Raw genomic sequence first — 226,793 nt, forward strand, 5'->3', positions numbered from 1 at the left:
GGCCGACGACACAATCGCAGATATTCTCATCAACGGCTACAACAGCGTCTATGTCGAGCGGAGTGGCAAGCTCGAGAGCACCGCCGTGCGGTTCAAAGACGAGGACCATCTCCTTCGGGTGATCAACAAGATCGTCTCGGCGGTTGGCCGCCGCGTCGACGAGTCAACCCCGATGGTTGACGCCCGCCTTAAGGATGGCTCGCGTGTCAACGTCGCCATCCGACCGATTTCGGTCGATGGACCGCTCGTTTCCATCCGCAAATTCACGCGTAAGCCGCTGACAATGGAGCGCCTGGTGCAACACGGCGCCATGGCCGATGCGATGCGCATCCTTCTCAGCGCCGCGGTTAAGGGCAAGGTATCGATGGTCATTTCAGGCGGCACCGGTTCTGGCAAGACCACCTTGCTTAACGCCCTCTCGTCGCAGATTTCTCCAAGGGAGCGCCTGATTACGATCGAGGATGCTGCCGAGCTTCAACTGCAACAGCCGCATGTCGGGCGCTTGGAAACCCGACCGCCGACACTCGACGGACGCAACGAGATCCGTCAACGCGAACTTTTGAAAAACGCCCTGCGCATGCGCCCCGACCGCATCATCGTCGGCGAAGTCCGCGGCGACGAGGCGTTCGACATGCTGCAGGCAATGAATACCGGCCACGAGGGGTCGATGACGACCATTCACGCCAACACGCCCCGCGACGCGGTCGGCCGACTTGAGCAGATGGTGGGCATGGCAGGGATGCCGATGTCGCAGTTGAGCATTCGCTCGCAGATCTCCTCCGCCATCACCATGATCGTGCAGGTTCAGCGCCTGAGCGACGGCAGCCGCAAGGTTGTCTCGATCTCCGAGATCACCGGCATGGAGGGCGAAGTCGTGCAGATGCAGGAGATTATGAAATTCAAGAAACTCGGCACCGATGAAGGCGGGCGAATCCATGGAGAATTCCGCGCCACCGGCATTCGGCCGCGGTTCGTCGAGGAATTTGCCGAACTCGGGATCGAGATCCCTGTGACGATTTTTGATCCCGGTAAACCGCTGCAGACGGGACCTGTCCAATGATCCTGCTTCTCCTTTACGCGGCCGTTTTTACCGCCGCCCTTGTTGCTGTCGAAGCGATCATGCGCGGCTATTTCAAGACATCCGAACGCCACCGCGCTGTGAACCATCGGCTGAGCTTGCTCGAGGTCAGCGATGATCATCGCAAGACCTATAGTGATATGCTCAAGGAGCGCGGGGCCGGCGGCAGTTGGCGGCAGACCCCCCTGATGCAGCGGCTGCTGCAGTTCTACGCCCAGTCGGGAATCAAGTTCGATGCCAAGCGATTTGCTCTCTTCGCGATCGCGGGCGCTCTTTTGACGTGGCTGGTTGTTCAGGTCCTCCTGCCGAGCACTCTGTTCAGAGTGCCCGCCTTTCTGCTGATCTGCCTTCTCATCCCCGCACTCGTCGTCTGGCGCGCCCGGGTGCGCCGCATGAGGAAATTCGAACTGAAGCTTCCTGAAGCGCTCGATGTCGCCAATCGCAGCTTGGCCGCCGGCCACCCGCTGCCGGCGGCGATTTCTTTGGTGGCACGCGAGATGCCCGATCCGATCGGCACCGAGTTCGGCCTGCTCTCGGATGAACTCACCTACGGCGTGACGCTGGACGACGCCCTTGTGAACTTGGCCGACCGGGTCGGCGTTGAGGATCTGAACCTGCTTGCAATATCGCTGAGCGTACAGGCGGGAACCGGCGGAAACCTCGTGGAGATCTTGCAGAACCTTTCGAAGACGCTGCGAGACCGGACGCTGCTGAGGGCAAAGGTCAGGGCGATTTCCTCGGAAGGACGCATCACGGCGATCTTCATGTCAATGTATCCGTTTCTGCTCTACGCGATGATCAAGATATTGTCGCCGACCTACTTCGATCCCGTCTGGGAGAGCGGCCACGGAGCCATTGTGGTGAGCGTGCTGCTCGCCGTCATGGCGATCGGGAATGTCATTCTCTACAAGATGGTCAACTTCGAGTACTGAGGCGGTCATGTCGAGTGAGTATGGAATTTACCTCATCGTCTTCTTTGCAGTGCTGATATTTTCTGCAGCAGCGTCGGAATTGTTTTTTCGACAGCGCGAGGTCTCGGTTCGGGTGTCGAAGAGCTCGGCGGCAACAGGCGAGGAGTTCCACCTTGGCGATACGACGATTGCCGATCTCGGCGAGGCGGAAAACCGCCTGATCCGTCGTTATTTCGAGATTACGCGACGTGACACGAATGTGAACTCCACCCAGAACCGGCTGATCAGGGCAGGCTATTTCGCCGCCGGCGCCGTGACCACCTTCCAGGTGGTTCGCGCGGTGGTCTGTATCAGCGTGCTGGTCGCGGCGGTCTGGGCTCTGAACTGGGCCATACCGGACATGTCACGGTTCGCTACGCTGATCGTTGCGATGTTTGCTGCGGGCATGACCTTTATTCTGGTCAACATCTATATCGACCGGCGCGGCGCCGCCAAGGAGAGGGAATACCGCCGCCTCTTTCCCGATTTCATGGATATGCTGATCGTCTGCCTCGACGCGGGCATGAGCATTGAGGCGGCGGCGAACCGTGTTGCCCGGGAATTCGTCGACAAGCGGCAGGACTTCGGCCTGCATCTCTCGATCATGATGCTGGAAGTGCGAGGTGGCCGGCGATTGCGCGAAGCGCTCGCCAACCTTGCCGTCCGCCTGAGGATTGACGAAGCCCGGGCCCTATCCGTTCTGTTCCGCCAATCGGAGGAGCTCGGGACCAGCGTAACGCAGACGTTGCGGGTCTACTGCAAGGAAATGCGCTACCTCCGCATTATTCGCGCGGAGGAAAAGGCAAACGCCCTGCCGGTCAAGATGCTGCTGCCGCTCGGCGCGTTCCTTTTTCCGGTAAGCCTCATCATCGTTCTCGTTCCCGTTGTTATCCGTGTCATCAGTCTTCTTCTCAGCATGAACCCCGGCGGTTGAGCCAAGCGAGGTCGTATGCAGTATTCGCTCGAACAGGATCGTAACGATGCCATCATTTCTCTCGATCCACGCCTGCCAATGGCTCCGGCAAACATAGAACAAGCCGGACTGGATCCGTCGTTCCTCCTTCGGCTGGCGTCAAAATGTGCAGCCGAGCAGGATACAACCACGGCATCTCATCTGGCTGACCGGATGAAATTGCCGAAAGTGATCGTCAATATCCTGATCAAGGAACTCGTGAAACTCGCATACCTCGAGGCGCGCGGCCTGGCTGGCGAGGATGTCAGATCCGATATTCGATATGCGCTTTCAATGAAGGGGTTCGAATATGCCCACGCGGCGTCGCGTCAATGCCAATATGTTGGGCCCGCACCGGTATCGCTGGATGCCTTCTGCCGGCAAGTCGGTTTGCAGTCCATCCACTACGAGCGCGTGACCCCCGAGCGGCTGGCCGACAGCCTTGACGGGCTGGTGCTCTCAGACGCCTTAGTCGAAAAGCTCGGCCCGGCCATCAACTCCGGTCGCTCTATCCTGCTTTACGGACCACCCGGAAACGGAAAGACGAGCATTGCCGAGCGGACATCGCAACTGTTCCGCCAAACAATCTGGGTACCCTATGCCATCGAGGTCGGCGGCCATGTCATCAGTTTCTATGACGAAGCAGTGCATCACCCCGTATCGGAGGCTGACACAGGATCCCATCCGAAAGCGGATCAACGATGGATCGAATGCCGCCGTCCGGTGATCAAGACGGGCGGGGAATTGACCCTCGATCAGCTCGATCTCACCTTCAACGCAGGACCGAATGTCTATGAGGCGCCCATACACTTGAAGGCGTCCGGCGGCGTTTTCATCATCGACGACTTCGGGCGCCAACAAGTGGCGCCGCAGGCACTCATCAATCGCTGGATTGTGCCGCTGGAGCGCGGATATGACTTCCTGACGCTGCACACCGGCAAGAAGTTCAAGGTTCCCTTTGACGAGCTGGTCGTATTTTCGACGAATATCGCACCGAAGGATCTTTCTGATGAGGCGGGCTTGCGGCGCCTCAAATACAAGATCTTTGTGAACACTCCGTCGCGCGACGAATATATCAGAATCTTCAAATCGTATGCCAGCGGCACCGGATTGGTTGTCTGTGATCCAGACCTGAATCTGTTCTACGATCGCAAGTATAACGGTGATGTGCTAGCGTCTTGCTATCATCCCAAATATCTTCTGGATTTCGTCAGTTCTTACTGCGAGTTCAACGGCATAGCCGGAATCGCGTCGCTCGGTATGCTCGAACGGGCGTGGGAAGGTGTATTTACGTCGGAATGATGCGGGCTTGTCACTGACACGGCGTGTTCCTGGACAATGTGTCCAACGCAGATTTGATGACTTACGGGGGAGTAAACGAATGACCAGCATTCCGGGTATTGAGGTCGAAGCAGACCGCGCAAAACCAAGCAATTTGCGAGCGATTGAGCAGAGGGGCTCAAAAAGCCCGCTACTCGTCGGTTTGCTGATGATGCTCTTGCCTGTGAATGCTGGCGTTCTCATCTATACCGCCAAAAACTCAGCGGATGTTCGCGAGAGCCGCGAGACCATCGCCGCGCTTAAGAGGTCCATCGATGGCCTCAGGGGACAAATGGAAAAGCAGTCGCGCAACATCGCGGATAATGCCAAGGCTGACGAAGTCGCCCTTATCCGCCAGGGGATGGATGGGCTGCAAAAGACTATGATGAACGAACGGCGAAACGACACAAGCGGTCTTCGCATGGGTTCAGCTTTGGTCCTTAGCGCACCCGGCAAGGAGCCAGCACAATTTTTCGCACCCCGTGCCGTGCCAGCGGAAGCTCAAGCTTCGGATAGCAGCCTTGCGTCCCTCGAAGCCGGGGGCATTGCAGTCAGTGACCTGCCGCGTTACGAGCGCACACTCTCGCCGGAAGGCCAGCTCATCCTTCGGAAAGCCCGGTAAACACCGCGTTCGCCGAAATCTCCAAAGCAAACGGTGGATGCTGCTAGAGCATGTCGCGCAAAAGTGTGCAGCGGTTTTGCGATAACGACATGCGTAAAAACAAGGACCTAAAGCGCGGAGAGCGACCCTGAAAGATCGCGACGCGCTTTAGGGGCGCCGATGCTCGCAATTCGACAAGGGCGCTCTCATCTCGACCCAGATTGCCGATCGCTGCAGGGCCTATCCCCGCTGAGCGTAATTCACGCTATTCTTCATCAATTCGAGGTTACGGGCAGTGACTTCATTTCCGGGATCAAGCTCATAGGCTTTCAGGAAATACCGTCTGGCAGTGCGCAAGTCACCGCGTAATAAGTGAGAATATCCGATATTGTTGTAGTAGACCGGGGTATTGCCGATCATGCGCGAGAGTTGCTGGTAGGCGCGGTCGGAGGTGTCGAAGCGGGCAACCATGTCGGCGGAGGCTGCCAAGCCTAGCCAAGCGGCCGGATCTTGCGGAAAAACGTCAACCGCTCGCTTGTAAATGGCGTAGGATTTTCCGTAGTTCTTTTCCTGAAACTGCAGTTTGCCGGTGGTTATCAACTCGTCGTTCTTATAGAAGGCGACGGCTGAGTCATCCTCGAGGGTCTTTGCACTATCGCCATAAGCAGCCAGACCATCAACGCTGGATGACTGGCAACCAGCTAAGATCACGCCAGTTGCTATCAAAAACGCAATGCATTTAGTGCCAGCTCTGATTTGCAACATTGACAACTTGATCCCCCATCAGACATTCTTACCCAACATTCGGATGCGTTCACCGGAAATCATCGTAAAAAAAAGCTAACAACTCAAGAATTTGAGCAAATAGTCGCAAAAAAGCGACAGATACCGTCTTCGCACGGAACGCGCCAAGGTGACAAACGCCAACTATTCAGAGTTGGTATCATGTGCCCAGTTATTCTCAGCGTAGAAAATTAATCAACGTCGCCTACCCTGCTCGTCAGGTCAAAAGATGGAACGCTGTATGCGGATCGCTATTTTCACGCTGATGCGACTTGCACCATCAGTGGCTTACGCGATAGCATCGATCTTCGTTCTCAGCATACCACTGTTGGAAAGCCACCCATCAAGTGCGTCCGCCTGGTGGCTGCATATGACGATACTTCCGGTCATGCGCGAGCCCATCTATCTGCTTTTGGCGGTACCCGGCGTTGGAATTTGGAGCGCTACGGTCTTGTTGATGCTTGCATCGATTTTCGGGATTCGAGTGGCTCTGCAGCCGCAAAGACACCACCGGTCTGGATTCATCCATGCGCATATCGCGCTGATTGCGACCGGTCTAACTATGGGGCAGGCAGCAGTTGCGCAAGCCGGCCTTTCCAACTTGGCGATGCCTCAGTCTCAGCAAGGCGACTGGTCGTTCCTGCCGCTATCCCACTCACCGCTTGGGACCTTCCTTTTCATGTCCGTATTTTCGGCCTGCATTTGCTGCCGTTTAACAATCATCAATCGTATAAAATCGGCGTAATAACAAAGAGGGCGAACCGCCCCCGCCTGATCCTGGATGTGACTGGTACTTGCGACGTCATTGAGCGCAATTGGCTGATTTCGACGTGCCCAAGCGGTCCGCGAGGATGAGGTTTGCGGGAACATTGCGGGAATTTCTTGCGGCTAGCCAGCGCTCAGTCGAAAAATACGTCTTGGTCTTCACCTGCGAACTTGAAGTCGCCTTAAGACCAAGAACAAAATTGAAGTTATTGTCGCCCCCGGCTTCGCGCGTGAAGCTGAGATAGGAGCCGAACCGTTCGTATTCGACATTTTGAAGGTTTTGGATCGACGCAAGAGTATCCTCGAAATCATGCCAGCACGCCTGCTTCACAATGATCTCGAAAATGCGCAGGATGGCCGGGGCGAGACGCCCCTGAGCGTCGGTCGACGGCCCAATGATCTTGGCGCGGATCTCTAGAATATCGCCCATTTCATCTCCACGAACCTTAACGAAGGTTGAGCTGAGGGGACGTACCTCGTCCCTTTGGTAGATGCGCTGAAAATAACATTCGTAGCTGCGATTGCGCATCGATGCGGCTTTCCACTCGCTCATCTCGATGCCGGCCTCTCGAAGAGCGCCGCACATATTCCGCCCCGAGACGCGCCACACCCGCATAAACTGACTTGCCAGCTCCAGCTTCGGGACTTCGATCAGCAGCAGCGATATCGACGTCGACGGGAGAGGAGAAGGAACCGCCGGATCCGGGCGGACGGCTATGCGAGATGATTGTGCAGCCTTATCGAGAGCGCGATTTTCAACGCGCCCGAGATCTTCGCGGTCGTGGATTTCATGGTAAAAAAAAACGATGCCTGCAAGAAGCAAAATTGATATCAAAAGCCCTGGCCAAAAGAGGGACCAGCGGTTCCTCGGCATTGCGAAAATCCGCTGCCAACGCGAACTTTCGCGAGGAGGATCGACTGCTGATGGCACTTTATCCACGGCGCGACCTCAAAAGCAAATAGGAGCGGCTGCGAGTTCGAACTCAATCAATCTCGATCCTATGTGCGATCAACCGGTGTCGGTCGGGGCGCGGACCAAGCAACCCTGCTGACGCCTCCCTCTGAGATGAGCAACGGATGCGAAAAACGGTACAGTCTATCCGACTCACCTTCAACGCTGTAACTGTGAAGTAGCGTGTGTGGAGCGTCAAGCAACAACCCCAGTGGACAGCGTTCGCCCCCTACAATTGAGGTGGAAAAGCGGACTGACGGCTCTAAAGACAATCACATCAGCTGCACAAGCGTGCGTGAAGATATTGTCGTTGCACATTCGCGTCCCGTTATACTGTCGCAGGACCTGAATCTACACCTGTCGGGAATGACTATTTTCCGTTCGTGTTTCCTGATTCTTTTGTGGCTGCCTTTAGCACGCCTTCCTGCAAATCCGCCTCGTCGGCAAGAATGGCGACGGTCTCGTCGAGCAAGACGTCTTTTGCATTCTTGCGGGCATTCTCGATGGCAATATCAGCGCTCAGGCTGCGCTCGCCTGCCTCCAGGCCATCATCTCCAAGATCCTCGCCATCCCCTGCTTCCGCTCGATCCTTGAACCGTTTCTCGCGAGCAGCCGCTTCTTTGCGACGTTCGGATTCATTGAGAGAAACAACCCCTTTCTCACGCTGCGCCTTCAGGTCGGCAATGTCTTTTAGCAGGCGTTGGAAGTCCGGATTGCTCTCAACCCGCGCATCATGGCGGCTTTGCAACGTCGGCAGCAACGTCGTGATCGTGTCGGCGGGCGTGTAGTTCGCGGGCTTGATCTGCGCCCACGGCAGGGCATTGTCATAACTGGTCTCGCCGAAGCTTGTCGGATCGGAAAGTCCGGGCAAGCTGATATCAGGCGTCACGCCGTGCAACTGCGTCGTACCACCGTCGACCCGGAAAAACTGGGCAATTGTCACCTTTAGCTCCCCGAACTCCGGTTTGCTGTTGCGAACAATCTGGTCAAGATCGACGACGGTTTGAACGGTGCCTTTCCCGAAACTAGGTTCGCCGACGATCACGCCTCGACCATAGTCCTGGATTGCCGCGGCAAAGATCTCCGAAGCCGAGGCCGAGCCGCGATTAATCAGGACACCCATCGGGCCTGTCCAGACAGGCGCCGCAAGCTCAGCACTTTTGACCTCGATCTTGCCGTCGCTGCCACGTTGCTGAACGACCGGTCCATTGCCGATGAAGAGACCGGTCAAATCAATCGCCTCGTCCAATGAGCCGCCGCCATTGTTGCGCAGATCAATGAGAACGCTGTCGACCTTTTCTTCCTTCAGTTCGTCGAGAAGCTTGGCGACATCGCGGCTTGCGCTTTTGTAATCCTGGTCTCCTTTGCGCTTGGCTTCAAAATCCTCATAGAATACCGGCAGCGTGATGATCCCGATTTTACGCGTGGCGTCGCCCGCCTTCACGGACAGCACAGTCTTCCTGGCAGCCTGCTTGTCGAGACTGATTTTATCGCGCACCAGGCTAATGACGCGATGCGTGCCATCTGCTCCGGCATCTGCCGGCAGGATGTCCAGCCGCACGACGGAGTCTTTTTTTCCGCGTATCATCTGCACGACTTCATCAAGGCGCGTGCCCACCACTTCTTTGATCGCCCCATCCTTGCCTTGACCAACGCCGGTAATGCGGTCTCCGACCGCGAGCTTGCCGGACAGCTGCGCCGGCCCGCCAGGCACGAGCTCACGGATCGTCGTGTAGTCGTCGCGTTCCTGCAGCACAGCACCGATACCAAACAGCGAAAGCTTCATCGAGACATTGAAGTCGGCTGAAGCGGCGGCGCCGAAATAGTCGGTGTGCGGATCGATCGACGTTGAATAGGCGTCCATGAACGACTGGAAAACGTCGTCGCTTTTAAATTTGTAAGCGCGCTCGAGGGTGTTTTCATAACGTTTGTCGAGTGTTTCGCGAATCGCCGCGTCGTTTTTGCCGCCCAGTTTCAACCGCAACCAGTCGCTCTTGACGCGCTTGCGCCAAAGCTCATTGCTCTCGGCTTTCGACTGCGGCCACGGCGCTTTATCGCGCAGCACCGAATAATTTTCCTGCGCACTGAAATCGAAGTCCTGCTTCAGCAGGCTGCGCGCATAGTTCATGCGGTCGACAACGCGCTGTTCATAGGCGTTGAAAATCGCAAACGGGATCTTCAAGTCCTTCCGTTCTATCGCATCGTCGATCTCGCTGCGATCGGACATGAACTTGTCGATATCAGTCTGGAGGAAGAGCATGCGGTCCGGATCAAGCGACTTGATGAACTGATCCATGATCCTGGCCGACAAGGCGTCGTCAAGTGGAACGGGCTTGTAGCTATACCGCGAAAGAAATTGCGCGCTCAACTCAGCGGCTTGCGCTTGTCGCTTTAGCGGCGCCAAAACAGGCGGTGATGCGACTTCAGCATATGCGGACTGTGCAATTGCAAGAAATGCACCAAAGAAAACGTAGGCTATGCGCATTCAGCGTTGATCCAATTCTTAATGCCGAGTGTCGATGTGCGATCTATGTGACGCAATCATGGTTTTTTGGCAACCAAATGGCAAACGACATAGTTTGCAAAGTCGCGAAAACATATCCGGCGCGTGGTCGGCGTCTCCGCAGTCGGCGCTCAATCCGCCTGCACGTCTTGCCAGGAATCGAATGTCGCAGCTTGACCGCGACGGCATCCGCTGCGGTCGACGAGATCCCAGACGATGGCGTTCTCGATATAGAAACGCCGCCCTGACTTGGCAATGCGAAGTCCGCGGTAGTCGGCGATAAAGCCGTTGGCCGCCACGGTATTCAACAGCCTGTCACGTTCCGCGCGATCAGGTGCCCCCGCCGAAAGGCGCGATGGCAAAGTGATGAACTCTTCCCATGAATATTCAAAACAGGCCTGGGCGGCGCGGTTTGCGTAGATAAAGCGCGGATCGGCGGCGGTGTTGTGAGCAAGGACAACGGCCGGCGACTGGTCGTAAAGCCATTCAGCACCCCGGCCTTCCGGCGTCAGGCGGCGTCCCACGCTTCGTTCGAAGCTGTCCTCCATCAATGCGTAAAATTCGAGATCGTAAGACAAGTCGAGTCCGGCGTCGTTGTAGTTGGCAATCATGCTGCGCATCCTGGATTGCGGCGAGATGTTGAAGTGATGTTCTCGCTACAAAATCCTTTTGCGCTACAGAAAGTGCAAGCTCCAAATGCGACGCGGTCAAGCTGGCGACCGGGACTTCAGGCGTCATCCTGGAGGTAGCGTTCCGCGAGCCTTGCCCACATGGCTGCGCCAACCGTCAGGCTGGCATCGGCGAAATCATATTTGGGGCTATGCAGGATGGCGGAATTCATGCCGTTGCCGAGACGCAGGAAGCTGCCCGGCTTGTGCTCGAGAAAGTGCGAGAAATCCTCGCTGCCGGGAATGAGCGGGCAGGTCGCGACCTTGTCTTCGCCGATCAGTTCCGCCGCAACGATCCGGGCAAAATCTGTCTCATCAGGCGAATTGACGACGACAGGATTGCCGCGATCGTAGTCGATCTCGATCGAAGCATTGTGCCCTTCTGCCACCGAGCGGGCGAGCTTGGTGATGCGTTCCTGCAGGAGGTCGCGAATGCCGGGCTCGAAGGAGCGCACGCTCAATGCGAGCTTGGCATACTCAGGAATGACGTTGACTGCATCGCCGGCATGGATCGTGCCGACGGTAATGACCGCGGTCTGGGTCGGGTCGAGGTTGCGCGAGATGATCGTCTGCAGCGAGACGACGAGGTTGCACGCCACGACCACGGGATCGACGGTCAGGTGTGGCCGCGAGGCATGGCCGCCTTTGCCCTTGATGGTAATCTCGACGGTATCCGACGCCGCCATCATCGGACCGGATCGCAGCAGAATGGTGCCTTCCGGAGCACCGGGGTGGTTGTGGAGGCCAAAGATTGCGTCGAACGGAAACCGGTCGAACAGGCCGTCGGCAATCATCGCCTGAGCGCCGCTATTCTTGCCCGCCTCTTCCGCGGGCTGGAAGATCAGCGTCACCGTGCCGTTGAAGCGGCGGGTACGGGCGAGATAGTCGGCCGCGCCGAGCAGCACGGTCGTGTGGCCGTCATGGCCGCAGGCATGCATCTTGCCGGGGGTGCCGCTGGCATAGGCAAGTCCGGTTTCTTCAGCGATCGGCAGCGCATCCATATCGGCGCGGATGGCGATGCCCTTGCTGCCCTTGCCGGCGCTGAGGCGAGCGACAACGCCGTGACCGCCGACATTGCGGGTCACGTCATAACCCCAGCCTTCCAGCTTTTCCGCGACAAAACGCGCCGTTTCCGCTTCTTCGAAGGAAAGTTCCGGATGGGCATGCAGGTGCTGGCGGGTCGCCTTCAGCTCCGCCTCCATGGCTTCGAAATCGGAAAGGCGGGCATAGGCATTGTCGAGCGTGGGCATGAAAACATCCAGTTTTGATCGAAAAGGGCATGGCTCCGGCCCGACGGTCGAAGCAGCGAGCTGACACCGGTCAGAGAAAACGGGCGAGAAAAGCCTGGGTCCGGGGATGTTGCGGATTGCCGATGACATCCTCGGGCTTGCCCATTTCGACGACATTGCCGCCGTCCATGAACACGACCCGATCGGCCGCCTCACGGGCGAAACCGATCTCGTGGGTCACGACGATCATCGTGAGGCCCTGTTTGGCGAGATCGCGCATGGTGGCCAGCACTTCGCCGACGAGTTCTGGGTCGAGCGCAGATGTCGGCTCGTCGAACAGCATCAGCTTCGGTTTGATCGCCAGGGCGCGGGCGATGGCGACGCGCTGCTGCTGACCGCCGGAGAGCTGGCGGGGATAGCTCCCCGCCTTTTCCGACAGGCCCACCCGCTCCAAAAGCCGCATCGCGTTCTCGGTCGCGGCCTTGCGATTTTCTCCGTGCACGCCGATCGGGGCCTCGACGATATTTTGCAGCACCGTCATATGCGGGTAGAGATTGAACTGCTGGAACACCATGCCGATCTTGCGCCGCTGGCTGGCGATCTTGTTGCTGGACAGCTTTTCCAGCCGGTCCTTGCGGAGGCGATAGCCGATCTGCTCGCCATCGACTTCGATGAACCCCTTATTAATCGCTTCGAGATGGTTGATGCAGCGCAGGAAGGTCGACTTTCCCGACCCGGACGGGCCAAGCACCACGACGACTTCACCCGGCATGACGTCGAGGTCGATCCCTTTCAGCACTTCGAGCTGGTCGAAGGACTTGTGGACGTTGCGGGCTCTGACGAGAGGCTTTGCAATTTCGGCACCGGTCAATGGCTTGCCTCCTCGGCAAGGGTCTCGGATTTGGCGGCAGCGGCATTGTTGCGCCGCTCGCTACGGCCGTAATAGGCTTCGATATAGCTCTGGCCGAGATTGAGGATGGAAGTGATGAAGAGGTACCAGAGGACCGCGACCAGTAGCATCGGCACGATCTCGAAGGTGCGATTATAGATCGACTGGACGGAATAGAGCAGATCGGCCATGGCGATGACGCTGACGAGCGAGGTTGCCTTGATCATGCTGATCAACTGGTTGCCCGTTGGCGGCACGATCGAGCGCATCGCCTGCGGAATGATGATCCGCCACAGCGCCCTCGCCTTGGTCATGCCGAACGCTTCCGCCGTCTCGAACTGGCCGCGATCGACCGAGAGCAGGCCGCCGCGAATGATTTCGGCCATGTAGGCCGCTTCGTTCAAGGCCAGGCCGACGATTGCCGCCGTCATCGGCGTGATCACCGAATTGGTCTCCCAGCTGGCGAGCGTCGGGCCGAACGGAATGGTAATCGAAAGTTCGGGAAAGAGGGTCGAGAGATTGTACCAGAAGATCAACTGTACCAGGAGCGGCGTGCCGCGAAAGAACCAGATGAACAGCGATGCTAGCGACCGAGCGAGCCGGTCATTCGACAGCCGGGCGATCGCCAGTCCGAGGCCGAGCACGATGCCGATGGCCATCGCGACCACTGTCAGGCCCAGGCTGACGTAAAGGCCGTTGATAACAGTCGGATCGAAGAAATAAGCCGCGACGACAGGCCAGCCGAAATTCTCGTTATGGGCGACGATCCACAGGAAGTTCGCAGCAATCAGGAGCACGACCACCCACAAGAGGAGCCGACCCGTTTGAAAGGGCTTGTGGGCATGAGCAACATCGCGGAAGTCCGCACCGCCAGACGACGATGCGGCAGTCGTGCGGTCATTGCTCATTTCGGCAGAGCTCCACCAAGATTGAGACCGGGCTGCTTGATCATGTTGTTCTCAAGACCCCACTTCTTCATGATGGCGGCATAGGCGCCGTTATCCATCAACGCCTTGATCGAGTCGAGCAGAACGGGGCCGAGCGGCGAGCCCTTCGGCACGACGGCGCCCTGATAGAGGTCGTCGAAGCCATTCTTTTGGCCGACGCCGCTCAGTTCCAACTGGCCGTTTGCCTGAGACACGAAATAGGTCAGCGGCGCCTGCGAGGAGAAGAAGGCATCGGCGCGTTTGGAGCGGACCGCCAGGATCGAGCTCGGCTGGTCGGTATAGGACTGCACTTCGAGTGCAGGCTTGCCGTCCGTCTTGCACTTTTCGACCTGGGCCTGGATCACCTTTTCGGCGGAGCCGCCGGCCATGACGGCAATGCGATTGCCGCAGGCGCTGTCGAGCGAAGCGATGGCCTTCGGATTGCCCTTCTGAACGGAGAAGACCACGTATTCCTGAACCCAATCGACGAAATCGTTGGCCTCTTCACGGGTTTTGAAGTCACCGATCGGGCCGAAGGCGAACTGGTATCGGCCGGAATTGATGCCGGCGAGCAATGCGGTCAGTCCACTGACGGTTTCGTGCTCGATCTCGACGCCGAGCATCTGGCCGATCGCATCAGTCAGGTCGGCGCTGGCGCCGGTCAGTTTCGTGCCGGTGACGATCTCATAGGGAGGAAAGGAACCGTTGTTGACGGAGACCATCTTGCCGTCCGTGCGGATCTTCTCCGGCAGGCGGGCGCGAAGCGCGTCGTTGACGGTCTGTTTTGGCACGGCCGTTTCCTCAGCGAAGACCGACGTCGTCATCATCAGACCCAGCAGGGCGGCGGAAGCGATCAGTTTCGAATGCATGTCATTCCCCTTTTTTTGGTTTGCAAAAATGGTGATTCAACGATGAGGCCTGCGAAGAGTTTCCCCTGGCCTTGGTCATCGCGCCTCGGCGTGCCACGGAAACAACTCGGCGGGCGTCAGAAGGCGCGGCATGATTTTCTGTTCGTAAAGTTCTTCGGCAAAATCGGCGATCATTGCCTCGTTCTCGGCAAGCCCGCTGATGTTCCAGCTTGGCGGCAGGTCGGCCGCGCAGCGGCGCAGTTCGTCGATCATCCAGGGCGTGGTGTCGGCGTATTTCTCGCGCTTTTCCAGCCACAGGCGCTGAGACTCGTCGATCAGCTCGCTGAGTTCATCCATGATCCAGGGATGCTCCTGGACGATATCAGCCTTGAAGCCGATCAGATGCATGCCCGGGATATAGCCGACGTCGTGGAAATAAGTGACTTCAGCGGCGCGGAAATCATCCAGCACCTGGCGGAGCGGCGATTCCTGATCGAAGAAACCCTTCGGCATGAAAGGCGTGAACACGGCATCGAGCCCGCCATCCAGCAGCAGATCGACCATCGGACGCTCACCGGGAGCGGCCTCGATGCGGCCGGGCCGTCCAAAACCATCGAGCCGGTCGGCGATCGGATGAGCTTCCGTCAGGCGCCCGGCATACCACATGGCATCCTCGACGCCGACACCTTCCCGGCGCAAAGCGGCACGGGTCCAGATATTTCCGGAATCGCGCCAGCCGGTCACGCCGATATTCTTGCCGGCCAGATCAGACAGCGTGCGGATCGGACTGTCCTTGGTGGTGATGATGCAGCGATGGCGGAAGCCGCGCATGATGAAGTTCGGCATGCCGACGATCCGATCATCGCCATCATGACGCATCTGCGAATAGCGGCTGAAGGACAGTTCCGCGGCGTCATGCGCCGCATCATCGGCGAGGCTGGAGACCAGCGTGCTCACGCGATCCACTTTGATATCGAGACGGGTAGAACTGACGTCACCGAGCACAAGCGGTGTCATGTAATCCCAGTCTCGAAGGGCGATGCGAAGCGTCACAGGCATGCAAAAACTCACTGAAATGGCTCGACGAGGGGCAAATTAAATGTTCAAAATAGAGAGCACAAATGTTATTACGTTATTGAACATTTAAAGTGAGAAAAAAATGGGCGACACAGTCGAAGCCTCCTGGTTTGCCGAAAAAATAGCCGACCGCAGCATCCGGGGGATCGCTCTCGAAACGAGCGCGCTGATCCGTGCCGGCGTCCTGCCGATTGGGACGCGCCTGCCGGCGATCCGCGATATCGCTTACGAATTGCATGTCAGTCCGGCGACGATCTCCGAAGCCTGGAGCGATTTGCGGCGGCAGAAGATCATCAGCGGCCGGGGACGCAACGGCACCTGGGTCAGTGGCGACCGCTTTGTCGCCAAGCCGGAACGCCTCGCCAGCTCGGGAAACTATAGGGCAGGTGTGCTCGACCTTACCTTGGCCGGGCCGGATGCAGCACTTCTTCCGCGCCTGGCCGAAGCAATGGCCTATGGTGCGTCCGTCGATGACCTCAACAGCTATGAGCGCAGCCGGATCGTGCCTGAGTTGAAGGACGCCGTTTCAGAGCGATGGCCCTATGAGGCGGAAGCCTTTCTGGCCACCAATGGCGGTTACAACGCCGTCTATACGATATTGCATGCGCTGGTCTCCCCGGGCTCCTCGGTCGCGATCGAACATCCCACAGCCATGCGACTGCTCGATATTCTGGAAGATCTCGGCGTGAAAATCATCCCTGTCGCCTGCGACGACGACGGCCCCCTGCCGGCTTCGCTCAGCGAGGCATTGCGGCAACGTCCGGCGGCTTTCCTGTTCCAGCCGCGGCTGCATTCGGTGACTGGCGTTACGGTCAGTTCATCCCGCCTCGATCAGCTCGGCGATGTGCTGGAAGACAGCGATACGCTTATCATCGAGGACGACGGCGTCGGTGACGTGTCGACGGCGGCTCCGCAGTCGCTCGGCGGCCGATTTGCGGAGCGGACGATCCATATCCTGTCACTCTCGAAAAGCCTCGGCCCGGATCTGCGTCTCGCGGTCCTGTCGAGTTCCGCGCCAATCGTCGACCAGATCCAGTCTTACCGTTCCTTCAGCGCCGGCTGGACCAGCCGTATCCTGCAAGGTGCCGCCGCCTGGCTATTACGCGATCCGGCAACCTGGCAGCTTATCGGCGAGGCGCGCGCGATCTATCAGCAGAGGCGGGACGCTCTTGCCGATGCCCTCAGCGAACGGGGAATACCCATACCGGCTGGCCAGGGCCTGTGCCTCTGGGTGCCCGTCGTCTCCGAACCATTCGCGATGGTGACGCTCGCCGCCCGCAATATCGCCGTCAATCCGGGCAGCAAATTCTCCGTCCTGCCAAGCAGTCATATCCGTGTCGCCACCAGCACGCTCAATGATCGCTGTGAGGAAGCCGCCGACGCGATCGCGCTGGCTCATGCGCCGTGAAAGGCAGGGGCCGCAGGCCATGTCTCCGATCCCCAGCCATTCCGCGCAGGTCCGGGACTACTTTCCATCAAGCCACTCCTGCAGCTCTGCCTCGGCCCGCTCCAGAGCGCTGTAGTTCAGGAGTTTGCGCAGGAAAGCGACCGTGACGGCGCGGGCGCGCAGATTGAAGCGGCCGTCCTCGTGGTCGTCGCCGCCGCTCTGGTAGACGTCGAGCTTGTCGTAGAGCTGCTGCAGGCGGTTCTGCACGCTGCGCAGCGAAAGGCCCCGACGTTTGGCGATGGCCCGGTCGGTAAGGCCGAGGGCGATATCGACGAGGATCTCGTATTCGGAATCGGTAAAGCCGTTCGTCTGGCCGAGGCTCTTCTGCTGCAGGCCCCGCACCTCGCGGTCGATGACGCACTGGCTCTCGATGAAGATCGAACGCAGCGCAAGCTTCAACCGCTCGTCGGAGGCGGATTTCAGCACATAGCCGTAGGCGGCGCCATCCGGCACGATGCGGGAGACCCCGCGCACATAGGCCTCGTCCGAATAATTCGACCAGAACAGGATGCGGGTCTCCGGCCGCTCCTTCCAGATGGTGCGCGCCGCCTCGATGCCGTTGCGGTTCGCCATCTGCAGATCCATGACGATATGCGCCGACTTGTGGTCGCGGGCGAGCTTCTCGCCGACGGTCCCATTCTCCGCCTCGATCACCGTATCGCATTCCGGCAGGGCCGCATTAACAGCCTCGTGCAGGTAGGACCGGTGCAGCGGGTCGTCCTCGACGATCAGAACCTTCATGGTGCCCTTCTCCTCAGTTTGGCCCGCTCGGCGGGTCGTTCGGTACGAGCGGTAGCACGACGCGCACCACAGTCCCGTGATTGTTGTGGCCGGGCCCGGTCGTGAAGCGCGCCGAAATCAGCCGCGCACGGGTCTTCATGTTGTCGATGCCGCCGCCGATCCGTCCCCGCGCCTTGGTGAGCCCGGTCCCGTCGTCGGAGATTTCGATCGACAGCCGCTCCTCGTCGGCCTCGAGCCGCACCGTGACGGCCAGGGGCGCGGCATGACGCACCGCATTGTTGATCGCTTCCTGGGCGATCCGAAACAGCGCGACGCTGACGGTCGGTTCCAGTCGCTCCAGTGCGCCGTGCGTCTCGTCGACAAGGCCCCATTCGATCCCCGATCCGCTGTCGCGGGTCGATCGGTCCAGATGATGTTCGATCGCTTGGGCGAGGCCGAAGAGCTGGAGCACGGAGGGTTTTGCCTGCTCGATGATCTGCCGCAGATCCTGCATGCAATGCTGCAGGGAACGGGAGATCGGCTCCAGCGTCTCGGGCGCCACCTCGCCGTGGCGCGACAGCCGATCGATCCGGCGGGCGAGCCGCGTCAGGTCGGCGAGCGTCTGGTCGTGCAGGTCCATGCCGATGCGCTGGCGTTCCTGCTCCAGGGCTTCGGTAAGCTTCAGTGCACCTTGCCGCAAGCCCTCCTCGCGGGCGCGGGCCTCTGCCTCGACAATGGCCGAGCGTTGCGCCTGCTCGGCCGCCTGCAGCGCAAAGAAATAGGGCGTCAGCAGGTCGGCGATGATGCGGGCGCGTTCGATATCCTCCATCGTATAGACGCCCGCCCGGTGCGACGAGCAGGAAAGCGCCGCGATGATCGTGCCCTGCACCTTCATCGGCACATGCAAGCGGCTCCTCAGCGACTGTTCGACGATCGGCCGCTTGAACGCGCCCTCGAAGTGGAAACGCGGGTCGGTCATGGCGTCGTCCGCCAGCAGAAAGTCCACCTCGCCCCAGAGCAGCGCGCGGATGGGGCTGTTGACAACAGGCGCACCGGCAAGCCCGCCCCAGGCGGTCTCGATGCCCGTCTCGTAGGCCGTGTGATAGTTGCCGCCCTCAAGCAGCACGCAGACATCGAGGTGGTCGTGCGGGATGATATGGGCGACCTCGGCCGCGACGGAACGGATAGCCGAGCGGAAGTCGAGCTGGCCCGCGAGCAGCCGGGAAATGCCGAGATAATGGTCGAACATGGCTGCGGGTACGAGATGCAGCATCGTCAGTTCCTCCCCGAGGCGGCAGCAGGCTCCTCAACCCGCCGCGACCCTTCGCAGTAAGCGCCCGCGGAAGCGCCGCCGTCTTGCGTAAACCCGCAGCTTGTTGCGCAAATCCCGCAAACGGATTGCCGCCTTGCCCCTGTACAGGCCGATCGATCTCCCGCATCCTGCCCTTACTGAGAGGAGGAAGCTCAGTGCAAGAACAATTTTCACTCGGACCCAATTGGGCCGGCAGGAGTGAAGCGATCCGCCGACCAGCGCGATCATCAGGGAGGAAGACATGACAATCCGTAAGATGCTTCTGGCATCGGCCGCTATTGCTTGCGCCGCGATGCCCGTTTCCGCCTTCGCCGAGACATCGGCCAAGAAAATCGCCCTTTCCAACAACTATGCCGGCAACTCATGGCGCCAGGCCATGCTGACGAGTTGGGGCAAGGTGACGGGGGAAGCCGTGAAGGCCGGCACCGTTGCCGCAGCCGACCCTTTCACCACCGCCGAGAACCAGGCGACGGAACAGGCCGCGCAGATCCAGAACATGATCCTGCAGGGTTATGACGCCATTGTGCTGAACGCCGCCTCGCCGACGGCGCTGAACGGTGCGGTCAAGGAAGCCTGCGATGCCGGCATCACCGTCGTGTCCTTCGACGGTATCGTCACCGAACCCTGCGCCTGGCGTATCGCCGTCAACTTCAAGGAAATGGGCCGCAGTGAGGTCGAGTACTTGTCGAAGAAACTTCCGGACGGCGGCAACCTGCTCGAGATCCGCGGCCTTGCCGGTGTCTTCGTCGATGACGAAATCTCGGCCGGCATCCATGAGGGTGTCAAGCAGTTCCCGCAGTTCAAGATTGTCGGCTCCGTTCACGGCGACTGGGCGCAGGACGTGGCGCAGAAGGCTGTTGCCGGTATCCTGCCCAGCCTGCCCGACATCGCCGGCGTGGTAACGCAGGGCGGCGACGGCTATGGCGCCGCACAGGCGATTGCCGCAACCGACCGGAAGATGCCGATCATTATCATGGGCAACCGCGAGGACGAACTGAAGTGGTGGAAGGAGCAGAAGGACGCGAAGAGTTACGAGACCATGTCCGTATCCATCGCGCCAGGCGTCTCCACACTCGCTTTCTGGGTGGCACAGCAGATCCTCGACGGCAAGGAAGTCAAGAAGGACCTCGTCGTGCCCTTCCTGCGCATCGACCAGGACAATCTCGAAACCAACCTCGCCAATACCCAGGCCGGCGGCGTCGCCAACGTGGAATACACGCAGGCAGACGCAATCAAGGTCATCGAGTCGGCAAAGTAATTCTCCCGGCGACTGCCGCGCGGCCGCAGAAGGTCGCGCGGCATTTTTTCAAGCAGGCATGGCGGGCAGCATGGATGACGTTTTGAAGGCGGTGATCGCCGTCGATGGCGCCAAGGTAAGTTTCGGCGCGGTCAGGGCGCTCGATGGCGTGACCCTTCGCGTCATGCCGGGCGAATGCGTCGGGCTTGTCGGGCACAATGGCGCCGGCAAGTCCACCATCGTCAGCGTCATCAACGGCGGTCTCACGCCGCATGAAGGAAGTGTGGCGAGCGACGGCGAGCGGCTGGAGCGTTATGGCATCAACGCGGCGCGTGCCCGCGGCGTGCGCTGCGTCTTCCAGGAGCTTTCGCTCTGCCCCAACCTTTCGATCGTCGAGAACACGCGCATCATGCATCGCCATCTCGGCGGCTTCGGCTGGCGCAGGCGTGCTGCAAACATCATCGAGACGAGCCTCGACGCGGTCTTTCCCGGCCACGGCATCGACAGCAGCCGGGCCGTCGGAGATCTTTCGATCGCCGAGCGGCAGATGGTCGAGATATCAATGGCCTTTTCCGACGCCGGCATTCCCCCGCGGCTGGTGATCCTCGATGAACCAACTTCGTCGCTCGATGCAAGCCTTGCCCGGCAGATGCTCGACCATGTCCGCCGCTTCATTGCCACGGGCGGGTCCGTCATCTTCATCTCGCATATCCTGCATGAGATCCTCGAAACCTCCGATCGCATCGTCGTCATGAAGGACGGCCGCGTCGTCGCCGAACGCCCGGCGCAGGGCTTCGACCATCACGGCCTCGTCGAAACCATGGGCACCGTCGCGAAGGAGGAGACCGGGCAGCGATCAGTGCGCGAACAATCCACCGCTCCGCTCATTCTGTCCCATCAGGCGAAGGGCCTTTCCTTTGCGGCCCGCAAGGGTGAGATCATCGGACTGGCGGGGCTGGCGGGCCATGGGCAGACCGAACTCCTGCTTGCCCTGCATGCCACCCAGTCCGGCAACTGGCTGCCCGAGCGCGATCCGCTCGTCACCTTCGTCGCCGGCGACCGCCGCCTCAACGGCGTCTTCGAACTCTGGAGCATCCTGCGCAACTTCTCCATCGCCTCGCTCGGCGACCTGTCGCGGCGAGGCCTCATCCTCGCGGACGAAGAGGAGACGAAAGGCGCCGACTGGAAGCGCAGGATCGAGATCCGCACCCCCGATATGGACAACCGCATCCTGTCGTTGTCAGGCGGCAACCAGCAGCAGGTCCTCTTTGCCCGCGCGCTTGCGACGCGCGCACCTGTTGTCCTGATGGACGATCCGATGCGCGGCGTCGATGTTGGCACCAAGCAGGAGGTCTATGCGATCATCCGCGAGGAAGCGGCGCGCGGCCGCACCTTTATCTGGTACTCGACCGAAATGGACGAGGTCCGCCTCTGCGACCGCGTCTACGTCTTCCGCGAAGGCCGCATCACCACCGAACTCGCCGGTGATGCCGTCAACGAGACGAGTATCATCGCCGCCTCCTTCGAGGGGGCCGCCGCATGACGTTCCGGCTGTCGTCCGACGCCCTGCGACTTGCCATTCCCGCCCTGTCGCTGACGCTGCTGCTCGCCGCCGTCTTCTGGCTGCAGCCGCGCGCCATGAGCTATGTCGGGCTCAACCTGCTGTTCAACCTGGCTGTGCCGATCGCGCTTGCGACGATCGCCCAGATGATCGTGATGGCGGTGAACGATCTCGATCTCTCGATGGGCGCCTTCGTCAGCTTCATCGCCTGCGTCACCGCGACCTTTCTGCGGGATGCCCCGGTGACCGGCGTGCTGATCCTTGCCGGCGCGATCGCAACCTATGCAGCGCTCGGCATCGTCATCTATCTGCGCGACCTGCCGTCCATCGTCGTGACCCTTGGCATGAGCTTCGTCTGGGGCGGCCTCGCCGTCCTGCTGCTGCCGGCACCGGGCGGGCAGGCGCCGGACTGGGTGCGCTGGCTGATGACCGTGAAGCCGCCGCTGGCGCCGATGGCGATCGTCGCCAGCATCGTCATCGCCGCCGTCGCTCATCTTCTCGTCATGCGGTCGTCGCTCGGCGTGCTGATGCGCGGCATCGGCGGTAACCAGCGTTCGGTCGAGCGCGCCGGCTGGTCGATTGTCGGGGCGCGCGCTGCCGCCTACGGTCTTGCCGGCCTCTTTGCGGTGCTCGCCGGCATCGCCCTCGTCGGCCTGACCACCTCGGCCGATGCCAATATCGCGCTGCGCTACACGCTGCTGTCGATCGCCGGCGTGATTCTCGGCGGCGGCGAGTTCATTGGCGGCCGCGTCTCCCCGATCGGCGCCGTCATCGGCGCGCTGACGCTGACGCTCGCCGGCTCGTTCCTGTCCTTCCTGCGCATCTCGCCAGACTGGCAGATCGGGGCTCAGGGCGCGATCCTGATCATCGTGCTGGCACTCCGCCTGATGCTGAACCGCCTGGAGAAGCGGGAGAAACGCCGATGACCCCGCTCCTTCGCCTATTTCGTAAACCCTGGATCTGGTCGTGGCTTGCCGCCTTTGTCGTCTGGTTCCTGACGATCATGGTGACGCTCGGCGCCAGCACGCTTGGCCTGTCGCAGGCAGCACTCACTTTCGCGGCCTTCTCGGTCATCGTCGGCATTGGCCAGATGTTCGTGATCACACTCGGCCCCGGCAACATCGATCTCTCGGTTCCCGCCACCATGACGCTTGCCGGCACGGTGGCGCTGAAGCTGATGAATGTCGAAAACGGCATGATCCTGCCGGGCCTTCTCGTCGCCATCGTCATCGGTCTTGTCGTTGGTCTCGGCAACTATGCGCTCATCAAGGCGCTGCGCATTCCGCCGATCATCGCCACGCTGTCCATGAGCTTCATCGTGCAGTCCGCCGCGATCTGGACGAACCGGGGCTTGCGCATCAAGCCTCCGAGCGTGCTGGCGGAATTCACCACGTCGAAAACGCTCGGCGTGCCGAATGTGGCAATCGTCGCATTCCTCATCTCGCTGCTTGCCTGGTTCCTGCTCGAGAAGACGATCTACGGACGCTGGATCTCGGCGATCGGCCAGAGCATGCCGGCAGCGCGCATGGCCGGCATACCGGTCGACGGCACGCGTTTCGTCACTTATCTCTTCTGCGCCGTGCTCGCTTCGGTCGCAGGCTATCTGCTCGCCTGCTTCTCCGGCGGCGCAGCGCTCAACATGGGCTCGGAATATCTGCTGATGTCGATCGCTGTCGTCGTGATCGGCGGCACGGCAGTCGCCGGCGGCGATTCCAACGTGCCGGGGATCTGGGGCGCATCGCTCTTCATGTTCCTGGTCGTCTCCATGCTCAATACTTATGGGTTCGGCGCGGGCATTCGCCTGATCATGACCGGCCTCATCATCATCAGCGTCATCATGCTCGCCGGCGGTCGCCGGGCCGGCATGCGATAAACGGGAAGACCGCCATGGCCGAGGCCAGCATTTACGAAATCCACGACCCGCGCTTCCGGCAGATGATCGTGACCAGCGCCGGTCTCGACGAACTCTATTCGGGCTGCCGCTGGGCGGAGGGCCCCGTCTGGTTCAACGACGCCAACCAGCTGCTGTGGAGCGACATACCCAACCAGCGCATGCTGCGATGGACGCCGGAGAACGGCGTCTCCGTCTATCGGCAACCCTCCAACTTCACCAACGGCCATACGCGCGACCGGCAGGGACGGCTGATCTCCTGCGAGCATGGGACGCGCCGCGTCACCCGCACCGAGGTCGACGGCTCGATCACCGTGCTCGCCGATCGTTTCGAGGGCGCCAGGCTCAATTCGCCGAACGACGTGGTGGTGAAGTCAGACGGCTCGATCTGGTTCACCGACCCGACCTACGGCATCATGTCGGACTATGAAGGCTTTCGCGCCGAGCCGGAACAGGCGACGCGCAACGTTTACCGGCTCGATCCGACGACCGGCGCGCTTGCTGCTGTCGTCACGGATTTCACACAGCCGAACGGCCTCGCCTTCTCGCCCGACGAGACCATCCTCTATGTGGCGGATTCGGCAGCCAGCCATGACGAAAGCCTGCCACGTCACATCCGCGCTTTCGACGTGATCGACGGCATCAGGCTGACGAACGGCCGCGTCTTCTGCCTCATCGACAAAGGCATCCCGGACGGCATTCGCACAGACGTGAACGGGAACCTCTGGTCAAGTGCGGCCGATGGCGTGCATTGCTTCGACCCGACCGGCAAACTGATCGGCAAGATCCGCGTACCCCAGACCGTCGCCAACCTCACCTTTGGCGGCCCCCAACGCAACCGGCTGTTCATTGCGGCGACGCGGTCGGTTTATTCGGTCTATGTCGCGGTGAGCGGGGCGCAGGTGCCGTGAGGTGGTGGTGGTTGGGTTGATGAGCAACCAACAGTACTATCTTCAAACTTTGCAGATGCTTGGCAGAGAAAACGCCGGCCGAAACAATCAAGCTCAAATTGCATAATTCAGTAGAATTGAATGCTCGAAATATCGAAATCGTTGGAAGTACTTGCCTGATTTCCGCATCGAACATCTTTAAACCTATAGGCGCAATTCCTACGTGCTTCATCGTCATGTCTATCAAGGCAACTCCGATGTGAGACACTCACGACCACGCCGTTCCTCGGTGGGGACTCGGGACGCGCGGTCATTTTCCCAGACAATGAGCAGCCCAAACGTTCGACACGCGCTTCGTGCGTCGTACGTATAGGCGCGCAATCTCCCCGTCTTAGCAACCAACACCAACCGGGTGGCCGTCGGGTGGACGAACCCGTGCGCCCAGTGGAGAGAGAATATGGATACCGCTCAATATCTTGGTCCGATGGAATGGCTGGCGATCGAAATCGTCGCCCTCATCATCGTGCTTGCAATTCTGTTCTGGTGGAGCGGCGTGATCCGCTATATCCCCAACGACAGGCTTGGCATCCTCGAGAAGCTGTGGAGCTTCCGTGGCTCCGTAAACAATGGCTTCATCGCACTTGGCGGTGAGGCCGGTTTCCAGCCGGACGTCGTGCGCGGCGGCCTGCATTTCTTCATGCCGTTCCAATATTCGATGCATCGCGCCAATCTGGTGACCATTCCGCAGGGCCAGATCGGCTATGTCTTCGCCCGCGATGGCATGTCGCTACCGCCAACCCAGACATTGGCGTCGAATACCGAGGCTGACGACTTCCAGGACGTGCGCGCTTTTCTTGAAAAGGGCGGCCAAAAAGGTCCGCAGCGCAAGATCCTGCGCGAAGGCACCTATGCCATCAACCTCGCACAATTCATCGTGCTCACTGCGCAATCGAACTATGCCGTGAACTTGAACGCCTCCGAACAGAAGCTGTTTTCGGAGATGTCGGAGATGATCGCAGAGCGGGATGGTTTCGAGCCGGTCGTCATTCGTGATGCCGATGACATGATCGGCATCGTCACCATCCATGATGGCCCGGCGCTGCCGGATGGCGAGATCATTGCGCCGACTGTTGCCAATGATCCCAAGGACCCGAACTTTCATAACAATTTCCAGGATCCCGAGAAATTCCTCAACGGCGGCGGTTATCGCGGCCGGCAGTTGCAGGTGCTTGCTGACGGCAGCTACTTCCTCAACCGCATTTTCGCGACTGTCGAACTGGTCGAAAAGACGATCATCGGCGTCGGCACCGTGGGTGTCGTCGTCTCCTATACCGGCCGCCGTAGCGCGGATGTCTCCGGCCAGTCCTACAGGCACGGCGAACTGGTCGAACAGGGTTCGCGCGGTGTCTGGTCGACACCGCTTCTGCCGGGCAAATACGCGTTCAACACCTATGCGGGCAACATCGTCATCGTGCCGACGACCAACTTCGTGCTGAAGTGGACGAAGGAGCAGTTCGGCGAACATCGTCTCGATGAGAACCTTTCGGAAGTGTCGCTGATCACCAGGGACGCATTCGAGCCGGTCCTGCCGCTCTCGGTCGTCGTGCATATCGACTATATGAAGGCGCCGCTGGTGGTGCAGCGCTTCGGCGATATCAAACGGCTGGTCGAGCAGACGCTCGATCCGATGGTCTCGGCCTATTTCAAAAACATCGCCCAGACCAAGACCCTGATTGAACTCCTGCAGGAACGCAGCGAAATCCAGCGCAAGTCCGGCGACGAAATGCGCGCTAAGTTCGCCTCCTACAGTCTCGAATTGCAGGAAGTGCTGATCGGTACGCCGCGCGCCGGCAATGGCCAGAACAGTATCGAGCAGATTTTGATCCAGCTACGCGAACGCCAGATCGCGGTCGAAAAGGTCGAGACCTACAGGCTGCAGGAAGCTGCAGCGATCCAGGAGCGGACGCTGCGCGAGAAGGAGGCGCTGGCCGAGCAGCAGGCCAAGATCACGACGTCGGCGCTCGCCATCGAGATCAGCGAAAACGAGGGTAAGGCGCAGCTCGCCCGCACCCGCCAGCAGGCAGAGACCATTCAGGTCACCGCCAAGGCCGAAGCAGAAAAGGTCCGGCTCGCCGGCCTGGGCGAGGCCGACCGGATCAAGGCGATCGCGCTTGCCGATGCCGAGCGTATCAAGGCGACCGGTTTCGCCGATGCCCAGAAGGTGCGTGCCGTCGGTCTGGCGGAAGCGGAAGCCACGGAGAAGAAGGTCGCGGCCTTCGGTGGCCCGGACTACCAGCTCAACTCGCAGGTGCTGATGCGGTTTGCCGAAGCGATCGAGAATGGCAGGCTGCCGCTCGTGCCGCAGATCCAGGTCGGAGGCGGCGGCGAGAAGGGCGGCGCAAACGGATTGGTGGAAATGATGTTGTCGATGCTGGTAGCCGACCGGCTTGGACGACAGAGCTCGCCGGCTGCGTTACCGGCGCCGGTCGAGCAGCATTGATTGTGGATGGGCCGGCTATGCCGGCCCGTTTTGCATCCTGCCTATAAACTCCGTTTCCGCTTGAGCCTCCTGCGCCGTTCCTTTCTATCGCCCACCCGGCTACTGCGCCGGCTCCAGCATCGCGCAGTCTTCCCCGTCGGTGCACTCTCCCGAAAGTGTACGCTGACCGAGCGCAATGATAAGGACGGTCGCTGCCCCGGCGGCCGCAGACACCCAGAATCCGCTCTGGGGACCGTAGGTGTCGACGACCCAGCCGGAGACAAAGGCGCCAAGCGCCATACCGATGCCGATGCCGGTCATCACCCAGGTGACGCCCTCCGTCAGCACCGATTCCGGCACGCGACGCTCAATCAGTCCGAAGGCAGTTATAAAGGTCGGCGAGATCGCGATGCCGCTGACGAAGACGGCGACAGCAAGCAGGGTTACCGAACTGCCGGCGACGAGCAACGGCAGCGAGGTTACTGCGAGAGTCGCAACAGCGATCAGCAACTGACGGTGCAAGGGGATGCGCAGATTAAGCGCGCCGAGGGTCAAACCCAATAGGAAGGAACCAAGGGCATAGACGCTGATGACCAGGCTGGCCGCATTCGGCTGACCAAGCTCCTTGGTGATGGCGACAACACTCACTTCCGCGGTTGCGAAGATCGCGCCGACGAAGATTAGCGCGAGTGTGATGATCTGCACCGGACGCTGCCGGATCGCGGAGCCGACCGAAGCCGCGCCGGCGACATGACGCACCTTCGGCTCGGTGCCGCGCTGCACGATGAAGGCCGCGGTCCCGAGCGCCAGAAAAGCTGTGCTCACCATCATGCCGGCTTCGGGGAATAGGGCGACGGACAGCCCGACGGACAGCGAGGCGCCGGCGATATAGACCAGTTCGTCCGCGGCACTTTCGAAGGCGAAGGCCGTGTTGAGCTCTGGCTGGTTGCGAAACAGTTCCGTCCAGCGCGCCCGCATCAGCGCCGGGATGCTCGGCATGGCTGCCGCAAGGAAGGCTGAGGCGAAGAGCGTCCACACCGGCCAGTTCTGATTGGCCGCGGAGATCAGCGCGATGAACGCCAGCACTGATACGATGGTTGTCGGAACGACCACTGCCGTCTGGCCCAGCCGGTCGACTGCTCGCGAAATCTGCGGTGAAATCACCGCATTGGTGAGCGCATAGGTCGCCGACACCGCGCCCGCCAGCCAATATTCGCCATGTGCCTGGGAGAGCATGGCGACGATGCCGATCGGCGCCATGGCGATCGGAAGGCGTGCGAAAAAGCCGGCTGCGGAGAAGCCCTTGGCCCCAGGTGCCACGAATATTTGTCTATACGGATTTGACATGGGACGATCCTTCCAGCTATCGGATAGAACACTTATATACGGAGCGTATGTGTTTAGATAATGCATACGCCACGTATGTCAATGAAAAAGATACGCGGCGTATGCCAATGGAGAAGCCATGCGCAAACCGCGCCAGGAGATGATCGCAGAGACCCGCGGCAAACTTATCGCAGCCGGGCGGCGTGCCTTTGGCACGATCGGCTACGCGGAAGCCTCGATGGACGATTTCACCGGCGAGGCGGGACTGACGCGCGGCGCCCTCTATCACCATTTCGGTGACAAGAGGGGTCTGCTCCAGGCCGTGATCATCGAAATCGACGCGGAAATGACTGAACGGCTGAACGAGGTCTCGGCCGCCGCTCCCACGCGCTGGCAGGGCTTTGTCGACGAGTGCTCCGCTTATATCGAAATGGCGCTCGAGCCCGAAATCCAGCGTATCATGTTTCGCGATGGCCCGGCTGTGCTCGGCGACATCTCGCAATGGCAGAACACCCCCGGCTGTATCGCCGCCCTCTCTCGCAGCCTCGACCGTCTCAAGGCCGATGGCGAGATCATCGACATCGACACGGAAACCGCCGCTCGCCTCATCAATGGCGCCAGCAGCCATATGGCGCTGTGGATTGCCAATGCGGAGAATCCGGAGGCGGTTTCGAAGCGGGCGGTCGCGGGATTCAAGGCTATGCTGGGGAGCCTCCGCAGACAGGAATGAGGTATTGATTCCCCCTCAGGCGCCGCGGGCAGTTCATTGCGCACCGGCAGCCAATACCCGCCCGGCGTGTCGACGTCGAGCCGGGCCGCGTCGCCAACATCGACATCGAGCGCGAGCAGGCCTGATGTGGCGACGGCACCGCGTTGCCTATGCTGCACTTACAATCTGCAGCACCGCGGCGTGATCTCCACGCGTGCAGATACGCGCTGCGGCACGGGCGGTTTTGCCTACTGGATTGTGATCCTTCTTCGCTGTAGAGCGAGGAAGGTATTTTGATGCCAAGCCCATCCCTTTTAGGTGCGATTTTATGACAAAAAAAGTTTATCTCGCCGGTCCGGAGGTCTTCCTTCCCAACGCCCGTGAAATGCTCGACCGCAAGGCGGCACTTGCCCGTGAGGCGGGACTTATCCCGCTCTCGCCAGGTGATCTCGAAATCCCGCACACAAACTCGAAGCGCGAGCGGGCGGCAGCGATAAACGCGGTGGACGAGAAGATGATGATTGAGGCTGACGCGATCATCGCCAATCTGACGCCCTTTCGCGGCATTGCCGCCGATACAGGGACAGCCTTCGAACTCGGCTTTATGTGCGCAAGCGGTAAACCTGTATTCGCCTACACGAATGTGGCCCGCGATCACAGCGGACGAGTGAGCGATCTTTATGGCGGGGCCGTCGCCTATGATGGCGAAGGTCGACTGCGGGACCCGAATGGAATTGCGGTCGAGGACTTCGGCCTGGCCGACAATCTGATGCTGCACGCCGGGATTGAGCGGCGCGGTGGCGTCCTGATCATCGGAGACGCGGCGCGGGATGCGCTCTATACGGATCTTGCTGCGTTCAAGGCCTGTCTTGCCGTCGCCGTTGAGAAACTGCGCTAAGGCGCTCAACAATCAGCGGTCCCTCGCGGTCGACGGCTTGCAGCCTCCTTCACGCTGCCCGAGGGGATCGCCGCTCCAGTCGCGCCTTGTGTGAGTGGACGAGTTTGAGGGTTAGCCTGACGGCGACCAATGATCGGTATCATGGTCAGGATGCTGATGGTTGGTGCTGCTGATCCGGTGCAACATCTGGGGATTGTCGGCGTAGGTCGGTCGGTCGCCTGGCACTTGGACCAGGTTCGCGTACCAGGACACCCGGCTCTCGTTGCCGTATTGGTTTTCGGGCGGCGCGCAATCGGGCTGGTCGAGGGTACCGACCAAAACTCCGATGTCGTCGCCATCGGGATAGTCGAAGGTCAGTGGGGTGCCACAGTCACGGCAAAAACCACGGCGGCCGACATCCGAGCTGCTGAAGTAACTGATCGCGCCACGCGTCAGGCGAAATGCGGGCTTCATGACGGGGCAGATGATCGCGAACGGACCGCCTACAGCCTTTTGGCACATCCGGCAGTGGCAGATATGGACGTTTTGCGGGGGCTCCTCCAGCGCGTACCGCACGGCGCCACATTGGCAGCCGCCAGTTAGAACGACTGTCTGCATGCCGACAAACCATGGAAGGATCGCGCTAGAGCATTTCCGTTTTTCTCCGAATCACGGAAATGCTCTATCTCTTTGTTTTCACGCAATTCCGGACGCAAAACCGCTACGCACTTTTGCTGGAAGTGCTCTAGCTCAAAAGCGCGTGAGTCCAAGGCGGAGGCGCCTTGCCGGTACAAAAAAGTAGCGTCTTGGGTGAGCAAAGAGCACGTCCCCACTTCTGCATTCGCGGCACGGTGACGAATGCTCGCCAACTGGCTCTGCGAACTATGCATCTGCGAGGCCCGAGACGTCAATCTCCGGCAGCAGACTGTCATGAGGGGCGACGAACGCCGTCGGAGAGGCTCGGTTCGAAGCGAGCCGTTGATCTGCTTGAAAACGTTTTCTCAGTGATCGGGCATCAACGGTCTCCAAGTGTACCGAACAGGGCTCGGTACACTTGGGAGCAGCCGCCAGCCGTCAGACCAGCCCGGGCACGACGAACACCAGCCAGGCAACGATCGGGCCGATGATAGCGATCAGCGCGCTGTAGATCAGCAGCTGTCGCAGCACCTGCTCTCTGTTGTCATCCGGTGCGTTGGCGACGACAAGCGCGCCATTGGTGGAGAATGGACTGGTGTCGACGATCGTCGTCGAGATGGCGATGGCGGCGACCACGCCGACGGCGCTGATGTGCCCTTGCAGGAGGAACGGAACGGCGAGCGGGATGATCGCGCCGAGCAGCGCGGTCGAGGATGCAAAGGCCGAGACGATGGCACCGGTAAAGCAGAGCAGCAGCGCCACCAGCAGCGGCATGCCGAGACTGGATATGCCGTTCGCCACGTAGTCGACCGTACCGGCCTTTTCCATCACGCCGACATAGGTGATGATCCCAGCAATCAGCAGCACGGTCGACCAGCTAACCTTGTCGATTGCTGCCTTCTGAGCCTTTGGTGACAGCAGCGCCAGGACGACGGCGACGGTCATCGCGACGAGGCCGACGTTAAACTTGAAAACCAGGGCGCCAATGCCGAGCGCCGTCAGGCCGATCAAGGTGGTAATTCTCTCATTGTTCAGGCGCAAGGTCGTCGCGGTATCTGCCGCCGTGCCATAGGCATGCTCCCTGATCGGTTTTGCCGGCGTGCCGCCGTGACCTCTGATCGACGCCGATACGCCCTCGGGATGAAGTTCGGGCAAGGGGCCAAGCGATGCGGGATCTTGCTTCATCACCCTCGCGCCGCCGAAAACGAAGAAGACCAGCACCGCGATTGCCAGGTTGAAGAAGAAGCTGGAGAGAAACAGCGACGTCGGGGCGAAAGGCAGGCCGGCCTTCTCAACGATCTGGTTGGTGATTCCGCCATAAATGCTGATCGGCGAAAAGCCGCCCGCCTGCGCGCCATGGATCACCATCAGGCCCATCATGACCGGGTGAATGCGGTACTGCACGGCAAAACTCAACGCGACGGGCGCGAGAATGGCGACCGCAGCAGGCCCAAGAGCACCGAAACCGGTAATGACAGCAGCGACCAGGAACATCACCCAGGGAATCAAGCCGATCCGCCCGCGAACCAGGCGGACGGCACATTCGACGAGCCAGTCGATCGTGCCGTTGATCTGCGCAATGGCGAAGAGGTAGGTGACGGCGACGAGCGTCAGGAATAGATCGCTCGGAAAGCCGGCAAAAATATCGCTGGTTTTCATCCCGATGATCATCGAGCCGAGAAGAAATGCGCCGGCAAAGGCGAGCGCACCCATGTTGATTGGCTGGATCGTCGCCATGATGAACATGGCGACCAGCAGGCCTATGGCCAGTAATTCAATACCCATGATTCCCCTCCCTCCCGACGCCTCCAGCGTCGTAGTTGTTGTTTCCAAAATTGATGCAAGACGCCGACGCACCCTCCTCCCAGAGGGCGCGGTTGCCTTACGATCTTGCGTACAGATCGGCGTATTGCTGCCGCAGGATGTTTTTCTGAACCTTACCCATCGTGTTGCGCGGCAAGTCCTCGGCAAAGATGATGCGCTTGGGTTGTTTGTAGCGCGCGAGACGGTCCTGGAGCGCGCTGACGATGGCCTTTTCATCGAGGACGGCGCCGGGCTTGCGTACGACGATAGCGGTCACGCCTTCTCCGAAATCGGGATGCGGCACACCGATCACAGCGCTCTCAACCACACCGTCGATCTGGTCGATCTCGCCTTCGACCTCCTTCGGATAGATGTTGTATCCACCCGAAATCACCAGGTCCTTGCCGCGGCCGACGATGTGGACATAGCCGTCCCGGTCGATCTTGCCGAGATCGCCGCTGATGAAGAAACCGTCGGCGGTGAATTCGGCCGCGGTCTTTTCCGGCATGCGCCAATAACCCTTGAAGACGTTCGGCCCCTTGATCTCGATCATGCCGGTTTCTTCAGGCGGCAGCACGAGCCCGGTGGCGGGGTCGGTTACGCGCACCGTCACATCAGGCAGCGGGAAGCCGACCGTTCCCGCAATCCGTTTCCCCTCATAGGGGTTGGACGTGTTCATATTGGTTTCCGTCATGCCGTAGCGCTCGAGAATGGCGTGACCGGTACGGGCCTGGAACTCGGTATGTGTTTCTGCAAGCAGTGGAGCCGAACCAGAGATGAAGAGGCGGATGCTGGCGACCGCTTGCTCGTCGAGGCGCGGGCTTTGCAGGAGGCGCACGTAGAAGGTCGGCACGCCCATCAGCATCGTTGCCTGCGGCATCAGCGACAGGATCTCCTCCGGATCGAACTTCGACAGCAGGAACATCGAGGCGCCGGCGAGCAGCGTGACGTTGGTGGCGACGAACAGCCCATGGGTGTGGAAGATCGGCAAGGCATGGATCAGTCGATCGCCGGCGGTGACGCACCAATAATCTCGCAAGGTCAGGGCGTTCGAGAGCAGGTTCCCATGCGTAAGCATCGCCCCCTTGGAGCGTCCCGTCGTTCCCGACGTGTAGAGGATCGCAGCCAGATCATCCGCGGAGCGCGAGGCATCGACAAAGTCGGCCGGCTCATCGCGTGCGAGATCCAGCAACGAACCGCTGCCATCGGCGTCGAGCGTTTCGATGATCGCGCCGTGGGGTTTGGCGATTGTCTCCACGCCGCCTCGAGCCACCGATGCAACCACCACCAAACGCGGCTCCGCATCGGCGATAAAGTAATCGAGTTCAGCCAGCGTATAGGCGGTGTTGAGCGGCAGGTAGACCGCACCGCTTCGAAGACAGGCGAGATAGAGGATCAATGCCTCGGCACTTTTCTCGACCTGCACCGCCACGCGGTCGCCGGGGCGAATGCCGAGCGTGTCCATCGCGCTGGCAATGCGGCCGGAAAGAGCGAAAGCGTCGTCATAGGTCCATGTGCGCGTGTTATCGATCCGGATGAACGGTGCGTTGCCGGGCGCGGCGGCCCGCATGGCGTCGAAAAGATGGTTGCTCACTTTCGCCCTCCTCCAAGCGTCGAGTTCATTATCTGTGCGAATGGCCGGGAGCCTTGCTGGCCATTGCCGCCGCTGCGGCTTTCGTCGTTCTGGTTGAGCAAGCTTTTGACAGCAGGCGAGGCGATTACTTCGCCGCGCTGCGCTAAGGCCTCGTGGTTGGCCACGATATCGTCGAGCTTGTAGATATAATTGACCATCAGGCCGTGTGCCTGCTGCATCGCCTTGGTCGAGCGGTCGCCAAGAAAATTCAATCTTTCAAGTCGAGCGCCGTTGCCGAGATGGAAACGGGCAACAGGATCGACGGGGCGGCCCTCCGGCGTCCGTTCGACCAGGAAATAGCGCGCTGCAAGCGGCAGCAACACGCGCTCCACTTCGGCCGCCGTCTTCTCGTTGTCAGACCATTTGAGATCGTCCAGCAACATCAGCGTTTCGCGGGCCGCTTCGGATAAGAGCCGGTTGGTGGTTGAGGCGCGTGCCTTGGCAAGCCAACGGGCAAAGCCTGGAACGGGCGACAGCGTGACGAAATTCTTCAGGCCAGGCAGGTCTCTGCGCAGGTCTTCCACGACCTGTTTGATCAGGAAGTTGCCGAACGAGATCCCACGCAAGCCATCCTGGCAGTTGGAGATCGAATAGAAGACAGCCGTCGTCGCCTCGTCGGCGTTGATCTGCTCCCTCCCTTCGTCGAGCACATCTCCGATCGCCCTCGGCACCGATCGTGTCAGTGCCACCTCGACGAACACGAGCGGCTCGTCGGCCAGTCGGGGGTGGAAGAAGGCAAAGCAACGGCGGTCGGCCGGCGCCAAACGACGGCGCAACTCCTCCCAGCCGGCAATCTCGTGCACGGCCTCGTATTTGATGATCTTCTCGAGGATGTAAGCCGGCGTCGACCAGTCGATGGGCCGCAGCGTCAGAAAACCGCGATTGAACCAGGAGCCGAACAGATGCGTGAAGTCGGCGTCAAGCGCGTGATATTCTGCGGATTGATCTTTGGAAGCGAGCAACTGGTGGCGCATCTGGACGAGCTTGGCGGTGCCGTTCGGCGCGTGGTTCAATCGGCGAAGAAGTTCCTGTCGCCGTGGCTCGGCTGCCTGATGAAGGGTAATGATCGCGGCAGAGCTTTTGTCGGCGCGGTAATTTTCAATCGCCTGGTCGAGCTTGGTCGTGTCTGGCCCGAACTTTTCATGCAGCATAAGGAGGAATTTCTGCGCGCCTTCGCTGTCGAGCGCGCCCCAGCGATCGAGTATCTCGGCCGCAAGCGCCATGCCCGAGGCCTCGCCCCGGCTCGACAGCAGCATTTCACAGAGTGTCTGGAGATCGACCTTGGCTGCGACCTGCGTGGCGCGCGCGCCGGAAAACAAAAGCTGGCGTCCGCGATCCGTGATGCTCTGCAGCATGTCGGTGAAGAAGGAAGCCTCAGACATGCCATTTCTCCTCTCTTCTGCCGGCCGGCTGGGTGACCGTTTTTGACGGCTGCTTCCCATCGTCGGGTTTCACCGTTAGTATGTAGAATGCCATTCTTCGTACACGAGGTCAACAATCGTGTATACAAGAATAGCATTTTTGTATGAGGAAAGCGAAACGAAATGTCCGAGAATGTCGGCCGATGGCTTCGGGATGAGATTGAAAATTCAATTCTTTCCAACGAGTTCTCCCCCGGTGAGCGGCTCGACGAAACGGTGCTTGCGACGCGTTTCGGGGTCTCCCGCACGCCGGTGCGTGAGGCGCTGATGCAGCTCGATGCCATCGGCCTCATCGAAATTCGACCGCGCAGAGGCGCAATCGTCATCGATCCGGGGCCGCACCGCGTCTATGAGATGTTCGAGGTTATGGCGGAGCTGGAGGGCTTGGCCGGCTCGCTCGCCGCACGGCGGCTGGACAAGGCGTCCCGAGAAGCAATCAACGCCACCCACGCCCGCTGTGAGCAATCCGCCGCTGCCGGTGACAGCGACGCCTATTATTACGACAATGAGGAGTTCCATAAGGCCATCTACGCAGCCGGCCGAAGCGATTTCCTTGAGGAGCAATGTCTGCAATTGCATCGGCGCCTGCGGCCTTATCGCCGCCTCCAGCTGCGCGTGCGCAACCGCCTGTCGACGTCCTTCTTGGAACATTGCGCCATCGTCGATGCGATCTTTGCCGGAGATGGAGATGAGGCCCGCCGGCTGCTGCGGGGGCATGTCGGCATTCAGGGCGAGAGGTTCAGCGATCTGGTCGCGAGCATGGCGGCCAGATGACGCTTTAGTCGTGATGGTTCCAGATCAAATGCAAAACCATCTCGCTGCCATCCCGCGAGTTAGTTCTTCATTGCGCCGCCGGCGGCCACGATATCGTCCGGCGTATCGACGTCGAGGCAAGCTGCATCGCCGACATCGACATCGAGCACGGGCAGGCCTGACCTCGCAATGATATCGCGCGCGCCGACGTCGCCCTCAAGTCTCAGCACTGCGTGATTGAGAGAACGTGGCAGGATAACGGGATTGCCTGGCTTGCCCTGTGAAACGGCGCGCACGATGGCCTCGCCGCCCGCGTTGCGAAAGGCGAAAATCAAGGCATTGAGGTGTGCGGTGGAAATGCCGGGCATATCGGCCAGCATGACGAGAATGCCGTCGGCGCCGTCAACGCGCTTTGATGAGAACCCTGCCATGAGCGAGCTCGCCATGCCGCTGGCGTAATCGGGATTATCGACGAGAGTCAGAGCGAGCCCATCGAGCGCAGCCTCGATCTCGCTCCTGCGATGGCCGGTGGCGACAATAACGGACGTTGCATCCGCACCGAGCGCCGTCAATGCTGACCGCCGCACGAGCGGCACGCCGTCGAACTCGGCCAGCAGCTTATGTTTCCCGCCTTCACCCATCCGGCTTGCCTTGCCGGCAGCGAGAATGACGATCGCGACCGACGCCTTAAGCATAAGCAGCCAGTCTTGCCGCAGCGATATCAGCCAGAACCGACAGGGCGAGCGACGTTGCATCCCGCGTCGGGCCGAACATCCCGATGGGCGCCTTGATACGAGCGATGTCGTCCCGTCTGAAAGCCATGGCTCTCAGCCGCTCCACCCGTCGACGATGCGTGCGGGTGCTGCCGAGCGCGCCGATGTAGAACCCGGGCGAGGCAAGGGCGATCTCGAGAATGGCAGCTTCGGCGTCAAGCTCATGATGCAGGAGCACGACGGCCGTGAAGGGGTCGATGATGTCGGCTGCGACCCTGCCCCCCTCGCCCTGTCCCCTGACGATCACGTCGTAGCCGGAAGCCTCGGCCAGTCGTGCGACGGCCTGCGCTTCGATCGTCTGCCCGGAAAGGACGACGCGGGTGCGGGGACGGTAGACGGTCACGAAATCTTGCTCGAGCCATTGGGCCCGTGGCAGTGGCTCTACCGGTTCGAGCGCCTGCTGCCCTGGCGAATATGCAAGACCGGCTGCCTGCCGCCGTTCGAGACGATCGAGAACATGCCGCAAAGCTCCGACATCCTTCAGGACATGGATTGCGACGGAGATTCCGCCGCCGCAGGGAAGGACAATGTCAAAGAAGGGCGAGCCGTCGCCGAACTTGACCGTGCGGTCGCACCCTTGCGCCATTGCCAGAAGCGCTTCGGTAGCGACGGCGGCTTCGACGCATCCGCCGGAGACATAGCCGCAGAACTGCCCGTCTGCGGCAACCGCCATATGAGCGCCGAGCGCGCGTGCCGCCCCGCCCCGGATGTCGACGAGGGTGGCCAGTGCCGCCGCGCCAACACTATGGGCGTCGATCGCGAAGCGAAGCAGTTCCACAGGATCGTCGGTGGACGACGCCCTGACGGGAATTGGCGCCGTGATGGGCGCAAGTGTGTGATGCATGGGAAATCCTACAGGAATTAACGGCGGTCCGGCTTTCGGACCGCCGTCGACATCATCAGGCCACGTCCGGCAAGCCGCCGATCAGCTTGTCAAGCGTCAGCGGATAGTGACGAACCCTGACGCCGGTCGCGTTGTATACGGCGTTGGCGATTGCTGCCGCGACGCCGCAAAGGCCAAGCTCGCCGACGCCCTTGGCTTTCATCGGCGAGGACATCGGATCGGTCTCGTCCATGAAGATTACCTCTTGGTGTGGAATGTCGGCATGCACCGCCACTTCGTAGCTGGCGAGATCGTGGTTGGCGAAGAAGCCGCGGCGGGTGTCAACCGCCAATTCCTCAGACAGTGCGCCGCCCGCCCCCATCGTCATTGCGCCGATGACCTGGCTGCGGGCGGTGATCGGGTTGAGGATCCGACCTGCCGCGCAGACTGCGAGCATCCTGCGAATGCGGCTTTCTCCCGTGGCAATGTCGACGCCAACCTCCACGAAGTGCGCGCCGAATGTCGATTGCTGATGCGTCTCGGTGAGCTCGCCCCACTTGATGGTGTCCTCGCCGACAAGACCATCCGGACCGGCGGCTTCGGCAAGAGGCACCGAACGATTGCCCGAGCTGACCTCGCCATTCTCGAAGACGATGTCTTCGGAGTTGAAGCCGAGCTTCTTGGCAATGGCCTCACGCAGCTTGACACAGGCTGCGTAGACGCCAGACGTGGAAGAGTTCGCACCGAACTGTCCGCCGGAACCCGCAGAAACCGGAAAACGCGAGTCGCCGAGTTGGACGGCGACCTTGTCGATCGCGACCCCCATCATCTCGGCGGCGGTCTGGGCGATGATCGTGTAGCTGCCCGTCCCGATGTCGGTCATGTCGGTTTCGACCGTCACGACGCCTTCCCGGTCGAGTTTTACCCGGGCTCCGGAGGGAAGCACGAGGTTGTTGCGGAAGGCAACGGCAACGCCCATGCCGACCAACCAGTTGCCGTCCCGCATGGAACCGGGCTTCCCCCGTTCACGCCAGCCAAACCGTTCTGCACCGAGCTTGAGGCAGCCGATGAGATTGCGCTGGGAAAAACGCCGCTCCGGCTTCTCCGGATCGACCTGCGTGTCGTTGATGATGCGAAACTGCACGGGATCGATACCAACTTTTTCGGCAATCTCGTCGATGGCAATTTCGAGCGCCATCAGTCCGGGGGCTTCGCCCGGAGCGCGCATGGCATTGCCCTCCGGGAGGTTGAGTGTCGCCAGCCGCATCGCGGTCATCCGGTTCGCACCGGCATAGAGAAGACGCGTCTGGTTGACGGCGGTCTCCAGTCCGCCGCCCGGAAGATCCCCGGACCAGCTTTCGTGGGCAATGGCGGTTATCTTGCCGTCACGCTCGGTTCCAATGCGGATCCGCTGGATCGTCGCCGGCCGGTGGGTCGTGTTGTTTATCAGGAGGGGTCGCGGCAAGGCGACCTTGACGGGCCGCTTTACCGCTTGTGCGCCGACAACGGCCAGCACGGCGTCGGCCCGCAGGAACAGCTTGCCACCGAAGCCGCCGCCGATGAAGGGCGACATGAGGTGGATCTTCTCCTTGTCGATATCGAGCGTCGTCGCAAGGTCGGAACGCCACCAGTCGATCATCTGGCTGGAGGTCCAGACGGTCACCTCGTCGCCGTTCCAGGCTGCGATCGATGCGTGCGGCTCCATCATCGCATGCGACTGGTCGGGCGTCGTGTAAGTCGCGTCTAGAGTAACGGGAGCCGACGTGAAGGCAGCCTCGAAATTGCCGGTCGCAGTATCGGGCTGCTGCGATTCATCCGGCTTGACGGCCGAATCTTTCGCCTGGCCGAGGTCGAACGCACCTTTTTCTTCGGTATAGTCGACCTTGACCAGAGCGGCTGCAGCGCGCGCCTGCTCGAAGGTCTCGGCGACGACGACCGCGATTGCCTGGTGATAGTGCTGAATCTCGTCGCCACCGAAAAGCTTGGCGGTGTTGAACTTGCCCTTTTTCCGCTCGCCGACGTCGAGCGTCGTCACGACGGCGAGGACACCGGGAGCCCTCTTGGCGGCGGAAACGTCCATGGATTTGATGCGGCCCTTGGCGATGGCCGCGCCGACGGGATAACCATAGGCGTAGCGCATGTTCGGATCGTGCCACTCATAGGCGTACATCGCCCGGCCGGTCGTCTTGAGCTGGCCGTCGATGCGGTGGATCGGTTGACCGACGACCTTCAGATTGTCGATCGGGTTGGTTGTCGCTGGCGTATCGAACTGCATGGCTCAACCCCTTGCTTCGGCAATGACCGCGCCGAGCGTGCGCTCGACCAGATCGACCTTGAAACGGTTCTGTTCGGTCGGATGGGCGTCGGCAAGAAGGACGCCCGCCGCCGCCCGCGCGCCCTTCGGCAGCTCGGCTTCGGCTGCCTCGATGCGCCACGGCTTATGGGCGATGCCGCCAACGGCGACACGTCCTGTACCGTCCGGCTGGATCACGGCTCCGACCGAGACGAGTGCGAAGGCATAGGAGGCGCGGTCCCGGACTTTACGATAGATGTGCTTGCCGCCGATCGGGGGCGGCAGCAGGACCGCCGTGATGAACTCACCGCGCTCGAGAACGGTCTCCAAATGGGGCGTGCCGCCGGGCAATCGGTGAAGGTCGGCAATCGCAATCGAGCGACGACTGCCGTCGGCCTTGACCGTCTCTACGGCGGCATCGAGTGCCCGCATCGCGATGGCCATGTCACTCGGATGAGTGGCGATGCAGCTGTCGCTTACCCCGACCACTGCATGCTGGCGACTGAAGCCGCCGATGGCGGAACAGCCGCTGCCCGGCTGCCGCTTGTTGCACGGCTGGTTCGGGTCATAGAAATAAGGACAGCGCGTGCGCTGAAGAAGGTTGCCGGCCGTCGTCGCTTTGTTGCGCAGTTGCCCGGAGGCGCCCGCGACAAGCGCCCTGGAAAGCAGGCCGTAGTCGCGGCGAACAGTTTCGTGAGCTGCAAGATCGGTGTTGCGAACCAACGCGCCGATGCGCAACCCACCCTCCGGCGTGGAATCGATCTTGTCGAGGCCGAGACCGTTGACGTCGATCAGATGCGCCGGTGTCTCGATCTCGAGCTTCATCAGGTCGAGGAGATTGGTGCCGCCGGCGATGAACTTGGTTTCAGGATTGGAGGCTGCCGCCTTGGCCGCGGCCTCGACGGACGAGGCACGTTCATAGGTGAAGGCTCTCATGCTTTAATCCCCGCGACTTCCGAAATGGCATCGATAATGTTGGAATAGGCGCCGCATCGACAGATATTGCCGCTCATGCGTTCGCGGATCTCGGCCGGAGTGACAGCCGCCTCAGCCGTAAGGTCGCCGGTGACGTGGCTCGGTATATTCGCCCTGATCTCCTCAAGCACCGCCACGGAGGAACAGATCTGTCCCGGCGTGCAGTAGCCGCACTGGAAGCCGTCATGCTTGACGAAGGCCGTCTGCATCGGATGAAGGTTTCCAGGCTGGCCGAGGCCTTCGATCGTGGTGATTTGATCGCCTTCGTGCATGACCGCCAGCGTCAGGCAGGAGTTGATGCGGTGGCCGTCGACCATCACGGTGCATGCGCCGCATTGGCCGTGGTCGCATCCCTTCTTCGTGCCTGTGAGATGAAGGTGCTCGCGCAGCGCGTCGAGCAGCGACGTTCTGTTGTCGACCTCGAGATCGCGGTTCTCGCCGTTAACCGCGAAAGAAACTTTCGATGTATAGGCCATTTCATTTCCTGGGGACTGTGCCGCCGCGGGAGCGACGGCTCCGGTTACCGCAATCGTTGCGGCCGACGAGATAAGTAGATCTCGACGGGAAAGTTCCAGTTGTGTCTGGCTTGGCATGAACTGTTCCACCTTGCTCGTTGGACATGGGCGCGCGTCAACGCCGTCTGCTGAGGTAGTGCAATTCCGCCCTCCGATTAGGCCCTTTCCGTTGCATACCGTTATCGATCTGGCTCATGAATTCCCCGAGCCGCGGTCGTATGAGGCTGCGAGCCACATATTCAGTAAAATTGGCTTGGATGCTCAAGCGCCAGCGGAGTAACGCCCGCCGATGCGCGCGAAAAAAAGCAGCGCCATGCGCAAAAAATGATGCTTTTCCGGCTTATCTTTATTCCTTACTCCCTATCGAAGCAGGTGACGAAAAGGGATGACCGCATGCCCACGCCGTTTTACTGGAACGAGCTCAACACATATGATTTTGCCGGCCTCTCCCCCGAGACCACGATTGCCGTTCTGCCCATCGCCTCGACGGAACAGCACGGCCCGCATCTGCCGATCGCAACGGATGTCGCGATCGCGACCGGCATGCTGGCGGAGCTGAAGCGGCAGCGGCCGGAGGATCTTGACATCCTGGTCCTTCCGACACAGGAGATCGGCAAGGCCAACGAACACATCTACGGCCCCGGCACGCTGTCGCTCAGTGCCGAGCTGCTCATCCCCGTCTGGACGGCGATTGGTGCAAAGGTTGCCGAAGCCGGGCTGCGGAAGATGGTGATCGTCAATTCCCACGGCGGCAATGTCGACATCATGAGCATCGTCGCGCGCGAACTGCGCGTGCGCCATCAAATGGCGGTGGTCTCCACGCAATGGGGCCGTTTTGGCCACCCGGAAGGTATGGTCAGCGACCACGAGAGCAAATACGGCATCCACGGCGGCGATGTCGAGACGTCGTTGATGCTGCACTTCCGCCCCGAACTGGTGCGCATGGACAAGGCCCAAAACTTTGCCTCGAAGGCCGAAGGGATGCGGGAGCAATCCAAATTTCTTCAGCCTCTGCCGCCGCATTCGCTGGCCTGGATCGCGCATGACCTCAATCCCTTCGGCGTGGTCGGCAATGCCTCGATTGCCACAGCCGAAAAGGGCGAGGCGATCTGCCGCCATCAGGTCAAGGGATTTGTCGAACTGCTCCAGGATCTCAAGGCCTATCCGCTTTCGAATCTCTATGTGAAATAGGCTCAGCCGCGGGTTTCACATCCGGTGGGATATGACCCTTGGCCTGTAACTCCTGCACCAAGCCGAGCAGTTCGGCGAGCAGATATTCGACGAAAAGGCTGGTGGCCGCGTCGAGGGGCGCGCGGGCGCGGGCAAACAGCTTCATCTGCTGGTAACGCGCGTGCGGCTCAGCGATCGGCCGGAAGACGAGTTCACCGCGCCGGCATTCGGTGATGACGTCGAGCGGATTGAGCAGCGTCAGCCCCGTGCCGCATTTGACGAGCTGTTTCAGCATCTCCGATGCATTGGTTTCCAGCACCGGCTCGACCGAGATGGGCAGGCGCGCAAAAGCAAGGTTGATCACCTCGCGCAGGCTGGTGCCCGGCTGCGCCAGAACCAGTTTTTCCTGGGTGACATCCGCAAGGTTGATCGGCCCAGGGCCGATCAACTGATGCCCTGGCGGCAGCACGACACCGATCGGGATATCGAAATTTCCGAGCGTGCGGATGCCGGGCATGGCGGGGATGTTGAAGCCCAGACCGATATCCACCTCGCCGGATACAACAGGGCTGGCCGTCGTGCCGCCGGTATCGTTGCGCAGCTGGACGAAGACGCGCGGATGCTCTGAAAGAAAGCGCGCGATGATTTCGGGCAGCGGCCCGGCGGCAAGCCCAACGGTCGTCACCATGCGCACCTTGCCTGCCTGCTGCATCTTGAGGCTGCGGATGCGCCCCTCCAGGCGCTCGTAATTCTTCAGCACGTCCCGAATATGCTCGATGCAGAGTTCGCCGGCAGCCGTCAACCGCAGGCCACGCGGCAGCCGCTCGAAAAGCGGCGCCCCGATCTCCTCCTCCAGCGCCAAAATCTGCCTGTTGACCGCCGACGACGCCACGTTGAGGCGCGCGGCCGCCTTGCGGATCGAACCGCAACGGGCGATCTCGTTGATGTAAAGAAGGCGTCTGGAGTGCAACATGATCTCTCCAATGCATAAATTTTGCGCAGGACGCACAAATTATCTTCAGCTTTCCCAGAGATGCCGAAAAGGCATCAATGCGCACGAATTTTGATGCTTTTCAAAGCGCATGGCAATGGCTCAAATTCCCTCAAAAGGGGGCCGAGCAAGGCTTCCCTCGGCTCAGAAGGGGAACTGCCAACCATGTTGAAAGCACAGACGAAGATGCAATTCCTGGCCTGCCTCGGCCTCGCCTCGATGCTTGCCGCCGCCTCGCCGGCGCTTGCCCTCGACAAGGTGAGCTACGGGACGAACTGGCTTGCCCAGGCGGAACATGGCGGCTTCTACCAAGCCGTCGCCGACGGCACCTATGCAAAATATGGCCTCGACGTCACCATCGTCCAGGGCGGCCCGAATGCTGCAAACAGCGCGCTGCTGATCTCCGGCAAGCTCGATTTCTACATGGGCGGCCCGCAGGGCGAGATATCGGCCGTCGAGCAAGGCATTCCGCTGGTCGATGTCGCCGCGATCTTCCAAAAGGATCCGCAGGTGCTGATCGCCCATCCGGATAACGGCGTCGACAAATTCGAGGATCTCGCCAAGCTGAAAACGTTGTTCCTCAGCAAGGACGGCTACCTCACCTATTTCGAATGGATGAAGGCCAACTTCAAAGGCTTCAAGGACGAGCAGTACAAGCCCTATAACTTCAGTCCCGCCCCCTTCCTTGCAGACAAGGACTCTGCTCAGCAGGGGTACCTGACCTCCGAACCCTACGAGATCCAGAAGCAGGCAGGCTTCGAGCCGAAGGTCTTCCTGCTCGCCGACAACGGCTATTCGCCCTACTCGACGATGATCACGACGACGCAGACAATGATCGACGGCAAACCCGACGTCGTGCAGCGCTTCGTCGATGCCTCGATCGAAGGCTGGTACAACTACCTCTACGGCGACAACGCAAAGGCGAACGAACTGATCAAGAAGGATAATCCTGAAATGACGGATGGCCAGCTCGCCTACTCCATCGCCAAGATGAAGGAATATGGCATCATCGAATCCGGCGACAGCCTCGACAAGGGCATCGGCTGCATCACTGATGCGCACTACAAGACGTTCTTCAACGAGATGGTGGCGATCAAGGTCTTCAAGCCGGAGACGGATTACACCAAAGCGTTTACGACGAAGTTCGTCTGCAAGAGCACCGGCGTGGCACTGAAGAAGTAGTCCGACCGACGGCTTTCCTGGTCCGCCATTAAGGACGTGGCGGGCCGTATCCTCCCGCATGAACGAGACAGCAATGCTCCCAGCAGACGCCCAGGCGGTATCCCCGAAAGAGACGCGCAAGCGGCCGCTTGTTGTCATGCAGTCGGTCTCGAAGGTCTTTTCCAGCGGCACTGCCGCCCTTTCGAACATGTCGCTGACAGTCGAAAGCGGCGAGTTCGTCAGCCTGCTCGGCCCTTCCGGCTGCGGCAAGTCGACGGCGCTGCGCATCATAGCCGGTCTTGGCGATGTCACCTCGGGAACGATCGACTGGCCGAGTTCGCGCATCAACTCCAGGGGTCTGCCGGAGGGCGATATCGGCTTTGTCTTCCAGGAGCCGACGTTGATGCCCTGGAAGAACGTGTTCGACAATGTCCATCTGCCGCTGAGGTTGAGGCGCGTTTCGAAGGCAGCCGCGCATGATCAGATCATGGAAGTGCTGACCACCGTCGGCCTTCAGGATTTTGCCAAGGCCTATCCGCGCGAGCTTTCCGGCGGCATGAAGATGCGCGTCTCGATCGCCCGTGCGCTGGTGACGAAGCCGAAGCTGCTGCTGATGGACGAGCCTTTCGCCGCGCTCGATGAGATCACCCGCCAGAAGCTCAACGACGACGTGCTGCGGCTGTGGAAGGCGACCGGCATTACGGTGATTTTCGTGACGCATTCGGTCTTCGAGTCCGCCTATCTCTCGAACCGCATCGTCGTGATGAAGGCAAGGCCCGGGCGCGTGCATGCCGATGTCCCGCTGATCACCAGCCTCGAACGCGACGCGCACTACCGCACCTCGGAAGAATACCGCAAGGCCTGCGAAACGGTATCGCATTCGCTGATCGGGGCGATCAATTCGGCAGGGGATCATTGATGAGTGACGAAACAGACACATCGCCGCTGCTCGTTAAGGGTACCGCAAGCGCAAGGCGCCGCGATCTTGCGCTGCGTATCGCCATCCCCTTCCTCGTCATCGCCCTGATGATCCTCGTCTGGTACGCCTATGTGAAACTGTCCGGCGTGCCGCCCTATATCCTGCCAGGACCGGCCGCTGTGGCAAACGCCTTCGTGACGGATTGGGGTACGCTTGCCCCTGCCCTCTGGGTCACCACCAAGATCACCTTCATCTCATTGATGCTGGCGCTTGTCGGCGGCGTCGGTTTTGCGATCTTTCTCGTGCAGTCGCGCTGGGTCGAGCTTGCCTTCTATCCCCTTGCCGTCATCCTGCAGGTAACGCCGATCGTCGCCATCTCGCCGCTGATCCTGATCTACGCTCCCTCCACGCAGGTAGCGCTGCTGATCTGCGCCTTCCTCGTCGCCTTTTTCCCGATCCTTTCGAATATGGTCCAGGGCCTGAAGAGCGTCGACCACAATCTGATCAACCTCTTTGAGCTCTACGGCGCCTCGCGCTGGCAGACGCTGCTCTTTCTCAAACTGCCTGCCGCCCAACCCTATTTCATGACCGGTCTTCGCATCGGCGGCGGCCTCGCGCTGATCGCCGCCGTCGTCGCCGAATTTGCCGCGGGCTCTGCCGGTGCCGGCTCCGGTCTTGCCTTCCGCCTGCTGGAAGCGCAGTACCGGATGAACATACCGCGGCTCTTTGCGGCGCTCTTGATGCTCTCCATGCTTGGGGTGGCGATCTTCGGCCTCACCACCTTCATCGCCTGGCTGAGCCTTCATCGCTGGCATGAAAGCAGCATCAAACGGGAAAACTGATGACCTATTCCTTCATATCCCCGCCGAATGCGGCCCGCTTCGTGCTGAGCAATGCGACAGTGCCCGCCGTCACCGTCGAGCAAGTCGACGTGCCGGTCACGGAAGGGCTGGCCACGGTCGATATCGTCATCAGCGACGGCATGATTGCCGCCATCCGGCCGGCCGGCACCGCACCCACCGATTATGCCAGGACCGATCTTAAGGACGGCATGGTCTGGCCGTGCTTTGCCGATATCCATACCCATCTCGACAAAGGCCATATCTGGCCGCGCCAGGCCAATCCCGACGGCAGCTTCATGGGCGCGCTCGATGCCGTCAGGGCCGACCGGGAAGCCAACTGGTCAGCCGCAGACGTCAAACGGCGCATGGAATTCTCGCTCCGCTCCGCCTATGCCCATGGCACCAGCCTGATCCGCACGCACCTGGATTCGCTTGCGCCCCAGCATCGCATCTCCTTCGGGGTTTTTGCCGAAATCCGGGATGCCTGGAAGGACAGGATTGCGCTGCAGGCGGTCGCCCTCTTCCCGCTGGATGCCATGGCAGACAGCGCCTTCTTTACCGATCTCGTCACAACAATCCGACAGAACGGCGGCCTGCTTGGCGGTGTCACCCGGATGGGGCCGGAGCTTGTCTGGCAGCTCGACACACTCTTCGGGACGGCCGCAGAGCAGGGCCTGGATGTCGATCTGCATGTCGACGAGACGGATGATCGCGGCGCGGAAACACTGAAGGCAATCGCCGAGGCCGTGCTGCGCAACGGGTTCGAGGGCAAGGTGACCGCCGGCCATTGCTGCTCGCTCGCCCGCCAGGACGAAGACACCGCCGCGCGGACCGTCGAGTTGGTCGCCAAGGCGGGTATCGCGGTCATTTCACTGCCGATGTGCAACATGTATCTGCAGGATCGCTACCCCGGCCGCACCCCGCGCTGGCGCGGCGTCACCCTGTTCAAGGAACTGGCCGCCGCCGGTGTCGCGACCGCGGTCGCATCCGACAATACCCGCGACCCCTTCTATGCCTATGGCGATCTCGATCCGGTGGAAGTCTTCCGCGAGGCCGTACGGATACTGCATCTCGACCATCCGCTCGATACCGCCGCCCGTGTCGTCACCACCTCGGCCGCCGCCATCGTCGGACGGCCGGACAAGGGCCGCATCGCCGCCGGCGATCCTGCCGATCTCGTGCTCTTCAGCGCGCGGCGCTGGAGTGAATTCCTGTCCCGTCCGCAGTCTGACCGCGTCGTGCTTCGCCGCGGCAAGGTGATCGACCGCAGCCTGCCGGATTACCGTGAACTCGATAACGTCGTTGGAGCCTGACATGGCCGATTATCAGAAGATCAAAAAGGAACTCGAAGGCATCGCCGTTGAGGATAATCCGGCGTTGGTTCGCCAGAAGAGCCGGGATTTCTACTGGTATTCGCCTGTACTCAAAGCTCAGCTCGACAATGTGACGGCCGATCTCGTCGTCACACCAAAGACCGAGGAAGAGGTCATCCGGACGCTGAAGGTCGCCTATGCCCATGGCGTACCGGTCACGCCGCGCGGCGCCGGCACTGGCAATTACGGCCAGGCCATGCCGCTTTCCGGCGGCATCGTTCTCAATCTTGCCGCCATGGACAAGATCAAGGAGATCCATCCTGGCCGCGTCATCTGCGAACCGGGCATCGTGCTTGCCCAGCTCGACAAGCAGACCAAGGCCCATTCCGGCCAGGAGCTGCGTTTCCACCCCTCCACCGCCCAGACGGCGACGGTCGGCGGCTTCGTCGCCGGCGGTTCCGGCGGCGTCGGCTCGATCACCTGGGGCGGCTTGCGCGACCTCGGCAACATCCTGCGCCTGCGCGTCGTCACCATGGAGGCCGAGCCGCGCGTCCTCGATCTCACCGGCTGGGATCTCCAGAAGGTGAGCCACGCCTATGGCACCAACGGCATCATCACCGAGATCGAGATGCCGCTTGCACCTGCCTATGACTGGGTCGATGTGCTCGTCGGCTATGACGACTTCATGGAAGCGGTGCGCTTCTCCGACGCACTGGCGAAATGCAATGGCATCCTCGTCAAGGAGATCGCGCCGATCGCCGCTCCCATTCCTTACGACTATTTCACCCGCCACAAGCCCTATATCCGTCAGGGCCAGTCGATCGTCGTGCTGATGATCGCGCCGCACTCCATGGATGCTTTTCTTGCCTTCACGGCGGCGCAGAAGGGCGAGATCATGTTCCGCTCCGACAAGGTGGAAAGCATGCGCGGCATCCCGCATGCCTATGAGCTTGCCTGGAACCACACGACATTGCGTGCGCTGAAGGTCGACCCGAGCTTCACCTATCTGCAGGTGCAATATCCGGGACCGGATCATGTCGCCAAGGTTCGGAAGATGGTGGAGATCTTCGGTGACGAAGTGCCGGGTCATCTCGAATTCATCAAATTCGACGGCCAGATCCAGTGCTCCGGCCTGCCGTTGGTGCGCTACACCACCGAGGAGCGGCTGGAGGAGATCATCAAGATCCATCAGGACAATGGATGCCCGATCTTCAACCCGCACCGCTATACGCTGGAAGAAGGCGGCATGAAGCGCACCGACGCGGTGCAGCTCGCCTTCAAGCAGGAAACCGATCCGAAGGGCTTGCTCAATCCCGGCAAGATGATCGCGTGGGACAATCCCGATTTCGATTTCAACGCCGGCAAGAACTATCTCTTCCCTGGCCTGGCGGCCCTGATGGAGGCCTCATGAGGGTTCTCGTCCTCCACTCTCACCCGGTCGAGGAAAGTTACGGCAAGGCGCTTTACCGGCAAACCGTCGAGAGCCTGCAGAAGGCCGGGCATACAGTGGATGGCTGCGACCTCTATGAAGAGCAGTTCGATCCGGTGCTCTCGCGCCGCGACCGGCTCGTCTATCACGACTATCCGGAAAATCTGAAGCTGGTGGAATCGCATGTCGAAAGGTTGAAGGCGGCCGAGGGGCTGGTGATCTGCACCCCGATCTGGAACTTCGGCTTTCCGGCGATCCTGAAGGGATATTTCGACCGAGTCTGGCTGCCGGGCGTTTCCTTCGATCTGGTCAACGGCAAGGTGGAATCGCGGCTGCGCCACATCCGCAAGCTCGCAGCCGTCCTGACTTATGGCGCAACGCCCTTCCGGGCCTTCGCCGCCGGCAACCCGCCGAAGAAAATCGTAAAGCGCGTGCTGAGGGCGCAGATCAATCCGGTGAGGCCGGTGACGTTCCTCGCCCATTACGACATGAACAATTGCACGCCGGAGACGCGGGCAAAATTCCTCGCCCGCGTCGGAGGGGCAATGGAGCGATTCTAGAGCAGTTCCAGCAAAACTGTGCTGCGCCTTTGCCAGGCAAAGCGCGAAGCGCTTTTGCCGGGAATTGCGTGAAAACAAAGAGGTAGAGCATCTCCGTGCTTCGAAGAAAAAAGGAAATGCTCTACAAGATTTTCGCGGCCGTCACCTCGACCTCGACGAGGAACTCGGGGCGCGTAAAACCGCCGATGACGAGCAAGGTGGAAACCGGCTTCGGATCGAGCGTATAGCGATCCCGTACAGCCATATAGGCCGGGAAGTCCTCGCGGCGGGTGACGAAGCCCGAAATGCGGATCACATCGGCAAAACTCATCTCCGCCTCTTCGAGGATCGCCTTGATCGCCTCGAAGCAGAGTTCCGCCTGAGCAGTGACATCGCTCGGAACGGCATCGTCGAGACCGATACCAAGCTGGCCCGACGTGACGAGCAGCGCTGCGCCAGGCGGCACCAGCAGGCCGTGATTGTAATTTCCAAAAGGCCGGCGCACCGAGGCCGGATTGAAGATCTTCTTCATCGATCGCTCTGAAATTTTCCCATAGGTCGGCAGATACCGCGACCCTACAGGATGCGGCAGGATATGAGAATATCGCTGCCGCTCATGATGCCTTGCGAGGAGTGATGCGGGACAACCGCCTTGGAGGGATCGAGCCGATGATCGTCCAGGCGCCAGGTCACTATCTTTCGGTATTTGATCTGACGTTAGCCGCGCGTCATCTTTGCGTCACGCGCCGCGAAGCGACCAAGTGGATTGGCCGGTTGCCTTCGAAGGCCCGTCCGCTGCGCTGCCCGTCCGCCGCGCTTTTGTCGCCGTCCAATTGAAACTGGTTGACCAGATCCCGTAGGCGGCCTGCCTCGGAGGACAATGAGGCAACGGCAGCCGTCGACTGCTCGACCATCGCCGCATTTTGCTGGGTCGCCTGGTCCATCTGATTGACCGCCGTGTTGATCTCAGCAAGTCCCGTCGACTGCTCGCGCGCCGATGTGGCAATCGCATCCATGAGTTGGTTGATCTGTACGACGTACTCACCGATCGACTTCAGCGACGTTCCGGTTTCGAGAACCAGTTTCACGCCATTTTGCACGTCAGTTGACGACTTTTGAATAAAGCCCTTGATCTCCTTGGCCGCTTGAGCGGCGCGCTGGGCAAGCTCGCGGACTTCCTGGGCGACAACGGCAAAACCCTTGCCCGCCTCACCCGCACGGGCAGCCTCAACGCCGGCGTTCAACGCCAAGAGGTTCGTCTGAAAGGCGATTTCATCAATTGCACCAATGATATTTGAAATCTGCTGTGAACTGTCCTCGATGCGTCGCATCGCCCCTTCGGCCTCCGAGACGACAGTTGCCGACCGCTGAGCGCTGATATCGGCTTCTTTGGCGACATTGCGCGCTTCGTCGGTGCGTTTGGTCGCCATCGTTACATTGGACGTGATCTCGTCCAGGGCTGCTGCCGTCTCCTCGAGAGAAGCTGCTTGTTGTTCGGTACGCTTGGAAAGATCCTGCGCGGCAGATGCAATCTCACCGGTACCATTATCGATGCTATGCACCGTCTCGAGCACTGCGCCGATCGTAGCGCCCAATTGCCGGAGCGAGGCGTTGAAGTCTTCGCGCAAGGCTTCATATTCAGCCGCAAATTGTTCTGAAAGCTGGAAGGATATGTCGCCTGCTGCAAGCCGCCGGAGACCTTCGCCCAATGTCGTGGTCGCGAAGCGCAATTGTTCCGCCTCGCGTTCGGTGCGCTGCTGGGCTGCGGCGCGCGCTGCCTCGCTCTCGCTGCGGGATTCAGCCGCTTCCTTCTCGAGCCTGACGACGTTGAGGGCATTCTGACGAAAGATTTCAACCGCACCGGCCATTTCGCCGACTTCATCGGCGCGACCGGCATAGGGAATATCACTGTCAAGATCGCCATCCGACAGGCGCCTCATGGCGGAAGCGATGCTTCGGATTGGGTTGGCGATGCCCGATATCGCAAAGAAGATGCCGGCTATGGCAAGAAGCACGGCCAGCGCTGCGATCGCGGCCGTCAGCAGGAAAGCGGATTGTGCGGTATCACCGCTCGCGGTCACAAAGCCTTCGGCCTGGTTGAGAATGAAAGCGACCAGATCCGCCACCGCCTTGTTCACCAGCTCGGCTTGCGGCTCCATATTTTCCTTGAAGAGGCGGATTGCTTCAGGCGTCTTCCCGTCATTTTCAAACGCGGTCATTTGCTCTGCCAGCGCGCGATATTTGGCGAGTTCCGGCTTGATCTGGTTGATCAGTTCGCGCCCCCGCTCCGTGCGGACGCCTTTTTCGTATTCGCCGACAACCGTGTCCAGCGCAACGCCAGCAGCGTCGATCTCTTGCTGTCCGGCCTTCTTTTGCTCCGCTGTGTCCACGAGAAGGTATTGCCCATAGACGAGTTTCAGACCGAGGAAGTCGTCCTTGATCTCGCGAGCCGTCACAAGCCGCTGCATCCAGAAGGTCCCGATCTGCTCGGTATTGGCACGAAGTGTCGAAATCGTGCTCAGCGAAACATAGGACAGGCCAACCATGAACAGACTGATGATCGACAGCTTTAAGATCAGGGCTTGCTTGATACTCGGGCGTTTCATGCGGGTCTCCTCGAAGCTACTGGGACGACCGGTGTGCCGGCTGATGCAAGATCTCGCACCAGATTCAATAATTTAGTATTAACTAAACAATGGTCCCGCTCTATTTTCCGAGATCTTCTGAGTGGGTCCATACTTCCGCGATCAATTAAACGCCATGCGACTTAGAGTTCCTGGAAATCAAAGGAAATAGCATCCATGGCGAGCGCAAATATCAGCGCCATCGGGTCTCGATAACAAGAAATGGATCGGTCGACATTGACCCGGCTTTGGACATTGAGATCGGCACGATCTGGTCATCTTCGCCATGGAGAACCAGTCCTGCCGTCTGCGAGATCGGCAAGCATCTGCAGGCTTGCCAATCGGTCCACGGAACACATACTGGGTCCATGCAGCAATCTGAAAACCAACCTGCCGGCATTGAAATCGCGCTCTGGCAGTATTCCAAGGACGAAGGCGACGGGAACCGCTGGATGCAGTCGCTTTCACCGGATGAACGGGGGCGCGCCGCGACCTATCGGTTTGAACGAGACCGGGCCTCTTTCATTGCCGGCCGGTATATCGGCAACTGTTGAGCGTGCAAACCGGGATATCGCCGAGCAAGCTCCCATTGTCTCCAGACAAGCACGGCAAGCTAAGACTTGAGGGAGATGACAGGCTGCAGTTCAGCCTCGCCAATGCCGACGGGCTTGTGGCGGTCGCTGTCGCTTCAGCATGTGATCACCTGGGAATAGACTGCGAACGCGCCGACGTCGAGATCGAGGAGGCGGCGTTGGATAACTATTGCAGTGCAGACGAACGGCGCTGGCTGATGGAATTGCCTGCGCGCGAACGCGCGCGTGCGGCTAAGGCACTCGGCGTCGGGCTGCGCGAGGATCCCCCGCAACGTCACCTTTTCCTGGAAGGATGGCATCCCTGTCATGGTCGGCGGCGACCGCGATCGGCGATGGCATCACCATCTGGTCGAAAGCGGCAGCCAGCACGTCGTCGCGCTGGCTGCTTGCTCTCAATCCGAGTTTCCCGGCATTTCTATCAGCCTATTTCAGGACGACAGCAGGCCGTCCGATACCGCGCACCCGCCACCGCTAGGGATGGCAGGTTGTCTTGCTCGACTACGACTGGTCTCGACAGAGTGTTTCATGACAGGGGCGACCGTCTCGGCAAGCAGCAGCCGGTATCTGATTTAATGGCGCCCGTCCGGTAGCGGACAGGCTTCGCCGCAGCCGCCCACGCCCGGCAGATTGTAGCGCAGGCAGCAAACCTTCCGACGGGCGAACTCAAGGCCGCACTGCTGGCGCGCAATGCGGATCATGCCGAACATCGGATTGCGCCGGCCGCACGGCCATGCGGGCTCTTCAAGCAGCGCCAGGCCGCCTTCGACGAGGCTGGGCTCGTGACGATGGGCGACTTCCTTGAGGATCCAGGAGAGATATGCCGCAACATTGTTCCAGAGAAGCTTCGGAGCAACCCCTGCATTGGCGGCGATCGCCGCGATGATAGGCTCGGCGTGGCCGCGCATCAGCCGATGAAGCTTAGCAGTTGGATCGGTGGCAACGTCGGGCCTTCCGGACATCACGAATGCTTCCGGCTCACCCGTATGCTCGTTGCAGACGAGCGAAAGCCCGTCGATCTCCAGCGGCAGCCCGATGCGGTGCACGAACATGTGGACGCTGGGCGCGATCGTCAGCATGCTGAAATAATAGAGCGTCCACATGGAGACGATCGCGCGGCGGTCGCTGCCCTTAAATTTTTGCGCATATCGGCCAGTGATCTCGTCGAAGATCGCCCGGTCGCAAAGATGCCTGCAGGGAATGACAATGCCAGTCTGCGGCGGGGAACTGAGCAGCTTGCCGCGGCAATAGGAGAATGGGCCGTCGCCCACCAGGCCGTCGAGGTCGACGGCCTGGTGGGCGACGGGATGATCAGCGATCAACGTCGCGGGCTGGAGCGCTCCGCTCGTCTCCGCCGCCATGCCTTACCACCGATACTTCAGGGTCGCCGTCATGTTGCGGCCCTTCGTTAAAAATAGGCTATCTCTATAAATTCGCGATACATTATTAGAAACATTCAAAAAAACGCGTGCCATTGCTTGGTCCCTACGCCACGGGCGCGGGCGGAACCTATGCAGCGAAATTAGCCTTGTCAACTTAAAATGACTATTTTAGTCATCTTTTAATCGACAAAAATCCACGCCTTCGACACTCCCGAACAGGTTGCACGTAGATTGGGGCGTAACGTCCCGTGCGGTTAAATTGCCAACGGAGGCGTTCTGTCGTGCGAGCGCCCAACTGCGGACCGCGACGACTGTCAACCTGCCGGTCTTGATGGGGATCGGGCTGACGATCCCGCGTTGTTGCAGATGCAGTCTGTAGTTGATTTACGGGATCGCTCGGCAATCATCTGACGCTTTGGCGCTGCTACGTTGGTGCGTACCAAGGGTTGATAACCTTAAGCCCTGCGGCTTCGAAGGGACTAGAGTCGCGGGTAGCGACAATAAATCCGTTCGCCGCGGCAGTTGCGGCAATATAGGCATCTGCTTTACCGATTGCCCGACCTGCTGCGCGTGCTCGCGCCATTAATTCCGAATAGCTCTGTGATGCAGCCATGTCGAAGGATAGAACGCGTCCTGAAAATAGAGGCAGAACTTCCTGTTCTAGTCGATCGTCGAGGACGGTCTTTCGCCTTCCGCTAGGCATCGCGGCAATGCCGAACCGTAACTCAGCCACTGTAATCGCTGAAACGAACAGCGTTTCCACTGCTTGGGCATCGATCCACGCCAGCACCTGATTATCGGGTGTGGGTTTCCATGGCTCCGAGATGACGTTGGTATCGATCAGGATCATTCGAAACTCATAGGTTCCGCAGGCGTTTTGTCTCGGACGAGCTGCAGATTATCCACGTCGTCGTTCGAAAGCCCTGCCTCGCGTCCGATTGATGCTAGCAACGAGCCCAACATCACGCGTTCAGCTGGCCGTACCGCTGTTTCTAGGATGTCACGGATTTCTGCTTCGGTACTGCGGCCGTGATGAGCTGCCCTCACTCTCAAAGCACGATGTGTCTCGTCAGACAAATTGCGTATTGTAACTGCTGCCATTGATTGCACTCCCTTAACGCTGATGGTCATGCTATCAATATATGGAAATTGATATCACCTAGCAACTCTTCGAATTGGTTTGGAATGACGCTTTTTGAACTGCAACAAATTGCAACCGTCTTCCAACTGCCACTCCCATTAGAGCCGCCGGCCAATTACGGGATCAGACCCGTGGTCCGATATGCCCGGATCGTCCGGTCGTAGATGCCGATATCCTGGCAGCCGCGCGCGACCAATTGCCCCCCCTCGATGGCTGCGAAGATCGCCATGGCGTGCTCCCGCAGATCTTGCTCGCTTGCCGAAGGCTTTGCCCTTGAGAGCACCTTAGTCAGCCAGCCGACATTCATCGCGGCGAATTTGTCCACCTCGGTTCTGACCTCGGCAGGAAGGTCGTCGAGTTCCGCGCTCATAATGCCGCACAGGCACATGCGATTATCGCTGGCCAGGGCAGCGCGAAAGATCGCCGCGTATCTGTCCATACACCAACTCGCATCGTTGGAAGTGGCCAGCAGCTCCGCCAGGTAGGCTGCGCCCTCCTCCGTATAGCGACGCGCCAGCGCGGCGCCGAGATCGCCCTTGGTCGGAAAATGATAGTGCACGCTGGCGCTTTTGATCCCGACCTCTTTCGCGAGTTCACGAAAGCTCAGCGCATTGTAGCCATGCGACTGCACCGTCGCTTTTGCGGCGGTCATGACCGCCTCGCGCATATCCGTTTTGGTTTTTGCCATCATCGGTCCACACCTATCACTCGATAGATAGTTGTTGACGACCGAAAAGGGAAGAGATATCTGTGGATCGTAATCTATCTATCGATAGACAGACAAAGGAGTCTCTCATGAAAATCTTCGATCGCCCTGGCTTTCCAAATCCGGCCCGTATCCGCATCGTGCTCGCCGAGAAGGGGTTCGAACCGCAGGTCGAGTTCGTCTCCGTCGACCTCATCGGCGCCGAACATAAGCAGCCGGCCTTCCTCGAAAAGAACCCGTCTGGCGTCCTGCCGGTTCTCCAGCTCGACGATGGCACCTACATCAGTGAGTCCACCGCCATCACCGAATATCTCGACAATCTCAACGGCGATCCACGGCTCACCGGCAAGACGCCGAAGGAAAAGGCCGTCATCCACATGATGCAGAAGCGGGCCGAGACCGAGCTACTCGATGCGGTCGGCAACTACTTCCATCATGCGACGCCCGGCCTCGGCGCCGAGCTGCAAGTATTCAAGAGCCCGGAATGGGCCGGCCGTCAGGACTGGGGCAACCGCCAGCGCGATAAGGCGCTAGCCGGAATGAGGTATTTCGACACGGTGCTGCAGGACCGTTCGTTCGTCGCCGGCGATACATTCTCGATGGCCGACATCACGGTGTTTGCCGGGCTGATGTTCGCGGACGCCGCCGGCATTGCCATCCCTGAAGATCATTCCGCGCTGAAGTCCTGGCGCGCAAAAGTCTCCGAACTGCCGAGCGTCAAGAATCGCAGCGGCCAGATGTTCGTCGCGGAGGATCTGCGGAGGCTCGGCTTCTAATCCCCCGCACGAAAAGCGATGCGAACACCGCACCGACGCCCAACCACAGTCGCCAATCGCGCCGCCCATGCGGCATAATTCTCACGGAGTTTCCTCATGTCTACGGTTTCAACACCCGACAGCGCTTCCCGGCGCAACCTGCTGAAAGGGGTCGCCGTCGCCGGCGTCGGACTGGCGGCGGCCGGTGCCAGCGCGAACTCGGCGGCAGCAAAAACGCCCGCGTCAATCCATACCGGGAAGCCCACAGGCGACCGCCTGGTCACGAAAGACGGCACCAGCCTCTACTTCAAGGACTGGGGCACCGGTCCGGTCGTGGTGTTCAGCCATGGCTATCCACTCTCGTCCGACGCCTGGGAAGACCAGATGTTCTTCCTGTTGCAGAACGGCTATCGCGTCATCGCCCATGACCGTCGGGGCTTTGGCCGGTCGAGCCAGCCGTCCGGCGGTTACGACTACGACACCTTCGCCGACGATCTGGCGCAACTGGTCGAGGCGCTCGATCTGCGCGAGGCAACCTTCGTCGGCCATTCGATGGGCGGTGGCGAGGTCGCACGCTATGTCGCGCGTCACGGCCAAAGCCGGGTCGCCAAGGTCGCCTTCGTCTCCTCGGTGACACCCTTCCTGCTGAAGACTGCGACCAATCCGAACGGTGCTCCCAAAGAGCTGTTCGATACGTTCCGCGCCGCCGTGCAGGCAAACCGGTCACAGTGGAATCTCGACGTCACCATGCCGTACTACAGCTTCAATCGTCCGGGGGCGCATGTCTCGGAAGGCCTACGGGAGAGCTACTGGCGGCAGGGACAGGTAACCGGCTTGCTAGCCGCCTACCATGCGCTCGGGGCGTTTTCGGAAACCGATTTCCGCGATGACCTCAGGAAGATCACCGTTCCCGCGCTGGTGGTCCACGGCAGCGACGACCAGATCGTGCCGCTGGAAATCTCCGCGAAGTTGACCGCGGGGCTCGTTCCACATGCCAAGTTCATTGTCTACGAAGGCGGCTCGCATGGTCTGCTGCACGTCGACAAGGACCGCTTGAACGCCGACCTGCTGGCGTTCCTTCGCGGCTGATGGCGTGCAAAGGCCGGGGGCCGGCCGTAGCCCGGCCGCCGGCCTTTGCGTACGATCGAATGCGGGTCTGGCGATCAGGACGCCGCGATCTCGTTCATCGACGCGTCGTAAAAGAGATCGTCACCAAACTCCTCCCCGACGATGCCGCCCAGTTCTGCCGACAGTGACACCGCGGCGTCCAAAGGCGAAAATGTCATCGTCACCCGCTGCACGAGCCCGGTCTCGTCGCGCTCGATGACCCCCACCGCTTCCAGATCGAGGCCGGTGCGAGACTTGACACTGTGCAATTGCACATTTAGATGTACCCCATGCCGACACCCACTGGTCCCCATCTCTGTTACGCCCTCGCCGCCCGCCAGAACGCGCGGCATCTGAGCCGTCTTTACGACAATCATCTGGCGCCTGCCGGACTGTCGGTCTCGCAGTTCTCGATTCTGTCACTGCTGGAAGCCTACCAGAGCCTCAAGATCACCAGTCTGGCCGAAATGCTGAGCATGGAGCGCACGACTCTGGTCCGCGCGCTGAAGCCGCTGCAGGCAGCCGGATGGGTTGTCGCCGGCAGAACCAGCGGCCGCGCCTTCGATGTCACCCTCTCCCCTTCCGGCGTCGCGAAGGTATCGGAGGCAGTCCCCCTTTGGGAAAACGCCCAGGCCGCGTTTGAGCGGGAGGTTGGACAGGACCGCGCCGTGCGCATGCGCGATGAAATTCTGGAGCTGAACCTCGGCGGGTAGCTCCCCTTTTTTTACCGAAAAGTGTGTAATTACACATTTTATGATGCAGCCAAACACAAGGAGATGAAAATGACCGACACGTTCCTCGTTACCGGCGCCACCGGTGAGACCGGCCGCTACACCGTCCAGCGCCTGCTCGAGAAGGGCCACGCCGTCCGCGCGATGGTCCACAGGCAAGACGAGCGCGCCGACGCGCTTCGCAGCGAAGGCGCGGAGGTCGTGGTCGGCGATCTCTTCGAACATGACGACGTGATCCGCGCCGCCGCAGGCGCCACCTCCGCGTATTTCTGCTATCCCGTCCGTCCGGGCATCATCCAGACGACCGCATACTTCGCCGATGCAGCCAAACGCGCCGGGCTTAAAGCCGTGATCAACATGTCGCAGATCTCGGCGCGCGAGGACTCCAAGAGCCATGCGGCGCGCGATCACTGGATCGCCGAGCGGATCTTCGACTGGTCGGGCGTCCCCACCATCCACCTGCGACCGACCTTCTTCTCGCAATGGCTGCTTTACCCGTTTGCGCGCAAGACGATCGTCGAGCAGAGAATCATCGATCTGCCATACGGCGCTGGCCGTCATGCGCCGATCGCCGCCGAGGATCAAGCCCGCCTGATCGCCACGCTTCTGGCGGAACCGGCCGCCCATATCGGCAAGACCTACAGGCTTCATGGGCCGACCGAGCTTGACCAGCCGGGCATCGCCGCAGCCATCAGCGAGGTGCTCGGCCGCAAGATCAGCTACCAGCCGCTGACCATCCCCGCCTATCGCGATCGGCTGGAAAAGTTCGGCCTGCCGGAATTTTTGATCCAGCATTTCTGCGCGATCGCCCTCGACTATCAGAACGGCATCTTCTCGGGCGCAGACAAGATCATCGCCGAAGTGACGGGCGTGCCACCGATGACCGTTCAGGACTTCGTCACGTCGCACCGGGCCGCCTTCAATACGCTGAACGCGGCGGCGTAAGCCGCTCCGGCATCGAGGACAGGACATTGGCTTCACCGGGTCCGAAGCGCCGGCTCCGTCCAACCCGCTGGTGGCGGCGCGATGCACGCGCCGCCCGGCCAACCTTCCAGGAGAAGCAAGTTGAACATCGACCTTTCAGGTAAAGTCGCGCTGGTTACAGGATCCACCGAAGGCATCGGATTTGCCATTGCCCGCGGCCTCCATGAGGCGGGCGCAGCGGTAATTATCAACGGCCGCAGCCAGCAAAAGGTCGATGCGGCGGTGGCGCGCCTCGGCGGCCCTGCGCGCGGTCATGCGCTCGACCTCGCCGGCGCCGAGGGGTGCGACGCGATGATCCGGGCCGAACCCGAGCCGGACATCGTCGTCAGCAACCTCGGCATTTTTCTGCCCCTGGACTTCTTCGAGACCGACGATGCGATCTGGGACCGCCATTGGCAGGTCAACGTCATGGCAGGCGTGCGCCTGGCGCGCGCCTACCTTCCGAAAATGGCTGCCAAATCGTGGGGGCGCTTCATCTTCCTCGGTTCGGAATCCGCCTTCAATATCCCTGTCGAGATGATCCACTACGGCGTCAGCAAGACCGCCGACGTTGCAGTTGCACGCGGTCTCGCCAAGCGCATGGCTGGCACGGGAGTGACGGTGAACTCGGTGCTACCGGGCCCGACCATGTCCGAAGGCGCCGCCGAGATGCTCAAGGGGCATGTCACCGCCGAGCGGTCCTTCGAGCAAGCCGGCATCGACTTCGTCAAGACGCATCGTCCGACCTCCATCATCGAGCGGCCGGCAACCGTCGAGGAGGTTGCGAACATGGTGGTCTACGTCGCGTCCCTCCAGGCGTCCGCGACGACCGGCGCGGCACTGAGAGTCGATGGCGGCGTCGTAGACTCGCTCGTCTAGCGCCCGATCGAAACGCGCGCCCCGCCGGTTCTCCGGCCTCCAGATCGCAGGAGAACCGTTAGGCTACGGAGTCCCCGGACCTTCCCCCTCGGCTCCTCGACCAGCTCGGTCGGCAGAGATCAAGGTGGCCGTAAAACGTCCAGATTCCAAACTATTTTCTACGAAAGCAGGAGAGAAAGAGAACGACCTGTCTTTCTTCGGTCCATTTACATGCCTATGTTTCAAACGTGGGCTTGTCGACCTCCTGGCTGACGCCACACGCTAGTCCGCATTGGTCATAAATCAGATTTGGGAAGAGAGATGACACGATACGTTATCGTGGGGGCAGGCGCGGTTGGTGCGAGCCTCGCTGCGCAGTTCGAACTTTCCGGCATCACATATGCGCTCGTCGGACGCGGCGCACAGATCGGTCATATAAAGAAGTATGGTCTGAGCTACCAACGTCCCTCTGGCAAGCGACAGATCGGGCTTAACGCTTTCGACCTCAGCGACCCGCCCAAATTGGCCCTCGATGATATCCTGTTGTTAACGGTCAAAACTCAGGACGCGGCAAGCTCCCTGGCCTCCTGGTCATGGCGTCAAGTGTCGGATTCAGCGGGGGCAACGGCTGCCAGTCTCGCCATCGTCACCTTTCAAAATGGCTTGGCGACAGAAGCGATGGCGCTCAGAACTTTCGCCAGGGTTTACGGAGCCAGTATTCTGACGCCTGCACGGTTTACCGAGACCGGCTCCGTTGCGGTGGCGGGTGATCCGCAGGTCGGCGTGGTCACCATAGGGCGTTTCCCGTCGGGTTTTGATGAAACAGCCGAGCAGATTGCGGCGGACCTCACCCGCGCAAATTATCTGGCGGAAACCAGCAATGATATCCGCCGTTGGAAATCAGCCAAACTTCTTCACAACGTCAGAAACGTCTTGGAATTGTTCGTTGGGGCCGAGGATCTCCGCGTCTCAATCGCCGATGCGCTGGTCAATGAAGCTCGTCAAGCTCTTGAGGCTGCCGGTTATAACCTCGCCTCACCCTCGGAGCGGACCACAGATCTTTCAGGGTGGCGCATAGCTCAGGACAGTGGCATCCATCCCGGTCAACAATCGACTTGGCAGAGTTTTACCAGAGGCGCTTCGAGTGAAGTCGATTTTCTCAACGGCGAAATCGTCTTGCTGGGTCGTTTGCACAATATTCCGACACCCTACAATGAGGTTGTCCAGAATCTTGCTGGCAGATTGGAGCATCAGGGCGGCTTCACGAAAGCACTGGCGCTTGACGCGATTCAATCACTTGTCGACAGACCCGATCAGGGCAGCAACACCGGTCTCGCCGCAGCGACCTGATGTGTCGCCTTCCAATTGTTCAACGATGCAACCACCAACCTGAAGCGATCCAATGAGAGAACCAATATCAGAACAGATCCTCGCCGCAGCCGGCGGGCTATTTTACAGCGAAGGTATTCGGGCTGTTGGGATAGATCGCATTATCGAAGAAGCGAAAGTTGCAAAGGCAACGCTCTATCGACACTTCCCGTCCAAAGATCATCTTGTTGCAGCCTATCTCCAGGATCGCCACGAACGTGTTATTCGCTCCTTGCGGGAGGCCTTGGACGCGACGGGTGCTCCGAGAGACCAGGTCAGAGTTATTTTCGAGCGCCTGTATGAAAAGGCCGACAGCCCGGAGTTCCGGGGCTGCGCATTTGCTCTTGCGGTAGCCGAGCATGGCGATTCCGAACGCGTCGTGACGGTCGCTCGCACACATAAGAAAGCCGTAGGCGACATCTTCCGCGCCGTCATATCCAAGGCCGGGCTCGGCCTTGACCAGACGGCCGCGCATCTATCGCTTCTTTATGAAGGCGCGCTTGCGACGGTGGCAGTGGGACGTGACCCGACAGCGGTTCTCGTCGCCCGAGACTGCGCACTTTCCGTCTTCGACGCCGCGATCCCACACGACCGGACATCTTGAGAGCACCAGAATAATGACAAAGATCATTGACTATTTCTTCGGCATCGGCTCGCCATGGGCTTTCATCGGTTTGGACCCATTCGCGGCACTGGCGTCCGAACAGAACGCAACGATCCGCCCGTATGTCATCCCCCTGATCGAGGATAACGGCGCGATCTATTCTCGCAACCGGCCGGAGGCCCGTCGCGCTTATTGGACGAAGGATCTCAAGCGTTGGGCGGCCATCCGGGGCAAAACGTTGAACTTCGAAAACCGTGCAGCCTTGTCGGATCCAACGCCCGCCGGCTTCCTTGTCCTTGCCGCCATCGATGCGGGCGAAGACTGGCTCAGGCTGACGAAAGCGCTGCAGGAGGCCTTCTGGTTGCGCGGAGAAAATATCGGTGACGCAGAGGTCCGTCGTGCGATCGCCGATGCCGCGGGTTTCGATGGCGCGGCTTTGGAAATACGTGCCCAGGGCGAAACTGTGCAATCCGCCTGGAAAGCAAATTATGAGACGGCCAGGGGCGCCGGCGTCTTCGGGCTTCCGACCTTCCGCTATGACGGCGAACTTTACTGGGGGCAGGACAGCCTGCCCTTCCTCGAGCGTCACATGAAGGGCGAAAAACTCATCGCCTGATCCATCGCAAAAACATGGCTGACCGCTCCGAGACGGCGGCCCTGTTTTGCGTCCTCATGGCCGTCATCAAGAATGCCATCGATCCGAAAGGCATCATGAATCCGGGAAAAATCCTTCCGGAACAGGTTTTACTGGCCAGTCTGAAAAGGGCCTGATCGCCGAGGATACTGTCAAATGAACAGGTTCAAGACCCACAGCTCCCATTGGGGCGCGTTTTCAGGCCGATACGAAAACAGAGGTCTTGAGATCCGGCCTCATCCCGGCGATCCGCATCCATCGCCATTACTGGGCAACATTCCGGCGATCGCCCATAGCCCTATGCGTATCAGGCGGCCGGCGATCAGGCGCGGCTGGCTCGAAGGCACGCCGGATCACGCGCAGAATCGCGGAGCCGACGACTATGTCGAGGTCAGCTGGCCGCGCGCAGCCGACCTTGTCGCAAAAGAGCTGCAGCGCGTTTACGGAAACTTTGGTCCGGAGGCCGTGTTCGGGGGATCCTACGGCTGGTCGAGTGCCGGACGCTTCCACCATGCGCAAAGCCAGATCCATCGGTTTCTCAACGTGCTGGGTGGTTACGTCAGTTCCGTCAACACCTACAGCTCCGGCGCTGCCATGGTCATCCTCCCGCATGTATTGGGACCATACGACCATTTCGACCGCAAGAGCGTCACCTGGGATGCCATCGAGCGGAGCAGCGAACTGGTTGTCGCCTTCGGCGGAATGGCGCTCAAGAACACGGACGTGCATGGCGGCGGCATCAGCGCGCATATTGTGCGCCAGACGCTGAACGGCGCGAGCGAGCGCGGCGCGCGCTTTGTCCTCGTCAGCCCGCTGAAGGACGATTTTCCAGCCGAACTGAATGCACAATGGCTGCCGATCATACCGGGCACGGATGTCGCGCTGATGCTCGGCCTTGCATATGCGCTCGTCAGTGAGGTACTGCACGACCGCGGATTTCTCGACCGCTATACCGTTGGCTACGAGCGTTTCGAGGCCTACCTGCTTGGCCGCAGCGATGGCGTCGAAAAGAGCCCAGAATGGGCGTCCCACATTTGCGGAATCGGCGTCGAAACCATCCGGGATCTAGCGCGAACCATGGCAGGCGCCAGGACGTTGATTACCGTCAGCCATTCGCTGCAGCGAGCCGACCATGGCGAGCAACCTGTCTGGATGGGCGTCGTGCTGGCAGCAATGCTCGGGCAGATGGGACTGGATGGCGGCGGCTATGCCTATTCCCTCGGCGCATTGGGGAATATCGGTAAGGGTCAACTTGGCGTTCCGCTGCCGACCCTCAGCCAGTTCAAAAATCCTGTGGCGGATTTCATTCCCGTCGCGCGTATCGCCGACATGCTCCTCAATCCGGGTGACGAGTTTCACTATAACGGCCAGGCGATGCGTTATCCTGACATCCGCCTCGTCTATTGGGCGGGAGGCAACCCGTTCCATCACCATCAGGATATCAACAGGCTGCGGGCGGCGTTCAAGAGACCGGAGACCATCATCGTTCACGAGACGGCTTGGACGTCGTCGGCGCGTCATGCGGACATCGTGCTGCCGGCGACGACCACGATCGAGCGTGACGATATCGGTGCGGCGGACCGCGATCCGCTGATGGTCGCCATGAAGAAGCTGATCGAGCCGGTCGGCGAAGCACGGGACGATTATGAGATCTTCTCCGAGATAGCGCGCCGTCTCGGCAAGATCGAAGAGTTTACCGAAAACCGGACCAGCAAGGAATGGCTCGCCTTTCTTTTCGAGACGACGCAAAAGGCGCTTGCCGCCGCCGGGCACCAGGCTCCCGCCTTCGAGGCGTTCTGGGAGCGTGGAGAGATGCGCCTGCCGCTCAAGCCCAACGATGGCGGACCAGCGCGCGCCTTTCGAGACGATCCGTCTGGATCTCCGCTACAGACGCCATCCGGAAAGATCGAGATCTTTTCCGAGACGGTCGAAAGCTTCGGCTATGACGATTGCCGCGGCCATCCGCGATGGTATCCGCCCAGGGCAGAGACAGAGGGGGATGAAAGCCGCTTCCCACTCCATCTGGTCTGCAACCAGCCGCATCAGCGGCTGCACAGTCAGCTGGACTACGGCGATTTCAGCCGTTCCACCAAGATAAAAGGCCGGGAACCCGTTCGCATCAACCCGGTTGACGCGGCCGAGCGCGGCATCTCGGATGGCGATATTGTCAGGCTGTTCAACGCGCGCGGCAGTTGCCTTGCGGCAGCGGTGATCAGCGAAGGCGTGCGAGAGAGCGTGATGCAGCTTGCGACGGGCGCGTGGTTCGAACCGGACGATGCGGCCGCCGACAAGGCCATGTGCGTGCACGGCAATCCGAATATCCTTACCCGCGACGTCGGAACCTCCCAGCTCGCCCAGGCGTCGACCGGGCAGCTCACCAGAGTGGAGGTAGAACGTTTCGTCGGCGAGCTTCCCCCTGTGCGGATATTCGAGACGATGAAATTCGTGGAGGGCGCTGCCGAGCCCGGCAGGATCGCCGATCCAAAGTGAATCCCCGATGGCACCTGCCGCCCGGCGAACCCTGCCTATAGAGGCCGTTGCCTCCTGGGGTCACTGAACAACAAGGGCTGGAAATCCTCGATCCAAACGCGCCCTCTTGTTGAAAAACGTGCCGCGTTAAGGATCTCCACACACCGCAAAAAGCTGATCCCTACCGAGACCGGAAACGAAACAAAAAAATCTACAAAAACTATAGAAAAAGAATAACCAGTCTTTCTAGGTCGATGCGCATTGCCTAGGCTGTCCCTCATGAATTTTGTCAAAGAAACTGAGGAACGCATCCCATGCCGAGAGGCAAATAGCGATCAGAAAGTGAGACTTGCGGCCGCGCCGCGACACTCATCAGGCTGCTTAACCCAGTCATAATCATCTCGCGGTCAGGGCGAGCGCCTTCGCCGGTCGATAGGTCTGCCGGCGGATGATGCCGTACGCCTGATGCAGCGACACCAGGATCAAAATGTATGTGCGGAACGGCAACAGCCCGCGCCGCAACCCTATCGAACACAACCCGAACCATCAGGATTTGCTCATGACCGAACGTTCTACGTTGCTCTCTCTTTCCCGGCGCCGTCTGCTGATAACGACGTCCGTGGCGGCGACTGCACTTTTGGTGGCAACGGCAGGCTTCACTTCGGCTCAGAGCGCTGACGGCAATGGCGGTGAGATCACTTTCCTGATCGACTCGCTGGGTGACACCTGGATCCCGAACAACAGCGCGATCTCCAGCTTCCAAGGCCACATCTGGGGCCACGTGGCCGACAAGCTCCTCTACGTCGACGCTGACGGCAAGGTCAGCCCCTGGATCGCGGAGAAGTGGGAGCAGAACGACACCGCCACCGAGTTCACCCTGCACCTGAAGAGCGGCGTGACTTTCTCCGACGGCACCGCGCTCGATGCGTCGGCCGTCGTCGCCAACCTCGATATCTGGTACGCCGGCCGCAAGAGTGACGGTATCAACCCGATTGGGCTCTTTCCGAAGACCTACGACCACGCCGAAGCAATCGACGCGGCCACGGTGAAGGTCTTCTTCAAGAAGCCGACACTCGGCTTCATCCCGACCCTCGGTTATCACGGCTCGATCCTCATCTCCCCGAAGACCCTCGCGCAGCCCGCCGCCCAGCAGGCCGACCTCAGCAAGACTTCCGGAAGCGGCCCGTACGTGGTTGAATCCTGGAAGGAGGGCGACTTCGTCAAGCTGGTCAAGCGCAAGGATTACAACTGGGGTCCGGCGGCGGTCGGCCACACCGGTCCAGCCTATCTCGACACAATTACCTACAAGCTGGTGTCCGAGCCCTCGCTTCGCGTTGCCGCTGTGCAGTCCGGCCAAGCCGACGTCGCTTACAACGCTTCGCCGCAGGAGCTGGAGTCTCTCAAGGCAGAGGGCTTCACCACCGCGACACCACGCTATCTCGGCTTCGTGAACGGCTGGGCGATCAACACCAAACTCGCGCCTTACAATGACCTGAAAGTACGCCAGGCCCTCCAGGCCGGTATCAATCGCCAGGAGATCATCGACACTGTCTACACGCCCGATTGGAAGCTCGCGACATCGTTCATCCAGAGCAACGTGCCGGGAGCGACCGACCAAAGCGACCTCTTGGCCTACAACCCCGAAAAGGCCGAGAAGCTTCTGGATGAGGCCGGTTGGGTCAAGGGCGCCGACGGCATCCGGACGAAGAACGGCGAGCCGCTCGTGCTGACGCTGCATTCCAACCCCTACCTCGCAACGTCGAAATCGGTCGACGAACTCATCGCCCAGCAACTCGGCAAGATCGGCTGGAAAGTCGCTATCCGTGCCTACGATGTCGTCACCTTCGGCCAAAAGGTCAAATACGGCGGTCCGGCTGTACCAGCTTACGAAGTGACGCGCAGCTTCATCGACGCAGGCACCGTCGCCAGCATCCTGACGAACGCCAACAACGGCGAGAACTGGTTCGCCCTCGACGAGAGCGACAAGACGCTCAACGAGCTACGCGACAAGATCGCCAGCGCTGGTTCCACCGAAAGCCGCAAACCGCTCCTGGACGAGTTGCAGAAGTACATCCTCGACCAGGGCTACTTCATCCCGCGCACGCAAATCGTCCAACGCATCTACGTGCAGTCTCCCAAGCTCAAGGGCGAGATCTACAACGGCGTTGCCTACGCCAGCTACTACACGGCCACGAAAAGCGAATAGTCCCGCAATTCAACCGGACAACGCAAGAAGGTGACAGGCATGAGCAAAGCTTACCTCAACTACGCCGCAAAGCGCCTCGTGCAGGCGATCGTCGTGATCCTGCTGGCTTATGTCTTCACCTTCGTCGTCGTCAGCATCCTGCCCGGCGACCCGATAACCAATGTCCTGAACAATCCTCAAAACGGGTTCACGCAGGAGGAGATCAAGGAGATCATCGCCGCCCAAGGCCTGGATAAGCCGATCCCGGTGCAGCTATGGACATCCTTTTCCGGCTTCGTGACCGGCGATCTGGGCCTGTCGATGCGGACCAATCGGCCTGTGACGACCCTGATTGCCGAGGTACTCCCGTCGACGTTGGTGCTTGCTTCCGCAGGTCTCGTCACAGCACTTATTCTCGCAGCGGTGATCGCCTATGGCACACAGTTTCTTCCGAAACGGTTCGGCCAAGGCCTGCTGCGAGGTTTCCCGTCATTGTTCCTGTCGGTGCCCAACTTCGTGATCGGCCTGGTGCTGATCCACCTCTTCGGTTTCCAGCTCGGCGTCTTTCGCGTGATCGAGCCCGACAGCTTCTGGGCGACACTTTTCGCGGCGATCGCGCTCGGCATCCCCATCTCCGCGCAAATCGCCGAAGTCCTCATCGCCAACCTCGACCATGAGTCCGGGCAGGAATACGCCGCCGTCGCGCGCGGTCGCGGCCTTTCGCAAATGCGCCTGTTCGCCAAGCACCTGCTCAAGCCGTCGTCGCTCCCTGTCGTCACCGTCATCGCGCTGACCATCGGCGAACTGCTTGGCGGCTCGCTGATCACCGAGACGGTGTTCGGACGCACCGGTCTCGGCAGCCTGGTGCAAAGGTCGGTGAGCACGCAGGACCTGCCCGTGCTTCAGGCGGTCGTCTCGCTGGCGGCGGTGGTCTTCGTGATCGTCAACCTGATCGCCGATCTTGCCTACCCGCTGCTCGACCCGCGCGTAAAGCTCCTCGGCGCTCCCGAGCGTCGTCCAACCACAGCCGACGAAATTTCCGTCGGCATTTCCAAGGTGGTGACGCCATGACCCTCGCCTCCACCTACTCTACCTCGCGCGTCACCGCGGTCGGGCGGCTGACGGCGCTGCGCGTACCGCCGGTCGTCGCGCTTTCTTTGGCGATCGTCGCGCTGGCGATCGCCTGGTCGCTCGCCCCGAGCCTGTTCACCAGCTATGACCCGGTCAACGGCGTTCCCGCGCAAAAGCTGCTAGGCCCCAGTGCGGCGCACTGGTTCGGCACTGATCACCTCGGTCGCGACCTCTATACCCGCGTCGTCTATGGCACGGCCTCCTCTGTGGCGAGCGCGCTGATCGCCGTGGTCATCGGCGTTGTCGCCGGCGGCCTCATCGGCCTGCTCGCCGGCTTCTTCGGCGGCTGGGTGGATACCCTGTTTGCCCGCCTGGTCGACGTGCTGCTTGCAATTCCAAAATTCCTGCTGGCCGTCATCGTCGTCACCGCGATCGGCTTCGACACCACCAACGCCGCCATCGCAACCGGCGTCTCGGCGGTGGCTCTCTTCGCCCGGGTGATGCGCTCGGAGGTCATCAAGACCCGGCAGGCGACGTTCGTCGAGTCTTCATTTCTCCTGGGTGGCTCGCGCTGGCACATCCTGTGGCGCCACGTGCTGCCGAACGCGTCGCGCTCGGTGCTGCCGCTTGCAGTGCTGCAGTTCGGCGACTCGATCCTGGTGATCGCCAGCCTCGCTTTCCTCGGTTACGGCGACCCGCCGCCCGCCTCCGACTGGGGCCTGCTGATCTCGATCGGCAAGGATTACCTCAAATGGCCGTGGCTCGTTTACGCGCCCGCATTCGTCACGATCGCAACCGTCCTTTCTGTGAACAGGATCAGCCGATGGCTTCGCAAGACAGACTGACTGAGCTTTTCGCCCGTATTGACGCCACCGGATCGGCGCTCCCGCAATCGGCCCCCCTGCTCCGGATCGACGGGCTGTCGGTTTCCTACGGACCGCAGGAAGTCGTCAGCAACGTCGGGTTTGAACTCGGCCGCGGCAAGAGCCTCGCCCTCATCGGAGAGTCGGGATCGGGCAAATCGACGATCGCGCGCGCGGTGTTGCGACTGCTCCCCACGGGTGGACGCGCGACCGGCCGCGTCGAGTTCAACGGCCAGGAGGTGTTGGGGCTCTCGGAACGTCGTTTCCGGCCACTGCGAGGACGTGCGATCGGGTTCGTGCCGCAAGACCCCGGCAATTCGCTCAACCCCGTCCGGACGATCGGCGCCCAGGCGATGGAGGCGGCCGCGCTCATCGACGAACCCAACACGGCAATCCGCAAGGCGCTCGTCCTGGAAACCTTCGCCCAGGTCGGGCTCGACAACCCCCAGCGCGTATACGACTCCTACCCGCACCAACTGTCCGGCGGCATGCTGCAGCGCGTGTTGATCGGCCTTGCCGTTCTTCCACGCCCGTTGCTGCTGGTCGCGGACGAGCCGACCTCGGCGCTCGACGTCACGATCCAGAAGCGCATCCTCGACCTGCTTTCCAAGTTGCAGCACGAGCTTGAGATCAGCTTGCTCCTCATCACCCACGACCTGGCGATCGCCGCCGAGCGGGCCGATGCGCTGGTGGTCCTCAAGGACGGCGTCGTTCAGGAAGCCGGCAACACTGCGGCTGTCTTCTCTGCGCCCGCCTCGGCATATGCTAGGAAGTTGCATGCCGACGTCCCGGCGCTCAACCCGGACCGCTACCGTGCGCTGCGCGATCCCGCCTTCCGTTTCCTCGGGACCAAGGCCGACAAGGCACCGAAGATCGAGGTTAGCGGCGTCACCAAGACGTTCACGGTGGACGGCAAGGTTCTGACGGCCGTCAACGACGTGTCGTTTGCCGTCCAGGCTGGCACCACACACGCGCTGGTCGGCGAATCCGGTTCGGGCAAGACGACGGCAATCCGGCTGCTGCTTGGGCTCGAACAACCCGACATCGGCACGATCGCGGTCGCCGGCGAGCAGCTCCATGGTCGTTCGCACGAGTCGCTGCGCGCGGTATGGCGCCACCTTCAGCTCGTCTATCAGAATCCGTTCACCTCGCTGGACCCGACCTGGAAAGTCGAGCAGCTGGTGCGCGAACCGCTCGACCGGTTCAAGATCGGAACAGCCAACGAACGCGCCGAGCGAGTCCGCGAAGCGCTGGCCAATGTCGGACTAGGAGAACACCTGCTTTTGCGCAAGCCGGAAGCCTTGTCAGGTGGCCAGCGCCAGCGCGTGGCGATCGCCCGAGCGCTGGTCCTCAAGCCTGATGTGATCGTGCTCGATGAGCCCACTTCCGCGCTCGACGTCAGCGTCCAGGCGGATATCGTCGAGGTGCTGCTTTCGCTGCAGGCCAAGCTTGGCTTGACCTATGTATTCGTATCCCACGACCTGGCCCTGGTTCGCCAACTCGCCCACACCGTCTCGGTGATGCAGTGCGGACGCATCGTCGAACATGGGATCGTCACCGACATCTTTGAAAGACCCCAGCAGCCCTATACCCGCTCGCTGCTGGAATCGATCCCATCCGGCATTGCCGGGGATGCCCGCGTGTCACGCCTGGAACCCCGTCGCATCATCAGCAGGGAAAAGATCGCATGACCATCGCTGCCCCTCTAAATCCTCTGCCCGTGTCGTTCCGCCCAAAGCAGCGGCTTGGCTTCAACACCAGGGTGTCGTTCAACGACGAAGCCGGACCGGCGCAAGGTCTGCGCGACGGGATCGAGTTGTTCAAGGAAGCCGAGCGGCTGGGTTACCAGTCGGGCTGGGCCTATCAGCGACATTTCGATCACTACCTGTCCTCGCCGCTTCCGTTCTTCGCCGCCGCCGGTCAGCACACCAAGCACATCAACCTGGGATCGGCGGTCATCCCGATGCGCTACCAGGATCCTATCCTGCTTGCCGAAGCGGCCGGTACGACCGACTTGCTCATCGATGGCCGGCTTGAACTTGCCATATCGACCGGTGCCAACGCGGCGTTCGACGCAGTGTTCGGTACAGTCGACACCGATGCCCGGACGGAAGCCAAACGGCGCCAGGCACGCTTCCTCTCGGCGATTGCGGGCGAAGTCCTCCATACTGTCGTTTCGCCGGGCCAGGGTGCTCCGCAAGGTGCGGAATTGCGGGTAACGCCGCATAGCCCGACCCTGCGCTCCCGCATTCGGCAAGGTTCAGCCAGCCTCAGCTCGGCCGTGCAGGCAGCCGAACTCGGGATCGGACTCATCTCGGGAACCGTGCAGCACGGCCAGGCCGAGGGCGAGACTTTCGGGCAGTACCAGGCTCGCATCATCGAGACGTTCCGTACCACCTGGCTCACGATCTGGGGAACGGAGCCGCCACCCGTCGCCGTCGCCGCCTCCATCCTGGTTGGGACGACCGCAGAACTTCGAGAGAAATACGCTGCCTATGACCTCGAGCGTCGCACCATCGGAATTGCCGCGTCGCGTCCCAAAGGTGCCCTCGCGCCTCCCAGCCAGCCTGTCGGCGCTCAGATCTCGCCTGTCTTCCAGGGCACGCCCGATCAAGTGATTGAAGCCGTGTTCAATGACCCGGGCCTCGCAGCCGCGGACGAGGTCGTGCTCTTCCTGCCCCCCGCCTTCGGCCTCGCGGAGAACGTAAGGTTGCTGACCGATCTGGCCGAGACAGTTGCTCCAGCACTTGGCTGGTCGCCTGCCTTGTAACCCATGCAGAGGCTAAACGGCTTGATGCCAAGACAGTTGAAGACGGCCTGTGTCAACGCCATGGCGGGGAGTGGGTCCTACTCCATCCGCCACGATAGCGAATATTTTCTATAAAATCGATAGAAAGAGAATGACCTGTCTTCCTCGCGGCGCTACCGCGCCCTAACGTCAATGCAATGGTCTGCAACCTGAAGGAGCTCACATGTCCGCGGAATTCATTAGCGTCAGCTTTCCTAACGCGTCGAACGACCTCAACCCCATTCCCGACGCGCCTGTAGATTCTCGTTTCCTGGAGCGGTACGCACGTGCCCTTGATGATTACGGTTTCAACTACACGCTGATCCCCTACTCCTCCTCCTCCTTCGATCCCTTCACGCTCGGCGCAACCGTCCTGGCACACACGAAGCATATCAAGATCATCGTGGCTTTGCGCCCGAACACCGTCTATCCAACGGTCGCCGCCAAATCGCTTGCAACACTCGATCAGTTGAGCGGCGGGCGTGTTGTCGTTCACTTCATTGCGGGCGGCAGCGACGAAGAGCAGGCTCGCGAAGGCGACTTCCTCAACAAAGAGGAGCGTTACGAGCGGCAGGAAGAATATATCCGGATCCTCCGTCTGGCCTGGACGTCCAAAGAAGCCTTCGACTTCGATGGCAAATACTACCAGTTCAAGCAATTCCGCAGCGCGGTGCGCCCAACCAGTGGCCTGATTCCGATTTCGGTCGGCGGTTCGTCGGATGCCGCCTATCGCATCGGGGGTTCTCTGGGCGACATTTTCGGGCTCTGGGGCGAGCCGCTTGCAGAAACAAAGCAGCAGATCGAACGGATATACGCGGAAGCGGCAAAGGCAGGCCGGACGGATCGCCCTCGCATATGGGTTACCTTCCGGCCGATCGTGGCGGAAACTGACGAGTTGGCATGGGAGAAGGCGCATAGAGTTCTCGACCAGTTGAACGAAAACCGTCAGAAAGGCTTGGCACGCGCACCACTCAATGCGGCACGCCCGGCCAATGTCGGCTCTCAGCGGCTTCTTGACATCGCGGCGCGCGGCGATGTCCATGACCGCGCTCTATGGTATCCGACGGTGACCGCGACCAATGCTGGCGGCGCCACCACTGCGCTGGTGGGTTCGCCGCGCACCATTGCCGATTCCATCCTCGACTACATCGATCTTGGCTGCGATCTGATCTCGATCCGCGGCTATGACAATTACAATGATGCGGTCGATTACGGCCGTTACATCCTGCCGCTGGTGCGCGAAGGCATTCGCGAACGGGAAGAGGCGAATAAGAAGAAAAGTGCTGCGTGATATGTGCAGTCTGGCCCGAGCGCCGGACTGCACACCCCCTTTTCTCAACGCAGCCGGATCTGCTGTCCTTTGCCTAGGGGCATTGTTCCCTTAACAGCCAGAAAGCGTCGACCCGCATGGCCTATGATGTAATCGTTCCAGATGAAACCGTGCGTGTTCTCGCGGAAGCCGCACCGGATGCGGATCGAACCGGCCAATTTCCCTGGACCGGTATCTATGCCGTTCATCAGAGCGGCCTGCTCGAGAGCACCGTTGCAACCCGCTATGGCGGTGAAGGCGGAACACTCGGCGATGCGGCCCACATTCTGGCGGCGCTGGGGCGGGGTGATCCCTCGGTGGCGCTGATCAGCGCCATGACGATCTTCAATCATCTCGGCCAAGCCGCAAAGAACCATTGGCCTGATGATCTGTACAGGCGTCTGCTGGCGGAGGCTAAGCAGAAACCGTTATTGCTCAACGCCGCGCGCGTCGAGCCGGAACTGGGGTCTCCGGCACGTGGCGGTCTACCCGCGACCGTTGCCCGCCGCACGGCAAACGGCTGGTCGATCACGGGTCGCAAGCGCTTCGTGACCGGCGCATACGGTCTGACGCATTTCCTTGTCTGGGCGCATACCGACGAGACGCCCGCGCGTGTCGGAACGTTCGTCGTGCCGAACGGATTGCCCGGCATCGATGTGATCGAGAACTGGAACAGCCTGGGCATGCGCGCCACAGGTTCGCATGACGTCGAATATACCGACGTCGAGATCTCGGCGGAAAACGTGCTGGAACTCGTCGATCCGTCGGTGGCCCAGCAGGACAATCGCGCCCATGCGGCGATGACCTTGGCGCTGACCGCGATCTATCTCGGCGCGGCCGAAGCCGCGCAAGCGGCCTTCATCCGCTTCGCACATGAACGCGTGCCGGCCAATCTGGGCCATCCCATTGCCCGAACAGAGCGGTTTGTGGCGCTCTCGGGCGAGATCGACCTGCTGGTCGCTGGCGCCCGGCAGATCATTTTTGGCGCGCTTGAGGCCGACCATGGTGACGCGGAAAGGATGATAAGGGCTCGGCTGATCGCGGGCCGGCAACTGCGTGAAGCCGTGCAGATCGCGGTACGCGGCATCGGCAATCCGGGTCTTAGTGCCGACTTGGGGCTTGAACGGCATTTCAGGGATATCCAATCCGTGCTCGTCCACGCGCCGCAGGAAGATACATCCATTTCGATATTGGGCCGGGCTGCCTTTGATCGATGGAATAGAGAGGAAAGTGTCCGCTCTGGCTATCCGGCAGGGCTGGCGGTCCTCAAAACAGCATAGCAAACAGAGCGCCTCGCCCGATGACCTCCCTCCTCCCTCGCATGATCGAGGCGAACTCGCGAAAGGAATTTAGATGAGCAACGATCTGATCGTCGGCTTCTCGGGCAATCTGTCCCGCCCGTCCAGCACCAGGCGCTTCGTGGAGAGCGTCGCGGAATCGCTGGCGAAGCAGGCAGGCCTGCAGCATGCGGTGTTCGACATCGAGGACCTCGGCACCTCACTGGCGGCCGCAAGATCGGTCGCGGACCTCGATCCTGCAGCAAAAAAGGTGATCCAAACGATCATCGAAGCTGAAGCGCTCGTCATCGGCTCGCCAACCTACAAAGGGAGCTATACCGGCCTGTTCAAGCACGTCTTCGATCTTCTCGATCCTGCAGACCTGCGCGGCAAACCCGTCATCCTGACGGCAACCGGCGGCGGCGATCGACACTCCCTCGTTGTCGAGCATCAGCTTCGCCCGCTGTTTGCTTTTTTCGAGGCCTTTGTGCTGCCGACAGCAATCTACGCCTCAAGCCGCGATTTCACGGATGGCATTCCGTCAACGGCTATTCTCGGTCGCGTAAACCAGGCGCTGGCGGAGGCTTCCGTCCTTGTGAAGGCCCGCTCGACGGCAGACGCGATCGCCGCAGAATAAGCAGTCGGCCGGCAAAAATGACTGCACCAAAGAAATACGTCGTCGGCATCACCGATCACATGTTCGGCGCGCCTGATCTCGAGGCAGAAGTGCTCGGCGACGATGTCGAGATCGAGTTCTTCGCCAGCACCGACGAAGCATCTTTCGATCCAGATCGATTGGCGAGGCTCGATGCCCTGATGGTCTGGGGCGCGCGGCTCGGGTCGCGCAGCATCGCCCATCTTTCCCGCTGCAAAGGCGTCGTGCGCTACGGTGTCGGCTACGAGAAGATCGATCTTTCGGCTCTGGCGGATGCAGGCATTCCGTTCGCCAACAATCCCGATTATGGCACGGAGGAAGTCGCCGACCATGCAGTCGCGATGATCCTGTCGCTGCACCGGCGACTCTGGGAGCACGACGCTCGCGCCCGTGGCTACACGTCCGGATGGCAGGTCCATAGCCTGAAGCCGCTTAGCCGCTCGAACCGGGCCGCGGTGGGTGTTGTCGGCGTCGGGCGGATCGGCACAGCGGTGGTGAACCGCCTGAAGCCATTTGGATTCCGCATCCTGGGTTATGATCCCGGCCAGCCGCCAGGTCATGAGAAGGCGATCGGCTATGAACGCACCGACCGGCTTGACGACCTCTTCGCCCAGGCGGATATCATCACCCTGCATTGCCCGGCAAATAACCAGACGCGTGGCATTCTGGACGGGAGTGGGCTTTCCCGGCTCAAGCCTGGAGCCATCCTGGTCAACACCGCGCGCGGAGAGCTGCTCGACGATCTCGATGCGCTCGAAGCCTCACTGCGAAACGGCCAACTCGCGGCGGCGGCAATCGACACGCTGGCGCAGGAGCCGCCGCGCGAGCATCCGCTGCTGACAGCATGGCGCGATAGGAGTGACTGGCTTGAGGGGCGGCTGGTAATAACGCCACACAATGCCTTCTACTCCGATCATGCAGCCATCGAGATGCGCCACAACGCAGCGCAGACGGTCAAAATCCTGCTCGACGAGGGCCGGCTGCGAAATCAGATCACAGCGTGAGCGGCTGTCATTTGGAAACGAGACGTCAGGTCGAGCGCTTGCTATCCCGCTCTGACCGGAGGGCAACTCAGGTGTAGGTCTACCGACTGAAGGGTGATCGCCTTGACAGGAATCGAACCGTGAATTCAGCCTGGCACGCATGAGACTTTGGCTCGATATGACACGTTAACGACATACTGTCGTCCGCTGGTACAAAATCATTAGGGCAAGCATATCGTCTTTTGGAGCGGAATTCGCGGTTCGTCTTGCCGCCGGTCGTCTGCTCCCTAGATCCGACACATGGATACCGAGCGAACCACAGCTCCTATCAAATCGGTAAGAGCGTCTTCGCGGAAACCTCTCCAGAGGTTGAGCCCGGCCATTGTAGAGCAAGTCGAGCGCCTGCTCGGTGGACGCACGCGTGATATCCGTCTCAATGGCGAGCTGGCTCGGCTTTTTGGCGAACGCTCCTGGCCGCGGACTGCCAAGATCATCCGCGCGTGGATGGTTTGGGTTATCGTGCTCGACGTCCTGACGTTGGGCCTCAACGCGATCTTGCTTCCGACCGAAACCGTCATGTCGATGCTTTGGCCTGCGTCTATCCTTCCCCCCGCAGCTCTTGTCGCCGCGATAGCCTTCCTGCGGCCGCGCGCTTTGTGGGTGCAGGGAGTTTTCCTCCTCTCGGCTGTTTTTCTCATCCTCCTGTCCGTCGCCTTGGTGGGCGTGAACACCGGTGGCGAGTTTTACGAGCGGCATTTGACCATCATGCTTTTTGTGGCCGTCACCGCCATTATCATATTTCCCGTTCCACTCGGTTGGGCGATGGCGATCGGTGCTGCTGCCCTCGGTATCTACCTTGTGTTTCAACTGCGCAATCCGGGTATCGAAGCGGGAAGTGCTCTGGCCGGGACGCTGTTTTTCGCAAGCGGTGTGGCTGCAACCGTCGTTGCCCGACGCACCGCCACCATCTTCGCTCAGAAGACTTTCTTGCTTGAGTTACGAGATCGAAGTCGCCTCGCAGAGCTTACTGATGCTAATTCGCAGCTGGAATTGCTGGCGCGGACAGATCCGCTGACGGGTGTCGCCAACCGGCGTTCGATGATGGAAACGCTCCATCATTTCTGGGATGAGGACCTAAAACGAACGAACGGCGCGGCGATGCTGATGTGCGATGTCGACGACTTCAAGCGCCTCAACGATAATCTCGGGCATGCCGAAGGCGACCGCTGCCTGGTGAAAGTTGCCGGCATCATTCAGAGCAGCATGAGAGACGAGCGGGACCAGGTCGCCCGGTATGGAGGCGAAGAATTTCTCGTCTTTCTCCCAGGCTCTGATGAACAAGAGGCCCGGGGGGTTGCTGAGAGAATTCGCAGCCGAGTAGAAGCTGCATCTCTTCCAAATCCTACCTCCCGCGTCGGCCCCTGGGTCACTGTCAGCATCGGAATAGCAATATTGATGCAAAACAGCGAACTCGTGTCGGCAGAGCACATGCAGCGCCAAGCGGATGCGGCGCTCTATCTTGCCAAAAAGACCGGGCGCAACTGCGCGATGGTCCATGCTTCAGAGGTCGGTCAAGCCTCCGACTAAAGCCCTTCGCCTTTTTTATTGTCCAAAAGGACGACCTTAAAACGGCTGCAAGCCGGGTCCGGTGTCAGCCTCCCATACTTGACCATTTGACAGATATCCTACAAGTGGATATGTAACATGCATCTTATCGGCGATGCGAGAAAGTGACCGGCATGACATTGAAATCGATGAAGCCGCTGACGCGCGCGCCGCTGCTGCATGTCTCCGTTCAGGAAAGTCTGCGCGCCTACATCGACGACAACGGCCTTGCGCCCGGAACCCTGCTTCCGGCGGAAGGAGAGCTTGCCACCCAGCTCGGTGTCAGCCGCAATTCGCTGAGGGAAGGCATTAAGGCGCTGGAATCGCTCGGCGTGCTGGAGACGCGGCGCGGTGTCGGCATTTTCGTGAAGGCCTTTTCCTTCGAGCCGCTTCTCGACAACCTCGCTTACGGCCTCGGCGGCGCCCTGCGACAAATCGAGGAAGTCCTCGAAATCCGGCGCACGTTGGAAGTGGGATTGATCGGCAAGACGATCGACGTGATCGAGGAGGAGGACATCGCCGAGCTGCGTGCCACCGTCAATCGGATGCGCGCCCATGCCGAGCGCGGTGAAACCTTCGCGGAAGACGACCAGCTGTTCCACCGACTGCTGTTTCGCTGCCAGGACAATGAAACGCTCGTGCGGCTGATCGATGTCTTCTGGCTCGCCTTCTACAAGGCATCGGATTTCGTCAATCTCGAAAATACCGATCCGATGGCGACGTGGCGCGACCATGCCGCGATCGTCGATGCGATCGAGGCAAGAGATCTGGAGGAGGCGCGCAGACGCCTGGATCGTCACTACGAGGGCATTGCCCGGGTGATTGCCAACAACAAGACAAGTTCAAACGTGGGAGGAACACATGAAAAGACTGTCTAGATTATCCGTTATTGCGCTTGGCGCCCTGCTGTCGACGGCGGCCGTTCCGGCTCTTGTCGTTTCGGGCGTTGCAGCTGAGGCTCAGGCAGCCACGCTATCCGGCGGCTTCGATGTCGGCCCCGGAGGCTTCCAGGGCAACTTCAATCCGCTCGCCGCGACCGCCGGCTTCACCTGGCTCAGCGTCTACTACGAACCGCTGATCACCTATGATGAGAAGCTGCAGAAGGTCGTCGGCGCGCTGGCAAGCTCCTACGAGGTCAGCTCGGACCAGATGACCTACACGTTCAAGCTGGCAGACGCCAAATGGCATGACGGCAAACCGTTCACCGCCAAGGACACGAAGTTCACCATCACCCTTGCGATGGATGCGAAAACCGGCTCGGTGCTCGCTGCCCGGCTGAAGGGCATATCGTCGGTCGAGACGCCGGACGATCACACGGTTGTCATCAAGCTCAGCGCACCCAGCAGCAGTTTTCTCGACACGATGACCAAGGTGATGATGCTCCCCGAGCATGCGCTCTCCTCGATTCCGGCCGACCAGCTGGCGAAGAACGCGTGGTGGTCCACAGCTCCGATCGGCACCGGTCCGTTCAAATTCACCAAATACGTCTCGGATCAATATGTCGAACTTGCTGCAAACACTGATTATCGCGGTGGCAAACCCGCACTGGAACGCGTCATCAATCGCTATTTCGCCAACCCGACCGCAGCGATCGCGGCGCTGAGAGCCGGCGAAATCCAGTTCACCTATGTCGATTCCAACGACGTGCCGACCTTCAAGGACAACAAGGACTTCAAGGTCATCGAAGGCAACTCTTTCGTCGTTAACTATCTCGGCTTCAACCACGATTCCCCGCTCTGGAAGGACGTGCGCGTCCGCCAGGCGGTGATGTACGCGATCAATCGCGATGCCATCATCCAGAGCCTCTATGGCGGTGCGGCCAAGCCTGCCAATTGCGCCTATGTTGCCGAACAGCTGATACCCCCTGATATCGATAGCTATGCCTATGATCCCGAGAAGGCCAAGAAGCTTTTGACGGATGCCGGCTGGGACCAGATCAATGGCGGCAAGCCGATCACGCTTCTGACCTATTACACCACGCCGCTGGCGACCAACGTGCTTGCCGCAGTCCAGGCGATGCTTGCCCAGGTCGGCATCAACATCGTCCCGCGCGCCGTCGATGCGCCGACCTATAACAGCATCGTGCTCAATGCGACGCCGGACGTTGCCCAGTTCCAGATGGTTTATGCCGGGCTGCAGAACGGGCCGGATGCCGGAAGCATCAATGTCGGCCTCAACGAGAAGCAGATCCCTCCGGCCGGACCGAATGTCGCCAGGGTTCGCATGCCTGACCTCACCAAGGCGCTCGATAGTGCCTTGGCCGAGCCGGACAGTGCCAAGCGGGATGCCGCCTACCAGGACGTCTGCAAGGTGATGAACACGAACCTGCCCTGGGCGACGCTCTGGGTGGCAAACCGCTACGGCATCGTCTCGACCAAGGTGAAGGATTTCGTCTGGACGCCGGCGCCAGGCGGCGGCCCCTACCAGGCCAACCCGCAGAAATGGTCGATCGCCGAATAGGCGGTTTCCGGGAAAGCCTTGAGGGTGGCTTCGGCCACCCTGACAAGACGGATGAACCATGCTCCAATACAGTCTCAGACGCCTGGTCATAGGAATAGGCATGCTCGTCGCCCTGAGCATGCTGATCTTCCTGCTGCTGCGCCTGACGCCCGGCGATCCGATCGATGCCTTTATCGATCCGAACCTGCCGATGTCGCCGTCAGACCTTGCCGATCTGCGCAGAAACCTCGGGCTCGATCAGCCCTTGCCCGCGCAGTATCTGGGCTGGTTGCAGCAGGCGCTGACCGGCAATCTCGGCTATTCGATCAAGCGTCTCGATCAGCCGGTTCTCGGCCTGGTGCTGTCACGGATCGGCCCGACGGTGCTCTTGATGGGCACTGCACTTGTCTTCGCCATCGTCGCAGGCATCGCCTGCGGAGTGATCGGCGCCGTCCGCCGCAATTCGCTTGCCGATCTCTCCTTATCCGTGGTTGCGCTTGCCGGCATTTCGAGCCCGGCATTCCTCAGCGCGCTGATCGGCCTTTATATTTTCTCCGTCCGCCTGCACTGGATGCCATCAGGCGGCATGCTGACGCCGGGCGAGGAATTCTCGGTGGGCGATCTCCTCCACCATCTGATCCTGCCGGCGGCACTTCTGTCTGTCGCGCAAGCCGCATTGATCATGCGTTACATGCGCGCTTCGCTGCTCGAAGTCCTGAACCAGGATTACGTGCGCACCGCCCGCGCCAAGGGCGTTCGCGAGTTCTGGGTCATCACCAAGCATGCCTTGCGCAATGCGCTTCTTCCGATCGTCACGCTGATCGGCTCCACCATCGGGCTTGCAATCGGCGGCGCCATCTTCATCGAGAGCGTCTTCAACTGGCCGGGCATGGGTCTCTTGCTCGTCGACGCAGTGCAGACCCGCGACTACCCCGTCATCATGGGGGCGACGCTCGTCATCGGCACCTGCGTTATCGTCGTCAATCTTCTGACCGATATCACCTATGCGGTCGTCGACCCGCGCATCAAGGTGGGCTGATCATGCTGGCACGCTCTTCCGAACGCCGGAGCCCCGGACCACTTGCCCGCGCCTTCAGTCGGTTTCTGCTCAATCGCGCAGCCGTTGCCGGCGTCTGCATTGCCATTCCGATGCTGCTGCTGATCCTTTCCTATCCGCTATGGTGGGCTTTCCGGCCGAACGACATCGATCTTCTGGCCATGAATAGCGGCCCGACGGCGACGCACTGGTTCGGAGCCGATGGTGTCGGCCGCGACGTCTTCGCCCGCGTGCTCGAAGGCGGCCGGATTTCGCTGCTGGTCGCCGTCGCATCCACCGCGCTTTCCGCGGTCATCGGTTTTCTTTTCGGGGCAATCTCGGCGCTGGCAGGACGCTGGACGGACGCCGTCTCGATGCGCTTCGTCGATCTGGTGATGACCCTGCCGCCCGTCATCTTCCTGCTTGTGCTCGCCTCGATTGCCGGCACCGGCATCTGGCCGACGGTGCTGGTCATCTCGCTGCTCTCCTGGCCGCTGCTTGCGCGCATGATCCGCTCGCGGCTGCTGGAATTGCGTGAACGCGACTTCGTCATGGCCGCTCGCGGCATGGGCGCCGGCATCGGACATCTGCTCTTTCGCCACGGCCTGCCGAACTCGATCGATATCCTGGTGGTCTATGCAACGCTGCAGATTGCCAATGCCATCCTGCTCGAGGCGGGGCTGTCCTTTCTCGGTCTCGGCATCGCCCCGCCGGCAGCAAGCTGGGGCAACATGCTGAACGCGGCCCGCTCGACCGCCGTGCTCGAACAATATCCGTGGCAATGGCTCTTCCCCGGCGCCGCGCTGATCCTTGCCGTCCTGGCGATCAACTTCATTGGCGATGGCCTCAGAGATGCCTTCGACCCGCGTGCCGAACTGATTTGACAATCGAAAGAAGCGAAAATGACCAAATTCAAGGGTGTCGTTCCCCCCGTCGTAACACCGCTCAATCCGGATCTCACCGTCGACTACCCATCCTATACGCGCGTGCTCGAGCATCTGATCGGTGCCGGCTGCCATGGCGTATTCGTGCTCGGCTCGACGAGCGAGGTGATCTTCCATGACGAAAAGACCCGGCGGGACATCATCGAACATTCGGCCAAGGTGGTGAATGGCCGGGTGCCGCTGATCGTTGGGGTCATCGATCCAACCACGGATCGCGTCATCGCCCATGCGAAGGTTGCAAAGGCCGCTGGCGCCGATGCGGTCGTGGTGACGGCGCCATTCTATACGGTCACCAGCCAGTCCGAGATCCTCGACCACTTCCGTTATATCCGCGACGCGGTGGACATTCCGCTGATCGCCTACGACATTCCGGTCTGCGTTCACGTCAAGCTGCAGCGCCAGACCGTGGTCACGCTTGCCAGGGAAGGCGCCATAATCGGCCTCAAGGATTCCAGCGGCGATGACGGCAACTTCCGCTATGCGCTCCTCGACCTAGCCGAACACAAGGACGTCTTCCTGATGACCGGCTCCGAGATCGTCGTCGACACCGCCCTGCTGATGGGCGCCCATGGTGTTGTCCCTGGTATCGCCAATGTCGATCCGCACGGCTATGTCCGCCTTTGGAATGCTGCGCAGCGCGGCGACTGGGTCGCCGCGAAGAAGGAACAGGAGCGCCTCTGCCGCCTCTTCGAAATCGTCTGGGTCGCGCAGGGCCGCGTCAGTGGCGGCGCAGCCGGCATCGGCGCCTTCAAGACCGCTATGCGCAGCCTCGGCATCATCGATTCCGCCGTCATGCCGCGGCCGCGTGCCTCCCTCAACGAAGCCGAAACCGCGCGGATCGATGAGATCCTGCGTGCAACCGGTCTGCTGAACTGAGCCAGCTGATGGAACAGACCGCCGAACCCGTACTCGACATCAGAGGATTGCGAACGATCTTCCGCATCCGCGGCGGTGAGATCACGGCGGTCAACAATATCGACCTGACCGTTGCCGCCGGCGAGACGCTTGCGCTCGTCGGCGAATCCGGCTCCGGCAAGTCGGTCACCAGCCTGTCGGTCATGCGGCTGCTCACCCGCAACATCGGCGTGATCGCCGCAGGCAGCATCCGCCTTGCGACGAGCGACGGCGTGGTCCGCGATCTCGTCTCCCTCGATGAAGAGAGCATGCGCAGGATCAGGGGCGACGACATCGGCATGATATTCCAGGAGCCGATGTCGAGCCTCAATCCCGTCTTTACCATCGGTGACCAGATCGCCGAGCCGATCCGCATCCATCGCGGTGCCGATCGCAAGGCGGCGATGAACGCAGCCGTCGCGTTGCTTGAAAGCGTCGGCATACCGGACGCTCGACGCCGTGCCGGCCAATATCCGCACGAACTGTCGGGCGGCATGCGGCAGCGTGCGACGATCGCCATGGCGCTCGCCTGTGATCCGGCGCTGTTGATCGCCGACGAGCCGACCACGGCGCTCGATGTGACCATCCAGGCGCAGATTCTCGACCTGCTCCTCAAACTGCAGCGCGAGCGCGGCATGGCCATGCTCTTTGTCACCCACAATCTCGGCGTCGTCGCCGAAATCGCCCATCGCGTCGCGGTGATGTATGCTGGACGGATCGTCGAAGAAGGGCCGGTCGGCGAGGTCTTCCGTAATCCCAAGCATCCCTACACGATGGGCCTTCTCGCCTCCATGCCGCGCCTTGGCCATGCGGCGCGGATGAAACAGGCCGGCGAAAAGCTCGCTGCGATCCCCGGCATGGTCCCGAGCCTGATGAACATGCCGAGCGGCTGCGCCTTTTCCCCGCGCTGCAAGTTCGCGATCGAAGCCTGTCGCGTCACGGTTCCCGCGCTCGAACAGGTCAATCCGCAGCACCGCAGCCGCTGCATCAGATGGCAGGAGATCTAGATGAGCGCACCGCTGCTTTCCGTCCGCGACCTTTCGAAACATTATACCTCCCGTGGCACGCGGCTGAACATTCTTCAGGGCATCTCCTTCGATATCGGCAAGGGTGAAGTCGTCGGGCTTGTCGGCGAATCCGGCAGCGGAAAGACCACGATCGGGCGTTCCGTCCTTCGCCTCGTCGAACCCTCGTCCGGCAGCGTCCGTTTCGACGGGACGGAGCTCACAGCGCTTTCCGCCTCCGCGCTCAGACGGCAACGGCCGCGCATGCAGTATATATTCCAGGACCCCTTCGCCAGCCTGTCGCCGCGCATGACGATCGGTGAGATCCTGACGGAAGGCTTGCAGATCCAAGGGATCGGCACTGCCCGCGACAGGCTCGACCGGGCACTGTCGGCCTTGGCAGAGGTCGAACTGCCCGCCGATGCGATCAATCGGTACGCGCATGAATTTTCCGGTGGCCAGCGCCAACGCATCGGCATTGCCCGGGCGTTGACCTTGTCGCCCGACTTCATCGTCGCCGACGAGCCGGTCTCGGCGCTCGACGTGTCGATCCAGGCGCAGGTGATCAACCTGCTGCGCGACCTGCAGCAGCGGCTTGGCCTGACCATGCTGTTCATCTCGCATGACCTCGCCGTCGTCGAATATATCTGCGACCGGGTGATCGTGCTCTATCTCGGCCGCATCATGGAAGTCGCGCCGAGTGCCGATCTCTATGCGAGACCGCAGCATCCCTATACGCGCGCGCTTCTCTCGGCGATTCCCTCGCCTGATCCGGATGCCCGCCGTAACAGGCAGATCCTGAAAGGCGATATTCCAAGTCCGGCCAATCCGCCGAGCGGATGTGTTTTTCGCACACGCTGTCCGAGCGCGCTCGAGGCCTGTGCCGGCGCCGTTCCGCAACTGCGGGAAGTCGCGCCGGGCCACTTCAAGGCCTGCATTCGCGACGACCTCAACTGATCCGTCATCCATCGGGGAAAAACAGATGAACGCGAAGATGCCGCGTCCCGCCATCGGCGGAAATTGGGCGAGCCTGCTTCTGCCGATCGCAGCCGATGACAACATCGAATTCGGCAAGCTCGGTGAAGAGATCGACATCCTCATCGATGCCGGCGTCGATGGTATTTACTCAAATGGCACGGCCGGCGAATTCCACAATCAGACGGAGGTGGAGTTCGACAGGATCCAGGCAATGCTGGCCGAGCGCTGCAAGGCGTCTTCAAAGCCATTCGTCATCGGCGCCTGCCAGCCCGACCCGCTGATCATGCTCAATCGCGTCCGCCGCGCCGCCGCGCTCGATCCCCGCGCCATTCAGGTCATATTGCCGGACTGGTGGCCGCTCAACGATGCCGAAGCGATCGACTTCCTGAAACGAGCGGCCGAGGCTGCCGACGGAATTCCGTTCATCCTCTACAATCCGCCGCACGCAAAACGCGTGCTGGCACCAAAGGAGCTGGGCATGGTCTGCGCCGCGGTGCCTGAGGTGATCGGCATCAAGCTCGCCGATGGCGACGCCTCCTGGTATGCCGAGGCGCGCCGGCATCTGTCCGGGCTGTCACTCTTCGTCCCCGGCCATCATCTCGCAACCGGCACCAAGGAAGGTGTGGCAGCAGGCTCCTTTTCCAATGTGGCCTGCTTTAGTCCCCGCGGCGCTCAGACCTGGACGGTTTCGATGCGAAACGATATCGACGCCGCACTCGATCTGGAGCGACGCATCTGCACGTTCATGGACGCGCATATCGTCCCGTTTCGCCAGGAATTCGGCTATTCGAATGCCGCTCTCGACAAGCTTTTGAGTACGATCGGCAATTGGGGACCTGTGGGCACCCGTTTGCGGTTTCCCTATCGCTCGATAGACATGGCAGAAGCGGTCAGGTTGCGACCGATCGCACGCTCCGAACTCCCCGATCTTTTCCCCTGAGTTGGCGGGCCTGGCGCAGTAGCAACCTGCGTTGGTTTGTCTTGGTGGGGATCGAACCGAAGAGACAAGGTCCGATATGGCGCAGAACGAAAAGCTCTACCATCCCAGCCGAGCCGATATCTTGCTGGAGGCCTCTTTCAGCAGAACGATGAAGCGGTCGACGTCGCTCTTTTGCGTGCGGAAGGCCGGGGCGCCGACATTCACCGCGGCGATCACGGATCCGTCGAATGCCAGAACCGGCACCGAGACGGAGACGAGTTGATCGCTGACTTCACCGTAACTCACACAAAATCCCTGGCGGCGGATTTTATCCAATTCAGCAACCAGCTTGCCACGATCCGTGATCGTGCGCTTGGTCAGCCGCGGTAAAGTCTCGGGGATCATTTGCAGCTGCACCTGGGGGTGGAGATAGGCGAGAAGCACCTTGTAGGAGCCTGCGGTGAGCGGCCGTCTTCGACCGATCATCGCCTGCACCCGCAAGTCGCGCATCGGTTCGAACTTTGCAATACACAGGGATTCCCCATTGTCGATGATCCTGAGCTGGGTCGTTTCGTTCGCCTTCTGGCCGACTTCTTCAAGAATAGGATTGGCTATTCGCACCAGATCAACCTGTGTCGAGGCAGCGGTCCCGAGAATGATCGCAGTCGTTCCCAGCCGGTAAGTGCCCGTATCGCTCTTCCGCACCAGGCCGCGCCGTTCCAGTGTGCGTAACATGCGCAAAATTCTCGGCTTGGTTTCCCCGAGGTTGTGCGCCACCTCGGTCAGTCTGATATCCGGGTTCTTGGCGACGTTCAGCAATACCTCGATGCAAACATCAACAGATTGCACGATATCACTTTTTGACGGTTGTCTTTTGTCCATGGGACCAGAATTTTCTCCGTGACCAAAGCTGAAGGATTGGCGTATTTTCAAGTTACGCCTATCGTAACGCGCTTGTTTTCCGTTTGACAGCCCCCTTGAGGGCCCCTTACCAATTTGTGTCGAGAGTGGACGGGAACCTGCTCGTACCGACCAAACAAGGTCGGCCTAAAAACGCTAAACCGGGATTGAAGAAATGGCCGCAAAAACATTGACGCGGGCAGCGATCGGGCTGCTTGGCACGATCGCTATTCCTGCGATGGTCGCCGCACAGGAAACCCCGCTGACGATCGGGATGTCGACGACGCCGACGACGCTGGATCCTCATGAAGACAGTTCGGCGCCAAACAATGCGACCTCGCGCCATATCTGGGACAGCCTCATAAACCTCACGGGAACGTCGGCAAATGCGCCGGAACTCGCCACCGAATGGAAGGTCGTCGACCCTACCCACTGGGAATTCAAGCTGCGGAAGGGCGTGAAATTCCATGACGGCAGCGAGTTCAACGCCGATGACGTCATCGCTTCGCTTCTGCGTGCCCGCGACAAGCCCAGCCAGAGCTTTGCCTCCTACACCCGCAATATTGTCAATGTCACCGCCACGGATCCCTATACCATCGTCGTCGAGACAAAGGTTCCGGATCCGATCCTGCTGAATTCCGTCAGCCGAATTCGCATTATCAGCGCCGATTGCAAGGAGGCACCGGTCCAGGATTTCGACAACGGCAAGTGTGCAATCGGAACCGGGGCCTATTCCTTCGTCTCCTATTCGCCAGGCAGCAACCTGACCTTGAAGCGCAATGACAGCTATTTCGCAGGCCCCTCGCACTGGTCGAACGTCACGCTGCGCTTCCTGCCCGATGACGGCGCCCGTCTGGCATCGCTTCTCTCCAACGAGATCGACATTGTCGAAACCCTTCCTGCCGATGGAATGGCACGCGTGGAAGCGAGCGATAATCTGCAAGTCATCAACGGCCTGTCTTCCCGCTTCGTCTATCTTGGCCTCGATGTCAGCCGCGATGTTTCACCTTTCGTGAAGGCTGCGGATGGTTCCGATCTCGACAAGAACCCGCTCAAGGATGAACGGGTGCGTCAAGCAATGCTGATGTCGATCAACCGGCCGGCAATCGTCGACCGCGTCATGCAGAAGAACGGCACGGTGGCCGACCAATTCGTCACCCAAGGCTATGCGGGCTATTCCGAAAAAGTCGAGAAGGTGGGCTATGATCCCGCCGCCGCCAAGGCGCTTCTGGCCGAGGCCGGTTATCCCGATGGCTTCAGCCTGACCCTGCACGGTCCCTCTGGCCGTTACGTCAAGGATGCCGAAGTTCTGCAGGCGGTCGGCCAGATGTTCACACGCATCGGGATCAAATCGAAAGTCGAGGTCCTGCCCTGGTCGATGTATTCGGAAGCCTATTCAAAGGGCACCTACAGCACCTATTTCGGCTCCTGGGGTGTGAACACCGGCGAAACCACCAATCCGACTGTCGCGCTCGTCGCCACGCGCGACGAGAAAAAGGGGACCGGCAGATATAATGGCGGCGGCGTGTCCGATCCGAAGATCGACGAGGTGCTGGCCAAGGCGAGTTCGACACTCGATGAAGCTGCACGCGCGCCCCTTCTCGAGGAGCTGTCGACCGAGACCTTCAACAACCTCTGGCTCCTCCCAATGCATTACGAAAACGTCGTGCTGGGTGCAAAGAAGACCGTGTCCTACACCCCGCGCGGCGACAAATATACGCTCGCTTATGACGTGAAGCCGGCGGACTAATGCATGTCGTCCAAAAGCCTGCAGCGGTTTTGGGACAAATAAAGATTTGAAGTGCGTCGCATCGATCCATTCGATGCGACGCGGTTTAACAGCATCATGGGGCCGCACCAGGGCCGTCCCTTTCTTCATCTCCCAGGAGACATTCATGCAGGAACTTGGAACGGGCGAAGCCGTCGCCCGGGCGAAGGCCATCTATGACTATGGCCAGACGGCCATCTTCGCCTCTCAGGCCGATCCCCGCCTCCATATGGTGCTTTATGTGCCACCGACGGCGGCAGACGGCCGCAAGCTCGACCTCCTGGTCGCGGTCCACGGCACCGGGCGCACGTCGGCCATCGACTTCCGCGATGGTTTTGCCGAATTCGGGCTCTACAACGACTGCGCCATCCTTTGCCCGATCTTCCCGGTTGGCGTTCTCGGCGATGGCGCGCGCTCCGGCTACAAGTTTCTTGAGGAAGGCGACATCCGCTACGATCAGGTCGTCCTTGCCATGGTCGCGGAGATGGCCGACAAATACCGCCAGGACTGGTCCAAATTCGCCATGTTCGGCTTCTCCGGCGGCGGGCATTTCGTGCACCGTTTCACCATCCTGCATCCGGAAAAGCTCTGGGCGGCATCGATTGGCGCACCTGGTTCCGTCACTCTTCTGGATCCGACGCGTGACTGGTGGGTCGGCATTCGGGATCTGGAGGCGCGCTTCGGCAAGGCCTTCCGACCCGAAGATCTCGCCAAGGTGCCGGTGCATATGATCGTCGGCGACGCCGATCTGGAGACCTGGGAAATCACCCACAAGCCGGGTGGCAAATATTATATGGATGGCGCAAATGACGCCGGCAAAACGCGGCCCGAACGCCTTGCCGCCTTGGCGAGCTCATTCCGCAAAGCGGGTGTCGATGTGACGTTCGATCGTGTTCCGGGCGTCTCTCACGACCGGATGAAAGTTCTGGGCTACGTCAAGGCCTTCCTGGCAAAGGTGCTGGAGGGTAGTCGCGCAAAATGAGAAATGCAACGATCGTGGCGCCTCAGCCGGAGGCCGTCGAAGCCGGCGCCGAAGTTCTCGAACGCGGCGGCAATGCCATCGACGCAGCACTTGCCTGTGCTTTCGTCCAGGGCGTGGTCGACCCGCAAATGGCCGGCATCGGCGGCTTCGGCTCCATGCATGTCTACATGCCGAAAAAGGGCATGCACGAGATCCTCGAATTTTATGCGCGCGCGCCGTTGAAGGCTGCGCCGGACATGTGGCTCGACAAGATCAAGCACCAGAGCCGCGACGGCTTCGGCTACGTGCTTGAAGGCAATATTTCCGATATCGGCTACCTTGCCGTCTGCACTCCGGGCTCGCTCAAGGGCTATGAGACCGCGCTGCGCGACTACGGCACCTTCGATTGGGCCGATCTCATCAAACCGGCCATCCGCCTTGCCCGTAACGGTTTCATGATCCGAAACCACATGCACTGGTATTGGGCCAAGGACCAGTCGAACGACGGTTTTGCCAACACGCTCGACAAGCTGCGCTTTTCTGAAACGGGCCGGAAAGTCTATTTCCACGACGACGGCACGCTCAAGAATGTCGGCGACCTGCTCGTCAACAAGGACATGGCAGAGACCCTCGAACGCATCGCGCGAAGCGGCGGCTCGGACATCTTCTATCACGGCGAACTGGCCGAACAGATCGCCGGCGATTTTAAGGAAAATGGCGGCTTGATCGATCGGCAGGATCTGGCGCGCTACGAATTGTCGAAGGTAGAGCCGGTTTGGGGCGACTACCGCGGCAACCGCATCGCCACCTCGCCTCCGCCAGGCTCGGGCTTCCCGATGCTGGAACTCCTGCATATCATGGAGCAGTTCGATGTCGGCTCGCTGCAGCATGGCAGCGCCGAACATGTCCGCATCCTGTTCGAAGCCATGAAGCGGATGACGATCGACAAGGACGCGCATATGGGCGATCCCGCCTATGTCGACGTGCCCTATGAAAAGCTGCTGTCGAAAGAGCATGCAAAGGTGCATGCCGGCGCGATCAAGGCGGGCGAGATCGCCAGCGTATCGCGCCTTGATGGGTCGCAGCGCGACACCACCCACATCTCGGTGATCGACAAGGACGGCAATGCCGTCGCGATGACCCACACCCTCGGCAGTCCCTCGGGCGCGATCACCGACGGCCTCGGCTTCATGTACAATGGCACGATGAGCCGCTTCAATCCGCTTCCCGGTAAGCCCGGCTCCATCGCGCCCGGCAAGCGGCGTCCCAGCTCGGCGGCGCCGACGATCGTCTTTAAGGGCGACGAACCCAGCATCGTCATCGGAGCGCCAGGCGGCAGCTATATTGCGCCCGCCGTTGCGCAATGCCTGATGAACATGATCGATTTCGACATGTCCGTGCTCGAAGCCGTCTCGGCGCCGAGGATCGTAGGGGTGTCAAATACGATCGACATCTGCAATCGCATTCGACACTCTGTCGAAGACGAGCTGCGGGCGCAGGGCTACCCGGTGGCGCGGTCGCCGCAGACATATGCGTTCGCCGCAGTCCACGCGATCAAGATTGACGGCGGCATCTCGAAAGGCGCGGCCGATCCGCAGCGCGACGGGATGGCGATCTCCGTCGCTTAAAGCATGTCGCGCAAAAGTGCGCAGCGGTTTTGCGACAACGAACGTGCGTAGAAACAAAGACGTCGATTCAAAACGTTACAGCGTCCTGCGGCTCTCGAAAAGACGAGCGGCGCTGTAGGGAGAGGTTCAATGGTCACATCCATCATCAGGCGGTTGATACAGGCGCTGTTCGTCGTTGTCGCGATGACGATCATTGTCTTCATCGGCGTCAATGTGATCGGCAACCCGGTCGACATCCTGATCAACCCGGACGCCAATCAGGCCGAGCGGGCACTCGTCATCGCGCATTACGGTCTGGATCAGCCGCTGTGGAAACAGTATCTGCTGTTTCTTCAGGGACTTCTGCACGGGGACTTCGGCAACAGCTTCGTTTATGGGCGGCCGGCGCTCGGTCTGATCCTCGAACGTCTCCCGGCAACGCTCGAACTGGCGATCACGGCTCTCGGCATCGCGCTGCTGTTCGGCCTGCCGCTTGGGCTATATGCAGGGCTCTACCCCAATCGGATTTCCTCCAAGCTGATCATGAGCGGCTCGATTCTGGGCTTCTCGCTTCCGACCTTCTGGGTCGGTCTCATGCTGATCATGGTGTTTTCCGTCGAGCTCGGCTGGTTGCCGACGAATGGCCGCGGCCCAACGCGGGAACTGCTCGGCGCACAATGGTCGTTTCTGACCGCAGACGGCATCCGGCACCTCTTATTGCCCGCCTTCAACCTGGCTCTGTTCAAGACGTCGCTCATTCTTCGGCTGACCCGCGCCGGCGTGCAGGAGGTCCTTCCTCAGGACTATGTGAAGTTTGCCCGCGCCAAGGGATTGCGAGAGCGGCGGATCATTTCCGTGCACGTTCTCAAGAACCTGATGATCCCGGTGGTGACCATCATCGGGCTCGAGTTCGGCTCACTGATCGCCTTTTCGGTCGTCACCGAAAGCATCTTTGCGTGGCCGGGCATGGGCAAGCTCATCATCGACTCGATCAATGTTCTCGATCGCCCCGTCATCGTCGCCTACCTGATGATGATGGTGCTGCTTTTCGTCGTCCTCAATTTCATCATCGATATCTGTTACACCCTTCTGGATCCGCGGGTCCGGCTGGAAGGAAAGGCTTGACCCCATGGCCGAACCAAACACGCAAGACACAAGCGCTCCAGCGCCCGAACCCAGTCGTCTGTCGAAAGGGATCGCGGATTTCTTCAGCTCTCCGGCAGCCGCGATCGCCTTCCTCACGCTGGTGATCATCTGTTGCCTGGCGCTGTTTGCGCCATGGATCTCTCCGCAAAATCCCTATGATTTGATGCAGCTCGACATCATGGATGGACGGCTGCCGCCGGGGTCCGAATCCATGACCGGGCTTGTCTATCACCTCGGTACCGACAGCCAGGGCCGCGATATCCTGTCCGGCATCCTCTATGGGCTGCGCACCTCTTTGCTGGTGGGCGTTCTGTCGGCTTTCGCTGCTGCCATCATCGGAACCTCGGCCGGACTGTTCGCCGCTTACATGGGAGGGCGCACGGAAAACGCTATGATGCGGCTCGTCGACTTGCAGCTGTCGTTTCCGACCATATTGATGGCGCTGATGATGCTCGCCGTGCTCGGCAAGGGCGTGTCCAACGTCGTGATCGCACTGATCATCGCCGAGTGGGCGACCTATGCCCGCACCGTCCGCGGCACCGCTCTGGTCGAGCGCGAGAAGGAATATATCGAGGCGGCCCGGATGCTGCGCCTGCCCGGATGGCGCATCCTCTTCAGGCACCTGCTGCCGAACTGTCTTGCGCCGGTCATCGTCATCGCCACCATGCAGATCGCCCGGGCAATCGGTCTGGAAGCAACCTTGTCCTTCCTCGGTCTCGGTGCATCCGTGACCGAACCCTCGCTCGGCATGCTGATCTCGACGGGCTACCAGTATCTTCTGACGGGCCTCTACTGGATCAGCTTCTTTCCCGGCATTGCCCTTCTGGTCACGATCGCGGCGATCAATCTCGTCGGCGACCGGCTGCGCGATGTGCTCAACCCGAGGAACATGTCATGACCCCATTGCTGCAAGTGAGCAATCTCGTCACCGAATTCGGTAACGGCAGGGGACGGCCCAGCCTTTGCGCCGTCAATGATGTGTCGTTCACGGTGGAGCGCGGCAAGGTCCTTGGTCTTGTGGGAGAATCCGGATCCGGAAAGTCGGTGACCGGCTTCTCGATCATGCGGCTCCTCGATAAACCCGGCCGGGTTGCCGGCGGCAGGATCATCTTCGACGGCGCCGACATCGCGAAATATTCGGATGAAGAGATGCGGCAGCTGCGCGGCAAGCGGATCGCCATGGTGTTCCAGGATCCGATGATGACGCTCAACCCGGTCCTGACGGTCGGTACGCAGATGGTGGAAGCCGTCCAGGCACACGACCAGGTCTCGAAGGATACCGCCCGGCAGCGGGCGCGGGATGCTTTGGCGCTGGTCGGAATACCAAGCCCTGAAGAAAGGCTTGCCGCCTACCCGCATCAGTTCTCCGGCGGAATGCGCCAGCGCGTGGCAATTGCCATCGCGCTTCTTCACAAGCCGGACCTCATCATCGCCGATGAACCGACAACGGCGCTTGATGTGACGATCCAGAGCCAGATCATTTCCGAATTCCAGAAACTCACCGAAGAGGGAAATACCGCGGTGATCTGGATCACCCACGATCTGGCGATCGTTTCAAGATTGGCCGACGAGATCGCCGTCATGTATGCCGGCCGCCTTGTGGAGACCGGACCGGTGGGCAAGGTTCTGACCGATCCTCACCATCCCTACACGGCCGGTCTGATCGCGTCCGTTCCTTCGCAAAACAGACGCGGAGAACCCCTTCACCAGATCCGCGGCATGACACCGGCGATCGACCGGCTCCCACAGGGATGCAGTTTTCGTACGCGCTGTGATCGGGCAACCGACGGCTGTCTGGTCATGCCGGCGCTCATGCCGGAAGGCGATCGCTCCTTCCGCTGCATTCATCCCGTAACGAAAGAGGTAGCATGATGACGGCGACCGCCGCGCCCCTGATCGAAGCGAGGAACGTGTCGCAGCGCTTCGGAGCCAAGCCCGACCTCGCCGCCACGATCGCGCTCAAGCTCAAACTGGCCAAACCTGCGCCCGTCGTGCACGCGCTTGATAATGTCAGCCTCAGCATTCGGCCCGGAGAGGTTGTCGGCCTTGTCGGCGAAAGCGGATGCGGAAAGTCGACGCTCGGCCGCGCCATTGCGGGGATCACCTCGCCAAGCCAGGGCCAAATTCTCTGGAAGGGGATGGACCGAAGCGCCATGTCGAAAGGCGAGCAGCATCAGTTCGGTCTCGCCAGCCAGATGATCTTCCAGAATCCGATGGCGGCTCTCAATCCGCGCATGACCGTCGAGGAGCTTATCTGGGAGGCGCCTCGAACACATGGGCTTGCCCGCTCGACGGAACGCGACGCCTATGTCGACAGATACTTGATGCTGGCCGGTTTCGACCCGGCCATGAAAAAGCGATACCCGCACCAGTTTTCCGGTGGCCAGCGGCAGCGCGTCAATATTGCGCGCGCGCTCGCCGTGCAGCCGAAATTCCTCGTCTGTGACGAAAGCGTCGCGGCACTCGACGTTTCCATCCAGGCCCAGGTCATCAATCTGTTCATGGAACTTCGTGACAAGCTCGACCTGACTTATTTGTTCGTCAGCCATGATCTCGGCGTCGTGGAACATATTTCCGATCGCGTTGCGATCATGTATCTCGGCCGCATCGTCGAAGAGGCGCCCGTCGAGGAGGTTTTCAGGCGGCCCAATCACCCGTACACGAAAGCGCTCTTGGCCGAGGTGCCGCGCATCGAACCCGGCAAGCGACAGTTCAAGCCCGTCGACGGCGAACTCCCCAGCCCGATAAACCCGCCGAAAGGCTGTCACTTTCATCCGAGATGCCCGTTTGCGATGGATCGCTGTCATATGGAAGCGCCGGTGAAAAAGGAAATTGCACCGAGGCACCTGTCGGCTTGCCACCTCAACGATGAATGATCTCAAACGATAGGATCGCTGATTGCTTCAGGCCTAAAATCATCCCTGTTCTAATGTGCATGAGCGCCGCCCGGACGGGACACTTTTTTCAACCCGGCTCCCGCAGCAGCGGTGTCCGCCAGGGACGCATCGCCGAGCGAGATGACGCCGGTTAGGCGTTTGTCACGATTGACGACGGGAAGGCGGCGGACCTGGACCTGCCCCATATTGCGGGTCACGTCGTCGACATCTTCGTCTTCGAAACAATATTTGACATCGCGCGACATGACTTCGCGCACCTTTGCATCGCCCCCGAGTCCGTCGGCAAGCCCGCGCACGACGAGATCGCGGTCGGTGATCGTTCCGACGAGCCGGTCGTTGTCGCCGACCGGCAGGAAGCCGATCTGCCTGTCGGCCATGCATCTCGCGATTTCGGCTATCGTCTGACTAGGGTTGGCGATTTCTACATCGCGCGACATGATCTCTGACACTTTCATGGTCTTTCCTCCTGCTTGTGCGGTTAGCGGAACGTCAAACGTGAGAGTCGTTCCGAAAGGAGGCGGCTCCATTTATGCCCGCTCCTCCTGGTCGCTCCTCGAACCATCTTCAACGGGCTTATCAGGATCCGACCAGAGGGCCTGGACTTCTGCCGGCAGTCCGTGGCGCACTTTCCGCACCTTGCCCGGATCAGTAAACGTAGGCCCCCAAAACCGATCTTACGGTTGGCGTCGATTGAACATGATGATGGTTCGAATCTATCAAACCAGCCAGGGAGACGAAAGTTCCGGAAGCCATCGTTAATTGCTCCGGCCGCATCGTCAGGAATCCGACGTGCCCTCCTCCTCCACGAATATCCCCCAAGCGGCGATGAAGAGAGCGGCTATCAGCGGCCCGATCACGAAACCATTGATGCCTAGTAGAGAAATGCCGCCAATGGTGGAAATGAGGACAACATAGTCGGGAAGCTTGGTCTCCCTGCCGACCAGGCGCGGCCGCAGAAGATTATCGACAAGACCGATGACGAGGGCGCCGACCGCAACCAGCACAATCGCCTTCACCCAAAAGCCGGCAAGGGCCAGGTAAACGGCCGTGGGTATCCAGATCAATGCGGCGCCGACCGCAGGCAGCAGCGACAGGAAGCTCATCAGCACGCCCCACAGAAGGGCTGGTTCGACGCCGAGTGCCCAGAAGGCGATCCCGCCGATCGAACCCTGGATGATGGCGATGATAATATTGCCTCGCACGGTCGCGTGAATGACCGAGGTGAATTTGGAAGTGAAGCGCAGCGTATGGGCGTCGCTGAGAGGCAGCGCTCTTCTGATGACACCGGCAAGGACACGCCCATCCCGGAATACGAAGAACAGGAGATAGAGCATCACGCCGAAGGTCACGAAGAACCGCAGGGTGTTCTGGCCGAGGCTCAAGGCACGCCCGGCAAAGAAGCCGCCGCCCTGCATCAATGCCGAGGAAACGCGATCCTGAAACGTATCGGCGCCATTCAGCTCGATCTTCCGGAGCCAGTCGCGGAGGAACAAGGGCAACGCTTCCTGCATTTTCTGGATAAAGCTTCGGACATCGATCTCGCCGCTGTCCATGCGTTGGTAGAGAAGGTTGCCCTGCTGGACGAGTGAACTGAGGACGATCAGCCCGGGAATGATAACGACGCAAAGACAGATCAGCACGGAGAGCGCTGCAGCAAGGTTTGCCCGCCCACCCAGCCGGGCCTCCAAACGGGCGTGAAACGGGAAGAAGATGATAGCGAGGACGACTGCCCAGAATATCGCCGAATAGAACGGTAGCACGACGGCGACGAACGCAATGGTCACGAGGACCAGAAGCACATAGAAACTGACACGCTGAAGGAGCATTCGATCTTTCCGCTTCGAGACCGCGATGATGGTAGCACAGATGCGGCGGTAGCGCTGGGCCTCCCCTCCACCCTAACGGCGCGATAACGCAGGCGCCGTCTCGCAACCGGCCGGAACTTCTACCTGCGATTTTCGTTATGCGGCTCATGTTAATGAAGCAATCAGTCCAGCCGACGCTCGGAACTACAATTCACGTTGAAGATCAGGATGTTCACATCATTGACGGTGGCAACCCACATGGCATTCCAGTCCTCCTGCTGCATGGCTGCGGCAGCCTTGCGCAGGAAATTTTGTTTCCCTTCGACAACAGCGATTTCCGGATCATTGCACCCGACCGCCCTGGCTATGGATTGAGCACGCCGCTTGCACCGGCTGAGCGTGGACCTGAGGGACAGTCCTTTTGGCTTGAACACCTTCTCGCCTCTCTTGACCTGCCGGAGGTGACGATCGTCGCGCACTCGATCGGCAGCGCAGCCGCGTTATACCTTGCGGCAAGAAGACCGGACCTGGTCAGGGGGCTTTTTCTCATCTCTCCATGTTGCAGGCCAGTGCCGCCGAAGCCGTTGATTGTGCTTAGATCGGCGGTCGCCCCGGTGGTCGGGCCGTTGATCCGCCAGCACGTCATCGGCCGGTGGCCCGCATTCTTTCTCGATCGAGGCCTGAGGTCGTCCTCCTTTCCCAATCCCCTGCCTTCTCATCTCTCGGACCTGCCGGCCTCTCACGTGGTCAATCCCATTACCATCCGCACGATGGCAGACGAGTTGCGCGCCTTCAACCGAGACATGGAGCGCCTTCCAGATCTGCCTGGCGATCTTCCCCTGCACGTTCTCTTCGGGATGGCGGACCGCGTGATTTCACCGAACTGGCATATCGATTGGCTTTGCAGGAAGCATCCGGGGCCGATCGTCAGATTGCTGAAAGGTGTCGGGCATTTGCCCCATCATGTGGTCCCTGCCGTGGCGCGACGGATGCTTGGTGACCTTGTGGAGGCATCCGCACAAGAAACGGAACTCCCGCGTGTGAGGAGCATCGGCTCGCAGGCGGTTGCGGAAGCGCCATCTCGCAAAGAGTACATGCCGGTCTTCAGAGGAGATGAATCCCCGGCCCTTTAATTCGAAGCGCCGCGGCATTCCAGAGCAACGATGGGGCAATACCAGACACAGGAGACCCGCGACCCGATCTCTGCCTTTAGGGTGGAGATGATTTTTCTATTGTGGCAAATGAAAAATCTGATTTACTGACGCTTCGCTGCTTGGCTTTAAGGGGGATATTGCCGATGCCGTGGACACGCAGAAATATTGTGCTTGGTGGATTGGCGTTACTTGGCGCCGGTGCAGTCCGGAAACCGGCATTCGCCGCGGCGTCTTCCTTTTTCGACGGCACCATCGTCGACAATGGCGTGACGTTCCGAAGAACCAACTTCGCCAAGATCGACAAGAAGTGGCACCGCCAGGTCGTCAAATATTTCAGCAGCGAGCCGATCGGCACCGTCGTCGTCGATACGAGACACCATTTCCTCTACGTGATCATGGAGAACAAGACGGCCATCCGCTACGGCGTCGGCGTCGGCCGCGAGGGCTTCAAATGGTTTGGCCGCGCGACGATCGACAGCAAATCGCTTTGGCCGCGCTGGACGCCGCCGCCTGAGATGCGCAAGCGCCATCCCGAACTGCCCGAATTCGTGGCGGGAGGCTCACCGAAAAATCCACTCGGTCCCCGCGCCATGTACCTGCATCGCGACGGCGTCGACACCGGCTATCGCTTCCACGGCACGCTGGAGCCGTGGAGCATCGGCAAGGATGCGTCGAGCGGCTGTATCCGCATGTTCAATGAAGACGCCATCGATCTTTACCAGCGTTGCCCGATCGGCACCGCGGTGCAGGTTCTGCCGCATATTGCCGATCAGGCTGAGAATGCCGCGCAGGTCAGCCAAACAACTCCGGTCGAATGAGGAATATCACCCTGATGTCTGCTCCGACCGGATATGTGAGGCGCCTTGCCGCCGCAGCCATGCTCCTGGCGCTCGCCGCCTGCAGCACCACCGATATCGCCTCCGTGGAAGAACCTGCTGCGGCGCCGATGACCGGCCAGACCAACGATCCGGCGCCCGGTTTCGAGAATGTTGCGATGGGCAGCGAAGAGGATTTCATCCTCAATGTCGGCCGGCGGATCTACTTCAAGCAGGATTCCGCAACACTCGATTCCGTCGCCATGGCAACCCTGGATAACCAAGCCGCCTGGCTCAACAAGAACCCGTCCTGGCTGCTCAAGCTGCAGGGCTTTGCCGACGATTCCGGTTCCGCATCCAAGATGGAGACGCTGTCGCAGAAGCGCGCCGATGCGGCGATGGCCTATCTCGCCTCGAAGGGCGTGGAGGCCAGACGCATGTGGGCCAAGGGCTACGGCAACGACCGCGAAGTCCGCGACTGCACGGAGCGCTCTTGCAAGGTCCAGAACAGGCGCGTCGTCTCCAATCTGCGTGCTCAGCCTGACGCGGTCTGATCCAGCTCGAACCACTCAACGCTTGGCGCAGAGGCGCCAAGCGCTATCGGCCCGGCTCAGCTCGAATACGACATGGATCTCGCTAGCCTGCGTTTAATACGAAGGTGGCAGTACATGTTCGAGTGGTGACGGCAGATCGATGATGAACCTGATATCCGCGGCATTCGACGCCACAATCAGCTGGTAATCACCCGGTTCGGCGCGGAAGGCCCCGGCCTCGATGTCGAAATAAGCGAGATCGCGCGGCAGGATCTTCATTACGGCCGTCCCAGTCTCACCGGGCGGCAGCGAAAGCTTTGCGAAGGCGCGCAGCTCCTTGTCCGGCCGCTCCACTCTGGACTTTGGCGAACGCACATAGAGCTGGACCAATTCCGACCCGGCCCTGTCGCCGATATTGGTCAGATCGATGCTGACAGTCACGCCTTCGGCACCCATGTCGCTCGTCGACAGGCGCGGCTCACCCCAGCTGAAGCGCGTATATCCAAGGCCGAAACCGAAGGGGAAGAGCGGCTCGACAGCGCGTGTATCGTGGTGACGGTAGCCGACGAACACGCCTTCGGCATAGCGCACATACCCATCCTTACCCGGATAGACGGCTGGATCGCCCGTCATGGCGGAATTGTCGGCAAGCGTTTTCGGGAATGTCTGCGGCAGGCGTCCACCGGGCTCGACGTCGCCGAACAGGACATCGGCGACGGCATTGCCCAGCTCCTGCCCGGGATACCAGATCTGCAACACGGCGCGAACCTTGCCGAGCCAGGGCATTTCCACCGGGCCGCCGGTCTGCAGCACGACCACTGTGTTGGCGTTGACGGCCGCAACCCGCTCGATCAGCTCTTCCTGCCGGCCCGGAAGCCGCATGTCGGGCAGGTCCAAGCCCTCGGTATCCCATTCGCCGTCGCGGCCGACGAAGAGAAGCGCCACATCTGCATTCAGCGCCGTCTCGACGGCTTCCTGCATATCGGCCTCGCCCAAGGGCTTTTCGACGCCGAACCGAATGGCCGTGAGGTTGATCCCCTCCCCGTTCGCCACCGGGGGATCATACTCGACGGTAACGGCATGGGCTCGGCCCGCATCGAGCGCCACCGTGCCGCGCTGTTCGTCATTGGCCGTGCCGAAATAGTTTTCGCCGCGTGTCCAGCCGTCATGGCCGTCGACCGTGAGCCTGCCATCGACGAAGAGCCGGGCCAGTCCGGCATTGGTCATGCCGAAGACATGATCGCCGCTCTCCTCCGGCACGAATTGCATCGTCATCCGCGCCGAAAAATCGGCGGGGTCGAGTTCGCCTGACGGCAGCTCGAACCAGAAGAACTCGCCCTTGTCGACGGTCTCGACGTGAAGCGGATTGCCCTGGCAACCACGCCCTTTGAAATATTCGACGGTGATCTTTCCCTTGGCCACCTCGATCAGACGGTTATGGCGGCAGCCGACGGCGTGGCTGACGCTGTTGGCATTGGAAAGGGCGGCTCGAATCCCTTCGAGTGGGCTGACCGTATAATGCGCCGCGATCTGCGCGCTGCCGCCGCCCATGACACGCGCGCTCGCGGCGTTGGGTCCGATGACGGCGATCCGGTCGAGCGATGTCTTGGCAAGCGGCAGCATGCCATCGTTCTTCAGCAGGACCGCGCCTTCCGCGCCGAGACGCCGGATCAGCGCTCGGTCTTCCGGCAGGTCGACCGCCTGCTCCGTGAGGTCGGGCCTCTTCTCGAACGCGCCGACCCGCTCGAGCAGCAGCAGGATCCGCCGCGCCGCCGCCCGCACCGTGGCGGCTTCGACCTTGCCCTCGTGCACGGCGGCAACCAGCTTCTCGCCGCGATCGCGCGCCGGGCCGGGCATTTCGAGATCGAGACCGGCATTGATCGTCTCGGCCGTCGAATGCGAACCGAACCAGTCGGACATGACGATCCCGTCGAATCCCCATTCCTCGCGTAGCACCTTGGTCAGCAGCCACTCATGCTCGCTGGTATAGGTGCCGTTGAGGCGGTTATAGGAAGACATGACGGCCATAACGCCGGCGCGCCTGACAGCCTGTTCGAAGGGCGGAAAGTAGATTTCGCGCAGCGTCCGCTCGTCGATATCGGAAGACATGGTCTGCCGCTCGATCTCGGATTCGTTGCCGGCGAAGTGCTTGACCGTCGCCGCGATCCCCTGACTCTGTACGCCCTTGATATAGGCGACGGCCAGTTCCGCGGTCAGCATCGGATCCTCGGAATAACATTCGAAATTTCGCCCGTTAAGGCCGGAACGATGGATATTCACCGTGGGTGCGAGCAGCACGGCGGCACCCTTGCTCCTCGCCTGGTGGGCAAGTGCCACGCCCATGCGCTCGACGAGATCGGGATTCCAGGTGGCGCCGAGCGCGATGGCCACAGGAAAGCAGGTCGCCTTGACGCCGCCGACCAGCGAGCCCGCGCCGCGAGCCCCATTCGGCCCGTCCGTCACCTTGATCTTCGGCACATCAAGACGCTCGACGGGAACGGTCGTCCAGAAATCAGCGCCAGACAGCAGCGAGACCTGCTCCTCGAGCGTCATCTTGTCGAGAATGGAATCGATCATGCAAACCTCCCCTTCAATGGAATTCGGGCATTGCGAAGTGCTGGCCGAGCATGCCCGGGCAATTCATCCGGTGGCGACGCCAACTTCTCTACGCACCAGGCAGTTCTTAAACCTACCGATTACTCGGTATTTTTAAGATGTCAACCGCCGAGCCGTGATATATGGATAGAGGGCGGGAGAAGGGGCAGGCGGAAGAGACGATGGCAGAATTTTTCGAACCGAAGACCGGACAGGAGGAAAAGCGACGGCGCCGATCTCGCAAGGGCGAAGCGCGCCGCGCGGAGATCCTGTCGGCTGCGATGCGGCGCTTTGCCGAAGACGGCTATCAGAATGCCGCCATCGGCGATGTGGCTCGCGACGTCGGCCTGTCGCTGCCCGGCCTGCTGCACCATTTCCCGACCAAGGTCGATCTCCTGCTAGGCATTCTGGACAAGCGCGATCTCGAATGTGAAAGCTACATCGGGCCCTATCGCTCCGATCTCCGCGGCCTGCTCAAGGGCATGGTCGGGGTCTTCCGCCGCAACGCCGAAATGATCGAGGTTATCAGGGCCTTCGCCATCCTGAATGCCGAGAGCCTGATGAAGGATCACCCGGCCAAAGCATGGTTTCTCGATCGCGCCACCCAGCTGCAGGACGACATCGCCGCGACCTTCGAAAGGGCCATCGCCGATGGCTCGATAGACCGCAAAATCGATGGCAGGGCGATGGCGGCCGAGCTGATCGCCGTGATGGACGGCCTTCAGATGCTCTGGTTGCGCGATCCCACCCGCTTCGACATGGTCGGCGGGTTGGAAGCCTATGTCACCCGCCTGCTGGCGAGCCTTGGCCTGGAGGACTGAGTTTTGGCTTGCGACTCTGCGCTCGGGAGCCGGTCGCGGATGACGCTCCATCGGAAGATCTTTCATCCATCAAAGCGTGCCAACCAGGCCATAATGCGGCTTACAGCTTCGTAATAGCGCTGCCCGACAAGCAGACCGGTATGTGTCGTACCCCAGAGACCTAAATACTCGCTGCCGATGTGACGTGCTGTCGCCCGGCCTCGATGTTCATCGGATTCGTCGTTGATGGCGCAAATGACGAGGCTGGGACAGGCGATCTTCTCGCCTTTGATGGAAATCCCCTCCGCCCCGAAATGAAAGGAAAATGCGCTGAATGCCTTTGCAGATTCCATTGACAGGTACTTCCGCTGGAATTCGATATCCTCGAATGTTTCATCGACGCTGATTTGCTCGTCGCGCACGGGAGCAGGTACGACGAGGCCGGGCATTCGCAACGCGAGATCGCGATAGGGCGCCTCCGCATGCACTTCCTTGCAAATGCTGGAATCGATCAAGACCAGCCCGGCAATCTTCACACTTTCCGCCAGTTTCTGGCTCAGGATTCCGCCCATGCTGAATCCGATCACGATGGGCGGGGTTCCACATTCTTTGATGATTTCGGCGATCACCAGCCGGATGTCTTCCAGGTAATCTTCAAACAGGATTTTTGTGAAATCCACCGACCTGCCTTTGTAGTGGCCCCGCAGGTTGACGCAATAAGAGTTCCATCCAGCCGATATGAAATGAGGAATGTATTTGCTCCACATCCAGCTCCCGGTAAAGGCGCCGTGGACGAAGAGCAAAGGCGGCCGAACGGACTGCCTCGAAGCGCTGTGCGCATGAAATATTTCGAGAAATAAGTCATTCTCTCCGATGTATTTTTCCGTGTGCTCGGGTCGTTCTTTTGCATAGTCCCGCATACCGCTCACTCCTTTGATATTGGCTGGTCGCGCATCGAGACAGAGGATATTTTCTATGCAATATTGATCAATGGCACCTCGTGGCCGTACATAAAGGACAAAATATCTTCAATCAGGTGCTAATGTGGAGAGTCTCGCAAGCGTTGTCGCCTTCGTTCACGCCGTCGAACAGCAGAGCTATGTTGCAGCCGCTAGGGTTGCCGGAGTTTCGCCGTCCGCGATCGGAAAGGCAGTGGCGCGTCTCGAAAGCCGGCTGGGCGTGCGGCTCTTCAATCGGACAACGCGCAGTATCAGCCTGACTGAGGAAGGAGCGGTCCTCTACGAGCGCTACAAACGCATCATCGACGACATGGATGATGCAGAAGCCACAATCTCACGAAGCCGGGAACGTCCAAGGGGGCGCCTTCGCGTCAGTGTGCCGCATATCGTCGGGCACCATCTTCTTATGCCGATCCTGCCTATTTTTGCCGAGCAATTTCCGGAGATCGAACTGGACATCGATTTCGAAGACAAGGTGATAGACCTGGTGGCAGAGGGCCTGGATGTCGTCGTGCGGAGTGGCGAGCTCGCCGATGCTCGATTGATTGCCCGCCATCTTGGCGACCAGCATTTCGTCGTTTGCGGAAGTCCCGATTATTTCAACCGCCATGGACAACCGGAGACGCCGGATGACCTCTCCCAACATGCCTGCATTCACTTCAAATACCCGTCCAGCGGCCGGCTCGCGCCGTGGGCATTCCGCTCACCATACGATCGGGTTCTTTTCCCGAGAAGCCTTACATTCAACAATACGGACGCAGGGCTGCGGGCAGCACGGGACGGTTTGGGGCTCGCGCATCTGCCTGTCTACGTCGCAGAGCCCCATATGCGAACCGGAAGTTTGGTCCCCATCCTGACTTCCTTCATGGTGCCGTACGGCTCGCTCTCGCTCGTCTGGCCCTCCAATCGTCAGCTTTCACCAAAAGTCCGCGCTTTCGTGGATTTTGTTGTTGCGAACTTTGCCGCCCGACCCGACGCTTTTCGACCAGCGCCAAGTTTGTCGCGATGATCGAGCTCGGCTGAATGCCGAAGCACGACAGCGCCACGCGTCCTTCTCACCGATTGGACATCATTCCCCCACCTATGACCGTGAGGTGCAAGGCATCGAGTATGGGGCCGAGCGCGGACAAGCGGATGAGATCCCATGCGGGGCCATCGGCCTCAATGCTGGCCGTAGCGCGATCATAGACGGCAACGCACTGCTTGTTGGTGATCCGGGACATGTAGAGAATGCCGTCGAAATCGGTGCGATCGTAGATTTCCTGACTGAGCCGGCGTCCGCTGGTCTGTGCCCTGGCTCGAACGGCATCTGTCGAAACCCCGAGCAGGTTTGCGCCTTCGTAGCGCAGGTCGAGCAGGAAACGCGGACTGGGGTTTCGGATAACGGCGATCGAATAGCGGTCGAACTCCTCCCGCAGTATCAATCGCTCGGCCTTGCCTTGAAACCGGTCACGAACGATCGTCTCCGCGATCGCCGTCGCGGGATCCTGAGCGAGATAGAGCAACCGGAACTTATCCCTCGGGCTCGAAAACCGCGTCTTGCCGAAGCCCATACCGAGAGGCGTCGCGGCGTGAGCGCGCGAGATGATTCTGACATAGTCGGTGATGTCGGCGCGAACGGCGAGGCGCTGCAGGACGGCCTTGTCGAGCGTCATTGCGCGGAGAAATAGGTCTGGGCCGCGTCGACGACCTCCTCCGCATGATCCTGTTGCAAGAGGTTTATGGGCCTGCGCCCGCCCAGCATGGGATTCGGCTGGCTGAGCCAAAGCCATGCTACCCGCTGATTGGAAACGAGAGCGGCAATCGTTCCTATGCCCTTTGCCGGACGCCCGTCGATGAATTGTTCGATCGGATAGACGTGCTTCCTCGTTCCTTTCAGCAGCGCGATGACCTCGCCGGCATGCTGCCAGCGATTGAGGGTGGAGCGCGCAATTCCGAAATCGCGCTGGAGTTCATTTGCGCCGGCAACCGGCCCCGCCCAATCCTCGAGCTTGCGGGCAACCGCAAGCTCGTCCAGCAATCGCTCGCCTTCCTCCGCCGTGGCGATCTTCCCAAGCCCTTCGCCTTTGGAGGGTTCCACGGCCTTCGGAATTTCAAGCGCGATCTTGCCGCCATCAGGTGCATCGCTGAAGGACTCTACCAGACCACGAATGCGGCGGGTAAGTTCGCCCTGTCGCTTGCTGAGTTCGCGTCGCACGCTAACGGGAAGATCGACAATGGCCGCCGCCGCCGCTCCCGCAATTCTGGCGGACAGGGCAACCGAGCCGGACTCGAATGTAGCGTCGGCTCTCAGCACATCGGCGACTTTGGCGGCAACACGATCGGCAACCTGCGCCTGACGAGCACGACCCTGCTGCACATGGGAACCAGCCATGAAACTATCTCCATTCTTAGAGGAGCTGATATAGTCTCAAATGGCCCATTTGTCCAGTTTGTCTCATTAATCGGCTTTTGCTCATGGTGAGACCCCGCAACGCCTCGCGGCATCGAAGCGGCGAGGCGTGATCTCCCCGGAGGAACATCAGGCCTTTTGTAGCTTCCAGGTCCGGATTTCAAACGGCATCATGTCGGCTGGTCCCTTCCGCTCCGTCGGCTCTTCGAGAATGTTCAGCGGCTGCGATACCTTCCATCCGGAAGGCAGGCTAAGGGCGAGGCTGCCGCGCCGGCCGGCCGGTTCGTAAAGACGCAGGATAAGCCCATCGCCCTCTTCCGCCGGCTTCAGGCCTGAGAAAGCGACGGGGATGCCGGTGATCACAAGCGGCGCGAAAGTGCCGGCGGAGAGGCCGCTGGATTCAGCCGAGACGAGCGGTTGGTTGAGATCAATCGCCTCGTCGAGAACGCCGCCTTCATGCCAGGCACCTTCATGCGGCATCAGCGCATAGGTGAAGCTCTGCTCACCTTCGTCGGCGAGCGGATCCGGATAGATCGGCCCGCGCACGAGGCTCATGCCGATCACGTTGCCGCGGGCGCTATGGCCGTATTTGGCATTGTTGAGCAGCGCGACTCCGAAATCCGGCTCGCTGATATCGACGAAGCGGTGCGCGACGGCCTCGAACATCGCCAGTTCCCAGGACGTATTCGTGTGCGTTGCCCGCTCGACGATGCCGAAGGCGCATTCGAAGGTCGCCTTGCGGGCCTGCGCGGCGACCGGGTTCAGGGTGCGCAGAAGTGTGCGGCGATCATGCCAGTCGATCGTCGTTTCGATGTCGAGCCGCCTGGCGTTGGCCGTCAGCACATAGGTCTGCGTGACGCTCGAATTCCGGTAACGGTAAACGACGCGGATCGCCGCGCGGTGCGGCCCTTCTTCAACGAGGGTGATACTGTCAGGCGCATCGAGGCGGATGGCCTTTTCGGCATAATCCGCGTCGATGTCCCAGGCGTCCCAGTTGCGCGGCTTGTCAGCCGGATAGACCCAGAGCTGATTTGCCGAGCCGTCGACCGCTTCCCGGCCCGATGCCTTGTGAATGAGGCTCACCACCGCCCCGTCCTTGCCGATGGCGACCGAGAGGTGGTCGTTTTCGAGATGGTCGTGACCTGCCTTCAGCCCGCCCGCCGGCTTGAGCGAGCCCTTGTCGAAAACCGCGACGGACAAGGGCGCGACGAGATCCGCGGTCGCGACGACCGTGCCGTCGGAGAGCGTTGCGCTGAGCGGCCTCGGCGCGAGGGACGGATTGACGACGACGAGGGCATCGCCAACCCCGCCCTTCGGCAGCTTGGCCGACAGCGCTTGCAATCCCCCCGCCTGTTCGGCCTTGGCATGTTCGATGACGCCGTCCAGTTCCTGCTCTGCATCCTGATAGACTTCGCGGATGCTCGAGCCCGGCAGAATGTCATGGAACTCGTTCTTCAGCACCACGCGCCAATCCGACTCGAGGCTTCGGGGCTGCCTGCCTGCTCCGAGCATATGCGCCAGCGAAGCGATGGTTTCCGCGGTGATCAGCGCCCGTTCGGCCCGGCGGTGCTTGCGCTTGACGCCGCTTTGCGACGTCAGCGTGGCGCGGTGCAGTTCGAGATAGATTTCGCCATCCCACACCGGAAGGTTCTTTTCCCCAGCGGTGCGGTGTGCCTGCTCGTAATAGCTTTTGACGGTGCCCCATCGCGCCTGCGGGATAGCCGGGAAATCGCGCAACTGCACTTCGCGCTCGACCATCTCCGGCGTGACGCCGCCGCCGCCGTCGCCGTAACCGACGGCCAGAAGCGAAGTATCGTGCTGCGTCTTGCCGCGGAAATTCTTCCATGTCGGCACGTAACAATCGGGTTGCACGAAGCCGTTATAACCCTGCATCGGATTGTCGAACGTATGGGTCAGCACCCGGCTGCCGTCGAGGCCCTTCCACCAGAAGAGATCGGAGGGAATATGGTTGGTCTCGCTCCAGTTGACCTTGATCGTGAAGAAGCTGTCGATGCCACCCTGTCTCAGGATTTGCGGCAACGCGCCGGAAAAGCCGAAGCAGTCCGGCAGCCAGCAGACCGTATGGCGGGTGCCGAAGGTCTTTTCGAAATAGCGCTGGCCATAGAGAACTTGACGGGCGAGGCTTTCGCCGGTCGGCATGTTCGTGTCGGGCTCCACCCACATGCCGCCGACGGTTTCCCACTTTCCGTCCACGACCTTCTTTTTGATGCGCTCGAGAAGCGCCGGGTCTTCTTCTTCCATCTGCGCGTAATAATGGGCGGTCGATTGATTGAAGCGGAAATCGTCGGAGCGTTCCATCAGCGAGAGCGCCGTATTGAAGGTGCGCCGCATTTTCCGCCGTGTCTCGCGATAAGGCCAAAGCCAGGCGAGATCGATATGCGCATGGCCGGTCAGCAGCAATTCTCCGTTCGGGGGAAAGCGCTTCTGCAGCTCCTTCAACCGCGCCGTCAGAGCCTTGAAGGCTGCGGCTGCCGAGCCGCTCTGCTCGTCTGTGAGGCCTGCCGGATTAACCTCAAGTTCCGGCAGTTCCCAGATCTTCTGCTGCATGACGGCGCTGGATGTGCGGGAGATATAGGCCGCCGTATCCGACGGCCAGTCGAGGCTGCGCAACGCATGCTCGGCGGCATCCATCAGGTGCGGCACGACTTCATGCTCGCCCAGCACCTCGATTGCCTCAGAAACCTGCTTCAACAGAAGATGCAGGCGATGAGCCGGTCCATCGAGCCAGATAGACCGCGCCTTGTTGAGCTTGGGCGCTCGATTGGGCTCGCCGAACGGAAAGCGGGCGACGGTTTCTGTTGCGATCGAGAAGCGGCGGCCCTTCACCGGGAATTCCTGATGATAGGGATCGAGACCGAATGTTTCCGTCTCGCCATCGGGATAGCTCAGCGTAATCAGGCTCTCGCCGCCGAGATCGAGCTGCAGGCGAATATCTGCGAGAGGCCACGCCTCCGGCGCTTCAGCAGTGGCGGCAAAATGCACCACCCCCTGGCGGTGCGGCCAATCCTGGTGATGTGCGATCGGCTCGCCCTCGAAAGTCCAGCCGTCGATCGTAGCACTTTGTCGATCTCGCCAATGCGCCAACTCGGCAATGCGAACTTTCAGACGATCGAGGCGCTGGGCAATGGTCAGAGGCATAGCTTATCCTGTTGAAAATCGACGGCTGGCAATCTTGTCGTCATGCTTTTGGGGTCGTGGTCATGGTTTTGGGGGAGATGAAGATGGCGCGACCGACATCGCGATTGCCCGGCCCCTCCTCCAAGCGGGCTTGCAGAGTCTTAGATTAAGTAACTTTGATTTGGCGTCAAGCCCGGAAGAAGTGAACCGGGGTTTACCGGGTGTCACCGTGACGCCATGTTCTTGCGAAAGCTTGCTTGCTCGACCAGACGCTCTCGCGCGTGAGGTTAGATTACAAGGAGCACACCGAAAGTCGCTCCACCAAATTGCAGGACATAACTCGACTGCTCGGGCAAACTTCGCTTCCCGCCACCACGCTATTCAACAATTCCGCACCTTGCAGACCGAGATCGTAATATGGCAAAGCGGCAGTGGTCAGCTCCGGCCTCAGCGCCAGGGAAACCGTCCGGAAATCGTCAAAGCCGACAATACTGACATCCTCGGGAATCCGAAGACCCATTGCCATCGCCGCGATGTAGACTTGGATCGCCATTTCGTCGTTGCCGCTCATGATTGCGGTCGGTCGATCCTTTTGTTGAAGCATCTCGGTGGCGGCAGCAAAAACGTAATTCTTCTCTGCTCCAACCGGTCCTTCCATGCCTAGACGGATACTAAGGTCGCTCTCCGCAAGGCCAAAGTCTCCGGTGGTTTTGCGGAAAGCATCGAGGCGCAGTTCCGCGCCAAGCAAAATTGGATTGAGTCGGATGTAGCCGATCTTTCGATGGCCCCTTTCAAGCAGATAGCGTGTCAGATTCTGCGCACCCTGGTAGTCATCGGGTTCGATTGACGGCAACAATTCGCTCGTGCGAGGTCGACAGTTGATCATGACTGTGGGGATACCGACGTCGCCGGTTTCGGGGTCAACGATGCGATGGTACATCGTTACGTAGAGAACACCGTCAATGCGGTGCGATTGGAACATTTTCCAAATTTTAATTTCCTGCTCGGACGCACCGCCGGTGTTTGCCATCAGGATGGTCTTGCCGTTGGCATTGGCCCAATCCTGGATCCCGCGAACGATATCCACTGAATAAGGCGTCGTCGACACGTAGTCAGCGATGATACCAAATGTGTTGGAGCGACTTGAGCGTATTTGGCGCGCGGCCATATTGGGCACATATCCGAGGTCTCGAATTGCCCTTTCGACCCTCTCCCTCGTTTCCTCGGTCACATATGGTTCGCCGTTGATAACGCGAGACACAGTTTTGTTGGAAACCCCCGCCACTTTCGCGACGCTGACTATGCTCACCATCTACGCCAATCTCCTTGTCGGGATTCGTTTTAGACCAGACGCATGACAACGTCGACATATTTTTCTGACAACGTCGTCATTCCATATTGACAACGTCGTCATACGAGGACTACCTTCGCACCAAGAAGGAGGGCTCAGTGCAAGTGCAGCGAGCCGACAGGGAGGAATCAATGAAGAAATTGCTTGGTGCCAGCGCACTCGCGCTTGTTTTCATGGCCGCCACTGCCAATGCCGAAACCATCAACATTCTGGTGGAAGGCGGCGGCGAAATGTTGCAGAAGGCGGTCGCCGAGAAGTTTACTGCCGAAACAGGCATCAAGGTGAACTTCACGACCGTTCCCTATCAGGGTGTCTTTGACAAGTTCTCGGCCGAAATCGCCTCAGGCTCTTCCGCGTTCGATGTCGTGACGATCGACGTCGTGTGGAATGCGAAATTTGCAAGCCACGTCGAGGATCTCTCGGCTCTTTTCACCGATGCGGTTCGCGCGGATCTGCCGCCTTCCTTGCTTGCCGATGCGAAGGTCGGTGACAAGCTGATCGGCATGCCTGCCTGGGCCAATGCCGAGATCGTGTTCTATCGCAAGGATCTGTTTGATAAGGCTGAGGAAAAGGAGGCTTTTCAGGCCAAGTATGGCTATCCTCTCGCGCCGCCCAAAACCTGGCAGCAGTGGCGCGACATTGCGAAATTCTTCACGCGTGACACCGACGGCGATGGAAAGACTGACTTCTGGGGCACCGACACCATCGGCACGTTTTCAGAGGAATGGATGGCGCATGTGCTGCAGGCGGGTTCGCCAGGGGTGATCCTCGATAAGGACGGGCAGGTCATTATCGACAACGAGGCGCACAAAAAGGCACTTGAATTCTACATCGCGCCGCACTGCATTGATCATTCCGTTCCTGAAAATGTGAACGAAATCGGCTGGGGCGAGGCGCAGAACCTGTTCTACCAGGGCAAAACAGCCATGATGAAGTTCTGGGCGCACGCCTACAAGATGACGCCTCCGGATTCAAAGGTCAGCGGCAAAGTCGGCGTGGTGCCAATGCTGGCCGGCGACGCCGGGGTCGCCGCTGTTCCCGGGCCTTGGTACAACGTCGTTCCTTCGACATCCCAGCACAAGGATGCAGCGAAAAAATTCATCTCGTTTGCTATCGCCAACAATGCCCTGGGTATCGAAGCTCCCCTCGGCCTTGCCGCGACGAACTCCGCCTATCGCAGCTATTCAGGCAAGGCCGGCTATGAGCACTTCCCTCCACTTCTTGAGACGCTGAGCGCGCCTACCACCCAGGGCCGGCCGATCAATGAAAAATATCAGGAAATCGTCGATGAAGCTGTTCTCCCGGCTATCCAGCAGGCGCTGACCTGCAAGGCGGATGTCGGCGAGGTCCTGACGGAAGCCAAGGAAACGATCGAGGACATTCTCAACTAGCCTCGTACATTCCTCAACATCGTGGGGCAAAATATGCCCCGCCCTTAGCTTTCGGAGACGGACATGTCGGGTGAAGACCGATTTGTGCTTTGCATGCTCGCGCCTGCAGTCGCCATCCTTGGCGTGCTGGTCGCTTACCCGGTGGGGCTCCTGGTCTTCGACTCCTTTTTCAAGGTCGATACGATCACGCCTCATATACGCGAATGGGTCGGGCTGCAGAACTATGTCGATGCCTTGACGTCGAAACGTGTCATGGAAAGCGCTCTGCGGACCGGTCAGTATTCGCTCTTCGCGCTGTTTTTCGAGTTCACGTTTGGCTTCTGTGCGGCGCTGCTTTTTTCGGCGCTTGCCGGTCAATCGCGCTGGCATCGCACGATCTTCGCTCTGCCGTTGATGGTTCCGCCGATCGTCGCGGGTCTACTCTGGCGCTTTCTGCTCGTCGGCAATATCGGCATTCTGAACTACGGGCTCGTTCGTTTGGGTCTGATAAGCGATCCAGAAGCGATCGCATGGTTGTCCAGCGAAGATATCGTCATTTATTCTGTTTCCTTTGCCGACATCTGGCTGACGACTTCCTTTGTCGCGCTTGTGTCCTATGCCGGGCTGACGAACATCCCGAAAGACCTCCTGGAGGCAGCGCGGATCGACGGGGCGAATGCGCTCAAGCGCTTCTGGCATGTCACCCTTCCCCTCATGCGGCCGGTGATCGCCGTCGTGGTGATCGTGCGGGGCGTGGATGCTGCAAAGACATTCGACCTGATCTGGATACAAACGCAGGGTGGTCCCAGTCATGCTTCCGAAGTGTTCTCTATGAACATCTACCAGCGCATGGTTCGGTTCGGCGATCTCGGCGAGGCTTCCGCGTCCGGAACATTGTTCCTCATCGTCATGATGCTTTTGGCGGCAGTCGCCTATTGGAAGATATGGAGGCCGGTCCATGCGTAGAGCTCGCCGCCTCAATCTCAGCGGAATCCTGATCAACGCGGCAGCCCTCGTGTTGGTGCTATCCTACGCGCTGCCATACATCTATCTCCTGATGACCTCCATCAAGCCCGCGGCTGATGTGCAGCAGATCCCGCCAAGCTTCTTTCCGGCCGTTGTCTCGTTCGAGAACTTCCGCGAAGTGCTGCGATCCTCCACTTTGCCGAGAGCCTTCGTCAATTCCTTGACCGTCGCGGTGCTGACGACGGCTCTCTCGCTTTCGGTGGCCGTGCCTGCCGCTTACGTCGCCACGCAGTACCGGCGCCGGATCACCACCATTTTCCTGCTCTTCGCACTGGTGACGCGCATGGTGCCATCGGTGGCGCTAGGAGTTCCGCTGTTCCAGCTTTTGAAGTCACTGGGTCTGCTCGATACCATTCCAGGCCTGGTCCTCGCCCACACGTCGGCCGCGGTACCACTGGCACTGTTGCTCATGTCCGCGTTCTTCGAGGGCATACCGCGGGAGCTCGAAGAAGCGGCGCGCATGGATGGCTGCACACGATTCCAGGCGTTTCGAAAGATTGTGCTTCCGGTCATGACAGGGGGGATAGCGGTCACCGCGCTCTTTACCTTCATCACAAGCTGGAACGAGTTCCTCTACGCGCTGCTGTTGACATCGGAGGCGACCAAAACGGCGCCTATCGTCATCGCCGAATACAATTCGGTCTATGGGCTTGCCTGGGGGGCGATGACCGCCGCAGCCGTCCTCTACTCGCTGCCGGTCATCATCGTAACGCTCGCACTGCAAAAACAAATCGTCGGCGGCCTGACTTTCGGCGCTGTAAAGGGATGAGGGAGGCAAAGGCATGGCCGGCATAGAACTGCGCAATATCAACAAGGTCTACGGAAACAGGTTTCACGCTCTGCACGATCTGAGCTTCGACGTCAGGGATGGCGAGTTCATGGTGTTCGTCGGTCCGTCAGGATGCGGAAAGTCGACGGCGCTTAGGATGATTGCTGGCCTGGAGAGCATTACGAGCGGTGAACTCAGGATCGGTGACAGGCTAATCAACGATGTCGATCCCAAGGATCGCGACATCGCCATGGTCTTTCAGTCCTATGCGCTCTACCCGCACAAGACGGTGCGGGAGAACATTGCCTTCCCCTTGCTGATGGCAGGCCTGCCGAAGACCGAGATTGCCAGCCGCGTAGACGAAGCCGCACGCATCCTTGAACTGACGACTTTGCTCGACCGCAGGCCGGCACTCCTTTCAGGAGGCCAGCGTCAGCGTGTCGCCATGGGACGGGCGATCGTCCGCAAACCAGCGGCCTTCCTGATGGATGAACCGTTGTCGAACCTCGATGCCAAGCTGCGCGTTCAGATGCGCGCCGAGATCGCCAGTCTCCAGAGAAAACTGAATGTCACGACGATTTACGTGACCCACGACCAGGTCGAGGCGATGACGATGGGTGACCGCGTCGCTGTCATGAAAGGCGGTGTGCTGCAGCAAGTCGACACACCGCAAAACCTGTACAATCGTCCTGACAATGTCTTTGTCGCCGCCTTTATCGGATCGCCCTCGATGAATTTGTACGAGGCCGTTCTGAACGGGAGGACGCTGACCCTGGGCAGCAACAGCCTAGAAATCCCCGACCGGGTTTTCGAAGACCGGCCCTCGCTCAACGGTGCGTCCAACCGTCGGGTCATTGTCGGTATCCGGCCCGAGCATATGAACGATGCCGCAATCCGGCCCTCTTCGGCCGAGATCTCGGCCCCGGTCACTCTTGTCGAGGCGCTAGGTTCTGAATCCATGGTGCATCTGAATATCGACGCCACCCGTGTGGATGCCGGCGACCCGGACGCCGTCGCCGACATCGGCAACGAAAAGGCTGCTGTAGCCCGTTTTTCTCCGAAGAGCACAGTCCTCGCAGGTGACATCGCGCGCATCGCTGTCGATGCCGAGGAACTCCATTTCTTTGAACCGGACGTCCGTACCAGCATCTGGTGATGGTGCGCAGGATCTTGCTCAAAACTCGAACAAGAGAGCCGATTGAACGCATTTCCCCAGGCGGTTTGCGAGCAACAAGACAATCAAGAACATCGGCCTACTCTCGCTGTGGAGTAGGAAATGGCCGAGGAGACATTAGTAATGTTAAGTGAAAACTTTTACGACGTAACACAATATCCCTTAGGCAACCCCTATGAGGATATTGGATCGGTCATCAATAGCATCATTGCAGATATTAAAAGCAGGCAAGCGGTTTCCGACCAGAATGACGGCGGGAAGCCTGGAGCAGTGATCTATATTCCGCCAGGCGATTATCGTCTTGTCACCCAGGTCGTGATAGACGTGAGCTATCTGAAGATTGTCGGCTCAGGACATGGCTTTACGTCTTCGAGCATCCGTTTCAACACACCTGCAGACGAGCTTGCACAGTGGCGCGAAGTGTGGCCGGGCGGAAGTCGCATACGTGTGGACATGTCTCCGCACGCCGCCGGCGAGGCTGCCGGAGCCGCGTTTTATGTCAAGCGCACCGGCAATCCTCGCATAAGCTCTGTGGAGTTTGCAGATTTTTGCATCGATGGCCTGCACTTCATGGACGACGGTTCGGGGCAGAATGATGCGGAAAATTCCTACAGGAATGGCAAAACGGGAATCTATGTGGGCAGCGCCAATGACTCATTCCGAATAACAGGGATGGGCCTCATCTATCTGGAACATGGAGTGACTGTTTATGACGCGGATGCGCTGGCGATAGACAATAATTTCATTGCAGAGTGCGGCAACTGTATCGAATTGAAAGGTATGGGCCAGGCCTCGAGGATAGCGAATAATTTTGTCGGAGCCGGATATAGGGGACATTCCGTCTACGCTGAAAATTACGGCGGCATCCTGGTCTCGTCAAACAACGTCTTCCCCCGAGGCGCCAGCAGCGTCTATTTTTCCGGCGTCGTGCGTTCCTCGATTACAGGAAACAGATTCCATTCCTTCTATCCCGGAATGCTGGTTTTTGCTGCGAATTGCTGCGAAAACCTGGTCTCCTCAAATCACTTTCTGCGAGATCGCGAGCCGTGGGCGCCCATGCAGAAGTACGATAACGGCCTGGATGACCTGTTCGGACTCTTGCACATTGATGGCAGCAACAATTCGGTCATCGCCAACCACATTTCAGAAACGATGGATACTCAATATATCAAGCCTCTCGCCGCAAAGCCTGTGATCATCAATGTCGTTTCCGGCAGCGGCAACTACATCGCCAATAATCACATCGTGGCCACAACCGAAATGTCGCAGATCAACGACGCACCAAACAGCGCCTGTTTTTCAACGCAAGTGGGCGCATTGCTTTCAACGGACAATTTGAAGGCGCTCGAGGTAACGGCAGTACGGGTGCAAAGGGGTTCGGTGCGGAATACAGTTCTGGATTCAGGCAGTGTCGAACAGGTCGAGATGGACAGAACAGCGAATGCTTTCAGGGGCACTCCAGTTCCCGGGCAATCGTCGGCAGAGTTTCACTAGATCGAGCATAGCTAGGCCGTCGGTCGAAAATCCAGTGACTATTCGGAGTTGTGTTCATGGCGAACCAAACGGACCGGGAAGATGACCCGTTGATGAAGCAAAACCTGTTCCTACCCTCTGGGTACTGCTTGGAATTTTGGGCCGCGGGCGACGGCTTTTTTCGTATCGACATTGACGGGAAAACGGTTTGGCAGGTTCGGTCATTTGCCATCCATCCGGAGTTTTTCAAATATCACCACAGGGAAGCTTGCGAGGTCACCATTGTCACCAATGCGCCGGACGCTGTTCTGTGGGCCTATGGGTATCAGCCTCAAACCGTGAACGAGACCGGTATAACAGTGTTTGAATTCTTGGAAAAAGGGATCCTTCAACGCACCGGCGCGGAAATTGAAGATTGGCTTCGGTCCGATCCGGATCGTCCTGCGCTTCATTTCTCGCCAATCCGGCATTGGATGAACGACCCCGTAGGTCTCTGCAAGATCGACGAGCTATGGCACCTTTTTTATCAATTCCATCCGAGCGGCAGTGATTGGGGACCGATGCACTGGGGACATGCGACCAGCCGCGATCTGGTCAATTGGCTTCACATGCCGGTATTTCTGCATCCAGAACAGAACCTGTGGCGTCTCGGCGCCACAGGAGGCGCATTCTCCGGCAATGCCTTTCGGGATCGAGATGGAAGTTTGATGTTCTTTTACACCGAGCGCCTGCCCGCCTATGACCTTTTCGAAGGCTATCGGGAAATTCAGAAAATAGCTCGCCCAGATCGGCTGATGATCAAGGCGGAAGGCATTGTGACGGTGTTGGAAGAGCGTCCCGACGGTGTCGAGCACGACTTCCGCGATCCAAAAGTTTGGTGGGATGACACAGCCAACGCCTATCGCATGATACTCGGCGCATCGATCGAAGGCGATCCCGCGGTGTTGTTGTTCGGCTCCGCCGATGGCCTCGATTGGCAATATCTCAGGCCGCTCTACCGTGCACCGGCTAATTTCCGCCAAGAAGGCGCGCGTGCGGTGGAATGCCCGGATTTCTTTCGGCTGGAGGAAAAGTGGGTTCTGGTGATGGGTTTTGTTGGCCATGTCGAGCCACGAACACGGCGCCACAATCTCCTTTATGCCCTGATCGGCGAGTTTATCGACGACTGCTTCGTACCCGACATGCCGGAACTGCAATTGCTGGATTTCGGCACCGATTATTATGCGATGCAGAGTTTCGAAGCGGGAGGGCGCCAGATCGCCTTTGCCTGGCTTTTCAATTGGGAATATCGCAAGCCCGAGGGCTCAGCCTATTCCGGGGAGATGTCCCTACCACGTGTTCTAAGTTTGAGTGAAGACAGGAAGAGGCTGCGCATGCTGCCGACGATCGAAGTCGACGATCACTTTGCCGCTGACCCTATCGTCGAGGACCAAAGCGGCAAATTCTCGCTACCGATGGCTCCCATTGAAATCCGCCTTTCCGGAGCCCTGGAAGGCAGCAAGGTCGTTGCGACGCAGGGCGGCGAACTTGCCTTCGAGGTGGGCGTCGCTGGCGGTATCCTCTCGATCCGGCTCGCCCAGGACGACGGCTCGATCCATTACGTGGCGGAGCTTGGCGACGGAAAGGACCTTCGTCTGTTTCATGACCGTGGAATCGTCGAGATCTTCGCCGATGGCGGAACTGTTTGTGGAACCCGTCGCGGCTACGCGAACATCAACCCCGATTACCTGGAAATCTCATCGTCCGCTTCAACGCGGGTGCTGGAAAGGGATGTGAAACGCTGCTGTGCTGCCGCGAGATGAGCTATTGAATGAAACGCTTGGGCCTTCACGGAATAACGAGATCTTGATCGACAACAACAGTTATCGACACTTCCGCCGGCCCTATTTGACCGAGAATTGCACTGATATCGCAGATTTCAGGCAGCGCTGGGGAGGGTGGGATGCTTCAAGTCCGCAAATTATTGACAGCCGCGACAGCCGTCATCGTGGTTGCCGTATCGTCGTCATCCTGCGCGACGACCTCGAATGACTCGATGCAAACCGGCTCGGTTGGATATACCGGCGCCGACTATTCGCTCAGACCTGCCTGCCGCGATGGATTCGGCAACGATCATCCTTGCAGCTATTAGCGACCGATAGAGTGAAGCTCCGATTGCCGTGTAGTTTCGACGATCTCGTGTAGTTTCGACGATCTGTTGACGCATTTTGCGGCATTCGCCCCCCGCGCTTCGTCAGCGTCGTGATGGCCCTGATCCCGATTGATAGGACGTTCAGCCCAAAAAGCGGCTGCTAAGCCCGGCTTTCCCATAGCCCGAGGATGAAGTACACAACCGAGGTGGTGCTTTAGGAAAGACAGTCATGCGGTATCTTCGGTCAGGGCCGCGTCGGCTTCAAACCCAGGACATGGGCGCCCCGCGCGCAAAAATGGTCGGTCTGCGGTCCGGTGAAATTGCCGATCGAAATATTCGCGTCATCCTGGAAGCCATCCGCCGCCATGGCCCGCTGACGCGGATGGAGCTTGGCCGGCATTGCGGCCTGACCGGCCCCGGCATTACCAATATTCTCCGCCGATTGGCCGAGGAGAAGCTCGTCACCTCCAACCGTCGCAATGGCGTTGGCGGAGGGGCCACCGCTACCGAGTTTGCCTTGCGCCCGGAAGGCGCGTTCTCGATCGGCGTCAAGCTTCGACAAATGCGTGGCGAGGCCGTGCTCATCGATCTGAGTGGCCAGGTCCATGACCGGGTCTATATCGAGCTGGTCCCCGCTGACAAAGTCGGCGTGCTGCATGCGGCCGTCAGGGATATGGTCGATCGCCACGCCGCCTTGCCGATCATCGGCCTTGGGATCGCCGCCAACGACTGGACGGAGGATCAAAGCAATCAGATCGGCGCGATGTCGACGATCGCGCGACCCTATGTCGAGAACGAGTGCACGGCGAGCCTTCTCGCCGAACGCACGATCGGCAGCTCCGGCCGGGAAGGCGGACTTGCGATGATCATCATCGACGACGACGTTCAGGCCGGCTTTCTCATTCGCGGTATTCCCTATTCCGGCGTGCATGGCCGGGCGGGCAGCATCGGCGAAATGCTGACCGGCCCGGACAATGTCCAATTGAACACCGTCGTCGGCTTCGAGTCGCTGCGATCACGGATCGGCGAGCAGGACTTCACCCGCCTGCTGAAGGGCGAAGAATTCTCCTCACCGTCACTGTCGCAATGGATACGGGAAGCCGCCGGCCATCTGCTCGACCCGATCATCGCCATGGCCGGGTTCCTTGCCCCTAGCGTCGTCATGATCGGCAGCGACCTGCCGCAGGGCGTGATCGAAGCGCTGATCCATCAGCTTTCCATCGAGCGGCGCGATACCTCCACGAGGCCGTTGCTGACGCCCTGGATTTCTCCGATGAAACCCGCGAGCTTCAGCGGCGGCGGCGTTGCGCTCGGTGCAGCACTCCTGCCCTTCCTCAACACTTTGCTGCTGCCGCCTGCCTCGGCATGATGCATGTTGCCTCAGACGAGGGCTTCATCGGTGTGGCTGAGATCGGAGGCCAGGGCCTTGTCCAGGATTTTCTGGATATTGGCCGCCCGCCGGAACGAAGGTTCCTGGGTCCTGCCGGCCCGCACGGCCTGGACGAAACGCTGGTAGTTCGTCTCGACCGGCTCGAAGGGGACGTCACGCCAGGTTGCCGTGTGCACGTCTTCGCCTAGACAGGCGCGAAGCGTCGATTTTCCGGTATCGTAGATCATCTCGATCGAGCCGGTTTCGCCATAGACCCTGAGGCGCAGCTGATCCATCTGTCCGGCCGCCGTGCGCGTCGCCTGGATCGTCCCGATCGCCCCGCCGAAGAAATCGACATTCATCGTAAAGCTGTCATTGGCATCGAGATCATATTCGCCGATCTTGTGGCCCGGCGCCTTGTCGAAGGTCTTCAGCCGCGCGAAAACGTGAGCAACGTCGAGCCCGGAACCGTATGATGCAAAATCGACGATATGAATTCCGATATCGCCGAGCGCGCCGTTGGATCCGTGCTTCTTGCTCAGCCGCCACAGCCATTTGCTTTCGGTTTTCCAGTCGCCCCAATGGCGACCGACCAGCCAGCTTTGAAGATGGGAGGCCTCGACATGCCTGATCTCCCCGATTTCGCCGGCAAGCACCATCTGCCGGCCTTTCTGAAGGGCAGGCGAATTGCGATAGGTGAAATTGACCATGCCGACCTTGCCCGATCGCTCGATGGCCTCGGTCATCTCCATGGCCTTGACCGCATCGGTGGCGAGCGGCTTTTCGCAGAAGACGTGCTTGCCGGCGGCGATGGCCTGCAGCGTCGTCGGGTGGTGAACGCGGTCCGGCGTGACATTTGCCACCGCGTCGAACTCGCCCCAGGCGAGAGCATCCTCGAGGGTCGTGAAATGGTTGGCGATGCCATGTTCGGTGCAGAAGGCCGCGAGCCTTTCCGGGACGACATCGACGCCGCCCACAACGCTGACGCCTTCGATCGCCTTGAAGTTGGCGGCATGCTGATTGGCCATTCCGCCGGTACCGAGAATGAGTAAACGCATCTTATCCTCCATGGAATTAACGTCCCGCGGCAGTTCAGCCGGGCAAAACCGCACTCGCACCATCGCAGCCATCCGCGATTGCCTCGTGCTCTTCTTCAGGAAAATTGCGGTGGATGCGCCGCGCGTCCCACAGGACGCTCCATCACTTTCACGGCGCAGATCCTTTTCCGAAAATCGATCTCGATTTTCGGAAACTGTGCGCTAGCTGCTGTTGATTGTCGCCAGCATCTCAACCTCCCAGGTTCTGGCCTCCCAAGCTGTGGCTTGACATCAAATCAAAGTAACTTAATCTAATTAATGCAGCACGGAAATGAGGAGAGGTCAACTGACCGCCAGGCTGTATCCGTTCAAAATGGGGAGGAGACCCATCATGAAGAGCGCCACCGTCAGCGCATTTGCGCTGAGCACTATGTTATTTTCAGCATCCGTTTCATTTGCCCAGGAACTTGCCACGAAGGACAGGATCGGCCTTGCCGATGCGCCAAAATCCCTCGTCGTCCGTCTGACGAACGACAGTCCCAACAATTCGGATCCGGCGATCGCCGAGGGCTATCAGAAGCTCTTCGTCGATTTCATCAAGAAGCATCCGGACTGGAAATTGCAGATGCAATTCATGTCCTCGGACATCGGCACGGAACAGGCCAAGATGCTGGAGCAGGCCAAGGCCGGCAACGCGCCTGACTGCGCTGCTGTCGACTCCTTCGTCCTCTCGCAGTTCATGGTCAATCATGTGCTTGCGGACTTCACGCCATATTTTTCGAAGGAAGAAGTGGACGACCTGTTCCCCTTCATCCGCAGCGGCATCACCGATAAGGACCAGACGGTCCGCGCCTGGTGGTGGGATACGGACCTTCGTGTGCTCTACCGCAACAAGTCGATCGTTGCCGATGCGCCGCAGACATGGGACGACCTGAAAAAGGCCGCGCTCGCCTCCACCAAGGAAGGCATGGAAGGCGTTCTCTTCAACGGCGGGCGCTGGGAAGGGACGACATTCGACTGGCTCGCGAATTATTGGGCGCTGGGCGGCAAGCTCGTCGACGACTCGGGCAAGCCGGTATTCGGCGAAGGCGAAAACAAGGAGAAATTCCTGAAGGCGCTGAATTATTTCAAGGATCTCGTCGATTCCGGTGCCGCGCCCAAGCGCGTCAGCACGATCGCGAATTACGACGATATGAATGCTGCGGCCGCAGCGGCGACGACGGCGCTCTTCATCGGCGGCAACTGGCAATATGCGCAGCTGAAGGCCACGCTCGACGAGGACGAGTTCAACAATTGGACCTTCTCGCCGATCCCCGGCCCCAGCGCCGATCAGCGTTCGACCGGCACCGGCGGCTGGACGATCGCCTCCTTCAGCAAGGACAAGGACAAGGTCGAGATGTGCGCCAACCTCGCACGCGAGGTCTATATGGGACCGGCTAACGCGCTGCAGCAGCAGTTGCCGACCAGGAAATCACTGTTCGACAAATATGAGGTCTTCTCCACCGAAGCCAACAAGACCTTCGCCAAGGCTCTGGTCGACGGACAGGCACGCCCGGGTGTACCGATCTATCCCGAAATCTCGAACCAGATCCAGATCATGATGGGCGACGTGCTTTCGGGGACGAAAAAGCCGGAAGACGCTTTGAATGCCGCCTTCAATGCGGCGCTGGAGGCTTACAAGCGTCTCTAGTGCTTCCGACCGTGACGGCGCCTGCCCGCCAGGCGCCGTCGACATTGCGAAACCCCGCACAGAGAAGCCAATGAGCCCCATTGCCATCGAGGCTGACAGCCCGCCTCAAAGCAGAACGTTCATGCGCCGTTTCGCCGGTGCGCCCCTGCCCTGGATCATGCCCGTGATCGTCGTCATCGGCATCTTCTACCTTTACCCCGTCATCGACGTTTTCAGGCTTTCATTCACCAATGCCACGCTGATCGGCGACAATCAGGATTATACGCTGGGGTCGATCACCAATGCGTTGAGCTCGCCGCAGCTGCCCGACATTTTATGGGCGACCCTGATCTTCGTCGGCGGCAGCGTCATCGGTCAGCAGATCTTGGGCCTTGCGGTCGCTGTCGTGGTCATCCGCGGCGAAAAGCGCGGCCTGTTCGGCACCACAATTCTGAGGACGACGGCGCTGGTTGCCTGGGTCGTTCCGGGAATTGCCGGCGGCATCATCTGGCAGATGCTCTTTTCCGAAGCGCCTTATGGTGCGCTGAACAGCATTCTGAGGCTGATGCACATGCCTGTTGTCGCCTGGCTCTCGGATCCTGCTATTGCGCCGTGGTCCACCCTCATTTCCAACATATGGCGCGGCACCGCATTTTCGATGGTCGTCATGTATGCGGCGCTGAAGTCGATCGATCCCTCGCTCTATGAAGCGGCCGAGGTCGACGGTGCGACGGCATCACAGCAGTTTTTCTTCGTCACGCTTCCGCAGCTGCGCGCGGCGATCCTCGTCAACATGATCCTCATTACGATCCAGACGGTGAATACCTTCGATGCGATCATCACGCTGACGGGCGGCGGTCCGGGGCGTGCGACCGAGGTCATCTCGCTCTACGTCTTCAATATCGTCTTTAGAAACTACGACCTGTCCGGCGGCAGCGTGCTCTCCGTGCTCATGCTGATCATCAGCCTCGGGCTTGCCTTCGTCTACGCGTCGTTCCTGCCGAAGGAGGAAGAGCAATGAGCGGACGGACCGGAACGCGGCTCGGCGATGCCATGAGCTATCTGTTCATGCTGGTAATGTTCGTATTCTTCGCCGGCCCCCTCACCTATCTCCTGTCGATGGCGATGCGCGACAAGCGCGAGATCTATCGCGGCGCGGCGCGGTATATCCCAAACAATCCCACCATCGACAATTTCATCACCGTTTTGAACAACAGCTACTTTCCGATCTATCTCTGGAACGGCCTCAAGCTTGCCGCCCTCAGCGGACTGGGCGTCCTCATCGTCGCACTGCCCGCGGCATACGCCTTTTCCCGATTTCAATTCCGGGGCAAGGGCCTGTCGATGATGGGGCTGCTGCTTTTCCAGATGATCTCGCCGCTCGTCATTATGGTGCCGCTCTACCGCTACATGAACCGCCTCGGCCTGCTGGATACGCATTTTGCCGTCGTCATGGTCTATATCGCGCTGGGCGTTCCGCTGGCGACATGGCTCCTGAAGAGCACGGTCGACGGCATTCCGCGCAGCCTCGACGAGGCGGCCATGATCGATGGCTGCAACAGGTTTTCCGTCTTCTGGCGCATCATTCTGCCATTATCGGCGCCGGGCATAGCCTCGGTCTTCATCATCACGGTGATTGCCGGCTGGTCGCAATTTCTGGTGCCTTTTCTGTTGCTCACGAAAAATGATCTGATGCCGATCGGCGTCGGGATCTTTAACTTCCGCGGCATGCAGACCGACTCGTCCATCCAACTGCTTGCCGCCGCCTGCCTGATCGCGGTCGTTCCGGCGATCGTCGCCTTCCTGTCGCTCCAGCGGCTGATCCTCGGTGCGATGACCAGTGGCGCCGTCAAGGGATGAGCGGTTCAGCCGATGCGCAAGGAAGGATTTCGGGCATGAACCAGACACTCGGCGCCAGGCTGTCCCCGGATCTGACCGGCGCCAATGTCGAAGATGCAGGTGAGCACAACAGGGCCGTCGTCCTGCGCTGCATCCATCGCCAGGCGCCGATTTCGCGCGCCGAAATCGCCAGGCGGACGGGTTTTACCAAACCGGCGATCGCCCGGATCGTCGATCGCCTGCTGGATGAGGGCCTGATCATGGAAGCCCGCCGACGGCATGGGCTGAGAGGCCAGCCGGCGATCGAACTCGAAATCAATCCGGATGCCTGCTTTGCCATCGGCATCAACATCGATCGCGACCATCTGACGATCCTGGCCGTCGATGCCGTCGGCAATGTCCGCGCCCGTGTGCATCATGAGAAACGTTTCATCCTGCCGGCGGAATTCCTGCAGCTCACGGCCGATGCGATTTCGCATTTCCAGCGCAGCCGGCTCATCGACGACGCGCGCCTGGCCGGCATCGGTCTGGCGATGCCGGATTGGCTTGGCGAGATTTCGCTCCTCGGCAAGCCCGAGGCTTATGAGGAATGGACGGCATTCGATGTGCGCGCCGCACTGGAGAACCTGACGCAGCATCCCGTCTTCATCGAAAACGAAGCCAATGCCGCAGCCCTTGCCGAACTCGATTATGGACTGGGTGCTGAAAGTAGCAGCTTCTTCTACATCGCCATCAATCCATGCCCGGGCGGCGGCCTCGTGCTCGACGGCAACGGTCATCGTGGCGCCATGGGCCTCAGCGGTGAAATTGGCTGGCTTCCGATTGCCGATGGCGGGGACGGGAAGGCCCATAAGGTCCAGCTTCTCGGCGAGATATTCTCGCTGTTCTTCCTCTATGATTTTCTTGCGCGGCATGGCGTCGAGGTGAGTGTTCCGCACGATCTCCTGACGCTGGATGCGCATGGCAGGCGCCTCGTGTCGCAATGGCTGAAGGAAATGAGCGCGCATCTGGCCGTCGCCGTCAAGCATATCGGCATGGTCGTCGACCCCGACGCCGTCCTCGTCGGCGGCAGATTGCCGATCCGCATCGTCGACGAGTTGCTGCGCTATGTGCACGAGCATCTCGATGCCGAGGACACCAACCTCCCCTCGCTTCATCGCGCCTCGCTCGGAGAGGATGCCTCTGCCATGGGGGCGGCGGTCATGCCGATGGCAGCAGCCCTCATGCTCGCATCGGCGGACGCGGCTCAACGCACACGTTCGCCACTCAAGAACATGGATCGCCTGAACAGTTGAAACGGCCGGCAAGGCCCACGGATTTTGGTGAAGATGGGAGGATTTTGGTGAAGATCGGCTTTTACACCTCGACATTCAACGATCGCCCCCTGGAGGAGGTGGTGGATTTCGCCGCATCGGCCGGTTTCGACGCCATCGAGATCGATGTCGGCGGCCATATCAAGACGCCGGATCGTGTGGAGGCCGCCGTCGCGCTCGCACGCAGCCGCGACCTCTTCGTGTCGTCAATTACCTATTTCGGCAATCAACTCGATGCCGACCGGGCAAAACGAAAGGCACTTCGGGAAAGGACCGCCGAATTTGCCGGCGCGATCGGTGAAGCGGGCGTCCCGATCTTCGTGATCTTCCCGGGCCGGGACGACACCGCAAGCGACGAAGCCAACTACGATGACTTCGCCGATTTCGCCAACGGCCTGATCGCTGAGACGCAGCCCTTTGGCCTCACCTTCGCAATCGAGAACTGGCCGGGTCCGAAGGACAATTTCATCGGTACGACGCCGAAAGGATGGCAGGAGCTTTTTCAAAGGATCGAGAACCCCCGCTTCGGCCTGGAATTCGATCCCTCGCACCTCATTCGCATCGGCGTCGATCCCTATCAGGCGATGGAGGCGGTGAAGGATCGCATCGCCATCCTTCACGCCAAGGACACGGCAATCAATGCGGAGAGCCTGCAGGCTGTCGGCTATCACGGCAAGGGCTGGTGGCAATACAAGCTGCCCGGGCTCGGCCTCATCGATTGGCCGAGGTTTCTGCGCCAGGCCAGCGGGGCTGGCTTCGACGGCACGCTGTCGATCGAACACGAGGATGCCGCCTATGGCTGGCCGGGCAAGGACTTAGCCGCGCGCAAAGACGGCGAGCGCCTCGGCCTCGATTATTTGAGAAATGTCCTGAGCGGACTTTGATGGCAATTTCGGGAGGACGGCAATGGCCCATGTTTCGGTCAACAATGCGCGCAAGGATTACGGCGCGTTCAAAGCCATCAAAGGCGTATCGGTCGACATTGGCGACGGCGAGTTCGTCGTTCTGGTCGGTCCCTCGGGCTGCGGCAAATCCACGCTTTTGCGGATGATTGCCGGCCTCGAGGGTATCACCTCAGGGCAGATCCAGATCGGCAAGCATATCGTCAACGAGCTTGCGCCCAAGGACCGGGACATCGCCATGGTGTTCCAGAATTATGCGCTCTATCCGCACATGACCGTTGCGAAGAATATGGGCTTTTCGTTGCGGCTGAAACGAATGCCGCGGACGGAGATCGATCAGCGGGTCGGCAACGCCGCGAAGATCCTTGGTCTCGAAAGTCTCCTGGAGAGATATCCCAAGCAACTGTCGGGCGGCCAGAGACAGCGCGTGGCGATGGGGCGGGCAATCGTGCGCGACCCGGCCGTCTTCCTCTTCGACGAGCCCCTGTCGAACCTCGATGCCAAGCTCAGGGTCCAGATGCGCTCCGAGATCAAGGAACTGCATCAACGGCTGCAGACGACCACCATCTATGTCACCCACGACCAGATCGAAGCCATGACCATGGCCGACAAGATCGTCGTCATGAAGGACGGCCTGATCGAGCAGTCGGGCTCTCCGCTGGAATTATACGATCGTCCGAACAACCTTTTCGTCGCCGGCTTCATCGGCTCCCCGGCGATGAATTTCATCAGCGGCAACATGACGGAAGACGGGTTTCGAACCGCCGACGGCCTGCTCCTGCCGAGCGAGCGCCGTCCGCCTGAAGCCGTGATCTACGGCATTCGTCCCGAGCATATCCGGTTGGACCCGGGCGGCATCGAGGTAACGACCGTGGTCGTCGAGCCGACGGGTTCGGAAACGCTCGTCATCGTCCGGCTGGGAACGCAGACGCTCACCTGCGTCTTCAGGGAACGGATCAGGGCCGCCCCCGGCGAGGTGCTGAGGATTGCACCAATCCATGATGCGGTTCACCTGTTTGCCGGAAACGAGCAGCGGATCACCTCAGGCGAAACCCCGTTGAACTGACCCGGCCGATTGCCCCTCCCCTTCGGCCGGCGCCAGCCGGGGGCGCGTTTTCCGCGCCCCCGGCCCCGAAAGCTCTCAGTCCTGCACCGGCCGTTTTCAGGCTCCGCTCAGGCCGCGTCGCGATATGTCCGGGTGTTGGCTTGCGCCCTGCCCAATTCGAACTGCGTGACCAGTTCGCGCAGGCGCTCGGCCTCGCTGGCGAGCGTGACGCTGGCGGCTGTGGTTTCCTCCACCATCGAGGCGTTCTGCTGGGTCACCTGGTCGAGCTGGCCCATGGCCGAATTGACCTCCGACAGATTCGTCGCCTGTTCACGCGCCGAGGCCGCCAGCGCTTCCATGCGCTGATTGATATCGGCGATGAAGCGGCCGATGTCACCAAGCGCTGCGCCGGTGTGGCTGACCAGTTCGACGCCGCTGGCGACGTTGGCGGATGCCCGCCCGATCAGGTCCTTGATCTCCTTGGCGGCCTGGGCCGAGCGTTGCGCGAGTTCGCGCACTTCATGGGCGACGACGGCGAAACCCTTGCCGGCTTCGCCGGCGCGGGCAGCCTCGACGCCGGCATTGAGCGCCAGCAAATTGGTCTGGAAGGCAATCTGATCGATGACGCTGATGATGTTGTTGATCTGCTTGGACGATTCCTGGATCTGATCCATCGCCTCGACTGTCTGGGCCACCACCTTGCCTGACGCCATGGCGCTGCGATTGGCATTGTCGGCGACGCTGCGGGCCTCTTTGGCGATCTCGAAAGCTTCCGTGACCTTGGCGGTTACGGCGTTCAGCGCCGCGGCAGTCTGTTCGAGCGTCGCAGCCTGCCGTTCGGTGCGGCCGGAGAGTTCGTTGGAGCCGTTGCTGATCTCGCGAGTGCCTGAATTGATGATCGATACGCTTTCGGAAACGGAAAGGAGCGTATCGCCGAGTTGCTTGACGGAGGCGTTGAAATCATGCCTGAGCGGTTCGAATTCCGGCGCGAACGCGTCCGACAGCTGGAAGGCGAGATCGCCCTGGGCGAGGCGCTTCAGCCCGGCGGCAAGGCCTGACGTGGCGATCGTCAACCGTTCCGCCGCGCTCCGCTCCGCCTGCTCCTGGTCCGCCAGCCGGTTTGCTTCTGCCAGGCGACGGTTCTCCTCGGCCTCGCTTTCGAGCTCGGCGCGGGCGATGGCGTTCTGGCGGAAGACTTCGACCGAACCGGCCATCAGGCCGATTTCGTCGCGGCGCCCTGCGTAGGGGATTGCCTTGTCCGTCTCGCCGGCTGCGAGTTCCTGCATGGATTGGGTGATGCGCTGGATCGGGCGTGACACATGCCGGGCGATGGCGATGAGAATGCCGAGGCCGACGAGCGCGGCAATGCCCGCCAATGCCAATTCGGTTTCGATTTTCGATTCCAGGGCGCTGCCGGCGGCGGCGACGCTCTCGGTTGCTATTTTATCGACGATCGCGTTGACGGCGACAATCCCGGTCAGGATCGCCTGCTGCGAGCGCGCCAGCTTTTCGGCTGTCGGGACCTCGTCTGCCTGCTGCAGCCCGAGACTGATCCTGACGTCCTTTTCCCAGACATCATGGGCCTGGCGGAGTGACTGCACGCCCTCGGTCAGCGAACCGGCGAGATCGACGCGGCCGAGCTCATCGAGCGACTGCACCAGCGCTCCATTGCTCTCATCGAACCCGGCCTTGACCTCGGCCGCCGGGACGAAATTCGTCATCGAAAGCACCCGGTCCACGACGGAGGTCGCATCCTTGAACTGCCGTTCGATATGGGCGGAGACCATCTTGGCGTTCACCGCTTCCTGCACCACCGCGGCGACCTGGGTCTGGCCGACGATCGCCTGATAGCCGATCAGGAATGCGCTGCCGAAGCCGACGATGATCGTAGCCACCATGGGCACGAGAATCTGCATGCGTATGGAGAGTTTCATTGCCAGCACCTCAGTTCGGCAGCGTCGGCAGGGGGATGTCTTGCTTTTCGGCGGTCAGGGTTCCGAGAAAGGCGATCAGATCCTTGCTCTCCTGGTCCGTCAGCAAGAAGGGCGACATCGCCTTATCGAGCGACGGACGGCTGACGCCGCCGCTTTCATAATGGACGATCACCTCGTCCATGCTCTTCAGGCTGCCGTTATGCATATAAGGGCCACGGTAGAGCGTGTTGCGCAGGCCGGGCGTCTTGAAGGCATATTTATTGTCCGCGCTGCTCGCATCGATCTTGTAGCGGCCGATATCGTCGCCCGGCAGGCCGATGTCGTGGAACTTGTTGTCGGTGAAGTTCCAGCCCGTATGGCAGGAGGAGCAGCCGGCGGTGCCGGTGAACAGCTCGAAGCCCCGCTTGGCGCCGTCGGAGACCGCCTTCTCGTCGCCGTCCACCCACCGGTCGAAGGGCGACCAATTGGAAACCACCGTCCGCTCATAGGTGGCGATCGCCGTTAGCATCGTCTCCTTGGTGACGCCCTTGTCAGGGAATACCTCGTCGAACCACTTCTTGTAATCAGGTATACCCTGCATTTCGGTCACGGCGGTGTCGAGCTTGCCGTTCATTTCGGCGGCAGCAGTGATCGGGCCTGCCGCCTGCTCCTCCAGGTTCGGCGCGCGGCCGTCCCAGAAGAAGGGCGTGACCCAGGCAACGTTCAGAACGGTCGGCGCCTGGCGCGCAAGCGCGGTATTGGCCGCGCCGATCGGCGTCGTCACCGGTGTCTCGAAGCCGAAGGAAGGGTTATGACAGCTGGCGCAGGTCATGTTCTTGTTGCCGGAAAGCCGCGGATCGAAGAACAGCATCTTGCCGAGCGTCGCCAACTGGGGGGAGTAGACTGTAACGCCCTCGAACGGAACTGTCAGTGGCCGCTTATACGCGGAAAGATCGGCGGCCGCGCCAGGCTGGACGACGGCCAATGCGATTAAGGAAGCTGCAATCAGGAAACGCATCGTTCTAGCAAGCCCGGACTGGGTTTCTGGTTGATGCTAAAATTAGCGTAATTGCATTAAAGGTATGTAAAGCAAACATACTTGAGGCTAATGCGAAGGTTTAAGCAGTCCGACGTTGCGCGCAGATGCTATTCGCTGCGAAACGATACTATTACGTCGACCTCGTGAAAGACGGTCGCACTACGCAAGAACGCGCAATGACTGCAAGCCGGATATGAGACGCTGATGTCATTCTGCTCTAGCTGGCGGCGTTCCTTTTGCCGAGGAGGGCTGCGCGGATCTGTTCGCTTTTGCTCAACAGGGGAGCGGGAACTGTTGCCGTCTGCTCGGATGCATCTGTCTTGCCGGTGTTCTGCTTGAGGCTCAGGAAGCGTTTTTGCGCGACCAGCCGGTCTTCGGGCGACAGTGGTTCGACGGGTTCGCCGTCAAGGCCATGGCGCATGGAATCGGGCTGGGCGCTGGCGAAATAGTAGCGTCGGCAGTGGACATAGGCCGCGGTCGCCCGCCGCAGTGTCGTGACGCCGGCATCGGGCTTCAGGAGCGGGCGGAGTTCATTGAAAAGGCCGACGGCAAAAGGAAGGACCGAATCTCCCGCCTTGGCCGGAAGGACGCCGACCGGCCGGATCAACACCACATTGATCGCGTTTGCCTTCTCCACGTCGAGCTCGGTTGCCGCAATCGGTCCGCGGCTGATCTTCCAGGGCTTGTCCATGAGTCCTCCATGTAACGTCCATAGCGACCGACTGTGATGGTATCTTGACGGACAGGGCGAGTAACGGAAGTCGCACATCGTCGGTTCCACTGCAAGCAGGTGAGACGTGGAACAGGAGCCGAGTGGCGAAAAGCCATTTTGCGGGAGCTGATATGGCCTGGCGTCACCGGCTGCCGTTGCATCTAATCGTTTTTATCGAGGAATATGCATTGACCTGCCGCATCGATTACACTTCATATCCGCGCCCAAGATGGAGTGACCGGTCCAGGGGAGGATATATGCGGGTTTTCTCGAGCATTGACGAGCTGCGCCACACGCTCGATGCGCTGAGGCGGCAAGGGCGGACCGTCGGCCTCGTTCCGACGATGGGCTATCTTCATGCCGGTCATATGGAGCTCGTCTCGCGCGCTCGCGCCGAGAATGACATCGTCGTCGTCTCGATTTTCGTCAATCCGCTGCAGTTTAGCCCGGCGGAAGACCTCAGCAAATATCCGCGCGATCTGGAACGCGATGCCGCCATGCTGAGGCAAGCCGGCGTCAACTTCCTTTTTTCACCTGGCGTCGAGGACATGTATCCGCGCCCGATGCTGACCCTCGTCGACGTTCCCGATCTCGGGTGCGAACTCGAGGGCGCGGTACGGCCTGGGCATTTTGCCGGCGTCGCCACTGTCGTCTGCAAGCTTTTCAACATCGTGCAGCCGCAAACCGCCTATTTCGGAGAGAAGGATTACCAGCAGGTCGTCATCATCAAGCGCATGGTGGACGATCTGGCCGTGCCGGTGCGCGTGAAATCAGTGCCGACGGTCAGGGATAGCGACGGCCTCGCATTGTCGTCGCGCAACGTCTATCTCAGCGAGGCGGAGCGGCGTGCCGCGGTGATTGTCCCTCAGACCCTTGACGAGGCCGAGCGTCTGGTCGCCGGCGGCCTGACCGATCCGGTGGAACTCGAGGCAAAGCTCACGGCGTTTCTTGGTCGCCAGCCTCTGGCAAAGCCCGAGGTCGTCGCCGTCAGGGATGCCTCGACGCTGCAGAAGGTCACGTCGATCGCAGACCCTGTCGTCGTGGCGCTCTTCGTTCGGGTCGGCTCGACACGGCTGCTGGACAACAGGGTCGTCAGTCACAATCAAGTTATCGGTGACAAGAGAGTCATCAGCGGCCGGGGTCTGCCGGGAAAAGGAGTGACCAGATGAGTGCGGCCGGAATTCAGAAGCGCCTTACGCCAGCCCGCATTTCAGCCATGAAGGGCGGCAAGCCGATCGTCTGCCTGACCGCCTATACGACGCCGATGGCGCGGCTGCTCGATGAGCATTGCGACCTCCTGCTGGTCGGGGATTCGCTCGGTATGGTGCTCTACGGCATGGAGAGCACCATCGGCGTCACGCTCGATATGATGATCGCACACGGCAAGGCGGTGATGCGCGGCGTCGGCAAGGCCTGCGTCGTCGTCGACATGCCGTTCGGCACCTATCAGGAATCCAAGGAGATTGCCTTCCGCAATGCTGTGCGCGTCCTGCAGGAAACCGGTTGCGATGCCGTCAAGCTGGAGGGGGGCGAGGAGATGGCCGAGACCATCGCTTTTCTGACCAAGCGGGGAATCCCGGTTATGGGGCATATCGGCCTGATGCCGCAGCAGGTTCATACCGCAGGCGGTTATCGTTCCGTCGGCCATTCCGAACACGAGACGTCGAAGATCCGGCGTGATGCCCATGCCATCGGCGGCTCGGGCGCCTTTGCCGTCGTCATCGAGGGCACGGTGGAGCCGCTCGCCCGCGAGGTGACGGCCGCCATGCACATCCCGACCATCGGTATCGGCGCTTCTTCCGCCTGCGACGGCCAGGTTCTGGTTTCCGACGACATTCTGGGGCTCTTCAACGATTTCACCCCGCGTTTCGTCAAGCGCTACGACGAACTCGGCAAGAGGATTTCGGCCGCCGCTGCGGCTTATGCCGAAGAGGTCCGATCGCGACAGTTTCCGGCAGCGGAGCATACGTTCAAGCGGCGATCCTGAGGCGAGGCGATGTCAGGTCCATCACCGCGCGATATACTGTTCGCGCATGGTTTCGGCCGACCGGCGAACCGCCTCTGAAACCTGCTGGAGCTGTTTGGCCATCGGCGTCGAATTGCGCCAGATCATGCCGATCGTTCGCGACGGCTGCGGAGACTGGAAACGGGAGATCGAAACATGGGCCGAGCGCGTTTCCACCGGAACGGCCATCTCCGGGATCAAGGTGATGCCGATCCCGGCGCTGACCATCTGGACCAGGGTGGATAAAGAGCTGCCTTCCATGACCTCCCGGGGGCGGGCCTGCCCTATCTTGCAGAATGACAAGGCCTGATCGCGAAAGCAGTGACCTTCCTCGAGCAGCAGCAGCCGCATTTCGCGCAGCGCCTCGCGTTCGGGTACGGGCTTGCCCTCGTCTTCGGGGCGCCGGACCAGCACGAACTCTTCCTTGAAGAGCTCGAGTTCTGCCAGGGAGGGTTCCGACACGGGCAAAGCAACAATTGCCGTGTCCAGCTGGCCTTGTGCCAGCTCCTGAACCAGCTTCGACGTCTGCGTTTCGCGCACTTCGATCTGGATACCCGCGAAGCTCTTGTTCAGGTCATTGATGATCGCCGGCAACAGATAGGGTGCAATCGTCGGGATGATGCCGATGCGCAGCCGCGTCAGGAAGGGATCACGCGCGGCCCGCGCCAGCTCCGCAAGCTCGTCCACGCCACGCAGGATATCGCGGATCCTGAGAGCCACGGTCTGACCGAAGGCGGTCAGTTTCACCTCACGCGCGTTGCGCTCAAAAAGCTCACCGCCCAATTCTTGCTCAAGTTCTTTGATCTGCATTGACAATGCCGGCTGGGAGATTGCACAGGCGTCGGCAGCGCGTCGGAAGCGGCCATCTCTTGCCAGTGCTTCAAAATAGCGTAGCTGTTTCAGGGTAAGGTTCTTCATAACCTCAGCTTATCGCAACGATCAGTAAATCCAACTTAAATTTATGAAGCGCTTCCGATATGAAGACTGCAGGGAGAGAGTGGGGCACCAGCTCGGCTCATCTTTTTGGACCGCAGACAGATCAAGCAATGAAGGAGACGATCATGGACAACCCCACTGACAGCGCAGGCAAATGTCCTGTTGCACACGGTAATACGCCTCGCAGCAGATCCAATCGCGACTGGTGGCCGGACCAGCTGAACGTGCAGATTCTTCACCAGAATTCCGGCCGCGCCGATCCGCTCGGCCAGGCCTTCGACTATGCCGAGGAGTTCAAAAAGCTCGATCTCGACGGCCTGAAGAAGGATCTTCACGCCTTGATGACGGATTCGCAGGACTGGTGGCCGGCCGATTTCGGTCATTATGGCGGCCTGTTCATCCGCATGGCCTGGCACAGCGCCGGCACATACCGCATTACCGACGGCCGTGGTGGCGCCGGCCAGGGCCAGCAGCGTTTTGCACCGCTCAACAGCTGGCCTGACAACGTGAACCTCGACAAGGCCCGCCGCCTGCTGTGGCCGATCAAGCAGAAATACGGCAACAGGATCTCCTGGGCTGACCTGTTGATCCTCACCGGCAACGTCGCGCTCGAATCCATGGGTTTCAAGACCTTCGGTTTCGCCGGCGGCCGCGCCGACGTCTGGGAGCCGGAAGAACTCTACTGGGGTCCTGAGGGAACCTGGCTGGGTGACGAACGCTACAGTGGTGAACGCGAACTGGCAGAGCCGCTTGGCGCCGTGCAGATGGGCCTTATCTATGTCAACCCGGAAGGCCCGAACGGCACTCCGGATCCGCTGGCATCCGCCCGCGACATCCGTGAAACCTTCGCCCGTATGGCGATGAACGACGAAGAAACCGTGGCGCTGATCGCCGGCGGGCATACTTTCGGCAAGACCCATGGCGCTGGCGATCCGTCGTTTGTCGGCGTCGACCCGGAAGGCGGCGAGCTCGAAGCTCAGGGCCTGGGCTGGACCAGCAAGTTCAACACCGGCGTCGGTCGCGATGCCATCGGCAGCGGCCTCGAAGTGACCTGGACCCAGACGCCGACCCAGTGGAGCAACTACTTCTTCGAAAACCTGTTCGCTTTCGAATGGGAGCTGACCAAGAGCCCGGGCGGCGCGCATCAGTGGAGCGCAAAGAACGCTGAAGCCTCCATCCCGGATGCTTATGATGCGTCGAAAAAGCATCTTCCGACCATGCTGACCAGCGACCTGGCGCTGCGTTTTGATCCTGTCTACGGGAAGATCTCGCGCCGCTTCCTCGAAAACCCTGCCGAGTTCGCCGATGCCTTCGCCCGCGCATGGTTCAAGCTGACTCACCGCGACATGGGACCGAAGGTGCGCTACCTCGGTCCGGAGGTTCCGGCCGAAGACCTGATCTGGCAGGATGTGATCCCGGCCGTCGATCATCCGCTCGTCGACGACAGGGACATCGCCGACCTCAAGGCAAAGGTGCTGGCAACCGGCCTCACCGTACAGGAACTGGTCTCGACGGCCTGGGCGTCCGCCTCGACCTTCCGCGGCTCCGACAAGCGTGGCGGCGCCAATGGCGCGCGTATCCGCCTTGCCCCGCAGAAGGACTGGGAAGTCAACCAGCCGGCGCAACTCGCCAAGGTGCTCGGCGTTCTCGAAGGCATCCAGAAGGACTTCAACGCTGCCCAGACTGGCGCTAAGAAGATCTCGCTGGCCGACCTGATCGTTCTGGCCGGTGCAGCCGGTGTGGAAAAGGCGGCAGCGGCCGGCGGTCATGCCGTCGGCGTGCCGTTCACGCCGGGCCGCACGGACGCCGCCGAGGCGCAGACCGACGCGCATTCCTTCGCGGCGCTGAAACCCCGCGCCGATGGTTTCCGCAACTATATCGGCGGCCGGCAGTTCATGAAGCCGGAAGAAGCGCTCGTCGACCGCGCCCAGTTGCTGACGCTGACCGGACCTGAAATGACCGTTCTCGTCGGCGGCCTGCGTGTGCTGAAGGCCGGCGCGCCCGAACATGGCGTCTTCACGTCCCGTCCGGAAACGCTGACGAACGACTTCTTCGTCAACCTGCTCGACATGGCCACGCAGTGGTCGCCCGTCACCGGCAAGGAAGGCGTTTACGAAGGGCGCGACCGCAACACGAACGAAGTCAAGTGGACCGGCACCCGCGTCGACCTGATCTTCGGCTCGCACTCGCAGCTTCGCGCCTTTGCCGAAGTCTACGGCCAGTCCGACGCCAAGCAGAAGTTCGTCAAGGATTTCGTCGCCGCCTGGAACAAGGTCATGAACGCCGATCGTTTCGACCTCGTCTGACCGGCAGCATTTTGCCCGGGCGCGCAGTTTCAGCTGCGCCCGGGCATTTTTTCATCGGAGACCGGACTTACCGCCCGACCGTCCAGTCCTCGACACGCAGACCGTCGACGCGGCGGAATTCCCCGACATTGTTAGTGACGAGAACCAGCTCCCGGGTCTTGGCCTGAGCGGCGATCAGAATATCGACAGTTGCCGTCTCTGCGCCTTCTACTGGCGAGGCAGAATGCCGAAAGGCGAAAGTGACAGCAGATCGGGATCAGTCGTCGCCGTTACTGTCGCTACCTCGGCATGGTTTATGCTGTAGCCGTAGGTGAGGACGCGGTCACCGTCGATCATGAAGAATTGCGCCTGATCCAGGCCGGGCCGCAGAGTACCCGTCACGCTGACGGTCTCGTACATTCTTGCCAGGTGCAAAGGCTCTTCCGGAACGACACGAACCAGTTGGTTGGGCGGAGGGGACGGCATGTGGCTGCAGGCTCCGGCCCAAGGCACCAGCATGAATTCGTAGACAAGATCGCCTTCCTGGTCGATCGGCAGAACGAAGCCCGTCAATTCGATCGGATGCGCCTCCCCATGCCAGGCGAGTGTTTCGCCCTGTGGGCCGCTCACCGCCGTGCCCGACAACGGCACTTTCGCTTTGGCCTGATCGGCCGGCCGCAAAGCTCTCCAGAAGATAGGCTGGGCCGCAGCGAAGGCGTTGGAAATGGGCCATGCGGAACAAAATGCCAGCGCCGCGAGCGTCAGGAGGAAAAGTTTGTGTTTCATTGCATCTCCACCGGGCCGGCCGCTTTGACCACCTTGCCGCTACCGCGTGGATGCTACTCCCGATCCCGCTTGGCCGTCAAAGCTTGGGGCGCGGACTACTCAGGGCTTGCAGAGAGCAGGGAGAGGGTGTGCCATGGCCACCCCCTCTGCCCTGCCGGCCATCTCCCCCACAGGCGGTGAGATCACAAGTTCAACCTTCTCGAAACCCTTATTCTGACCCTGGAACTCGCCAAACACGGGCTGGCAACGCCGAAATCGGAGCGTCCTCGGATCGATTATGGCACCAGCCATCTTGGCGTATGGGCGCTAGGCCATCGGCAAATGTTGACCGAGCAGTGCGGCGGAAATCGGCAGCAACGAGAGAGACGGCTGAACCAGGCGTGTAACGCCGATAGTGGGGCCAGCTGGGAAGCCGGCCCACCCAACTCAGAACATCGTATTCTTGTTTGCCGCCTCTTTCGGAACGGCCTGGATCACGTCCCAGTGCTCGACGATCTTGCCGTCCTTGACGCGGAATATATCGACGATCGCCTGGCCAAGATCGCCTGCGCCATTCGTCGCGTGCACATGCAACCAGACCAGATCGCCATCGGCGGCGCTGCGGACGATCTGGGCTCGCGACTGGGCATTGTCCTTGAAGAAGCCGCTGAAGAAGGAAATCAAAGGCTTCTTCCCGTCTGGAACTTGAGGATTGTGCTGCCGGTAGTCGTCGGCGACGACCGCGGCGGCCTCGATATCGTGCTTGTTGAAGAACCTGTCGTAGAATTCCACCACCAGCTTCCGGTTGGCTTCCTCGACCTTCAAATCCCGCGAGGCGGATTCAGCAAAAGCGCCGGCCGGCGCGGCGACACTCGCCAAAATGACGAGGACGAAAAGCGATTTCCCGAATGTCATGCATCAACCTCCTTGGTATGAATTCGCGATCTAGTCTAGAAAGCAGACTATGAGAGCTGGTCTATGAAACCTCGACATACCTAGCAAGAAGGCAGGTTTTAGTGGCAAGGTCAGCCGAGGATGACCGAGGACGGAGCATGCCCAAGGAAACCGACGAGCCTAAGCAACAGCCCGGGGCGGGATGCCCGATCAGAGGCGTGCTCGATCGTATCGGCGATCAATGGAGCCTGCTCACCCTCGAGGCGCTGGAAGACGAGAAGAAACGCTTCAACGAGCTGATGCGCGAGATCGGCGACATCTCGAAACAGATGCTCTCCAAGACGTTGAAACATCTGGAGCAGGACGGCTTCGTGCGGCGCACCGTCTATCCAGAGGTCCCGCCTCGTGTGGAATACGAATTGACGGATCTTGGGCGATCCTTCCTCATCCCCATGAAAATCCTGATCGGATGGGCCGAGCGGAACCACCCGGCAATCACTAGCGCGCGGCGACGGCACGAAAAGGCCTAGTGACCATGTTCGTCACGCCAGCAGAACCTTGCCGCCCGTTCTAAAGGGAAGAGCGGAGTGCAGGGCTTGCCGGACATTTTCCAGGGGGAATACCTCCCGCACCTCGGTCGCGATGATTTTCGAAACGATCTGCGCCGCGATCTCGGAATAGGCCCGCTGGACGTCGCTCATCGCTTGCGAATGAACCCATTCCCGGAGGTGACAATAGGAAAAGGCGATATCGGGATGGGAGGCCCAGAAGGAAGCCGGAATGCTTTGGCCCGAGAGCAGGCCGTAATGCACGAAATGCCCGCCGGGCTTCAGCGCATCGGCGAGGGTGGCGGCGCGCGCGCCTCCGACACAATCGAGCACCGCGTCGAGCCCATGTCGGCCGGCGAGCCCGGCAGCCAGATCGCTTTGGCTTTCCTCCCTATCGATGATGATAGCCTCGACCCGGCCGCGCAGGCGCTCAAGCGATCCTTCGCTGCGGACGATGGCGACCGGCTCCACGCCTGCGGCATTGGCGAGACCGATCAATATCGCTCCGATCGAAGAGGCGGCGGCATTGATGGCAATACGCATGCCCGGCCTCAGCCCGATCTTGGCATGCAGCATCAGCCAGGCCGTCATCGGATTGACGTAGCTCGTCGCAGCTTCGAAGTCGGTGAGCTCGTCTGGAACACGAAGGCACCAGCCGGGATCGGTATCCTTGAATTCCTGCCAGCCACCGGCGCTGCGCACCGGCAGCACGCGTGTTCCCGGCGAAAGCCCATGAACCTCCTCGCCGCACTGTTCGACCACGCCGAACGCTTCGAAGCCCGGAATGAAGGGCAATGTCGTGCGCCCGCTATAGGCTCCTGATATCGTGATGATATCGGACGGGTTGATCGCCCGCGCCAACAGGCGCACCCTCACCTGGTCGCGCCGCAGCGGCGGCAGCGCAGCCTGCTCGAGCTCGACGACATCTTGAGCCGGGCCGAATTTTCGCACGACCGCCTGATATTGCATTGCATCCCCCACACACTGCGGTTAGATCACCCCGTCGAATTGGTGATCGAATGAGCGTTGACGACAGGCCTTTAGCATCGTTCCGGGTCTCGATGCGAGACATCGACATCTATGGTCATGTCCACAATTCCCGTTATCTCGATTATTGCGAGGATGCGGTCGTCGAGTTCCTGCGGCAACGGCAAATTCTCAGCCATTTCCGTCACACCTCCTCCGGCGTTGCCTATCACGTGAAGAAGGCGGAGATCACCTTTCACAGCCCGATCGACCTCGACGATGTCGTCGAGGCGAAGGTGGACGTGGAGAAAATCGGGCGCACGAGCCTGTCCTTCGCCATAGAACTCTTTCGCCAGCGCGATGGCGCCCATTGCGCATCAGCGCATTTCGTCTGGGTCTGCGTCGGCCTCTCCGACAGCCGCCCGACGCCGATCCCCGAAGCGACCAAAGCGGCTCTGTCTCCCGGCTGATTGCCGATCATTCAAACCAGCGGGTGTCCATGCCGATCCATGCGCAGCTTCTTCGACATGCAACGGAGACACCGGACAAGCCGGCGCTGGTCATCGACGGGCGCTCGCTCAGCTATGGCGAGCTCTATTTGCGCGCCAAGGCAATCTATCGGTTTCTCCGAGATCTGCCCCGCTCGAACCGCCGCATGCTCAATCTGCCCGGCGTGGAGAAGCTTGCCGCCCTCAGCCTTGGCAATCATATCGGCTTTGCCGAGTATTTTGCGGCGGCCACCGCTTTCCCGAATGCCTGCGCGGTCATCGACCCGCTGATGCCGGCAGAAAGGATCGAACGCATCATCGAGCGCCTGGCGCCTGACGTTCTGATTGTCGACGACGATGCCGGGCCGAGCGCTGAAATTGCCCGGAGATTCGGCATTCCCGTGGTCCCCGCCGGAACGGAGGCTTTCAACCTCGCTGCGGCGGGAGGTGCAGCCGAGCTGCCGGCCGATACCGACAAGATCTTTCTGATCGGCTTCACCTCGGGGACCACCGCCGAGCCGAAGGCCTATTATCGCTCGCGGGAGCAGTGGCGCCGGAGCCTCGATCGGGGACGCGTCGTTTTCGAGCTCGAAGACGCGCCGTCGACAATGTGCCCAGGAGCCCTCGCGCATGGCCTGGCGCTTTATGCATTGGTCGAAGCTCTTGATGCCGGGGGGACCTTTCATTCAGTCCGGAAATGGGATCCGGGCGCGGTGGCACGCACGCTCTCCTCCTGGCAAGTCGAACGGCTGGTTGCCGTGCCCACCCATATAGCCGGCATTGCAAGAGCCTGGGCAAGCGAACCCGCACTGACCTCCTTGCGCGACGTTCTGACCGCCGGCGCAAAGCTTGACAGGAACGGGGTCGAATCCATGCGGCGCCTGTTTCCGATGGCCCGTATCCGGGAATATTACGGCGCATCCGAACTGGGCTTCATGACGGTCTCGACCCTTGTCGGCGGCGAGATCGATTTTCCGATCGACCGGGTAGGGCAAGCCTATCCCGGCGTGGAAATCTCCATTCGCGATCCCGATGAAAACGACGTCGGGACCGATGTGCCGGGAACCATATTCGTCGACAGCGACCTGATCGCGGATGGATATCTCTGGGGCGATGACGGTCAGGCCTTCCGGGTCACAGAAGCGGGAGCGACGGTCGGAGATCTCGGCGAACTCAATGCCAATGGCATGCTGCGGGTGATCGGCAGGGCGGGCGGCATGATGATCACTGGCGGCAACAACGTTTATCCCGCCGAAGTCGAGAGTGCGCTCAAGGCCTGCCCCGGGGTAGAGGATGCTGTTGTCTTCGGATTGCCGGACGCCTATTTCGGCCAACGGATCGTCGCCGTCGTCTCGGGAGAGACGATGGACCTAAAAATTCTGGCCGATCATTGCGCGAGCTCGCTCGTCAGGTACAAGATCCCCAAGCAATTCTACCATATAAGGTCCTGGCCGATGACGAGCAGCGGGAAGATCTCGAGGGGGCAAGTGGAGCGGGCCGTGGTTTCTGGAGACGATCTTGTCCTACGCCTTTCAGCCTGACGAGGATTGGCAGCCGGTCGTGGTTGCCGCCTACCGGTCGCCGATCGGCCGGGCTTTCGGCTCACTTGCGACTGTCGCGGCGGAAGACCTGCTTGCGCCGATCATTCATCGGATCCTGTCCGAAACGGGAATTGCGCCCGAAAGCATCGACGATGTGCTGGTGGGCAATGCCGCCGGCGGCGGCGGAAATATCGCGCGGCTGACAGCGCTCACAGCAGGTCTGCCCATGGCGGTTCCGGGTGTCTCGATCGATCGGCAATGCGGCTCGGGCCTGGAAGCGATCATCACGGCAGCCCGGCTGATCCAGGCGAAAGCCGGCTCGTGCTTTCTGGCCGGCGGCGTCGAAAGCGTCAGCACCGCACCATGGCGCGTCGAAAGACCAAAGGCGAATGGGATGCCACCGCGATTTTACGGGCGCGCCCGGTTTTCGCCTGACACGATCGGCGACCCGGAAATGGGGATTGCCGCCGAAAACGTCGCCCGTCAGTTCAGCATATCGCGGCAGAGACAGGATGAATTCGCCTTGCGCAGCCATCGGCTCGCCGTAGCGGCGGCAGAGGCAGGCACCTTTCGCCCCGAGATCGTTGACATTTCCACCGACCACGGGCCGATCGAACGGGACGAATGCCCACGTGCGGCTACATCCCTGCAGGTACTCGCAAACCTCCGGCCGGTCTTCCTGGCCGATGGTTCGGTGACAGCGGGCAATGCCTGCCCGCTGAACGACGGCGCCTGCCTGGTGCTCGTCATGAGCCGTGGCATGGCGAAAAGCCTCGGCCTCGAAAGGGGCCTTGCCTTCATCGATAGCGCCGCTGCCGGCGTGGATCCCAATCTGCTTGGCATCGGCCCGGTCGCCTCGACCAGGAAGCTGCTGCAGCGTCAGCCCGCGCTATCGCTGTCCGACATCGATGCTATCGAATTCAACGAGGCCTTCGCCGCCCAGGTTCTGGCATCGCTGGATCAACTCGATATCCCGGCCGACGCGATCAACAGGAACGGCGGAGCAATTGCCTTGGGCCATCCGTTCGGCGCCTCCGGCGCAATCCTCGTTACCCGACTATACAGCCAGCTGATCCGCGACATCAGCGGATGGGCGCCGGGCGCGGCCGGCCTGGCAATGATTGGCATCGGCGGGGGCATAGGGCTGACCGCCATGTTCGAGGCTACCCAGCTTTCCTGATCTGCCGAAGGCGCAGACCGTCAGGCGGCGGCGCGCTTGTGATCGGCCGGATGCTGTAGCCGAAAGCCGATCGCCAGCCTGTTCCAGGCGTTGATCATCGCAACACCGATCGAAAGGGCCACGAGCTCGTCATCCGTGAAGTTGGCGTGCGCCTCGTCATAAACATCATCCGGCGCATGGCTTTTCGCGATCTGAGTGAGAGCCTCGGCCCAGGCGAGTGCGGCCCGCTCCCGAGTGGTGAAGAGCTGCGACTCCGGCCACGCGTTCAGAAGCAGCAGCCGGTCATCCGTTTCGCCGAGCTTCAGTGCGTCCTGGCGGTGCATGTGCAGGCAATGCGCGCATCCATTCATCTGGGAAACGCGCACCTTGACGAGTTCGAGCAACTTCGGATCGAAGCTTTTGGCAATCCAGCCTTCAACGGCCACGAGGCCGTCGATGCCGCTGTTCTTATGGGCCATGAAGTTCAGACGCTTGATCATTCTTATCTCCATCGTGAGAGGATTGATGACGCAAGCCTCGGCTTGCAGGCCAGTGAATACGCTTTGCCTTCCGGGTCGGCCATCTGCCCCGACGGTACATCTGGCCAATGCCTGTCGATGTGATGTTCCGCCATTTCGGCCGACTGCCTCGACCGCAGAGCCAGCTGGCCTACTACGTTCGCATAGGCTGACAGCGACCGAGGAAGAATAGTTTGGGGCCGCGATCCGGCGCATCCTCATGCCCATCGGTTTACACCGGTCGCACCGGCGACGGTCCCGATGAAAGTCGCTTCGCTCATCGAGGGCGCGGGGGCATGCCGAGCAGTTGCCTGCTCACCTTCAGGCCACCAGAGGACATCCTCGTAAAGGACAAGGAGACTACCCATGAAAATCGTCGTTATCGGCGGCACTGGCCTCATCGGCTCAAAGACCGTGGAAAGATTACGCAACAAGGGGCACGAGGCATTGGCGGCGTCGCCGAACTCGGGTGTGGACACGATCACCGGCAAAGGCCTGGCGGAAGCGCTCGCCGGGGCACAGGTGGTTCTCGATCTCGCAAACTCGCCCTCGTTCGAGGACAGGGCCGTCCTGGAATTCTTCCAGACGTCGGGCCGCAATCTGCTCAAGGCAGGGGCTGCCGCCGGCGTGAAGCATCACATCGCACTGTCGATCGTCGGTATGGAGCGGCTGCAGGGCAGCGGCTACATGCGCGCCAAGATGGCCCAGGAAGAGCTGATCAAGAGCTCCGGGATACCCTACACCATCGTGCACTCCACCCAGTTCCATGAATTCATGGCTGGCATCGCCCAGTCGGGCACCGTCGGCCAGACCGTGCATCTGTCGCCGGCCTACGTGCAGCCGATCGCCTCGGACGACGTCGCCGACGTCATGGCCGAAGTGGCGCTCGGCAAGCCTGTGAACGGCACGATCGAGATCGGCGGGCCGGAGAAGATCCGCCTCACCGAAATCGTGACACGTCTCTTCAAGGCGACGAACGATCCGCGGCAAGTGATGGCGGATCCGCACGCCCGCTACTTCGGCGTGGAGCTCGAGGATAATTCGCTCGTGACCGGCGCTAAGGCGCGGCTCGGCAAGATCCGCTTCGACGATTGGCTGAGCCGGCAGCCGCCTCAGAAAAAGAGCGCCTGATACCGGGCGCCCGACCCATTCCCATCAACGCAGGAGACCAGACATGCTCAGAAAAATGATCTCAGCGGCGGCGCTCGCCATTGTCCTTGCCGCCGGCACTCAGGCTCACGCCGCAGGCGGCGACGCGAAGGTAAGCGTCGTTTTCGACCAGAAGCTTCCGAATGTTCCCGGCAAGAGCATGCGGGCGGTGCTCGTCGAATATGCGCCGGGCGGTACCTCGCCCGGCCATACGCACCCGGCTTCGGCCTTCATCTATGCCACCGTTCTCGAAGGTGCGATCACCAGCAAGGTGAATGACGGGCCAGAGAAGGTTTACAAGGCCGGCGAAAGCTTTCCCGAATTTCCCGGCGATCATCACAGCGTCAGCAAAAACGCCAGCAAGACAAAGCCGGCGCGCCTGCTTGCGGTCTTCGTGCTGAATACTGACGAGACGGAACTGACGACCGACGACAAATGACGTCATGAACGCATCAATGCCCGGCGCCGTCGGGCATTGATATCAATAACGCCCTGCGATTGGCGTCAGGCCGCGTGCAGCGCCAGTTCCAGGTCGGCGATCAGATCGTCCGGATGCTCGATACCGATCGAAAGGCGGATGGTCGATTCCAGAACGCCGATGCGCTGGCGGACATCGGCGGGCACGCCGGAATGCGTCATGGTGGCCGGATGGCTCGCAAGCGATTCCGTGCCGCCGAGGCTGACCGCGAGCTTGAAGATCTGCAGCGCATTCAGGAATTTGAACGAGGCGGGCTGGCCGCCGCGGATGTCGAAAGAGAAGGTGGAGCCCGCGCCGGTGCATTGCGCGATGAAGGTCCGGCCGGCCGGCGATTCCGGATCGTGGTAGGGCAGGTAGTGAACCTTCTCGACCTTCGGGTGATCACGCAGAAAGTCGGCAACGGCTCGCGCGTTGCTGTTTGCCCGTTCCATGCGCAGTTGCAGCGTTTCCAGCGAACGGCCGAGCATCCAGCAGGAATGTGGATCGAGCTGGGTGCCGATCGCGCCGCGCAGGGCCTTGATCTGCTTGATCACCGCCTTGCGACCAAGAACGGCGCCGGCGATCAGATCCGAATGACCACCGACATATTTCGTCAGCGAATAGAGCGAGATATCGGCGCCGTGCTCGATCGGCCGCTGAAAAACCGGTCCGAGCAGGGTGTTGTCGCAGACGATGATCGGCATATGGCCCTGTCTTGCACCGATCATGTCGGCCACGCGTCGGATCATCGCGACATCGACCAGACTGTTGGTCGGATTGGCAGGCGTCTCGATCAGGATGACGGAGACGCGGCCCTTGGCCATCGCGTCTTCTGCCGCCTTTTGCACCGATCCTTCGCTGACGCCGTCGGCAAACCCAATGGCGGCGACGCCGAAGTTCAGAAAAGTCTTTGCCAGCAATGTTTCGGTTCCCCCGTAGAGCGGCTGCGAATGCAGGATCGCATCCCCCGGCCGGACGAAGGCGAGCAGAGTGGTGGCAATCGCCGCCATGCCGGATGAAAACAGCACGCCGCTTTCCGTCCGTTCGTAGACGGCGAGCCTGTCTTCGACGATCTCGCTGTTTGGATGGTTGAAGCGTGAATAGACGAGGCCCGCCCCCTTCCCTTCGGGCGGCTCGCGGCGGCCCGACACGTAATCGAAGAAGTCGCGGCCATCCTCGGCCGTCTTGAAAACGAAGGTGGAGGTGAGGAACACCGGCGGCTTGACCGCCCCTTCCGAGAGTTCCGGATCGTAGCCGTAATTCAGCATCTGTGTTTCGGGATGCAGGGCATGATTGCCGATATGGGTTTTGGAAGGATGCGGGGCGGTCATCATCGTCTCCTCTGTCGGGACTGCAGAAATGGCAGAATACATCAAAACGATATGAGCGGAGCAATCATCGCGGTCAGCTCATGGTCTTGCCCAGAGTGTCCGCGACATAGGCCCCGCGCGATCCCATCGGCAGCGGCGCTCCCGTCGTCGTGTCCTTCGCGGTCTGATGCTCTAGTTCGGCGTTCAGCTCGCCTCCGATGATGAGAATGACGACCGAAAGCCAGATCCAGATGAGGAAGCCGATCAGTGCGCCGAGCGTGCCGTATGTCGCGTTGTAATTGGCGAAGTGATCCAGATAGTAGGAGAAGCCGAGGGACATGGCGGTCCAGGCGACCGTGGTCAGAGCAGCGCCCCACGTCATCCACCGGAGCTTGGCAGGCTCCCTGCTGGGGCCGAAGCGGTAGACTGATGTAACGGCCACCGCGACGACCAGCAGAAGCAGCGGCCATCGCATGAGAAGGGCCATGTGCTCCTTGAATTGATCGAGCCAGAGATAGGAGAGGACAACCGGCATGATCCCGACGAGCGCCACCATGACCACCGTCAAAAGCACCGCGCAAAAGGTGAAGCAGAGGCCGATCAGGTTCAATCGGACAAGCCCCCGCTTCTCCTCCTCCTCATAGGCTACGTTCATTGCGTCGAAGATCGCCAGCGTGCCGCTATGCGTGCTCCAGAGGGCGATGCCCAGGCCGAGGAAGAAGGTGATGCCGAGCGTAGCGTCGCGTCGGCCGACGAGCTCCTCGATCTGGTTGGCAAGAAGATCGAACGCGCCCGATGGCATGAGGCCAGCCAATTCGCGAAGGTGTTCGGATATGGTGGCCGGATCTGCAACCAGCCCGTAGAGTGATACCAAAGCCGCCATGGCTGGGAACAGCGCCAGCAGCAGATAGAAGGTCACGCCCGCGGCAATCAAAGTGACCCGGTCGGCGAGGACCTCGTGGAAGACGCGCCAGAACACGTCGCGAAGGCCGCTGAGAGGGATAGCCTCGGGCACGCTGGCGCTGCGGCCATGATCGTCACCTGCGCGGCCGGTATCCGCAGACGGGGCGACCGACCTGCGCTCAGTTGCCTGCATCAAGACAAATGCGCCAATCGCTGCGGCCATCATTGTCGCCGCAATGGGGAATTTCTTGGGGTGAAGTACATCTGGCATGAGGATGTTCTCCGATCTGGTGCGGAGATAACGCAGGGTATCGCTAAAGGATGCAAGCCATTGCTTTCCTGCGGACATTTGAGGCGAGCCCCGAGATCAGTCCTTTCCCAGTCGGGTCAGGAAGCAGGGATTGGAAACGATTGAGGGCTCGTCAAGCCGCCCCGCCGCTGCGCTCAGGATTCCCAAAGCAAGGGATCCTAACTCGTTTCAATAATTATAAGTTATTGATATTGCTGCGATCACATCCTGATATGGAAGCGAATCCGGACTTTAGTTTCGTTACCGCGTTGCTGAGCGTGTTTTCAACAAGTCTACCGATAGGGCGGTTTGGCGGCCGCGAGGCGGTAGAATTGGTCCGTACCTCGTATCGGAAGCGCGGCTTGGATCTGAATTCCACCTGCTGCCATCCGATTCCGACGCCCAATAGCGAATGCACCTGCAGGCGACACGCTGCGCAGCAAGCAAGCCTGACAAAACAATAGCGCCGGCGACAATGGCCTGCAATAGCCGTTTACGTTATCAACGGGCAAATACTGGGTCCGCCCCTGGCGGGCCGATTGCATTCGCTCGGCATCCCTCATGAGCAAGCGTCGTCGAGACCGAGGCCGCCTGCCCGCCGACGCGATCTCGATGGCCTCAATGGTTGCTTGATGGCGTCTCGGCAATCGGCAGAACGCGCGTCGCGATCGACCAGGTCGCCACGCGAAAGCAACTGCGCGGTAAGGAGACGGCGACAGGATGCGCGCTACCCCTGATGTCGGCCAGCTCGCAGCCTGGCGTTATTTGCCATAGACGGCCCCTCCCCGACCATCACTAGAGGTGTTGCTCCGGCCATTCATTGCTGGGCATCTCCGGCGCGCTGCTCAAAGGCGCAGGGCTCCTGGCATACCGGCCGGGATAAACAGGCCTTCCACATTGCCAGAGAGCGAGGATCTGCGCGTCATCAAATAGTGTGCATCGATCACGGGCGCCGCCCCGTCTGACATGACGTCGCGGCCCTCGCGCCGCGGTCGGCTACCCCAGAGCAAAACGAACCCGAAGCTGCCGTTCCACATACGCTCGGCCTGCTGCCGAAAGCAAAATCGACGACAGCCGCTGGTGTGTCACGTGCGCTGCCGGACGGTCGATATCAGCGGCCACTCGTTCGTAACGAGCTGACGCGCCCCGAAAGCCTAAGCTGTGAGCCGCCGATCCTGTAGGGTCGAAAGCAGCCCCTCCCCTGTCGCGTACCCCTTCAGTTCGATCGCATGAAGAACCAAATGCGCTGGCAGGGAGGCAGCGTTCTGTCGGTCGGCTATCGCCACAGAAGCCGTCCTCAGTGGCGTATGGCACCTGACCCTGCGGCCTTTCCCAGGTGAATCCGTAAACCGCAACTGCGCGCCGAATGTTCCCTGATCGTGCCGTTGTCCGCGGACAACCGGATGATCAACGTGGTAGCCGTCAGCTCGTTTGCACATGAACCAACCTTCGTAGCAATTAGTCCGCGCGCCGGGAGAAGATCCCCGATATCGCTCGCTGATGGATGCCATGGACTTGCGGTATTGCTGCCGCCTCGATGGCCGTGCCTGGTATCGTAGAGCAGTGGTTTCATTCCCCTTGCCGAACAGGCATGGATGTCGATTCCAAGGGTTCCGAAGAGCCCCATCGGGTCTGTCGACAGGTCGGCAATGCCTAAACCTGATCCCCGGGGAGCAAAATGCGTTAGAAGAAGCTGTGGGGCTGTCGGCGCTGCGGCTTCGCTCATCGGATGGGATCCGCGGCAAGGGATGGCGGGACGGTCGCGACGCCGACATCCTCGCCGCTCTCGCGCCTCCTGGACCAGGCGCAATCGAGGCCGTCCGTTGCTCGACGCAAGGCTGCCTGGCTAGCGGCAACGCTTCGGCGGGAATCTCAGATCAGGTGACTTCGTTGCCCGTTCAATTCAGTTGATCGGGCGGGGGGCAGCCCCGCCCTTCGATGTCCCTGCGAGCGCCTCCGGATGAAGCTGGAGAGAGTGGCACTGACGGCGGCGAATCCATTATCCGGTTAGCTTGCGCTGCATCGATCGGTTCGTCCGTCCAAGCTGTGCCGATTGGTCCTCCTTCCTGAGTTTTGCAGGCCAAAGGCCGAAGCCTCGAATGAGGCAGCGAATAACTGAAGGCCGGCGACGACGTCCGCATGCGGTGGGGCGGATGGCCGGATGTTGTCGCCGTCGTTGGTGATCGGCGGCAGATCGGCCAGCTTGGTGATCGCCTTCTTCGGCATCTCAGTCAATTCGGCCGTCAGTCAGGTGGAGATAAGCGAGGCCACGCCCTCGGGCGAAGGGTTGGGCAGGGCAGGTCCGGGGCGGATCGTCATCGATCATTTGAGGCAATCTCCATTCGCACGTCTAGCTCTTGGCGCATCGGGGTGCGATCCCCTGCCCTCATCAATCACTTTGTGGTGGGCGGATCGGCTCGCTAGAAGCCGGAAAATTCCCTCCACTAGAATCGCTGTTCGGCAAGTTGTCCGCGGACAACCCTAGGCCCAAGCCCGGTCGCGTGCGAACGAAGGCTGCGTACCTGACCCTTCGTCTGCGACATCCGCGGCAACCGCCAGGCTTGAATTTGCCGCATTGCGGCATTACCTCGTGACGGACCGAAGCGCTTTCCCCTCCTAGCCGCTTCGGTCCGACGGACAGCACTTCTCCTCCCAAGCTGTCGGTCACTATCGAAGCCCGGCGCATCTCTCCCGCGCCGGGCTTTTGTCGTCTCGGCGACCCACTGTCGTCACCAGGCAGGGAACGTCTCCTGGTCCTCCACTCTTATCACTCCAGGCCTCAAGTGAGGTGTGTTGGCAATTTGGGACGCCGGCGGCGGCGATCAATTGCGCGCGTCGCCAATCCGCGTCGCTGCTGTCATGCTGCCGTGCTGCCGCCAGCAGAGGAGCCGCCATCGGCCGTCTTCGTCCGCTGGCCAGCGCGCGAACCACGCGCCGAAAACATCGCCGATCGAGGGCCATCGCTTGCAGGTCTTCACCGCCGGTCTGAGCGCCGCCGTCCAGGAGGGCGTCGAAGGCCGGAGTGGGATCGGGCCGGCAAGTTCGCATCGACCAGCAGGTCACCCGACGGCGGGGCCTGTCCGGCTCATGCGGCTCACTGATTTCGATAAGCCGTTGGTGCGTAATCCTGCCTCCACCTCAGCCGGCATGGCCGCCGCCCGGATCCTCGGCGGGCTTGGTCCAACTTCAAAGATGATGGGCCGCAAACTTCGACGGCAGGCTTTTCGGTGCCGGACAGGCGAGGGCGCGCCGGTGGTGAGCCTGCACCAAGCTTTTGATAGCTAGATCTGATGTCGGCGCCCTGGGCGTGTTTCCCCCGTGCCTTGCGCCGGATGTTTGAGCGTGGCGACGTCATCGGCGGCCAGAGGTGCGGCGAACTGATCGCGCCGGGCGAAAGGAGGATGGTGTCGAGGACGTCGAGCTCTTCGGTGCCGCGGCGCGCTATATTGCTCGATGAGGCGAGGTGGCCGACTTTCGCGGAACCGGCGCGGATGTTTCAGACGTCATCATAGCAAAGCGCCCATTGGTCGCCGATATACCAGCAGCGTCCTGTCCGCGGCTCCGTCTTCCAGAGCACGCTTTTGACGAACTCGATGCCGCCGCGCCTGAAGGCGCCGGTCAGCGCCTCGATCTCGCTATCGTCGATTGTCAATCCACCATTGGCGCAGACGAAATAGGCTGTACCGATCCAACGCGCCGCAAATCCACCCTCGCCGCGCTCGATACGAAGTGCAGCACCATGGGATGCGTGACGGCCGCCTTTCGGCGGTCGGTCCTGGCGCGGTACGCCGAGTGGCAGCACGAGGCGCCCTCCGGGTCGAAGCCTTTCGATCCAGGGTTCCGCGGGCCGCGCGACGGCGAAATTTACATAGATCGCATCCACCTCTTCCTGCGGCCATTGACTGCCGTCGGCGTTAATGACGCTGACATTGGCCCGATCAGCAAGCGCTGCTTGAGCGAGGGCAGCCAGATCGGGATCCATCTCGACGGCATAGACATGACCGGAAGCGCCGACAAGCTCCGAAAGAATGGCGCTGTAATAACCGGTGCCGGCGCCGATATGGGCGATGCGATCGCCGATCTGTACGTCCAGTTCCGCCAGGAGTCGGGCATGCAGTGAGGGACTGCCATTGTTGACACCCTTGTCGGGCTGCAGGGCGAATAGCACGTCCTGATAGGCCAGAACCAAGTCGGAGGAGGGGAGGGGGCGATATCCGCCGCCCAGGTTGGAGATCTGCCATGGCGGCGCACCAAGGAATTTTTCGCGCGGGACGGCGGCAAAGGCAGCTTCGATCCGCGGGTTCGTCGTTGGGGCGGTTGCCACCACCTGATGGGCGTAAGCGCGGCGGATCACCACCAGTTCGTCGGCCGTGAATATCGCAGTCGGCATGGGCAAATCTCCGGACTTGGTTTTGATCTGTTCCATTTTAGGTCTTTGCGGCTCCAAATCCATCTATACCCCGATGCTTGATCCGTGTAGTATGGGATCTCATGACGGAAATTAAATGCCACTTCTCTTCCATTACGGAAAACTACGTTGTTACTTCATAAGGTTAATATTCCACAGGCTGCAAAACTTAACATTGTCGCCGCATCAAAGTGCGGCCTGCAAAGAGGCAGTATCGGCCTATTGGTGTCCCCGACAACAGGCGACGCTGCAGACGGCTGAACCGGTCCGGCCCTTGGAGCCCAAGCACTCCCACAGCACCATCGAACACGTTTCAGGCGTCGGGTATCGTGTGGTGCTTGGCGTCTACCCTGAAACGCTTCTTGATCCTATCGACGGGCGTCCCGTCCTGAAGCGGAACCTGGATTAGCCGATCATAGGTCTTGAAGCCCATCTTTGTGTAATAGCCAAGGCCGCTGACGTTGTCGGCCCGAATGGTGGCATTAATGAATTCGAGCCCGAATTCTTCCGCTGCGGCTCGGGTTGCGGGGAAGAGAGCGGTGCCGACGCCTGGGGTCCTTGGGGTCATGCGGGCAAAGGTCGCGATGTCGGCGAAGCCTTTCGGCGGATCGCCGTATAAGCTCAGGGACTGAAAACCGACGAGCGACTGATCGTGCTCCGCAACATGGCAGGTAAGAGGAAACTCGCCATCGATGAACCAGTCCGCAAACTCGGCAGCCGAAAGCGGCGTCTCGAGTGCGGTTGTTCCGCCAGCCCGGATGATCTCGTTCAGGAGACTGCTCAGCTCCTCCGCGTCAGCAGAGCCGGCCCTTCGAATGCGCATGTCTTCGCTACCTCATCCTCAACCAAAACCGTTTTGGCGAGACTCGAGAGTACAAGTCACCACTTCGTCTGCCAGGGCAAATTCCGGTTCCGCGTTCGACGGATCTGCTGACGCGCCTTATTCAGGCGTTCAGGCGCTGCTGCGTCTGCCGGTCGAAGAAGTGAACCTTGGCCGTTTCGAAAGAAAGCTTCACCGGCTGTTCTGGCACTAGTTCGACACGTTCGCGAACGACCCATGTCAGCTCCCTGCCTTCGAGCTCCACGGCGACATGGGTTTCCGATCCCGTGGGTTCGACCACCTTGACCACGGCATCCACACCGTTTTCGCCACCGAAGGTGATGTCTTCGGGACGAATACCCAGCGTCAACGGTCTGTTGGCGGAATTGGCTGGAGCCCGCGAAAGTGCTACGCGTGATCCACCCGGCAGCGACAATGCGGGGTTGCCTGCGCCCTCAAGGGTTCCCTCGAGAAAGTTCATAGCGGGGGAGCCGAGGAAACCTGCGACAAAGATGTTGCGCGGTCGGTCGTAGAGTTCGAGCGGACTGCCGATCTGTTCGACGCGACCCCCGTGGAGCACGACGATCTTGTCAGCCATGGTCATGGCCTCGATCTGGTCGTGGGTGACATAAACGATCGTGGTCTTCAGGCGCTGGTGCAGAGCCTTGATCTCCGCTCTCATCTTCACGCGCAGTTTCGCATCCAGATTGGAGAGCGGTTCGTCGAAGAGAAAGACTTTCGGATCTCGAACGATGGCGCGGCCCATCGCGACGCGCTGCCGCTGTCCGCCCGACAGCTGAGCCGGCTTTCGATCGAGAAGCGGCTGCAATCCGAGAATTGCCGCAGCCTCACCGACCTTCTGTTCGATTTCCGGCCGCTTGACCCCGGCGAGCTCGAGCGCAAATCCCATGTTCTGGGAGACCGTCATCTGCGGGTACAACGCATAGTTCTGGAAGACCATCGCGATATCGCGATCCTTCGGCTGCAGATTGTTCACGACCCGGCCGTCGATGCTGATTTGACCGGCGGTAATATCCTCGAGCCCCGCAATCATGCGCAGCAATGTCGACTTGCCGCAGCCGGAGGGGCCGACGAGAATGGTAAACTCACCATCGGCGATCTCGACGTCGACACCATGAATGATGTCGACCGTGCCGAAGGATTTCTTGACGTTTCTGATGCTCAAGCCAGACATTTCGTACCCCTTGCCATCTTCTAGCGCTTCCTGCGCACGCGCAGCGCCTGATATGGCTTACGCGGAATTTTGACGCCGAAGGCCGCGTCCGGCTTGCCGCCGCGCACGACCGAGCCATGGCGTGTCGGATGTGGAATGGGCGCCTCCACCTTCTCGACCGGCGTGATCGTCATCTCCCATGTGTCGATGAGATCGACATCATAATCGTCGCCGTCGACCGGCAGGCCGGTGGACCAGATCACCGGCTGATGCTCGCCAAAATAGATCAGACGAAAATCGCCGTCGCCGTCGCGGGCGCCCGACACGCGGGACCAGGGCCATTCGCCGATGATGCCGAGCGGCTCGAGACCGTGCTTGACATCGGCTTCCAGGAGGTCCCGGAGGAAGCCGATGCGCTTCCACGCTTCGCCGCGCAGTTCCCCGCCCTTGGCCCACCAGATCAGATCCTCGGGATGGGAATAGGTTTCGCCATGGCCGGCATAGCCGCCGCGCGCCATCGTGATCCAAAAGCGATGCACGAGCTCCTGCGCGTTGAGATTGCCCCATGACTGCAGGATGTCGCCCTCATATTCGGGCTCGTCGTTGACGACAGGCTTGCCGTAGGCATCGCGCCATTCCTGGGTCCGCTTGACGTCAGGGTTTTGAATGCAGGTGTGCGTGACCCACGGCTTGCGATGATCGAAATTCGCCGTCACGTCGCCATTATGGATGGAGCGCAGATGTTGGTAGGGGTCGCTTTCTTCCAGAATGTGGAAGTAGCGATCCCACTGCTCCATCGGCTTCGTATCGATGAGGAAATCATATTCATTGGCAAGCGACCACCAGACGTTCCGGTAGGCGGCGAGACGAGCGGCCAGATATTCGACATAGCGAAAATCCTGTTCGGCCGACATGTCGGCATAGCCCCACCGATCGTAGGGATGGAAGATGATGATATCCGCTTCGATCCCAAGTTGGCAGAGCGCTGCGACCTGCTTCTCGAAGTGCTGGAACGAGGCGGGGCTCGGGCGGTCGAAGTCTTCCTTCCCGTCCGCTCCGCGTTCGAAGCAGGCGTACAGCGGCTCGTTGACGTTATAGGGATAATCCTTCGGGAACACGCCCATCCGGAGCTTGTTGAAGCGGGCCTTCTTGAGGGTTTCGAGGGTCTGCTTCTGCATTTCGAGCGGCTGGTGCGTCCAGGCGTAGCAGGTCGTCCCGAAGGAGAGGAACGGGGTGCCGTCCGCATAGGCGAAGTGGAATTTGTTGCACACGCGCACCGGGCCGTGATTGCCGGCCGAAGGCTCGGTCGCGGTCAATGCGCCGGTCTTGCCGTCGAGTGCAGCAGTCTTGGAACGGGTCAGAAACGACCATTCGCCTTCGATGTCCGGCATGAAGCGGATACGGTAGATGCCGTTGCCGTCATAAAAGCCCGGCACGCGGACTTCGCGGCTCTTATGGGTGAACACGGCATCGAATGCCACGTCGAGATAGGGATTGCCGCCGGAGGGTCCATCAAAGGAGGCCTCGAACACGCCCCATTTTTCGACTGTTGCATCAGACATAGAATATTCTCCTCATGGAATAGCTTTGTGGTCGCTAGCCTTTGACAGCACCGGAGGTCAGGCCAGAGACGAAGTAACGCTGGAACATGAGATAAACGATCGTCGCCGGCAGGACGGTCATCACGATGGCCGCATTGAGCTGGCCGTAATTGCTGGAGAACTGCCCCTGAAACGACATCAGGCCGAGCGGCAAGGTCCACATGTGCTGATCCTGGAGCAGCACCAGCGCCATGGCGAATTCGTTCCAGGTGGAAACGAAGTCGAGGATGAGCAGTGCGGCGAGCACGGGCAGGCACACAGGCAGAAATATCCGCCTGAAGATGACGAAGTGGCTCGCACCGTCGATCAGCGCTGCTTCCGACAGCTCCTTGGGAATGCTCTTGAAGAAGCCATGCAGGATGAAAACCTGATAGGGAACGCCGAAGGCGATGTAGGGAAGGATGACGCCGGGGTAGGTGTCGATGAGGCCGAGTGAATTCACCAGGGTAAAGAGCGGCGCAAGCATCACCTGGAAGGGGATCATCGTGCCGAACACCACAAGCAGCAGCAGGGCCTTGGTGATCTTCAGCTTGATCTTGGCAAGGGCATAGGCGGCCATCGCCGAAAGGAACAGCCCGAGCGGCACCTTGATGACGGTTATGATGACGCTGTTGAAGAAGGAGCTTGCGAAGTTGCCGCGGCTCCATGCAGCGCTGTAGTTTTCGAAAGCGAGGTCGGTCGGCGGCACGAAAGCGCCCGTGCCCGTCACCGCCGCCGGCGTCTTCAACGAGGTGAAGACGATGAAGACGAATGGCGCGACCCAGACGAGCGCCACGATAACAAGCGCGATCCAGAGGCCGATCAGAATGGGATCCCGCTTCATCGACGATGGTTCGACCTGCAAATGCACTGCGGTCTGATCGGTCGGCACTGCTGTCACGATTCAACCTCCTCGTGCTTCTGGGTCCATTGGAGATAGGGAATGACGACGGCCATGGTGATCAGCAGCAAGACGACCGAAATCGCCGCTCCCCGTCCGAAATCGAAGATCTGCATCGCCTGCGTGAACGCCCAGAGCGCCAGCATCTGGGTGGACTGCGCCGGCCCCCCGCCAGTCAGTCCGTAGACGATGTCAAAGGCCTTCAAGGAGGAGATGACGGAAAGAACGAGAACGATCGTGATCGTCGGGCGCAATGCCGGCAATGTCACATGCTTGAACACTGCCCACCGGCCGGCGCCATCGATGCGCGCTGCTTCCACGAGCGTCTGAGAGACATTCTGCAGGCCCGCCAGGAACAGGACCATCGAGAAGCCGACCGTCTGCCAGAGATAGGCGACGAAAACCGAATAAAGGGCGATATCCCTGTTGCCCAGCCAGTCCTTGATCCAGCCCTGCATGCCCCACGAGGTGAGCAGCTGGCTGAAAAGGCCGAAGAAGGGATCGTACATCCATTTCCACATGGTGGCGACGGCAATCGGCGCGATGATAACAGGCAGATAGAAGATGGCCCTGAGGCCATTACGGCCGAATATCTTCTGGTTGAGGCTGAGCGCCAGCAGCAGTCCGACCATCGGGGGGAAGATCAGGCTCATCACGGTCCAGATCACGGTATTGCGGAAGGCCACCCAGAAGACCGGATCTTTGGTGAAAATCGCCGAATAGTTCGCAACGCCGACAAATTGCCGATTGGGATCGAGCCCGTTCCACTTCTGGAAACTCAGGATCACGACGTTGAACATCGGATAGAGGGCGAAGACGGCATAGATTGCCAGGGCCGGCACGAGCAGGATGAGCGCTTGCACGCGCGGATCATGTGACGATTGTCGAAGTGACATGTTTTCCTCCTGGCGGTGCATTTGCTGCCAGCTCACGAAAGAATGTGCCAGCCGCACGACCCTGAGGTCGATCGGCTGGCGCCTCGGGAGGAATCAGGTTCTGCTGGCGATGAAGCTCTGCAGCTGCTTGGCCGCCTCGGCCGGCTCGGTGCTACCGGAAGCGACGTCATTGATAACGCGGAAATATTCCGTCGTGACATCGAGCGGGAACGCCTGGTCGCCGTTCATGTAGACCTTGCCGTATTTCTGGAAGATCCCCAGCCATTCCGCTTCGAGCGGCTTCTGGTTGGCATATTGTACGTTCTTGTTGACGGAGGTCGAGCTCAGCTGGCCGAGCAGGTCCTGCTGCACCTTCGTCGAGAGGAAATAGTCGAGAAACTTCGCCGCTACGTCAGGGCTCTTGCTCTTGGTGCTGATGTAATTGTACTCGGCAAAGCCATAGAGCCGGTCGGTGTTGGTCGGGAAGGGGAAAATGCCGTAGTCGTCGAGATTGGCACCGGAGCCGTCGAGCTGGCTAACCAGCCAGTCGCCTTCGAGCATCATCGCCGCACGACCGGCGGTGAAGAGGCTGTAGGACTGTTTGTTGTCGATGCCCATGAATGGCTGCAGCGTATAGTCCTTCGTCCACTTGGCAAACTCCGCGAAGGATTCCGTCGCGCAGGGTTCCTTGGTCCAGTCCAGCGTCATCGCCTTCAGCGCATCGTGCTTTTCAGCACCGCACTTCGTTTCGAGGATGACGTCCATGAGGCGCATGACGTGCCAGTTGACCGTGCCGCCGAAGGTGAAGGCCGGAATGCCTGCAGCCTTCAGCTTATCGGCTGCGGCAAGGAATTCCTCGTAGGTCTTCGGCTCTTCCTTGATGCCGGCCTGTTCGAAAAGCTTCTTGTTGTAGTAGACGGCCTCACCCTTGAAGGTGAAGGGGACGCCGTGCTTGCCGCCGGGATAAAGGTCGGCAAAAGCCGCTGCCGAGGGCAGCAATTCGTCGTTCCACTTATACTCGGCATAGTACTTGTCGAGCGGCAGGGACAGGCCGGCCTTCACATATTCGCCGCCGAGGCCGAGGCCCGCCCAGCTGAAGTAAATGTCTGGCCCCTTGTCGGAGCCTGCAGCGACACGCAGGGCGGTCTTGTGCTCGTCGACGGCGCGCTGGACGATCTCGACATGCGTTCCAGGATTTGCGGCTTCGAAATCTGTCGCCACCTTTTTCAGGGCCGTATTGGCGGCATTATTGTCGAAGTTGAGGGTCCAGAGTGTGATGTCTTCAGCAAGAACCGGCGTTGCCGATAGCGACGCCATGGCGATCGCAACGAGGCTCGCAGTCTTCAATTTCGCGGAAAGGGTCAGCATTACCGTCCTCCTCTTGTAAGCCGGGCCCCTTGTTGCAGATAGTCATCGACATGTCAACTGGTATGACGAGCTAACCATTGCGACGTTGAGCAAATTTGGCCATGGCGGCGATGATGATGACGGCGGACGCGGCGCCGGGATCGATGTGCCCGATCACGCGGCTCCCCAATCGCGAAGCCCGTCCCTTGGCCGCCGTCATATTGCTGGTCGCTTCACAGCCTGCCCGCGCTGCCCTCTCCGCTGCCTCGAAACATTGGGGGAGGGGCTTTCCCGACTGCCAGGCATCGAGTGCCGCGTCAGCCGCGGGCTTCCAGGCGTCAACCATCGTCTTTTCCCCGGGTTCGGCTTTTCCGCGTTCCTGGATTCCCTGTGCCATTGCCGCAAAGACGCTGAGGAAGTCGTCATCGCTCAATGTCTGCTTGTCTTTGGCGGCGGCTCCGGCGCGCATCAAGGCCGTGGCATATAACGGGCCGGACGAAGCGCCGACCGCATTCAGGAATGCCTTTGCCGCGACGTTGAATGCGGTTGTCGGGGCAATTCCGGCGGCACGTTCGCCGACCGCTTTCGCCGCGGCCTGGCAACCTGCATCCATGGCAAGGCCGTGATCCCCATCGCCGATGGCGCCGTCCAACGCGCAGAGATGGTCGCTCTCTGCCGCAATATCCTCGGCAATCCCAGCAAACATGCGCTGCAGGTCTTCGGTCGTAAACGTCATCGATTACCTCGCAAACATCGCGCAATCACAGGGGTGGTCGATCAATCGCTGAAGCTCGTCGTCAAGATGCATGACCGTGATCGACGCGCCGGCCATTTCGAGCGAGGTGCAGTAATTCCCAACGAGCGACGTATGGAGGATGAGCCCGGCATCGTCGAGCCGGGACTTCACGCGCCGCATCATGATGTAGAGTTCCATCATCGGGGTCGAACCCAGCGAATTTACGAGCACGGCGACACGATCGCCCCGGTCTGCTTTCATTTCGCGAAGAATGCTGTCCAGGAGTTCGTCGGTCACCGCGTCGGCCGGCCTCAGCGGCTCGCGCGCCACGCCAGGCTCCCCATGGATGCCCATTCCGATCTCCATCTCGCCTTCGCCGATCAGGAAGTTCGGCCGGAGGGTCTGGGGCAGCGAACAGGGGGAAAGCGCGACACCCATCGTATAAGTTCGCGCATTGGCATGGCGGGCGACACGCTCGACATCGTCAAAGGAATAGAGAAGATCGCAGGCTGCGCCGGCGGCCTTGAAGATGAAGACGTTGCCCGCCACGCCCCGCCGCCTGTCCCGCTGATCGGGAGGAGCAGACGCCACGTCATCCGTGGTCAGGACGGTTCGTACCTCGATCTCGTCAAGCGCAAGCATCTCGGCAGCCATGTCGAAGTTCATCACGTCGCCGGCATAATTGCCATACATGAACAGGACACCGGCGCCGCCGTCGACCGCCATGGCGCAGGCGACAATCGGATCGGGCGGCGGCGACGCGAAGACGTTGCCGATTGCGGCGGCGTCCGCCAGCCCCTTGCCGACAAAGCCCAGAAATGTCGGTTCGTGCCCGGATCCACCACCGATGACCAGTCCGACCTTGCCCTTGCGTGGCCCGTTTCTGGCAATGATCGCGCGGGGCATGTCCTCTACCGCGTAGAGATGGCGCGGATGCGCCGCCAGGATCCCCTGCAGCATCTCATCGACGGCATCCGCACCGGCATTGATAAGTTTCTTCGTCTTCACATCGATCCTCCCGAGAGCCGAGTTCCGATCGCATAGATGCAGTTGCACCGCTGGAGGTCAATCCGCCAGCGCGTCGTGCTCCAGCGGCAAGACGGCGACAGCCAATGGGGCAAGCAGCAGATCCCCGCTTGAGTCTTTCCCGGTCGGCCCGCATGCGCCGCAATCGACCTTTCGTTCTTCGCTCGTCAGATTGACGATGTAAAGCCTGGCGCCTGTAGCATCCCTTGCAACGAAAGACAGGACCTCGGAGGGAGAGGAGGAGACGCATTCCCGCCAGGTTGCACCAGCCAATTGACACAGTGTCCGGACAGTTTCGAACAGCGGACGACGTCCACCCTGTTCGGTCGGTTCCCCCGAACCGGCGATCAGACCGAACGGACCTGATAAGGCTGATAGCGTCAGGCATTCCAGATCGGCACCCAGCACTCGTATCGCATAACCGAGCGCGAAGGCCTGTCCGAAGCGTGCATTGTGGCGCGGGTCGCGATTGGCCATGGGGATGCGCCCGCCAGCCGGATTGTCCATCGTGCGGCTACCATAGGGGTTCTGCCGCATCGGGATCGTCGATGGGCCGATCCGGTAGGGTTTATCGCCATAAATCGCCCGAACGGATCGCGTGATGAAGGGCAGCGCTTCCAATGTCTGCATGACACTGAGGTCGTCGGCCGCATGCACGATCGGATTGGTGCAGTGGCTGACGAAGTCGAGCTGTCCATCGGGTACGCGCTTCCGGTTGAGCTCGGTGAAATAGCTCAGCATGCCGCCGCCGATGCGAATGCCGGGAAAGGCGGCGTGGGCGGCAGCATAGACCTCATCCAGGGGCGGGCAATCCGGCCATTTGCTGCCGGGCGGCGTCGACTGCCGGTCGACGGATGGCGATATCATGATCGCATCCGGCCTGAATTCCGCCAGCCGCATCTGGCGGGCAATCTCGGCCGCCTCGCCTGACGGCGACGATTTGCAGGGAAGGGCGATCTCCAGCGTCGAGCGCCCGCGATGGACCGTCGCGATTGCTGCGAACCGCTTGAGTGCTTCGACGCCGTGCCCAGCACCGGGGTCGAAATGGAAGAGGAATTCCTGGGGAGCGATCTCCGTCAGGACGGACTTTGCCGAGAGGCTCGCATCGGCTTCTTCGGGTGTGATGATCACGCCGATATCAGGCATGGTGCCGGTGCGCCCACCGAGTTCAAGTTTTATAGCGCCGCCTGACACCCCAGAAGGATGCCGTGTCGAACCGCTGATATCCCTGATAACAAGCGACGTTTTCTGCCGGACAGGCTGATTGGCGGCAATTTGGTAGGGCCAGGGCAGGGCGAGCGGCCTGACATATGTCTTGTAGGATGCGTCCGACCAGTTCCGTTGATCTTCCATTTCAAAGGTGTCGCCCTCCATCCGGCATTCCACCTGAACGTCAGGCATTACCGCGTGAGTGATGGCGCGCATGTCCTTGAACGGCTGCCAGGGCTCGATGAGATCAGGAAACCGTGTCGCCACGATCTTCCCGTCGACATGCTCGACCGTCGCCGGTGAACCCGCCACGCCGACGATCGGGTGCAGAACGCAGAAGCCGCAGCGGTTGGTCTCGAAGCCGGTTGGCGCGATGGCCTCCGCCTCGAAGTCGAGCCGGTCCGCGCTTCCGGTGATGCGAACGTCGATGACAAGCCTCGTATCGTCCGGTCCCTCGCAACGACCCCGATAGGTGACCTCGAAACGATCGTCACTCTGCTCGATCCGGAGATCGGTGATTTCTGGGCTGTAAGTGCCCCAGTCCCGGTCGCGAACGAGATAGGAAATCGCTCGCAGCACCTCGGTCCCATCGTAGCGGATGGTGCGGAGGTTGCCGTTGGCGAGATCGGCTTGCAGTTTTCCGGCTCTCAGGCGAACGGGCGGCGGATCGACGAGACGGGTGCCGTAGAGCTGGAACGCATCGATCGTCATCGCAGCATCGCTCCGACATCGATCGTCTGACCCCTGGCCGCACTATCATAGGCGGCCTCGACGAGCGCGAAAGTTTTCAGATTGTCGGCCCCTGAGGTCGAGTGTTGCGCGCCGCTCTCCAACTGGTCGACCCAATGCTGCTGGATCGCGTAGACACTTTCCTGGATGTTGTGCCAGGGCCGCGCGGCCCATGACAGCAGTTTCGGAGACACGTCCGTGGTCGTGGTGCCCTTGGCGTTGGTGACTTGAAGGCCGTAACCCTGGGTCAGGCGGATCGTGCCCTCAGAACCGTCGAGCTCGATCAAGGTCTCGGGGAATGGCTCCCTGGAAAGCTTGGTGGCGTAGCTGACGTCGACGACAGACGTGGCGCCGTTTTCGTGATCGAGAAGAATGGTCGCGACATCCTCGCCCTTGATGGCGGGATTGACCCGCTTGGTGCGGGCCGTGAGCGATCGAACGTCGCCTAGGATATAGCGGGCGATATCGAGCGTATGGATGCCGAGGTCTTCAATGATGAACCGCTTGCCCTCGGCCAGATAGGGTTGGCCCGAGAAGACGTCGTAGGCCGAACGGAAGGAGAAGCGGCCCCAGAAGGGCGTGCCGATGGCATCCGCCTCCAGCGCTTTGCGCACGGCCTGGATCGGCGTCTGCCAGCGAAAGTTCTCGTGCACCATCAGGGGGATGCCGGCATTGCGACACGCCTCGACCATCGCCTTCGCGTCCGACAAGGTCTTGGCGAACGGCTTCTGGCAGATGGCCGGCACCTTGTTCCGAGCCGCCATTTCGACGAGAAAGCGATGGCTTTGGACTGTTGTGGCAATGTCGACGAAATCAAAACCGCCATCGGCAAACAAAGCCTCGGCATCGCCATAGCGGCGATCGATGCCGAACTGATCGCCGACGATCTTCAGCCGCTCCGGGTCGCGGTCGCAGATCGCGACGATGCCGGCACCTCGAACATCGTTCCAGGCATGCAGCTGGTTGACCGCAAAGAAACCGCAACCGATCAAAGCCCCTTTCAATACCGTCATCTCAACCTGCCTTTGCCATCTGCATGAGGGTAACGCGCTGCTGCAGGCGGCGTTGCGCCTGGTCGACGACGACGGCAATGATGATGACGAGGCCCTTGATGACCATCTGCCAGAAGGAGGAAACGCCCATCATCACCAATCCGTCGGAGAGGATGCCGATGACGAAGGCGCCAATGATCGTGCCGCCGATCGTGCCGCGGCCGCCCGACATAGAGGTGCCGCCGAGCACGGCGGCGGCGATCGCATTGAGTTCGAAGCTTTCGCCGGTGGCCGGATGGGCTGCCATCAGTTCGGAGGAGATGACGACGCCGACGATGGCGGCGCACAGTCCGGAGAACATATAGACGAAGATCTTTACGACATCGACCCGGATACCGGACATGCGCGCGGCCCGCTCATTGCCGCCGACGGCGAAGATGTGACGACCGATCGGTGTCGAGCGGGCGACATAGGCCGCCAGCAGGGCAAGCACGATCAGAATCCAGATCGACACCGGCAGGCCGAGAATGCGCCCCGCGCCGAAGAAATCGAAGCCGGTCGTCGCGTATTCCGGCCGACCGACAAGATTCGGAAAGGTCTGGCCGTCCGATGACAGCAAAGCGAGACCGCGGGCGATATAGAGCGTGCCTAGCGTGGCGATGAAGGGCGCGACGTTGAGCTTGGTGATCAGCAGACCGTTGATCAGACCGATGAGCAGGCCGATCGACAGGGTGATCAGCACGATCTCGAACAGGTTGAAAAAGATCGTGTAGCCGATCGGCAATTCGATGCCGTAAAGGATCAGGCCGCCGGCGACCATGCCGCAAAGCCCGACGATCGATCCGACCGAGAGATCGATGCCGCCGGTGATGATGACGAAGGTCATGCCCATCGCCAGGAAGGCGTTCAGCGCCACATGCTTCGACATCAGGATCATGTTCGCCGTCGAGGTGAAGTTCGGTGCGAAGATCGCAAAGAAGATGATGACGGCAAATAGCGCGATGAACGTCCTGAGCTTCATCAGCGTCAGAAGCGCCGAGCCGTTGGCGCCCTTCGGCGCGAGAGTGGTTGACGTAGCCGCCATCATGACGCGAGTTTCCCTTGATGTCCGTGTCCCTTGGCCGAAGCCGCAATTATGGCTTCTTCCGTGGCCTCGTTCCGGTCGAAGACGGCGACCAGTTGGCCGTTGCTCAAAACCGCGATGCGATCGGAAAGCGCCATGACCTCCTCGAGGTCGGAAGTCGAAAACAGAATAGCGAGCCCGTTTGCCGCCAGCCGCCGCATAGTGCGGAAGACGTCGGCCTTGGCGCCGACATCGATGCCGCGGCTCGGCTCGTCCATCAGAAGCACCTTCGGATTGGTCATCAATGCCTTACCGATGACGACCTTCTGCTGATTGCCGCCGGACATCGAGGTCACCTCGAAATCCGGGTTCGGCGCCTTGATAGAGAGGTCGCGGATCGCATCGCGAATGGCATTCTTCTCCGCGCCTCTGTCGATATGGAAGAGCCGGGTGAAGCGGCTAAGGCTCGCCAGCGTCAGGTTCGAGGCGATGGAAAGCACCGGGACCAGACCTTCGCGCTGCCGGTCTTCCGGAATGAGCGCAAGGCCGCGACGGATGCGCCGCGTGGTGTCGCGGGCGCGAACCTGCTTGCCGTCGATGAAGATCTTGCCGGTCGAGTGTGTGTGACGGCCGATGACGCATTCGAAGAATTCGCTGCGCCCGGCGCCCATCAGGCCGTAGATGCCGAGGATTTCGCCTGCCTTGACCGACAGGGAGACATTGTTGACCGAAAGCCCGCCTGTCGGCCGCGGCAGGCTGATATTTTCGGCGCGAAAGACCTCAGCTCCGACGGCGTGGTCCACGGATTTTGCAAAATCCTTGGCATCCGAGCCGATCATGGAGCGCACGATCCAGCGCGTGTCGATGTCGCGCACCATTGCCTCGCCGGTGACCTGGCCGTCACGCAGCACGGTGATGTAGTCGCCGATCCGCATCAGCTCCTCGAGCCGGTGCGAGATATAGACGATCGCCACACCTTGGGCTTTCAGTTCCGCGATCACCTTGAACAGGATCTCGACTTCGGCCGCCGAAAGCGCCGACGTCGGCTCGTCCATGATCAGGATGCGGGCATTCAACGACATCGCCTTGGCGATCTCGACGAGCTGCTGCTGGCCGATTGGCAAATCCTCGACCATCGTTTCGGCCTCGATGCCGGCATCCAGACGCTTCAAAAACGCATTGGCCTTTTGCACCTGTGCCTTGTGATCGATACCGAGGATGCCGCGCGTGATCTCGCGCCTGGCGAAGATGTTCTCGGCAACCGACATGTTGGCGAAGAGATTGAGCTCCTGAAAGATCATGCCGATGCCGTGCGCCTGCGCATCGGCAGGGCTGTCGAAGGATACGGGCTTGCCGTCCAGGATGATGCGGCCGAGCGTCGGACGCTCGACGCCGGCGATGATCTTCATCAGCGTCGACTTGCCTGCACCGTTTTCGCCGACGAGGACGTTCACCGCGCCACGGCGCAGCTCGAGATTGGCGCGCTTGACGGCGACGATACCCGAATAGACCTTCGACACCTCGTCGAGGCGCAGGATAATGTCGTCCTTTTGTGCCTCTCCTGTGGTCATGGGCCGACCTTCAGTTCCGAAGGTGTTACGAGCGGAAGCTCGCCGCTCTTCGGCAGCGGAAAGGCGCCGATCGCGGTCACCGTCTTGCCGACCAGGCCTTCGCGCGGGACGGCGGACAGAAAAGCCGTATTGGCCTTCTCGTTGAAGGCCTTGCCGAATTGCGCCCACTCGATCTGGTTCTTGAATTCATTGAAATTGACGAAATCCAGCGTGTCGCGCAGCGCCGTGCCGCGCAGCGCCGGCCCGATCTGCACCTTGGCATCGGCCTTGCCGTCGCCATCGGCGTCGACATCGAGCGTTGCCGCGCGCGACGCCGTATCGGCCGCAACGACCTTGCCGGTGATCTTCACCGCATAGGTCCATGGCGAGCTGCTCTGCTTGCGGGGATTGCCGTATTTCTCGCCGGCGGCGTCGGGGCTGGAGGCGGAAAGCTGCATGACGTCCTTCAGGTCGCCGGCGCGCTTTTCAAAATAGGGCACTGCCTCGGACTGCCAGATCGCCTCGACCTTTGCATTCGGGTCGAAGGCGGTCTTTGCCGCTGCCGCAGCCTTTTCCTCAGCCGTCGGCGTCTTGATGATCTTGCAACCGGGCAAGGCTGCCGCCACGACGGCAGCGAGCAGAGCGCCCTTCATTCTCAACATGCAGTAAACCTCGACGTCTTGCGAAATGCATTGCAGAGGGCACAGCGCTGCGCCCTCTGCAATTCGCGGCTGATCAGTTCGTCAGGGCGAAGGTCTCTAGCTTGCCGGCATTGTCAGCATTGACGAGGACGCAATCCATCAACTGCTTCTCTTCCTTCGGGGTCATCTTGTTCTTGATGTAGGCGTCTGCCTGTTCCACTGCCAGCTGAGCCTGCGCATAGGCGGGCTGCAGGACTGTTGCCTTGATGCCGCCCGACTTGATGGAGTCGCGCACGTCGTTGGAACCGTCGAAGCCGACGACGATCACGTCCTTGCGGCCGGCAGCCTGCAGCGCTGCGATCGCGCCCATGGCCATGGTGTCATTCCCTGAAATGACGCCCTTGATGTCGGGATTTGCCTGGAGGATGGTTTCCATCTTCGAATAGGCTTCCGTCTGGCTCCAATTGGCCGACTGCTTGGCGACGGACTTCAGGTCCGGATAGTCGTCGATGACGTCGTGATAGCCTTGCGAGCGGATACCGGCATTGGTGTCGGACTCCTTGCCCACCAGCTCGACGTAATTGCCTTTCTCGCCCATCAGCTTGACGAATTCCTGCGCCCCGAGCTGGGCGCCCTGGTAGTTGTTCGAGACGATCTGGGCGACGGCAACGCCCGTGGCGTTGATTTCGCGGTCGATCAGGAAGGAGGGAATGCCAGCATCCTTTGCCTTCTTGACGGCCGCGACGGAGGCGTCGGCTCCGGCATTGTCGAGGATGATCGCCTTGGCGCCGCGCCCGATCGCCGTGTCGATCATTTCGGACTGTTTGTTGGCGTCGTCGTCATGCGTCATGAGCAACGTCTCGTAGCCGAGTTCCTTCGCCTTGGCTTCGGCGCCGACGGCTTCTGCCTTGAAGAAGGGATTGTCATGCGCCGGCGTGATGATGGCGATGAGGTCGGCCGAAAAGGCCGGAAGAGCCGTTCCGAGCGCCAATGCGCCGGCAAAAGCTGCAAGTGTCAGTCTGCGCGTCAGTTTCATATTTTCCTCCCTGTTGTGAATGAAGCCCCTTCTCCCTGGGGCGGCTAGACCCCGTCTCCCCGGGGCAGTTGAGGGGGAGGGCTTACCTCCCCAGGCCGGTTCAGGTGATGCGCCGGATGCTTTCGGCGATCTCCTGCGGTTCGAATACTTTTTTCCAGTCGTCGCGCATCAGCGCCGGGATGCCGAACTCGATCGCCTTGTTGCAGGCATCCGAGAACACGCCGTCGACTTCCTTGAAGATGACCGCGCCGAGCACGTTCATATGGCCGAGCAGGAAGTCGCGGGCGGCCTGTTCCGGCACGCCGCGTGCCACGCATTCGTCCATGGCCTGTCGCATGACGACGAGCAGCGATGCGCAGACGGTTTCCGACAAGCCCGGTTCGAGCATGGCAAGCTGGTCGACTGTGACCCGATGCGAGCGCATGACCGGCGCCCAGATCAGCTTGGCGATTTCCTCACCAAGCGCATAAGCGCTTTCCGGGCCCTGCATCAGCGCCGAGACGATATGCTGCTTGGCGAAGAGGCCGCCGAAGTGGTCCTTTTTCGCCTGCATGTCCGTCTCGTCGTTGAAGATCGGCGGATGGCAGGGATGGGTGACGAAATAGGTAAGATCATCGCGCTTCGGCAGGTGGCCGGCAAAGGGAGCCGCAGCGTCCAGCGCGATCACCATGGTGCCTGATGGGAGCTTGTCGACGATGCCTGCCGCGACCTTGCCGATGGCCGTGTCCGGCACGGCAAGGATCACCACCTCAGCGCCGTCGAGTCCGATATCGACGGGCACGCAATCGACACCGAGATCATTCTTCAAACGGGCCTTGCCTGCGTCGCTCACCTCGACATGGCGGACCTCGAAACGCGAGCCTTTGAGATTTTTGGCAAGCCGGTATCCCATTTTCCCGCCTGCGCCGAAGAGGGCAATCTTAGTCATGTTTCCTCACCTTTTCCCGTTCTCGATAGGATCATATACTGGTATGATGAGTCAATCACCATATCACTAGTTAATTTGTTGGAGTCACGTTTTTCTGCATCGCACGTTTCGGCCGATGCCGAAGGAAACCATCAGCGCTTCCTTCCCTCACGGATCTGGACGAAATAGCCGTCCGTCCCGACCTGGCCGCCTTTGAGCGCGATCTGCAGGCCGTTGGTCGGCTGATAGTCGCCATGCGCAAGGCAAAGCGGAGAACCAGGCGTCTGCGGCAGCGGAAGAAGCGTCGTCAGCGCGTCGATCTTCAACTGCCTGAGCGCATGACTTGATGTGTCGCCGCCGGCGACGACGGCACGTGAAAGCCCTTCGTTCTCGATCAGGCGGCGCAAGATCGTGCCGAGCGCGCTGCCGAGCCGGTGACGAGCGCCCGGAAGCCTGTCGATGTCGGCGCCGCGGTCGGCAGACGGACCAAGCGCGGTGTAGAGAATGACGCTCTTGCCTTGCCTGAGCTTCTGGGTGCCTGCCTCAACCGCTGCATCCACCGTCTGTTCGCCATTCTCCGAGACCAGTGCAAGCGGATCGAGCGCGATACTCTCGAAGCCGCTCTCGACAGCCGTTCGGATCTGGCGCTCGGTCGTCGGCGATACGCTGCCTGACACGACGGCGAGGCGGTCGACCGGGCCGATATCAGGAAACTCGGCGCCGCTGTTGCCGATGAAACCGCTCCGCCGCCATGCGCTAAGCAGGGCATATTCGACACCCGAGGAGCCGGCGACAAAACTTCCGGAGCGGCCAGTGACACGAAGCAGCTGCCGACCGGCAACCTCCTGCGTCGCCTCGGAGTCGACATCGATGAGCAGGATCCCTTCTGAAGCCGACGCCAGTTCGTCGATCCGCGCATCGGCGTCCGTCGCGGTGATGGCGACAAGATCGGCGACCAGGACGGGAAGCCGGGTCTGCTTCGACAAGTGGATCGCAAGGTCCGCCTCGTCCATCGGGGTGACCGGATGGCGGCTCATGACGGGATGGCGATCGATGCGAAAGACCCGGCCCTGGTAAGCGGCAAAGAGGTTGCCGAAAGCCGTGTAGCGCTTCAATTGCGGCGCGCCGACGATGACGGGCACGATGGATTGCCCGAACACCGTGCGGCCGATTTCGATCGCCTTGCCGATATTGCCGATCTCGGGACTGGAATCGAAGGTCGAGCAGACCTTGTAGTGGCAGATATCAGCGCCGAGCGAATTCAGCCATTCGAAAGCGCGCGTAAGGTGCTCTCCCATCCATGCGGGCGTCTCGCTACGGCTTGTCCCGGCAATGCCGATTGCCCGGCAATCCCTGAAGCGCGCGAGCAGTTCCGGCGTTGGAACGTCGAGGAAGAGCACGGTCGAGACACCGTTCGAGGCCAGAGCCTCCATGACATCGGTGGAGCCGGTGAAGTCGTCCCCGTAATAGCTGACGAGAGGTTCATCCATCGCGATCACGCGCCCTTGCCGTCGCTGAACTTTGCAATCGAAGCGGCGAGCTCCGGATGATCTTTCGCGTAGGTCTCCAACGGGATGTCCGCGACCGCGGCCTGCCAGGCCTGCTGCACGGCCCGAACCCCGGCCGCCGGGCCGCTGGGATGACTGACGATGCCTCCGCCGCAGAGATAGAGAAGATCGACGGTGCGACCGGTCCGTTGATAGGTCTCGGACGCCTGTCCTCCCCACTGGCCCGAACCGGCAACCGGAAGCGGGCAATCGGAGGCATTAAACAGCGGCGTGCTCACGGCCTTGAAGGACGAGACGAAGCTGTCGTCCGGCTCCCAATACTTGACCCTGATACCGTTGATCTGGAATTGGTCGACGCCCAGCAGCCGCCAGAATTGCTGGTAGACCTTGAAATCCATGCCGGCGCCGGGGCCGCGCGTCAGCACGTCCCAACCGTTTCGATGCGCGTGCAGCACCAGATTGGAGCGCTTGCGCAGAAAGCTCATGCCGCCGAAGCCGATCGAGTTGATATTGACGACAGCGCAGTTGCCGCCGGCCTTGGCGACGGTGTCGTGGTTGCGCATCATCTCGTCGGGGTCGGCATGCGAGATGCCGAAGGCATACATGACCTTCTTGCCGGTCTTCTGCTCGTGATCGAGAATGCGCGGCATGATCGCCGCAACGCGGTCCTTGAGCGGCGAATAGGCCGGGCTCATCAGTTTTTCGTCATCCTTGATGAAGTCGACGCCGGATGAGATCAGCTCGCCGACGAGTTCCGCCGTTTCGTGCGGCCTGAGGCCAAGCGCCGGCTTGACGATCGTTCCGATGATGGGGCGACCTTCGACGCCGGTGAGGCGGCGGCTTCCAGGAATGCCGAATTGCGGTCCCGGATGCGCGCTCCCGAAGGCGTCGGGCAGCGTCATGTCGACGATGCGGATGCCGGTCATGCCCTTGATGGAATAGACGCCGCCGATCGCAATGGTCATCAATGCCGAAAGGTCGGTGCCGATCGCGTCCAGCGGAAAGGCGATGTCGACATCGGCACGATTGAGCAGTGTGCCGGGGGCGACCTCGGGCCAGGTTGGATGGCGCGCATCTTCGAGTGAGCGGATCGCCAGCACGCGGGCGGCGACACGCGACTTCAGCTCTTCGGTTTCGCCCGGGACGGGCACGAAGGTGCCGGTCGACTGGTCGCTCGCGATCTTTTCCGCCATCGCCTCGACGCTGCCGGGCGTTTCGATACGATAGGTCAGGGTAATCATCATGGAACGGACGGTTGCTCCTCTCGCCCGGCAGATTGCCATGGCGTCAACTCATGATCTGGTATAATGAGTATTCCAACTTATGAAAAGTAGAATCTTCGGATCCGCAAATTTTCGCTGACAGCTTTGTTCTCGACCCGGAAAACTGTTAGGAGGAAACATTTTGAGCCAGCGAGATGTGATGACCCAGCCCCTCGAACAAATCGTCCGCCGGAAACTCTCTGACGAAGTGTTTGATCGACTTGAGCGAATGATCACCTCGGGCGAGCTTCAGCCCGGCGACGAAATGCCCTCCGAGCGCGTGCTGATGGAACGCTTCGGCGTCGGCCGGCCGGCGATCAGGGAGGCCATGCAGTCCCTTGCCAACAAGGGTCTGGTCAGCATTTCGCACGGTGAGCGGGCGAAGGTTCTCCGGCTGACGGCAAAATCGATATTCCGCCAGGTCGATCTCACCGCCAAGATCATGCTGTCGCAATCGTCGGACTCGTTGGAATACCTCAAGAGCGCCCGCATCTTCTTCGAGCGGGGCATGGCGCGAGAGGCCGCGCAGCGGGCCTCCGCAAATGATATCGCCGATCTCAGGAACATTATCGAACGCCAGCGAATGTCGCTTGGGCGGGCCGAAGAGTTTATCGACGCGGACATGGAATTCCACACCCGCATCGCGCAGATATCAGGCAACCCGATCTACGTCGCCGTCAGCGAAGCAATGCTTGCCTGGCTGAAGGAATATCACACCGAGATGCTGATCTGGACCGGCAAGGAAAAATTCACGCTCGCCGAACACGACGAAATCGTCGATCGCCTTGAAGCAAACGACGTGGATGGCTCTGAAACAGCACTCCTCAAGCATCTCGAGCGGTCGCGAGCGCTTTACGCGAAGTAATTAACACGAACTCGGCGATCGCCGCTGGCCGACGCTGAATTAGCTGGTCTCCTGTGCCACCGCGTCGCGTGCTTCTTGCGCCTGCGCCCGCCATTGCTTGACCAATTCCCGCCTCTTTCCGGGATAGCGATCGGCCAGGAGTGCGGCATCGAGGATACGGTCGGCGCGAAACATCCGGAAATCCCGTCGCAGTTCGCACCACCCGGCGATGATCCGCCTGGAATCGAAGAAGGCGACCGCAATCGGCCATATGATGCGGTGGCTGTCGGCATCTCCGGCATCTCTATAGATGATCCGCAGCTTCATCTGTTGCTGCATGGCCTGACGCAGGATCTTGAGGCTGATTGCGGGTGCCGGCAGCGAGGGGAGGCCGATATGGAAATCATTGTCGGTCAATCCATGACGGAGTTCCGACGGGAGCACGGCTTCGATCTTGGCAAGGGCGTCCTGAGCCGCCGCGCGTAGATCCTCGTCCGTCTGACGGGTGACCCATTGCACGCCCAGTGTGATCGCCTTGATTTCCGCTTCCGAGAACATGAGAGGCGGCAGTATGAAACCCGGCTTCAGCACATAGCCGAAACCGGGCTCCCCTTCGATCTCAGCGCCGATGGATTGCAGCAACGAGATGTCCCGGTAGATCGTCCGCAGGGAAACGCCCGTTTCTTGCGCGAGATAGTTCCCGGAGACCGCTTGGCGATGGCGGCGGAGAATCTGGAGAATTTCGAACAATCTCTGGCTTTGGGACATGACTATATCTTAGCACAGCTTCTGCCGGTGCTGCCGAAGGGGCTCCGGAGTATCGGTCTCAATTCACACGGACCAGGACCTTTCCGTTGCTCTTGCGGCCATGTTCCAGAGCCGTCAGCGTCCCTATTCCATCGCTCAACGGTACGATTTCGGAAACCGGAAGCTTCAGCCTACCCTCGTCTGCGGCACGGGCAAGCCCGTCCAGGATGTCGGTCCGAGCGGTGCAGATGATTGGCTTCAGCCTGCGGTCGACCATCGCTAAGTTCAGTGCGGCTTGACCGTCGCCATGTACTCGGCGAACGGCGCGGAGTCGTAGATCACGTCGGTGGATGCGATCTTCCCGCCGTTGACCGTGATGAGCTCGACGGTCAAGGCGCGCGGAACAGGATGGGTTTCGACTTCATAGACGATGACGGCCTGATCATCATCGCCGTAGACAGCGAGAATGTTCACGCTTTTGATCATGCGCGCAAAGCCTTCGTGGAAGCCGCGAAATGCCTGCGTGCCGCTCAGTTTGCCGATCGGCGACGAGCAGACGACGTCCTCGGCCGAGATTTCAAGAATAGTGTCGATGTCTTTGCTGGAGATCGCTTCGATATAGGTGCAGGCAATTGCTGTCGCGCGTCCGGTGTGTTCAGCCATGATCATGTCCTTTCGTTGGTGATGTTTGGCCGAAATGGTCTTACCGAGGGTTAGTGACACGATATGTCAGCATTAAGCGCCATTTGATTGTTTTCTAGATATTTTGCTATTAAAACGTGTAAAACCATAAAGCTGCTGGTGTGCCCGACACTCAGATCGCCGCTGGTGGCGTTTGCTGCCGCGTTTCGCGCATTTGTAAGCAGCAGCTAGGGAACAATGACGCGTTGGCGAGGTTCTGAATGATCACGCAAAGATCCTAAGGAGGACGTCAGATGCGTATGAAACTCGTAGCAGCTTCGGTGCTCGCTATCGGCATGGCCACGTCTGCTTTCGCCCAATCCAATCCGGCGCCGGCCGGGGCCACGATCGACAAGAACCACGTCGATCAGGGTGGCGCGAAGGTCAAAACACCGATGGGAACCGACACCACCACGACAAACTCCACGACCGGCGGCACGATGAAGACAGGCAGGACCAAGTGCCCCAACCCGGTCAACAACTCCAGCAATCTTCAAACGCAAGGCGGCACAAGCAACGCCACGCCGATGGATGAGGCCTGCGCAGCGCATAACAATTGATCGCCTTCTTCGCAAAGAACCCCGCTTCGGCGGGGTTCTTTGCGCCGGGCTTCGGCCTATGGCTTGAACTCTCCTTCTGAGTTTATGCGGCGGATTGACGCACAACTCCAGTAATGCTATTCACGTGCTAATTGGTCAGGCCAGTTGACCAGCTGCGCGCTTGAGGAGAAGCTCGCCTAGGGAGGCCCACGATGTTTTCGCCTGTTGAATCACGCCGCCTTTATCGGCAGGTCGCGGATCAGATTCGCTTGATGATCGCCAGCGGCGAGCTTGCCGTTGGCCAGCGGCTGCCGGCCGAGCGCGACCTGGCGGAGCAACTGTCGGTTTCACGCCCGACCGTCCGCGAGGCGCTGATCGTCCTTGAGGTCGAGGGCCTCGTCAACATCCGCATGGGATCCGGCATCTATGTGGTGCGCCAGCATGCTGCGACCGTCACCGGGGCCGAGCGCGAGCCGGTGGAGGGGCCGTTCGAGCTGCTGCAGGCGCGCGCCATTATCGAATGCGCCATCGCCGAAGAAGCTGCCGGTCGCGCCAAACCGGACGATATCGCTCTGCTCGATGAAGCTCTGACGCGTATGGGTGGCGTGGTCAACGATGCAATCGCAGTGCTCGATGCCGATCGCGCCTTCCACACCGGCATTGCCGCCATCGTCGGGAATGCGACATTGATCCGTGTCACGGGTGAGATGTTCGACATGCGCATGACCCCTTATTTCGCAAGGCTCGCCAGCCACTTCGAGGGGCCTACGACATGGCGCAGCGCCCTGGACGAGCATCGGGCCATTCGCGACGCGATCGCTGCCGGCGATGCCGCTGGCGCCAAGGCGGCCATGCGCGCCCATCTCACAATGTCGCAGAAGAGGTTCTCCGAGAGCTTCGGGGAGGAGTTCTCGGGGGAAGAGGAGCGCGGACGCAACAAGCGGCCGCCGAAAGGAACTGCCAAGACTTAACCCAAGCTCGGGAGGAGAGAGCAATGAAAAGCAGACTGGCAACGATACTTTGCACTGCAGCCGCGATCATGGCGAGCAGCGCGATCGTGCATGCCCAGACAGTGCTGAAATGGGCGCATGTCTATGAAACGTCAGAGCCCTTCCACACGGATTCTGTCTGGGCCGCGGAAGAGATCAACAAGCGCACCGATGGGCGCTACAAGATCGAGGTCTATCCGGCATCGCAGCTCGGCAAGGAAGCCGACATCAACCAGGGCCTCAAGCTCGGGACCGTCGACATCATCATCTCGGGATCGAGCTTCGCGGCACGCGACTACAAGCCGATCGGCGTGACTTACTTCCCCTATATCTTCCGCGGTCCCGATCACTTGATCGCCTACACCAAGAGCGATGTCTTCAAGCGTCTTGCCAAAGGCTATGAAGACAAGACCGGCAACCACATCGCCGCCGTCAGCTATTACGGCACGCGCCATACGACATCAAACAAGCCGATTGCCAAATGCGCCGATATGCAGGGCTTGAAGATCCGGGTGCCTGACGTTCCGGCCTATCTCGCCATGCCGCGCGCCTGCGGCGCCAACACCACGCCGATCGCCTTTGCCGAGGTCTATCTCGCCTTGCAGAACGGCACGGTCGAGGCACAGGAAAATCCGCTGACGACAATCGAGGCGAAGAAGTTCTACGAAGTCCAGAAGAACATCATCCTCACCGGCCACATCGTCGATCACCTCAACACCGTGATCTCGAAGACGCGGTGGGCGAGCCTTTCCGACGAGGACAAGAAGATCTTCGGCGAGGTTATGCAGGAGGCGGCCGAGCGCACCAGCAAGACGATCGCCGGCAAGGAAAATAACCTCATCGCGACCTTCAAGGAAAAGGGCCTGAATGTCACCGAGGTCGACAAAGCCGATTTCGAAAAGACCGTGATGGAAAAGGTCAAGTTCGAGGATTTCGGTTACGAGAAGGCCGATTGGGAAGCAATCCGCGCGATCCAGTAAACTACGCGGCGCGGCGCCTTACAGCGCCGCGCGTCTTTCAGACGCGCAAGGACGCTGTAACACTTTGGTTGCTGCAGACGCCGCGCTCCTTCATTCCGATCTGGAACAGGGCCGATCATGTCGCAAGAAATTCATACGCAAATCACGGCCGAAGAAATCGGTCACGAGTTCGAAGGGCACGCGCCGACCGCAAACGTCTCGGACTATGCCATCGAGGACTGGATCACGCTGCTCGTCTTCTGGCTGATGGCCGGTTGCGTGTTCCTGCAGTTCTTCACGCGCTATGTGCTGAACGACAGCTACGCATGGACCGAGGAGATCGCGATCAATTGTCTGATCGGTGTCGTCTTTCTCGGTTCCGTCATGTGCGTGCGCACGTCGCGGCATATCCAGGTGGACGTGTTCTATCACTATATGCCAGCAGGCCTGGCACGCGTGCTCGCCACTTTCGTCGATATCGTCCGCATCGGCTTCTTCGCCTATGGCTGCCATCTGATGTGGCGTTACGTCGACATCGTGGCGGACGAGCAGATGGTCACCATCGATCTGCCGCGCAACATCGTCTTCTACAGCGTTCTCATCGCCTTCGTGTTGATGCTGATCCGCGCGATCGTCGTCTTCATCGCCAACATGCGCCGCGGCTACTCCGTTCTGGAGCGCCCCGAAGAATTCCAGACCGTCGAGGATTGATCCGATGCTGCTGCTTCTTGGCTCGTTTCTGGTGCTGATGCTGGTCGGGGTGCCCGTTGCCATCTCTATGGCCGTCGCATCCGTGCTTTACATCGTCCTTTATGGCGTCGCGCCCGACATCATCGTCGCCCAGCGCATGATCGCCGGCGTCGAAAGCTTCCCGCTGCTCGCCGTGCCCTTCTTCATCCTCGCGGGCAACCTGATGAACTCAGCCGGTGTCACCGGCCGCATCTATTCCTTTGCCGTCGCTCTTGTCGGCTGGATGAAGGGCGGTCTCGCGCAAGTCAACATCATCGGTTCAGTGATCTTCTCCGGCATGTCGGGCACAGCGCTCGCCGACGCAGCGGGTATCGGCACGATCGAGATCAAGGCGATGAAAGATCACGGCTATCCGGTCGAGGCCGCGGTCGGCGTGACGGCGGCTTCGGCAACGCTCGGCCCGATCTTCCCGCCGTCGCTGCCTTTCGTGATCTACGGCATGATGGCGAACGTATCGATCGGCGCTCTTTTCATGGCGGGCATCCTGCCCGGCATTGTCATGACGCTCCTGATGATGATAACCGTCGCCGCCTTTGCCTATTGGAAGCGCTGGGGCTCCGATGCGCCGTTCGATGTGAGGCAGCTGCTGTCGGCGGGGATGGAAATCGTCGTCGTCTTGGCAGTGCCGCTGGCCATCTATCTGCTGATGCAGGCGGGCGTATCGATGAATGTTGCGGCGGGCATTGCCCTTGCCCTGCTTCTTGCCCTCGACTGGTATTTCCGCTTCTCCGCCGTCATGGCGCTGATGACGCCTGTCATCCTCATCGGCGGCATGACGATGGGCTGGTTCACGCCGACGGAGGCCGCCGTCGCAGCCGTCCTCTGGTCCCTGTTCCTCGGTCTGGTGCGTTACCGCACGATGACGCCCTCGACGCTCGCCAAGGCAAGTTTCGATACGATCGAGACGACGGCATCCGTTCTCTTCATCGTCACCGCGGCATCGGTCTTTGCCTGGCTGCTGACGGTGAGCCAGGCGGCCCAATTGCTCTCCGATGCGATCCTGTCGATCACCGACAATAAATGGGTTTTCCTGATCCTCGTGAACCTGCTGATGCTCTTCGTCGGCTGCTTCCTGGATACGATCGCAGCCATTACCATCCTCGTGCCGATCCTTCTGCCGATCGTCCTGAAATTCGGGATCGATCCGGTCCAGTTCGGCCTCATCATGACGCTGAACCTGATGATCGGCCTGTTGCACCCGCCGCTCGGCATGGTGCTTTTCGTGCTGTCGAGGGTCGCGAAACTCTCCGTCGAACGCACGACCATGGCGATCCTGCCCTGGCTGGTGCCGCTCTTCCTGGCGCTGATCCTGATCACCTTCGTGCCCGCCATATCGCTGTGGCTGCCGCAGCAGCTTGGACTGTTGAGATAGGATGGACACGATGCGGACACGTGTGGCACGGCTTTACCAAAAGGGCGATCTCAGGATCGAGACCGCCGCGGTTGCGGCCCCTGGTCCCGGCGAGGTGCTTCTCAAAATGGCAGCCGCAGGGATTTGCGGCTCCGACCTGCATTATTATCAGGACGGCGGTTTCGGCCCAGTCCGGGTTCGCGAGCCGATCATACCCGGCCACGAGGCCTCGGGGACGGTGAGCCAAGCGGGCGAGGGGGTCGACCTGAAGACCGGTACGCTGGTGGCGGTCAGTCCCAGCCAACCCTGCGGGCATTGCGAATATTGCCAGAAAAACATGCCGATCCACTGCCTGGACATGCGCTTCATGGGCAGTGCGATGCGCCTGCCGCATGAGCAGGGCATGTTCCGGGAATGGCTGGTGGTGCCGGCCAAGCAATGCTTTGCAGTCGGAGTTGCGACAACTGCTGCAGAAGCGGCCTGCAGTGAGCCGCTCTCCGTCTGCCTGCACGCGGCATCGCGCGCAGGAGATATCACAGGCAAACGCGTGCTGGTCACCGGAGCCGGCCCGATCGGCGACCTGATGGTCGCCGTCGCCTCCTATCACGGCGCAAGCGAGATCGTGGTGACCGATCTCGCGGATGCGGCTCTGGACAGGGCCAAAGCGATAGGCGCCAGCCGCACGATCAATGTTTCCAAAGATGCCCCGGCGCTTGCGGAATACGAGGCGGGAAAGGGCTATTTCGATCTCGTTTTCGAATGCTCGGCCGCCGCTCCGGCCATCCGCGGCGCGATTGCCGCCATCAGGCCGCGCGGAACGATCGTGCAGGTCGGCGTCACGGGAGACGTCTCGATCCCTCTCAACGCCATCGTCGGCAAGGAGCTTCAGCTCCACGGAACGCAGCGCTTCCATGAGGAGTTCGGTACCGCCGTCGAGCTGATCTCCAGCCGCAAGATCGATGTGCGGCCGATCATCAGCCACAGCCTGCCGCTCGAAGAAGCCACCGCAGCCTTCACCCTCGCGGGCGACCGTACGGCGGCCTGCAAGGTGCAACTGACCTTTTAAAGCGCGTCGCGGAACTCACACCTGTGCTCGGTCGGGCGATGAGCATCGAAGGCCGCTAGGCCGACGCAGCATTCGCTTCACCACGAAGGCAGCAACCTTCCCCTGACCCGACACTGCCCTATCGCTGAGGCGAGCGGATTCGATTCCGGATCTCAGGAAATTCTTGACGCCTATCTTATGTCTACATAATGTCTTTCAAAAGGATTATGAGATGGACGATGACATTATCTCCGAGATCGGCAACCCCGATCGCAAAGTGAATCTGAGCCTGACGCTCCGCAGACGCATCCTGACGATGGAGCTGGCGCCGGGTGCGGTGTTGGACGAAGTGGCGCTGAGCGAGGAGTTCGGGCTATCCCGCCCGCCGGTTCGCGAGTTGATGCGGCAGATGGCTGGCGAAGGCTATATCGAGCTGGAAGCCAACCGGGCGGCGCGCGTCAGTTCGATGAGTTACCAGTCCTTGCATGACTTCTTCCTTCTTGCACCGATGATCTACATCACCGCCAACAAGCTGGCGGCCGAGAATGGAACGCGCGGGCAGCTCGACCTGCTCAAGCAGATGCAGCAGTCGTTTCGAAAGGCCGTCGACAATTGCGACGTCGAGGGGCGCGTCTTCTACAACGACCAGTTCCACCGCCAGATCGGCGAGATGGCACACAACGTCTATCTCGTTCCGAGCCTGCGGCGACTGCAGATCGACCATGCGCGCATCGGCAAGGTCTTCTACAAGCACCCGAACACGCCTCGCATGCAGGAAGAGCTCGAACTCGCCACGCAACAACATGACGAGATGATCGAAGCGATCGGGAAACGCGATCCCGACGCAGCCGGAGAACTGGCGCGGCTTCACCTCGAGCTTTCACGACGAAACATGGCCATGTACGCGGCCCCAGAGGGCCTAGAGACCCCGACCCTCTAGGACCATTTGGCTTGACCCTTCGGCAGCCTAACGCGAGACACAAAACGAATGTCTAACTTCCAGTTTCCAGGCCTGAATCTTGCCATTACGACGCCGTTCGACCATGCCGGACGCATCGACTACGGCAGGCTCGAACACAATGTCGAGCGCTACCTCGCAGCAGGCGTCAAGAGCTTCCTATTCAGCTCCGGCACCGGCATGCACGTCTACCTTTCCAAGGAGGAATCCGAGGAGTTGATCCGGCGCGGAGCGCGGATCGTCAACGGACGGGCAAAGGTGATTGCGCAGACCTCCGCTCTCCTCGTGGAAGACGTCATCGAGCGTACTATCCGCGCGCGCGACGCTGGCGCCGAAGGCGTCATGGTTCTTCCGCCCTTCTTCGAGGGACCGACCGACGACCAAGGCATCGTCGATTTCTACAGCGAGGTTGCGACGGCCGGTCTTCCGGTGATTGGCTACAACGTTCCCCAAGCGGTCGGCGTCGCCGTCACGACCGAACTTCTCGACAAGCTGAGCGAAATCCCCGGCTTTTGTGCCGTCAAGGACAGCAGCGGCGATCTTGGAAAGCAGGCAGCACTTATCCGCACCGGCCGTTTCGTCATGAATGGCGCTGACCCTCTCGTTCCCTACGCGCTCTATGCCGGATGCAACGGCCTGATCTGGGGTGGGGCGAACTTCGCTCCGAGAACCTGCGTCGCCCTCGTCGAGGCCGCCGCTGAGCACAAGTGGGACGAGGTTCGCGCCCTTTGGAAAATCTTGGAGCCGTCGATGGGGCTGATCTGGGAAGGCGACTACGTGCAGTCCGTCTATGCGGCGGCAGATCTGGTGGGCTACGGCGCCGGCGTTCCACGAAAGCCGCTGCGCGGGCTTGCCCCAGAAAAGCTTCCGGCCGTCCGGCGCGCGCTCGAAACGCTCATGGAGCGGGAAGCAATCTGACGTGACCCAGGCCGCAAGGAACGTCTTCGTTGCATCCAGGCTTCCGAAACGCGCAGGCGTTTCGGGCTGGGTGGCCACGCTTGCGCCGCGCACGCCACAGTCCACGCTGAACGGTTCGGTCATTGCGGATGTCGCAATCATAGGCGGCGGTTTCGCAGGGCTTTCCGCGGCCCGGCGCATCTCACGCCTGGACCCAACCGCGCGGGTCGCCGTGCTGGAAGCGGGTATTGTCGGCGAGGGGCCGGCGGGCGCGAATTCGGGCTTCATCATCGACCTGCCGCACGAGGTCTCGTCCGATGGTTTCAGCGGAGAGTCGGCGGCCAGGTTCAGACAGTCCGTGCTCATACAGCGCTCGGCTATTGCTCTGGCGACCGAGATGGCGACCGAAAACGGTTGGGAGAAGAACGTGTTCGATCCCTGTGGTCGATACAGCGTCGCCATCAGCGCGGAAGGCGACAAGCACCTCGAGGACTATGCGCAGCAGCTCTCGAAAATGGGCGAAGACCATCGGCTCCTGAGGACCAGGGAGATCGGAGCGGTCACGGGATCGCCGGTCTACACCTCCGGTCTGTTCACGCCCGGTACGGTCATCGTGCAGCCCGCCGCCTACATTCGCGGGGTCGCCGACTGCCTGAAGAAGCCGGTCACCCTTTACGAGCGGACGCCGGCGCTCTCGTTCGAACGCCTCGGTACGGGCTGGCTCGTCAAGACGCCGCAGGGTTCGGTGCAGGCGGCGAAGATCATCATGGCAAACAATGGACATGCGGAGAGCTTCGGCTTCTTCCGTGGACGCCTGCTTCACGTCTTCACCTACGCCTCCCTCACCGAGGCGTTCGACCCCTCGTGCCTCAGTGGAGAACGGAAGTGGGCCGCCACTCCCGCCCTGCCGATGGGAACGACCGTCCGCCGCATCAGCACCGGCACCGGCACCGGCGACCGAATCCTGGTGCGCTCCCGCTACAGCTATAATCCGAGCATCGCAGTCAGCGACGCCGCGATCCAGCGAGCCGGCCGCCTCCACGACGGCAAGTTCTCCAAACGCTTTCCCACCCTTAGCGGCGTCGGGATGCAGTATCGCTGGGCCGGTGCGATGGCGCTCACACGCAATCATGTGCCGGCATTCGGTGAGATCGAGCGTGGCGTATTCGCGGCATGCGGCTGCAACGGCCTTGGAGCATCGAACTCGACGGCATCAGGGATCGCGGCTGCGGAGCTGACGCTCGGACATGATTCCGAACTCGGCCGCGTCTACGCGCGCCTGGCTGCCCCGACGGCATTGCCGCCGCAGCCTTTCACGACGATCGGAGCAAAGATCCACCTCGCCTATCGCGAGTGGAGTGCAGGATCCGAGTGACGAGGGACGACATCACCATTGTATCACCCGGCGGTTCGTCCTGCCGGACGGTGAGCCGTTCCGGCAATGCCGAATCGATCGGTTCGCTATAAATAAACGCTATAGCGGCAGAGTGGAGCTGTGTTGGCCAGCGACGCTTCCCTGAACCTACTGTGATGGTGTCAGCGCTGGGCTGAGGCTATAAGAACCGCGGTGTTGGGTAGCGGTCCAGCAAGGACTGAAGCCCCAGAATTTCTGCGGCATCGGCCATTCTAGTTTGCTTTCCAGTTCGCATTATCGGGGATCGACCGCTGAGGCACGACGACCTGGATGATGGACGGACTGTTCAGGTTTTCTTTCGCGCCATTTATGGCTTCCTCGAGTTCGCCATAGGTGTCCACTTTCCAGCCTTGGCAGCCAAAGACCTCTGCCAACTTGCTGTAATTCCATCGGTGCAGGATGCATGAATTGTAAAACGGCTTGTTACCATGGAAAACCGATGCATCGGCAAGCCATTGCTCCACGCCATAGATGCCGTTGTCCATCACGAAGATGATCGGGTTGAGATTGAAGCGGGTTTGTGTCGAGAGGCATTGAGCGGTCATCTGAAACCCGCCATCCCCCGCAAAGACCAGTAGCCTCTGTTTATCTTGCTTCGCCAGCGAAACCCCGGTCGCGGCGGGACCGATATAACCGATCGCCGAATAGGATGATTGTACGATGAAACCGCGGCGAGCACCCACTTCAAGAAGCAAGCTCCCGAAATAATTCAAACTCGCGTCGGCACCAACGATAGTATTTCCGTCGATCTGCTGCTGAATGAAATGGTAGAAGCCCTGATAGGTAATTTCGCCTGCCGGATTCACGGCCGGCGCTTGCCGGGCTGTTTTCGCCGGAAGACTTTGGGCCTTGCACGTCAGCCTTTTGTCAATCAAGCCGTTGACGAGGTCCGCCAGCGAAACCTCTGCGTTGAAGATCGTGCCATATTTCACTGTATCCCAGGAGGCGAATGCGGTTTTATCGAGATCGATAGGCCAGCCCAAATCATTGATATCAGTCAACCAGACGCCCAGCGCCAATACGAAGTCGGATTCTTTGACCAACGACTGGACATAGGGTGACGACGATTCGCCATCAAATACCCCGGCAAATTGGACATCGTCTTCCGATAGGATGGCCTTGCTCAAAAGCTCGGTCACGTAGGGAATCTTGAGGGCTCGAATGAGCCGCTCCGCCTGGTCGTGAAGGCCAAACCGGTCGATCTCGACACCGATCCAGATCAGGGGTTTGGTGGCATTTTGCAATCTTTCGCTGATTTGCGCGATCGACTGATTGAGACTGTCCTCGTCGGATATGTCCGGCGCCGCTTTTAAAGCATTCGACGGGCGCGTGCATTCCAGGTCCACCATATCCTCCAGCAACTCGATATAGACTGGACGTCTTTCGGTGATGCACTGCGTCAGCGCATAATCTATGAGCATTGGCGCAAGATGAGGGCTATCGATGCGGACGGCAGCGGCCGTTATATATTCGAACACCTGAAGATCCGTTTCCCGCCCGCTGATGAAGTGATGCGCACTGTAGCCGGTTTGTTCGAATGTGAGCGTTTTCTTGATGCTTGGCGCACCGTTGATCAGAACGACCGGCACTTTCTCGACGTAAGATCCGGCGATCGCATTTGTTGCACAAAGCGAGCCTGCGGAATAAGTAACGCAAAGCGCACCAATGCCTTTCAGTCTCGCATAGCCGTCAGCCGCATAACCGGCATTCAGTTCATTCACCTCCTCGATGACCTGAATACCGCTTTTCTCGACATAACTGTTCACCCATTCGATCGAATAATCGCCCGCTACGGAAAACAGGTGTCCCAGGGCCAGTTCGCGAAGTCTGTCGACCAGATATTGTCCAACCGTGTATGTCTCGCCCATGTTCCAACGGCTCCCCTGTTGACGACAATTGACGTATTAAAACTCGCTCGCGTTATCGAATAAGCGCGGTATGTATATGTCGAATATGCCGGGGCATTTTCGTTCGGGAAATCTTTCCAGCAGGAAGCGCTTGAAAGCATCATTGGTGAGTCCGTTGCCGGCGGCCTCCATGGCAACGGACAAATACTCTATATTTTTGGCAACCTCGTTTTTGTCGGCCGGAAAGCCGTGGCCGGGAAGGAACAGGTCGTAGTCGGACAGCAGCATACCCTGCAAAATCCCAATCCAATGCTCCATGTATTTCGTCAGATAAAGGTGCGTTCCGCTGTAGATCAGGTCTTGCGCAATAAAAACGCCCACGTCCGGAAGACCTATGGTGAGGAGAAAATCGATCTCCGTATCAACGACTTCATCAAAGACGTATTTGACTCCGTCGATGACTTCCGCGCCGGCGCGGACAGTTTTTTCGGGAATTATCAGGCTCTTCGGAGCGAGATTGCCCATTTTCCAATGGTCATTCAGGGAATCTTGCCCGTGCTGCTTCAGGAACTCTTTCGTTTCCGGCAATGCATAAATCGGAATGTCGCTGAATGCGGCTCCCAGGCCAAACCAGTGGTCGGGGTGCCTGTGCGACAGGTAAATCCGGTCGATCTCCTTGCCGATACTGTTGGCATATTCCCTGAATTGCAGCGCATAGGGAACGAGGAATTGGCCATCGACAAGAACAAGCTTGTTCCTGCTTTCGATTATGTGCGTTGCATTGGCGATGTTGTCATCCGTGAAAGCTGAAATGAAAGTATGAATACGGACATCGCCTGCTCGCCTGACGATTTTAATGGGATCCGGCAATTGCGTGACCATAGGTATCTCCCTGATTGAAGGTCGTTTGCTGAGGTTTGACGTTCACCCGGGCACGGCGGAGATGAGGGCTCCCCAACATTCCTGGCCAGCATTCCCGGGTTGTTTCCAGCATGTGCGCCCGAGCGCCATCACGGATGAGATCGACGGCCGTGGGACGCGATCTTTTCCTCCAATGTCTCTAGGGCGGCGCGCGCAACCTCGTAGGCGCTGTCGACTCCCGCCTCCGGCGCGTCCTCACCGGGCCGCCAGAAGCGTCTGCGCGTCATTCTCATCGAGCTCTCGAAGGGTGGAATCGCATTAAAGACTTCAACGAGATAGGGGCCGGAATAGACCGGCTCGATTTCGTCCAGCATAATCTCCCAGGGAATCCAGCTATCTCTAACAGCGCCCCGGTCCGGCGCTGAGATATGAACGTAATTCAGTCGGCTCTGCTGTATGGCTCGGGCGACATTTTTCTTGAAGATTGCCGGGCCCTGGCTTTCCATCACGACCTGGGCTGTATCGATCGTGACGCCACAGACCGCAATGTCGGCGCTTTCGAGAAAATCCAGCGCTTCGGAGACCATGGTCGGCCCGGGCGTTTCCCAATTCTTGACGGGTTCGATGGCGAGCTTCACACTCTTCTCTGTAGAATATTGCGCCAGTTCCCGGAAGATGGAGGCCGCCGCCGCGTATCGTGGCTTCATCCAATCCTGAAGCGCGTCGCTCCAGATTCCTTCACCGTCATCCGTCAGCGGAAAGATACCGTAGGGGTACAGGAACGGCCCTGACATGATCGTATTCTCCCCGCCCAGCACCGAGGTGATGTCGACGCGGGATTTGAGATAGGACAACGCCTGCTTGCGCTGTTCCTCGTAGGGCGAGGTCGGATCGAAGGTTCGCGTGGTCCCCACATTGGTTGTGAACTTCACATCCCGGAAGCCCGCCTGATCGAACGCCCTCTTGAGGCTGATATAGCTTTCGACCTCGGTGTGATGACCGACATGGGCCGGTCCTGGGGCGATATGCACATCGAAGCCGGTGTAGCCGATCTCGGTAAGAGCTTTCAGATGCCTGACGAGAACCTGGGTATAGCCCGCGTCATTCGGCCTCAAATCCGCTGTAAACATAAAGAAGCTGAAATATATATCCCGTCTGCGTGCCTCTTCCATCTTCATCGCTCCAGCTGTCACTATCCAGTCATGCGTGGTTCAGGATGATGTCTCGCCCGGCATTGTCACGAGGCGAGATCCCTCCCGGCCCCCTCCACATCGCCATCGGGCTGAACAAACAGCCCGCGCCGGGGCTACCATCCGAGCAGCTTGCGCAGATATTCGCGGCCCATTTTCGCGTATTGCAGCGGATTGGCCTTGGCCGGGTCCTGCTCTGCTTCGACGCAGATCCAACCGGCGAAATCCGCCTCGGCCAAAGCATCGAGGATTTCCGGAAAGGTCTCTATGGAGCCGTCACCCGGGACGGTGAAGATCCCCGCCTCGATACCTTGCTGGAAGGACAATCCTCCGGTGTGAATGTCCCTGACCACCTCGGCGCGAAAGTCCTTCAGGTGAACATGCTTGATGCGGTGGGCGTATTTTCTGGCCAGCGCCAGCGGATCGACACCGGCAGCCGCCTGGTGCGCGGTATCGAGAAGCATGTTGACCAGGCCAGGATCCGTCTCGTCCATGAGCCGGTGGATCTCTTCCGTCTTCATCACCCCGGTTCCGAGATGCGGGTGATAGCAGAGCCGGCGGTTACGGGCCTTGGCTTTCTCTCCCGCCGCATGCAAGCCTTCGATCAGGTGTTTCCACTGTTCCTCGGAGAAATCGGGGCAATTCGGAAACAGGGCGACCGGAAGCGGATTGACCGCTCCGCCAAACTCGGAGACGACCAGATCAGCCCTGCGCGGATCGTCGCTGCCGCCTTCCATGGCTTCGAGGAAGTCGAGCTGAGCATCGACGTTTTCGAGCGTATGACGATTCATCGCCTTGATGGTGAAGTAAGTGCTCACCCAAGGCTCGGAAATCCGCAATCCCCTGAGTTCGAGGACAGGCCGCAATATTTTCGGGTCCGTCGGATACTTATGGCCGACGCCACATCCGACATAGCCGGCGAGCGCCATTTCACTCAGAGCCTGCTCGTAGGGGATGCCGATGTCGATGTTGATGAAATCGTCATTCCACCAGAGCGTGGGGATGACACCGAGCCAGACCTTGGCGGGCGTCAGTCGATGCAGATATGTCGTCATGGCAATGATCCAGTTCTTTGAAGACAAACGGAAGTGGCGTCAGGTCAGGTTTTGGAATCGAGAGCCGGAAAAGCCGGAATTTTCGGTGGAAAGGCCCAGGAGCCGAAACCCGGACCCTTGGCGCCTGCGGGGTGGGCTCCGATCGCCTTCCAGAGCAAACCCTCGACATAAGCATCGGGAGAAACGACGAAGGTGATATTCGCAGGCCTGGGGCCAAAGCGCTCCGTCCAGGCGGAGGACAGCTCGAACCAGGTGCCGGAATACCAGAGCTTGATCAGCGCGCGGGCCACGTCTCCCAGCAATTCATTGCCCAGAATGGTCGTGCGCACCGCCTGGATACGGGCCTCACCTTCGGGCGGTGGCAGGGCGGCGAAGGCGGCCAGCAGCGCGTCGGCGATCTCGCTGCCGACCACCTTGTCGAGCGTGGCGAGATAGCGTTCCGCCAGGCCCGTTCCCAGAAGATCGAAGTGGGAGAAGGCCGTCAATTCGACGGAGAGACTCAGAAATGCCTCGAAACGGCGGCTCATGCGTTCGCCTCCGCCTGCCGGGTGACGGCTGGCTGTTTGATATTGCCGGGGATCTCATAGGTGGGGCTGCCGTTCTTGTCGGGATGCCTCGGCAGGGGATTGCGGATGAGTTCGAGGATCATGTTGCGGAATTCGAACATCATCGGAACGGCTTCCAGCAGCAAGTTCGGCTGGCCGTTATAGGCACGCGTCAAAAGCTGGAGAAATCCGCCGTAGCGCGTGTTGAAGGCGATCGCCGCCTCACGCAGTTCCGAGCCTTCGCATATGTCCCCCACTTTCAGGTTCTCTTTTATCGGATAGGCGCCTTCCCAATCGACCTGCAACTGCGGACCTGAGGGGTGGCCGGGCTGGTCGCCCTTCTGGTAGTAGCGGCCTTTGACCAGTTCCTCGAAACGGTAGTAATGGGCCAGTTCGTGGTCGTCATCGTCGTAGATACCGCCACCGTCGCCCTCGCCCTGTTCGATGATCAGATCGATGGCTTCCAAGGCGCTTTTCAGATCGGTTACCGGAAACAGCTCGCCGCCGCCGGAGTAATAATATTCCGAGGTGATCTGGCGCGACCTGTCGCCGGTAAAGATGGTTGTGCCCGCCCCATGCGCTTCGGCCTCCAGGTATTTGATGCCTTCCGCGATGGTCGAGTAGAACTCGCCGATACTGAAGAAATGGAGGTCCTCATGCCTCGGATCGCTGGCAAGCGCGGTGATATCAGGGGGAGTTTTGCGATGTATCAGGCCCTTGCCGACGAGGTGTTCAGGACGCTGGGCCGGACGCTCGATTTTCAGGAAAGTCGCCAGCGCCTCACGGCCGAAAGCCTGGATGCTGACCTTGAAATCGGTCTCACCGTCCGGCAGGGCGGCGGGATAGCGGGCTACGAAGTCCGGCCTGACAAGATCCGGTGTGCCGCCGATGGCATTGAGAATATTGGCCGCGATGGTCAGATGCAGCATTTCTTCCACGACGATCACGCGCAGAACCTGGGTCGCATCCTGGTTGACGCCGGGCTTGATCGAGTAAAGCGCCGTCAGATACGGCGGAATCGTCGCATGTTCGAGCTGCATCGCCCGGTAGAGAAACTCTTTCAGCTCATCGAGCGTCTTAATACTGGAGGAATCCATGCTCAGGCTCCATGAAAGATAAGTTGGGTGCACAGGTCGGCTTCGTGTCGCTTGCATCGAGCCAATCGGTTCGTTCCGCGCAGCGGATGCCGGTCTTCGTTCAATGCAGAGACTTCAGAATGTCGCGGCCGCTTCGGAAGCACATGGCGGCCAGCGTCAAGGTGACATTGGCCGTGCCGATCGTCGGCATGCTGCCGCCGCCCACCAGATAGAGGTTTTCGTGGTCCCAGCTGCGCTGGTTCTTGTCCACGACGGAATTGGTCTTCGTCGTTCCCATGATGTGGGTGCCGGCCAGATGATTGCCGCCGCGGATCGCATAGCCTTGCCCCTCATAGGCCACATAGCCGAAATCGCTGGGGTCGTAATGGGTATGATCCTGCGCGCCCAGACGCGTAAAGACGGTGCGCGCAAACTGGCGGCCATAGGCGGCACCCTTCATGGTATATTCCGGAACCGTGAAGGACAGGATGGGCCGCATGTTGCCCAGAGCATCGGTATATTGCGGATCCACCGCGATGCGGTTGCTTTCGACGGGCATGACCTCGATCATGAATGCCAGCAGCAACTGCCGCGAAACCTGGTCGATCATGCCGCGCCGAAGATCCGCCCCGTATAGGTTGCGATCATCCACCAGTTCGAGAAGGTCGGTGGTCGGCGCACCCGTGGCCCAACCCCAGCCGTCGTTATGGATATCGATGGCGAAGGCGGCCTGCCTTTCCCGGAAAGGGCCGTCCCGCAGGTCCACGATACCGCCCGTCGAACTGGTTCCGCGCATCGTGCCGCAGATTTCCGGCATCAGCGCCCAGTTCAGCAGATAGGCGTGGTCCATCAGATTGCGCCCGACAAGACCGCTGGTGCTGCGCAGGCCGGAGGCCAGCATAAGACGCGCCGTTTCGATGGCGCCTGCCGCAAGCACGAAAACCTTGCCCTTCACGGTGATGGTCTCGTGGGCCGGTGAGGCCGGGTCCTTGTAAATCTTGACCTCGAGAGAGCGGACTTTCCCGCTATCCGGATCGATGTTGACCTTCGATGCGACCGCCTGCGGCAACAGTTCGACAAGCCGCTCGCCCCTTTTTCCGTTTACCGCGAACGCCTTGGCAAGCGTTTTGCCGGAGTGGTAGCGCGCTTGCACGGGACAGAGCGGTACGCAATTGGTGTTGCCCTGGCAGCGACCGCCCTCTTCGACCTGATGCGTATCGACGGCGCCGATGGGACGGTAGCCCTTCCCACCGTCATAGGCCGGGTTTGGTATGCTGTTGCGCCCCTGCGGATAGGGCCTGACCTTCAGGGGATAGGTCTTGTCGTAAAGTTCGACACTGGTGCCTTCGATGCCCTTGTTGACCTGCTGATCCAGATAGGAAAGCGGCAGGCCGCGCATGGGAAAGACATAGTCGCCCGGGAAGGTCTGCCCCAGATATTGCTGATCTTCGACATTGGCCGATACGCCGATTTCCCGCTCGGCCAGGCGGTAATCATCCTCGATTTCCTCAAAGCTCAGCGGCCAGTCCAACCCTTGGCCGAAAATGGTGCGCGTCTTGAAATCCGAGCGAAGCAGGCGGGGCGTTTTCGCCTCCCAGTGCATGGTCGTTCCGCCGAAAATACGGGTATATGTCGTATCGCTGACATAAGGGCCGGATTGAACGATATAGGTCGAGCTATCGGTCTCCCCCGCCTGCAGCTTGCGAAGCTGCGGGCTGCGGGGCATGGCCGCGTTCGCATTCAGCGGAAAGGGCGACTGGTTGTCCTTGGAGGCTGCCGAATAGAAAGTCGTCAGCAGATCGTCATAGCCTGCCAACGTGCTGTTGGCACCGGTTCCAGCTTCAACGATAAGGACACGCTTGCCCGCCTCCGCAGCCTGCTTGGCAATGATTGCTCCGGAAATGCCGCTGCCGACGATCACGATATCGTAGTCGTCAGACGCTGCGACGGTTTCGGCATCGGCTTTTATCGCGGATTCGAGGGGAAAAAGCACTTTGGTCCTCCATTATTCCCGGAAAGCCGCATCAGGCTTTGCGGATCATGCGGTTCTGGACTCAATCGAGATTTCAGGCCGCCCGGCCTGAATCGTCATGATTTCGGGCCGCGGGAGTTTCGGGGTTTGGACTTGGCGGCCGGGGCGGCGGCGGAGCGGGCTCTGACTGCCGAGAGAAAGGAGGCGTAGCTCCAGGTCAGATTCCGGACGCTTTTCTCATAGCCAACGGTTCCATCGAACTGTTCGCTCAGTTCATAGTGATCGCTGTGATAGACGATGGCGCGCAGCATGACGTCAGACGAAGCCCGCAAGGCAGCTGACGCGTCTGCGGTGCTGCTGGATGCACCAAGTCCCAGTTCCGCGAAGAAGGGTTCGGAGAACTGATCGAGGGGGATGGCGCCGTTGGCCTCGATGGCATTGGCAAGCCGATATTGAAACTCGGCGAAGTTGGCAGTGCATAGAGCCCAGGGATGCCCGCCGACCACCGGAGCCGCCACGTCGCCATCGTAATGGTCGCCTGGATAGCGCCCGAAGAGTGGTCCGAGCCCTTCGGCCGCGTCGGCGCCATTGATCGGGTAATAGTTCGAAGACGAAGGATCGGCCCACTGGCGCCGCAGGATGGCGGCCGTTGCCAGAAGCTTGGTATCGGTCGGCTCGATCCCGCCATAGCAGACCGAAGAGATGATATCGATGTTCGCGTCGTAACCGGCTTGCTCCGCGGCATCCAGAATGCTCACATAGAGCTGCCCGTTCCAGTGTGTGGCCAGCTGGCTTTCCAGCCAGAAGATGGCATCGGCCACCCCGGCAGGCACCGCAATACCGATCGTGTTTGTGGAAATTTCCCGGAAAAAGCGCAGCTGTACGGCTCTTGCGAAAAAGGAATAGCCCTCATATTCCTCCCAGAGATTTGTGGTCTTGTTCTGGTAAACTTCGAGAAGATAAGAGAGGTTGGCCTCGACCAATTGTTTGGCGATCGTCTGCGTGGCACCATCCAACTGATCGAACAAGGTCAAGATCGCAATCGACTGAATGGCCGGCCCGTCGTTCTGCTCAGACCACGGACGAACCTCGCCAGTGATGGTGAAGCAGGCGTGGCCAAGTGTGACGGTCGCGGAATTCTTGGCATTCCCCTGACAGAGCGCGGCGAAGTTCACGTAGTCGACCAGGCTCGGCAAAACCCCGCCCGGAACAGGCAGCAAGCCGGCGAGTGCGATCTCGATGGCCGTAATGGCTCCATCGCGAACCCAGTTGAAAACATAATCCTGGTCGACACCCGGCGTGTTCGCTGGATAGGAGGGTGCGGCGATGACGCAGCCCGGGGCCGAAAACACGCCGGGCGATGCCGGATCCTCGATGACATAGCCATCGCTTGTGATGTTGCGCATCATCAGAAGAGAAAAATAGCGCGACAATGCGACCAGGTCGGTCTGCGCGAAGGCAGGCCGCGGTTTGACTGCAGGCGTATTGGCGCCGATATGGGCGGGGTTCGCACCTGTTATTGACTGACTCCAAAGCGCAACTGTCATTGGCTGACTCCAAAATCGGTTGAGACTTGCCGGGACCAGATCGAGAAAATATTCCGGACCCGGATGGGAGAAATATTGCGGCCGAATGGGTGGCGATGCGTTTTTCGACAATTTCCGCGCAGCGTATTTATAGTTTCACGTCAAAAGCCGACGCCAACGAGCCTTCTTCGTCGAGAGTGAAAACAAGGTCTCTGCGGCGGCGAGGGCAGGGCGGGCTGGCCTCCCTGTTGTGCCGCCGTTGAAGCTTTAACTAGAAAGATCGTCGACGATCAGATTTTTATCAACCTAAAGATGTTGATCTCAGGTCAAAAAATCTCACCGAATTGCGCTTGGCGTTACGGGTGCTCCGGAGGGATGGATTCGACCAGCCCAACGAGATTGGACCGTGTTGCCGCAGACCGGTTGCGCAACGCCAGAACCATTTGCAATTCCGTGGCGGAGATCGCGCTGTTCCTATGCCAGTCCATGGTGCCTCGCCCGAGCAGCAGCCAGTCGAGGGAGACATCCAGCAGGTCGGCGAGCGCGCAGGCGCTTTCCAGCGAGGTATGACCGCCATTCTGCCAGCGTGAGACGGCGGCGACGGACACCTCTAGTTCGGCCGCCAGAGCGTGAACTTTCCGGAACTTGCCCCGGGATATCGCCTCTCGAATACGTTTGCCGCGTGCCATGTCGTGGGTCATCAAGAATCCTCCCGTTGGTTGCGTTAAAATTGGCAATTACCAAGAGCTTTCGATCGACGAACATCAGAACCTTCTTATGAAAGGGAAGGCAAAGCGAAGCACCGGTCAACCTGGTGAAATATCCAGATTGCTCCCGGTCGACCTCTTGTTGTGAAACGTCAGCACATCAGGAGGGACGGATATGTTGCGGATACTCACCAAAGACATGCTCGAGACCGATCGACGTGCTTTCGATGAAATGTTTCGAGCCCGCGCCGCCGTTTTTCGCGATCGGCTGGGATGGCAGGTCGATGTCCGGGATCAATGGGAGAGGGACAGATACGACGAGGCTGAAGATCCCGTATATCTCGTCACGCAACGACCTTCCGGCACGCTGACGGGTTCGCTGCGCCTGCTGCCGACCACAGGAGCGACGATGCTCAAAAGCGAGTTCCGGCATTTCTTTGATCAGCCTATCGACGTCGATAGCCCGACGACCTGGGAATGTACCCGCTTTTGCCTTCATCCGCTTGCCGGACACATAGACCAATCGCGCACAGTCGCCACCGAGCTGCTCTCAGGGCTTTGTGATCTTGCGCTCGACACCGGTATCGAAAGCATCGTCGGCGTCTATGATGTCGCGATGGTCGGGGTGTACCGCAGGATCGGCTGGAGGCCGACACCGCTTGCCCGATCCCGGCCCGAGATCGGCAAGCTGTATGTTGGCTTATGGGATGTCACGGCGGACAATTGTCGAACACTTCGGGCCAACCTGTCCCGACTTCTGGAGCAAGCCTCTCCCTATCCTGCCAGAGCCCTTGTCGATGGCGGCATGCGGTAAGCGCAGTCGCTGTCCCACCGCCCAGCAGTGGGATAGGTCTCGCCAGCTCTTTAACCTGTTCTTCATATCGCGCCATGGTTGCCATAAAATATGCTGTTCTCGGCAATCGCGAAATGTTACCACTGCGAGCAGTCAGGAAAACACACAACCACGAGTCCATCTCATGCTGAGCAGTTCTCGTTTTTTCTACTGTCTGGACCGAATCTCCGCATCGCCGACATTGCGGGATCTCGAAACGACGCTGGACGAAGTCCGCCACATCTATGCGATATCACACATGGTTCTGCATGTAACACGCTCCTCGGGGGCGACGGCCAGCAATCCATTGCTGATGCTGACCTACCCGCCCGAGTGGGTGAAGCAATATCTTGACCGGGACTACTTCAGCATCGATCCCGTCGTGCGCCTCGGCCTGCGCGGCTTCCTGCCCGTGGAATGGTCTGCGTCTAAATGGGATTCAGGCCAGGCCTATGGCTTCTTCAAGGAGGCGATGGCCTTCGGTGTCGGCCGGCAAGGCGTTACCCTGCCGGTGCGGGGACCTCACGGGGAGCGATCGCTGTTTACGGTGACCTCCAATCATCCCGACGCCTACTGGCGACAGTTTCGCATGGACAGCATGCGCGACCTCCAGTTTCTTGCCCACCATCTCCACGACAGGGCGATGGTTCTGTCGGGGATGAGAAAAATAACGGACTTTCCGCAATTGTCGCGCCGCGAACTGCAATGTCTTGAAATGACGGCCAACGGCCTTCTGGCGAAGCAGATTTGCGCCCGCCTGTGCATTTCGACAAGCGCGGTGCAGCTCTATCTCGCCTCGGCACGGCGGAAGCTGACCGTCGCCACGACGAGCGAAGCGGTCGCCAAGGCCACGGCACTCGAATTGATATAAACGTGGTGAGCGTGATTCAGCGCCTGCCCCTCGTGCGCGTCGCCAGAACATTGCGGATCGAGAAGCTGGAATGAATCCTGAGAACGCCGGGCAAGGTCGACAGTATCTCTTTGTGGATCCGCTCGAACTCACCAGCATTGGCAACCTCCACGCGCAGCAGGTAGTCCGAACCGCCCGTCATCAGAAAACATTCCCGGATCTCTGGATGCCGGCGGACCGCCGCCTCGAGGCGATCGAGATAGTCCTCCGTTTGTCGTTCGAGGGTGATGTTGATGATCACGGCGATCATCTCATCCGCATTGCCGGTGTCGACCAACACCGTATAGCCGCGGATCACGCCTGATTTTTCCATGATTTTAATGCGCCTGAGACAGGCCGATGGAGAGAGACCGATCTCCGCGGCAAGCTTGGCATTGCTCATGCGGGCATCGAGGCGCAGCAGCCTCAGGATATTGCGATCAATCGCGTCGAGAGCGGGCATGAGAGATCGTTCCAAATTTTCGTTGATTATGCGGTTAATAAGCAAATCAAACAATAATCAACTGCTAAATGATAGGCAATTTCGCTCATTATTTCATAAACTCCCTGAAATCAAAAAGGGGGTGGACATGGATAGCGATATTTTGGTTTCCCGCACACGAACTGCCACGACCGCGCAGGGAGCCACGGGCTATCTGACGATCGATCTTGGCGCCCTCGGCCGCAACTTTCGCAAGCTCGTCTCAACGGTGGCACCGGTCCGCGCGGGGGCCGTCGTCAAGGCCGACGCCTATGGCCTTGGCGCCGAGCGGGTTGCGAGAACGCTTTACAGGGAAGGTTGCAGGCATTTCTTCGTCGCCCAATTTGTCGAGGCCGTGAGGCTCCGGCCGGCCCTTGCGCAGGACGCTCAGATTTTCGTGCTGAACGGTTTGCAGCCGGGCAACGAAATCGCCTGTGCTGAGATGGGCATCGTCCCGGTCCTCAATTCGCTGGCGCAGTGGCGGCAATGGTCAGCGGCCGCGCGCATTCTGAAGCGCTGCCTGCCAGCCGTCCTGCAGTTCGACACAGGCATGTCGCGGCTCGGTTTTCCCAGGGAAGAGCGAGCAGAGCTGGCGGCAGCCCTTCGGGACGGCACCAATGTCGAAATCCTGTTCATCATGAGCCATCTGGCTTCGGCCGATGACATGGACAGCGAACAGAACGGCGAGCAATTTGCCGAGATGTCCCGCATTGCCGATGAATTTCCGGGCTTCGACATTTCCTTCGCCAATTCCGGCGGCGTTTTCTTGGGCGACGCCTATCACGGCGTACTCGCCCGCCCCGGCATCGCGCTTTATGGCGGCGCTCCGAACGCCGGCGAGAAGAACCCGATGGAGCCGGTCGTCAGCCTCAATGTCGCCGTCGTGCAGACGCGCACCGTAGCGGCGGGTGCGAAGGTCGGCTATGGCGGCGCGCATGTCACGCAACGGGAAACGCGTCTCGCCACCATTGCCGCCGGCTATGCCGATGGCCTGCCGCGATGCCTGGGCGACCGCGGCGCCGTCTATTTCAAGGGCATCCGCCTGCCGATCGTCGGCCGCGTGTCGATGGACAGTGCGACCGTCGACATATCAGCACTGCCCGAAGGGGCGCTGACCTTCGGCAGCCCTGTCGAAGTGCTCGGCCGCCATCAAACGCTCGAGGACATTGCCCGCGACGCCGGCACCATTTCTTACGAAATCCTAACCGGCCTGGGCGATCGTTACGACAGGCAATATCGCTAAGAGCCCGCGGCTCCATCATTGGGAACATCATGAAGGTCATCGTTCTAGGAGCCGGCATTGTCGGCGTCACATCCGCTTATCAACTGGCCAAGGCCGGTCATGACGTCACGGTCGTCGACCGGCAGCCGGGTCCGGCGCTGGAAACCAGCTTTGCCAATGCCGGCGAAGTGTCCTTCGGCTATTGCTCGCCATGGGCCGCGCCCGGCATCCCTATGAAGGCCATGAAGTGGCTGTTCATGAAACATGCGCCGCTCATCCTGCGCCCGAAACTCGACATGGCCATGCTCTCCTGGATGGCGAGGATGCTGTCGAACTGCACCTCTGAGCGCTACGCGATCAACAAGAGCCGCATGCTGCGCCTTGCCGATTACAGCCGCATCGCGCTGGCCGATCTTCGCGCCGAGACCGGCATCGCCTATGACGAACGCATGCAGGGAACCCTGCAGCTTTTCCGCACGCAGCAGCAGCTCGAGGCCTCGGCAAAGGATGTCAAGGCGCTGGCTGCCGACGGTATTCCCTATGAGGTGCTGGACCGGGACGGCTGTGTCCGCTTCGAACCGGCGCTCAGCCACGTGCGCGACAAGATCGTCGGCGGTCTGCTGACGCCGAAGGACGAAACCGGCGACTGCTTCAAGTTCACCAATGCGCTGGCGGCCAAAGCCGCGGCGCTCGGTGTCCGTTTTGCTTACGGGACGACGATCAAGGCGCTGGATGTCGAGGCCGGCCGGGTGCGCGGGATCATCACCGATCGCGAGCGGATGAGCGCGGAGGCGGTGGTGGTCGCGCTCGGCAGCTATTCGCCGCTGCTGCTCAAGCCGCTCGGCATCCGGCTGCCGGTCTATCCCGTCAAGGGCTATTCGCTCACCATCCCGATCACCGATGCGTCACGCGCGCCGGAATCGACCGTCATGGACGAGACCTACAAGATCGCAATCACCCGGCTCGGTGACCGCATTCGCGTCGGCGGCATGGCTGAAATATCAGGCTATACCAACGATCTCGGCCTGGCCCGCCGCAGCACGCTGGAACATTCGGTCACCGATCTCTTCCCCGGCGGCGATATTTCCAAGGCCTCCTTCTGGTCCGGCCTGCGCCCGATGACGCCTGATGGCACGCCGGTCATCGGCCCGACAAAGATCGCCGGTCTCTTCCTCAATACCGGCCACGGCACGCTCGGCTGGACGATGAGCACCGGTTCGGCGCGGCTCATCGGCGATCTCGTCGGCGGCCGCCAGCCGGAAATCGACGCGAGGGATCTCGCAATCAGCCGCTACGGCTGAAACCGCCCGGGGCAACACAAAAGAGGGATGAACATGATTGCACAAATCCGGTGTCACTTGTGCGCCTCGTCTATCGAGGTCCAAAATGTCCGTTAGTTCTCATATATATAACAATGGCGGCCTCACCCGGCAGTTGGCGACGCAGAGCATGTCGTTTCGGGAGACGGCGCATAGCGGAACAGACCCGGACGCGCTTTCGGAAATATTGTCGACGCCAAACTCCCCGATCAAGGTTGTGGCGGAGGCCAATATGCCCATTGCATACCGCTGCAATTTCGTCTCCGTGGGAGAAGAGGTGACCGTAGCCGACTGCACCTACGAAGGCACGATCCTGATCAGGCGGGAGGCGATCAACGACAGGATGATCGTTTTTCTGCCGATGGAGGGAAATGCATTCTTCGACGGCATGCGGGAGCAAATATACTCTGTTCCCGCGCGTGGTACGATCCTTGAGGCAGGTCGTGCCGCAGGCGCCCGCCTGTTTGGGCCTCGCCGTCATTTCGGCCTGTTCGTCGATCAGGCAAAGATCATCAGCCACCTCACGCAGATGTTCGAACGAACGATCAGCGGCGATATCGATTTTCATCCTCACATCGATCTGACGACCGGTCCGGGGCTTGTATTGCAGCAACTTGTCTCGAGCCTCCATCGCGGCCTCAGCGGCAACGGACCGCTGCAACGCTCGCCGCTGGCCGCCAGCTCGCTCTGCGACGCCGCGATCTATCTGCTTCTGGAGGCCTGCCCCAATCGCTATTCGAATGAGCTTGCGCTCACTGCTCCGACACCGGCCCCACGCCATGTGAAGTGGGCGATCGACTTCATGCAGGAACACATCGCCGAGCCGATTTCGCTCAACGATATCGCGATGGCCGCCAAGGTCAGCGTTCGGACTTTGCAACAGGGTTTCCGCCAGTTCAGGAATACGACCCCAATGGCCTATCTGCAGGAACTTCGGATGGCTGCCGCCCATCGCGATTTGCTCGAATCCGACGCCAAGCAAGGCATTGCCGACGTCGCGCTGAGATGGGGCTTTACGCATCTGGGGCGGTTTGCTGCCGAATACAGGAAACGTTTCGGCCAGTTGCCGTCACAGACCTTGAAGCGCTGAACTCCGTCTCTGTTTGCCGGATGGTTCCGTCGACGATGGACCAGAGATCCGATCGCCGACGGGAGCGGCACGCGGGATACGGATCTATGCCGCGCGCTTCAGGGCATCACCGAGTGTCGAAACGATCGTGTCGATCTGGATTTTCTCGATAATGAGCGGCGGGGAGAGGGCGATAATGTCGCCGGTCACCCGGATCAGCAGGCCCTTGTTGAAGCAGTCGACGAAGATTTCATAGGCGCGGCTTCCCGGTGACCCGTCACGAGGAGCCAGTTCGACCGCGCCGACCAGTCCGAGATTGCGGATGTCGACGACATGAGGCAGGCCTTTCAGTGAATGGAGGGCCTCCTGCCAGTACTCGGCCAAATCGGCTGCGCGGGTCAGCAGGCCTTCCTCCTCGTAGATCTCCAGAGTAGCGAGCCCGGCGGCGCAGGCGACCGGATGGCCGGAATAGGTGTAGCCATGGAAGAGTTCGATCGCGTTATCAGGTCCGACCATCAGGCCGTCATAGACCTTTCGGCTGGCAAAGACCGCGCCCATGGGGATCGTGCCGTTGGTGATGCCTTTTGCCGTAGTGATCAGGTCGGGCACGACGCCGAAGTAGTCGGTTGCGAAAGGGGTGCCGAGACGCCCGAAGCCGGTGATGACCTCGTCGAAGATCAGCAGGATTCCGTGCTTGTCGGCGGTTGCGCGCAGTTTCTCCAGATAGCCCTTCGCAGGCAGAACGACGCCTGCCGATCCCGACATCGGCTCGACGATGACGGCTGCGATGGTTTCGGCGCCGTGCAACTGCACCAGGCGCTCGAGATCGTCCGCCAGTTCCACGCCGTGAGGGGGAAGGCCCTTCGAAAACGCATTGCGCCCGATGTCGAGCGTATGGCGCATATGGTCGGCCGGTATTTGCGGGAAGACCCGCCGGTTGTTGACGAGGCCGCCAACGGAAATGCCGCCGAACCCGACGCCATGATATCCCTTCTCACGCCCGATGATCCGCGTGCGGGTGCCCTGGCCGATCGCCCGTTGATAGGCGATGGCGATCTTGAGCGCCGTATCGACCGATTCCGAGCCCGAGCCGGTGAAGAAGATCCTGTCGAGCTTGGCTTGCGGGCCGCCCGGCGCGTTCGCAGCCAATTTCGAGGCGAAGTCGAAGGCGATGGGATGTCCCATTTGAAAGGTCGGTGCATAGTCCAGCGTTGCAAGCTGTCGCTCGACGGCATGGGCGATCTTCTTGCGGCCGTGGCCGGCGTTGCAGCACCAGAGCCCGGCCGTGCCGTCAAGCACCTGATTTCCGTCGATGTCGGTGTAGTACATTCCCTCGGCTGCAGCGAGAAGCCGCGGCGTAGCCTTGAATTGCCGGTTCGCAGTGAACGGCATCCAGAAATTTTCGAGTACGGGTGCGTTCGTCTTGCTGAGTTGGTCCATCCTGGCCTCCTTTGGGGTGGCGCCGAGAATGGCAATTTCTCTCTTTCAAACAAGTCCTTTTCTTCGTCAGTGCAAGCCATTGAACTTAAACGGATGAGTGGGTATGATTTTCGATATTCTGGACAACATAAACGAACCGCATCATGTCAGTCGATATCGGCAGCCGTCTTCGCTATCTCCGCATCGCCCATAAGCTTTCCCAGCGTGAGCTCGCCAAGCGCACCGGAGTGCCCAATTCGACGATCTCGCTGATCGAATCGAACGCCTCCAACCCGTCGGTCGGGGCCTTGAAGCGAATTCTGGACGGCATCCCCATCGGCCTGGCGGAATTCTTTGCCTTCGAGCCCGAGCGTCCAAGGAAGGCCTTCTATGCGGCGGAGGAGCTGGTGGAGATCGGCAAGGGCGCCATCTCCTACAGACAGGTTGGGGAAAACCTGTTCGGGCGCAGCCTGCAAATCCTCAAGGAATGCTACCAGCCGGGCGCCGACACCGGAAAGGTTCCCCTTGTTCACGAGGGGGAAGAGGGCGGGATCGTGCTATCAGGAAGGCTCGAGGTGACGGTCGATGACGAGCGGCGTATCCTTGGAGCGGGCGACGCCTACTATTTCGAAAGCAGACGCCCGCACCGCTTCCGCTGCGTCGGACCGGTGCCCTGCGAGGTCATCAGCGCCTGCACGCCGCCGACTTTCTAGTTCTTGCCCTCAATGCGGGCAAGCACCCCGTCGAGTGCAGCGGTCAGCGCGGCAAGGCCGCCCTTCTTCTCGAAGTCGGAGAAAACCTGCTCGTTCAGTCCGCCCTTGGTCGCGAATTCGCGGCTCAGCGCGCTGAACGGTTCGTTGCCGGGGCTGTTCGCTTTCTGCGCGAGGCTTGCAAAGAGCGGGGCAATGTAGGCCTGTCCCTTCGCCTTTTCGAGGCCGCTTCTTTCCAGCCAGACGGCAACCTGCTCCATGATGCCGAAATAGGTCGACATCATTGCGCTCGCTGCTGCGAGAAGATCATATTCCTTCCTCGACTGGCATTGGACAGCCGTTCCGAGCGTATCGAAAAGCGCGGCGACAGTGGTATCCGGCGGATAGAGGGCGGTGACGCCTTGCCGGCCGGCGACGAAGGGCAGGGGGATCGCCTGCACCAGATGCACGTCGGCGGCGATCCATTCGGAGAGGGCCTGGCGCTCCGTCGCCGCAACGAGGCTGACGACCATTTGGCTATCCCTGAACGATAGCGCGCGCACGACCTCCTCGGCGACCTGCGGCCGTATTGCCAGGAACACCATGTCGCTGCGCTCGACGACGTCCTGATTGTCCTTGGCAATTCTGACGGCGGCGAATTCGTCGGCCAGCGTCGCGGCGATGTGAGCGCTTCGTGGAGATACGTGAATCTCGGAGGCATAGGCCGGCTCAGTGAGAAGCCCGCGAACCATCGCTTCGGTAATCGCGCCGGTGCCGACGAATCCAATAGTCTTGACTGTCACGTGATTACTCCGCAGCCCGCAGCGGGCCCAACGCGACATCCGTCGTGTAGTTCTCGCGCATGAAATTGATGAAATTGTCCTGGAACTGGCGCGTATGGGCGTGGGCGAGTTCGTCGGCGAGTTCCACGTTCTTGTCCCTGACGGCATTGAGCATGAGCGTGTGCTCGTCGGTCAGGAGATAGCCCTCGTGGGTTCGCTCCAGATATTCGAAATGCAGGTGGAGCATGCGCTGTCCCTGTGACAGCAGCTTCTCGTAGAACGAGGCCAGGTATTGGTTTTTTCCGGCATGGGCGATTGCCATGTGGAATTCCTTGTTGGCTTCCGACATGGCCAGGTGATTGCCGGTTTTAACAGCCGCTTCGAACGACTTCAGCCGCTTGGTGATGATCTTCAGGTCATCCTCGGTTCTGAGCGCGGCGGCGAGCCGCGTATTCATGCGCTGCGCGATGTCGAGCGCCTCTACATATTTGGGAAACGTCGCCACTTCGATCGGCGCTACGATCGTGCTCCGGTTCGAAAGTGTGACGACCAGCTCATCGGCGCCGAGCCGGATCAAGGCCTCGCGCACCGGCGAGCGCGACATGTCGAAGCGTTCGGCAAGCGTCATCTCATCGAGAAGCTGACCGGGCGGCAGAGTGAGCGCCAGGATCTCGTTGCGAAGCGTTTCGTAGACGTTCTTCCAGCCAGTCCCGCGGATTCGTTTCACTTCCGATTCATCAGACACTTAGGTCCCTTTCTCTCGACGCGGGTCACATTGGGCCAGAAAAGCAGCGTGTCGGCAATGTAATTTTTCCGCTTGACTTTGTCGACACGCTGTTGACATATCTTTCTCAGTCGACACTAAGCCGACACGAAAATAACAGAAACGGCTACAGCCGACGAGTGGAACCGCGCACTTCGCGCACAGCAAAAGAGGAATGCCGATGCTTTCGAAGTTGATAACGTCCGCCCTGCGGGCGCTGCCCGCGCTCGCTCTCATGGGAGGTCTTTCCGCCACCGTCGCACGGGCTGAGACCGCTGAGGGATATTGGCAGGGTGTGCAGAAGGCGGGCGTGTTGCGCTGCGGCGCCGCCGTTGCTCCGCCCTATGTCATGCGCGATCCGGCGACCGGAGAATATTCCGGCTTCTTCGCCGATCTGTGCAAGGAATTTGCCGAAGTCCTGAAGGTGAAACCCGAATTCGTCGATACGACCTGGGACAATATCGTCGCCGGCCTGCAGGCCGGCAAATGGGACCTTTCGCTGGCGCTGAACCGGACGCCGACGCGCGCCATGGCCGTGCAGTTCTCGATCCCGGCGATGGAGTACCAGATCTCGCTCGCCTATAACAAAAACAACCCGAAAATTTCGGCCGGTGCCGCTTCGGTGGTGGATATCGACAAAGCAGGCGTGACGCTTGCCGTCATGTCCGGCACGGCGCAGGACAAGGCAATTTCCGCATCGGTGAAGAACGCCACGATCATGCGTCTTCCCGGCAACGACGAGACCCGCCTGGCGGTGACCTCGAAGCGTGCCGATATCCTGGTCGACGCCTCCGACACCAACCAGCTCTTCACCCAGTCGAACCCGGACTGGGCGGTGGCGATAAACCCGACGCCGGCGCTCGCCAAGCAGGGCGTCGCTTTCGGCATGCCGCACAATCTTTCGGCCGCTGACGTCGAAGTGGTCGATATCTTCCTCGAAGAAAAGGTCGCGACCGGTCACGTCGATGAGCTGATCAAGAAGGCGGTCGACGAAGTCCTCAAGGGCGCAAAGTAACCTCGCCGGGCCGGTGCGAGGATCGCGCCGGCCCTCTCCAGCTTCGATCATCGGAGATTGGCATGACCACGTCCTTCAGTCTTCCCCTCGTGAAAATGCAGGCGCTCCACAAAAGCTATGGCAACGGAGCCATTCAGGTGCTGAAAGGCATCGATATCGAAATGAAGCCCGGCGAACGCGTCGTCGTCATCGGTCCGAGCGGCGGCGGCAAGAGCACGCTGCTGAGGGTGATGATGGGGCTTGAGCAGATCGACAGCGGGTCGGTCAATTTCGACGGGAAGGCGTATATTTCTTCCGAAGGCGTGGGCCGGAAGACCCAGATCGACACCAATGTCCGCCGTTCGATCGGCATGGTCTTTCAGCACTACACGCTGTTTCCGCATCTCAACGTTATTCAGAACCTGGTTCTCGCTCCCTGCAAGGTGCGTGGAGAAACCAAAGCAAAGGCTACGGCCCGAGCCCAGGCGCTGCTCGAGCGGTTCGGGCTCGGCGCCAAGTCCAATGCCTATCCGGCCCAGCTTTCCGGCGGACAGAAGCAGCGCGTCGCGATCGCCCGCGCGCTGATGCTCGACCCGAAGCTGATGCTGTTCGACGAGGTCACTTCGGCGCTGGACCCGGAACTCGTCAGCGAGGTGGAGCAGGTCATCCTGCAGCTCGCCGCCCAGGACATGCCGATGATGATCGTGACGCATGACATGTGGTTCGCCAAGAACATCGCCTCTCGCGTCATCTTCTGCGCTGGCGGCGTGGTCGTCGAGGACGGCCCTCCCGAGCAGGTGCTCGGCGCCCCACGCGAGGAGCGGACGAAGGAATTCATCGACCGCGTCTTCCACATCAAGCAGTAGGCCACATCAAGCAGCAGGGAGAGCATCGTGAACTATACGTTCGACTTCAATGCAGTATCCATCGCTCCGCTTCTGCAGGGGCTGTGGGTTTCGCTGGAGCTGACGGCTGCAGCGAACGTCATCGGCATCGTGCTCGGCTTCGCGCTCGCCCTTCTGATCATGAGCCCCTACCGGTTGGTGCGGTTGCCGTTCATGCTGTTCGTCGAATTCTTCCGCTGCACGCCGGCCATCGTCCAGATCGTCTGGATATTCTACTGCGTGCCGATGCTGTTCGACGTCTTCCTCGACCCGGTGACGATGGGCATCCTGGCGCTTGGGCTCAATCTGATGGCGTTCAACGCCGAGGCCTACCGGGCGTCCATCCAGGCGGTTCCGCGCGAACAGCTCGACGCCGGCATCGCGCTCGGCCTCAATCCGCTGCAGCGGGTGCTCTACATCGTCTTCCCGACGGCGTTCCGCGCGTCGATCCCGGTGCTTCTGACCAACGGTATCGTCATCTTCCAGCAGAGCGCGCTGGTCGCGATCGTGGCCATCCAGGACCTGATGTACCAAGGCAAGACGCTGGCCACCGAGACCTACCGCCCGATCGAAACCTTCACGGTCGTCGCTCTCATCTATTTCGCTGTGTCCTTCCCGATAACCCAGATCGTCGGCCTGCTTGAGCGCCGCCGCCAGATCCTTGTCAGCTAGGAGGCCAGAATGACGCTCGACTTCTCGATCCTGCTGCGTTTCGAACACGCACTCCTGCTCGGCCTGTGGATGACGATCAAACTGACGGTCATCTGCGTCGTGCTCGGATGCACTCTCGGCTTTCTCGTCGGTCTCCTCAGAACGTCGCGCAACCTCGCGCTTCGCGCAATCTCCAGCATATATGTTGAGTTCTTCCGCGGCACGCCGGTGCTTATCCAGCTCTTCTGGATCTTCTTCTGCCTGCCGCTGCTGCTCGGCGTGGAACTCTCGAACCTGGCGTCGGGTGTCATCGCGCTGACGCTCTATATGGGGGCGATCACCAGCGAGACCTTCCGGGCAAGCCTCAAGTCCATCGGCCAGGAACAACTGGACGCCTGCGTCGCCCTCGGCCTGCCGCGCAGGAGCCAGGTGATGGACGTCGTGCTGCCGCAGGCCGTGCTGCGCGCAATCCCGACGCTGCTGTCGAACTGCGTCAGTCTCTTCAAGGAGAGCGCCCTGGTCTCCGCCGTCGGCATGGCGGATCTGATGTTCGTCGGTCAGAACATCTCCAACAACACTGCCCGTCCCGTCGAAGTGCTGACGGTCGTTGCCCTCATTTACTTCGCGATCGCCTTTCCTCTGACCCGGGCCGTCTCGCTCGTCGAAGGCCGGATCCTGAAGAAACTCGCAATCTGAAGATAGTCGTTCCCAGACAGGAGAATTCCCCATGAAACTTTCCGGCGTCATGCCCGCGCTTATCACTCCCTTCGACGCGAACAACAAGATCGACTTCAAGGCGTTCGAAAAGCACCTGACGGCGCTGCGCGCGGCCGGCGTCACGGGCTGGGTGCCGATGGGTTCGACCGGCGAATACTTCTCCCTCTCGAACGAGGAGCGCGAAGAGGTGCTCAAGTTCGTCAAGGACTTCGCCAATGACGACGAGATACTGATCGCCGGCACCAACGCGCCGGCCACCCGCGAGGTCATCGAGAACACGGCGCGCGCCAGGGAGATCGGCTATGACACGGTTCTGCTCGCCACACCCTTCTACACACGTCCGACGCAGGACGAACTGCTCGCGCATTACCGTGCCGTGCTCGACGCCACTGATGTCAATCTCATCCTCTACAACTATCCCCCGAAGGACGGCATTGAGATCTCCTTCGACTTGATGGATGCACTCGCCGACGATCGCCGGGTGATCGGCATCAAGGAGAGCTCGGGCGTTCTGCAGCGCGCCGTCGACATCCATTCGCGCTATAAGGGTCGCATCGACCTCGTCTCGGGTTCCGACGATATCGCCCTCGACTTCATGTTCTGGGGCGCGGATTCCTGGATCTGCGGTCCGGCCAACTGCATGGCGAAAGCGTGCTGCGACCTCGACCGGACGTTCCGTTCCGGCGACCTCGAAAAGGCCCGCGAGATGATGACGGTTCTCTACAGAGCGCTGAACATCCTCGAGAGCGGCAAGTTCGTCCAGAAGATCAAATATGGCTGCGAGCTCCAGGGCACGCCGGTCGGTGTCTGCCGCGCGCCGCTTGGCGAACTGACCGAGCAGGAGAAGGCCGAATTCAAAGCGGCGATGCAGCCGATCCTCAATTGGTAGCAGCACTCGACTGGTAACAGTTCCGGGGCGACCAAGCCGCACCGAAACCACTGAAATTGTGAGGTTCTCCGTGTCATCCATCGTGGTCGTCGGCGCCGGCATTATCGGCACCACAATCGCCTATGAACTGCAGCGCCGGGGAACGACCGTCACCTTGATCGACAAGGCGGCGCCGGGCCGCGGCGCTTCCTATGGCAATATGGCGAGCATCGCCGTCACCGAATTCATGCCGGCCTCGCGTCCCGGTATCTGGGCGCAGATGCCGAAATGGCTGCTCGATCCGGAGGGTCCGGTCCGCATCCGCCCCGGCTACCTGCCGAAACTGGTGCCCTGGTTCCTGCGGTTTCTGGCTGCGAGCCGCCCCTCGAAGCTGCGGGAACTGGAGGCAGCCGGCGCCGTGCTGTGCCGACGCGTCTACGAAGACCTGGACGCGCTCCTGAAGGAGACCGGACTCGGGCACATGCTGACCGCCGAGGGGTGCCTCAGTCTCTATACCGATGACGCCGAGTTCAAAGCCGATCGGGAGCATATCGAAATCCTGGAGCGCTTCGGCTTCAGGCACGAGATCCTTGGCGGCAACGCCATCCGAGATCTCGAGCCTGTTTTGACGACGAAGATCGGCAAGGCGGTCCTTTTTCCCGACAACCGGTCGATTGCGGATCCCTACAGGCTTGTCTTCGCGCTGTCCGAAAGGTTCGGGCGGCTCGGCGGCAGGATTGTTCAGGGTGATGTCGTCGATTTCGAGCAGGGCGACGCCGGCATCTCCGCGCTTCGATTGGCAGATGGGCGCACGATTGCGGCCGACAGGGTGGTGCTCGCGGCCGGCGCCTTCACCGCCCGGCTTTCCGCCCTGCTGCGGGAGCATATCCCGCTCGAAACCGAGCGAGGCTACCACACGCAGCTCATGGAGCCTGGCATCTCGATGCGCCATTCGATCATCTGGCCGGCGCGCGCCTTCATGGTCACGCCGACGGCGGGCGGTATCCGCGTCGGCGGCACAGTCGAGATGGCCGGTCTCGACGCGCCACCCGATTATCGGCGCGCGAAGATCCTGGTGAAGCGGGCTCAGGAGGCATTGCCGGATCTGAAGGTCCGGCAGACGACGGAGTGGATGGGGCATCGCCCGGCGCTGCCCGACACCGTCCCGGTGATGGGCCGATCCGCCAAGCGGCGCAACGTCTGGTACGCGACCGGCCACGGACATCTTGGTCTCACCTATGCGGCGACGACCGGCCGCCTGATGGCCGATCTCATCACGGGCATCGAACCGCCCGTGGACATGAAACCCTATCGCGTCGACCGCTTCTGAGAACGGTATCGGCGCAAGGCGAAGGGAGTGACTATGCGAAGCGAACTCTATATCGACGGACAATGGGTGAAACCGGCCAAGGGCGGAACCTGCGAGGTGATCAATCCGGCGACTGAGGAGGTGATCCACAGGATCGCCGCCGCAACGGCCGAAGACGTCGACCTCGCCGTGAAGGCCGCGCGCCGCGCCTTCGACAGGGATGGCTGGCCGAAGCTGACGGGAGCCCGGCGCGCCGGATATCTCCGCGCCATCGCGGACGGCATCCGCGCCCGTCAGGCCGAGATCGCCCGCCTCGAAGTTCTCGACAACGGCAAGCCGTTTCCAGAGGCCGACTGGGACGTCGCCGATGCGGCGGGCTGCTTCGACTTCTATGCGGGTCTGGCCGAACAGCTCGACAACAATCCCGAGGAGGCGATCGCGCTTCCCGACGCACGGTTCACGTCCAAGGCGGTGCGCGAGCCGATTGGCGTGGCCGGCGCGATCATTCCCTGGAACTATCCGTTGCTGATGGCGGCATGGAAGGTTGCCCCGGCACTTGCCGCCGGCTGCACCGTCGTGCTCAAGCCCGCCGAATTGACATCGCTGACGGCGCTCGAGCTGGCGGCGGTCGCCGACGAAGCCGGGCTGCCTGCTGGCGTCCTCAATATCGTGACGGGGGCAGGCTCGATCGCCGGGCAGGCGATCATCGACCACAGACAGGTCGACAAGCTCGCCTTTACCGGCTCCGGACCGGTCGGCTCGAAGATCATGGCCGCGGCCGCCCGCGACATCAAGCGCGTCAGCCTGGAGCTCGGCGGCAAGTCACCCTTCGTCGTCTTCGAGGACGCCGATATCGACAAGGCCGTCGAATGGATCATGTTCGGCATCTTCTGGAACCAGGGCCAGGTCTGCTCTGCCACCTCCCGCGTTCTCGTGCACGAAGCAATCTACGGCCGTCTGCTCGAACGGCTGGTCGAAGAGACGAACAGGATCAAGATCGGCAGTGGTCTCGACGAGGGAACCCTTCTCGGCCCGCTCGTCTCGAAACGCCAGTACGACCAGGTCGTCGCGGCGATCGAAGGCGCCCGGAAGGCCGGCGCCACGGTTGCCTGCGGCGGCACCCGCCCGGAAGGATTCGACAGGGGGTTCTATCTCAGGCCGACGGTACTGGCCGACGTGCCGCTCGACAGCGACGCTTGGAAGGAGGAGATATTCGGACCGGTCGTCTGCGTGCGCTCCTTCAAGACAGAAGAGGAGGCCGTGGAGCTCGCAAACGACTCCCGCTTCGGCCTGGCCGCGGCTGTCATGTCGAAGGACGATACCCGCGCCGAGCGGGTTGCCGCCGCCTTCCGCGCCGGGATCGTCTGGATCAATTGCTCGCAACCGACGTTCACGGAAGCTCCGTGGGGCGGCTACAAGGAATCCGGCATCGGCCGTGAACTCGGACGCTGGGGCCTCGACAACTATCTCGAGACCAAGCAGATCACCCGCTTCGCCAGCGAGGCCCCCTGGGGCTGGTACATCAAGCCGGAGGCGGCCGAATGAACTGGAACCGGACCCTCGATCTGCTGCAGGTCCACTGCCAGGGCGAGATCGGCAAGGTCATCGTGGCAGGAGCGCCGGAGATACCTGGCGCGACGATGCTCGACAAGATGAACCACATCAACACGGTTGATGACAGTCTGCGCCGCTTCGTCACCTTTGAGCCGCGCGCCAACGTCGCCATGTCCGTGAACCTGCTGGTCGAGCCGACACGCAGCGATGCGGATGCCGGCTTCATCGTCCTCCAGGCCGACCGCGCCCACCCGATGTCCGGCAGCAACTGCATCTGCGTGGTCACGGCACTTCTCGAGAGCGGGCGGGTGCCGATGTCGGAGCCGGAGACGGTCGTCCGCCTCGACACGCCCGCCGGACTCATCGTCGCACGCGCCGCCTGCCGCAACGGCCAGTGCCTGTCCGTCAGCCTCGACAACGTGCCGAGCTTCGCCGAAGCGCTGGACAAGGAGGTGGAGACGCCGAAATGGGGCCGCATCAAGATCGACGTCGCCTTCGGCGGCGTCTATTACGCGCTCGTGGATGTCGAGCAACTCGGCCTCGATATTGCGCCTGCCAATGCCCGGCTGCTCGCAGAAACCGGTATCGAGCTCAAGTCGCTTCTGTCAGGGCAGGTCTCGGTCGCCCATCCCGTCCTCAGCGGTATCGACGAGATCGCTTATGTGATGTTTCGTGGACAGGAAGCCGATGGCGTGGTGCGGACCTGCACGACGCTGCAACCCGGCCGCGTCGACCGATCGCCCTGTGGGACTGGTAGCTCGGCGAACCTCGCTGCGCTCTACGCCCGCGGAGAGGTCTCCGTCGGAGACCGCAGGACGTCGCGGTCGATCATCGGCAGCGAATTCCTGGCGGAGGCGATCGGCGAGACCGAGGTGGGCGGCCGCCGCGCCGTGCTGCCGAGAATAACCGGCCGGGCCTTCGTCTATGGCCGGGAGCAGCTGCGCATCTCCGCCGATGATCCTTTCGCTGCAGGATTCGCACTGTCCGACACCTGGGGTCCCCAGGTCGGCCTTCTCGGTTAGGAGCCAAAGTTGTCTCACCCTCAAGCACTGGCCGGCCAGACGGTCCTCGTCACCGGGGCGTCGGGCGGGATCGGCGCAGCCATCGCCGAACGCCTGGCTGCGGAAGGAGCCCGGCCCATCATCCATTATGGGCGCGACAGGCAGCGCGCAGAAGCTTTGCTTCGCAAGCTCGGCGGAAACGGCCTGATCGTCCAGGCCGATCTCTCCCGTCCAGACGGCGCCTTCGCGCTATGGCACGAAGCACTTGCGGCGGCGGGGCGCATCCATGCCGTCGTCAACAATGCCGGCATCCGCAACGAGATCTCGATTGACGCCGATCCGTCCGATTGGCAGGCCGCCTGGCAGAAGGAGTTTCAGGTGAACTTCTTCGCGGCGGCGGATCTCTGCAAGGAAGCTCTCGTGCATTTCAGGCAGAACGGCGGCGGGCGGATCGTCAACATCGCAAGTCGCGCCGGACAGCGCGGCTACGCAGCCGACGCCATGCCATACGGCGCGACAAAGGCAGCGCTGATCAATCTCACCAAATCGATCGCGCGCAGCTTCGGGCGCGACGGCGTCGTCGCCGTCTCCATCGCGCCGGGGTGGGTGCGAACCGATATGGCCGAGAATTTCGTGGTGAGGCACGGAAAGGATGCGGCAGTTGGCGATATCCCGATCGGGGAGATGGCCGAAACGGGAGAGATCGCCGAGCTGGTGGCGTTCCTGCTTCGCCCGTCGCAGGCCTCGGTCAACGGGGCGACGTTCGACGTCAACGGCGGCAGCTACATCAGATAGAGCAATTCCAGCAAAACTGCGCAGCGGTTTTGCGTCCGGAATTGCGAAAAGCAAAGAGCTCCAAGAGGTTCGATATGAAAAGATTTGTCAATAAAGTCGCGGTCGTGACGGGCGGCGGAGGCGGCATAGGATCGGCCATCTCCAGGAGGCTGGCCGACGAAGGTGCCTTCGTGGTGGTGACGGACGCCAACATAGAGGCGGCAGGCGAAGTCGCCTCGCTGATAGGGGCCACGGGCGGATCTGCAACTGCGATCGCGGCTGATATCTCCCGGAAGCCGGAATGCGTCGACCTCGTCGCGAAGGCCTTTGCGATCAAGGGACGGTTGGATGTTCTGGTCAACAATGCGGGCATAAACCGGCGCGGAAATCTGCTGTCGCTGTCGGATGAAGACTGGCAGACGAGCTTCGCGGTCAATCTGGATTCGATGTTCCATCTCTGCCGTGCGGCCCTCCCGCACATGATCAATGCCGGTGGCGGCGCGATCGTCAACACGGCCTCGCAATGGGGGCTCTACCCCGCGCCGAACCACATCGCCTACAACACGACGAAGGCGGCAGTCGCCGCCTTCACCCAGAACCTCGCCCGCGACTATGCGCCCGACAAGGTCCGGGTCAATGCCGTCTGCCCCGGTGAAATCCATACACCGATGCTCGAAGCCGGCGTCACCCGCTCTGGTCGGACGATCGCCGATCTCGACAAACTCGTGCCTTACGGCCGTATCGGCAGGCCGGAGGAGGTGGCAGCGCTCGTTGCTTTCCTTGCATCGGACGAAGCGGCCTTCATGTGCGGCTCGCTCGTGGAAATCACCGGCGCGCAAGCTGTGGCTTGAACGGGTCGGCCGAATTCGGTGGCAGCATGCCGGACTGTCGGAGGCGCTTGATCCTGCTTTCGTTTCGGATTTCATCCGGTTACAAGGCGAGGAGGCTGCGAACATTCGACCGAACGGAAGGCATCGATCTTGAATCTCCTGCGTCGCGCACTCTTGGCGTCCATCGGGGCGTTGGTCGGCTGGAAGCAGTCATCGGCGAAGGAACCCAGCCCTCATGGTGGCGAGGAAACGGCGGTGCAAGCGGCGGCGGGATCGTCGGTAACGCCTCGGCATGTCTTATGTTTCCTCAGCAGGGAACGAAACCTCAGCGCCTTGTCCGAGGCCGCATCACAGGCGATCCGTGACTTCGCCACGGGCTTCAGCGTCGACGAGAATTACTCCCAGGCCGAGCCCGATGACCGGATGGTCCAGTCCTTCGCCGTGTGCTGGGACCGGGTCGAAGCCGATGCATGGAGCCCGGCAGACGAGGAAGCCGTCGCCGATCATCAATCGGTCCTCTATGTCCTCGGGCCGAGCGTGACGCAGGCAGAGACGGTGAAGGTTTCTATGCTGGCGCTGCGCCTCGTCGAACGCTTGATCGATGCGGGAGCGGTTGCTGTCAAGGGTGAAAGCGCCGGCATTGCCCACGGCCTCGACCGATGGAGCGAGCTGATCCGGCAAGGAGCGGAGGCGCTGAAGGCCGCCGACCCGCTGGCTCAGCAGCGGATCGGCCGACTGGCCTTTGCGAAGCGGCCGCTATCGGTTCCGGGGTACCTGGAGAGCGTCGGTTTCCATCTCGTCGGATTGCCGGAGGTCTATGTGCCTGAGACGCTGGCAGCGAAAGACAGATCGTCGCCATCATGGATGCGGTTGCCGACGAGATCGCGCAGCGGGGCCTCGAGCCGACGCTTAGGGATCGCCGTGCAAGCCTCTCCTTCGATTCCACCTACGAACCGGATGAGTTCAAGTTCAATCCATACGGCGTTGTCAGGCTGCCCAAGTGAGCCTGGGACGTCCAGCCGATTGCGACAGCTCTCTCGGCTCAGTTGTAGGTGATCGTGTCGCCGACCCTCGGGCGATTGAAGTAATGGCGATCGAAGCTGTAGCCATTCTGCCCGGTGAAGTTTGAAAAGAACGCCGAGACCGGGGTCGTCAATGTGTACTGCACCCGGGTCAGCACGACCTGCACGCCGTCATCCTGGATCTCCGAAGGGACCTCGATTGTGCTCGCCGAGCCGGAGTTCAGTGCGGAGGTGTTGAGTGCTGCAGACCAGTTGACCGTTGCGCTGCCGCTCTTCGCGATATCGTCCACCGCAACGGTGATCGTCAGCCCTGTTGTCTCATAAGGCTGCAGGATGAAGCTGGCGCCGGAGAGAAGCTTGGCGACATCGGACTTCGTCCAGGAGCCCTGCTGTGAAATCATGTCGCCTGTGGAAGAGGCGATCTCATCTATCTTTCGGCTGACTGTCAACGCATGGCCGAGATCGACGGTGCCGAACAGGAGCATCACCAGGATCGGCAACACGAGCGCGAATTCCACGCCCGAAGCCGCCGACCGGTCGCGCATGAGATGAGGGGCGAGGGATCGGGCAAAGCGGAAAAAGGACTGGCTCCGTCTCATCATGTCAGAAAGGCTCGTTGCGGAACAGAACGGAAGATCCGAGCAGGTAGCGGCCGTCGGCAAGCTTGGCGCTCGATAGGCTGAAGAAATTCACGACGGCAGTCCATGGCAGGAACGTCTGAACCAGGACGTAGTCGCTGCCCTTGCCGATATCATAGGTCTCGGTGACCGTGAGATTGCCGCTGTCGTCGATGGGATCGGCGCTGGCGGCGGACGAGAGGTCCGAGAGCACGTTCACCTTGACCAGGAGATCGCTGGAACAGCTGAACGAGAGAAGCATGTCATTGCAAATTCTGGCCTTGAAATCGGCCTGCGTGATCTTCGAGGACGCCACCTCGCCGGTACGGATCATCCGGGAGATCTTGTGAACCGAAGCGTCCAGCGCCGAGTTGACGAAGAACATCAGCGACACTTCGATAATGCCGAAGATCATGATGAAGAGCGGCAGAGCCAGGATCGCAAATTCGATCGCAGCGACCCCTTTGCGATCGCCAAGCAGGCGGTGCAGCGATGCGAAGCGTTTCCCTGGCCTCATTGGGTCAGCCGAACGGATGCGAGATATTGGGTGAACAGCGCCGACAGGCCTGCCGTGATCTCGGCCGACGACGATGCTGATATGAAGAGGCTCTTGGAAGATGCGCAATCGGAAAGCGCATAGGGAATGTAGTCGCGTCTCGTGATGCTGGACGACACGCCGCTTTGCATGGTGCCACCATAGGTGCTCTTCCAGTTGGCGCTTGCCATGGTCGAACCGACGGTCGCATTGTAGCCCCAATCCGAAGTGAGCGGCAGGTATTCGGTATAGAGAACCGCCATGGTGGCGGACTGGTTTTTGACGTAGGCGCACCAGTCCGGATTGAGAGGCGCCACCTTGTTCCAGTATGCCCCGGAAATTGCTTTGTTGTTCGACCATGTGACCTTGTCGGTCACCCATTCGCGCTGCGACTGGACGCCATCCGTCAGCAAGAGAACCAGCTTGAGCGGCGAGTTCGTGGAGGTTCCGTCCCCGCCGGTCCCGACCTTCTGCTTGAGCGTCGCAAGCGACACGTCAAAATAGGTGGCTGCCTTCGAGGTCGCGCTGGTGAGACCGTAGCTTGAGTCTGCGAGGCGTGTTCGCGCCGTGTCCGTGCTCAGCGTCGGGGCCAGGACTTCCGTGAGGGTATCGCCGAGGCTATATAATCCGACCTTGATGCGTTGATGATTGCTGTCTGAGGTGTCGATCAGGGCAAGCACGTCCTTGACGGCATCTCCGGCGACGTCGGCGCGCAGCTTTATGTTCTTGGCCGTGCTGTATTCATAGTTGTTTGCGTATGTCGTCTTGCCGATTTTGTGCGCATCGCCCGTGTGGCAGGCGAACTGGCAGCCGATGCCGGAATACATGGTCGTCTGGCCGGCCGTTGTTGCCGCCAGAAGCATCGACGGTGATGTGTCGATGACGATATAGACATTGAGATAGGAGGTGGCCGGCCCCTTGACGGCGCTTGCCACGCTGACGTCAACGGTGTCGATGTTGGCGATCTTCATCAGCGTCGTCGGAACCGTGCCGCTCGCCGTCGCCGTGATCTTATGGTTTGATGTATCGATGTCGATGTCGCCAAGCGTATAGCTGTTTTCCACTTGTGCGTGGAACCAGTCGGAAACTTTTTGCTTGAGAGCGACGGTGTCGTCGGTATCGATCTCTTTGACTGCGGCGATCAGCGCCGTGTCGAGGTCGCTCTGCATCCTCTGGCGGACATTGTAGGTACGAATGTAGTCAAAACTGGCGCCGACTGCGACGATCATCGGCACCAGGGTGAGCGCAACGACGATCGCGACATTGCCGCCCCGGTCGCTTCCGAGACCGCGGAGAGCTTTGAAGATCCGAGCAAATGAATATGAAAGACCCGAGCGCAAGAAACCACCGTCACATAAGTCATACTAATGTGCAAGAAGTATCCGAATTGCTTAAGTCTCTGTTAATTTTTGCATTTTCCGGCAGAACGCGGACTGTCGACGCATTGTTTCATGCGCATATTGTATATGTCTGCGAATTATGGATAGTCGCGGAATGACACGTCATCTCTTTCATGCCGGGGGGATCCGCATGAGTGAGTAAGCCGGAAGCGGGGATACGCACGTGGCGCATCCGCGACCTCTCCAGCGTTTTCGTTCAACAGCGTGAACTATCCAAGCGCGGAGATCATGACCGGCACCGCGGCGAGGGATAGCGCTTGCAGAAAACGGCGTCGGAGAAATTCACGTGTCATCGCGTCCTCCTGGGGTGCACCTGGGTCATCAGTCGAGCAGACGGCCCTTATTGTATTCGTCGTCGGAGACCTTTTCCATCCAGGTGACCGAGTTCCCGTCCAGGGCTTCTGCGACCGCGAAATGCGTCATCCCCTCGTCCATTGAGGCGCCATGCCAGTGTCTGATATGCGGCGGGATCCAGACGACATCACCCGCGCCGACCTGTTCGACGGGGCCATTCGCCTTCTGAACCCAACCTTTCCCGGAGACGATGAAGAGCGTCTGGCCAAGCGGATGGGTATGCCATGCAGTACGGGCGCCAGCGGAAAACGACACCGTCGCGCCGCCAATCCTTGCCGGCGCATCGCCACGATAGAATCCTGACGTTTCCACTTTGCCCGTGAAGTACTGTTCCGGTGCGGATGCCTTGCCATTCCCCGCGCGTGTGATTTTAATTTCTGTCGTCACGGTCGACTCCTTTACCGTTGGTGTCTCGCGCTGATCGAAAACACGTTTCACCACTGGAACGGCGGACATGGCTCTTGGCCAACCGGCATAGAAAGCGATGTGGGTGACGATCTCGGAAACCTCTGCACGCGTCAGGCCATTGTCCATCGCGCGGTTCGCATGGAAAGGAAGCTGTTCAGGCTGCCCGATCGCCACCAGGGCCGCCATGGTCACGAGGCTGCGGTCTCGGGCAGATAGATCTGGACGCTGCCAGAGGTCGCCGAACAGGACGCGGTTGGTGAGGTCGGCAAGCGCCGACGCCGTCGATGCGACATTGGTGTCCACGGTCGCCGCACGCGCCGCCTCGGCCGCAGCGTCAAAGTCGATCCGGGCGGCATCGCTGTTCGAAACGGTGCCGATCCCGCGCTCTTCGAATACCTTCTTCGTCTCGGTGACAGCAGACATGGCATTGGGCCAGCCGGTATAGAAGGCAAGCTGCGTGATCAGTTCGCCGATCTCTTCAGGCTTCACGCCGTTGTCGAGTGCCCGGCGGACATGGCTTCCGGTCTGCGCGGCCTTGCCGGTTGCCACCAGGGTGGCAACGGTCACGAGGCTGCGGTCACGAGGCGAAAGTTCCTGACGTTCCCAGACCTCACCGAACAGCACGTCGTCGGTGAAATGCCCAAGACCCGGCGCGGTCTCGTAGACGGCCGGAGGGGCAACGCGCGCGCGCCTGTCTTCGGCTTCGGCGCCCGCTGCTGCCAGTGTGGACATTGCGATGGTGGCTGCGATCTTCTTCATGAATTTGTCTCCGTCGAAGGTTTAATCAGACACATAAGCTTTAAGGCTCGCCGGAGCGGCCAACCGCCCCTACCGTCGAAGCAGCGTCTTGATGGCCCGGCGTTCGTCCATGGCGCGGTAGCCCTCCGCCACGTCCGCAAGTGGGCACACAAGGGGAGCCTATGCTGATCCCTCAGCAGTCCGGGTCGTAGCCGCGCCGGGAAGCTGACGCCTGACTGACGGTCTTGCGTCTCGATCTATTATTGCTGCGTCCTCGCTCTGTGCCGGAGGAAATATACTGCCCTACCATTGATCGGATTAGATGGGATGTTTGGCATGAACCTATGACAGTCATTCATGAATGCGCTTTTCATGTTCGCGCGCGCGCCAACCGTGTCACGCATTGATGAATGAGAATGATGAGATGCGATGAGAGGCACCTGATTGGGTTGGTTTTCGCCCAACGTTTGTCTTCGACGCCTTTACCAGCCGGCGTCGCTCCGCCTCAGCTTCCTTACGCCGATGACCCATAATTCCTGCGAGAGCTGCAATCGTGTCCGCCTCACCTGAACGGCCACGCTCTACATATGCCTCGGGCAGTGGTCATGTTCTACTCGTTCTTCGTGGACTACTACGTCTCCTCGATGACCGGCGCAGTGAAGGAGTGAAGTCTACCGCAGGCACGCCGTTGCTTCCTGCAGCGGAGCCTTCCCATCATGTATCGACACCTCGTCTTGCCGAGATCGAATAATTGTAAATTGCCGCGTAGCTCGTCGATACGAGCAGCGGAAATGCGATGGTCTTGAGTATTTCCGGCGTGCCGGTCGCCGCATGGATTGCCACGAGAATGCTGGCTGAGCCGATACAGGCAATGAGAGGCGGCGCCCAAAATCGCACAGATCCGACGAAGCGCTTTGAAAGCCAGTCGATGACGGATTTCAGGAAAAGCGTCAGGCAGGCGGATATCGTACCCTGCACAAGGCCGGCATAGAGTGGCAATGGCATGGCGTGCGCGCGATTGGCGAAAACCGCCCAGCTGCCCATTGCCAAAAAGGCGAAGAGAACATGTACGCCGCCGCTGCGGAGTAGCCGGTGCAGTGCATTCGGCATCACAGCGACCACCCGTGGCGTACAAGATGGTGCAATAGGGTCAGAGGCCGTTCTTCATCGCAGCGCGCAACGTATCGTTGATACGATCCTGCCAGCCAGCGCCATTTTCCTGGAAAAAGGCAAGCACATCACTGTCGATCTTGAGCGAAACAAGCTCCTTGACATTCGGCAGTGCCGGCCGCTCAACGGCTTGTTCCGGCTTCTTCTTCGCGGGTTTGAACAATGCTTCGGCAGCATCCAGTGGATTGACAGGTCTGCGGGGCGGGTTTGCCATGGTTGTCACTTTCTATTGTCTATCGGAGCGACATATGAGCGGCATACGTGATGTCGGCCGCTTCGTCGACTATTTATCTTGTTTTGCGAGAAGGCGATTTAGCCGAACTGCTTGATCGCCAGCGTGCCGGGCCGCAGGTCGTCGTATGGAACGATGTCGGGTCTTGGCTCCATCGTCAGCATCGTGAAGGCTTGGCGGCGGCGGCGCATCAAAGCGGAAGGCTGATGGTGGTTCCTCAATCGCCCATGAAGCCAGTCATATCGAAGACAGCGGCGTTATCTTGAACCTCGCGCAGCCCCTTGTAGGACGCATGGCGGAGATTGCCGTCATCGGTCCAGCCGCGAAACTCGATCTCGGCAATCAGCGTCGGCTGCACGAAGACGAGGCGCTTGCCCTTCAACGGAGTAACCGGCCGGCTCGTCTTCAACCGATCGAGCGTCTTTTTTAGCTGCTCCGCATCCCTGGCACTGAAACCAGTCCCGACCGACCCCACGTAAACCCAGTCGAAACCTTGTCTGCCGGCCACAAGCAGGCTGCCGATGCCGCCGCGGGCGGATGCCGACTGCTCGTAGCCGACGATCATGAAGCTTTCGCTCTGGACGCACTTGATCTTCAGCCAGTCGCCCGTGCGGCCGCTGCGGTAGGGCCGGTCGCGATGCTTGGCGATGATGCCTTCCAGATGACGATGGCAGGCGTGCTCGAGGAGATCTTCGGCCGGGAGGTCTATTTCTTCGGAAATGCGGATCGTGCCATTGCCGCCTTCCGGTATCAGGTCTTCAAGAAGGTGCCGTCGCACGTCAAGCTCGGTGCCAGTGAGATCGTGACCGTCGAGATAGAGAAGGTCGAAGGCGACGAGGATCGACTCTATCGACACTCGCTTGCCGCCCCGCCCGCCAAGCGAACGCTGCAGGGCGCCAAAATCCGATCGGCCCTGCGCGTCAAGAACGACCGCCTCGCCATCGAGGATGGCTGTCGTTACCCCAAGCGCTTTTGCTGCAGCGGCGATGGTCGGGAAGCGATGGGTCCAATCATGGCCGCCGCGAGTGGTGACCCGCACGCCCTTCGGCTCAACATGGATTGCCAATCGATAGCCATCCAACTTGACCTCATAGAGCCAATCCGACCCCACAGGCACGGTCGGCTTCAGCAGCGCAAGGCAGGGCTCGACGCGCAACGGCATTGGATCGAAGGGCAGACTTGGCTGGTCGGGATCGCGCTTGCGGATCGGACGAGACTGCAGCGTTGCGTGGGACTCGTCGAGCAAGGGCAGAATGGGGCGGCGCGGGCGCGTCATGATTGGGTTTAACGCCTCCCCGGGCGGTTTTCCGCTTCGACCGACTTGCGCAGGGCATCCATGATATTGATGACATTGCTCGGTGCCGGTTGTTGTTTTTCCCCAGCCTTGGGCTTTGCCCTGCTCGGCTTTTTCATCTGCTTCTTCTTCGCGTCGATGATATCGAGGAGCTTGTCCTGAACGGGATCGGAGACCATCTTCGGGCTCCAGTGTTGCGTCTGCTTTTTGATGAGCTGCTGGACGAGCGGCATCATCTCGCTGTCGGCAGCCTCGTCATCGACCCTCTCGAAATAGGTGTCGGCGTTGCGCACCTCATCACCATATCGCAGCGTCCAGAGCACGATGCCCTTGCCGCGTGGCTCCAGCATGACGGCGCGTTCCCGTCTTGAGATCACAAGTCTTGATATGCCGACCATATTCTCGGCGGCCATGGCGTCGCGGATGACGGAAAACGCTTCCTGGCCGACCGGATCGTCCGGAGAAAGATAGTAGGGCGTATCGAGCCAGATCCAGTCGACGCCATCCCGCGGCGCGAAAACTTCGATGTCGATTGTCTTGGTACTGTCGAGTGCAACGTTTTCGAGTTCCTCGTCTTCCAGAATGACATACTCGTTCTCGCCGCGCTGATAACCCTTCACCTCGTCCTCGTCCTTCACTTCCTTGCCAGTAACGGAATCGACATAATGGCTGACGACGCGGTTCTGCGTCTCTCGGTTCAAGGTGTGGAAGCGGACCTTCTCATTTTCCGACGTCGCCGGCATCATCTGAACAGGGCAGGTGACGAGCGACAGCTTGAGGTAGCCTTTCCAGTGGGGACGAAGGGCCATGGAATCCTCCAATCAGCTGGCGCGGCGGTGTTGAGCGCCACCGGTGCCACGCGATTTCGCCGACGTCGCACGCGCTGCCTGGCGCCCCTTTCCGGCATTGGCGTTAACCGCTGAGCGCTTGGTCTTGGCGGACGCGGACATTCCGGCACTTTCACGCAGCGCCTGAAGGAGGTCGCCGGGCTTGGATGCCGGGGGCGTCTTCTTCTGCGGCAGCGTCCGGCCCTCAATCTTAGCCTTCACAAGCTCTGCCACCGCCGCCTCATAGCGGTCGTCGAACTGCTTGGGATCAAATTGGCCTTTTTTCGTGTTGATGATGTGTTTGGCGAGCTCCAGCATCTCACCTTCGATCTTGAGGTCCGGCATTTCCTCGAAAGCCTTTTGCGACGAACGGACCTCATAGTCATAGTTCAAGGTGGAACCGACCAAGCCGTTGCCGTGCGGCCGAATGAGAACGGTGCGCAGACGCCGGAACAAGACCGTGCGAGCAATTGCAGCAACCCTGGCCTTTTTCATGCCGTCGCGCAGCAGCTTGTAGGCGTCGCCGCCTATCTTGTCAGGAGCAAGGTAGTAGGGCTTGTCGAAATAGACATCATCGACTTCCTCGCAGGGAATGAACGCTTCGACCGTAAGTGTCTTGTCGCTGTTTGGAATGGCTGCCGCGACTTCGTCGGGTTCGAGGACGACATATCGCCCGTCCTCGATCTCAAAGCCTTTGACCTGATCCTCACGCTCGACGGGATTGCCGGTTTGGCTGTCGACGAACTCGCGCCGAACACGATTGCCGGTCTTTCGGTTCAGAGTGTTGAAGGCGATCCGTTCGGAGGAGGATGCCGCGGTGTAGAGCGCGACAGGAAACGCGACTTCTCCAAACTTGATGTAGCCTTTCCAATTCGCCCGCGGGGCAACCATCTGCGCGACTCCCTCACACAACCAACGCGATTCAACTGAATCACCTGGCAAATTGTTCCGAGTCGAAACGAATCTAAATTCAAGGACTTAACACGTAGAGATCTCCCGTATTCCGAGTCTGGAGATGTTCTTGATTCGATGGCTCTTTTTTTCGCAACGTGCTTTTGAACGAGCCGGCAACCACCAAGATATATCCGACTTCACCGCCAGCATTCTTCAACGGGCGCTGTACTTCGCGTCGAGATCATCCATGGCCTTGACGTTACCGGCAGAACGGCCGTTCTCGTCGAAGGCCTGGGCAAGAAACGCATCAGCGATCGACTTTGCAAGCTCCGTTCCGATGACGCGGGCTCCCATGGTGATGATCTGCGCATTGTTAGAAAGCGCGGCACGCTCGGCAGAATAGGTGTCGTGCGTCAGGGCGGCGCGGATGCCCGGAACCTTGTTGGCCGAGATGCAGACGCCGATGCCGGTACCGCAAACAAGGATCGCCTTGTCGTAGGTGCCGTCGATGACGCCTGAGGCGACGCGATCCGAGAGGTTGGCGTAGAAAGGATCGGCACCGGCGCTGGTGCGCGAGACTTCGTAGACGTCGAAGCGCTCCTTCAGATGGTCGGCCAGGATCTTGGCGAGGCCTTCGCCGGCGCTGTCTCCTGCAATGGCAAGCTTCATGGTCTTTCTCCTCAGAGTTTGGCAGCGCATTTGGCCAGGATGTCGAGGTAGCCTTCGACATCCCAGGCCGAACGGCCGATGAAGAGCCCGTCGATATGCGGGCTCGAGATCAATTCTTCGCAGTTTTGTGGGTTGACCGATCCGCCATAAAGGCAGGGGATCTTCCGGCCCAGCACAGTTTCGGCAATGGCGATGATTTCAGACTGGCGGGCATCTGCATAATCCGCAGTCGCCGGGATGCCCTTCTCGCCGATCGCCCAGACCGGCTCGTAGGCCAGCAGGATTTCGGCGCTTTTCTGGGCGCCTGAAAGTTTCGAAAGCGCGCCGCGCACCTGGGTTGCGAGGATGTCGGCGGCCTTTCCGCTTTCGCGGTCGGAAAGCGTTTCGCCAATGCAGATCAGCGGAACGAGACCGTGGCGAATCGCTGCTTCGGTCTTCAGACCCACAGTCTCGTCGGTCTCTCCAAAATGTTCGCGCCGCTCGGAATGGCCAAGCTCGACGAGATCGAGATTGCAGTCCTTCAGCATTACCGGCGAGACTTCGCCGGTCCAGGCGCCCTGGTCGGCCCAATGCATGTTCTGCGCGCCGACTTTCACCGAGGTCTTGGCAAGCATCGCCTTGACCTCGCGCACCGCCGTGAAGGGCGGAATCACGAAGCGCTGGATGCGCGGGTCACGCGCGCCATCGGCAGCTTCGAGACCACGCGAGAAATGCTCGGCTTCAGCAAGCGTCTTATTCATCTTCCAGCTGGTGCCAATCCAGAAGCGCGGCTTTTCGGTCATGTCGGATCCTGCGTTGATGCAACGGTGAGCGCGATGCCCGCCTGCTCGAATTCCTCCAGGACAGCAGCATCCGGTGCGCTGTCGGTGATAACGGCGTCGAAGTCGGCCAGATCCGCCATGACATGCAGGGCGGTGTGGCCGATGCGCTGATGGTTGACCAGAAGGCAGGTCCTGGTCGACGACGCGATCATCGCCCGCTTGGCGCGCACGACGTTGTCGTCCATATGATAGGCGCGCCCGCCGCTGACGGCGGGCGTCGAAATGAAAGCGATGTCGGCCCTTAGCCGCGACAGTGCCTCCTCGGTGACGACGCCGAGATAGGCGTTGAATTTCGCCGAATAGATGCCGCCAAGCGCGATCAGCGTGATGCCGGTTTCGCCTTTCAGCCGCTCCATGATCGCCGCATTGTTGGTGATCAAGGTCAGCGGCCGCTTCTGCAGCAGCATTTCGCCGAGCACGGCCGCCATCGAGCCGTCGTTCACCATCACCGTCATCCCCGGCTCGACCAGTTCCAGCGCGGTCTCAGCCATAGCCAGCTTGGCCTCGCTTCCCTGGCGCTCGCGAATGCGGAAGTCGCTTTCGAACTGCGTTCCGGCATCAATGGTCGCGCCGCCGCGAACCTTGCGCAGGACGCCCGCCTGCTCGAGATCGTCGAGATCGCGATGGATCGTCATCTTTGACACGGTGAAGCGATCGGCAAGGTCGTCGAGATCGACGGTCTTGTTTTCGACGAGCAGGTTGACGATCAACTGCTGCCGCTCTTCTCGCCTCATCCCGCTCTCCCACCCTCGCTGATGTTAAGATAACGGAGTATGCGTGATAATCAACATTTATTGTGTTATTTTGCGATAAAATGTTGTTGTCTTCCCATAGCTACTTCAGCAGCGCCTGCGCAGTTCGCTCATCGGTGATCAGCCCGAAAAGACGGCGGCTATTCAGAATTGCCCGGATGGCCGCCACTTTCGACTGTCCGCCCGCCAGCGCCACAAGCCGCTCTTTCTTGGTCTTAGGGAAAGACGCAGAGAGCGTGCGCGCCGTCAGCGCGGTGTCGAGGATGTGGCCGTCGGCGTCGAAAAAATGTCCGAGGATTTCGCCGACGCCGCCTGCTGCGGCAATATCGTCGATTTCACCGGGTTCGACCATGCCGGACAAAACAAGCTGCGCCTCGGCATCGACAGTTCCCAGGCCGACGAGCTTCAGGTCAGCATTATTGGCAAGATCGAAGACCTCCTTGACGGCACGCTGCGCCTTCAGCACTTCGCGGTCCTCGCCGGTATTGGCGAAAAAGGGAACCGGCATCACATAGGCGTGGGCGCCGGTCTTTTCGGCGATGCGATGCATCACGTCATAAGGATTGGCGCCATAGTTTCGTGTCAACCCGCCAAGCAACGAGACGAAGCGCAGGTTCTTCGCGCTCACCCTCGGCATATATTGGACGGCGGCGGAAAGCGTGCGGCCGTGACCAAGGCCGATGACTGTGTTGTCGCCGCGCTCGATCTCGCGCTTGAGATAGCCGGCGCCGGCATGACCGAGTGCGCGCAGCGGCAAGCCTTCCTCGCCGAGATCGGGGGCGACCTCGCAATATTGAAGCCCGAACCGTTCCGAAAGCCGCATCTCCAGCTCGACGCATTCGACGATATCCCCGTCGATGGTGACTTTGACGACACCATCGGCAACCGCTCTTGCGATCAGGCGATGGGCCTTTACCGACGGCACGCCGAGGCGGCGAGCAACGTCGGACTGCGTCAGGCCACCGGCATAGTGAAGCCAGGCAGCACGCACGGCAAGCGTATCATCGGCGTCCGTCATCACGGCTCCTTTTCGAAGGTCATGCGGCGATTCCGCCGTATCGCAGTGCTGCCTTTTAAAGATCTCCGCCTCAGATGTTCAAGTCAGTGACGCCGGTGTCGATATGCGGCGCCCAGAAGGCGACGCTTTCGGCGATCTGCGGGATGACCTGGCGATCGTTCGGCTCGCGTTCCTTGAAGGAGAGTTCCAGGCAGATTTCATTGTCCTTCGCCCCACCTTCGGCCAGTGCCTGGAGCAGAGGTGCCGGCTGGATGCGGCCCTTGGTGTTGAATTCGGCGGTAAAGGGCCGGTGCCCGCCCTTGTCCATCAGGCTCTGTTTGATGTGGATGATCGGCGATACCGGCGGGACGGCGCGCGCCCAGGCATAGGGGTCGTAGTCATCGGGATCGGCGGAGGTGATGTCGCCATGATCGATATCCGCCATCATCCACATCGGAATGGCCATTCCGGCGGCCGTCAACCGCTCCTGCAGCGACAGGCAAGCGCCGATCGTCTCGCCGAACTCGCGGCCGATGCTCATCGGCTCCCAGAACATGTAGGAGAGGCCTGCGGCGCGCGCGTGCTCGGCGACATCAGCCCAACAATCGATGGCGATCTTGATC

The 226,793-nt window shown here is 60.5% G+C and carries 211 protein-coding genes and 4 pseudogenes (2 of these 215 running past the window's edge); 116 read left to right on the plus strand and 99 right to left on the minus strand.

The window, feature by feature from the left end; translation table 11 throughout:
- The 5 genes from C3Y91_RS09480 to C3Y91_RS09500 all read left to right on the plus strand — a co-directional run.
- On the plus strand, window positions 1–1,060 hold the 3' portion of the coding sequence (locus tag C3Y91_RS09480; RefSeq protein ID WP_130673718.1) for a TadA family conjugal transfer-associated ATPase. It extends 386 nt beyond the left edge of the window; only the last 1,060 of its 1,446 coding nucleotides appear in the window; its start codon lies beyond the left edge, outside the window; its stop codon occupies window positions 1,058–1,060.
- Window positions 1,057–2,010 carry a type II secretion system F family protein gene (locus C3Y91_RS09485; protein ID WP_168307132.1) on the plus strand — a complete coding sequence of 318 codons (954 nt, stop codon included), beginning with the start codon at window positions 1,057–1,059 and terminating at the stop codon, window positions 2,008–2,010. The genes C3Y91_RS09480 and C3Y91_RS09485 overlap by 4 nt, the downstream gene beginning before the upstream one ends.
- Before the next feature lie 7 nt (window positions 2,011–2,017).
- Complete coding sequence (locus C3Y91_RS09490) at window positions 2,018–2,962, plus strand: type II secretion system F family protein (RefSeq protein WP_168575272.1); 945 nt, start codon at window positions 2,018–2,020, stop codon at window positions 2,960–2,962.
- 15 nt (window positions 2,963–2,977) lie between these two features.
- The gene (locus tag C3Y91_RS09495; protein WP_168307130.1) at window positions 2,978–4,282 is read left to right on the plus strand and encodes a DUF8689 domain-containing protein; all 1,305 of its coding nucleotides are present in this window, start codon (window positions 2,978–2,980) and stop codon (window positions 4,280–4,282) included.
- Between the two features lie 79 nt (window positions 4,283–4,361).
- Window positions 4,362–4,922, plus strand: a complete 561-nt coding sequence (locus tag C3Y91_RS09500) for a hypothetical protein (RefSeq protein WP_168307129.1) — start codon at window positions 4,362–4,364, stop codon at window positions 4,920–4,922.
- Between the two features lie 219 nt (window positions 4,923–5,141).
- On the opposite strand, the gene C3Y91_RS09505 is transcribed toward C3Y91_RS09500, so the two are convergent.
- Window positions 5,142–5,666, minus strand: a complete 525-nt coding sequence (locus C3Y91_RS09505; RefSeq protein WP_024321496.1) for a tetratricopeptide repeat protein — start codon at window positions 5,664–5,666, stop codon at window positions 5,142–5,144.
- A gap of 259 nt (window positions 5,667–5,925) precedes the next feature.
- Between C3Y91_RS09505 and C3Y91_RS09510 the strand changes: the two genes are divergently transcribed.
- Window positions 5,926–6,429 carry a hypothetical protein gene (locus tag C3Y91_RS09510; protein ID WP_168307128.1) on the plus strand — a complete coding sequence of 168 codons (504 nt, stop codon included), beginning with the start codon at window positions 5,926–5,928 and terminating at the stop codon, window positions 6,427–6,429.
- Between the two features lie 57 nt (window positions 6,430–6,486).
- On the opposite strand, the gene C3Y91_RS09515 is transcribed toward C3Y91_RS09510, so the two are convergent.
- The 8 genes from C3Y91_RS09515 to C3Y91_RS09550 all read right to left on the minus strand — a co-directional run bounded on the left by C3Y91_RS09515 (window position 6,487) and on the right by C3Y91_RS09550 (window position 15,523).
- A complete protein-coding gene (locus tag C3Y91_RS09515; protein ID WP_130663216.1) occupies window positions 6,487–7,323 on the minus strand; it encodes a DUF6030 family protein in 837 nt (278 codons plus the stop codon).
- A 448-nt stretch (window positions 7,324–7,771) separates the two neighbouring features.
- The gene (locus tag C3Y91_RS09520) at window positions 7,772–9,886 is read right to left on the minus strand and encodes a carboxy terminal-processing peptidase (protein ID WP_130673712.1); all 2,115 of its coding nucleotides are present in this window, start codon (window positions 9,884–9,886) and stop codon (window positions 7,772–7,774) included.
- A gap of 149 nt (window positions 9,887–10,035) precedes the next feature.
- Entirely contained in the window at window positions 10,036–10,515 is a 480-nt protein-coding gene (locus C3Y91_RS09525) for an MEKHLA domain-containing protein (RefSeq protein ID WP_130665677.1), read from the minus strand.
- 116 nt (window positions 10,516–10,631) lie between these two features.
- The gene (locus tag C3Y91_RS09530) at window positions 10,632–11,822 is read right to left on the minus strand and encodes a M20 aminoacylase family protein (RefSeq protein WP_130673711.1); all 1,191 of its coding nucleotides are present in this window, start codon (window positions 11,820–11,822) and stop codon (window positions 10,632–10,634) included.
- A gap of 70 nt (window positions 11,823–11,892) precedes the next feature.
- Window positions 11,893–12,672 (minus strand): amino acid ABC transporter ATP-binding protein, encoded by a 780-nt coding sequence (locus tag C3Y91_RS09535; RefSeq protein WP_024321502.1) that lies wholly within the window; start codon window positions 12,670–12,672, stop codon window positions 11,893–11,895.
- The gene (locus C3Y91_RS09540) at window positions 12,669–13,598 is read right to left on the minus strand and encodes an amino acid ABC transporter permease (protein WP_027688055.1); all 930 of its coding nucleotides are present in this window, start codon (window positions 13,596–13,598) and stop codon (window positions 12,669–12,671) included. The genes C3Y91_RS09535 and C3Y91_RS09540 overlap by 4 nt, the downstream gene beginning before the upstream one ends.
- Window positions 13,595–14,485, minus strand: coding sequence for an ABC transporter substrate-binding protein (locus tag C3Y91_RS09545; protein ID WP_130656412.1), 891 nt, complete (start codon window positions 14,483–14,485; stop codon window positions 13,595–13,597). The genes C3Y91_RS09540 and C3Y91_RS09545 overlap by 4 nt, the downstream gene beginning before the upstream one ends.
- A gap of 75 nt (window positions 14,486–14,560) precedes the next feature.
- Window positions 14,561–15,523, minus strand: coding sequence for a substrate-binding domain-containing protein (locus C3Y91_RS09550; RefSeq protein ID WP_131614440.1), 963 nt, complete (start codon window positions 15,521–15,523; stop codon window positions 14,561–14,563).
- A gap of 100 nt (window positions 15,524–15,623) precedes the next feature.
- Between C3Y91_RS09550 and C3Y91_RS09555 the strand changes: the two genes are divergently transcribed.
- A complete protein-coding gene (locus tag C3Y91_RS09555) occupies window positions 15,624–16,949 on the plus strand; it encodes an aminotransferase-like domain-containing protein (protein WP_130665681.1) in 1,326 nt (441 codons plus the stop codon).
- Window positions 16,950–17,006: 57 nt separating this feature from the next.
- Here the strand turns inward: C3Y91_RS09555 and C3Y91_RS09560 are convergent, their stop codons facing one another.
- A complete protein-coding gene (locus C3Y91_RS09560; protein ID WP_130656409.1) occupies window positions 17,007–17,729 on the minus strand; it encodes a response regulator transcription factor in 723 nt (240 codons plus the stop codon).
- 13 nt (window positions 17,730–17,742) lie between these two features.
- A complete protein-coding gene (locus C3Y91_RS09565) occupies window positions 17,743–18,981 on the minus strand; it encodes a GAF domain-containing sensor histidine kinase (protein WP_130676345.1) in 1,239 nt (412 codons plus the stop codon).
- A 280-nt stretch (window positions 18,982–19,261) separates the two neighbouring features.
- Between C3Y91_RS09565 and C3Y91_RS09570 the strand changes: the two genes are divergently transcribed.
- From C3Y91_RS09570 to C3Y91_RS09595, 6 genes are all read left to right on the plus strand, one after another.
- Window positions 19,262–20,278: an ABC transporter substrate-binding protein gene (locus C3Y91_RS09570; RefSeq protein ID WP_024321508.1), complete on the plus strand. Its 1,017-nt coding sequence runs from the start codon at window positions 19,262–19,264 to the stop codon at window positions 20,276–20,278.
- 70 nt (window positions 20,279–20,348) lie between these two features.
- Window positions 20,349–21,800 carry a sugar ABC transporter ATP-binding protein gene (locus C3Y91_RS09575; RefSeq protein ID WP_168575273.1) on the plus strand — a complete coding sequence of 484 codons (1,452 nt, stop codon included), beginning with the start codon at window positions 20,349–20,351 and terminating at the stop codon, window positions 21,798–21,800.
- Window positions 21,797–22,744, plus strand: coding sequence for an ABC transporter permease (locus tag C3Y91_RS09580; protein ID WP_130656405.1), 948 nt, complete (start codon window positions 21,797–21,799; stop codon window positions 22,742–22,744). Before C3Y91_RS09575 ends, C3Y91_RS09580 begins: the two co-directional genes overlap by 4 nt.
- The gene (locus tag C3Y91_RS09585) at window positions 22,741–23,691 is read left to right on the plus strand and encodes an ABC transporter permease (RefSeq protein WP_024321511.1); all 951 of its coding nucleotides are present in this window, start codon (window positions 22,741–22,743) and stop codon (window positions 23,689–23,691) included. Before C3Y91_RS09580 ends, C3Y91_RS09585 begins: the two co-directional genes overlap by 4 nt.
- Window positions 23,692–23,705: 14 nt before the next feature.
- A complete protein-coding gene (locus C3Y91_RS09590) occupies window positions 23,706–24,620 on the plus strand; it encodes an SMP-30/gluconolactonase/LRE family protein (RefSeq protein ID WP_018480358.1) in 915 nt (304 codons plus the stop codon).
- A 436-nt stretch (window positions 24,621–25,056) separates the two neighbouring features.
- A complete protein-coding gene (locus C3Y91_RS09595; RefSeq protein ID WP_168307125.1) occupies window positions 25,057–27,099 on the plus strand; it encodes an SPFH domain-containing protein in 2,043 nt (680 codons plus the stop codon).
- A 99-nt stretch (window positions 27,100–27,198) separates the two neighbouring features.
- Here C3Y91_RS09595 and C3Y91_RS09600 read toward each other — a convergent pair whose 3' ends face one another.
- Entirely contained in the window at window positions 27,199–28,425 is a 1,227-nt protein-coding gene (locus tag C3Y91_RS09600; RefSeq protein WP_130663224.1) for an MFS transporter, read from the minus strand.
- A 118-nt stretch (window positions 28,426–28,543) separates the two neighbouring features.
- Here C3Y91_RS09600 and C3Y91_RS09605 point away from each other — a divergent pair, with 118 nt between their 5' ends.
- On the plus strand, window positions 28,544–29,134 hold the full coding sequence (locus tag C3Y91_RS09605) for a TetR/AcrR family transcriptional regulator (protein ID WP_024321515.1): 591 nt from the start codon (window positions 28,544–28,546) through the stop codon (window positions 29,132–29,134).
- 307 nt (window positions 29,135–29,441) lie between these two features.
- Window positions 29,442–30,011 (plus strand): nucleoside 2-deoxyribosyltransferase, encoded by a 570-nt coding sequence (locus C3Y91_RS09610; RefSeq protein ID WP_130663225.1) that lies wholly within the window; start codon window positions 29,442–29,444, stop codon window positions 30,009–30,011.
- A gap of 111 nt (window positions 30,012–30,122) precedes the next feature.
- Here the strand turns inward: C3Y91_RS09610 and C3Y91_RS09615 are convergent, their stop codons facing one another.
- From C3Y91_RS09615 to C3Y91_RS09630, 4 genes are all read right to left on the minus strand, one after another.
- Entirely contained in the window at window positions 30,123–30,608 is a 486-nt protein-coding gene (locus C3Y91_RS09615) for a GFA family protein (RefSeq protein WP_130663226.1), read from the minus strand.
- Between the two features lie 456 nt (window positions 30,609–31,064).
- Window positions 31,065–32,411, minus strand: a complete 1,347-nt coding sequence (locus tag C3Y91_RS09620; protein ID WP_130663228.1) for an SLC13 family permease — start codon at window positions 32,409–32,411, stop codon at window positions 31,065–31,067.
- 97 nt (window positions 32,412–32,508) lie between these two features.
- Window positions 32,509–34,023 carry a malonate--CoA ligase gene (locus C3Y91_RS09625; RefSeq protein ID WP_130761171.1) on the minus strand — a complete coding sequence of 505 codons (1,515 nt, stop codon included), beginning with the start codon at window positions 34,021–34,023 and terminating at the stop codon, window positions 32,509–32,511.
- Complete coding sequence (locus C3Y91_RS09630) at window positions 34,020–35,444, minus strand: malonyl-CoA decarboxylase (RefSeq protein WP_130663230.1); 1,425 nt, start codon at window positions 35,442–35,444, stop codon at window positions 34,020–34,022. Before C3Y91_RS09630 ends, C3Y91_RS09625 begins: the two co-directional genes overlap by 4 nt.
- 162 nt (window positions 35,445–35,606) lie before the next feature.
- Between C3Y91_RS09630 and C3Y91_RS09635 the strand changes: the two genes are divergently transcribed.
- On the plus strand, window positions 35,607–36,257 hold the full coding sequence (locus C3Y91_RS09635; protein ID WP_130761170.1) for a GntR family transcriptional regulator: 651 nt from the start codon (window positions 35,607–35,609) through the stop codon (window positions 36,255–36,257).
- A gap of 59 nt (window positions 36,258–36,316) precedes the next feature.
- Here C3Y91_RS09635 and C3Y91_RS09640 read toward each other — a convergent pair whose 3' ends face one another.
- Genes C3Y91_RS09640 through paoA form a run of 5 tightly spaced genes read right to left on the minus strand, consistent with a single transcriptional unit; the run spans window position 36,317 to window position 41,705 of the window.
- The gene (locus C3Y91_RS09640; RefSeq protein WP_168575274.1) at window positions 36,317–36,931 is read right to left on the minus strand and encodes a nucleotidyltransferase family protein; all 615 of its coding nucleotides are present in this window, start codon (window positions 36,929–36,931) and stop codon (window positions 36,317–36,319) included.
- Entirely contained in the window at window positions 36,924–37,853 is a 930-nt protein-coding gene (locus C3Y91_RS09645; RefSeq protein ID WP_130663232.1) for an XdhC family protein, read from the minus strand. The genes C3Y91_RS09640 and C3Y91_RS09645 overlap by 8 nt, the downstream gene beginning before the upstream one ends.
- 55 nt (window positions 37,854–37,908) lie before the next feature.
- Window positions 37,909–40,107, minus strand: coding sequence for an aldehyde oxidoreductase molybdenum-binding subunit PaoC (gene paoC, locus C3Y91_RS09650; RefSeq protein ID WP_130663233.1), 2,199 nt, complete (start codon window positions 40,105–40,107; stop codon window positions 37,909–37,911).
- Between the two features lie 3 nt (window positions 40,108–40,110).
- Complete coding sequence (locus C3Y91_RS09655) at window positions 40,111–41,061, minus strand: FAD binding domain-containing protein (protein WP_130663234.1); 951 nt, start codon at window positions 41,059–41,061, stop codon at window positions 40,111–40,113.
- The gene (gene paoA, locus C3Y91_RS09660) at window positions 41,058–41,705 is read right to left on the minus strand and encodes an aldehyde dehydrogenase iron-sulfur subunit PaoA (protein ID WP_130663235.1); all 648 of its coding nucleotides are present in this window, start codon (window positions 41,703–41,705) and stop codon (window positions 41,058–41,060) included. Before paoA ends, C3Y91_RS09655 begins: the two co-directional genes overlap by 4 nt.
- 234 nt (window positions 41,706–41,939) lie before the next feature.
- Here paoA and C3Y91_RS09665 point away from each other — a divergent pair, with 234 nt between their 5' ends.
- Window positions 41,940–42,806, plus strand: a complete 867-nt coding sequence (locus tag C3Y91_RS09665) for a creatininase family protein (protein ID WP_174826992.1) — start codon at window positions 41,940–41,942, stop codon at window positions 42,804–42,806.
- Here the strand turns inward: C3Y91_RS09665 and C3Y91_RS09670 are convergent.
- On the minus strand, window positions 42,769–43,758 hold the full coding sequence (locus tag C3Y91_RS09670) for a LysR family transcriptional regulator (RefSeq protein ID WP_003550595.1): 990 nt from the start codon (window positions 43,756–43,758) through the stop codon (window positions 42,769–42,771). The two genes, C3Y91_RS09665 and C3Y91_RS09670, sit on opposite strands and share 38 nt — an antisense overlap.
- A 183-nt stretch (window positions 43,759–43,941) precedes the next feature.
- Here C3Y91_RS09670 and C3Y91_RS09675 point away from each other — a divergent pair, with 183 nt between their 5' ends.
- From C3Y91_RS09675 to C3Y91_RS09700, 6 genes are all read left to right on the plus strand, one after another.
- Window positions 43,942–44,958 (plus strand): ABC transporter substrate-binding protein, encoded by a 1,017-nt coding sequence (locus C3Y91_RS09675; protein ID WP_130689995.1) that lies wholly within the window; start codon window positions 43,942–43,944, stop codon window positions 44,956–44,958.
- 73 nt (window positions 44,959–45,031) lie between these two features.
- Window positions 45,032–45,856 (plus strand): ABC transporter ATP-binding protein, encoded by an 825-nt coding sequence (locus C3Y91_RS09680; RefSeq protein ID WP_024321530.1) that lies wholly within the window; start codon window positions 45,032–45,034, stop codon window positions 45,854–45,856.
- Window positions 45,856–46,698 carry an ABC transporter permease gene (locus C3Y91_RS09685; RefSeq protein WP_029768014.1) on the plus strand — a complete coding sequence of 281 codons (843 nt, stop codon included), beginning with the start codon at window positions 45,856–45,858 and terminating at the stop codon, window positions 46,696–46,698. The genes C3Y91_RS09680 and C3Y91_RS09685 overlap by 1 nt, the downstream gene beginning before the upstream one ends.
- A complete protein-coding gene (locus C3Y91_RS09690; protein WP_024321531.1) occupies window positions 46,698–48,011 on the plus strand; it encodes a cytosine deaminase in 1,314 nt (437 codons plus the stop codon). Before C3Y91_RS09685 ends, C3Y91_RS09690 begins: the two co-directional genes overlap by 1 nt.
- A gap of 1 nt (window position 48,012) precedes the next feature.
- The gene (locus C3Y91_RS09695) at window positions 48,013–49,422 is read left to right on the plus strand and encodes an FAD-binding oxidoreductase (protein WP_130663239.1); all 1,410 of its coding nucleotides are present in this window, start codon (window positions 48,013–48,015) and stop codon (window positions 49,420–49,422) included.
- On the plus strand, window positions 49,419–50,000 hold the full coding sequence (locus tag C3Y91_RS09700) for an NAD(P)H-dependent oxidoreductase (RefSeq protein WP_024321533.1): 582 nt from the start codon (window positions 49,419–49,421) through the stop codon (window positions 49,998–50,000). Before C3Y91_RS09695 ends, C3Y91_RS09700 begins: the two co-directional genes overlap by 4 nt.
- 121 nt (window positions 50,001–50,121) lie before the next feature.
- Here the strand turns inward: C3Y91_RS09700 and C3Y91_RS09705 are convergent, their stop codons facing one another.
- Together C3Y91_RS09705 and C3Y91_RS09710 are read right to left on the minus strand one after the other, a co-directional pair.
- The gene (locus tag C3Y91_RS09705) at window positions 50,122–50,511 is read right to left on the minus strand and encodes a RidA family protein (protein WP_024321534.1); all 390 of its coding nucleotides are present in this window, start codon (window positions 50,509–50,511) and stop codon (window positions 50,122–50,124) included.
- Window positions 50,512–50,707: 196 nt separating this feature from the next.
- Complete coding sequence (locus C3Y91_RS09710; protein ID WP_024321535.1) at window positions 50,708–52,585, minus strand: HAMP domain-containing methyl-accepting chemotaxis protein; 1,878 nt, start codon at window positions 52,583–52,585, stop codon at window positions 50,708–50,710.
- A 386-nt stretch (window positions 52,586–52,971) separates the two neighbouring features.
- Here C3Y91_RS09710 and C3Y91_RS09715 point away from each other — a divergent pair.
- Window positions 52,972–53,649: pseudogene (locus C3Y91_RS09715) on the plus strand (4'-phosphopantetheinyl transferase family protein); the annotation flags it as partial.
- A gap of 116 nt (window positions 53,650–53,765) precedes the next feature.
- Here C3Y91_RS09715 and fhuF read toward each other — a convergent pair.
- From fhuF to C3Y91_RS09735, 4 genes are all read right to left on the minus strand, one after another.
- Complete coding sequence (fhuF, locus tag C3Y91_RS09720; protein WP_024321536.1) at window positions 53,766–54,554, minus strand: siderophore-iron reductase FhuF; 789 nt, start codon at window positions 54,552–54,554, stop codon at window positions 53,766–53,768.
- A gap of 445 nt (window positions 54,555–54,999) precedes the next feature.
- Window positions 55,000–55,425 carry a type II toxin-antitoxin system VapC family toxin gene (locus C3Y91_RS09725; protein ID WP_027688084.1) on the minus strand — a complete coding sequence of 142 codons (426 nt, stop codon included), beginning with the start codon at window positions 55,423–55,425 and terminating at the stop codon, window positions 55,000–55,002.
- Window positions 55,422–55,676, minus strand: coding sequence for a FitA-like ribbon-helix-helix domain-containing protein (locus tag C3Y91_RS09730; RefSeq protein ID WP_075224380.1), 255 nt, complete (start codon window positions 55,674–55,676; stop codon window positions 55,422–55,424). Before C3Y91_RS09730 ends, C3Y91_RS09725 begins: the two co-directional genes overlap by 4 nt.
- Before the next feature lie 155 nt (window positions 55,677–55,831).
- Window positions 55,832–56,407, minus strand: coding sequence for a TetR/AcrR family transcriptional regulator (locus tag C3Y91_RS09735; RefSeq protein ID WP_029768016.1), 576 nt, complete (start codon window positions 56,405–56,407; stop codon window positions 55,832–55,834).
- 104 nt (window positions 56,408–56,511) lie between these two features.
- Here C3Y91_RS09735 and C3Y91_RS09740 point away from each other — a divergent pair, with 104 nt between their 5' ends.
- The gene (locus tag C3Y91_RS09740) at window positions 56,512–57,198 is read left to right on the plus strand and encodes a glutathione S-transferase family protein (RefSeq protein WP_130663240.1); all 687 of its coding nucleotides are present in this window, start codon (window positions 56,512–56,514) and stop codon (window positions 57,196–57,198) included.
- A gap of 96 nt (window positions 57,199–57,294) precedes the next feature.
- Window positions 57,295–58,266, plus strand: a complete 972-nt coding sequence (locus C3Y91_RS09745) for an alpha/beta fold hydrolase (RefSeq protein WP_024321540.1) — start codon at window positions 57,295–57,297, stop codon at window positions 58,264–58,266.
- A 74-nt stretch (window positions 58,267–58,340) separates the two neighbouring features.
- Here C3Y91_RS09745 and C3Y91_RS09750 read toward each other — a convergent pair whose 3' ends face one another.
- On the minus strand, window positions 58,341–58,559 hold the full coding sequence (locus C3Y91_RS09750; protein WP_024321541.1) for a hypothetical protein: 219 nt from the start codon (window positions 58,557–58,559) through the stop codon (window positions 58,341–58,343).
- 15 nt (window positions 58,560–58,574) lie between these two features.
- Here C3Y91_RS09750 and C3Y91_RS09755 point away from each other — a divergent pair, with 15 nt between their 5' ends.
- The 26 genes from C3Y91_RS09755 to C3Y91_RS09880 all read left to right on the plus strand — a co-directional run bounded on the left by C3Y91_RS09755 (window position 58,575) and on the right by C3Y91_RS09880 (window position 86,882).
- A complete protein-coding gene (locus C3Y91_RS09755; RefSeq protein WP_024321542.1) occupies window positions 58,575–58,997 on the plus strand; it encodes a MarR family winged helix-turn-helix transcriptional regulator in 423 nt (140 codons plus the stop codon).
- A gap of 69 nt (window positions 58,998–59,066) precedes the next feature.
- Entirely contained in the window at window positions 59,067–59,960 is an 894-nt protein-coding gene (locus C3Y91_RS09760; RefSeq protein ID WP_024321543.1) for an NmrA family NAD(P)-binding protein, read from the plus strand.
- A gap of 120 nt (window positions 59,961–60,080) precedes the next feature.
- Window positions 60,081–60,857 carry an SDR family NAD(P)-dependent oxidoreductase gene (locus C3Y91_RS09765; protein WP_024321544.1) on the plus strand — a complete coding sequence of 259 codons (777 nt, stop codon included), beginning with the start codon at window positions 60,081–60,083 and terminating at the stop codon, window positions 60,855–60,857.
- A 300-nt stretch (window positions 60,858–61,157) separates the two neighbouring features.
- Window positions 61,158–62,186, plus strand: coding sequence for a ketopantoate reductase family protein (locus tag C3Y91_RS09770; protein WP_024321545.1), 1,029 nt, complete (start codon window positions 61,158–61,160; stop codon window positions 62,184–62,186).
- 52 nt (window positions 62,187–62,238) lie between these two features.
- The gene (locus C3Y91_RS09775; RefSeq protein ID WP_024321546.1) at window positions 62,239–62,808 is read left to right on the plus strand and encodes a TetR/AcrR family transcriptional regulator; all 570 of its coding nucleotides are present in this window, start codon (window positions 62,239–62,241) and stop codon (window positions 62,806–62,808) included.
- Between the two features lie 13 nt (window positions 62,809–62,821).
- Window positions 62,822–63,424, plus strand: coding sequence for a 2-hydroxychromene-2-carboxylate isomerase (locus C3Y91_RS09780; protein ID WP_024321547.1), 603 nt, complete (start codon window positions 62,822–62,824; stop codon window positions 63,422–63,424).
- 14 nt (window positions 63,425–63,438) lie between these two features.
- Window positions 63,439–63,579, plus strand: coding sequence for an FAD-linked oxidase C-terminal domain-containing protein (locus C3Y91_RS09785; protein ID WP_226532355.1), 141 nt, complete (start codon window positions 63,439–63,441; stop codon window positions 63,577–63,579).
- 19 nt (window positions 63,580–63,598) lie between these two features.
- A complete protein-coding gene (locus tag C3Y91_RS09790) occupies window positions 63,599–65,932 on the plus strand; it encodes a molybdopterin guanine dinucleotide-containing S/N-oxide reductase (protein WP_130663242.1) in 2,334 nt (777 codons plus the stop codon).
- A gap of 538 nt (window positions 65,933–66,470) precedes the next feature.
- Complete coding sequence (locus C3Y91_RS09795; RefSeq protein ID WP_024321549.1) at window positions 66,471–68,117, plus strand: ABC transporter substrate-binding protein; 1,647 nt, start codon at window positions 66,471–66,473, stop codon at window positions 68,115–68,117.
- Between the two features lie 39 nt (window positions 68,118–68,156).
- The gene (locus C3Y91_RS09800; protein WP_024321550.1) at window positions 68,157–69,167 is read left to right on the plus strand and encodes an ABC transporter permease; all 1,011 of its coding nucleotides are present in this window, start codon (window positions 68,157–68,159) and stop codon (window positions 69,165–69,167) included.
- Complete coding sequence (locus tag C3Y91_RS09805) at window positions 69,164–70,012, plus strand: ABC transporter permease (protein ID WP_024321551.1); 849 nt, start codon at window positions 69,164–69,166, stop codon at window positions 70,010–70,012. The genes C3Y91_RS09800 and C3Y91_RS09805 overlap by 4 nt, the downstream gene beginning before the upstream one ends.
- Window positions 69,991–71,721, plus strand: coding sequence for a dipeptide ABC transporter ATP-binding protein (locus C3Y91_RS09810; protein WP_024321552.1), 1,731 nt, complete (start codon window positions 69,991–69,993; stop codon window positions 71,719–71,721). Before C3Y91_RS09805 ends, C3Y91_RS09810 begins: the two co-directional genes overlap by 22 nt.
- A complete protein-coding gene (locus tag C3Y91_RS09815; RefSeq protein WP_024321553.1) occupies window positions 71,718–72,800 on the plus strand; it encodes an LLM class flavin-dependent oxidoreductase in 1,083 nt (360 codons plus the stop codon). The genes C3Y91_RS09810 and C3Y91_RS09815 overlap by 4 nt, the downstream gene beginning before the upstream one ends.
- A 202-nt stretch (window positions 72,801–73,002) precedes the next feature.
- Window positions 73,003–74,109, plus strand: a complete 1,107-nt coding sequence (locus C3Y91_RS09820; protein ID WP_024321554.1) for an LLM class flavin-dependent oxidoreductase — start codon at window positions 73,003–73,005, stop codon at window positions 74,107–74,109.
- Window positions 74,110–74,225: 116 nt separating this feature from the next.
- Complete coding sequence (locus tag C3Y91_RS09825; RefSeq protein WP_024321555.1) at window positions 74,226–75,407, plus strand: acyl-CoA dehydrogenase family protein; 1,182 nt, start codon at window positions 74,226–74,228, stop codon at window positions 75,405–75,407.
- 73 nt (window positions 75,408–75,480) lie between these two features.
- Complete coding sequence (gene msuE, locus C3Y91_RS09830) at window positions 75,481–76,041, plus strand: FMN reductase (protein ID WP_024321556.1); 561 nt, start codon at window positions 75,481–75,483, stop codon at window positions 76,039–76,041.
- A 17-nt stretch (window positions 76,042–76,058) separates the two neighbouring features.
- Entirely contained in the window at window positions 76,059–77,063 is a 1,005-nt protein-coding gene (locus tag C3Y91_RS09835) for a C-terminal binding protein (RefSeq protein ID WP_024321557.1), read from the plus strand.
- Between the two features lie 279 nt (window positions 77,064–77,342).
- Window positions 77,343–78,629, plus strand: a complete 1,287-nt coding sequence (locus C3Y91_RS09840; protein ID WP_024321558.1) for a GGDEF domain-containing protein — start codon at window positions 77,343–77,345, stop codon at window positions 78,627–78,629.
- A gap of 152 nt (window positions 78,630–78,781) precedes the next feature.
- Window positions 78,782–79,525 carry a FadR/GntR family transcriptional regulator gene (locus C3Y91_RS09845; protein ID WP_024321559.1) on the plus strand — a complete coding sequence of 248 codons (744 nt, stop codon included), beginning with the start codon at window positions 78,782–78,784 and terminating at the stop codon, window positions 79,523–79,525.
- Window positions 79,509–81,107 (plus strand): ABC transporter substrate-binding protein, encoded by a 1,599-nt coding sequence (locus C3Y91_RS09850; protein WP_024321560.1) that lies wholly within the window; start codon window positions 79,509–79,511, stop codon window positions 81,105–81,107. Before C3Y91_RS09845 ends, C3Y91_RS09850 begins: the two co-directional genes overlap by 17 nt.
- Before the next feature lie 58 nt (window positions 81,108–81,165).
- Window positions 81,166–82,125 carry an ABC transporter permease gene (locus C3Y91_RS09855; protein WP_130663249.1) on the plus strand — a complete coding sequence of 320 codons (960 nt, stop codon included), beginning with the start codon at window positions 81,166–81,168 and terminating at the stop codon, window positions 82,123–82,125.
- 2 nt (window positions 82,126–82,127) lie between these two features.
- Entirely contained in the window at window positions 82,128–83,006 is an 879-nt protein-coding gene (locus tag C3Y91_RS09860) for an ABC transporter permease (RefSeq protein WP_130663250.1), read from the plus strand.
- An 18-nt stretch (window positions 83,007–83,024) separates the two neighbouring features.
- A complete protein-coding gene (locus C3Y91_RS09865; RefSeq protein ID WP_024321563.1) occupies window positions 83,025–83,942 on the plus strand; it encodes a dihydrodipicolinate synthase family protein in 918 nt (305 codons plus the stop codon).
- 8 nt (window positions 83,943–83,950) lie between these two features.
- Entirely contained in the window at window positions 83,951–84,967 is a 1,017-nt protein-coding gene (locus C3Y91_RS09870; protein ID WP_024321564.1) for an ABC transporter ATP-binding protein, read from the plus strand.
- Window positions 84,968–85,921 carry an ABC transporter ATP-binding protein gene (locus tag C3Y91_RS09875; RefSeq protein ID WP_024321565.1) on the plus strand — a complete coding sequence of 318 codons (954 nt, stop codon included), beginning with the start codon at window positions 84,968–84,970 and terminating at the stop codon, window positions 85,919–85,921.
- Window positions 85,922–85,946: 25 nt separating this feature from the next.
- Entirely contained in the window at window positions 85,947–86,882 is a 936-nt protein-coding gene (locus tag C3Y91_RS09880; RefSeq protein ID WP_130665708.1) for a dihydrodipicolinate synthase family protein, read from the plus strand.
- A 96-nt stretch (window positions 86,883–86,978) separates the two neighbouring features.
- Here the strand turns inward: C3Y91_RS09880 and C3Y91_RS09885 are convergent, their stop codons facing one another.
- Window positions 86,979–87,743, minus strand: a complete 765-nt coding sequence (locus C3Y91_RS09885; RefSeq protein ID WP_024321567.1) for an IclR family transcriptional regulator — start codon at window positions 87,741–87,743, stop codon at window positions 86,979–86,981.
- A 193-nt stretch (window positions 87,744–87,936) separates the two neighbouring features.
- On the opposite strand from C3Y91_RS09885, the gene C3Y91_RS09890 reads away from it, so the two are divergent.
- The 7 genes from C3Y91_RS09890 (at window position 87,937) to C3Y91_RS09920 (ending at window position 96,119) form a co-directional block, all read left to right on the plus strand.
- Window positions 87,937–89,511, plus strand: coding sequence for an ABC transporter substrate-binding protein (locus C3Y91_RS09890; RefSeq protein ID WP_024321568.1), 1,575 nt, complete (start codon window positions 87,937–87,939; stop codon window positions 89,509–89,511).
- A 145-nt stretch (window positions 89,512–89,656) separates the two neighbouring features.
- Window positions 89,657–90,511, plus strand: coding sequence for an alpha/beta hydrolase (locus tag C3Y91_RS09895; RefSeq protein WP_024321569.1), 855 nt, complete (start codon window positions 89,657–89,659; stop codon window positions 90,509–90,511).
- Window positions 90,508–92,118 carry a gamma-glutamyltransferase gene (gene ggt / locus C3Y91_RS09900; protein ID WP_024321570.1) on the plus strand — a complete coding sequence of 537 codons (1,611 nt, stop codon included), beginning with the start codon at window positions 90,508–90,510 and terminating at the stop codon, window positions 92,116–92,118. Before C3Y91_RS09895 ends, ggt begins: the two co-directional genes overlap by 4 nt.
- Window positions 92,119–92,247: 129 nt before the next feature.
- Window positions 92,248–93,222 carry an ABC transporter permease gene (locus C3Y91_RS09905; RefSeq protein ID WP_024321571.1) on the plus strand — a complete coding sequence of 325 codons (975 nt, stop codon included), beginning with the start codon at window positions 92,248–92,250 and terminating at the stop codon, window positions 93,220–93,222.
- A 4-nt stretch (window positions 93,223–93,226) separates the two neighbouring features.
- Complete coding sequence (locus C3Y91_RS09910; protein WP_024321572.1) at window positions 93,227–94,141, plus strand: ABC transporter permease; 915 nt, start codon at window positions 93,227–93,229, stop codon at window positions 94,139–94,141.
- On the plus strand, window positions 94,138–95,115 hold the full coding sequence (locus C3Y91_RS09915) for an ABC transporter ATP-binding protein (RefSeq protein ID WP_024321573.1): 978 nt from the start codon (window positions 94,138–94,140) through the stop codon (window positions 95,113–95,115). Before C3Y91_RS09910 ends, C3Y91_RS09915 begins: the two co-directional genes overlap by 4 nt.
- Complete coding sequence (locus C3Y91_RS09920) at window positions 95,115–96,119, plus strand: ABC transporter ATP-binding protein (protein ID WP_024321574.1); 1,005 nt, start codon at window positions 95,115–95,117, stop codon at window positions 96,117–96,119. Before C3Y91_RS09915 ends, C3Y91_RS09920 begins: the two co-directional genes overlap by 1 nt.
- A 50-nt stretch (window positions 96,120–96,169) precedes the next feature.
- Here the strand turns inward: C3Y91_RS09920 and C3Y91_RS09925 are convergent, their stop codons facing one another.
- On the minus strand, window positions 96,170–96,595 hold the full coding sequence (locus C3Y91_RS09925) for a CBS domain-containing protein (protein WP_024321575.1): 426 nt from the start codon (window positions 96,593–96,595) through the stop codon (window positions 96,170–96,172).
- Between the two features lie 321 nt (window positions 96,596–96,916).
- Window positions 96,917–97,966, minus strand: a complete 1,050-nt coding sequence (locus C3Y91_RS09930) for an AI-2E family transporter (protein ID WP_024321576.1) — start codon at window positions 97,964–97,966, stop codon at window positions 96,917–96,919.
- 137 nt (window positions 97,967–98,103) lie between these two features.
- Between C3Y91_RS09930 and C3Y91_RS09935 the strand changes: the two genes are divergently transcribed.
- The 3 genes from C3Y91_RS09935 to C3Y91_RS09945 all read left to right on the plus strand — a co-directional run bounded on the left by C3Y91_RS09935 (window position 98,104) and on the right by C3Y91_RS09945 (window position 100,468).
- A complete protein-coding gene (locus C3Y91_RS09935; protein ID WP_024321577.1) occupies window positions 98,104–99,078 on the plus strand; it encodes an alpha/beta fold hydrolase in 975 nt (324 codons plus the stop codon).
- A gap of 164 nt (window positions 99,079–99,242) precedes the next feature.
- The gene (locus C3Y91_RS09940) at window positions 99,243–99,917 is read left to right on the plus strand and encodes a L,D-transpeptidase (protein WP_024321578.1); all 675 of its coding nucleotides are present in this window, start codon (window positions 99,243–99,245) and stop codon (window positions 99,915–99,917) included.
- Between the two features lie 14 nt (window positions 99,918–99,931).
- Entirely contained in the window at window positions 99,932–100,468 is a 537-nt protein-coding gene (locus C3Y91_RS09945) for an OmpA family protein (RefSeq protein ID WP_024321579.1), read from the plus strand.
- A 93-nt stretch (window positions 100,469–100,561) separates the two neighbouring features.
- Here the strand turns inward: C3Y91_RS09945 and C3Y91_RS09950 are convergent, their stop codons facing one another.
- Entirely contained in the window at window positions 100,562–103,024 is a 2,463-nt protein-coding gene (locus C3Y91_RS09950) for a glycoside hydrolase family 3 C-terminal domain-containing protein (RefSeq protein ID WP_024321580.1), read from the minus strand.
- A gap of 200 nt (window positions 103,025–103,224) precedes the next feature.
- Between C3Y91_RS09950 and C3Y91_RS09955 the strand changes: the two genes are divergently transcribed.
- On the plus strand, window positions 103,225–103,863 hold the full coding sequence (locus tag C3Y91_RS09955) for a TetR/AcrR family transcriptional regulator (protein WP_024321581.1): 639 nt from the start codon (window positions 103,225–103,227) through the stop codon (window positions 103,861–103,863).
- Window positions 103,864–103,925: 62 nt separating this feature from the next.
- Here C3Y91_RS09955 and C3Y91_RS09960 read toward each other — a convergent pair whose 3' ends face one another.
- A complete protein-coding gene (locus tag C3Y91_RS09960; RefSeq protein ID WP_024321582.1) occupies window positions 103,926–104,762 on the minus strand; it encodes an alpha/beta hydrolase in 837 nt (278 codons plus the stop codon).
- 124 nt (window positions 104,763–104,886) lie between these two features.
- Here C3Y91_RS09960 and C3Y91_RS09965 point away from each other — a divergent pair, with 124 nt between their 5' ends.
- On the plus strand, window positions 104,887–105,810 hold the full coding sequence (locus C3Y91_RS09965) for a LysR family transcriptional regulator (RefSeq protein ID WP_024321583.1): 924 nt from the start codon (window positions 104,887–104,889) through the stop codon (window positions 105,808–105,810).
- A gap of 46 nt (window positions 105,811–105,856) precedes the next feature.
- Here C3Y91_RS09965 and C3Y91_RS09970 read toward each other — a convergent pair whose 3' ends face one another.
- The 4 genes from C3Y91_RS09970 to C3Y91_RS09985 all read right to left on the minus strand — a co-directional run bounded on the left by C3Y91_RS09970 (window position 105,857) and on the right by C3Y91_RS09985 (window position 111,643).
- On the minus strand, window positions 105,857–106,456 hold the full coding sequence (locus C3Y91_RS09970; protein ID WP_024321584.1) for an RES family NAD+ phosphorylase: 600 nt from the start codon (window positions 106,454–106,456) through the stop codon (window positions 105,857–105,859).
- The gene (locus tag C3Y91_RS09975) at window positions 106,453–107,175 is read right to left on the minus strand and encodes an antitoxin Xre/MbcA/ParS-like domain-containing protein (protein WP_024321585.1); all 723 of its coding nucleotides are present in this window, start codon (window positions 107,173–107,175) and stop codon (window positions 106,453–106,455) included. The genes C3Y91_RS09970 and C3Y91_RS09975 overlap by 4 nt, the downstream gene beginning before the upstream one ends.
- Before the next feature lie 147 nt (window positions 107,176–107,322).
- Window positions 107,323–110,352 (minus strand): alpha-mannosidase, encoded by a 3,030-nt coding sequence (locus C3Y91_RS09980; RefSeq protein ID WP_024321586.1) that lies wholly within the window; start codon window positions 110,350–110,352, stop codon window positions 107,323–107,325.
- Window positions 110,353–110,623: 271 nt separating this feature from the next.
- Window positions 110,624–111,643: a LacI family DNA-binding transcriptional regulator gene (locus tag C3Y91_RS09985; protein ID WP_024321587.1), complete on the minus strand. Its 1,020-nt coding sequence runs from the start codon at window positions 111,641–111,643 to the stop codon at window positions 110,624–110,626.
- 170 nt (window positions 111,644–111,813) lie between these two features.
- Between C3Y91_RS09985 and C3Y91_RS09990 the strand changes: the two genes are divergently transcribed.
- The 9 genes from C3Y91_RS09990 (at window position 111,814) to C3Y91_RS10030 (ending at window position 120,994) form a co-directional block, all read left to right on the plus strand.
- Window positions 111,814–113,073: an ABC transporter substrate-binding protein gene (locus tag C3Y91_RS09990; RefSeq protein ID WP_024321588.1), complete on the plus strand. Its 1,260-nt coding sequence runs from the start codon at window positions 111,814–111,816 to the stop codon at window positions 113,071–113,073.
- Between the two features lie 63 nt (window positions 113,074–113,136).
- Window positions 113,137–114,018, plus strand: a complete 882-nt coding sequence (locus C3Y91_RS09995; protein WP_018480416.1) for a carbohydrate ABC transporter permease — start codon at window positions 113,137–113,139, stop codon at window positions 114,016–114,018.
- Window positions 114,011–114,847: a carbohydrate ABC transporter permease gene (locus C3Y91_RS10000; protein WP_018480417.1), complete on the plus strand. Its 837-nt coding sequence runs from the start codon at window positions 114,011–114,013 to the stop codon at window positions 114,845–114,847. The genes C3Y91_RS09995 and C3Y91_RS10000 overlap by 8 nt, the downstream gene beginning before the upstream one ends.
- A 13-nt stretch (window positions 114,848–114,860) precedes the next feature.
- A complete protein-coding gene (locus tag C3Y91_RS10005) occupies window positions 114,861–116,003 on the plus strand; it encodes an ABC transporter ATP-binding protein (protein WP_168575275.1) in 1,143 nt (380 codons plus the stop codon).
- Between the two features lie 141 nt (window positions 116,004–116,144).
- Window positions 116,145–117,515 carry a NosD domain-containing protein gene (locus tag C3Y91_RS10010; RefSeq protein WP_024321590.1) on the plus strand — a complete coding sequence of 457 codons (1,371 nt, stop codon included), beginning with the start codon at window positions 116,145–116,147 and terminating at the stop codon, window positions 117,513–117,515.
- A gap of 92 nt (window positions 117,516–117,607) precedes the next feature.
- On the plus strand, window positions 117,608–119,296 hold the full coding sequence (locus C3Y91_RS10015) for a GH32 C-terminal domain-containing protein (protein WP_024321591.1): 1,689 nt from the start codon (window positions 117,608–117,610) through the stop codon (window positions 119,294–119,296).
- 43 nt (window positions 119,297–119,339) lie between these two features.
- The gene (locus C3Y91_RS10020; RefSeq protein ID WP_164567111.1) at window positions 119,340–119,525 is read left to right on the plus strand and encodes a hypothetical protein; all 186 of its coding nucleotides are present in this window, start codon (window positions 119,340–119,342) and stop codon (window positions 119,523–119,525) included.
- Window positions 119,437–119,625 (plus strand): hypothetical protein, encoded by a 189-nt coding sequence (locus tag C3Y91_RS37835; RefSeq protein WP_024321592.1) that lies wholly within the window; start codon window positions 119,437–119,439, stop codon window positions 119,623–119,625. The genes C3Y91_RS10020 and C3Y91_RS37835 overlap by 89 nt, the downstream gene beginning before the upstream one ends.
- A gap of 229 nt (window positions 119,626–119,854) precedes the next feature.
- Window positions 119,855–120,994 (plus strand): ROK family transcriptional regulator, encoded by a 1,140-nt coding sequence (locus tag C3Y91_RS10030; RefSeq protein WP_024321593.1) that lies wholly within the window; start codon window positions 119,855–119,857, stop codon window positions 120,992–120,994.
- 11 nt (window positions 120,995–121,005) lie between these two features.
- Here C3Y91_RS10030 and C3Y91_RS10035 read toward each other — a convergent pair whose 3' ends face one another.
- Window positions 121,006–122,052, minus strand: a complete 1,047-nt coding sequence (locus tag C3Y91_RS10035; RefSeq protein WP_024321594.1) for a Gfo/Idh/MocA family protein — start codon at window positions 122,050–122,052, stop codon at window positions 121,006–121,008.
- Window positions 122,053–122,422: 370 nt separating this feature from the next.
- Here C3Y91_RS10035 and C3Y91_RS10040 point away from each other — a divergent pair, with 370 nt between their 5' ends.
- The 6 genes from C3Y91_RS10040 to C3Y91_RS10065 all read left to right on the plus strand — a co-directional run bounded on the left by C3Y91_RS10040 (window position 122,423) and on the right by C3Y91_RS10065 (window position 128,820).
- Window positions 122,423–123,721: a type 2 periplasmic-binding domain-containing protein gene (locus C3Y91_RS10040; protein WP_024321595.1), complete on the plus strand. Its 1,299-nt coding sequence runs from the start codon at window positions 122,423–122,425 to the stop codon at window positions 123,719–123,721.
- Window positions 123,722–123,791: 70 nt separating this feature from the next.
- Window positions 123,792–124,721 (plus strand): carbohydrate ABC transporter permease, encoded by a 930-nt coding sequence (locus tag C3Y91_RS10045; protein WP_018071274.1) that lies wholly within the window; start codon window positions 123,792–123,794, stop codon window positions 124,719–124,721.
- Window positions 124,718–125,560, plus strand: a complete 843-nt coding sequence (locus tag C3Y91_RS10050) for a carbohydrate ABC transporter permease (protein ID WP_018480426.1) — start codon at window positions 124,718–124,720, stop codon at window positions 125,558–125,560. Before C3Y91_RS10045 ends, C3Y91_RS10050 begins: the two co-directional genes overlap by 4 nt.
- Window positions 125,561–125,595: 35 nt before the next feature.
- Window positions 125,596–126,834, plus strand: a complete 1,239-nt coding sequence (locus tag C3Y91_RS10055) for an ROK family transcriptional regulator (protein ID WP_024321596.1) — start codon at window positions 125,596–125,598, stop codon at window positions 126,832–126,834.
- A 47-nt stretch (window positions 126,835–126,881) separates the two neighbouring features.
- Window positions 126,882–127,736: a TIM barrel protein gene (locus tag C3Y91_RS10060; RefSeq protein WP_168575276.1), complete on the plus strand. Its 855-nt coding sequence runs from the start codon at window positions 126,882–126,884 to the stop codon at window positions 127,734–127,736.
- 22 nt (window positions 127,737–127,758) lie between these two features.
- Window positions 127,759–128,820, plus strand: a complete 1,062-nt coding sequence (locus tag C3Y91_RS10065) for an ABC transporter ATP-binding protein (RefSeq protein ID WP_024321598.1) — start codon at window positions 127,759–127,761, stop codon at window positions 128,818–128,820.
- A gap of 107 nt (window positions 128,821–128,927) precedes the next feature.
- Here C3Y91_RS10065 and C3Y91_RS10070 read toward each other — a convergent pair whose 3' ends face one another.
- The 3 genes from C3Y91_RS10070 to C3Y91_RS10080 all read right to left on the minus strand — a co-directional run bounded on the left by C3Y91_RS10070 (window position 128,928) and on the right by C3Y91_RS10080 (window position 132,442).
- Entirely contained in the window at window positions 128,928–130,733 is a 1,806-nt protein-coding gene (locus tag C3Y91_RS10070) for a methyl-accepting chemotaxis protein (protein ID WP_024321599.1), read from the minus strand.
- Window positions 130,734–130,743: 10 nt separating this feature from the next.
- Window positions 130,744–131,730 (minus strand): cytochrome-c peroxidase, encoded by a 987-nt coding sequence (locus tag C3Y91_RS10075; RefSeq protein ID WP_024321600.1) that lies wholly within the window; start codon window positions 131,728–131,730, stop codon window positions 130,744–130,746.
- A 238-nt stretch (window positions 131,731–131,968) separates the two neighbouring features.
- Complete coding sequence (locus C3Y91_RS10080; protein WP_168575277.1) at window positions 131,969–132,442, minus strand: ProQ/FINO family protein; 474 nt, start codon at window positions 132,440–132,442, stop codon at window positions 131,969–131,971.
- A 278-nt stretch (window positions 132,443–132,720) separates the two neighbouring features.
- On the opposite strand from C3Y91_RS10080, the gene panC reads away from it, so the two are divergent.
- Together panC and panB are read left to right on the plus strand one after the other, a co-directional pair.
- The gene (gene panC, locus C3Y91_RS10085) at window positions 132,721–133,632 is read left to right on the plus strand and encodes a pantoate--beta-alanine ligase (protein WP_024321602.1); all 912 of its coding nucleotides are present in this window, start codon (window positions 132,721–132,723) and stop codon (window positions 133,630–133,632) included.
- The gene (gene panB / locus C3Y91_RS10090) at window positions 133,629–134,450 is read left to right on the plus strand and encodes a 3-methyl-2-oxobutanoate hydroxymethyltransferase (RefSeq protein ID WP_024321603.1); all 822 of its coding nucleotides are present in this window, start codon (window positions 133,629–133,631) and stop codon (window positions 134,448–134,450) included. Before panC ends, panB begins: the two co-directional genes overlap by 4 nt.
- Before the next feature lie 21 nt (window positions 134,451–134,471).
- Here the strand turns inward: panB and C3Y91_RS10095 are convergent, their stop codons facing one another.
- Window positions 134,472–135,386: a hydrogen peroxide-inducible genes activator gene (locus C3Y91_RS10095; protein WP_018071267.1), complete on the minus strand. Its 915-nt coding sequence runs from the start codon at window positions 135,384–135,386 to the stop codon at window positions 134,472–134,474.
- Between the two features lie 143 nt (window positions 135,387–135,529).
- Between C3Y91_RS10095 and katG the strand changes: the two genes are divergently transcribed.
- Window positions 135,530–137,710 carry a catalase/peroxidase HPI gene (gene katG, locus C3Y91_RS10100; protein WP_024321604.1) on the plus strand — a complete coding sequence of 727 codons (2,181 nt, stop codon included), beginning with the start codon at window positions 135,530–135,532 and terminating at the stop codon, window positions 137,708–137,710.
- A 67-nt stretch (window positions 137,711–137,777) separates the two neighbouring features.
- Here the strand turns inward: katG and C3Y91_RS37840 are convergent.
- The 3 genes and pseudogenes from C3Y91_RS37840 to C3Y91_RS10120 all read right to left on the minus strand — a co-directional run.
- A pseudogene (locus C3Y91_RS37840) lies at window positions 137,778–137,894 on the minus strand (type II toxin-antitoxin system VapC family toxin); the annotation flags it as partial.
- Window positions 137,895–137,917: 23 nt separating this feature from the next.
- A complete protein-coding gene (locus C3Y91_RS10110) occupies window positions 137,918–138,475 on the minus strand; it encodes a DUF3299 domain-containing protein (RefSeq protein ID WP_024321605.1) in 558 nt (185 codons plus the stop codon).
- Between the two features lie 426 nt (window positions 138,476–138,901).
- Complete coding sequence (locus C3Y91_RS10120) at window positions 138,902–139,369, minus strand: nuclear transport factor 2 family protein (RefSeq protein ID WP_024321607.1); 468 nt, start codon at window positions 139,367–139,369, stop codon at window positions 138,902–138,904.
- A gap of 137 nt (window positions 139,370–139,506) precedes the next feature.
- On the opposite strand from C3Y91_RS10120, the gene C3Y91_RS10125 reads away from it, so the two are divergent.
- Complete coding sequence (locus C3Y91_RS10125; protein ID WP_024321608.1) at window positions 139,507–139,878, plus strand: winged helix-turn-helix transcriptional regulator; 372 nt, start codon at window positions 139,507–139,509, stop codon at window positions 139,876–139,878.
- A 12-nt stretch (window positions 139,879–139,890) separates the two neighbouring features.
- Here the strand turns inward: C3Y91_RS10125 and C3Y91_RS10130 are convergent, their stop codons facing one another.
- Window positions 139,891–140,865 carry a zinc-dependent alcohol dehydrogenase family protein gene (locus C3Y91_RS10130; RefSeq protein WP_024321609.1) on the minus strand — a complete coding sequence of 325 codons (975 nt, stop codon included), beginning with the start codon at window positions 140,863–140,865 and terminating at the stop codon, window positions 139,891–139,893.
- 50 nt (window positions 140,866–140,915) lie between these two features.
- Here C3Y91_RS10130 and C3Y91_RS10135 point away from each other — a divergent pair, with 50 nt between their 5' ends.
- From C3Y91_RS10135 to C3Y91_RS10145, 3 genes are read left to right on the plus strand one after another with little or no spacing between them, the layout of a single operon-like run.
- A complete protein-coding gene (locus C3Y91_RS10135; RefSeq protein WP_024321610.1) occupies window positions 140,916–141,332 on the plus strand; it encodes an acyl-CoA thioesterase in 417 nt (138 codons plus the stop codon).
- 29 nt (window positions 141,333–141,361) lie between these two features.
- Window positions 141,362–142,891 carry a class I adenylate-forming enzyme family protein gene (locus C3Y91_RS10140; RefSeq protein WP_168575278.1) on the plus strand — a complete coding sequence of 510 codons (1,530 nt, stop codon included), beginning with the start codon at window positions 141,362–141,364 and terminating at the stop codon, window positions 142,889–142,891.
- Window positions 142,869–144,071, plus strand: coding sequence for a thiolase family protein (locus C3Y91_RS10145; protein WP_024321612.1), 1,203 nt, complete (start codon window positions 142,869–142,871; stop codon window positions 144,069–144,071). Before C3Y91_RS10140 ends, C3Y91_RS10145 begins: the two co-directional genes overlap by 23 nt.
- A gap of 20 nt (window positions 144,072–144,091) precedes the next feature.
- On the opposite strand, the gene C3Y91_RS10150 is transcribed toward C3Y91_RS10145, so the two are convergent.
- Window positions 144,092–144,550, minus strand: coding sequence for a carboxymuconolactone decarboxylase family protein (locus C3Y91_RS10150; RefSeq protein WP_024321613.1), 459 nt, complete (start codon window positions 144,548–144,550; stop codon window positions 144,092–144,094).
- Window positions 144,551–144,934: 384 nt separating this feature from the next.
- Here C3Y91_RS10150 and C3Y91_RS10155 point away from each other — a divergent pair, with 384 nt between their 5' ends.
- Both C3Y91_RS10155 and C3Y91_RS10160 read left to right on the plus strand, forming a co-directional pair.
- Window positions 144,935–145,699, plus strand: a complete 765-nt coding sequence (locus C3Y91_RS10155) for an SDR family oxidoreductase (RefSeq protein WP_024321614.1) — start codon at window positions 144,935–144,937, stop codon at window positions 145,697–145,699.
- Window positions 145,700–145,742: 43 nt separating this feature from the next.
- On the plus strand, window positions 145,743–146,156 hold the full coding sequence (locus C3Y91_RS10160) for a cupin domain-containing protein (RefSeq protein WP_024321615.1): 414 nt from the start codon (window positions 145,743–145,745) through the stop codon (window positions 146,154–146,156).
- A gap of 65 nt (window positions 146,157–146,221) precedes the next feature.
- Here the strand turns inward: C3Y91_RS10160 and C3Y91_RS10165 are convergent, their stop codons facing one another.
- From C3Y91_RS10165 to oiaX, 21 genes are all read right to left on the minus strand, one after another.
- Window positions 146,222–147,505 carry a cystathionine gamma-synthase family protein gene (locus tag C3Y91_RS10165; RefSeq protein ID WP_024321616.1) on the minus strand — a complete coding sequence of 428 codons (1,284 nt, stop codon included), beginning with the start codon at window positions 147,503–147,505 and terminating at the stop codon, window positions 146,222–146,224.
- 73 nt (window positions 147,506–147,578) lie between these two features.
- Entirely contained in the window at window positions 147,579–148,658 is a 1,080-nt protein-coding gene (locus C3Y91_RS10170; protein ID WP_024321617.1) for a YihY/virulence factor BrkB family protein, read from the minus strand.
- Window positions 148,659–150,683: 2,025 nt separating this feature from the next.
- Window positions 150,684–150,902 carry a hypothetical protein gene (locus C3Y91_RS10175; RefSeq protein WP_024321619.1) on the minus strand — a complete coding sequence of 73 codons (219 nt, stop codon included), beginning with the start codon at window positions 150,900–150,902 and terminating at the stop codon, window positions 150,684–150,686.
- Between the two features lie 1,270 nt (window positions 150,903–152,172).
- Complete coding sequence (locus tag C3Y91_RS10180) at window positions 152,173–153,066, minus strand: protein-L-isoaspartate O-methyltransferase family protein (RefSeq protein WP_024321620.1); 894 nt, start codon at window positions 153,064–153,066, stop codon at window positions 152,173–152,175.
- 331 nt (window positions 153,067–153,397) lie between these two features.
- Window positions 153,398–153,907, minus strand: a complete 510-nt coding sequence (locus C3Y91_RS10185; protein ID WP_024322024.1) for a GNAT family N-acetyltransferase — start codon at window positions 153,905–153,907, stop codon at window positions 153,398–153,400.
- 121 nt (window positions 153,908–154,028) lie between these two features.
- Complete coding sequence (locus C3Y91_RS10190; protein WP_130657129.1) at window positions 154,029–155,099, minus strand: ABC transporter ATP-binding protein; 1,071 nt, start codon at window positions 155,097–155,099, stop codon at window positions 154,029–154,031.
- Between the two features lie 20 nt (window positions 155,100–155,119).
- Window positions 155,120–156,640, minus strand: a complete 1,521-nt coding sequence (locus tag C3Y91_RS10195) for a DUF5060 domain-containing protein (protein WP_168575279.1) — start codon at window positions 156,638–156,640, stop codon at window positions 155,120–155,122.
- Window positions 156,641–156,674: 34 nt separating this feature from the next.
- Complete coding sequence (locus tag C3Y91_RS10200) at window positions 156,675–157,559, minus strand: carbohydrate ABC transporter permease (protein ID WP_024322027.1); 885 nt, start codon at window positions 157,557–157,559, stop codon at window positions 156,675–156,677.
- On the minus strand, window positions 157,556–158,455 hold the full coding sequence (locus C3Y91_RS10205; RefSeq protein WP_024322028.1) for a carbohydrate ABC transporter permease: 900 nt from the start codon (window positions 158,453–158,455) through the stop codon (window positions 157,556–157,558). The genes C3Y91_RS10200 and C3Y91_RS10205 overlap by 4 nt, the downstream gene beginning before the upstream one ends.
- 93 nt (window positions 158,456–158,548) lie before the next feature.
- Window positions 158,549–159,802 (minus strand): ABC transporter substrate-binding protein, encoded by a 1,254-nt coding sequence (locus C3Y91_RS10210; protein ID WP_024322029.1) that lies wholly within the window; start codon window positions 159,800–159,802, stop codon window positions 158,549–158,551.
- A 70-nt stretch (window positions 159,803–159,872) separates the two neighbouring features.
- Window positions 159,873–160,517, minus strand: a complete 645-nt coding sequence (gene dhaL / locus C3Y91_RS10215) for a dihydroxyacetone kinase subunit DhaL (protein ID WP_168575280.1) — start codon at window positions 160,515–160,517, stop codon at window positions 159,873–159,875.
- A 3-nt stretch (window positions 160,518–160,520) separates the two neighbouring features.
- A complete protein-coding gene (locus C3Y91_RS10220) occupies window positions 160,521–161,525 on the minus strand; it encodes a dihydroxyacetone kinase subunit DhaK (protein ID WP_024322031.1) in 1,005 nt (334 codons plus the stop codon).
- 57 nt (window positions 161,526–161,582) lie between these two features.
- The gene (gene apnL / locus C3Y91_RS10225) at window positions 161,583–163,463 is read right to left on the minus strand and encodes a D-apionate lactonase (RefSeq protein ID WP_168575281.1); all 1,881 of its coding nucleotides are present in this window, start codon (window positions 163,461–163,463) and stop codon (window positions 161,583–161,585) included.
- Window positions 163,460–164,494: a Gfo/Idh/MocA family protein gene (locus C3Y91_RS10230; protein ID WP_024322033.1), complete on the minus strand. Its 1,035-nt coding sequence runs from the start codon at window positions 164,492–164,494 to the stop codon at window positions 163,460–163,462. The genes apnL and C3Y91_RS10230 overlap by 4 nt, the downstream gene beginning before the upstream one ends.
- 1 nt (window position 164,495) lies before the next feature.
- A complete protein-coding gene (locus C3Y91_RS10235; protein ID WP_017957302.1) occupies window positions 164,496–165,560 on the minus strand; it encodes an ABC transporter permease in 1,065 nt (354 codons plus the stop codon).
- On the minus strand, window positions 165,557–167,107 hold the full coding sequence (locus C3Y91_RS10240) for a sugar ABC transporter ATP-binding protein (protein ID WP_024322034.1): 1,551 nt from the start codon (window positions 167,105–167,107) through the stop codon (window positions 165,557–165,559). The genes C3Y91_RS10235 and C3Y91_RS10240 overlap by 4 nt, the downstream gene beginning before the upstream one ends.
- Window positions 167,104–167,748: a DUF2291 family protein gene (locus C3Y91_RS10245; protein WP_024322035.1), complete on the minus strand. Its 645-nt coding sequence runs from the start codon at window positions 167,746–167,748 to the stop codon at window positions 167,104–167,106. The genes C3Y91_RS10240 and C3Y91_RS10245 overlap by 4 nt, the downstream gene beginning before the upstream one ends.
- A 73-nt stretch (window positions 167,749–167,821) precedes the next feature.
- On the minus strand, window positions 167,822–168,763 hold the full coding sequence (locus C3Y91_RS10250) for a D-ribose ABC transporter substrate-binding protein (protein ID WP_024322036.1): 942 nt from the start codon (window positions 168,761–168,763) through the stop codon (window positions 167,822–167,824).
- A gap of 100 nt (window positions 168,764–168,863) precedes the next feature.
- A complete protein-coding gene (locus C3Y91_RS10255; protein ID WP_024322037.1) occupies window positions 168,864–169,691 on the minus strand; it encodes a phosphogluconate dehydrogenase C-terminal domain-containing protein in 828 nt (275 codons plus the stop codon).
- A gap of 131 nt (window positions 169,692–169,822) precedes the next feature.
- Window positions 169,823–171,160 (minus strand): four-carbon acid sugar kinase family protein, encoded by a 1,338-nt coding sequence (locus tag C3Y91_RS10260; RefSeq protein ID WP_029768176.1) that lies wholly within the window; start codon window positions 171,158–171,160, stop codon window positions 169,823–169,825.
- A gap of 5 nt (window positions 171,161–171,165) precedes the next feature.
- Window positions 171,166–172,422, minus strand: coding sequence for a 3-oxo-isoapionate-4-phosphate decarboxylase OiaX (gene oiaX, locus C3Y91_RS10265; RefSeq protein WP_032989289.1), 1,257 nt, complete (start codon window positions 172,420–172,422; stop codon window positions 171,166–171,168).
- A 178-nt stretch (window positions 172,423–172,600) separates the two neighbouring features.
- Between oiaX and C3Y91_RS10270 the strand changes: the two genes are divergently transcribed.
- Window positions 172,601–173,305, plus strand: coding sequence for a transcriptional regulator NanR (locus tag C3Y91_RS10270; RefSeq protein WP_020047408.1), 705 nt, complete (start codon window positions 172,601–172,603; stop codon window positions 173,303–173,305).
- Window positions 173,306–173,344: 39 nt separating this feature from the next.
- On the opposite strand, the gene C3Y91_RS10275 is transcribed toward C3Y91_RS10270, so the two are convergent.
- From C3Y91_RS10275 to C3Y91_RS10285, 3 genes are read right to left on the minus strand one after another with little or no spacing between them, the layout of a single operon-like run.
- Window positions 173,345–174,052 carry a helix-turn-helix transcriptional regulator gene (locus tag C3Y91_RS10275; protein ID WP_130663269.1) on the minus strand — a complete coding sequence of 236 codons (708 nt, stop codon included), beginning with the start codon at window positions 174,050–174,052 and terminating at the stop codon, window positions 173,345–173,347.
- A gap of 58 nt (window positions 174,053–174,110) precedes the next feature.
- On the minus strand, window positions 174,111–174,308 hold the full coding sequence (locus C3Y91_RS10280) for a hypothetical protein (protein ID WP_024322040.1): 198 nt from the start codon (window positions 174,306–174,308) through the stop codon (window positions 174,111–174,113).
- 8 nt (window positions 174,309–174,316) lie between these two features.
- Complete coding sequence (locus C3Y91_RS10285; protein WP_029768180.1) at window positions 174,317–174,700, minus strand: nuclear transport factor 2 family protein; 384 nt, start codon at window positions 174,698–174,700, stop codon at window positions 174,317–174,319.
- A 266-nt stretch (window positions 174,701–174,966) separates the two neighbouring features.
- Here C3Y91_RS10285 and C3Y91_RS10290 point away from each other — a divergent pair, with 266 nt between their 5' ends.
- The 9 genes from C3Y91_RS10290 (at window position 174,967) to C3Y91_RS10330 (ending at window position 183,575) form a co-directional block, all read left to right on the plus strand.
- Entirely contained in the window at window positions 174,967–175,272 is a 306-nt protein-coding gene (locus C3Y91_RS10290; RefSeq protein WP_024322042.1) for a hypothetical protein, read from the plus strand.
- Between the two features lie 191 nt (window positions 175,273–175,463).
- A complete protein-coding gene (locus C3Y91_RS10295) occupies window positions 175,464–176,222 on the plus strand; it encodes a FadR/GntR family transcriptional regulator (RefSeq protein WP_024322043.1) in 759 nt (252 codons plus the stop codon).
- 23 nt (window positions 176,223–176,245) lie between these two features.
- Window positions 176,246–177,220, plus strand: a complete 975-nt coding sequence (locus C3Y91_RS10300) for a sialic acid TRAP transporter substrate-binding protein SiaP (RefSeq protein ID WP_168575282.1) — start codon at window positions 176,246–176,248, stop codon at window positions 177,218–177,220.
- A 117-nt stretch (window positions 177,221–177,337) separates the two neighbouring features.
- Window positions 177,338–177,910, plus strand: coding sequence for a TRAP transporter small permease (locus C3Y91_RS10305; RefSeq protein WP_018068277.1), 573 nt, complete (start codon window positions 177,338–177,340; stop codon window positions 177,908–177,910).
- 4 nt (window positions 177,911–177,914) lie between these two features.
- Window positions 177,915–179,321, plus strand: coding sequence for a TRAP transporter large permease (locus C3Y91_RS10310; RefSeq protein WP_024322044.1), 1,407 nt, complete (start codon window positions 177,915–177,917; stop codon window positions 179,319–179,321).
- 10 nt (window positions 179,322–179,331) lie between these two features.
- Entirely contained in the window at window positions 179,332–180,366 is a 1,035-nt protein-coding gene (locus C3Y91_RS10315; RefSeq protein WP_075226036.1) for an L-idonate 5-dehydrogenase, read from the plus strand.
- Window positions 180,367–180,577: 211 nt separating this feature from the next.
- Window positions 180,578–181,285, plus strand: coding sequence for a GntR family transcriptional regulator (locus C3Y91_RS10320; RefSeq protein ID WP_024322046.1), 708 nt, complete (start codon window positions 180,578–180,580; stop codon window positions 181,283–181,285).
- Between the two features lie 48 nt (window positions 181,286–181,333).
- Window positions 181,334–182,221: a dihydrodipicolinate synthase family protein gene (locus tag C3Y91_RS10325; protein ID WP_024322047.1), complete on the plus strand. Its 888-nt coding sequence runs from the start codon at window positions 181,334–181,336 to the stop codon at window positions 182,219–182,221.
- 1 nt (window position 182,222) lies between these two features.
- Window positions 182,223–183,575 carry an NAD(P)/FAD-dependent oxidoreductase gene (locus tag C3Y91_RS10330; protein WP_024322048.1) on the plus strand — a complete coding sequence of 451 codons (1,353 nt, stop codon included), beginning with the start codon at window positions 182,223–182,225 and terminating at the stop codon, window positions 183,573–183,575.
- A 251-nt stretch (window positions 183,576–183,826) separates the two neighbouring features.
- Here C3Y91_RS10330 and C3Y91_RS10335 read toward each other — a convergent pair whose 3' ends face one another.
- The 9 genes from C3Y91_RS10335 to C3Y91_RS10375 all read right to left on the minus strand — a co-directional run bounded on the left by C3Y91_RS10335 (window position 183,827) and on the right by C3Y91_RS10375 (window position 194,387).
- Window positions 183,827–185,482, minus strand: coding sequence for an alpha-keto acid decarboxylase family protein (locus tag C3Y91_RS10335; RefSeq protein ID WP_168575283.1), 1,656 nt, complete (start codon window positions 185,480–185,482; stop codon window positions 183,827–183,829).
- Between the two features lie 36 nt (window positions 185,483–185,518).
- Window positions 185,519–186,343 carry an MBL fold metallo-hydrolase gene (locus tag C3Y91_RS10340; protein WP_024322050.1) on the minus strand — a complete coding sequence of 275 codons (825 nt, stop codon included), beginning with the start codon at window positions 186,341–186,343 and terminating at the stop codon, window positions 185,519–185,521.
- Between the two features lie 128 nt (window positions 186,344–186,471).
- Window positions 186,472–187,500, minus strand: coding sequence for a sugar phosphate isomerase/epimerase family protein (locus tag C3Y91_RS10345; protein ID WP_029768183.1), 1,029 nt, complete (start codon window positions 187,498–187,500; stop codon window positions 186,472–186,474).
- A gap of 128 nt (window positions 187,501–187,628) precedes the next feature.
- Entirely contained in the window at window positions 187,629–188,567 is a 939-nt protein-coding gene (gene iolE, locus C3Y91_RS10350; RefSeq protein WP_024322052.1) for a myo-inosose-2 dehydratase, read from the minus strand.
- A gap of 44 nt (window positions 188,568–188,611) precedes the next feature.
- Window positions 188,612–189,094 (minus strand): hypothetical protein, encoded by a 483-nt coding sequence (locus C3Y91_RS10355; protein WP_024322053.1) that lies wholly within the window; start codon window positions 189,092–189,094, stop codon window positions 188,612–188,614.
- Complete coding sequence (locus tag C3Y91_RS10360; protein ID WP_024322054.1) at window positions 189,091–190,209, minus strand: ferritin-like domain-containing protein; 1,119 nt, start codon at window positions 190,207–190,209, stop codon at window positions 189,091–189,093. The genes C3Y91_RS10355 and C3Y91_RS10360 overlap by 4 nt, the downstream gene beginning before the upstream one ends.
- A 100-nt stretch (window positions 190,210–190,309) precedes the next feature.
- The gene (locus C3Y91_RS10365; protein WP_027688159.1) at window positions 190,310–192,181 is read right to left on the minus strand and encodes a GMC oxidoreductase; all 1,872 of its coding nucleotides are present in this window, start codon (window positions 192,179–192,181) and stop codon (window positions 190,310–190,312) included.
- A 95-nt stretch (window positions 192,182–192,276) separates the two neighbouring features.
- Window positions 192,277–193,707, minus strand: a complete 1,431-nt coding sequence (locus tag C3Y91_RS10370) for a glycoside hydrolase family 15 protein (RefSeq protein WP_024319845.1) — start codon at window positions 193,705–193,707, stop codon at window positions 192,277–192,279.
- 335 nt (window positions 193,708–194,042) lie between these two features.
- A complete protein-coding gene (locus C3Y91_RS10375) occupies window positions 194,043–194,387 on the minus strand; it encodes a helix-turn-helix domain-containing protein (RefSeq protein WP_018068506.1) in 345 nt (114 codons plus the stop codon).
- A gap of 181 nt (window positions 194,388–194,568) precedes the next feature.
- Between C3Y91_RS10375 and C3Y91_RS10380 the strand changes: the two genes are divergently transcribed.
- Both C3Y91_RS10380 and C3Y91_RS10385 read left to right on the plus strand, forming a co-directional pair.
- Window positions 194,569–195,207, plus strand: coding sequence for an acyl-homoserine-lactone synthase (locus C3Y91_RS10380; RefSeq protein WP_018068507.1), 639 nt, complete (start codon window positions 194,569–194,571; stop codon window positions 195,205–195,207).
- A 163-nt stretch (window positions 195,208–195,370) separates the two neighbouring features.
- Window positions 195,371–196,096, plus strand: a complete 726-nt coding sequence (locus C3Y91_RS10385) for a helix-turn-helix transcriptional regulator (protein WP_018068508.1) — start codon at window positions 195,371–195,373, stop codon at window positions 196,094–196,096.
- Between the two features lie 16 nt (window positions 196,097–196,112).
- On the opposite strand, the gene C3Y91_RS10390 is transcribed toward C3Y91_RS10385, so the two are convergent.
- Window positions 196,113–196,577, minus strand: a complete 465-nt coding sequence (locus C3Y91_RS10390; RefSeq protein WP_003550368.1) for an Lrp/AsnC family transcriptional regulator — start codon at window positions 196,575–196,577, stop codon at window positions 196,113–196,115.
- A 127-nt stretch (window positions 196,578–196,704) separates the two neighbouring features.
- On the opposite strand from C3Y91_RS10390, the gene alr reads away from it, so the two are divergent.
- The 3 genes from alr to C3Y91_RS10405 all read left to right on the plus strand — a co-directional run bounded on the left by alr (window position 196,705) and on the right by C3Y91_RS10405 (window position 200,226).
- A complete protein-coding gene (gene alr / locus C3Y91_RS10395) occupies window positions 196,705–197,838 on the plus strand; it encodes an alanine racemase (RefSeq protein ID WP_024319844.1) in 1,134 nt (377 codons plus the stop codon).
- A 29-nt stretch (window positions 197,839–197,867) separates the two neighbouring features.
- Window positions 197,868–199,118, plus strand: a complete 1,251-nt coding sequence (locus C3Y91_RS10400; RefSeq protein ID WP_024319843.1) for a D-amino acid dehydrogenase — start codon at window positions 197,868–197,870, stop codon at window positions 199,116–199,118.
- Window positions 199,119–199,203: 85 nt separating this feature from the next.
- Window positions 199,204–200,226: a helix-turn-helix transcriptional regulator gene (locus C3Y91_RS10405; protein WP_018068511.1), complete on the plus strand. Its 1,023-nt coding sequence runs from the start codon at window positions 199,204–199,206 to the stop codon at window positions 200,224–200,226.
- Window positions 200,227–200,310: 84 nt separating this feature from the next.
- On the opposite strand, the gene aptA is transcribed toward C3Y91_RS10405, so the two are convergent.
- Window positions 200,311–201,645 (minus strand): omega-aminotransferase AptA, encoded by a 1,335-nt coding sequence (aptA, locus tag C3Y91_RS10410; RefSeq protein ID WP_024319842.1) that lies wholly within the window; start codon window positions 201,643–201,645, stop codon window positions 200,311–200,313.
- 143 nt (window positions 201,646–201,788) lie between these two features.
- Between aptA and C3Y91_RS10415 the strand changes: the two genes are divergently transcribed.
- Window positions 201,789–202,337, plus strand: a complete 549-nt coding sequence (locus C3Y91_RS10415) for a cupin domain-containing protein (RefSeq protein WP_018068513.1) — start codon at window positions 201,789–201,791, stop codon at window positions 202,335–202,337.
- Here C3Y91_RS10415 and C3Y91_RS10420 read toward each other — a convergent pair.
- Together C3Y91_RS10420 and C3Y91_RS10425 are read right to left on the minus strand one after the other, a co-directional pair.
- On the minus strand, window positions 202,334–203,155 hold the full coding sequence (locus C3Y91_RS10420; protein WP_174826994.1) for a pyrroline-5-carboxylate reductase: 822 nt from the start codon (window positions 203,153–203,155) through the stop codon (window positions 202,334–202,336). The two genes, C3Y91_RS10415 and C3Y91_RS10420, sit on opposite strands and share 4 nt — an antisense overlap.
- Entirely contained in the window at window positions 203,121–203,840 is a 720-nt protein-coding gene (locus C3Y91_RS10425; RefSeq protein WP_024319840.1) for a GntR family transcriptional regulator, read from the minus strand. Before C3Y91_RS10425 ends, C3Y91_RS10420 begins: the two co-directional genes overlap by 35 nt.
- A 199-nt stretch (window positions 203,841–204,039) precedes the next feature.
- Here C3Y91_RS10425 and C3Y91_RS10430 point away from each other — a divergent pair, with 199 nt between their 5' ends.
- The 11 genes and pseudogenes from C3Y91_RS10430 to C3Y91_RS10480 all read left to right on the plus strand — a co-directional run bounded on the left by C3Y91_RS10430 (window position 204,040) and on the right by C3Y91_RS10480 (window position 214,444).
- Window positions 204,040–204,873 (plus strand): substrate-binding periplasmic protein, encoded by an 834-nt coding sequence (locus C3Y91_RS10430; protein WP_024319839.1) that lies wholly within the window; start codon window positions 204,040–204,042, stop codon window positions 204,871–204,873.
- Window positions 204,874–204,935: 62 nt separating this feature from the next.
- Complete coding sequence (locus tag C3Y91_RS10435; protein WP_024319838.1) at window positions 204,936–205,718, plus strand: amino acid ABC transporter ATP-binding protein; 783 nt, start codon at window positions 204,936–204,938, stop codon at window positions 205,716–205,718.
- 27 nt (window positions 205,719–205,745) lie between these two features.
- Window positions 205,746–206,408, plus strand: coding sequence for an amino acid ABC transporter permease (locus C3Y91_RS10440; protein ID WP_024319837.1), 663 nt, complete (start codon window positions 205,746–205,748; stop codon window positions 206,406–206,408).
- Window positions 206,409–206,417: 9 nt separating this feature from the next.
- Entirely contained in the window at window positions 206,418–207,083 is a 666-nt protein-coding gene (locus C3Y91_RS10445) for an amino acid ABC transporter permease (RefSeq protein ID WP_024319836.1), read from the plus strand.
- 31 nt (window positions 207,084–207,114) lie between these two features.
- Window positions 207,115–207,993: a 4-hydroxy-tetrahydrodipicolinate synthase gene (gene dapA, locus C3Y91_RS10450; RefSeq protein WP_024319835.1), complete on the plus strand. Its 879-nt coding sequence runs from the start codon at window positions 207,115–207,117 to the stop codon at window positions 207,991–207,993.
- Between the two features lie 70 nt (window positions 207,994–208,063).
- Window positions 208,064–209,302 carry an NAD(P)/FAD-dependent oxidoreductase gene (locus tag C3Y91_RS10455; protein WP_164567121.1) on the plus strand — a complete coding sequence of 413 codons (1,239 nt, stop codon included), beginning with the start codon at window positions 208,064–208,066 and terminating at the stop codon, window positions 209,300–209,302.
- A 33-nt stretch (window positions 209,303–209,335) separates the two neighbouring features.
- Window positions 209,336–210,826, plus strand: a complete 1,491-nt coding sequence (locus C3Y91_RS10460) for an aldehyde dehydrogenase family protein (protein ID WP_024319833.1) — start codon at window positions 209,336–209,338, stop codon at window positions 210,824–210,826.
- Window positions 210,823–211,857 carry a proline racemase family protein gene (locus C3Y91_RS10465; RefSeq protein ID WP_024319832.1) on the plus strand — a complete coding sequence of 345 codons (1,035 nt, stop codon included), beginning with the start codon at window positions 210,823–210,825 and terminating at the stop codon, window positions 211,855–211,857. Before C3Y91_RS10460 ends, C3Y91_RS10465 begins: the two co-directional genes overlap by 4 nt.
- Window positions 211,858–211,866: 9 nt before the next feature.
- Window positions 211,867–212,631, plus strand: a complete 765-nt coding sequence (locus C3Y91_RS10470) for an SDR family NAD(P)-dependent oxidoreductase (RefSeq protein ID WP_027688169.1) — start codon at window positions 211,867–211,869, stop codon at window positions 212,629–212,631.
- A gap of 74 nt (window positions 212,632–212,705) precedes the next feature.
- Window positions 212,706–213,461: an SDR family NAD(P)-dependent oxidoreductase gene (locus tag C3Y91_RS10475; RefSeq protein WP_024319830.1), complete on the plus strand. Its 756-nt coding sequence runs from the start codon at window positions 212,706–212,708 to the stop codon at window positions 213,459–213,461.
- 129 nt (window positions 213,462–213,590) lie between these two features.
- Window positions 213,591–214,444 (plus strand): annotated as a pseudogene (locus tag C3Y91_RS10480) (hypothetical protein).
- A 38-nt stretch (window positions 214,445–214,482) separates the two neighbouring features.
- Here the strand turns inward: C3Y91_RS10480 and C3Y91_RS10485 are convergent.
- From C3Y91_RS10485 to C3Y91_RS10500, 4 genes are all read right to left on the minus strand, one after another.
- Window positions 214,483–215,064, minus strand: a complete 582-nt coding sequence (locus C3Y91_RS10485; protein WP_024319828.1) for a TadE/TadG family type IV pilus assembly protein — start codon at window positions 215,062–215,064, stop codon at window positions 214,483–214,485.
- Window position 215,065: 1 nt separating this feature from the next.
- Window positions 215,066–215,596: a TadE/TadG family type IV pilus assembly protein gene (locus tag C3Y91_RS10490; RefSeq protein ID WP_024319827.1), complete on the minus strand. Its 531-nt coding sequence runs from the start codon at window positions 215,594–215,596 to the stop codon at window positions 215,066–215,068.
- Window positions 215,593–216,954: a TadE/TadG family type IV pilus assembly protein gene (locus C3Y91_RS10495; RefSeq protein ID WP_024319826.1), complete on the minus strand. Its 1,362-nt coding sequence runs from the start codon at window positions 216,952–216,954 to the stop codon at window positions 215,593–215,595. The genes C3Y91_RS10490 and C3Y91_RS10495 overlap by 4 nt, the downstream gene beginning before the upstream one ends.
- Before the next feature lie 381 nt (window positions 216,955–217,335).
- Window positions 217,336–218,535, minus strand: a complete 1,200-nt coding sequence (locus C3Y91_RS10500) for a (R)-mandelonitrile lyase (RefSeq protein WP_024319825.1) — start codon at window positions 218,533–218,535, stop codon at window positions 217,336–217,338.
- Window positions 218,536–219,113: 578 nt separating this feature from the next.
- On the opposite strand from C3Y91_RS10500, the pseudogene C3Y91_RS10515 reads away from it, so the two are divergent.
- Window positions 219,114–219,182 (plus strand): annotated as a pseudogene (locus C3Y91_RS10515) (carbohydrate ABC transporter permease); the annotation flags it as partial.
- Window positions 219,183–219,228: 46 nt separating this feature from the next.
- Here the strand turns inward: C3Y91_RS10515 and C3Y91_RS10520 are convergent.
- From C3Y91_RS10520 to C3Y91_RS10565, 10 genes are all read right to left on the minus strand, one after another.
- Window positions 219,229–219,624 carry a hypothetical protein gene (locus tag C3Y91_RS10520; RefSeq protein WP_032988777.1) on the minus strand — a complete coding sequence of 132 codons (396 nt, stop codon included), beginning with the start codon at window positions 219,622–219,624 and terminating at the stop codon, window positions 219,229–219,231.
- Window positions 219,625–219,664: 40 nt separating this feature from the next.
- Entirely contained in the window at window positions 219,665–219,898 is a 234-nt protein-coding gene (locus C3Y91_RS10525) for a BrnA antitoxin family protein (protein WP_018068520.1), read from the minus strand.
- Window positions 219,899–220,133: 235 nt separating this feature from the next.
- Window positions 220,134–221,192, minus strand: coding sequence for a non-homologous end-joining DNA ligase (gene ligD / locus C3Y91_RS10530; RefSeq protein ID WP_018068522.1), 1,059 nt, complete (start codon window positions 221,190–221,192; stop codon window positions 220,134–220,136).
- An 8-nt stretch (window positions 221,193–221,200) separates the two neighbouring features.
- Window positions 221,201–222,019: a non-homologous end joining protein Ku gene (ku, locus tag C3Y91_RS10535; protein ID WP_024319823.1), complete on the minus strand. Its 819-nt coding sequence runs from the start codon at window positions 222,017–222,019 to the stop codon at window positions 221,201–221,203.
- A gap of 12 nt (window positions 222,020–222,031) precedes the next feature.
- Complete coding sequence (gene ku, locus C3Y91_RS10540) at window positions 222,032–222,928, minus strand: non-homologous end joining protein Ku (RefSeq protein WP_024319822.1); 897 nt, start codon at window positions 222,926–222,928, stop codon at window positions 222,032–222,034.
- A 216-nt stretch (window positions 222,929–223,144) separates the two neighbouring features.
- Window positions 223,145–223,600, minus strand: coding sequence for a D-erythrulose-4-phosphate isomerase (derI, locus tag C3Y91_RS10545; RefSeq protein WP_024319821.1), 456 nt, complete (start codon window positions 223,598–223,600; stop codon window positions 223,145–223,147).
- Window positions 223,601–223,611: 11 nt separating this feature from the next.
- Window positions 223,612–224,382: a triose-phosphate isomerase gene (locus C3Y91_RS10550; protein ID WP_024319820.1), complete on the minus strand. Its 771-nt coding sequence runs from the start codon at window positions 224,380–224,382 to the stop codon at window positions 223,612–223,614.
- A complete protein-coding gene (locus tag C3Y91_RS10555; RefSeq protein WP_024319819.1) occupies window positions 224,379–225,155 on the minus strand; it encodes a DeoR/GlpR family DNA-binding transcription regulator in 777 nt (258 codons plus the stop codon). Before C3Y91_RS10555 ends, C3Y91_RS10550 begins: the two co-directional genes overlap by 4 nt.
- 100 nt (window positions 225,156–225,255) lie before the next feature.
- A complete protein-coding gene (locus tag C3Y91_RS10560) occupies window positions 225,256–226,191 on the minus strand; it encodes a sugar-binding transcriptional regulator (protein WP_018480514.1) in 936 nt (311 codons plus the stop codon).
- 70 nt (window positions 226,192–226,261) lie between these two features.
- Window positions 226,262–226,793: the 3' portion of a sugar phosphate isomerase/epimerase family protein gene (locus C3Y91_RS10565; RefSeq protein ID WP_024319818.1), read on the minus strand. The gene runs 401 nt beyond the window's last position; only the last 532 of its 933 coding nucleotides appear in the window; its start codon lies off the right edge, out of view — the gene reads right to left on this strand; its stop codon occupies window positions 226,262–226,264.

Source organism: Rhizobium ruizarguesonis (assembly GCF_012349115.1).
Lineage (GTDB): Bacteria > Pseudomonadota > Alphaproteobacteria > Rhizobiales > Rhizobiaceae > Rhizobium > Rhizobium ruizarguesonis.

What these genes read in the sequence shown, in the direction of transcription:
- C3Y91_RS09485 (WP_168307132.1), top strand. Translation starts at nt 1,057, where the DNA reads ATGATCCTGCTTCTCCTTTACGCGGCCGTTTTTACCGCCGCCCTTGTT.
- C3Y91_RS09490 (WP_168575272.1), top strand. Translation starts at nt 2,018, where the DNA reads ATGTCGAGTGAGTATGGAATTTACCTCATCGTCTTCTTTGCAGTGCTG.
- C3Y91_RS09495 (WP_168307130.1), top strand. Translation starts at nt 2,978, where the DNA reads ATGCAGTATTCGCTCGAACAGGATCGTAACGATGCCATCATTTCTCTC.
- C3Y91_RS09500 (WP_168307129.1), top strand. Translation starts at nt 4,362, where the DNA reads ATGACCAGCATTCCGGGTATTGAGGTCGAAGCAGACCGCGCAAAACCA.
- C3Y91_RS09505 (WP_024321496.1), bottom strand. Translation starts at nt 5,666, where the DNA reads ATGTTGCAAATCAGAGCTGGCACTAAATGCATTGCGTTTTTGATAGCA.
- C3Y91_RS09510 (WP_168307128.1), top strand. Translation starts at nt 5,926, where the DNA reads ATGCGGATCGCTATTTTCACGCTGATGCGACTTGCACCATCAGTGGCT.
- C3Y91_RS09515 (WP_130663216.1), bottom strand. Translation starts at nt 7,323, where the DNA reads ATGCCGAGGAACCGCTGGTCCCTCTTTTGGCCAGGGCTTTTGATATCA.
- C3Y91_RS09520 (WP_130673712.1), bottom strand. Translation starts at nt 9,886, where the DNA reads ATGCGCATAGCCTACGTTTTCTTTGGTGCATTTCTTGCAATTGCACAG.
- C3Y91_RS09525 (WP_130665677.1), bottom strand. Translation starts at nt 10,515, where the DNA reads ATGATTGCCAACTACAACGACGCCGGACTCGACTTGTCTTACGATCTC.
- C3Y91_RS09530 (WP_130673711.1), bottom strand. Translation starts at nt 11,822, where the DNA reads ATGCCCACGCTCGACAATGCCTATGCCCGCCTTTCCGATTTCGAAGCC.
- C3Y91_RS09540 (WP_027688055.1), bottom strand. Translation starts at nt 13,598, where the DNA reads ATGAGCAATGACCGCACGACTGCCGCATCGTCGTCTGGCGGTGCGGAC.
- C3Y91_RS09545 (WP_130656412.1), bottom strand. Translation starts at nt 14,485, where the DNA reads ATGCATTCGAAACTGATCGCTTCCGCCGCCCTGCTGGGTCTGATGATG.
- C3Y91_RS09550 (WP_131614440.1), bottom strand. Translation starts at nt 15,523, where the DNA reads ATGCCTGTGACGCTTCGCATCGCCCTTCGAGACTGGGATTACATGACA.
- C3Y91_RS09555 (WP_130665681.1), top strand. Translation starts at nt 15,624, where the DNA reads ATGGGCGACACAGTCGAAGCCTCCTGGTTTGCCGAAAAAATAGCCGAC.
- C3Y91_RS09560 (WP_130656409.1), bottom strand. Translation starts at nt 17,729, where the DNA reads ATGAAGGTTCTGATCGTCGAGGACGACCCGCTGCACCGGTCCTACCTG.
- C3Y91_RS09565 (WP_130676345.1), bottom strand. Translation starts at nt 18,981, where the DNA reads ATGCTGCATCTCGTACCCGCAGCCATGTTCGACCATTATCTCGGCATT.
- C3Y91_RS09570 (WP_024321508.1), top strand. Translation starts at nt 19,262, where the DNA reads ATGACAATCCGTAAGATGCTTCTGGCATCGGCCGCTATTGCTTGCGCC.
- C3Y91_RS09575 (WP_168575273.1), top strand. Translation starts at nt 20,349, where the DNA reads ATGGATGACGTTTTGAAGGCGGTGATCGCCGTCGATGGCGCCAAGGTA.
- C3Y91_RS09580 (WP_130656405.1), top strand. Translation starts at nt 21,797, where the DNA reads ATGACGTTCCGGCTGTCGTCCGACGCCCTGCGACTTGCCATTCCCGCC.
- C3Y91_RS09585 (WP_024321511.1), top strand. Translation starts at nt 22,741, where the DNA reads ATGACCCCGCTCCTTCGCCTATTTCGTAAACCCTGGATCTGGTCGTGG.
- C3Y91_RS09590 (WP_018480358.1), top strand. Translation starts at nt 23,706, where the DNA reads ATGGCCGAGGCCAGCATTTACGAAATCCACGACCCGCGCTTCCGGCAG.
- C3Y91_RS09595 (WP_168307125.1), top strand. Translation starts at nt 25,057, where the DNA reads ATGGATACCGCTCAATATCTTGGTCCGATGGAATGGCTGGCGATCGAA.
- C3Y91_RS09600 (WP_130663224.1), bottom strand. Translation starts at nt 28,425, where the DNA reads ATGTCAAATCCGTATAGACAAATATTCGTGGCACCTGGGGCCAAGGGC.
- C3Y91_RS09605 (WP_024321515.1), top strand. Translation starts at nt 28,544, where the DNA reads ATGCGCAAACCGCGCCAGGAGATGATCGCAGAGACCCGCGGCAAACTT.
- C3Y91_RS09610 (WP_130663225.1), top strand. Translation starts at nt 29,442, where the DNA reads ATGACAAAAAAAGTTTATCTCGCCGGTCCGGAGGTCTTCCTTCCCAAC.
- C3Y91_RS09615 (WP_130663226.1), bottom strand. Translation starts at nt 30,608, where the DNA reads ATGCAGACAGTCGTTCTAACTGGCGGCTGCCAATGTGGCGCCGTGCGG.
- C3Y91_RS09620 (WP_130663228.1), bottom strand. Translation starts at nt 32,411, where the DNA reads ATGGGTATTGAATTACTGGCCATAGGCCTGCTGGTCGCCATGTTCATC.
- C3Y91_RS09630 (WP_130663230.1), bottom strand. Translation starts at nt 35,444, where the DNA reads ATGTCTGAGGCTTCCTTCTTCACCGACATGCTGCAGAGCATCACGGAT.
- C3Y91_RS09635 (WP_130761170.1), top strand. Translation starts at nt 35,607, where the DNA reads ATGTCCGAGAATGTCGGCCGATGGCTTCGGGATGAGATTGAAAATTCA.
- C3Y91_RS09640 (WP_168575274.1), bottom strand. Translation starts at nt 36,931, where the DNA reads ATGCTTAAGGCGTCGGTCGCGATCGTCATTCTCGCTGCCGGCAAGGCA.
- C3Y91_RS09645 (WP_130663232.1), bottom strand. Translation starts at nt 37,853, where the DNA reads ATGCATCACACACTTGCGCCCATCACGGCGCCAATTCCCGTCAGGGCG.
- paoC (WP_130663233.1), bottom strand. Translation starts at nt 40,107, where the DNA reads ATGCAGTTCGATACGCCAGCGACAACCAACCCGATCGACAATCTGAAG.
- C3Y91_RS09655 (WP_130663234.1), bottom strand. Translation starts at nt 41,061, where the DNA reads ATGAGAGCCTTCACCTATGAACGTGCCTCGTCCGTCGAGGCCGCGGCC.
- C3Y91_RS09665 (WP_174826992.1), top strand. Translation starts at nt 41,940, where the DNA reads ATGATGCTTTTCCGGCTTATCTTTATTCCTTACTCCCTATCGAAGCAG.
- C3Y91_RS09670 (WP_003550595.1), bottom strand. Translation starts at nt 43,758, where the DNA reads ATGTTGCACTCCAGACGCCTTCTTTACATCAACGAGATCGCCCGTTGC.
- C3Y91_RS09675 (WP_130689995.1), top strand. Translation starts at nt 43,942, where the DNA reads ATGTTGAAAGCACAGACGAAGATGCAATTCCTGGCCTGCCTCGGCCTC.
- C3Y91_RS09680 (WP_024321530.1), top strand. Translation starts at nt 45,032, where the DNA reads ATGCTCCCAGCAGACGCCCAGGCGGTATCCCCGAAAGAGACGCGCAAG.
- C3Y91_RS09685 (WP_029768014.1), top strand. Translation starts at nt 45,856, where the DNA reads ATGAGTGACGAAACAGACACATCGCCGCTGCTCGTTAAGGGTACCGCA.
- C3Y91_RS09690 (WP_024321531.1), top strand. Translation starts at nt 46,698, where the DNA reads ATGACCTATTCCTTCATATCCCCGCCGAATGCGGCCCGCTTCGTGCTG.
- C3Y91_RS09695 (WP_130663239.1), top strand. Translation starts at nt 48,013, where the DNA reads ATGGCCGATTATCAGAAGATCAAAAAGGAACTCGAAGGCATCGCCGTT.
- C3Y91_RS09700 (WP_024321533.1), top strand. Translation starts at nt 49,419, where the DNA reads ATGAGGGTTCTCGTCCTCCACTCTCACCCGGTCGAGGAAAGTTACGGC.
- C3Y91_RS09705 (WP_024321534.1), bottom strand. Translation starts at nt 50,511, where the DNA reads ATGAAGAAGATCTTCAATCCGGCCTCGGTGCGCCGGCCTTTTGGAAAT.
- C3Y91_RS09710 (WP_024321535.1), bottom strand. Translation starts at nt 52,585, where the DNA reads ATGAAACGCCCGAGTATCAAGCAAGCCCTGATCTTAAAGCTGTCGATC.
- fhuF (WP_024321536.1), bottom strand. Translation starts at nt 54,554, where the DNA reads ATGGCGGCGGAGACGAGCGGAGCGCTCCAGCCCGCGACGTTGATCGCT.
- C3Y91_RS09725 (WP_027688084.1), bottom strand. Translation starts at nt 55,425, where the DNA reads ATGATCCTGATCGATACCAACGTCATCTCGGAGCCATGGAAACCCACA.
- C3Y91_RS09730 (WP_075224380.1), bottom strand. Translation starts at nt 55,676, where the DNA reads ATGGCAGCAGTTACAATACGCAATTTGTCTGACGAGACACATCGTGCT.
- C3Y91_RS09735 (WP_029768016.1), bottom strand. Translation starts at nt 56,407, where the DNA reads ATGATGGCAAAAACCAAAACGGATATGCGCGAGGCGGTCATGACCGCC.
- C3Y91_RS09740 (WP_130663240.1), top strand. Translation starts at nt 56,512, where the DNA reads ATGAAAATCTTCGATCGCCCTGGCTTTCCAAATCCGGCCCGTATCCGC.
- C3Y91_RS09745 (WP_024321540.1), top strand. Translation starts at nt 57,295, where the DNA reads ATGTCTACGGTTTCAACACCCGACAGCGCTTCCCGGCGCAACCTGCTG.
- C3Y91_RS09755 (WP_024321542.1), top strand. Translation starts at nt 58,575, where the DNA reads ATGCCGACACCCACTGGTCCCCATCTCTGTTACGCCCTCGCCGCCCGC.
- C3Y91_RS09760 (WP_024321543.1), top strand. Translation starts at nt 59,067, where the DNA reads ATGACCGACACGTTCCTCGTTACCGGCGCCACCGGTGAGACCGGCCGC.
- C3Y91_RS09770 (WP_024321545.1), top strand. Translation starts at nt 61,158, where the DNA reads ATGACACGATACGTTATCGTGGGGGCAGGCGCGGTTGGTGCGAGCCTC.
- C3Y91_RS09775 (WP_024321546.1), top strand. Translation starts at nt 62,239, where the DNA reads ATGAGAGAACCAATATCAGAACAGATCCTCGCCGCAGCCGGCGGGCTA.
- C3Y91_RS09780 (WP_024321547.1), top strand. Translation starts at nt 62,822, where the DNA reads ATGACAAAGATCATTGACTATTTCTTCGGCATCGGCTCGCCATGGGCT.
- C3Y91_RS09785 (WP_226532355.1), top strand. Translation starts at nt 63,439, where the DNA reads ATGGCTGACCGCTCCGAGACGGCGGCCCTGTTTTGCGTCCTCATGGCC.
- C3Y91_RS09790 (WP_130663242.1), top strand. Translation starts at nt 63,599, where the DNA reads ATGAACAGGTTCAAGACCCACAGCTCCCATTGGGGCGCGTTTTCAGGC.
- C3Y91_RS09795 (WP_024321549.1), top strand. Translation starts at nt 66,471, where the DNA reads ATGACCGAACGTTCTACGTTGCTCTCTCTTTCCCGGCGCCGTCTGCTG.
- C3Y91_RS09800 (WP_024321550.1), top strand. Translation starts at nt 68,157, where the DNA reads ATGAGCAAAGCTTACCTCAACTACGCCGCAAAGCGCCTCGTGCAGGCG.
- C3Y91_RS09805 (WP_024321551.1), top strand. Translation starts at nt 69,164, where the DNA reads ATGACCCTCGCCTCCACCTACTCTACCTCGCGCGTCACCGCGGTCGGG.
- C3Y91_RS09810 (WP_024321552.1), top strand. Translation starts at nt 69,991, where the DNA reads ATGGCTTCGCAAGACAGACTGACTGAGCTTTTCGCCCGTATTGACGCC.
- C3Y91_RS09815 (WP_024321553.1), top strand. Translation starts at nt 71,718, where the DNA reads ATGACCATCGCTGCCCCTCTAAATCCTCTGCCCGTGTCGTTCCGCCCA.
- C3Y91_RS09820 (WP_024321554.1), top strand. Translation starts at nt 73,003, where the DNA reads ATGTCCGCGGAATTCATTAGCGTCAGCTTTCCTAACGCGTCGAACGAC.
- C3Y91_RS09825 (WP_024321555.1), top strand. Translation starts at nt 74,226, where the DNA reads ATGGCCTATGATGTAATCGTTCCAGATGAAACCGTGCGTGTTCTCGCG.
- msuE (WP_024321556.1), top strand. Translation starts at nt 75,481, where the DNA reads ATGAGCAACGATCTGATCGTCGGCTTCTCGGGCAATCTGTCCCGCCCG.
- C3Y91_RS09835 (WP_024321557.1), top strand. Translation starts at nt 76,059, where the DNA reads ATGACTGCACCAAAGAAATACGTCGTCGGCATCACCGATCACATGTTC.
- C3Y91_RS09840 (WP_024321558.1), top strand. Translation starts at nt 77,343, where the DNA reads ATGGATACCGAGCGAACCACAGCTCCTATCAAATCGGTAAGAGCGTCT.
- C3Y91_RS09845 (WP_024321559.1), top strand. Translation starts at nt 78,782, where the DNA reads ATGACATTGAAATCGATGAAGCCGCTGACGCGCGCGCCGCTGCTGCAT.
- C3Y91_RS09850 (WP_024321560.1), top strand. Translation starts at nt 79,509, where the DNA reads ATGAAAAGACTGTCTAGATTATCCGTTATTGCGCTTGGCGCCCTGCTG.
- C3Y91_RS09855 (WP_130663249.1), top strand. Translation starts at nt 81,166, where the DNA reads ATGCTCCAATACAGTCTCAGACGCCTGGTCATAGGAATAGGCATGCTC.
- C3Y91_RS09860 (WP_130663250.1), top strand. Translation starts at nt 82,128, where the DNA reads ATGCTGGCACGCTCTTCCGAACGCCGGAGCCCCGGACCACTTGCCCGC.
- C3Y91_RS09865 (WP_024321563.1), top strand. Translation starts at nt 83,025, where the DNA reads ATGACCAAATTCAAGGGTGTCGTTCCCCCCGTCGTAACACCGCTCAAT.
- C3Y91_RS09870 (WP_024321564.1), top strand. Translation starts at nt 83,951, where the DNA reads ATGGAACAGACCGCCGAACCCGTACTCGACATCAGAGGATTGCGAACG.
- C3Y91_RS09875 (WP_024321565.1), top strand. Translation starts at nt 84,968, where the DNA reads ATGAGCGCACCGCTGCTTTCCGTCCGCGACCTTTCGAAACATTATACC.
- C3Y91_RS09880 (WP_130665708.1), top strand. Translation starts at nt 85,947, where the DNA reads ATGAACGCGAAGATGCCGCGTCCCGCCATCGGCGGAAATTGGGCGAGC.
- C3Y91_RS09885 (WP_024321567.1), bottom strand. Translation starts at nt 87,743, where the DNA reads ATGGACAAAAGACAACCGTCAAAAAGTGATATCGTGCAATCTGTTGAT.
- C3Y91_RS09890 (WP_024321568.1), top strand. Translation starts at nt 87,937, where the DNA reads ATGGCCGCAAAAACATTGACGCGGGCAGCGATCGGGCTGCTTGGCACG.
- C3Y91_RS09895 (WP_024321569.1), top strand. Translation starts at nt 89,657, where the DNA reads ATGCAGGAACTTGGAACGGGCGAAGCCGTCGCCCGGGCGAAGGCCATC.
- ggt (WP_024321570.1), top strand. Translation starts at nt 90,508, where the DNA reads ATGAGAAATGCAACGATCGTGGCGCCTCAGCCGGAGGCCGTCGAAGCC.
- C3Y91_RS09905 (WP_024321571.1), top strand. Translation starts at nt 92,248, where the DNA reads ATGGTCACATCCATCATCAGGCGGTTGATACAGGCGCTGTTCGTCGTT.
- C3Y91_RS09910 (WP_024321572.1), top strand. Translation starts at nt 93,227, where the DNA reads ATGGCCGAACCAAACACGCAAGACACAAGCGCTCCAGCGCCCGAACCC.
- C3Y91_RS09915 (WP_024321573.1), top strand. Translation starts at nt 94,138, where the DNA reads ATGACCCCATTGCTGCAAGTGAGCAATCTCGTCACCGAATTCGGTAAC.
- C3Y91_RS09920 (WP_024321574.1), top strand. Translation starts at nt 95,115, where the DNA reads ATGACGGCGACCGCCGCGCCCCTGATCGAAGCGAGGAACGTGTCGCAG.
- C3Y91_RS09925 (WP_024321575.1), bottom strand. Translation starts at nt 96,595, where the DNA reads ATGAAAGTGTCAGAGATCATGTCGCGCGATGTAGAAATCGCCAACCCT.
- C3Y91_RS09930 (WP_024321576.1), bottom strand. Translation starts at nt 97,966, where the DNA reads ATGCTCCTTCAGCGTGTCAGTTTCTATGTGCTTCTGGTCCTCGTGACC.
- C3Y91_RS09935 (WP_024321577.1), top strand. Translation starts at nt 98,104, where the DNA reads ATGCGGCTCATGTTAATGAAGCAATCAGTCCAGCCGACGCTCGGAACT.
- C3Y91_RS09940 (WP_024321578.1), top strand. Translation starts at nt 99,243, where the DNA reads ATGCCGTGGACACGCAGAAATATTGTGCTTGGTGGATTGGCGTTACTT.
- C3Y91_RS09945 (WP_024321579.1), top strand. Translation starts at nt 99,932, where the DNA reads ATGTCTGCTCCGACCGGATATGTGAGGCGCCTTGCCGCCGCAGCCATG.
- C3Y91_RS09950 (WP_024321580.1), bottom strand. Translation starts at nt 103,024, where the DNA reads ATGATCGATTCCATTCTCGACAAGATGACGCTCGAGGAGCAGGTCTCG.
- C3Y91_RS09955 (WP_024321581.1), top strand. Translation starts at nt 103,225, where the DNA reads ATGGCAGAATTTTTCGAACCGAAGACCGGACAGGAGGAAAAGCGACGG.
- C3Y91_RS09960 (WP_024321582.1), bottom strand. Translation starts at nt 104,762, where the DNA reads ATGCGGGACTATGCAAAAGAACGACCCGAGCACACGGAAAAATACATC.
- C3Y91_RS09970 (WP_024321584.1), bottom strand. Translation starts at nt 106,456, where the DNA reads ATGACGCTCGACAAGGCCGTCCTGCAGCGCCTCGCCGTTCGCGCCGAC.
- C3Y91_RS09975 (WP_024321585.1), bottom strand. Translation starts at nt 107,175, where the DNA reads ATGGCTGGTTCCCATGTGCAGCAGGGTCGTGCTCGTCAGGCGCAGGTT.
- C3Y91_RS09980 (WP_024321586.1), bottom strand. Translation starts at nt 110,352, where the DNA reads ATGCCTCTGACCATTGCCCAGCGCCTCGATCGTCTGAAAGTTCGCATT.
- C3Y91_RS09985 (WP_024321587.1), bottom strand. Translation starts at nt 111,643, where the DNA reads ATGGTGAGCATAGTCAGCGTCGCGAAAGTGGCGGGGGTTTCCAACAAA.
- C3Y91_RS09990 (WP_024321588.1), top strand. Translation starts at nt 111,814, where the DNA reads ATGAAGAAATTGCTTGGTGCCAGCGCACTCGCGCTTGTTTTCATGGCC.
- C3Y91_RS09995 (WP_018480416.1), top strand. Translation starts at nt 113,137, where the DNA reads ATGTCGGGTGAAGACCGATTTGTGCTTTGCATGCTCGCGCCTGCAGTC.
- C3Y91_RS10000 (WP_018480417.1), top strand. Translation starts at nt 114,011, where the DNA reads ATGCGTAGAGCTCGCCGCCTCAATCTCAGCGGAATCCTGATCAACGCG.
- C3Y91_RS10005 (WP_168575275.1), top strand. Translation starts at nt 114,861, where the DNA reads ATGGCCGGCATAGAACTGCGCAATATCAACAAGGTCTACGGAAACAGG.
- C3Y91_RS10010 (WP_024321590.1), top strand. Translation starts at nt 116,145, where the DNA reads ATGTTAAGTGAAAACTTTTACGACGTAACACAATATCCCTTAGGCAAC.
- C3Y91_RS10015 (WP_024321591.1), top strand. Translation starts at nt 117,608, where the DNA reads ATGAAGCAAAACCTGTTCCTACCCTCTGGGTACTGCTTGGAATTTTGG.
- C3Y91_RS37835 (WP_024321592.1), top strand. Translation starts at nt 119,437, where the DNA reads ATGCTTCAAGTCCGCAAATTATTGACAGCCGCGACAGCCGTCATCGTG.
- C3Y91_RS10030 (WP_024321593.1), top strand. Translation starts at nt 119,855, where the DNA reads ATGCGGTATCTTCGGTCAGGGCCGCGTCGGCTTCAAACCCAGGACATG.
- C3Y91_RS10035 (WP_024321594.1), bottom strand. Translation starts at nt 122,052, where the DNA reads ATGCGTTTACTCATTCTCGGTACCGGCGGAATGGCCAATCAGCATGCC.
- C3Y91_RS10040 (WP_024321595.1), top strand. Translation starts at nt 122,423, where the DNA reads ATGAAGAGCGCCACCGTCAGCGCATTTGCGCTGAGCACTATGTTATTT.
- C3Y91_RS10045 (WP_018071274.1), top strand. Translation starts at nt 123,792, where the DNA reads ATGAGCCCCATTGCCATCGAGGCTGACAGCCCGCCTCAAAGCAGAACG.
- C3Y91_RS10050 (WP_018480426.1), top strand. Translation starts at nt 124,718, where the DNA reads ATGAGCGGACGGACCGGAACGCGGCTCGGCGATGCCATGAGCTATCTG.
- C3Y91_RS10055 (WP_024321596.1), top strand. Translation starts at nt 125,596, where the DNA reads ATGAACCAGACACTCGGCGCCAGGCTGTCCCCGGATCTGACCGGCGCC.
- C3Y91_RS10065 (WP_024321598.1), top strand. Translation starts at nt 127,759, where the DNA reads ATGGCCCATGTTTCGGTCAACAATGCGCGCAAGGATTACGGCGCGTTC.
- C3Y91_RS10070 (WP_024321599.1), bottom strand. Translation starts at nt 130,733, where the DNA reads ATGAAACTCTCCATACGCATGCAGATTCTCGTGCCCATGGTGGCTACG.
- C3Y91_RS10075 (WP_024321600.1), bottom strand. Translation starts at nt 131,730, where the DNA reads ATGCGTTTCCTGATTGCAGCTTCCTTAATCGCATTGGCCGTCGTCCAG.
- C3Y91_RS10080 (WP_168575277.1), bottom strand. Translation starts at nt 132,442, where the DNA reads ATGGACAAGCCCTGGAAGATCAGCCGCGGACCGATTGCGGCAACCGAG.
- panC (WP_024321602.1), top strand. Translation starts at nt 132,721, where the DNA reads ATGCGGGTTTTCTCGAGCATTGACGAGCTGCGCCACACGCTCGATGCG.
- panB (WP_024321603.1), top strand. Translation starts at nt 133,629, where the DNA reads ATGAGTGCGGCCGGAATTCAGAAGCGCCTTACGCCAGCCCGCATTTCA.
- C3Y91_RS10095 (WP_018071267.1), bottom strand. Translation starts at nt 135,386, where the DNA reads ATGAAGAACCTTACCCTGAAACAGCTACGCTATTTTGAAGCACTGGCA.
- katG (WP_024321604.1), top strand. Translation starts at nt 135,530, where the DNA reads ATGGACAACCCCACTGACAGCGCAGGCAAATGTCCTGTTGCACACGGT.
- C3Y91_RS10110 (WP_024321605.1), bottom strand. Translation starts at nt 138,475, where the DNA reads ATGAAACACAAACTTTTCCTCCTGACGCTCGCGGCGCTGGCATTTTGT.
- C3Y91_RS10120 (WP_024321607.1), bottom strand. Translation starts at nt 139,369, where the DNA reads ATGACATTCGGGAAATCGCTTTTCGTCCTCGTCATTTTGGCGAGTGTC.
- C3Y91_RS10125 (WP_024321608.1), top strand. Translation starts at nt 139,507, where the DNA reads ATGCCCAAGGAAACCGACGAGCCTAAGCAACAGCCCGGGGCGGGATGC.
- C3Y91_RS10130 (WP_024321609.1), bottom strand. Translation starts at nt 140,865, where the DNA reads ATGCAATATCAGGCGGTCGTGCGAAAATTCGGCCCGGCTCAAGATGTC.
- C3Y91_RS10135 (WP_024321610.1), top strand. Translation starts at nt 140,916, where the DNA reads ATGAGCGTTGACGACAGGCCTTTAGCATCGTTCCGGGTCTCGATGCGA.
- C3Y91_RS10140 (WP_168575278.1), top strand. Translation starts at nt 141,362, where the DNA reads ATGCCGATCCATGCGCAGCTTCTTCGACATGCAACGGAGACACCGGAC.
- C3Y91_RS10150 (WP_024321613.1), bottom strand. Translation starts at nt 144,550, where the DNA reads ATGATCAAGCGTCTGAACTTCATGGCCCATAAGAACAGCGGCATCGAC.
- C3Y91_RS10155 (WP_024321614.1), top strand. Translation starts at nt 144,935, where the DNA reads ATGAAAATCGTCGTTATCGGCGGCACTGGCCTCATCGGCTCAAAGACC.
- C3Y91_RS10160 (WP_024321615.1), top strand. Translation starts at nt 145,743, where the DNA reads ATGCTCAGAAAAATGATCTCAGCGGCGGCGCTCGCCATTGTCCTTGCC.
- C3Y91_RS10165 (WP_024321616.1), bottom strand. Translation starts at nt 147,505, where the DNA reads ATGACCGCCCCGCATCCTTCCAAAACCCATATCGGCAATCATGCCCTG.
- C3Y91_RS10170 (WP_024321617.1), bottom strand. Translation starts at nt 148,658, where the DNA reads ATGCCAGATGTACTTCACCCCAAGAAATTCCCCATTGCGGCGACAATG.
- C3Y91_RS10175 (WP_024321619.1), bottom strand. Translation starts at nt 150,902, where the DNA reads ATGCCGAAGAAGGCGATCACCAAGCTGGCCGATCTGCCGCCGATCACC.
- C3Y91_RS10180 (WP_024321620.1), bottom strand. Translation starts at nt 153,066, where the DNA reads ATGCCGACTGCGATATTCACGGCCGACGAACTGGTGGTGATCCGCCGC.
- C3Y91_RS10185 (WP_024322024.1), bottom strand. Translation starts at nt 153,907, where the DNA reads ATGCGCATTCGAAGGGCCGGCTCTGCTGACGCGGAGGAGCTGAGCAGT.
- C3Y91_RS10190 (WP_130657129.1), bottom strand. Translation starts at nt 155,099, where the DNA reads ATGTCTGGCTTGAGCATCAGAAACGTCAAGAAATCCTTCGGCACGGTC.
- C3Y91_RS10195 (WP_168575279.1), bottom strand. Translation starts at nt 156,640, where the DNA reads ATGTCTGATGCAACAGTCGAAAAATGGGGCGTGTTCGAGGCCTCCTTT.
- C3Y91_RS10205 (WP_024322028.1), bottom strand. Translation starts at nt 158,455, where the DNA reads ATGTCACTTCGACAATCGTCACATGATCCGCGCGTGCAAGCGCTCATC.
- C3Y91_RS10210 (WP_024322029.1), bottom strand. Translation starts at nt 159,802, where the DNA reads ATGCTGACCCTTTCCGCGAAATTGAAGACTGCGAGCCTCGTTGCGATC.
- dhaL (WP_168575280.1), bottom strand. Translation starts at nt 160,517, where the DNA reads ATGACGTTTACGACCGAAGACCTGCAGCGCATGTTTGCTGGGATTGCC.
- apnL (WP_168575281.1), bottom strand. Translation starts at nt 163,463, where the DNA reads ATGACGATCGATGCGTTCCAGCTCTACGGCACCCGTCTCGTCGATCCG.
- C3Y91_RS10230 (WP_024322033.1), bottom strand. Translation starts at nt 164,494, where the DNA reads ATGACGGTATTGAAAGGGGCTTTGATCGGTTGCGGTTTCTTTGCGGTC.
- C3Y91_RS10235 (WP_017957302.1), bottom strand. Translation starts at nt 165,560, where the DNA reads ATGATGGCGGCTACGTCAACCACTCTCGCGCCGAAGGGCGCCAACGGC.
- C3Y91_RS10240 (WP_024322034.1), bottom strand. Translation starts at nt 167,107, where the DNA reads ATGACCACAGGAGAGGCACAAAAGGACGACATTATCCTGCGCCTCGAC.
- C3Y91_RS10245 (WP_024322035.1), bottom strand. Translation starts at nt 167,748, where the DNA reads ATGTTGAGAATGAAGGGCGCTCTGCTCGCTGCCGTCGTGGCGGCAGCC.
- C3Y91_RS10250 (WP_024322036.1), bottom strand. Translation starts at nt 168,763, where the DNA reads ATGAAACTGACGCGCAGACTGACACTTGCAGCTTTTGCCGGCGCATTG.
- C3Y91_RS10255 (WP_024322037.1), bottom strand. Translation starts at nt 169,691, where the DNA reads ATGACTAAGATTGCCCTCTTCGGCGCAGGCGGGAAAATGGGATACCGG.
- C3Y91_RS10260 (WP_029768176.1), bottom strand. Translation starts at nt 171,160, where the DNA reads ATGGATGAACCTCTCGTCAGCTATTACGGGGACGACTTCACCGGCTCC.
- oiaX (WP_032989289.1), bottom strand. Translation starts at nt 172,422, where the DNA reads ATGATGATTACCCTGACCTATCGTATCGAAACGCCCGGCAGCGTCGAG.
- C3Y91_RS10270 (WP_020047408.1), top strand. Translation starts at nt 172,601, where the DNA reads ATGACCCAGCCCCTCGAACAAATCGTCCGCCGGAAACTCTCTGACGAA.
- C3Y91_RS10275 (WP_130663269.1), bottom strand. Translation starts at nt 174,052, where the DNA reads ATGTCCCAAAGCCAGAGATTGTTCGAAATTCTCCAGATTCTCCGCCGC.
- C3Y91_RS10280 (WP_024322040.1), bottom strand. Translation starts at nt 174,308, where the DNA reads ATGGTCGACCGCAGGCTGAAGCCAATCATCTGCACCGCTCGGACCGAC.
- C3Y91_RS10285 (WP_029768180.1), bottom strand. Translation starts at nt 174,700, where the DNA reads ATGATCATGGCTGAACACACCGGACGCGCGACAGCAATTGCCTGCACC.
- C3Y91_RS10290 (WP_024322042.1), top strand. Translation starts at nt 174,967, where the DNA reads ATGCGTATGAAACTCGTAGCAGCTTCGGTGCTCGCTATCGGCATGGCC.
- C3Y91_RS10295 (WP_024322043.1), top strand. Translation starts at nt 175,464, where the DNA reads ATGTTTTCGCCTGTTGAATCACGCCGCCTTTATCGGCAGGTCGCGGAT.
- C3Y91_RS10300 (WP_168575282.1), top strand. Translation starts at nt 176,246, where the DNA reads ATGAAAAGCAGACTGGCAACGATACTTTGCACTGCAGCCGCGATCATG.
- C3Y91_RS10305 (WP_018068277.1), top strand. Translation starts at nt 177,338, where the DNA reads ATGTCGCAAGAAATTCATACGCAAATCACGGCCGAAGAAATCGGTCAC.
- C3Y91_RS10310 (WP_024322044.1), top strand. Translation starts at nt 177,915, where the DNA reads ATGCTGCTGCTTCTTGGCTCGTTTCTGGTGCTGATGCTGGTCGGGGTG.
- C3Y91_RS10315 (WP_075226036.1), top strand. Translation starts at nt 179,332, where the DNA reads ATGCGGACACGTGTGGCACGGCTTTACCAAAAGGGCGATCTCAGGATC.
- C3Y91_RS10320 (WP_024322046.1), top strand. Translation starts at nt 180,578, where the DNA reads ATGGACGATGACATTATCTCCGAGATCGGCAACCCCGATCGCAAAGTG.
- C3Y91_RS10325 (WP_024322047.1), top strand. Translation starts at nt 181,334, where the DNA reads ATGTCTAACTTCCAGTTTCCAGGCCTGAATCTTGCCATTACGACGCCG.
- C3Y91_RS10335 (WP_168575283.1), bottom strand. Translation starts at nt 185,482, where the DNA reads ATGGGCGAGACATACACGGTTGGACAATATCTGGTCGACAGACTTCGC.
- C3Y91_RS10340 (WP_024322050.1), bottom strand. Translation starts at nt 186,343, where the DNA reads ATGGTCACGCAATTGCCGGATCCCATTAAAATCGTCAGGCGAGCAGGC.
- C3Y91_RS10345 (WP_029768183.1), bottom strand. Translation starts at nt 187,500, where the DNA reads ATGAAGATGGAAGAGGCACGCAGACGGGATATATATTTCAGCTTCTTT.
- iolE (WP_024322052.1), bottom strand. Translation starts at nt 188,567, where the DNA reads ATGACGACATATCTGCATCGACTGACGCCCGCCAAGGTCTGGCTCGGT.
- C3Y91_RS10355 (WP_024322053.1), bottom strand. Translation starts at nt 189,094, where the DNA reads ATGAGCCGCCGTTTCGAGGCATTTCTGAGTCTCTCCGTCGAATTGACG.
- C3Y91_RS10360 (WP_024322054.1), bottom strand. Translation starts at nt 190,209, where the DNA reads ATGGATTCCTCCAGTATTAAGACGCTCGATGAGCTGAAAGAGTTTCTC.
- C3Y91_RS10370 (WP_024319845.1), bottom strand. Translation starts at nt 193,707, where the DNA reads ATGACAGTTGCGCTTTGGAGTCAGTCAATAACAGGTGCGAACCCCGCC.
- C3Y91_RS10375 (WP_018068506.1), bottom strand. Translation starts at nt 194,387, where the DNA reads ATGACCCACGACATGGCACGCGGCAAACGTATTCGAGAGGCGATATCC.
- C3Y91_RS10380 (WP_018068507.1), top strand. Translation starts at nt 194,569, where the DNA reads ATGTTGCGGATACTCACCAAAGACATGCTCGAGACCGATCGACGTGCT.
- C3Y91_RS10385 (WP_018068508.1), top strand. Translation starts at nt 195,371, where the DNA reads ATGCTGAGCAGTTCTCGTTTTTTCTACTGTCTGGACCGAATCTCCGCA.
- C3Y91_RS10390 (WP_003550368.1), bottom strand. Translation starts at nt 196,577, where the DNA reads ATGCCCGCTCTCGACGCGATTGATCGCAATATCCTGAGGCTGCTGCGC.
- alr (WP_024319844.1), top strand. Translation starts at nt 196,705, where the DNA reads ATGGATAGCGATATTTTGGTTTCCCGCACACGAACTGCCACGACCGCG.
- C3Y91_RS10400 (WP_024319843.1), top strand. Translation starts at nt 197,868, where the DNA reads ATGAAGGTCATCGTTCTAGGAGCCGGCATTGTCGGCGTCACATCCGCT.
- C3Y91_RS10405 (WP_018068511.1), top strand. Translation starts at nt 199,204, where the DNA reads ATGTCCGTTAGTTCTCATATATATAACAATGGCGGCCTCACCCGGCAG.
- aptA (WP_024319842.1), bottom strand. Translation starts at nt 201,645, where the DNA reads ATGGACCAACTCAGCAAGACGAACGCACCCGTACTCGAAAATTTCTGG.
- C3Y91_RS10415 (WP_018068513.1), top strand. Translation starts at nt 201,789, where the DNA reads ATGTCAGTCGATATCGGCAGCCGTCTTCGCTATCTCCGCATCGCCCAT.
- C3Y91_RS10420 (WP_174826994.1), bottom strand. Translation starts at nt 203,155, where the DNA reads ATGTCGCGTTGGGCCCGCTGCGGGCTGCGGAGTAATCACGTGACAGTC.
- C3Y91_RS10430 (WP_024319839.1), top strand. Translation starts at nt 204,040, where the DNA reads ATGCTTTCGAAGTTGATAACGTCCGCCCTGCGGGCGCTGCCCGCGCTC.
- C3Y91_RS10435 (WP_024319838.1), top strand. Translation starts at nt 204,936, where the DNA reads ATGACCACGTCCTTCAGTCTTCCCCTCGTGAAAATGCAGGCGCTCCAC.
- C3Y91_RS10445 (WP_024319836.1), top strand. Translation starts at nt 206,418, where the DNA reads ATGACGCTCGACTTCTCGATCCTGCTGCGTTTCGAACACGCACTCCTG.
- dapA (WP_024319835.1), top strand. Translation starts at nt 207,115, where the DNA reads ATGAAACTTTCCGGCGTCATGCCCGCGCTTATCACTCCCTTCGACGCG.
- C3Y91_RS10460 (WP_024319833.1), top strand. Translation starts at nt 209,336, where the DNA reads ATGCGAAGCGAACTCTATATCGACGGACAATGGGTGAAACCGGCCAAG.
- C3Y91_RS10465 (WP_024319832.1), top strand. Translation starts at nt 210,823, where the DNA reads ATGAACTGGAACCGGACCCTCGATCTGCTGCAGGTCCACTGCCAGGGC.
- C3Y91_RS10475 (WP_024319830.1), top strand. Translation starts at nt 212,706, where the DNA reads ATGAAAAGATTTGTCAATAAAGTCGCGGTCGTGACGGGCGGCGGAGGC.
- C3Y91_RS10485 (WP_024319828.1), bottom strand. Translation starts at nt 215,064, where the DNA reads ATGATGAGACGGAGCCAGTCCTTTTTCCGCTTTGCCCGATCCCTCGCC.
- C3Y91_RS10490 (WP_024319827.1), bottom strand. Translation starts at nt 215,596, where the DNA reads ATGAGGCCAGGGAAACGCTTCGCATCGCTGCACCGCCTGCTTGGCGAT.
- C3Y91_RS10500 (WP_024319825.1), bottom strand. Translation starts at nt 218,535, where the DNA reads ATGAAGAAGATCGCAGCCACCATCGCAATGTCCACACTGGCAGCAGCG.
- C3Y91_RS10520 (WP_032988777.1), bottom strand. Translation starts at nt 219,624, where the DNA reads ATGCCGAATGCACTGCACCGGCTACTCCGCAGCGGCGGCGTACATGTT.
- C3Y91_RS10525 (WP_018068520.1), bottom strand. Translation starts at nt 219,898, where the DNA reads ATGGCAAACCCGCCCCGCAGACCTGTCAATCCACTGGATGCTGCCGAA.
- ligD (WP_018068522.1), bottom strand. Translation starts at nt 221,192, where the DNA reads ATGACGCGCCCGCGCCGCCCCATTCTGCCCTTGCTCGACGAGTCCCAC.
- ku (WP_024319823.1), bottom strand. Translation starts at nt 222,019, where the DNA reads ATGGCCCTTCGTCCCCACTGGAAAGGCTACCTCAAGCTGTCGCTCGTC.
- ku (WP_024319822.1), bottom strand. Translation starts at nt 222,928, where the DNA reads ATGGTTGCCCCGCGGGCGAATTGGAAAGGCTACATCAAGTTTGGAGAA.
- derI (WP_024319821.1), bottom strand. Translation starts at nt 223,600, where the DNA reads ATGAAGCTTGCCATTGCAGGAGACAGCGCCGGCGAAGGCCTCGCCAAG.
- C3Y91_RS10550 (WP_024319820.1), bottom strand. Translation starts at nt 224,382, where the DNA reads ATGACCGAAAAGCCGCGCTTCTGGATTGGCACCAGCTGGAAGATGAAT.
- C3Y91_RS10555 (WP_024319819.1), bottom strand. Translation starts at nt 225,155, where the DNA reads ATGAGGCGAGAAGAGCGGCAGCAGTTGATCGTCAACCTGCTCGTCGAA.
- C3Y91_RS10560 (WP_018480514.1), bottom strand. Translation starts at nt 226,191, where the DNA reads ATGACGGACGCCGATGATACGCTTGCCGTGCGTGCTGCCTGGCTTCAC.